This is a genomic window from Streptomyces sp. NPDC037126 (assembly GCF_055605965.1).
Genome location: NZ_JBVJTD010000015.1, coordinates 1 through 228,208, shown reverse-complemented (window position 1 = coordinate 228,208; position 228,208 = coordinate 1). Strand labels below are relative to the sequence as shown.

The 228,208-nt window shown below is 71.9% G+C and carries 188 protein-coding genes, 1 tRNA gene and 19 pseudogenes (1 of these 208 cut by a window edge); 90 read left to right on the top strand and 118 right to left on the bottom strand.

From position 1 onward, the window contains the following. Window positions 1-704, top strand: partial view of a response regulator transcription factor gene (locus ACZ7FF_RS29675; protein WP_470815832.1) — the 3' portion only. The gene continues 25 nt to the left of window position 1, outside the view; 704 of the gene's 729 nt are visible here — the last part of the coding sequence; its start codon lies off the left edge, out of view; it ends in the stop codon at window positions 702-704. Continuing rightward, complete coding sequence (locus tag ACZ7FF_RS29670; RefSeq protein ID WP_470815831.1) at window positions 694-1,806, top strand: sensor histidine kinase; 1,113 nt, start codon at window positions 694-696, stop codon at window positions 1,804-1,806. The genes ACZ7FF_RS29675 and ACZ7FF_RS29670 overlap by 11 nt, the downstream gene beginning before the upstream one ends. 78 nt (window positions 1,807-1,884) lie before the next feature. Here the strand turns inward: ACZ7FF_RS29670 and ACZ7FF_RS29665 are convergent, their stop codons facing one another. The 6 genes and pseudogenes from ACZ7FF_RS29665 to ACZ7FF_RS29640 form a co-directional block, all read right to left on the bottom strand. Continuing rightward, window positions 1,885-2,937 (bottom strand): NAD-dependent epimerase/dehydratase family protein, encoded by a 1,053-nt coding sequence (locus ACZ7FF_RS29665; RefSeq protein ID WP_470815830.1) that lies wholly within the window; start codon window positions 2,935-2,937, stop codon window positions 1,885-1,887. A 52-nt stretch (window positions 2,938-2,989) separates the two neighbouring features. After that, entirely contained in the window at window positions 2,990-3,583 is a 594-nt protein-coding gene (locus tag ACZ7FF_RS29660; RefSeq protein WP_470815829.1) for a hypothetical protein, read from the bottom strand. Window positions 3,584-3,659: 76 nt separating this feature from the next. Then, on the bottom strand, window positions 3,660-4,073 hold the full coding sequence (locus ACZ7FF_RS29655; RefSeq protein ID WP_470815828.1) for a hypothetical protein: 414 nt from the start codon (window positions 4,071-4,073) through the stop codon (window positions 3,660-3,662). After that, complete coding sequence (locus ACZ7FF_RS29650) at window positions 4,070-5,206, bottom strand: molybdopterin-dependent oxidoreductase (RefSeq protein WP_470815826.1); 1,137 nt, start codon at window positions 5,204-5,206, stop codon at window positions 4,070-4,072. Before ACZ7FF_RS29650 ends, ACZ7FF_RS29655 begins: the two co-directional genes overlap by 4 nt. 756 nt (window positions 5,207-5,962) lie before the next feature. Continuing rightward, window positions 5,963-7,063, bottom strand: coding sequence for a PP2C family protein-serine/threonine phosphatase (locus ACZ7FF_RS29645; RefSeq protein WP_470815825.1), 1,101 nt, complete (start codon window positions 7,061-7,063; stop codon window positions 5,963-5,965). A 2-nt stretch (window positions 7,064-7,065) separates the two neighbouring features. Beyond that, window positions 7,066-7,389, bottom strand: a pseudogene (locus tag ACZ7FF_RS29640) (DUF5994 family protein); the annotation flags it as partial. Window positions 7,390-7,884: 495 nt separating this feature from the next. On the opposite strand from ACZ7FF_RS29640, the gene ACZ7FF_RS29635 reads away from it, so the two are divergent. Beyond that, a complete protein-coding gene (locus ACZ7FF_RS29635) occupies window positions 7,885-8,172 on the top strand; it encodes a hypothetical protein (RefSeq protein ID WP_404179819.1) in 288 nt (95 codons plus the stop codon). Window positions 8,173-8,392: 220 nt separating this feature from the next. Here the strand turns inward: ACZ7FF_RS29635 and ACZ7FF_RS29630 are convergent, their stop codons facing one another. Then, a complete protein-coding gene (locus ACZ7FF_RS29630) occupies window positions 8,393-9,031 on the bottom strand; it encodes a hypothetical protein (protein ID WP_470815823.1) in 639 nt (212 codons plus the stop codon). A 625-nt stretch (window positions 9,032-9,656) separates the two neighbouring features. After that, window positions 9,657-10,229, bottom strand: a complete 573-nt coding sequence (locus ACZ7FF_RS29625) for a hypothetical protein (protein ID WP_470815821.1) — start codon at window positions 10,227-10,229, stop codon at window positions 9,657-9,659. A 272-nt stretch (window positions 10,230-10,501) separates the two neighbouring features. Here ACZ7FF_RS29625 and ACZ7FF_RS29620 point away from each other — a divergent pair. After that, window positions 10,502-10,736: pseudogene (locus ACZ7FF_RS29620) on the top strand (ATPase, T2SS/T4P/T4SS family); the annotation flags it as partial. Window positions 10,737-11,116: 380 nt separating this feature from the next. On the opposite strand, the pseudogene ACZ7FF_RS29615 reads toward ACZ7FF_RS29620, so the two are convergent. The 4 genes and pseudogenes from ACZ7FF_RS29615 to ACZ7FF_RS29600 form a co-directional block, all read right to left on the bottom strand. Further along, window positions 11,117-11,484: pseudogene (locus ACZ7FF_RS29615) on the bottom strand (YnfA family protein). A gap of 11 nt (window positions 11,485-11,495) precedes the next feature. Beyond that, complete coding sequence (locus ACZ7FF_RS29610) at window positions 11,496-11,735, bottom strand: hypothetical protein (protein WP_470815819.1); 240 nt, start codon at window positions 11,733-11,735, stop codon at window positions 11,496-11,498. Window positions 11,736-11,790: 55 nt separating this feature from the next. Continuing rightward, window positions 11,791-12,240 (bottom strand): MerR family transcriptional regulator, encoded by a 450-nt coding sequence (locus ACZ7FF_RS29605; RefSeq protein ID WP_470815818.1) that lies wholly within the window; start codon window positions 12,238-12,240, stop codon window positions 11,791-11,793. Continuing rightward, window positions 12,237-12,383, bottom strand: coding sequence for a hypothetical protein (locus ACZ7FF_RS29600; protein ID WP_470815816.1), 147 nt, complete (start codon window positions 12,381-12,383; stop codon window positions 12,237-12,239). The genes ACZ7FF_RS29605 and ACZ7FF_RS29600 overlap by 4 nt, the downstream gene beginning before the upstream one ends. Here ACZ7FF_RS29600 and ACZ7FF_RS29595 point away from each other — a divergent pair. Next, window positions 12,349-13,062 carry a hypothetical protein gene (locus ACZ7FF_RS29595; RefSeq protein WP_470815815.1) on the top strand — a complete coding sequence of 238 codons (714 nt, stop codon included), beginning with the start codon at window positions 12,349-12,351 and terminating at the stop codon, window positions 13,060-13,062. The genes ACZ7FF_RS29600 and ACZ7FF_RS29595 overlap by 35 nt on opposite strands. A gap of 887 nt (window positions 13,063-13,949) precedes the next feature. Here ACZ7FF_RS29595 and ACZ7FF_RS29590 read toward each other — a convergent pair. Further along, on the bottom strand, window positions 13,950-15,029 hold the full coding sequence (locus ACZ7FF_RS29590) for an IS110 family RNA-guided transposase (RefSeq protein WP_470815813.1): 1,080 nt from the start codon (window positions 15,027-15,029) through the stop codon (window positions 13,950-13,952). 416 nt (window positions 15,030-15,445) lie between these two features. Beyond that, window positions 15,446-15,823: a hypothetical protein gene (locus ACZ7FF_RS29585; protein ID WP_360531557.1), complete on the bottom strand. Its 378-nt coding sequence runs from the start codon at window positions 15,821-15,823 to the stop codon at window positions 15,446-15,448. A 1,562-nt stretch (window positions 15,824-17,385) separates the two neighbouring features. Between ACZ7FF_RS29585 and ACZ7FF_RS29580 the strand changes: the two genes are divergently transcribed. From ACZ7FF_RS29580 to mgtA, 4 genes are read left to right on the top strand one after another with little or no spacing between them, the layout of a single operon-like run. Then, window positions 17,386-18,234 carry a GAF and ANTAR domain-containing protein gene (locus tag ACZ7FF_RS29580; protein WP_366892790.1) on the top strand — a complete coding sequence of 283 codons (849 nt, stop codon included), beginning with the start codon at window positions 17,386-17,388 and terminating at the stop codon, window positions 18,232-18,234. 31 nt (window positions 18,235-18,265) lie between these two features. Continuing rightward, complete coding sequence (locus ACZ7FF_RS29575) at window positions 18,266-18,991, top strand: GAF and ANTAR domain-containing protein (protein WP_360532967.1); 726 nt, start codon at window positions 18,266-18,268, stop codon at window positions 18,989-18,991. Between the two features lie 26 nt (window positions 18,992-19,017). Further along, a complete protein-coding gene (locus ACZ7FF_RS29570; RefSeq protein ID WP_470815810.1) occupies window positions 19,018-21,429 on the top strand; it encodes a phosphoketolase family protein in 2,412 nt (803 codons plus the stop codon). Further along, window positions 21,426-24,044, top strand: a complete 2,619-nt coding sequence (gene mgtA / locus ACZ7FF_RS29565) for a magnesium-translocating P-type ATPase (RefSeq protein WP_470815809.1) — start codon at window positions 21,426-21,428, stop codon at window positions 24,042-24,044. Before ACZ7FF_RS29570 ends, mgtA begins: the two co-directional genes overlap by 4 nt. Window positions 24,045-24,119: 75 nt before the next feature. Here the strand turns inward: mgtA and ACZ7FF_RS29560 are convergent, their stop codons facing one another. The 5 genes from ACZ7FF_RS29560 to ACZ7FF_RS29540 all read right to left on the bottom strand — a co-directional run bounded on the left by ACZ7FF_RS29560 (window position 24,120) and on the right by ACZ7FF_RS29540 (window position 30,171). Beyond that, entirely contained in the window at window positions 24,120-25,100 is a 981-nt protein-coding gene (locus ACZ7FF_RS29560) for a slipin family protein (RefSeq protein ID WP_470815807.1), read from the bottom strand. A gap of 221 nt (window positions 25,101-25,321) precedes the next feature. Further along, window positions 25,322-25,642, bottom strand: coding sequence for a hypothetical protein (locus tag ACZ7FF_RS29555; protein WP_470815806.1), 321 nt, complete (start codon window positions 25,640-25,642; stop codon window positions 25,322-25,324). A gap of 354 nt (window positions 25,643-25,996) precedes the next feature. Next, a complete protein-coding gene (locus ACZ7FF_RS29550) occupies window positions 25,997-26,437 on the bottom strand; it encodes a DUF5994 family protein (protein ID WP_470815805.1) in 441 nt (146 codons plus the stop codon). 33 nt (window positions 26,438-26,470) lie between these two features. Further along, window positions 26,471-27,472, bottom strand: a complete 1,002-nt coding sequence (locus ACZ7FF_RS29545) for an acyl-CoA desaturase (RefSeq protein WP_470815803.1) — start codon at window positions 27,470-27,472, stop codon at window positions 26,471-26,473. A gap of 1,238 nt (window positions 27,473-28,710) precedes the next feature. After that, complete coding sequence (locus ACZ7FF_RS29540) at window positions 28,711-30,171, bottom strand: phytoene desaturase family protein (RefSeq protein WP_470815800.1); 1,461 nt, start codon at window positions 30,169-30,171, stop codon at window positions 28,711-28,713. A 908-nt stretch (window positions 30,172-31,079) separates the two neighbouring features. Between ACZ7FF_RS29540 and ACZ7FF_RS29535 the strand changes: the two genes are divergently transcribed. From ACZ7FF_RS29535 to ACZ7FF_RS29520, 4 genes are all read left to right on the top strand, one after another. After that, window positions 31,080-32,216, top strand: coding sequence for an ice-binding family protein (locus tag ACZ7FF_RS29535; RefSeq protein ID WP_470815904.1), 1,137 nt, complete (start codon window positions 31,080-31,082; stop codon window positions 32,214-32,216). 303 nt (window positions 32,217-32,519) lie between these two features. Then, the gene (locus ACZ7FF_RS29530; protein WP_360514094.1) at window positions 32,520-33,116 is read left to right on the top strand and encodes a DUF5819 family protein; all 597 of its coding nucleotides are present in this window, start codon (window positions 32,520-32,522) and stop codon (window positions 33,114-33,116) included. Window positions 33,117-33,195: 79 nt separating this feature from the next. After that, on the top strand, window positions 33,196-34,251 hold the full coding sequence (locus ACZ7FF_RS29525; RefSeq protein ID WP_470815798.1) for an HTTM domain-containing protein: 1,056 nt from the start codon (window positions 33,196-33,198) through the stop codon (window positions 34,249-34,251). Window positions 34,252-34,547: 296 nt separating this feature from the next. Beyond that, a complete protein-coding gene (locus ACZ7FF_RS29520; RefSeq protein ID WP_470815796.1) occupies window positions 34,548-34,793 on the top strand; it encodes a hypothetical protein in 246 nt (81 codons plus the stop codon). Between the two features lie 125 nt (window positions 34,794-34,918). On the opposite strand, the pseudogene ACZ7FF_RS29515 reads toward ACZ7FF_RS29520, so the two are convergent. The 3 genes and pseudogenes from ACZ7FF_RS29515 to ACZ7FF_RS29505 all read right to left on the bottom strand — a co-directional run bounded on the left by ACZ7FF_RS29515 (window position 34,919) and on the right by ACZ7FF_RS29505 (window position 39,428). Then, a pseudogene (locus ACZ7FF_RS29515) lies at window positions 34,919-36,558 on the bottom strand (carboxylesterase/lipase family protein). 1,162 nt (window positions 36,559-37,720) lie between these two features. Then, window positions 37,721-38,593 (bottom strand): helix-turn-helix domain-containing protein, encoded by an 873-nt coding sequence (locus tag ACZ7FF_RS29510; RefSeq protein ID WP_358980145.1) that lies wholly within the window; start codon window positions 38,591-38,593, stop codon window positions 37,721-37,723. A 347-nt stretch (window positions 38,594-38,940) separates the two neighbouring features. After that, window positions 38,941-39,428, bottom strand: a pseudogene (locus ACZ7FF_RS29505) (GNAT family N-acetyltransferase). A 1,204-nt stretch (window positions 39,429-40,632) separates the two neighbouring features. Here ACZ7FF_RS29505 and ACZ7FF_RS29500 point away from each other — a divergent pair. Continuing rightward, complete coding sequence (locus ACZ7FF_RS29500; protein ID WP_470815794.1) at window positions 40,633-42,696, top strand: SpoIIE family protein phosphatase; 2,064 nt, start codon at window positions 40,633-40,635, stop codon at window positions 42,694-42,696. Window positions 42,697-42,922: 226 nt separating this feature from the next. Continuing rightward, complete coding sequence (locus ACZ7FF_RS29495) at window positions 42,923-43,267, top strand: YsnF/AvaK domain-containing protein (protein ID WP_470815793.1); 345 nt, start codon at window positions 42,923-42,925, stop codon at window positions 43,265-43,267. A gap of 434 nt (window positions 43,268-43,701) precedes the next feature. On the opposite strand, the pseudogene ACZ7FF_RS29490 reads toward ACZ7FF_RS29495, so the two are convergent. Then, window positions 43,702-44,690, bottom strand: a pseudogene (locus tag ACZ7FF_RS29490) (fatty acid desaturase family protein). Window positions 44,691-44,848: 158 nt separating this feature from the next. On the opposite strand from ACZ7FF_RS29490, the pseudogene ACZ7FF_RS29485 reads away from it, so the two are divergent. Beyond that, window positions 44,849-44,950, top strand: a pseudogene (locus ACZ7FF_RS29485) (ribonuclease BN); the annotation flags it as partial. A 301-nt stretch (window positions 44,951-45,251) separates the two neighbouring features. After that, window positions 45,252-45,422 (top strand): annotated as a pseudogene (locus tag ACZ7FF_RS29480) (cold shock domain-containing protein); the annotation flags it as partial. Here ACZ7FF_RS29480 and ACZ7FF_RS29475 read toward each other — a convergent pair. The 4 genes from ACZ7FF_RS29475 to ACZ7FF_RS29460 all read right to left on the bottom strand — a co-directional run bounded on the left by ACZ7FF_RS29475 (window position 45,364) and on the right by ACZ7FF_RS29460 (window position 47,743). Further along, window positions 45,364-45,921 carry a DUF5994 family protein gene (locus ACZ7FF_RS29475; protein WP_470815792.1) on the bottom strand — a complete coding sequence of 186 codons (558 nt, stop codon included), beginning with the start codon at window positions 45,919-45,921 and terminating at the stop codon, window positions 45,364-45,366. The pseudogene ACZ7FF_RS29480 and the gene ACZ7FF_RS29475 sit on opposite strands and share 59 nt — an antisense overlap. A 204-nt stretch (window positions 45,922-46,125) precedes the next feature. Beyond that, window positions 46,126-46,491, bottom strand: a complete 366-nt coding sequence (locus ACZ7FF_RS29470; protein ID WP_358980154.1) for a hypothetical protein — start codon at window positions 46,489-46,491, stop codon at window positions 46,126-46,128. Continuing rightward, window positions 46,491-47,162: an Asp23/Gls24 family envelope stress response protein gene (locus ACZ7FF_RS29465; protein ID WP_358980155.1), complete on the bottom strand. Its 672-nt coding sequence runs from the start codon at window positions 47,160-47,162 to the stop codon at window positions 46,491-46,493. Before ACZ7FF_RS29465 ends, ACZ7FF_RS29470 begins: the two co-directional genes overlap by 1 nt. Continuing rightward, a complete protein-coding gene (locus ACZ7FF_RS29460) occupies window positions 47,153-47,743 on the bottom strand; it encodes an RNA polymerase sigma factor (RefSeq protein WP_470815789.1) in 591 nt (196 codons plus the stop codon). The genes ACZ7FF_RS29465 and ACZ7FF_RS29460 overlap by 10 nt, the downstream gene beginning before the upstream one ends. Before the next feature lie 157 nt (window positions 47,744-47,900). On the opposite strand from ACZ7FF_RS29460, the gene ACZ7FF_RS29455 reads away from it, so the two are divergent. The 7 genes and pseudogenes from ACZ7FF_RS29455 to ACZ7FF_RS29425 all read left to right on the top strand — a co-directional run bounded on the left by ACZ7FF_RS29455 (window position 47,901) and on the right by ACZ7FF_RS29425 (window position 52,162). Continuing rightward, window positions 47,901-48,389 carry an Asp23/Gls24 family envelope stress response protein gene (locus ACZ7FF_RS29455; protein ID WP_358980230.1) on the top strand — a complete coding sequence of 163 codons (489 nt, stop codon included), beginning with the start codon at window positions 47,901-47,903 and terminating at the stop codon, window positions 48,387-48,389. A gap of 84 nt (window positions 48,390-48,473) precedes the next feature. Beyond that, complete coding sequence (locus tag ACZ7FF_RS29450) at window positions 48,474-48,641, top strand: hypothetical protein (RefSeq protein ID WP_358980159.1); 168 nt, start codon at window positions 48,474-48,476, stop codon at window positions 48,639-48,641. Next, window positions 48,641-49,045, top strand: coding sequence for an Asp23/Gls24 family envelope stress response protein (locus ACZ7FF_RS29445; RefSeq protein WP_358980160.1), 405 nt, complete (start codon window positions 48,641-48,643; stop codon window positions 49,043-49,045). Before ACZ7FF_RS29450 ends, ACZ7FF_RS29445 begins: the two co-directional genes overlap by 1 nt. A 112-nt stretch (window positions 49,046-49,157) precedes the next feature. Further along, window positions 49,158-49,784 (top strand): DUF6286 domain-containing protein, encoded by a 627-nt coding sequence (locus tag ACZ7FF_RS29440; RefSeq protein WP_470815787.1) that lies wholly within the window; start codon window positions 49,158-49,160, stop codon window positions 49,782-49,784. 28 nt (window positions 49,785-49,812) lie between these two features. Continuing rightward, window positions 49,813-50,418 (top strand): alkaline shock response membrane anchor protein AmaP, encoded by a 606-nt coding sequence (locus ACZ7FF_RS29435; RefSeq protein WP_470815785.1) that lies wholly within the window; start codon window positions 49,813-49,815, stop codon window positions 50,416-50,418. Window positions 50,419-50,504: 86 nt separating this feature from the next. Then, window positions 50,505-50,660 carry a DUF6131 family protein gene (locus ACZ7FF_RS29430; protein WP_351495678.1) on the top strand — a complete coding sequence of 52 codons (156 nt, stop codon included), beginning with the start codon at window positions 50,505-50,507 and terminating at the stop codon, window positions 50,658-50,660. Window positions 50,661-50,960: 300 nt separating this feature from the next. Beyond that, window positions 50,961-52,162, top strand: a pseudogene (locus ACZ7FF_RS29425) (PP2C family protein-serine/threonine phosphatase). Between the two features lie 155 nt (window positions 52,163-52,317). Here the strand turns inward: ACZ7FF_RS29425 and ACZ7FF_RS29420 are convergent. After that, window positions 52,318-52,479 (bottom strand): hypothetical protein, encoded by a 162-nt coding sequence (locus ACZ7FF_RS29420; RefSeq protein WP_366892773.1) that lies wholly within the window; start codon window positions 52,477-52,479, stop codon window positions 52,318-52,320. 13 nt (window positions 52,480-52,492) lie between these two features. Then, on the bottom strand, window positions 52,493-53,101 hold the full coding sequence (locus ACZ7FF_RS29415; RefSeq protein ID WP_360514117.1) for a DUF5994 family protein: 609 nt from the start codon (window positions 53,099-53,101) through the stop codon (window positions 52,493-52,495). Between the two features lie 289 nt (window positions 53,102-53,390). On the opposite strand from ACZ7FF_RS29415, the gene ACZ7FF_RS29410 reads away from it, so the two are divergent. Further along, the gene (locus ACZ7FF_RS29410) at window positions 53,391-54,659 is read left to right on the top strand and encodes an ATP-binding protein (RefSeq protein WP_470815783.1); all 1,269 of its coding nucleotides are present in this window, start codon (window positions 53,391-53,393) and stop codon (window positions 54,657-54,659) included. A 38-nt stretch (window positions 54,660-54,697) separates the two neighbouring features. Here the strand turns inward: ACZ7FF_RS29410 and ACZ7FF_RS29405 are convergent. The 6 genes and pseudogenes from ACZ7FF_RS29405 to ACZ7FF_RS29380 all read right to left on the bottom strand — a co-directional run bounded on the left by ACZ7FF_RS29405 (window position 54,698) and on the right by ACZ7FF_RS29380 (window position 58,389). Further along, window positions 54,698-55,187 (bottom strand): annotated as a pseudogene (locus ACZ7FF_RS29405) (DUF5994 family protein). Window positions 55,188-55,391: 204 nt separating this feature from the next. Further along, window positions 55,392-55,916: a hypothetical protein gene (locus ACZ7FF_RS29400; RefSeq protein WP_470815781.1), complete on the bottom strand. Its 525-nt coding sequence runs from the start codon at window positions 55,914-55,916 to the stop codon at window positions 55,392-55,394. Window positions 55,917-55,922: 6 nt separating this feature from the next. Then, window positions 55,923-56,459, bottom strand: a complete 537-nt coding sequence (locus ACZ7FF_RS29395) for a DUF5994 family protein (protein ID WP_470815779.1) — start codon at window positions 56,457-56,459, stop codon at window positions 55,923-55,925. 189 nt (window positions 56,460-56,648) lie between these two features. Further along, window positions 56,649-57,626, bottom strand: coding sequence for a magnesium transporter CorA family protein (locus ACZ7FF_RS29390; protein WP_358980173.1), 978 nt, complete (start codon window positions 57,624-57,626; stop codon window positions 56,649-56,651). Window positions 57,627-57,721: 95 nt separating this feature from the next. Further along, a complete protein-coding gene (locus ACZ7FF_RS29385) occupies window positions 57,722-58,033 on the bottom strand; it encodes a transposase (RefSeq protein WP_470815777.1) in 312 nt (103 codons plus the stop codon). 5 nt (window positions 58,034-58,038) lie between these two features. After that, entirely contained in the window at window positions 58,039-58,389 is a 351-nt protein-coding gene (locus tag ACZ7FF_RS29380; protein ID WP_470815775.1) for a hypothetical protein, read from the bottom strand. A 439-nt stretch (window positions 58,390-58,828) separates the two neighbouring features. Here ACZ7FF_RS29380 and ACZ7FF_RS29375 point away from each other — a divergent pair, with 439 nt between their 5' ends. Continuing rightward, window positions 58,829-60,514: a ribonuclease J gene (locus ACZ7FF_RS29375; protein ID WP_470815773.1), complete on the top strand. Its 1,686-nt coding sequence runs from the start codon at window positions 58,829-58,831 to the stop codon at window positions 60,512-60,514. 184 nt (window positions 60,515-60,698) lie between these two features. Here the strand turns inward: ACZ7FF_RS29375 and ACZ7FF_RS29370 are convergent. From ACZ7FF_RS29370 to ACZ7FF_RS29355, 4 genes and pseudogenes are all read right to left on the bottom strand, one after another. Continuing rightward, a pseudogene (locus ACZ7FF_RS29370) lies at window positions 60,699-60,965 on the bottom strand (ATP-binding protein); the annotation flags it as partial. After that, window positions 60,959-61,435 carry an ATP-binding protein gene (locus tag ACZ7FF_RS29365; RefSeq protein WP_470815771.1) on the bottom strand — a complete coding sequence of 159 codons (477 nt, stop codon included), beginning with the start codon at window positions 61,433-61,435 and terminating at the stop codon, window positions 60,959-60,961. The pseudogene ACZ7FF_RS29370 and the gene ACZ7FF_RS29365, both read right to left, overlap by 7 nt. A gap of 687 nt (window positions 61,436-62,122) precedes the next feature. Further along, window positions 62,123-62,196, bottom strand: a tRNA-Met gene (locus ACZ7FF_RS29360). A gap of 162 nt (window positions 62,197-62,358) precedes the next feature. Continuing rightward, window positions 62,359-62,978 (bottom strand): annotated as a pseudogene (locus ACZ7FF_RS29355) (transposase); the annotation flags it as partial. Window positions 62,979-63,260: 282 nt separating this feature from the next. Between ACZ7FF_RS29355 and ACZ7FF_RS29350 the strand changes: the two are divergent. Beyond that, a complete protein-coding gene (locus ACZ7FF_RS29350; protein WP_470815770.1) occupies window positions 63,261-63,821 on the top strand; it encodes a hypothetical protein in 561 nt (186 codons plus the stop codon). A 214-nt stretch (window positions 63,822-64,035) separates the two neighbouring features. Here the strand turns inward: ACZ7FF_RS29350 and ACZ7FF_RS29345 are convergent, their stop codons facing one another. After that, window positions 64,036-64,239: a cold-shock protein gene (locus tag ACZ7FF_RS29345; RefSeq protein WP_470815768.1), complete on the bottom strand. Its 204-nt coding sequence runs from the start codon at window positions 64,237-64,239 to the stop codon at window positions 64,036-64,038. Window positions 64,240-64,477: 238 nt separating this feature from the next. Continuing rightward, the gene (locus tag ACZ7FF_RS29340; protein ID WP_470815766.1) at window positions 64,478-64,816 is read right to left on the bottom strand and encodes a MerR family transcriptional regulator; all 339 of its coding nucleotides are present in this window, start codon (window positions 64,814-64,816) and stop codon (window positions 64,478-64,480) included. Between the two features lie 1,527 nt (window positions 64,817-66,343). Between ACZ7FF_RS29340 and ACZ7FF_RS29335 the strand changes: the two genes are divergently transcribed. Next, the gene (locus ACZ7FF_RS29335) at window positions 66,344-66,703 is read left to right on the top strand and encodes a hypothetical protein (RefSeq protein ID WP_470815764.1); all 360 of its coding nucleotides are present in this window, start codon (window positions 66,344-66,346) and stop codon (window positions 66,701-66,703) included. A gap of 74 nt (window positions 66,704-66,777) precedes the next feature. Further along, window positions 66,778-67,501: pseudogene (locus ACZ7FF_RS29330) on the top strand (transposase); the annotation flags it as partial. A gap of 126 nt (window positions 67,502-67,627) precedes the next feature. On the opposite strand, the gene ACZ7FF_RS29325 reads toward ACZ7FF_RS29330, so the two are convergent. The 9 genes and pseudogenes from ACZ7FF_RS29325 to ACZ7FF_RS29285 form a co-directional block, all read right to left on the bottom strand. Then, the gene (locus ACZ7FF_RS29325; RefSeq protein ID WP_470815763.1) at window positions 67,628-67,954 is read right to left on the bottom strand and encodes an SCO5918 family protein; all 327 of its coding nucleotides are present in this window, start codon (window positions 67,952-67,954) and stop codon (window positions 67,628-67,630) included. A gap of 49 nt (window positions 67,955-68,003) precedes the next feature. After that, window positions 68,004-68,405 (bottom strand): CBS domain-containing protein, encoded by a 402-nt coding sequence (locus ACZ7FF_RS29320; protein ID WP_470815761.1) that lies wholly within the window; start codon window positions 68,403-68,405, stop codon window positions 68,004-68,006. Window positions 68,406-68,450: 45 nt separating this feature from the next. Further along, entirely contained in the window at window positions 68,451-69,947 is a 1,497-nt protein-coding gene (locus ACZ7FF_RS29315; RefSeq protein ID WP_470815759.1) for a DEAD/DEAH box helicase, read from the bottom strand. Window positions 69,948-70,295: 348 nt separating this feature from the next. Then, window positions 70,296-70,499, bottom strand: coding sequence for a cold-shock protein (locus ACZ7FF_RS29310; protein ID WP_014145516.1), 204 nt, complete (start codon window positions 70,497-70,499; stop codon window positions 70,296-70,298). A gap of 395 nt (window positions 70,500-70,894) precedes the next feature. Beyond that, window positions 70,895-71,107, bottom strand: a complete 213-nt coding sequence (locus ACZ7FF_RS29305) for a hypothetical protein (protein WP_470815757.1) — start codon at window positions 71,105-71,107, stop codon at window positions 70,895-70,897. 348 nt (window positions 71,108-71,455) lie between these two features. Then, window positions 71,456-71,698: a DUF5302 domain-containing protein gene (locus ACZ7FF_RS29300; protein ID WP_363000282.1), complete on the bottom strand. Its 243-nt coding sequence runs from the start codon at window positions 71,696-71,698 to the stop codon at window positions 71,456-71,458. Window positions 71,699-71,905: 207 nt separating this feature from the next. Further along, window positions 71,906-72,270: pseudogene (locus ACZ7FF_RS29295) on the bottom strand (DEAD/DEAH box helicase); the annotation flags it as partial. 579 nt (window positions 72,271-72,849) lie between these two features. Next, on the bottom strand, window positions 72,850-73,587 hold the full coding sequence (locus ACZ7FF_RS29290; RefSeq protein ID WP_470815756.1) for an FAD binding domain-containing protein: 738 nt from the start codon (window positions 73,585-73,587) through the stop codon (window positions 72,850-72,852). A gap of 503 nt (window positions 73,588-74,090) precedes the next feature. Next, window positions 74,091-76,739, bottom strand: coding sequence for an MFS transporter (locus ACZ7FF_RS29285; RefSeq protein ID WP_470815754.1), 2,649 nt, complete (start codon window positions 76,737-76,739; stop codon window positions 74,091-74,093). 513 nt (window positions 76,740-77,252) lie between these two features. On the opposite strand from ACZ7FF_RS29285, the gene ACZ7FF_RS29280 reads away from it, so the two are divergent. Next, window positions 77,253-77,762 carry a transglycosylase SLT domain-containing protein gene (locus ACZ7FF_RS29280; RefSeq protein ID WP_470815753.1) on the top strand — a complete coding sequence of 170 codons (510 nt, stop codon included), beginning with the start codon at window positions 77,253-77,255 and terminating at the stop codon, window positions 77,760-77,762. Window positions 77,763-77,970: 208 nt separating this feature from the next. Here ACZ7FF_RS29280 and ACZ7FF_RS29275 read toward each other — a convergent pair whose 3' ends face one another. The 8 genes from ACZ7FF_RS29275 to ACZ7FF_RS29240 form a co-directional block, all read right to left on the bottom strand. Continuing rightward, complete coding sequence (locus ACZ7FF_RS29275) at window positions 77,971-79,686, bottom strand: SWIM zinc finger family protein (protein ID WP_470815902.1); 1,716 nt, start codon at window positions 79,684-79,686, stop codon at window positions 77,971-77,973. Window positions 79,687-80,561: 875 nt separating this feature from the next. Continuing rightward, window positions 80,562-83,408, bottom strand: a complete 2,847-nt coding sequence (locus ACZ7FF_RS29270) for a DEAD/DEAH box helicase (protein ID WP_470815751.1) — start codon at window positions 83,406-83,408, stop codon at window positions 80,562-80,564. A gap of 132 nt (window positions 83,409-83,540) precedes the next feature. Continuing rightward, a complete protein-coding gene (locus ACZ7FF_RS29265) occupies window positions 83,541-84,122 on the bottom strand; it encodes a sugar kinase (RefSeq protein ID WP_470815749.1) in 582 nt (193 codons plus the stop codon). Then, entirely contained in the window at window positions 84,119-85,264 is a 1,146-nt protein-coding gene (locus ACZ7FF_RS29260; RefSeq protein WP_470815748.1) for an ROK family glucokinase, read from the bottom strand. The genes ACZ7FF_RS29265 and ACZ7FF_RS29260 overlap by 4 nt, the downstream gene beginning before the upstream one ends. Window positions 85,265-85,381: 117 nt before the next feature. Further along, a complete protein-coding gene (locus ACZ7FF_RS29255; protein ID WP_470815746.1) occupies window positions 85,382-86,173 on the bottom strand; it encodes an ATP-binding cassette domain-containing protein in 792 nt (263 codons plus the stop codon). Continuing rightward, a complete protein-coding gene (locus tag ACZ7FF_RS29250; protein ID WP_470815744.1) occupies window positions 86,170-87,315 on the bottom strand; it encodes an ABC transporter permease in 1,146 nt (381 codons plus the stop codon). Before ACZ7FF_RS29250 ends, ACZ7FF_RS29255 begins: the two co-directional genes overlap by 4 nt. Beyond that, on the bottom strand, window positions 87,312-88,316 hold the full coding sequence (locus ACZ7FF_RS29245; RefSeq protein ID WP_470815742.1) for a sugar ABC transporter substrate-binding protein: 1,005 nt from the start codon (window positions 88,314-88,316) through the stop codon (window positions 87,312-87,314). The genes ACZ7FF_RS29250 and ACZ7FF_RS29245 overlap by 4 nt, the downstream gene beginning before the upstream one ends. Before the next feature lie 159 nt (window positions 88,317-88,475). Continuing rightward, the gene (locus ACZ7FF_RS29240; RefSeq protein ID WP_470815901.1) at window positions 88,476-89,225 is read right to left on the bottom strand and encodes a GntR family transcriptional regulator; all 750 of its coding nucleotides are present in this window, start codon (window positions 89,223-89,225) and stop codon (window positions 88,476-88,478) included. Between the two features lie 118 nt (window positions 89,226-89,343). Here ACZ7FF_RS29240 and ACZ7FF_RS29235 point away from each other — a divergent pair, with 118 nt between their 5' ends. Beyond that, window positions 89,344-90,366 carry a Gfo/Idh/MocA family protein gene (locus ACZ7FF_RS29235; RefSeq protein ID WP_470815740.1) on the top strand — a complete coding sequence of 341 codons (1,023 nt, stop codon included), beginning with the start codon at window positions 89,344-89,346 and terminating at the stop codon, window positions 90,364-90,366. Between the two features lie 10 nt (window positions 90,367-90,376). Here ACZ7FF_RS29235 and ACZ7FF_RS29230 read toward each other — a convergent pair whose 3' ends face one another. The 3 genes from ACZ7FF_RS29230 to ACZ7FF_RS29220 all read right to left on the bottom strand — a co-directional run bounded on the left by ACZ7FF_RS29230 (window position 90,377) and on the right by ACZ7FF_RS29220 (window position 93,363). Then, window positions 90,377-91,570 (bottom strand): cytochrome P450 family protein, encoded by a 1,194-nt coding sequence (locus ACZ7FF_RS29230; protein WP_470815738.1) that lies wholly within the window; start codon window positions 91,568-91,570, stop codon window positions 90,377-90,379. 72 nt (window positions 91,571-91,642) lie between these two features. Further along, complete coding sequence (locus tag ACZ7FF_RS29225) at window positions 91,643-92,317, bottom strand: response regulator (RefSeq protein ID WP_470815736.1); 675 nt, start codon at window positions 92,315-92,317, stop codon at window positions 91,643-91,645. Between the two features lie 143 nt (window positions 92,318-92,460). After that, complete coding sequence (locus tag ACZ7FF_RS29220; protein ID WP_470815734.1) at window positions 92,461-93,363, bottom strand: LysR family transcriptional regulator; 903 nt, start codon at window positions 93,361-93,363, stop codon at window positions 92,461-92,463. A 70-nt stretch (window positions 93,364-93,433) separates the two neighbouring features. Between ACZ7FF_RS29220 and ACZ7FF_RS29215 the strand changes: the two genes are divergently transcribed. After that, entirely contained in the window at window positions 93,434-94,186 is a 753-nt protein-coding gene (locus ACZ7FF_RS29215; protein WP_470815732.1) for an SDR family oxidoreductase, read from the top strand. A 300-nt stretch (window positions 94,187-94,486) separates the two neighbouring features. On the opposite strand, the gene ACZ7FF_RS29210 is transcribed toward ACZ7FF_RS29215, so the two are convergent. The 3 genes from ACZ7FF_RS29210 to ACZ7FF_RS29200 all read right to left on the bottom strand — a co-directional run bounded on the left by ACZ7FF_RS29210 (window position 94,487) and on the right by ACZ7FF_RS29200 (window position 97,391). After that, complete coding sequence (locus tag ACZ7FF_RS29210) at window positions 94,487-95,746, bottom strand: sensor histidine kinase (protein ID WP_470815730.1); 1,260 nt, start codon at window positions 95,744-95,746, stop codon at window positions 94,487-94,489. A gap of 299 nt (window positions 95,747-96,045) precedes the next feature. Beyond that, entirely contained in the window at window positions 96,046-96,444 is a 399-nt protein-coding gene (locus tag ACZ7FF_RS29205; protein WP_470815729.1) for a guanyl-specific ribonuclease, read from the bottom strand. A 137-nt stretch (window positions 96,445-96,581) separates the two neighbouring features. Next, the gene (locus ACZ7FF_RS29200; protein ID WP_470815727.1) at window positions 96,582-97,391 is read right to left on the bottom strand and encodes an AIM24 family protein; all 810 of its coding nucleotides are present in this window, start codon (window positions 97,389-97,391) and stop codon (window positions 96,582-96,584) included. A 103-nt stretch (window positions 97,392-97,494) separates the two neighbouring features. Between ACZ7FF_RS29200 and ACZ7FF_RS29195 the strand changes: the two genes are divergently transcribed. Further along, window positions 97,495-98,244, top strand: coding sequence for a 3-oxoacyl-ACP reductase family protein (locus ACZ7FF_RS29195; protein ID WP_470815726.1), 750 nt, complete (start codon window positions 97,495-97,497; stop codon window positions 98,242-98,244). Window positions 98,245-98,310: 66 nt separating this feature from the next. Here the strand turns inward: ACZ7FF_RS29195 and alc are convergent, their stop codons facing one another. Both alc and allB read right to left on the bottom strand, forming a co-directional pair. Further along, window positions 98,311-99,426 (bottom strand): allantoicase, encoded by a 1,116-nt coding sequence (gene alc, locus ACZ7FF_RS29190; protein ID WP_470815724.1) that lies wholly within the window; start codon window positions 99,424-99,426, stop codon window positions 98,311-98,313. Window positions 99,427-99,473: 47 nt separating this feature from the next. Continuing rightward, entirely contained in the window at window positions 99,474-100,814 is a 1,341-nt protein-coding gene (gene allB / locus ACZ7FF_RS29185; protein WP_470815722.1) for an allantoinase AllB, read from the bottom strand. A 273-nt stretch (window positions 100,815-101,087) separates the two neighbouring features. Between allB and ACZ7FF_RS29180 the strand changes: the two genes are divergently transcribed. Further along, complete coding sequence (locus tag ACZ7FF_RS29180) at window positions 101,088-101,882, top strand: IclR family transcriptional regulator (protein ID WP_470815721.1); 795 nt, start codon at window positions 101,088-101,090, stop codon at window positions 101,880-101,882. Between the two features lie 468 nt (window positions 101,883-102,350). On the opposite strand, the gene ACZ7FF_RS29175 is transcribed toward ACZ7FF_RS29180, so the two are convergent. Continuing rightward, window positions 102,351-102,662 (bottom strand): DUF5955 family protein, encoded by a 312-nt coding sequence (locus ACZ7FF_RS29175; RefSeq protein ID WP_470815719.1) that lies wholly within the window; start codon window positions 102,660-102,662, stop codon window positions 102,351-102,353. Window positions 102,663-102,791: 129 nt separating this feature from the next. Here ACZ7FF_RS29175 and ACZ7FF_RS29170 point away from each other — a divergent pair, with 129 nt between their 5' ends. Continuing rightward, window positions 102,792-103,400, top strand: coding sequence for a nucleotidyltransferase family protein (locus tag ACZ7FF_RS29170; protein WP_470815718.1), 609 nt, complete (start codon window positions 102,792-102,794; stop codon window positions 103,398-103,400). A gap of 184 nt (window positions 103,401-103,584) precedes the next feature. Beyond that, window positions 103,585-105,210 (top strand): malate synthase A, encoded by a 1,626-nt coding sequence (aceB, locus tag ACZ7FF_RS29165; RefSeq protein ID WP_470815716.1) that lies wholly within the window; start codon window positions 103,585-103,587, stop codon window positions 105,208-105,210. Between the two features lie 139 nt (window positions 105,211-105,349). Here the strand turns inward: aceB and ACZ7FF_RS29160 are convergent, their stop codons facing one another. Further along, window positions 105,350-106,264: a HipA family kinase gene (locus ACZ7FF_RS29160; protein ID WP_470815715.1), complete on the bottom strand. Its 915-nt coding sequence runs from the start codon at window positions 106,262-106,264 to the stop codon at window positions 105,350-105,352. Window positions 106,265-106,628: 364 nt separating this feature from the next. Here ACZ7FF_RS29160 and ACZ7FF_RS29155 point away from each other — a divergent pair, with 364 nt between their 5' ends. After that, complete coding sequence (locus tag ACZ7FF_RS29155; protein ID WP_470815713.1) at window positions 106,629-107,435, top strand: CAP domain-containing protein; 807 nt, start codon at window positions 106,629-106,631, stop codon at window positions 107,433-107,435. A gap of 12 nt (window positions 107,436-107,447) precedes the next feature. Here ACZ7FF_RS29155 and ACZ7FF_RS29150 read toward each other — a convergent pair whose 3' ends face one another. Continuing rightward, window positions 107,448-108,950, bottom strand: a complete 1,503-nt coding sequence (locus tag ACZ7FF_RS29150) for an IucA/IucC family protein (protein WP_470815711.1) — start codon at window positions 108,948-108,950, stop codon at window positions 107,448-107,450. Between the two features lie 140 nt (window positions 108,951-109,090). On the opposite strand from ACZ7FF_RS29150, the gene ACZ7FF_RS29145 reads away from it, so the two are divergent. From ACZ7FF_RS29145 to ACZ7FF_RS29135, 3 genes are read left to right on the top strand one after another with little or no spacing between them, the layout of a single operon-like run. After that, the gene (locus tag ACZ7FF_RS29145; RefSeq protein WP_470815709.1) at window positions 109,091-110,617 is read left to right on the top strand and encodes an IucA/IucC family protein; all 1,527 of its coding nucleotides are present in this window, start codon (window positions 109,091-109,093) and stop codon (window positions 110,615-110,617) included. Window positions 110,618-110,626: 9 nt separating this feature from the next. Further along, window positions 110,627-111,889, top strand: coding sequence for a VWA domain-containing protein (locus ACZ7FF_RS29140; RefSeq protein WP_470815707.1), 1,263 nt, complete (start codon window positions 110,627-110,629; stop codon window positions 111,887-111,889). Then, window positions 111,889-112,698 (top strand): hypothetical protein, encoded by an 810-nt coding sequence (locus ACZ7FF_RS29135; RefSeq protein ID WP_470815705.1) that lies wholly within the window; start codon window positions 111,889-111,891, stop codon window positions 112,696-112,698. The genes ACZ7FF_RS29140 and ACZ7FF_RS29135 overlap by 1 nt, the downstream gene beginning before the upstream one ends. Before the next feature lie 89 nt (window positions 112,699-112,787). Here the strand turns inward: ACZ7FF_RS29135 and ACZ7FF_RS29130 are convergent, their stop codons facing one another. Beyond that, window positions 112,788-113,414 carry a winged helix-turn-helix transcriptional regulator gene (locus ACZ7FF_RS29130; protein ID WP_470815704.1) on the bottom strand — a complete coding sequence of 209 codons (627 nt, stop codon included), beginning with the start codon at window positions 113,412-113,414 and terminating at the stop codon, window positions 112,788-112,790. Window positions 113,415-113,495: 81 nt separating this feature from the next. Between ACZ7FF_RS29130 and ACZ7FF_RS29125 the strand changes: the two genes are divergently transcribed. From ACZ7FF_RS29125 to ACZ7FF_RS29090, 8 genes are all read left to right on the top strand, one after another. Next, a complete protein-coding gene (locus tag ACZ7FF_RS29125) occupies window positions 113,496-114,707 on the top strand; it encodes a pyridoxal phosphate-dependent aminotransferase (protein ID WP_470815702.1) in 1,212 nt (403 codons plus the stop codon). 152 nt (window positions 114,708-114,859) lie between these two features. After that, the gene (locus ACZ7FF_RS29120) at window positions 114,860-116,689 is read left to right on the top strand and encodes an FG-GAP-like repeat-containing protein (protein ID WP_470815700.1); all 1,830 of its coding nucleotides are present in this window, start codon (window positions 114,860-114,862) and stop codon (window positions 116,687-116,689) included. A gap of 19 nt (window positions 116,690-116,708) precedes the next feature. Beyond that, window positions 116,709-117,257: a DUF4232 domain-containing protein gene (locus tag ACZ7FF_RS29115; protein WP_470815698.1), complete on the top strand. Its 549-nt coding sequence runs from the start codon at window positions 116,709-116,711 to the stop codon at window positions 117,255-117,257. Between the two features lie 110 nt (window positions 117,258-117,367). Then, window positions 117,368-117,964, top strand: coding sequence for a histidine phosphatase family protein (locus tag ACZ7FF_RS29110; protein ID WP_470815697.1), 597 nt, complete (start codon window positions 117,368-117,370; stop codon window positions 117,962-117,964). A gap of 103 nt (window positions 117,965-118,067) precedes the next feature. Further along, window positions 118,068-118,691 carry a hypothetical protein gene (locus ACZ7FF_RS29105; RefSeq protein WP_470815695.1) on the top strand — a complete coding sequence of 208 codons (624 nt, stop codon included), beginning with the start codon at window positions 118,068-118,070 and terminating at the stop codon, window positions 118,689-118,691. Window positions 118,692-118,758: 67 nt separating this feature from the next. Continuing rightward, window positions 118,759-119,181: an acyl-CoA thioesterase gene (locus ACZ7FF_RS29100; protein WP_470815694.1), complete on the top strand. Its 423-nt coding sequence runs from the start codon at window positions 118,759-118,761 to the stop codon at window positions 119,179-119,181. A gap of 487 nt (window positions 119,182-119,668) precedes the next feature. Next, window positions 119,669-120,145 (top strand): helix-turn-helix domain-containing protein, encoded by a 477-nt coding sequence (locus ACZ7FF_RS29095; RefSeq protein WP_470815899.1) that lies wholly within the window; start codon window positions 119,669-119,671, stop codon window positions 120,143-120,145. A gap of 44 nt (window positions 120,146-120,189) precedes the next feature. Continuing rightward, window positions 120,190-120,801 carry an exonuclease gene (locus ACZ7FF_RS29090; RefSeq protein ID WP_470815692.1) on the top strand — a complete coding sequence of 204 codons (612 nt, stop codon included), beginning with the start codon at window positions 120,190-120,192 and terminating at the stop codon, window positions 120,799-120,801. On the opposite strand, the gene ACZ7FF_RS29085 is transcribed toward ACZ7FF_RS29090, so the two are convergent. From ACZ7FF_RS29085 to ACZ7FF_RS29050, 8 genes are all read right to left on the bottom strand, one after another. Continuing rightward, the gene (locus tag ACZ7FF_RS29085) at window positions 120,755-121,378 is read right to left on the bottom strand and encodes a TMEM175 family protein (RefSeq protein WP_470815691.1); all 624 of its coding nucleotides are present in this window, start codon (window positions 121,376-121,378) and stop codon (window positions 120,755-120,757) included. The genes ACZ7FF_RS29090 and ACZ7FF_RS29085 overlap by 47 nt on opposite strands. 67 nt (window positions 121,379-121,445) lie before the next feature. Next, window positions 121,446-122,837: a nucleobase:cation symporter-2 family protein gene (locus ACZ7FF_RS29080; protein WP_470815689.1), complete on the bottom strand. Its 1,392-nt coding sequence runs from the start codon at window positions 122,835-122,837 to the stop codon at window positions 121,446-121,448. 221 nt (window positions 122,838-123,058) lie between these two features. Continuing rightward, window positions 123,059-124,438 carry an 8-oxoguanine deaminase gene (locus tag ACZ7FF_RS29075; RefSeq protein WP_470815687.1) on the bottom strand — a complete coding sequence of 460 codons (1,380 nt, stop codon included), beginning with the start codon at window positions 124,436-124,438 and terminating at the stop codon, window positions 123,059-123,061. Window positions 124,439-124,570: 132 nt separating this feature from the next. Continuing rightward, on the bottom strand, window positions 124,571-125,494 hold the full coding sequence (gene pucL, locus ACZ7FF_RS29070; protein ID WP_470815686.1) for a factor-independent urate hydroxylase: 924 nt from the start codon (window positions 125,492-125,494) through the stop codon (window positions 124,571-124,573). Between the two features lie 3 nt (window positions 125,495-125,497). Further along, window positions 125,498-125,893, bottom strand: a complete 396-nt coding sequence (gene uraH / locus ACZ7FF_RS29065) for a hydroxyisourate hydrolase (protein WP_470815684.1) — start codon at window positions 125,891-125,893, stop codon at window positions 125,498-125,500. Between the two features lie 4 nt (window positions 125,894-125,897). Further along, a complete protein-coding gene (gene uraD / locus ACZ7FF_RS29060) occupies window positions 125,898-126,410 on the bottom strand; it encodes a 2-oxo-4-hydroxy-4-carboxy-5-ureidoimidazoline decarboxylase (protein WP_470815683.1) in 513 nt (170 codons plus the stop codon). 207 nt (window positions 126,411-126,617) lie between these two features. Next, window positions 126,618-126,929: a helix-turn-helix domain-containing protein gene (locus tag ACZ7FF_RS29055; protein WP_470815897.1), complete on the bottom strand. Its 312-nt coding sequence runs from the start codon at window positions 126,927-126,929 to the stop codon at window positions 126,618-126,620. Between the two features lie 47 nt (window positions 126,930-126,976). Beyond that, window positions 126,977-127,240 (bottom strand): YkoF family thiamine-binding protein, encoded by a 264-nt coding sequence (locus tag ACZ7FF_RS29050; RefSeq protein WP_470815681.1) that lies wholly within the window; start codon window positions 127,238-127,240, stop codon window positions 126,977-126,979. A gap of 162 nt (window positions 127,241-127,402) precedes the next feature. Between ACZ7FF_RS29050 and ACZ7FF_RS29045 the strand changes: the two genes are divergently transcribed. The 4 genes from ACZ7FF_RS29045 (at window position 127,403) to ACZ7FF_RS29030 (ending at window position 131,472) form a co-directional block, all read left to right on the top strand. Further along, complete coding sequence (locus ACZ7FF_RS29045) at window positions 127,403-128,260, top strand: TIM barrel protein (protein WP_470815680.1); 858 nt, start codon at window positions 127,403-127,405, stop codon at window positions 128,258-128,260. A gap of 39 nt (window positions 128,261-128,299) precedes the next feature. Continuing rightward, entirely contained in the window at window positions 128,300-129,193 is an 894-nt protein-coding gene (locus ACZ7FF_RS29040; protein WP_470815678.1) for a 2-hydroxy-3-oxopropionate reductase, read from the top strand. A 170-nt stretch (window positions 129,194-129,363) separates the two neighbouring features. Next, on the top strand, window positions 129,364-130,827 hold the full coding sequence (locus tag ACZ7FF_RS29035) for a catalase (protein WP_470815676.1): 1,464 nt from the start codon (window positions 129,364-129,366) through the stop codon (window positions 130,825-130,827). A 411-nt stretch (window positions 130,828-131,238) separates the two neighbouring features. Then, window positions 131,239-131,472, top strand: a complete 234-nt coding sequence (locus ACZ7FF_RS29030) for a hypothetical protein (RefSeq protein ID WP_470815674.1) — start codon at window positions 131,239-131,241, stop codon at window positions 131,470-131,472. Between the two features lie 237 nt (window positions 131,473-131,709). Here ACZ7FF_RS29030 and gcl read toward each other — a convergent pair whose 3' ends face one another. Then, window positions 131,710-133,497 carry a glyoxylate carboligase gene (gcl, locus tag ACZ7FF_RS29025; RefSeq protein WP_470815672.1) on the bottom strand — a complete coding sequence of 596 codons (1,788 nt, stop codon included), beginning with the start codon at window positions 133,495-133,497 and terminating at the stop codon, window positions 131,710-131,712. Between the two features lie 248 nt (window positions 133,498-133,745). Here gcl and ACZ7FF_RS29020 point away from each other — a divergent pair, with 248 nt between their 5' ends. Further along, window positions 133,746-134,477: a hypothetical protein gene (locus ACZ7FF_RS29020; RefSeq protein WP_470815670.1), complete on the top strand. Its 732-nt coding sequence runs from the start codon at window positions 133,746-133,748 to the stop codon at window positions 134,475-134,477. Window positions 134,478-134,603: 126 nt separating this feature from the next. Here the strand turns inward: ACZ7FF_RS29020 and ACZ7FF_RS29015 are convergent, their stop codons facing one another. Together ACZ7FF_RS29015 and ACZ7FF_RS29010 are read right to left on the bottom strand one after the other, a co-directional pair. After that, on the bottom strand, window positions 134,604-136,214 hold the full coding sequence (locus ACZ7FF_RS29015) for an AMP-binding protein (protein ID WP_470815668.1): 1,611 nt from the start codon (window positions 136,212-136,214) through the stop codon (window positions 134,604-134,606). Then, on the bottom strand, window positions 136,211-137,884 hold the full coding sequence (locus ACZ7FF_RS29010; protein WP_470815666.1) for an AMP-binding protein: 1,674 nt from the start codon (window positions 137,882-137,884) through the stop codon (window positions 136,211-136,213). Before ACZ7FF_RS29010 ends, ACZ7FF_RS29015 begins: the two co-directional genes overlap by 4 nt. Window positions 137,885-138,033: 149 nt before the next feature. Between ACZ7FF_RS29010 and ACZ7FF_RS29005 the strand changes: the two genes are divergently transcribed. From ACZ7FF_RS29005 to ACZ7FF_RS28995, 3 genes are all read left to right on the top strand, one after another. Next, window positions 138,034-138,864, top strand: coding sequence for a helix-turn-helix transcriptional regulator (locus tag ACZ7FF_RS29005; protein ID WP_470815664.1), 831 nt, complete (start codon window positions 138,034-138,036; stop codon window positions 138,862-138,864). 153 nt (window positions 138,865-139,017) lie between these two features. Continuing rightward, window positions 139,018-141,837 (top strand): ATP-binding protein, encoded by a 2,820-nt coding sequence (locus tag ACZ7FF_RS29000; protein WP_470815662.1) that lies wholly within the window; start codon window positions 139,018-139,020, stop codon window positions 141,835-141,837. 204 nt (window positions 141,838-142,041) lie between these two features. Beyond that, the gene (locus tag ACZ7FF_RS28995; protein ID WP_470815661.1) at window positions 142,042-142,833 is read left to right on the top strand and encodes a S1 family peptidase; all 792 of its coding nucleotides are present in this window, start codon (window positions 142,042-142,044) and stop codon (window positions 142,831-142,833) included. A 130-nt stretch (window positions 142,834-142,963) separates the two neighbouring features. Here the strand turns inward: ACZ7FF_RS28995 and ACZ7FF_RS28990 are convergent, their stop codons facing one another. Continuing rightward, window positions 142,964-143,314: a DNA glycosylase AlkZ-like family protein gene (locus tag ACZ7FF_RS28990; RefSeq protein WP_470815659.1), complete on the bottom strand. Its 351-nt coding sequence runs from the start codon at window positions 143,312-143,314 to the stop codon at window positions 142,964-142,966. 177 nt (window positions 143,315-143,491) lie between these two features. Between ACZ7FF_RS28990 and ACZ7FF_RS28985 the strand changes: the two genes are divergently transcribed. Next, a complete protein-coding gene (locus tag ACZ7FF_RS28985; RefSeq protein ID WP_470815658.1) occupies window positions 143,492-144,640 on the top strand; it encodes a magnesium and cobalt transport protein CorA in 1,149 nt (382 codons plus the stop codon). A gap of 73 nt (window positions 144,641-144,713) precedes the next feature. After that, window positions 144,714-145,556 carry a patatin-like phospholipase family protein gene (locus ACZ7FF_RS28980; protein WP_470815656.1) on the top strand — a complete coding sequence of 281 codons (843 nt, stop codon included), beginning with the start codon at window positions 144,714-144,716 and terminating at the stop codon, window positions 145,554-145,556. A gap of 13 nt (window positions 145,557-145,569) precedes the next feature. Here the strand turns inward: ACZ7FF_RS28980 and ACZ7FF_RS28975 are convergent, their stop codons facing one another. The 6 genes from ACZ7FF_RS28975 to ACZ7FF_RS28950 all read right to left on the bottom strand — a co-directional run bounded on the left by ACZ7FF_RS28975 (window position 145,570) and on the right by ACZ7FF_RS28950 (window position 154,191). Next, on the bottom strand, window positions 145,570-146,877 hold the full coding sequence (locus ACZ7FF_RS28975; protein WP_470815654.1) for an extracellular solute-binding protein: 1,308 nt from the start codon (window positions 146,875-146,877) through the stop codon (window positions 145,570-145,572). After that, the gene (locus tag ACZ7FF_RS28970; RefSeq protein WP_470815652.1) at window positions 146,874-147,950 is read right to left on the bottom strand and encodes a hypothetical protein; all 1,077 of its coding nucleotides are present in this window, start codon (window positions 147,948-147,950) and stop codon (window positions 146,874-146,876) included. Before ACZ7FF_RS28970 ends, ACZ7FF_RS28975 begins: the two co-directional genes overlap by 4 nt. After that, window positions 147,947-149,464 carry a vWA domain-containing protein gene (locus tag ACZ7FF_RS28965; RefSeq protein ID WP_470815650.1) on the bottom strand — a complete coding sequence of 506 codons (1,518 nt, stop codon included), beginning with the start codon at window positions 149,462-149,464 and terminating at the stop codon, window positions 147,947-147,949. The genes ACZ7FF_RS28970 and ACZ7FF_RS28965 overlap by 4 nt, the downstream gene beginning before the upstream one ends. Window positions 149,465-149,493: 29 nt before the next feature. Next, the gene (locus tag ACZ7FF_RS28960) at window positions 149,494-151,749 is read right to left on the bottom strand and encodes a serine/threonine-protein kinase (RefSeq protein WP_470815648.1); all 2,256 of its coding nucleotides are present in this window, start codon (window positions 151,747-151,749) and stop codon (window positions 149,494-149,496) included. After that, window positions 151,746-153,470: a trypsin-like serine peptidase gene (locus ACZ7FF_RS28955; RefSeq protein WP_470815646.1), complete on the bottom strand. Its 1,725-nt coding sequence runs from the start codon at window positions 153,468-153,470 to the stop codon at window positions 151,746-151,748. Before ACZ7FF_RS28955 ends, ACZ7FF_RS28960 begins: the two co-directional genes overlap by 4 nt. A gap of 79 nt (window positions 153,471-153,549) precedes the next feature. After that, window positions 153,550-154,191 (bottom strand): phosphoribosyltransferase, encoded by a 642-nt coding sequence (locus ACZ7FF_RS28950; RefSeq protein WP_470815644.1) that lies wholly within the window; start codon window positions 154,189-154,191, stop codon window positions 153,550-153,552. Between the two features lie 176 nt (window positions 154,192-154,367). On the opposite strand from ACZ7FF_RS28950, the gene ACZ7FF_RS28945 reads away from it, so the two are divergent. Then, window positions 154,368-155,135, top strand: a complete 768-nt coding sequence (locus ACZ7FF_RS28945; RefSeq protein ID WP_470815895.1) for a polysaccharide deacetylase family protein — start codon at window positions 154,368-154,370, stop codon at window positions 155,133-155,135. A gap of 93 nt (window positions 155,136-155,228) precedes the next feature. Further along, window positions 155,229-155,669, top strand: coding sequence for an SRPBCC family protein (locus tag ACZ7FF_RS28940; RefSeq protein WP_470815642.1), 441 nt, complete (start codon window positions 155,229-155,231; stop codon window positions 155,667-155,669). Window positions 155,670-155,785: 116 nt separating this feature from the next. Here ACZ7FF_RS28940 and ACZ7FF_RS28935 read toward each other — a convergent pair whose 3' ends face one another. The 6 genes from ACZ7FF_RS28935 to ACZ7FF_RS28910 all read right to left on the bottom strand — a co-directional run bounded on the left by ACZ7FF_RS28935 (window position 155,786) and on the right by ACZ7FF_RS28910 (window position 163,205). Beyond that, window positions 155,786-156,427, bottom strand: a complete 642-nt coding sequence (locus ACZ7FF_RS28935; protein WP_470815640.1) for a LysE family translocator — start codon at window positions 156,425-156,427, stop codon at window positions 155,786-155,788. A gap of 49 nt (window positions 156,428-156,476) precedes the next feature. Next, window positions 156,477-157,628, bottom strand: a complete 1,152-nt coding sequence (locus tag ACZ7FF_RS28930; RefSeq protein ID WP_470815638.1) for an XdhC family protein — start codon at window positions 157,626-157,628, stop codon at window positions 156,477-156,479. 48 nt (window positions 157,629-157,676) lie between these two features. Further along, window positions 157,677-159,134: an NCS2 family permease gene (locus ACZ7FF_RS28925; protein WP_470815636.1), complete on the bottom strand. Its 1,458-nt coding sequence runs from the start codon at window positions 159,132-159,134 to the stop codon at window positions 157,677-157,679. Between the two features lie 209 nt (window positions 159,135-159,343). After that, entirely contained in the window at window positions 159,344-161,728 is a 2,385-nt protein-coding gene (locus tag ACZ7FF_RS28920) for a xanthine dehydrogenase family protein molybdopterin-binding subunit (protein ID WP_470815634.1), read from the bottom strand. Between the two features lie 2 nt (window positions 161,729-161,730). Beyond that, a complete protein-coding gene (locus ACZ7FF_RS28915; protein WP_470815633.1) occupies window positions 161,731-162,312 on the bottom strand; it encodes a (2Fe-2S)-binding protein in 582 nt (193 codons plus the stop codon). Beyond that, on the bottom strand, window positions 162,312-163,205 hold the full coding sequence (locus ACZ7FF_RS28910; protein ID WP_470815631.1) for an FAD binding domain-containing protein: 894 nt from the start codon (window positions 163,203-163,205) through the stop codon (window positions 162,312-162,314). Before ACZ7FF_RS28910 ends, ACZ7FF_RS28915 begins: the two co-directional genes overlap by 1 nt. Before the next feature lie 343 nt (window positions 163,206-163,548). Between ACZ7FF_RS28910 and ACZ7FF_RS28905 the strand changes: the two genes are divergently transcribed. From ACZ7FF_RS28905 to ACZ7FF_RS28895, 3 genes are all read left to right on the top strand, one after another. Then, window positions 163,549-165,222, top strand: coding sequence for a PucR family transcriptional regulator (locus tag ACZ7FF_RS28905; protein ID WP_470815629.1), 1,674 nt, complete (start codon window positions 163,549-163,551; stop codon window positions 165,220-165,222). Window positions 165,223-165,385: 163 nt separating this feature from the next. Continuing rightward, window positions 165,386-166,153, top strand: a complete 768-nt coding sequence (locus ACZ7FF_RS28900) for a hypothetical protein (protein WP_470815627.1) — start codon at window positions 165,386-165,388, stop codon at window positions 166,151-166,153. 88 nt (window positions 166,154-166,241) lie between these two features. After that, on the top strand, window positions 166,242-166,760 hold the full coding sequence (locus ACZ7FF_RS28895) for a DUF2231 domain-containing protein (RefSeq protein ID WP_470815625.1): 519 nt from the start codon (window positions 166,242-166,244) through the stop codon (window positions 166,758-166,760). 37 nt (window positions 166,761-166,797) lie between these two features. Here ACZ7FF_RS28895 and ACZ7FF_RS28890 read toward each other — a convergent pair whose 3' ends face one another. Next, a complete protein-coding gene (locus tag ACZ7FF_RS28890) occupies window positions 166,798-167,592 on the bottom strand; it encodes a GntR family transcriptional regulator (RefSeq protein ID WP_470815623.1) in 795 nt (264 codons plus the stop codon). 165 nt (window positions 167,593-167,757) lie between these two features. On the opposite strand from ACZ7FF_RS28890, the pseudogene ACZ7FF_RS28885 reads away from it, so the two are divergent. Together ACZ7FF_RS28885 and ACZ7FF_RS28880 are read left to right on the top strand one after the other, a co-directional pair. Next, window positions 167,758-168,575: pseudogene (locus ACZ7FF_RS28885) on the top strand (iron-sulfur protein). A 303-nt stretch (window positions 168,576-168,878) separates the two neighbouring features. Then, complete coding sequence (locus tag ACZ7FF_RS28880; RefSeq protein ID WP_470815622.1) at window positions 168,879-169,922, top strand: DUF2637 domain-containing protein; 1,044 nt, start codon at window positions 168,879-168,881, stop codon at window positions 169,920-169,922. A 69-nt stretch (window positions 169,923-169,991) separates the two neighbouring features. On the opposite strand, the gene ACZ7FF_RS28875 is transcribed toward ACZ7FF_RS28880, so the two are convergent. From ACZ7FF_RS28875 to ACZ7FF_RS28865, 3 genes are all read right to left on the bottom strand, one after another. After that, entirely contained in the window at window positions 169,992-170,489 is a 498-nt protein-coding gene (locus ACZ7FF_RS28875) for an ATP-binding protein (protein WP_470815894.1), read from the bottom strand. A gap of 301 nt (window positions 170,490-170,790) precedes the next feature. Next, window positions 170,791-172,533 (bottom strand): pyruvate dehydrogenase, encoded by a 1,743-nt coding sequence (locus ACZ7FF_RS28870; RefSeq protein ID WP_470815621.1) that lies wholly within the window; start codon window positions 172,531-172,533, stop codon window positions 170,791-170,793. Between the two features lie 75 nt (window positions 172,534-172,608). Next, window positions 172,609-173,775, bottom strand: coding sequence for a protein phosphatase 2C domain-containing protein (locus tag ACZ7FF_RS28865; protein WP_470815619.1), 1,167 nt, complete (start codon window positions 173,773-173,775; stop codon window positions 172,609-172,611). Between the two features lie 1,305 nt (window positions 173,776-175,080). Between ACZ7FF_RS28865 and ACZ7FF_RS28860 the strand changes: the two genes are divergently transcribed. Then, window positions 175,081-176,070: a helix-turn-helix domain-containing protein gene (locus ACZ7FF_RS28860; protein WP_470815617.1), complete on the top strand. Its 990-nt coding sequence runs from the start codon at window positions 175,081-175,083 to the stop codon at window positions 176,068-176,070. 34 nt (window positions 176,071-176,104) lie between these two features. Here the strand turns inward: ACZ7FF_RS28860 and ACZ7FF_RS28855 are convergent, their stop codons facing one another. From ACZ7FF_RS28855 to ACZ7FF_RS28825, 7 genes are all read right to left on the bottom strand, one after another. Beyond that, window positions 176,105-177,415 carry a GDSL-type esterase/lipase family protein gene (locus ACZ7FF_RS28855; RefSeq protein WP_470815615.1) on the bottom strand — a complete coding sequence of 437 codons (1,311 nt, stop codon included), beginning with the start codon at window positions 177,413-177,415 and terminating at the stop codon, window positions 176,105-176,107. Window positions 177,416-177,675: 260 nt separating this feature from the next. Further along, window positions 177,676-178,167 carry a methylated-DNA--[protein]-cysteine S-methyltransferase gene (locus ACZ7FF_RS28850; RefSeq protein WP_470815613.1) on the bottom strand — a complete coding sequence of 164 codons (492 nt, stop codon included), beginning with the start codon at window positions 178,165-178,167 and terminating at the stop codon, window positions 177,676-177,678. Further along, complete coding sequence (locus tag ACZ7FF_RS28845; protein ID WP_470815893.1) at window positions 178,164-179,558, bottom strand: DNA-3-methyladenine glycosylase 2 family protein; 1,395 nt, start codon at window positions 179,556-179,558, stop codon at window positions 178,164-178,166. The genes ACZ7FF_RS28850 and ACZ7FF_RS28845 overlap by 4 nt, the downstream gene beginning before the upstream one ends. A 409-nt stretch (window positions 179,559-179,967) precedes the next feature. Beyond that, window positions 179,968-181,077 (bottom strand): ribosome small subunit-dependent GTPase A, encoded by a 1,110-nt coding sequence (rsgA, locus tag ACZ7FF_RS28840; protein ID WP_470815611.1) that lies wholly within the window; start codon window positions 181,075-181,077, stop codon window positions 179,968-179,970. A 687-nt stretch (window positions 181,078-181,764) separates the two neighbouring features. Further along, window positions 181,765-182,223 carry a hypothetical protein gene (locus ACZ7FF_RS28835; protein WP_470815609.1) on the bottom strand — a complete coding sequence of 153 codons (459 nt, stop codon included), beginning with the start codon at window positions 182,221-182,223 and terminating at the stop codon, window positions 181,765-181,767. 9 nt (window positions 182,224-182,232) lie between these two features. Beyond that, a complete protein-coding gene (locus tag ACZ7FF_RS28830) occupies window positions 182,233-186,537 on the bottom strand; it encodes a DUF6531 domain-containing protein (RefSeq protein ID WP_470815608.1) in 4,305 nt (1,434 codons plus the stop codon). Next, the gene (locus tag ACZ7FF_RS28825) at window positions 186,527-186,892 is read right to left on the bottom strand and encodes a hypothetical protein (protein WP_470815606.1); all 366 of its coding nucleotides are present in this window, start codon (window positions 186,890-186,892) and stop codon (window positions 186,527-186,529) included. The genes ACZ7FF_RS28830 and ACZ7FF_RS28825 overlap by 11 nt, the downstream gene beginning before the upstream one ends. A 636-nt stretch (window positions 186,893-187,528) precedes the next feature. On the opposite strand from ACZ7FF_RS28825, the gene ACZ7FF_RS28820 reads away from it, so the two are divergent. From ACZ7FF_RS28820 to ACZ7FF_RS28805, 4 genes are all read left to right on the top strand, one after another. Beyond that, window positions 187,529-188,116, top strand: a complete 588-nt coding sequence (locus ACZ7FF_RS28820; protein WP_470815605.1) for an ImmA/IrrE family metallo-endopeptidase — start codon at window positions 187,529-187,531, stop codon at window positions 188,114-188,116. Further along, window positions 188,109-189,461: a DUF6545 domain-containing protein gene (locus tag ACZ7FF_RS28815; RefSeq protein ID WP_470815603.1), complete on the top strand. Its 1,353-nt coding sequence runs from the start codon at window positions 188,109-188,111 to the stop codon at window positions 189,459-189,461. The genes ACZ7FF_RS28820 and ACZ7FF_RS28815 overlap by 8 nt, the downstream gene beginning before the upstream one ends. A gap of 72 nt (window positions 189,462-189,533) precedes the next feature. Next, window positions 189,534-190,847 (top strand): FAD-dependent oxidoreductase, encoded by a 1,314-nt coding sequence (locus ACZ7FF_RS28810; protein WP_470815602.1) that lies wholly within the window; start codon window positions 189,534-189,536, stop codon window positions 190,845-190,847. A gap of 41 nt (window positions 190,848-190,888) precedes the next feature. Next, on the top strand, window positions 190,889-191,836 hold the full coding sequence (locus tag ACZ7FF_RS28805) for a phytoene/squalene synthase family protein (RefSeq protein WP_470815600.1): 948 nt from the start codon (window positions 190,889-190,891) through the stop codon (window positions 191,834-191,836). A gap of 63 nt (window positions 191,837-191,899) precedes the next feature. Here the strand turns inward: ACZ7FF_RS28805 and ACZ7FF_RS28800 are convergent, their stop codons facing one another. From ACZ7FF_RS28800 to ACZ7FF_RS28780, 5 genes are all read right to left on the bottom strand, one after another. Further along, window positions 191,900-192,625, bottom strand: coding sequence for a helix-turn-helix domain-containing protein (locus ACZ7FF_RS28800; protein ID WP_470815599.1), 726 nt, complete (start codon window positions 192,623-192,625; stop codon window positions 191,900-191,902). A gap of 409 nt (window positions 192,626-193,034) precedes the next feature. Further along, a complete protein-coding gene (locus ACZ7FF_RS28795) occupies window positions 193,035-194,543 on the bottom strand; it encodes a cellulose binding domain-containing protein (protein WP_470815597.1) in 1,509 nt (502 codons plus the stop codon). Window positions 194,544-194,781: 238 nt separating this feature from the next. Continuing rightward, the gene (locus tag ACZ7FF_RS28790; protein WP_470815595.1) at window positions 194,782-196,101 is read right to left on the bottom strand and encodes a radical SAM protein; all 1,320 of its coding nucleotides are present in this window, start codon (window positions 196,099-196,101) and stop codon (window positions 194,782-194,784) included. Between the two features lie 58 nt (window positions 196,102-196,159). Continuing rightward, a complete protein-coding gene (locus tag ACZ7FF_RS28785) occupies window positions 196,160-196,834 on the bottom strand; it encodes a pyridoxamine 5'-phosphate oxidase family protein (RefSeq protein WP_470815593.1) in 675 nt (224 codons plus the stop codon). Between the two features lie 100 nt (window positions 196,835-196,934). Then, on the bottom strand, window positions 196,935-197,942 hold the full coding sequence (locus tag ACZ7FF_RS28780; RefSeq protein WP_470815591.1) for a hydroxyacid dehydrogenase: 1,008 nt from the start codon (window positions 197,940-197,942) through the stop codon (window positions 196,935-196,937). 108 nt (window positions 197,943-198,050) lie between these two features. On the opposite strand from ACZ7FF_RS28780, the pseudogene ACZ7FF_RS28775 reads away from it, so the two are divergent. The 6 genes and pseudogenes from ACZ7FF_RS28775 (at window position 198,051) to ACZ7FF_RS28750 (ending at window position 206,909) form a co-directional block, all read left to right on the top strand. Continuing rightward, a pseudogene (locus ACZ7FF_RS28775) lies at window positions 198,051-199,312 on the top strand (FAD-binding protein). Window positions 199,313-199,442: 130 nt separating this feature from the next. Next, entirely contained in the window at window positions 199,443-200,687 is a 1,245-nt protein-coding gene (locus tag ACZ7FF_RS28770; protein ID WP_470815589.1) for an ROK family transcriptional regulator, read from the top strand. 110 nt (window positions 200,688-200,797) lie between these two features. Next, window positions 200,798-203,665 carry a glycoside hydrolase family 2 TIM barrel-domain containing protein gene (locus ACZ7FF_RS28765; protein ID WP_470815587.1) on the top strand — a complete coding sequence of 956 codons (2,868 nt, stop codon included), beginning with the start codon at window positions 200,798-200,800 and terminating at the stop codon, window positions 203,663-203,665. A gap of 171 nt (window positions 203,666-203,836) precedes the next feature. Continuing rightward, window positions 203,837-205,486 carry an APC family permease gene (locus ACZ7FF_RS28760; protein WP_470815586.1) on the top strand — a complete coding sequence of 550 codons (1,650 nt, stop codon included), beginning with the start codon at window positions 203,837-203,839 and terminating at the stop codon, window positions 205,484-205,486. A 111-nt stretch (window positions 205,487-205,597) separates the two neighbouring features. Then, window positions 205,598-206,182, top strand: coding sequence for a TetR/AcrR family transcriptional regulator (locus ACZ7FF_RS28755; protein WP_470815584.1), 585 nt, complete (start codon window positions 205,598-205,600; stop codon window positions 206,180-206,182). After that, entirely contained in the window at window positions 206,175-206,909 is a 735-nt protein-coding gene (locus tag ACZ7FF_RS28750) for an alpha/beta fold hydrolase (protein WP_470815583.1), read from the top strand. The genes ACZ7FF_RS28755 and ACZ7FF_RS28750 overlap by 8 nt, the downstream gene beginning before the upstream one ends. On the opposite strand, the gene ACZ7FF_RS28745 is transcribed toward ACZ7FF_RS28750, so the two are convergent. Then, on the bottom strand, window positions 206,843-207,652 hold the full coding sequence (locus ACZ7FF_RS28745) for an isocitrate lyase/PEP mutase family protein (RefSeq protein ID WP_470815581.1): 810 nt from the start codon (window positions 207,650-207,652) through the stop codon (window positions 206,843-206,845). The two genes, ACZ7FF_RS28750 and ACZ7FF_RS28745, sit on opposite strands and share 67 nt — an antisense overlap. 96 nt (window positions 207,653-207,748) lie before the next feature. After that, window positions 207,749-209,455 carry a DUF2264 domain-containing protein gene (locus ACZ7FF_RS28740; RefSeq protein WP_470815892.1) on the bottom strand — a complete coding sequence of 569 codons (1,707 nt, stop codon included), beginning with the start codon at window positions 209,453-209,455 and terminating at the stop codon, window positions 207,749-207,751. Between the two features lie 239 nt (window positions 209,456-209,694). Between ACZ7FF_RS28740 and mmuM the strand changes: the two genes are divergently transcribed. Then, entirely contained in the window at window positions 209,695-210,624 is a 930-nt protein-coding gene (gene mmuM / locus ACZ7FF_RS28735; RefSeq protein ID WP_470815579.1) for a homocysteine S-methyltransferase, read from the top strand. 229 nt (window positions 210,625-210,853) lie between these two features. Here mmuM and ACZ7FF_RS28730 read toward each other — a convergent pair whose 3' ends face one another. Further along, window positions 210,854-212,422 (bottom strand): carboxylesterase/lipase family protein, encoded by a 1,569-nt coding sequence (locus ACZ7FF_RS28730; RefSeq protein ID WP_470815577.1) that lies wholly within the window; start codon window positions 212,420-212,422, stop codon window positions 210,854-210,856. A gap of 198 nt (window positions 212,423-212,620) precedes the next feature. Here ACZ7FF_RS28730 and ACZ7FF_RS28725 point away from each other — a divergent pair, with 198 nt between their 5' ends. After that, window positions 212,621-212,824 carry a hypothetical protein gene (locus ACZ7FF_RS28725; RefSeq protein ID WP_470815575.1) on the top strand — a complete coding sequence of 68 codons (204 nt, stop codon included), beginning with the start codon at window positions 212,621-212,623 and terminating at the stop codon, window positions 212,822-212,824. Between the two features lie 92 nt (window positions 212,825-212,916). Here ACZ7FF_RS28725 and ACZ7FF_RS28720 read toward each other — a convergent pair whose 3' ends face one another. Together ACZ7FF_RS28720 and ACZ7FF_RS28715 are read right to left on the bottom strand one after the other, a co-directional pair. Further along, window positions 212,917-213,183 (bottom strand): hypothetical protein, encoded by a 267-nt coding sequence (locus tag ACZ7FF_RS28720; RefSeq protein ID WP_470815573.1) that lies wholly within the window; start codon window positions 213,181-213,183, stop codon window positions 212,917-212,919. Next, on the bottom strand, window positions 213,180-214,043 hold the full coding sequence (locus tag ACZ7FF_RS28715; protein WP_470815571.1) for an isocitrate lyase/PEP mutase family protein: 864 nt from the start codon (window positions 214,041-214,043) through the stop codon (window positions 213,180-213,182). Before ACZ7FF_RS28715 ends, ACZ7FF_RS28720 begins: the two co-directional genes overlap by 4 nt. A 297-nt stretch (window positions 214,044-214,340) precedes the next feature. Between ACZ7FF_RS28715 and ACZ7FF_RS28710 the strand changes: the two are divergent. Both ACZ7FF_RS28710 and ACZ7FF_RS28705 read left to right on the top strand, forming a co-directional pair. Continuing rightward, window positions 214,341-214,970: pseudogene (locus tag ACZ7FF_RS28710) on the top strand (VOC family protein); the annotation flags it as partial. Window positions 214,971-215,064: 94 nt separating this feature from the next. Beyond that, complete coding sequence (locus ACZ7FF_RS28705; protein ID WP_470815569.1) at window positions 215,065-215,466, top strand: VOC family protein; 402 nt, start codon at window positions 215,065-215,067, stop codon at window positions 215,464-215,466. Here the strand turns inward: ACZ7FF_RS28705 and ACZ7FF_RS28700 are convergent. The 3 genes and pseudogenes from ACZ7FF_RS28700 to ACZ7FF_RS28690 all read right to left on the bottom strand — a co-directional run. Then, window positions 215,449-216,135 carry a helix-turn-helix domain-containing protein gene (locus tag ACZ7FF_RS28700; RefSeq protein ID WP_470815567.1) on the bottom strand — a complete coding sequence of 229 codons (687 nt, stop codon included), beginning with the start codon at window positions 216,133-216,135 and terminating at the stop codon, window positions 215,449-215,451. The two genes, ACZ7FF_RS28705 and ACZ7FF_RS28700, sit on opposite strands and share 18 nt — an antisense overlap. Before the next feature lie 80 nt (window positions 216,136-216,215). Then, window positions 216,216-217,166: an AraC family transcriptional regulator gene (locus ACZ7FF_RS28695; protein WP_470815566.1), complete on the bottom strand. Its 951-nt coding sequence runs from the start codon at window positions 217,164-217,166 to the stop codon at window positions 216,216-216,218. A gap of 638 nt (window positions 217,167-217,804) precedes the next feature. Then, window positions 217,805-218,929: pseudogene (locus ACZ7FF_RS28690) on the bottom strand (YihY/virulence factor BrkB family protein); the annotation flags it as partial. Window positions 218,930-219,071: 142 nt separating this feature from the next. On the opposite strand from ACZ7FF_RS28690, the gene ACZ7FF_RS28685 reads away from it, so the two are divergent. From ACZ7FF_RS28685 to ACZ7FF_RS28640, 10 genes and pseudogenes are all read left to right on the top strand, one after another. Next, entirely contained in the window at window positions 219,072-220,709 is a 1,638-nt protein-coding gene (locus tag ACZ7FF_RS28685) for an acyl-CoA dehydrogenase family protein (protein ID WP_470815564.1), read from the top strand. Between the two features lie 331 nt (window positions 220,710-221,040). Beyond that, the gene (locus ACZ7FF_RS28680) at window positions 221,041-222,330 is read left to right on the top strand and encodes a helix-turn-helix domain-containing protein (protein WP_470815891.1); all 1,290 of its coding nucleotides are present in this window, start codon (window positions 221,041-221,043) and stop codon (window positions 222,328-222,330) included. A 161-nt stretch (window positions 222,331-222,491) separates the two neighbouring features. Further along, complete coding sequence (locus ACZ7FF_RS28675) at window positions 222,492-223,826, top strand: hypothetical protein (RefSeq protein WP_470815562.1); 1,335 nt, start codon at window positions 222,492-222,494, stop codon at window positions 223,824-223,826. A 122-nt stretch (window positions 223,827-223,948) separates the two neighbouring features. After that, window positions 223,949-224,521 carry a GNAT family N-acetyltransferase gene (locus ACZ7FF_RS28670; RefSeq protein WP_470815561.1) on the top strand — a complete coding sequence of 191 codons (573 nt, stop codon included), beginning with the start codon at window positions 223,949-223,951 and terminating at the stop codon, window positions 224,519-224,521. A 127-nt stretch (window positions 224,522-224,648) separates the two neighbouring features. Then, entirely contained in the window at window positions 224,649-224,732 is an 84-nt protein-coding gene (locus tag ACZ7FF_RS28665; protein ID WP_309486338.1) for a putative leader peptide, read from the top strand. Window positions 224,733-224,856: 124 nt separating this feature from the next. Further along, window positions 224,857-226,557, top strand: coding sequence for a nitrite/sulfite reductase (locus tag ACZ7FF_RS28660; protein WP_470815560.1), 1,701 nt, complete (start codon window positions 224,857-224,859; stop codon window positions 226,555-226,557). After that, window positions 226,554-226,736, top strand: a complete 183-nt coding sequence (locus tag ACZ7FF_RS28655; protein WP_470815558.1) for a hypothetical protein — start codon at window positions 226,554-226,556, stop codon at window positions 226,734-226,736. Before ACZ7FF_RS28660 ends, ACZ7FF_RS28655 begins: the two co-directional genes overlap by 4 nt. After that, window positions 226,733-227,443, top strand: a complete 711-nt coding sequence (locus ACZ7FF_RS28650) for a phosphoadenylyl-sulfate reductase (protein WP_470815557.1) — start codon at window positions 226,733-226,735, stop codon at window positions 227,441-227,443. Before ACZ7FF_RS28655 ends, ACZ7FF_RS28650 begins: the two co-directional genes overlap by 4 nt. An 83-nt stretch (window positions 227,444-227,526) precedes the next feature. Further along, on the top strand, window positions 227,527-228,063 hold the full coding sequence (gene cysC / locus ACZ7FF_RS28645) for an adenylyl-sulfate kinase (protein ID WP_470815889.1): 537 nt from the start codon (window positions 227,527-227,529) through the stop codon (window positions 228,061-228,063). Then, window positions 228,060-228,208 (top strand): annotated as a pseudogene (locus tag ACZ7FF_RS28640) (sulfate adenylyltransferase subunit CysD); the annotation flags it as partial. The gene cysC and the pseudogene ACZ7FF_RS28640, both read left to right, overlap by 4 nt.

Below are 228,208 nucleotides of genomic sequence, written 5' to 3'. Positions count from 1 at the left end.
ACGACCCGACCGTCTCCGAGGTCGTCGCCGGATACCTGACCCGGGCGGGCTTCGACGTCGATGTGGCCGCCGACGGTCCCTCCGCCGTGGCCAGAGCCACCGCACAGCCGCCGGAACTGGTGGTGCTGGACCTGATGCTGCCCGGCATGGACGGGCTGGAGGTCTGCCGCCGTATCCGCGAGACCGGCCCGCTGCCCGTGATCATGCTGACGGCGCGGGGTGACGAGGAGGACCGCATCCTCGGCCTGGAAGTCGGGGCCGACGACTATGTCACCAAACCTTTCAGCCCGAGGGAGCTGGTCCTGCGGGTGGAGTCCGTGCTGCGCCGTGCGGGAGCGCTGGAGGCGGTGCGGAGCGCACCGCCCGCACCGCGCCTGACCGGACTACGGGCCGGACCGCTCGCTGTGGACCCCACAGCTCGCCGGGCCACCCGCGATGGTCAGGAACTTGGCCTGACCATCAGGGAGTTCGATCTGCTGGAGTTCTTCCTGCGCAATCCCGGGCGGGCCACCAGCCGGGAGGAACTGATGCGTCGCGTGTGGGGCTGGGAGTTCGGCGACCTGTCCACCGTCACCGTCCACGTACGGCGGCTGCGCGAGAAGATCGAGGACGACCCGGCCCGCCCCCGGCTGATCAACACCGTGTGGGGCGTCGGCTACCGCTTCGACGTACCTGAGGCGAACGGAGCGGACGATGCTGCGTGACACCTTCCTGATCGCCCTGTACGCGGCGATCGGCGCGGGCGCCGCCGGACTGCTCGGTGTGGCAGCGCTGAGGCTGCTGCGCAACCGCTCGGTCGCGCTGTCGCTGACCGTGGTCGCCGCCGTCGCCGTGGCGGCGATGCTCGCCGGGACGATGCTCGTGTCGTGGGCGATGCTGCTGTCGGATCACGACCTGTGGGTCGTCACCATGGTGTGCTCCATAGCGGCGATCGTCTCCCTCGCGGTGGCGCTCGTCCTGGGCCGCAGCGTCGTCAAGGGCAGCCAGGCGCTCGCCGAGGCCACCCGCGCCCTCGGTGACGAGGGCCGCTTCACCCCGCCCAGCACCGCTCCCACGGCTGAACTGGCCCAACTTGTCCGGGAGTTGGACGCTACCAGTGCGAAGCTGGCCGCCTCCAGGGAGCGAGAGCGGGCCTTGGAGGAGTCCCGACGGGAGCTTGTCGCCTGGATCTCCCACGACCTGCGCACCCCGCTCGCCGGGCTGCAGGCCATGACCGAGGCGCTGGAGGACGGCGTGGTCGACGATCCGAGCGTCTACCACGCCCGGATCCGCACGGAGGTCGAGCGACTCAGCGAAATGGTCAGCGACCTGTTCGAACTCTCCCGCATCCAGGCCGGCGTACTCGCCCTGAACACGGCCCGCATGTCGGTCTACGACCTCGTCGGCGACGCGATCGCGGGCGCAGACGCCCTCGCCAAGGAACACGGCGTACGGCTCGTCGGCGACGGAGTCGAGCCGATGCCGATCGAGGTCGACGGCCGCGAGATGTCCCGCGTCCTGGCCAACCTCCTCGTCAACGCCATCCACCGCACTCCCACCGACGGAACGGTCGCCGTCTCCGCCCGGCAGGAGGACGGCAGCGTCGTCGTCTCGGTGACCGACGGCTGCGGCGGCATCCCGTCCGAGGACCTGCCCCGCGTCTTCGACACCGGCTGGCGCGGCACCGACGCCCGCACCCCGCCCGCCGGCGCGGGCCTGGGACTGGCCATCGTGCGGGGCATCGTCGAGGCCCACAGCGGCCGGGCCGCCGTCCACAACGTGCCCGGCGGCTGCCGCTTCGAGGTCCGCCTGCCGACAGCCGCCTGAGTGCATTTCCCGGTCCGGAGAAGGGCCGTCCCTGTGGAGTACAGGGACGGCCCCCCCCGGGTTGTCACCGGGGAAGGCTCAGCCGGCCCGCAGCGCAGCCTTCGCGAACTCCGCCATTCCCTCTGCGAAGTCCACCACCGGTTTCCAGCCCAGCTCGTCGCAGAGCCTGCGCGAGGAGGCGGTGATGTGGCGGACGTCGCCGAGCCTGTACTCCCGGGTGACGACGGGTGCGTCGCCGCCGTGTGCCGCGGCCAGCGCGGCGGCCATCTCCCCCACCGTGTGCGGCTCGCCGCTGCCGACGTTGTACGCCCGCAAGCCACCCTCTGACAAAGCGGGCAGCCCGTCCATGGCCGTGAGGTTGGCCCCCGCGACGTCCCGCACGTGCACGAAGTCCCGGCGCTGACCGCCGTCCTCGAACACACGCGGTGCCTCACCGCGCGCGAGCGCGGACCGGAACAAAGAGGCGACTCCCGCGTACGGGGTGTCCCGCGGCATACCCGGCCCGTACACGTTGTGGTACCGGAGCGCCGCCACTCGTCCACCGGTGGCCCGCGCCCACGCCGCGGCCAGGTGCTCCTGCGCGAGCTTGGTGGCCGCGTAGACGTTGCGCGGATCGGTCGGCGCCTCCTCCCCCACCAGCCCGGCGGACAGCGGCTCGCCACAGTGTGGGCACGGTGGTTCGAAACGGCCCGCGTCCAGATCGGCGATCCGTCGCGGCCCCGGCCGAACTATGCCGTGCTGGGCACACTCGTAGCGGCCCTCGCCGTACACCACCATGGAACTCGCCAGCACGAGCCGGCGCACCCCGGCCGCAACCATGCCTGCCAGCAGCACGGCCGTGCCGAGGTCGTTGCAGCCGACGTAGTCGGGCGCGTCCGCGAAGTCCTTGCCGAGCCCGACCATCGCCGCCTGATGGCAGACGGCGTCAACGCCCCGCAGAGCGTCCACCACCGCTCCCTTGTCGCGAACATCCGCGTGCCGCCAGTCGACACCATCGGGGACGGGCGGCGGCGTGCGGTGGGCGGCGGGCAGGAGCGCGTCGAGCACGCGTACCTCGTGCCCGGCACTGGTGAAAGCGCTGACGATGTGCGAGCCGATGAAGCCCGCGCCTCCGGTGACCAGGATCAACATGCTCCGACGCTATGCCTGGCTGCGCGTCTGCGGATGCCGGGACGGGGATCCGTCAGGGGTTCGTAAGCCTTGCGGGCCGGCGGGACGCCGCCACGCTCAGCAGACCGAAGCCCACGGCGAAAGCGAGCATGGTGAACACGCCGCGGGGCCAGAAGATGTGACTGTCGAGGAACGACCAGCATGCCCCCAGCACCACCACGGCCCCGGGCAGCACCCGGACGCCGTGGCGCCGCAGCAGTACCGAGCCGGCGGCGATCGCGGCGACCGTCAGCGCGTACACCCCTGCCCGTCCCAACTCGTCACCGGTCGAGAACAGCCACCCCACCGCCCCATGCACCCCATGTACCGCCACCGTCCCGGCAGAGATACCGGCCACCGCGTCCAGCCCCGAGTAGTAGGCCGCGTAACCGAGACACCCGGCCCAGGCCACCACGGTGAGTGCGCCGTCGACGTCACGCCCCGGTCTGCCCCACAGCGGCACCAGCAGGCCGAGCGCCAGCAGCGGAAAGGCGGGCAGCAGGGCGACGTGCAGCCCCGCCCAGTGAGCGGCCGTCGACGCGGTGAGATGCCGCGGGTGGACCAGGCCCGCCACAGCCAGGAACAGGGGCGGAGCCGTTACGAGGGCCACCGTACGAAGAGTGCGCATGGCGCCACCGTAGGAATGCCCTACGCCAGGCGGGGCCCGTGCCGGCCGTGCGTAAGACACTCGTAAGACGCCGTCGTCACGAAGGTGGACGCCGTCGGCTGCGTCGGACCTCCTTCGCCACCACCAGCAGAGCCGTGAACGTGGCCACGGCCACCAGGGTCAGCAGCCAGTTGCGCGGGTAGTCGAGCGGCAGCACCGTCGAGTTGGCCCGCGGCCCCGGTCGCAGCAGCACCGGCAGCGCCACCGCGGTAAGGGCACCCCCTACGAGCAGCGCCCCGCGGATCGGCCCCCGTACCCCGCCACGGACCAGCACCAGCCCGACGAGCAGCACCAGCGGCGCGACCAGCGCGTCGTGCAACACCACCGCCCCGCCGAGCCACTCCAGCACACCCATCAGGTCCTGCTGCCTGTCCAACAGCAAGGACGCGCCGACACCCATCAGCGCCAGCCCGGCTGCCCCGGCCAGCAGTCGCAGCACCTTGACTCTCATGACAACACCTCCAGTCGGCCGACCCACTTGGTCTGCAGGACGCCCGGACGGTTCGGAGCGATCAGGCGCACCGGGTATCCGTGGTCGGGCGACAGCTCCTCACCGTTCAGCCGCAGTGCGAGCAGGGTCAGCGGGTCCCGGGCGTGCTCGTGACCCATCTCGGAGACCCGGTAACCGCCCCGGGTCTGCAACGACACCACCTGTACCCGCGCATGAACCGGGGCTCCCACCCGCTCCAGCAGGTCCACGACGCGCACGCCTGTCCAGTGCGCCGACTTGCTCCAGCCCTCCACGCAGGCGATCGGCAGCTCGACCTCGTGCTGGGGCAGTGCGCGCAGCTCGTCCAACGTCAGCACGTAGGGCCGCGGTCCGGCGACGGTCAGGCGGTAGCGCTCGGCGTGGATCAGGCCGACCCCGGCCGCGGCGGCAGTCCGGTTGACCGGCAGGCCCTCGGGACCATGGTCAGGGTGGCGGGGTGCGAGCAGGGTCAGGTCCTTCAGCGGGGTGAAGGACTGCCCCACCGTGGTCACGGTGACGGCGCCGACCGCCGCTGCAACCGCGGCGAGCAGGGAGCGCCGATCCGGGGCGTCCTCGGCGGGCAGGGACAGCGTGCCCGCCGAGCGACGGCTCCAGTGTGCCGCGATCTCAGGTGCCTTGACCGCGATGTGCAGCACCAGCGCTCCTGTCAGCAGCCAGGCCACGGCGTAGTGCACCTCCACGAAGGAGAAGGGCCACGGGTACCACTGGGCGGTGTTCAGCAGGCCGGTCGCCAGCTCGAAGAGGGCGGCCGCGACCAAGACGGCCACCGACACCCGTTCCAAGGCATGCCGCACCGAGCGAACCGGAGGCCACTCGAACAGACGGGGATACACCGTCCACAACTTGGCGAGCAGCAACGGGATCGCCGCGATACCGGACGCGACGTGGAGCCCCTGCGTGAACCGGTAGCCCCACACCGGACGGCTGGGCAGCTCGCCCGCGAGCCATCCCGGCGGGTGCTGCATGAAGTGACTGATCAAACCGGTGCAGAAGCACACCGCGAACGCCAGGCCGAGCCACCGCCCGATCGAGGTCGCCGTGCGGGCATCGTGCAGTCGGCCCTTGAACACGGGCGGAAAGAAGCGCGATCTCATGCCTTCCATCCCACCCGGAGGAAGGCCGCCATGGAACGTCCGGCCGCCTTACGGAACAGGGACGTCTCCCGGCCACAGGGCACGCCCAACATCCGCGGCACTCCACGCGTCGCCGTCCTGACCACACGTGTGACAGGCACTTGGCGGAAGCTGGGAACCTGTCCGGCGTCCGCGCTTCGCAATACAGCCGTCACGCCGTCCAGCACCTCGAAGCCTCCACATGGGCCTTCCAGGAACACCTCCTGCGAGGCGGTCGGGCCGGTGCACAGCCTTGCCTGCGCAGGACAGCCACAGCGTGGGGACGCACACGCGTCGCTGCCCGGCCAGCGCCGGCCACGTGGCCGCGAAGTCGACCTCCGACTCCTCACCCGCAGCTTTCGACCGAGGGAGCGTGCCCTCCGGGAACCGCCGGGCCGCCGTGGCCTCCGCCCCGACGTCCGTCGTCGTGCCACAGCACTGCTCTCCTCGCCTGCCCCGGGCGCCGGACTGCAGGGAGTGCAGTCCAGGTGATCGCGCCCACAGACGCGAGGTGCGTGGAGGGCGGCCACGTCTTACGTCGCGCCCTGTGCTCGCGCCATCCTGCGGCGGTGCACGCCGGGCACGGCCGCTGCAGGTGATCGGTCATCTTCTGGTGCCAGCGACGGCCCTCCCAGCGCAGTTCGACGAGAAAGCTGAGCCACAGCGAGCACGATCCCCGCCGGGGACGGGGCAACCGACGAAATGCGCTCGCGGAGTGACGGTATGCGCGGAGCGTGTTCAGCGGGCCAGACCGTGACGGTCGGCCGGGTTGGACGGTGGTGATCCGTCGGCACGGGATACGAGGTGTGGCCGGTGCGGATGGCGTGAGGGGGTGCGTTCGATGATCAGGAAGGCGACGTCGTCAGTGAGCTGCTCGCTGGTGTGCGCGAGCAGGTCGCGGTGGATCTCGTGCAGCAGGGCATCCGGGCTTGATGCGCGAAAGGAAGCGACCCGTTCGGCGAGCGGATAGAAGGTTCCGGTCGGTGAGCGGGCTTCGACTGCCCCATCGGTGTAGAGCAGCAGCATGTCACCTGGATCCAGGGTGAAACGGTCGGCGCGGTCGCTCCCTACGCAGAGGGCACGCAGGCCCAGCGGGGGCGCGGGACGGCGGGAGTTCAGGACCTTGATCTGGTCACCACGGATCAGCAGGGGCGGCGGGTGACCGCAGTTGAGCATCTCAGCCTGTGGGCCCTGATCGGGGATGTCGATCATGACAGCGGTGATGAAGTGCTCGCCGGCGTCGTGCGCGGTGTCGGCGACCTCCTCCTGGTTCCGGCAGGCGCTCTCTTCGACGGCGGTGACGAGCTCGGGCAGAGAGCCGTACCGGTGAGCGCACTCACGGAACGCGCTCATCGCTGCCGACGCCTCGTCGACGGAGGCCAGCCCATGGCCTCGGACGTCGCCGATGAGTACCCGGGTGCAGGAGTGATCGGCGCGGGCGACCGCCAACAGGTCGCCCCCGATCTGGGCCTCGTCCTCGGCAGCCAGATACAGCCAGGCCACCCGCAACGGCCCGATCCGTCGGGGTGGCGGCCGCAGCAGAACCCTCTGCGCCGTCTCGGCCACCGACCGCAACCGGCTCAGCTCTCGGGCATGCCGCTCTCGTACATAACAGATGAAGACCACCAGAGCCGACAGCACGGCCAGGGCGATCAGCTGCGCCACATGGTTGGTAGTGGTCAGCCCACCGTGGAAAATCGCGATGATCAACAGGGCGGCCTCTGCCAGAGCCCCGACCAGAGCGGTCAGCCGCGGACCGGCGAAGGAGGCGGTCAACGTCGGCGCGATGACCAGCAACGGGCCCAGATGAACACTGGTACCGATACCGATGTCCGCCACAGCGATAGCAGGACCGTGTCGTCACCCACGGGGAAGGAGTCGATGTGCACCACCCGGTCGTCGACGACGATCCGCGTCGGGAGCCCTGCCCAGGCCGCGGTGTCCAGCCCGACGCGGGTGACGGGGCCGAGGTGCCTGGTGAGGGCGCTCAGCAGCTCGGGCAGCTCGGCACCGATGTCGCGCGACCGCGGCCACCACGCACCATCCAGGACACCTTCCCGCGACTCCGTAGTCTCCAGCCGCAGGAGCGCGCACCCAGGCCGTACAGCCTCGTGAACACCGCTCGGCAGATGCCGGGAATCAGAGGGTGAATCGGAGCCGGTCATGAGGACCACCCGTCTTCGGGAGCCGGTGCGAACACGCGACTCGCCTCGCCCTCCCACGCTACTCCCCGGGCCCCCGGGATCTCCTGGGAACTCGACCCCGGTGCCTGCTTCGACGGCAGGCGGCACAGTCGCGGCATACGCTTCAGAAAAGGGCGCAGGCGGAAGGGCGGCGGGCAGCCGGATGCCGAATGTTCCGAGCGGTGGCCGCATATGTCCTCAGAGCCATCGCCCGCAGGAGGTACGCATGGATGACGAACGTTGCCCTCCGCGGGCAACGCCTGGGTCCGCCTCGTCGCGGCGACTCCGGAGGCCGCTCGTGGCGACGTCGAGGTGGGCGTCGCGCCTCACAGCCCGCATAGTCCTGGCCGGCATCCAGCGAATCAGCCAGGCCGCAAAACGCAGACGAGGTGTGAGTGACAGGACTTCGGCGGCTTACGAAGCCTCCGCCCACCATCAGCGCCTGCACCATCGGCCACGAGCCCGAGAGCGACAGCCATGACGACACTCCGTGAACGCAAGACCTACCGCAAAGCGATTCTCCGATCCCTGTATGGGGCCGTCGAACGCAATCGTCCTGATGTCAGCGGAGAGACACTCCGTGACGAGGTCCGTCTTCCCGACGCGGACCTCTCCGCAGCCTGCGCCTACCTGGCCGACGCGGGCCTGATCACCGTCGAGTGGACATCGCACAAGACGCCCGCCACCGCGTCGCTGACCCATGAGGGCATCCGCTTGATGGAGGAGGAAGAAGACGAGTCGGCTCCACCCGCTCAGGGTGACTGACCCCTCCAACACCGCCGCCGACCACATCGAAGCCACCAAGCTGCTGACCCTGGCCCAGCTGCCGAAACAGCTCCGGCAGCGGACACGGGGAGACGTCCTTGCTGCGGGTACGCGCGGTGGCGCAGCGCCGAGGTCAGGCCATAGAGAGAAACAAACCGAGGTGGATACCGCCTGTTTACCGGCTGGGCGGCCAGTCCGAGGCTTTGTCGGCCGGGACGGGTCAAGGCAGTGGCGATTCGGCAGGCACTGATCGGTCGGGCCGGTCACCCGTGACCGCGGATTCGTCCGCGTACAGATGCAACTGATCGCTCTCCAGCCGCACGAACGGATTGGTCCATGTCTCCGAGGCATCCGGGACCAATACGCGTGTCGTCCCCCGCCAGGCGTCGTGGATCACGAGCGAGAGAATTCTGTAGCCGAGCAGGCCGAGGGCGATCTGCTGATCGGGATGGTCTTCCGGGCCCGCTGCCTGCAGCACGTAAAACCGATCGCCCACCCAGTACCCGGACTGATCCAGCCAGGCGTCCACCATCAGCCGAACGCCGTCCACCCACACGCCGACCTCGCCCGAGCGGTTCCGGTCGCTCATGTGCACGGCCCGGTGGCGGTCGTCGGCGGAGAATTCCACATGCAGTTCCAAATCGCTCCAGCAGTCCACGAAGGAACCGCAGGCACCTGGCACCGGACCCACACGATACGGAGCGACACTGGCGGCGGAGAGACCGATGGGATCCTGGCCGCAGGTCTCCGGCTCCCGGCACGACCGGTCGATACGGCGACTGCAGCCCAGGCCCATCGCGGCGCAGTCCCGAGGCGAGGCCCGGGACAGCAGGTCGACAAGGCGCTCCCGGTACGGCATGTCGCCGATACGACTGCGTATGTCGCCGCCATCCCACCACGCGACCAGGTCGGCCCCGACCCGCGAACACCGCAACCACTCGCGCCAGCGCTCATCCCGGACATCCCGCGGATGTGAGACAGCTTGCGAAGAGAACACATCCTCATGCGGTCCATCCCCGTCCCGTCGACGGCCTGCCTTCCTGCCAGGTCTCCAACGCACACTCGGCCTCCTTACGTCTTCCGGCACCATCCGACAACGGCAGGCCCAAGGGCTGGGGTGTGGGGTAGAGCCCCACGGGCCTTGACTCCGAATACTGGACACGGGTTATGCGGCTGGTGTCAGCGTAGTTGATGTTGTTTCGGACGCTGTCTCGTAAGTGATGGGGCTGCGTTGTCCGAGGCGGGAGTGACGGCGTCGGGTGTTGTAACGGTTAACAGGCCATTTCATTTGGGGAGTCTGCGGTAACAGATGAGGGCAGCTGCCAGCGCGGTGAAAGCCAGAAAGTGGTCGAACTTGCGGTGCGACTCCCAAGGGCGGCGCAGTTCCAATCGCGTCGAGGCGGCGCTGCGCGACGACCCGCCGCCCTGCGCCGCGCGGGCTCGCACCGGTTTCCCCGGCCTGGAGGCCGACTCCGCACAAGCCGTTACGTCGGTCGCCTCTCGAGCAGCTCGTTGAGGACCGACATCTTGTCGGGCCGTGCCTCCAGCAGGATGAGGCCGAGCACGGCAACCGGGTCGAGCGCGGGATCGCTGCGGGTGACGTATGTATGGACAGTGCGGTCGGGCCGGGACGTCTCCCTGACATCAAGGATGGTTCGTTCTTCGGATGTTACGGAGAAGTGCAGCTTTCTGCGGAATCGAGCACGGCGGATGCGGTACTCCGCTTCCCACAGCAGCACGGTGTTCCCATTACGCTCTCCCACCGGCTGTCCATGTGCCGACAGCAGGGGCTGCCCCTCATTGAAGTCGACGAGCAGACGCGGGTCGTCGCCGACGCGGTCCGTGCTGCCCAGCACATGCTGACGACCAGGGCCGGCCTGCGCCGCGAACGCTCCGACGGGTTCGCCGTCCAGTTGGAAGAACGAACTGCACGTCCACATCATCGACTGGCCCGGTTGAAGCCCACCGCTCGTCGTCACCGGCGCCTCACCCAGTTCCTGAAAAGCACATCGTCGTTTCGCACATGGTCGCTGAGCCCCCATCGGCTGCTGGGACATGACATTCACCAACGGAGACGTGAACATTCCCGACGCGGTTCTTGATGTTGCTGCTGTGCCTCCCGCCGTGGCTGACGCGTGCGCGCACGGCGTCGCGCGTCACGCCGTGGAAGGTGCGGGTGGAGGTTAAGTGAGGAGCATCCGCAGGACACTGAATGAACGGGGAGGACCGCTCTTCGGGCGGGTGTTTTTCGGGCGCCTTCCCTGGCCGCCGCGTCGGCCCTGTGGGCGGCTACTGGGTAGTGGGGTCGCTGGTATGAACGTCCTGGTAGAGGCTCTCTGAGCGTGTTACTGGGGAGGCGGGCGTCACGTTCCCCGACGGCACCCGGCTGCACGCGTGCTGCCCCGGTCGCGGTCGGCTGCACCTGTCTGTCGCTGCGGGTCGTACGGCCGCGCGCGTTCACGCTGGAGGAACTGATCGCGGCGGGCACGGTGCCCCCGATCGGGGACCGCGTGCTCCGGGCGCTGATGGAGGCGCGGCTGTCCTTCCTCGTCAGCGGTGGAACCGTCAACCTCCGGATCATCGACGCCGAGATCACGATGACCTGCAGCGACGGCACCGTCTTCACTGGCTCCTACCGGCCGGTCACCACCTTGACCGACGCCCGCCGACACTCAGCCAGGGCGCTGATCAACCTCTACCACGAGCGCTGGGAACACGAGAGCACATACTTCGCGCTCCGCCACACGATCCTGGCAGGCCCGATTCTTGAAAACGGGCAGGGCTGCTCGTCGCCCCACTCGGTCCGGAGTTCAACGGAGTGGGGAGGTGTAACGAGGTCTAGAAGGCCGCTGAAGATCTTGCTCTGGGCGCCTGGCTCGCCCTGGATTGCCGTTAAATGTCAATCGGCATGAACCAGTGCAAGCCGGGCGCTATTTCAAGATCTTCAGGACGCTCCTAGGGCGAGGTGCGGATCAGTGGCTGCGGGGGGGGCATACATGATCACGGCCATGCCGACGAGGCAGACCAGGGCGCCGATGACGTCCCACCGGTCGGGGCGGTAACGGTCGGCGACCATGCCCAGGCGATCGACCCGGCCACGAAGATCCCGCCGTAGGCGGCGAGGATGCGGCCGAAGTTGTCGTCGGACTGGAGGGTGGCCACCACCCCGTACAGGCCCAGCGCGATGACGCCGGTGCCGATCCAGATCCAGCCCTTGTGCTCGTCGCGGATGCCCTGCCAGACCAGCCAGGCGCCGCCGATCTCGAAGAGAGCGGCCACGACGAACAGGGCAACGGAACGAGCGACAGTCATAGCGTCGGACCCTAGCGGCGGCCCGCGCCCGTGATCTTCAGCGGGTCCCCGGACCCTTGGCAGCCGCACTCGTCTTCGCCAGGGGCCTTCGGCGCGCAGGAGCAGGCGCGGCGGGGCTGGCCGAGCCACCAGGTTCCGGCGGCGAGCACCGCCAGGATGACGGCGATGGCAGGCAGCCAGCTCACCACTACTCCGGCACCGGTGCCGACGACGGCCGCCGTGATGAGGACGGGCAGGGCGCAGCACGCCACACACGCCAGGTCAGCCAGGCCCCCGAGGGCCTTCGGGGTGCGGTGAGGGCGGGGGTCAACAGCAGGGGCCGGCATGGCGTTTCTCCTCGGCGAGGTCGGTGAAGGGGATGGGGCAGCACGCACTTCCGGCGCAGACGGTCAGGTCGTCGCACCCGGCTTCGACGGCCGCGGCCAGTGCGGTGCGGATGGTGGTCAGGTCGGTGATCTTCGCGTCGACCTCGGCGAGCTTGGCCGCGGCCCGCTCCTGGAGCCCTGCAAGGGGACGGCCGTGCCGGTGGCGGCCGGCCTCAAGCAGCTCGGCAACCTCCTCCAGCGTGAACCCGAGCCGCTGGGCGGCCTTGATCACCCTCAGCGCGGTCACCGCGTCCTCGCCGTACAGGCGGTGGCCGCCGTTGCTGCGTTCCGGCTCGGCCAGCAGGCGGCCGCGCCGCTCGTAGTAGCGCAACGTCTGGACATTCACCCCGGCCGCCTCGGCGACCTGCCCGCTGCGCAGGCCCGCGCTCACCCCTGCACCCTGACGGTGCGTGCGGCGATGGCGTCCAGGACCGTCTCGTGCGCCGCCTCCACCGCGATGTCCAGGCCGATCAGGTCCTCGCCGGGGGTGGTGGTGAAGGTGAAGAACGAGCAGCAGCCGCTCTCCCGCGCCACCAGGTCCCGCACCCGCTCCTCGACGCCAGGCCCGCCGGCCAGGTCGAGGCGTAGCCGGAGCGGTTCGGGCCTCGACGACGAGGTCAGGCGTTCGGAGAACAGCGTCTACTACGAAGACGCACGCGCCCACTGGCCCGCCAAGCCCACTGTCACTCTGCAGTACTCGAAGGACGGCAAGAGCGGCTGGAAGAACGCCACCACCATCCCCATCAAGATCCGCTACAACAAGCCCCTGTTCGAGGAGACGTTCGCCCACACCTTCACCGCACCGGACACCGACGCCTACTGGCGGGCCCGCTTCGACGGCAACCCCGACCTGGGCACCAGCACCACCAAGCCCGCCCACCTCTACCGCTACGCCACCCGCATCACCGGCTTCCATGCCTCTTCCGACCCGGTCCGCAAGGGACAGGCGTTCAGCTTCGGCGGCACCCTCCAGTACAAGAAGGGCAACACCTGGAAACCGCTCACCGACGACGCCTGGCCCACCCTCTACTTCAAACCCCGCGGCTCCAGCACCTACCACTATGTCTGCGAGCTGGACACCGACAAGAAGGGCCACCTCATCGGCATGGTGGCCGCCAAGCAGGACGGCACCTGGGCTCTCGCGGTCAACCGCCAGACCGGAGACCACTACCTCAGAAGCACCCGGGTCACCGACTACGTCGACGTCCGCTAGCCGTCGCCCGTGGCGACGACACCTGGACCCACCTCGTCGCCATCTTCCGGGCACCCGCCCCGGGAGGCTCCACCACCGGCAACAAGGCCCCTAGCAGAACGGCACCCTCATTCGGACCGCCACCAACCTCAGCCCCCAGTACGACTCCTCCATGCCCCTGACCATCGGCGGCTGCATCAACAGCGCCTCCGCCACCACCCCCTACCTGACCTCCCCGGCTCCGTCGCCGACGTCCACGTCTACCCCCGCACACTTCGGCGACCGAAGTCAGCGCACTGCACTGACCCACCGCCGAAACAGGGCCCGCGCCGACTCCGACACGAGCGGCGCGGGCCCGCCCACGTCCGCGGCGGCGGCCAGCCACACCCAGCCGGCGAACGGACCGACACCGGCGAACGCTCCCCCAAGACCAGCCTGCGGAGACCGCCCAGGAGATCACACCCGCCAGCGCAACCTCCGAGCAAAGGCGCATTGCCGAAATCGAAGCGGCACACTACAGGCGCGTCCACCGGAAAGCCGCCGCAGAAGAGGCCCGCATCCAGTACGTCGGCTCAGCGCACGCCATATCCACCATCGCGCCGGCCGCGCCGCCGAGCCAGACCAAAACACAACCAGCCGACGGGGGCCTCGTCGCACTGCCAGCTGTCACCGGCGAGTCACAAACCCCGTGGACACCCTCTCAGCACAGGATCCCGAAACTGGAGATACATGTCCGCACGGGACTGGATGGACGCCCCTGGACGGCTTCTACGACATGTGCCATGTGGTACCCAGTGAGGGACCCAGGATCAGGACCGGAGCGTCTTCTGGCCCGTCAAAGCGGTATTGCAGGGTGTTCGGTGGTGTCTCACTCACGCCCCAGACCCTCTCACGTCTCACGGACGCCCCTATAACGCGGGGGCGAGGGAAACCGCTCTGACCAGGTGGAAGACCTCTCGGGCGGCATATCGCTTGAGGCATCGAATGATTTCACGTCGGGTCTTGCCTTCCTGGGTGCGGCGTTCGTAGTACGCCTGGGTGCGCGGGTCGTAGCGCAGGCGGGTGAAGACGATGCGGTGCAGGGCGGCGTTGGCCTGGCGGTCGCCGCCGTAGTTGAGTCGGCGCGTGCTCCGCCGGCCCGACGAATACTCGACTGGGCTGACTCCGCAAAGGGCAGCAAAGGATGCCTCGGTGTTCAGCCGCTCGGGGTTGTCTCCCATGGTGATCAGCAAGGTGACTGCGCTGTCCGGACCGATGCCCACCGGTACGAGCAGCTGTGGGGCGTGGTGTTCGACGAGCTGGGTCAGGCGTTGGTTCAGCTCATCGATCTGCCCGGTGAGCTGTTCGATACGCTCCGCGAGCATTCTCAGAGTCATATGGGTGGCCTGGGCCACCGCGTTCTCGCCCTCCTCGCCGTCGCCTGGCCCGAGGCGTGCGCAGGTGCGGAACAGCTCGCGGTTGCCCAGGCTGGACAGTCGTTCCCGCAGTGCGGGATCGGCGATGACCATGACGGCTTTGAGCTGGTTGATCGCCTGGGTACGGGCCTTGACCGCAGAGTCCTTGGCGAGCTTGTACATCCGGGCGCTGTGCACCGGACCGTCGCCGGACTTGGCCCGGGCCCGGGCACGACCGCTGAGCACGGCTCGCGCGGCGGCCTGTGCATCGAGCGGGTCCGACTTCCCCAGCAGCCGGCGGGCCGAGCGGTCGGGCCGGTTCACCTCAGACACCTCGATCTGCTGAGCCAGCAGGTAGCGGGACAGGCCCACGCCGAAGGTGCCGGTGCCCTCCACACCGGCCCGGCGCACCGTCCCCCGCTTGCGGGCCCACACGAGTAGCCGACGGTAGCCAACGGCCGTCGCCGGAAAGGACTCGGTGCCAAGGACCTTCCCCAGCGGGGAGACCACGGCGGCGACGTGAACCTCGCCGTGCGTGTCCACGCCCAGGACGACCTCACTCCGATTGGGCGGATCCGTGCTGGAGGTCGTCATGGTGGTTCGCCTCCCGCGTGGTGACATGCTGAGTGGATGGCACCGGCCCGCTCGGGCGGTCTGAACCGTGATGGCGCCTGAAACTCGGCAAGGCCCCTATAGGGACACGCCCCGTGGCTCGGTGACAGCAGAAACCATCCCGCAACGACAGTCGACAAGTCCGTGACTGGACAGTTCGGTCAAAGATCTCAAGAGTCAGACCCCCGTTCGGGACGGCACTGCACAACCGTCCCATCGATCTCAGCGCAATGGCATGACCCGACCGCAGCCGGATGGTTTCGTCCGAACCTGCGCCCAACCTGGCCGGAGCAGGCTGACGCCGAGATGCGTCTCCGCCCACTCGTGACCGGCAATGAGGACAGCCTGTGACCCGTCTTACCGGCACTAGAAGTCGGCCCCTGGCCGCCTACGACCCCTTAATTCTCGGTACTGCACTGAACTGCCGTGAGTATCCGAATATGACGCCACACGTTCGCGTGGCTGCGCTGCGCCGCGCGTACCCATGAAGGAGGAGAATGCCAGTCGACGGCCACCTCGCGCTCGCCCCAGGCCACCTGCATGATGCGGCGATCACCGGCGAAACGCTCAACGAGATCGCGGCGCATGTAGAGCAGGTGGCCGCGCCAGGGCTTGTCTGCGCGGAAAACTGCGGAGGCGCGTCGGCCGTCCAAGCACACGAGATCCACGGTGCCGGGTAGTTGGCGCAGGCCGAACCGGGCGGCGAACTCGAACGACGGTACGTCGTAGCCCCCGCCGAGTCCGGTCTCCGATGTGCTGTCGGGGGCGAACTCCACGGCGACCTGATCGAGCCTGATGCCATCGTCCTGCCAATCGTGGCGCAGTGCACGGTGTGGGAAGGCGCCTGGGGCCCAGGCACCGGGCCTTTCCGACCTGCTGAACGTGAATGGCCTCGTCGCGCATGCCGGACGCGTCGGACTCATCGCGGGCGCGCTGCTGCTCGTGATCGGCAGGTCGGCGCACTGCGCGGGTGTCTGCGCGCGGTGTGGCAGAAGGAGGAGGACCGGGAAACCCGACCCAGCTCAAGCTCAAGGATGCCGGTGTGCTGGTCGGTCTCGGCGTGGTCGGGCTGGTCGCGATGGGCAGATCCGTGTTCGCGATCAGTGCGGTCTGCTGGACCGCCGACAAGGTCAGGATCGCGGGTGGGGCGGGACGGGGCACTGCTGTTCTTCGCGGGCCTGGCCATCGCCCTGCTCGTCGACTTCCCGCTGCTGGTCTACCTGCTCCCTCACATTCGGCTCGCCCCGGATTTCTCCGATGCCTTTCCGCAGCCGCCCGGTTGCCAGATTCCGGCCTGTTCGGACCCACCGCGGCGAAGGGCCGGGGACTATGCTGGTGAGCGGATGCCCAGGCCCCCGGTGGACGCACGGCCTGCTGACCGCGATGCCACGGGAGCGGATTCTCGTCCGGACCCGTCGCATCTTCGAGGAGATCCCTGTCGGGCACCGAGCCTCGGAGCGCGGAACTCCGACCTGGTGACCCACTCATGTGTTCGTATGCCCCGACCTCGGTCGCACCTCGCCAGGTACGAAGCCCGGCGCCTCGCGTCCGTTGCCCGGTAGCGGTCCCGAGAACACTTGAACGGCTGGAACAGAGGTGTCATGCCTTATTCCGCGGCTGTCCATCCGCCGGAGGGCTCGCGACCGCTCGCGCCGCTCTCGTCCCCTCCAGCGGGCGGGGGCGCCATGATCACCTCTTCAGCCCGCGGTCAGCCGTGGAGCGGAGGCGGTTGCGAGCAGCCCGCCGTAGAAGCGATGTGCCCGAGCCGGTCCAGCCCGCTGGCAGGCCGTCTGTTCCCGCGGGGATCTCGCGGGTCCGTCGCGGGGTCCCGCGCAGCGGCGTTCGACAAAGATGCTCTCGAGCCGAGCCCGGAAGTCCGTCCAGGACGTCTCGCCGTCGCCGTACAGCAGCCCGGATTCGCCGTGGTGATCGCGGAGACCGCGGCCCTGGAGGGCTGCGGGTTCGGATCTTCCCCAGGGCGGCGGCACCGGCGGCTCCCCCACGCGGTCCCAGCCCCCCGTGTCGTAGGCGATGACGGCTTCGGGTGGCCGGGATTCGACGGAGTGCGCCCGCCCGCCGTCGGCCGGATCACCGGCGCCGGCTTCGCCGGGCTCCTGGTTCACCGGCACGAGCGGCACCGGGATGTGGCCCGACGGTTGCAGGACCCGCTCCTCTCCGAGCGCCAGGCATCACTCGGTGTCGCCTTGGCGGACCGGGCCGACGAGCCGAGCGTGGCCTCTCTCCGCTCCTGGCGCAGGAAGGACGTCGGAAACGTCCGCGGGCCGGCCGACGGTGCCGTGTTCTTGGCGCCAGTTCCCCCTTTGATCCGGTGGTCACCGTGATCCCCGGCAGCCGGTCGGCGCGGATCCGGGTTCTCGTGGCCGAGCAGGCGGCCCTGCGCGGCGCCCGGGTCGGCCTCCTCGACGTGTGTACGGCGGCGGTGGCGGCGCTGCCGGTCGGCGGGGCCGGGGTGTCCGCGATGTCCCGCGGGCGGGCGAGTCATCCGCTGTACAGCACCGACTCCGTCAGTCAGCAGCTGGAAGAACTCCAGCTCACACTGGGCGAGGGGCCGTGCGTGGATGCCTTTGTCCTCGGCTCCTCGGTCCTGTGCACCGACTTGTTGGCCGGTGAACTGCAACGGCATTGGACGGTGTTCGCCGACGCGGCCCTGGAAGCCGGAGCCAGGGCGGTCTTCGCCTTCCCCCTGCAGATCGGTGCCATCAGCCCCGGCGTACTCGACCTGTACTCCAGCAGCTCGGTCGAGCTGGACGCGGACGAGGTGGCCGACGCGATGGCCTTCGCCGACACTGCCACGTTGCTTCTGCTCGACGCCGGGATCGGTGAGGCGGGTGTCCCGTCCGAAACCGGCGCGTCCGGCACCGACGTGGCCGGCACGGACCGGCCGGACCCCGCGCCCTTCGATGACCTGGGCGGTTACCGGGCCGAGATCGACCAGGCCACCGGCGTCCTCATGGTCCAGCTCGGCGTCGGCGTCGAGGAAGCGTTCATCCGGCTGCGCGCCCACGCGTACGCCCGGGGGATACGGATCTCGGTGGTCGCCGCCGACGTGGTCGCCCACCGGCTCCGCTTCCCCCTGGAGACCACACCGTCCGACGTGAGACCGCCGGATGCGCGTCCCTCCGATACGCAACCGCCGGATGCGCGACCGCCCGACGAGGAGCACTGATGCTCACGCCCCGCAAACAGAGGTGTGCACGATGAAGGAACAGCTGATGGCCCGGACGTTCGTGGAGCTGGCGGACAGTCTCGTCGCCGACTTCGACCTCATGGACTTCCTGCGCCTGCTCACCGACCGCTGCGTCGATCTGCTCGACGCGGGTGCGGCGGGCGTCCTGCTCGCCGACCGTGACGGCGTGCTGCGTGTCATGGCCGCCTCCGACGAACGCGTGCGCCTCCTCGAACTCTTCCAGCTCCAGAACCACGAAGGCCCCTGCCTGGACTGCTTCCACACCGGGATCACCGTCTCCGTTCCCGACCTGCGCGACGAAGCCGCGCGCTGGCCCCTGTTCACCGCCCAGGCCCAGCGCATCGGCTTCACCGCCGTCCAGGCGCTGCCCATGCGCCTGCGCGACGAGGTCGTCGGCGCCCTCAACCTCTTCCACACCACCCCGGCGCCCATCAGCCCCGCCGCCACCCCCTTCGCACAGGCCCTCGCCGACGTCGCCACCATCAGCCTGCTGCAACAACGCACCACCGAGCGCAGCACCCTCCTCAACGAACAGCTGCAGACCGCTCTCAACAGCCGCGTCCTGATCGAACAGGCCAAGGGAAAGCTCGCCGAACGCCGCCACACGGACATGGAGCGGGCCTTCACGACGCTGCGCGCCTACGCCCGCGCCCACAACCGCCGCCTGGCGGACGTCGCCCGCGCCTTCATCGACGAAACCGAGCACCTCCCCGGTCTCAGTCCCGGAAGTTCCTGATCAGCCTCCTGCGAGAAGGGTTCGTCATGCCGCTCGGCCCCACTACCGAGACCTCTCTCGACACTCCGGACACCCCCGACCCCCTCGACGAGGAGGAGCTGAGCGCTCTGGATGCCCATTGGCGGGCGGCGAACTATCTGGCCGTCGGGCAGATCTACCTCATGGCCAACCCTCTGCTGACCGAGCCGTTGGCGCCTGAGCACGTCAAGCCGCGACTGCTGGGGCACTGGGGCACCTCACCGGGCCTGAACCTGGTCCACACCCACCTCAACAGGGTCGTGAAAGCCAGGCGCTTGGACGCGATCTGTGTCTGGGGGCCCGGTCACGGCGGGCCGGCCGTGGTGGCGAACTCCTGGCTGGAGGGCAGCTACACCGAGACGTACCCGGACATCACGCGGGACGCGGCCGGCATGACGCGCCTCTTCCGGCAGTTCTCCTTCCCGGGCGGCATCCCCAGTCATGTCGCACCCGAGACCCCCGGATCGATCCACGAGGGCGGCGAGCTGGGCTACTCCCTCTCGCACGCCTACGGGGCCGCGTTCGACAACCCGGGGCTCCTGGTGGCCTGCGTGATCGGCGACGGTGAGGCCGAGACGGGCCCGCTGGCCGCCTCCTGGCACTCGAACAAGTTCCTCGACCCGGTACGGGACGGTGCCGTCCTGCCGATCCTGCACCTCAACGGCTACAAGATCGCCAACCCGACGGTCCTGGCCCGGATACCGGAGCCCGAACTCGACTCCCTGCTCAGGGGATACGGCCACGAGCCCCTCCACGTGACCGGGGACGATCCCCGCGCCGTCCACCAGACGATGGCTCGTGCCATGGACGAGGCCCTGGACCGTGTCGCCGCCTTCCAGCACGCCGCCCGCACCGGTTCCGTCATCACCGAACGCCCACGCTGGCCGGTGATCGTGCTGCGCACGCCCAAGGGCTGGACCGGGCCGGCCGAGGTCGACGGCCTCCCGGTGGAGGGCACCTGGCGAGCGCACCAGGTGCCGCTGCCGGCCGTACGCGAGAACCCGGACCATCTGCGGCAGTTGGAGCGATGGCTCCGCTCGTACCGGCCCGATGAACTCTTCGACGAGCACGGACGCCCCCGGGAACAGGTCCTCGCCTGTGTCCCCGACGGTGCGCACCGCCTGGGCGCCAGCCCGCACACCAACGGCGGCCTGCTTCTGCACGACCTGCCCGTGCCGCCCCTGGAGCGGTTCGCCGTCCCGGTCGACAAGCCCGGCACGACAGCGCATGAGCCGACCCGCGTCCTCGGCGACCTGCTGGCGCAGGTGATGGCCGACACGGGCGAGCGGCGCGACTTCCGGCTGGTCGGGCCGGACGAGACGGCCTCCAACCGCCTGCAGGCCGTCTACGAGGCGAGCGGCAAGGCGTGGGAGGCCCAGGTACTGCCGACGGACGAGCACCTGGAGCGCGGCGGCCGGGTGGTGGAGATCCTCTCCGAACACACCTGTCAGGGCTGGCTGGAGGGCTATCTCCTCACCGGCCGGCATGGCCTGTTCTCCTGTTACGAGGCTTTCGTCCACATCGTCGACTCCATGGCGAACCAGCACATCAAGTGGCTGCGCGTCGCCCGCCGACTCCCCTGGCGCCGCCCGATCGCCTCCCTCAACTACCTGCTGACCTCGCACGTGTGGCGCCAGGACAACAACGGCTTCTCGCATCAGGACCCCGGTTTCGTCGACCACGTACTGAACAAGTCGCCGGAGGTCGTGCGGGTCTACTATCCGCCGGACGCCAACACCCTGCTGTGCGTGGCGGATCACGTGCTGCGCAGCCGCGACTACGTCAACGTCGTCGTCGCGGGCAAGCAGCCCTGCTTCGACTGGCTCGACCTCGACGCCGCCCGCGCGCACTGCGCCCGCGGCGCCGGCATCTGGGCCTGGGCCGGCACCGAGTCCGAGCCCGGCGAGCCCGACGTGGTGCTCGCCTGCGCGGGCGACGTACCCACCCTCGAAGTACTCGCCGCGGCCTCGCTGCTCCGTCACCACCTGCCCGAGCTCGCGGTACGGGTGGTCAACGTCGTCGACATCGCCCGGCTGCTGCCCGCGGAGGAACACCCGCACGGCATGCCCGACAGCGAGTACGACGCGCTGTTCACCCCCGACAAACCCGTCCTCTTCGCCTACCACGGCTATCCGTGGCTCATCCACCGGCTCGCCTATCGCCGCGCCAACCACCCGCACCTGCACGTACGCGGCTACAAGGAGGAGGGCACCACCACGACCCCGTTCGACATGGTCGTACGCAACGACCTCGACCTGTACCGGCTGGTCATGGACGTCATCGACCGGGTGCCCGGTCTCGCGGTCCGCGCGGCGGCGCTGCGGCAGCGGATGGCCGACGTCCGCTACCGCCATCACGACTGGATCCGCGCCCATGGGGCGGACCTGCCCGAGGTCGCCGAATGGACCTGGAGTCAGTGACCACGGAGTCAGTGACCACCCGTACGGCAGAGCTGCGGGTGGGGGACGCCGCCGCCCAGGACGCGAAGGCCGTGCTGGCCGCGCTCGCGAGCAGCCCCGACGGCCTGTCGGGGGGCGAGGCGGCCGAGCGGCTGGCGGCCTTCGGGCCGAACGCCGTACGCACGCACCACGTCCGCGTCCTGGCGGTCCTCGGGCGGCAGCTGCGCAGCGCCCTGCTGATCCTGCTGGCGGTGACAGCCGGGGTCTCGTACTTCTTCGGCGAGCGGACCGGCGCGATCATCATCGGGGGGATTCTGGTGCTGAGCGTGACACTGGGATTCCTCAACGAGTACCGGGCGGAGAAGGCGGCACAGGCCCTGCACTCGCGGGTGCGGCACACGGCCGTCGTGGTCCGGGACGGCGCGGCCGGCGAGGTCGACGTGACCGAGCTGGTGCCGGGCGATGTCGTACGTCTGACCCTGGGGCAGGTGGTGCCCGCGGACCTGCGCCTGCTGGAATGCACCGCGTTCGCCTGCGACGAGAGCGTCCTCACCGGGGAGTCCGCCCCCGCCGACAAGGACCCGGAGCCGGTCGCCGCGGGGGCGGCACTGGCCGAGCTGACCTCCTGCGCGCTGATGGGGACCGTGGTGCACGGGGGCAGCGCCACCGCAGTGGTCGGAGCCACCGGGGGCCGTGCCGAGTTCGGGCGGATCGCGCTGGGGCTGGGAGAACGGCAGCCGGAGACCGACTTCCAGGCGGGGCTGCGCCGCTTCTCCATGCTGCTCCTCAAAGTCGCCGCCGCCCTCACCACCGGGATCTTCGTCATCAACCTCCTGCTCCACCGCCCGCTGCTCGACGCTCTGCTCTTCTCGCTGGCCATCGCGGTGGGCATCACCCCGCAGCTGCTGCCCGCCGTGGTGAGCACGAGCCTGGCCACCGGCTCACGACAGCTGGCGCGGCGCAAGGTCCTCGTCAAACGGCTGGTGTGCATCGAGGACCTGGGCGACATGGACGTCCTGGTCACCGACAAGACCGGCACGCTCACCGAGGGCCGCATCCGTTTCGAGGCGGCCCTCGACCCGGCCGGCACACCCTCCGACACGGTGCTGAAGCTGGGCCTGCTGGCCACCGAGGGCGACCTCGACCAGGTGGGCGGGAACGCGCTGGACGTCGCGCTGTGGCAGGCCACGGACACACCCCCGGCCGGACACCACCGGCTCGCGCTGCTACCCTTCGACCACGATCGGCAGCTGGGCTCCGCCCTCGTCGAGCGTCCGGACGGCAGCCGCCTGCTCGTCGCCAAGGGCGCGCCCGAGGCGGTCCTGGCCCGCTGCGGTGACGTACCGGAGGCGGCCGCGGCAGTGCTCCAAGAGCACTTCGCGGCGGGCAGCCGGGTGGTCGCCGTGGCCACCCGGGACACGGACGGGCAGACGTCCCTCACCGCCGCCGACGAGTACCGGCTGCGTCTGGCCGGCTTCCTGGTCTTCCTCGATCCGCCCAAGACCGGCGCCGCCGCCTCACTGCGCCGCCTCGCCGACCTCGGCATCACCGTCAAGATCTGTACCGGCGACAACGCGCTCGTCGCCCAGAAGGTCTGCGCCGACCTCGGCCTGCCGCCCGGCCGCGCCCTCACCGGCCAGGACATCGGTCAGCTGGACGACGAGGAGCTGACCCGTGCGGCCGAGACCACCACCGTCTTCGCCCGCGTCTCGCCCCAGGACAAGGCCCGAGTCGTACGGGCGCTGCGGCGCCGAGGCCGGGACATCGGGTTCCTGGGCGACGGCGTGAACGACGCGCTGGCCCTGCACGCCGCCGACGTGGGACTGTCCGTGGACACCGCGACCGACGTGGCCAAGGACGCGGCCGACGTCCTCCTCCTGGAGAAGGACCTCGGCGTCCTCGCCGACGGCGTCACCGAGGGCCGCCGGATCTTCGCCAACACCATCAAGTACGTCCTGATGGGCACCTCCAGCAACTTCGGCAACATGTTCAGCGCGGCCGGAGCCTCTCTGGTGCTGCCGTTCCTGCCGATGCTGCCCTCGCAGATCCTGCTCAACAACCTCCTTTACGACGCAGGGCAGTTGACCATCCCCACCGACCACGTCGACCCGGAGCAGCTGCGGGCGCCCTCGCACTGGGACATCGCCTTCATCCGTCGCTTCATGCTCTTCTTCGGGCCCGTCAGCTCCCTCTTCGACTTCCTCACCTTCGCGGTCATGATCGAAGTCTTTCACGCCGGCGCCGACCTGTTCCGCTCCGGTTGGTTCGTGGAATCCCTCGCCACGCAGGCACTGGTCGTCTTCGCCATCCGCACGCGCCGGGTGCCGTTCTACCGCAGCCGGCCCAGCCGCCCCCTGCTGGTCAGCGCCCTGGGTGTCGTCGCCGTCGGTGTCGCGCTGCCGATGTCCCCGCTCGCGGGACCACTCGGCTTCCGGTCCCTGCCGCTCGGACTCGTCCTCGCTCTGGCCCTGATGGTCGTGGTCTACCTGGTACTGATCGAGGGCGCCAAGCATGTCTTCTACACCCGGGCCGACGCGCGGGCCGCGCTTCCACCGGTCCGCCACCGCACCCTCCGGCATCGCATCCAACGGCGGGCCGGCCGCTTCAGCCACCCCGGACCGCTGCGACCCCGGTGACACGCTGTCACCGGGGCCAGCAGCTACACCACCTTGCACCGAGACGATCACGTCACCCCGGGCGGCCGGGAACGGTCAACCGCTCAGGGATTCCTCGGCGTCCCGGCACGTCGGCCAGTTGTCCCGCCGCTCCCGAGCCACCTCCGCGCGGCTGCCGGCCCGCTCTCCGGGCAGGGAGACCGACGGTGTGAGGGCCGGTGTGGCGGTGGCGGGCTCGGGGATCACGGCACTGGTGGACAGCGCGGGGCGCCTGGCGGTCCGGTGCACGAGCCGTCCGGCGGACTCGCCGTCGGTTTCCCTGCTCTGGTGGTCGAAGAAGCGGAGCATCTCCACGGGGAACGGCATCACGAGGGTGCTGTTCTTCTCGGCAGAGACGTCCACCACGGTCTGCAGCAGCCGCAGTTGGAGTGCTCCGGGGGTGTCGGCCATCGTCGCGGCGGCGTCGGTCAGCCGCTGGGACGCCTGGAACTCTCCGTCGGCCGCGATGACCCGCGCGCGGCGTTCCCGCTCGGCCTCGGCCTGCTTCGACATCGAGCGCATCATCGACTCCGGAAGGGCTATGTCCTTGATCTCGACGCGTTCGATGCGCAGTCCCCAGGGCTCCTCGGTGGGGGCGTCCATCACCTTCTTGAGTTCCGCGTTGATGTGGTCGCGGTCGGAGAGCAGCGTGTCCAGGTCGGCCCTTCCGATGACCGAGCGGAGCGACGTCTGCGCGATCTGGGAGACGGCGGCAGGATAGTTGCGCACGTTCACCAGGGCCTTGACGGGGTCGATGACCTTGAAGTAGACGACCGCGTCGACGGTGAGCGTCACGTTGTCGGCGGTGATGGATCCTTGCGGCGGGATGCCGAGGACCTCGGTCTGGACGGACACCTTCCGCATCCGGTCCCCGATCGGCCGGATGACCCGCAGGCCCGGCCCTCGGATGGCCGGCAGCAGCCGCCCGAAACGGAACACCACGCCCTTCTCGTACTGCTGGACGTTGCGCACGCTCAGGGCGAGCAGGACCAGCCCCGCCACGGCGCACACCGCCAGCACGGTGATCAGAACACCCATGGTTCTCACTTTCCTTACGTCGATGACGGTCCCGGACCCGAGCGGTCCGGGGAGCACACGGCGCGGGAGGACCCCGGCCTGTCGTCTGCGGTGCGGCCGGGGTCTCGGGCTGCTTTTGAGGCTCTGGCGTGTCGGCCCGGCTCAGCCGGGAGCACTCTGCGGTACGCCGGTCCGGGCTCCGCCGACTGTGGCCCCGGTGGCCGCTGGAGTGCGCACGGCCCTCACCTCGCCGTCGGCGGAGCGGAAACGGCCGGGATCTGCGGGCGTGCAGCCGGATAGCGGACTTCGTGGTCTTCTTCGGAGTCCCAGGCCGCCTGAACGGCCGAGTCGGTCTCCGACATCGTGCGCAGGCGCGCCGCGTCCACCATCAGCCGGTGCACGTGCGAGGTGCGCAGACAGCCTCGGCCGGCGGCCATCAGCCAGAGGGCCGAGACGGGCGTCGGCTGCACCTGCCCACCGAAGGGCCCCGCACCCGGCGCGGCCGACCAGTTCGCGCGGTTCGTCAGGCCCCCGGTGAACAGCCCCGACAGCGGATCGAGCACGGCCGTCGGCGAGGAACCGGTAGGAGCGCAAGAGATCCGGAGTGACGTAGAGCAGGGCGTACTTCCGGGGATCGGCGTGGGGGAAACGGTCGCAGTCATGACGCGAACCCTGCCCCGGGCCGACCGGAACCGGCCCGGCGTGATCAAATCGCCGAAAGTGACAACGACATGGAAGCCGGTGCACGAAATACCCTCGGTAACACCAGCGTACTCCGTCGACGGTCCGAGCGGACTCCCCGTCGGACAGCGCGGCCGGTCCAGGACCGGGCACGTGGAGCCTCCCAGCCGGGTCCGGTGACAACATCCCCAGGCCCGCACCCGGAGTGCCGACCCGGGGTGGTCCGACGGCCACCGTCAACGGACTGCGACTCCCAAGCCCACGCTGTCCTTCACAACGGTGGCCACACTCTCCATGAGCCGCCCGGCCTCCGCGTCCGTGGCGGCGGGCGGCACCACCATCAGGTCCCACCGGCCGCGGCCGGGCGCCAGCAGGCAGACGGTGGACGGGGAGTGCTGGGTGGTCGTCCGGCGCAGGCGTACGACCTGGTTGGCGACGAGCAGCCGGTTCGGGAACGGGGACCATACGGCCTCGTCCACGAGGACGCTGGTGACCTGTCCCCAGGCGTGCGGCAGTCCGGCCAGCAGCCTGGGCAGTTCGGTCGCCAGATCGGGCGAGCGGGGCCACCAGGCGCCGTCGATGCGCTGGGCCACGTGGCCCTGTGCCGGCTGGGACACCAGGCGCAGGCGGACGGCGGCGGACGGCGATGAGAGTCGGGGCGGTGGGGCATGTGTCATGGGAACTCCTGAAGGGGATGCGGTCGCTCGGGTTCATGCGCGGCGGGCGGCGATACGGTCCGGGGTGGGCCAGCGCACGTCCCTGGCCCAGCCGAGGCGTTCGAAGAGGCGGATCACGGCGGCGGACGGGTCGAGCTGGCCGCGGTCGACGCCGTGCCGGGCGCAGGTGGGGTCGGCGTGGTGCAGGTTGTGCCAGCTCTCGCCGAACGAGAGCAGGGCCAGGGGCCACAGGTTGGTGGCGCGGTCGTGGCGACGGGTATGGAACGGGCGCTGACCGATCACATGGCAGAGGGAGTTCACGCTCCACGTGACGTGGTGGAGCAGGGCGATGCGGACAAGTCCCGCCCACAGAAGGGCGGTCAGGGCGGACACCCAACTGCCGCCGATCAGCCACCCCACGGCGAAGGGCAGGGCGAGGGTGAGCACACACAGGGCCGGGAAGGCCCTGGACACGGCCCGGATGTCACGGTCGGCCAGCAGATCGGGAGCATAACGCGTCGCGGACGTGGGGTCGTTGCGGAACAACCAGCCGACGTGGGCATCCACCAGTCCCCGCAACTGGCCGCAGACAGACGTGCCGTAGCGATACGGAGAGTGAGGATCGCCTGGCCGGTCGGTGAAGGCGTGATGGCGGCGATGGATGGCGACCCAGCCGATCACGTCCCCCTGGAAGCTCATGGACCCGGCCACCGCGAGCGCGGTGCGCAGCGGCCGTACGGCCCGGTAGCTGCCGTGGGTCAGACCACGGTGGAAGCCGACCGTGACGCCGAGGCCCGTGACGGTGTAGAGCACCGCCGCGAGCAGGACATCGACGGGATGGATCAGGCGCCCCCACAGCAGCCAGACGGCCAGACCGAGTGCCAGGAACGGGAGGAAGACGATCAACGCCGTGATCGCCAGGTACAGCCGCTCGCTGCCCGTGCGCTCGGCAGCCGTTCGCTCGCGCGGGAAGGGTGCCCTTCCGTCGTACTCCGGGGACGGCGGGACGCCTTCCGGCGGGACGCCGGACGGGGAGCGGAGGATAGGGAGAGACATGCGCGGTCCTTGACCTCAGTGACGACGGTGCGGCCGGGGTCTTGGGCTGCGCCTCTTGGACGGTGGGTGCGTAACGGCATCGCAGAGAGCGGATGCGAGTCGCGCGGACGGTGGATACAGGAGCTACGTGGGCTTGGACTGACTAGGACGTGGAGAGTGGGCGGCGGGCCGTCAGGCGGTCTCGCCCTGGTGGGTGCCATCGGCGGGCGCCCGGTGGAGTCGAGCCAAAGGCCGGGCGGACCGACGGCGCGCGAGTCATCCATGGTGAGGTGCAGTCGCGCGCCCGCTCCTGGGGCCGCGACGAGGACGAGACCGGTCCGGACACCGGCGTACGACGTGCCCTCGACGTTGTCAGCGTACTCCTGCCGCTCGGGACAGCAGCTCCGGCGCATCTTCGTGGTGTGGCGGCCGCCGAAACCACCGGCCGATGCCCGATGACGGGATGACAACAGGTCGCCCTGGTCGGTGAGATCGGCGGGCGCGGGTATCTGCACCACCTGCCAACAGCCCCTGCCCAGCTGGACATATACGGCACCAGGGCCGAGACAGACCTGACGGAGTCCTACTCGGCGTCTTGTGCGAAAGCGGCTGCCCAGAACGCACTCTGGCCTGTGGCTGTGGTGGAACCCGTCTTTGGGGAGGGGCCGGACACTTTCGCGCGAAATCCCAGGACACCTTCGCGGAGGTCACAAACGGTCCCCCCGCCGGCGATCCGACCGTGAACCCAACTCCGCAGGTACAAGCGGCTGCAAGAGGCTCCCGAACCTCGGCGCCTGCCGGTCACGTTGCGAGGGCTCTCGGAGGTGGCGGGTTGCAGGGCGGTCCGGCCGAGATCTGTCCGTGGCGTCCTGACAGGTCTGCGGTGAGAGCCCGACGGAGCCTGCGGCGGCCCCGAGGTATCACTGGGAGTGCTCCTGACGAATACGCGCGGTGTGGGAGGGTCACGGTGGACATGCTCGGGTAACTGGCCGGCCTCGGGCTGGAGTGGACCGGGTCGGCCACGGGCTATCCGGGTGGGCCGGCATCAGATGACGGCTCACCTTGTGAGGTCGAGCGGCAGATGTTCAGTTCGTTGGGAGGGCGGGGGCATAGCTCGTCGCGGGCCGGGTCACCTACCGCACGTGGACGGAGAGCAACCGTCTGATCGAGCTCGTCCGCAAGGTCAACGGCGCCGTGGGCTGGAACCTGGGGTCCGAGCAGGGCTCCAATGGCCTGGGCTGCACGAGCGAGGAGCGCCTCTACGTGCGCGAGTCCTGGGAGCGCTCCTGAGCCTGCCAGGTCGGGCGGCCCCCCAGGTGGCGCAGTGCTGATGCCGCCGCCCCGGCGCCGCACATGCCGTGCACCCCAGGGCCGGGTGGGGTGGCCGCTGAGCACAGGAACACTCCGGGCAGGCCAGTGGCGTAGGGGTCCAGCGCCGGGCGGGCGCCCAGGAGGAGCTGGGAGACTGTCTTCGCTCCGGTGAGGATGTCGCCGCCGGTGAAGTTGGGGTTGGCCGCGGCGAAGTCGGCGGGGCGGGTGACGTGTCGGCCCACGATTCGTTCGCGTGCGCCGGGGGCGAAGCGTTCGAGCTGCCGGAGGATCGCCTCCGTGGCGTCCCCGTCGTAACCGTGCGGGACGTGGGCGTACGTCCAGACGGGGTGGACGTCGCCCACCGACCGGGAGGGGTCGGCAAGGTACTGCTGGCCGACCAGGACGAAGGGCCGCTCGGGCATCCGGCCCTGCGTCACGTCCCGTTCCGTCAGGGCCACTTCGGCGAGCTGACCGCCGAGGTGCACGGTCCCGGCCCGTCGTGCCCGCTCGTCCCTCCAAGGCACGCCGCCCTCGACGGCCAGGTCCACCTTGAAGGCGCCAGGGCCGCGGCGGAAGCGCCGGTACGCGCCCGTCACGCGGGCGGGCAGCCTGTCGCCGTAGAGGGCGGCGACCTGGCCGGGGTCGAGGTCGAGCAGAGTCACGTCAGCGGGCGGGATCTGCCGCCGGGCGGTGATCCGCACGCCGGTCTCGATCGTGCCGCCGGCCGCGAGGAGAGCCGCGGCCATGCTGCGGGCGATGGACTGCGAGCCGCCCTCGGCGACGGCCCACCCGGCGGCGTGGCCGGAGGTGAGGATGCCGAGCCCGATCGCCGAGACGAGCGGGTCCCAGAACGGCCGGAACGCGTGCGCCGCCACCCCGGCCCACAGTGCCTGGGCCTGCGGGGTCCGGAAGAGGCGCGCGAGGACCGCGGGAGGCAGCACGGCCGGGAGGCCGAACCGGGCGAGCAGCAGCGGGTGCACCGGGATCCGCAGCAGCGGACCCATCACGTCGTGCGCGAGGGCGTCCCAGCGCCGCACCAAGGGCTCCACCAGGGCCCGGTAGCGGCGGCTGTCCTGGCCGAGCCCAGCGGCGGTCTCCGTGACGGAGCGCAGCAGGACCCCGGCAGTCCCGTCGTCCAGCGGGTGCACACAGTCGATCTCCGGCAGCCGCCACCGCAGCCCGTGGCGTTCGAGGCCGAGGGCCCGGAGCGCGGGCGAAGTGACGGCCATGGGGTGGATGGCCGAACAGTGGTCGTGCAGCAGGCCGGGCAGGATCGCCTCGTGGCTGCGCGTGCCGCCGCCGACCTCGTCGGCGGCCTCCAGCAGCGTGACGTCCAGGCCATCCCGCGCGAGGAGGGCCGCAGCGGCGAGCCCGTTGGGCCCGCCACCGACGACGACCGCGGTCGTCATGACGCCGACGCCGTGGGCGGAACGCCGGGCGCCGAGCACAGCGCATGACGAGACACGGCGCCGCACACGGGACAGTCCGGGCCATCGGTGGGCCCGGGCTGACGGGTCACCATGTCGCGCACCGTGACGTGGCCTTGTTCGAGCACGCAGGGCGGCGTCGTGGATCTCATACGCCACAGTCTGGCGGTGGATGGGCTGCCCTTCCAAATGATCACTGATGTCTGCCGTGCTCTTATTCCTCGGTGCTTCCGTGCGCCGAGGGCCTTGGTGCGTCAGGGCGATCCTTGCCGGTGGCCTAGTCAACGGATCAGGTCGTCACCGAAAGACGGGTGCGGCTGTGGTGAAGTCCCCTTCGCGGTACCTGGATTGCGGGGAAGTACCGCTCCGGTGACGCGCAGAGGCCGGTTCCCTTCCCTGGTCTCATGCAAAGCCTTCCTGGTCTTCTCGCGGCGTTCCTTCCGCTCCGCCAGTTACGACTCTCCTCCGGAGAGAATCGCGGAGCTGCTCATTTGCTCAACACGCCGGTGAGGTGTCGGGGGTCGGATGAGGGCGGTATCGGCCGAGGGGCTGCGGATGCATGAATTTCTTTGCTGCCTGGGCTGACCTGGGAAGTGGCGCCACCATGTCGGCCGTCTCGGCTAAGCAGGCACGACCATTCGGCCTATTAAAAATTCTCTGAGCATTTGTGATCGGCTCGCCAGGTTGGGCGAAACCACGCGCATGAGTTGCAAGTTGAGGCATGCGTCTGCGTAATATTCCAGCGGCAGAGACAGGCGATTCCGTGTGACCGAGAACCGCCAAATACGCCTCCATCCACCCTCACAGGAGCTGGCCCTTCGATGACGCTCAATATCCCCGTCGCGCCTCTGCGGCGCACTTTGTCGGTATGGATCGCGGCGGTACTTGCCGTGGTGATCTCCGCTGTCGTAGTCGCTGTGTCGCCGACCCAGGCAAGTGCTCTCGCCACGTTTGTAGATCTGGGCCGGGCGGACAGCTTCGCGGTACTGGCCGGTTCGGCAACCACCAACACCGGCCCCTCGGTGATCACCGGGGATGTCGGAGTGTCTCCGGGAACGTCCATCAGCGGATACGGGCCGCCCGCCGTGGTGAACGGGACCCTGCACTCTGCGGACACTGTGGCTCAGGACGCCCAGACCGACCTGATCACGGCGTACAACGACGCTGCCGGGCAGCCCTCCGACGGGGCACTTCCCCCGGACGCCGGTGGCCTGACGCTGGTTCCAGGCGTCTACACAGCCTCCTCCACTCTCGGGCTCACCGGCACCCTCACTCTGGATGCCCAGGGGGACCCCAACGCGGTCTGGGTCTTCCAGATCGGTTCGGGTCTGACGACGGCGTCCAGCAGTCGCGTGTCCCTCATCAACGGTGCCTCGCCGTGCAATGTGTTCTGGAAGGTCGGCAGTTCGGCCACTCTTGGCACCAGCACCGCCTTCGTGGGCAACATCCTGGCCATGACCTCGATCACTGTCACCACGAGCGCGACCATCGAGGGACGGGCGCTGGCCCGTAACGGTGCCGTGACGCTGGACACCAACACGATCACCCGGCCGCAGTGCGCGACCGGCACCACGGGTGGCACCACGACCGCTGGCACCACCGGCACCACCGGTACGACGACCGCCGGCACCACCGGCACCACGACCGCCGGCACCACCGGCACCACCGGTACGACGACCGCCGGCACCACCGGCACCACGACCGCCGGCACCACCGGCACCACCGGTACGACGACTGCCGGCACCACCGGCACCACGACCGCCGGCACCACCGGCACCACCGGTACGACGACCGCCGGCACCACGGGCGGCACCACAGGCGGCACCACGACCGCCGGCACCACGGGCGGCACCACGACCGCCGGCACCACGGGCGGCACCACGACCGCCGGCACCACGGGCGGCACCACGACCGCCGGCACCACGGGCGGCACCACAGGCGGGAACGGCCACGGCTGCAAACCCGCACACAACGAATACGGCGACAAGCCTGGCCAGGACGACAGCTACGGCTGTGACCCTGCCTAGCATGCGCGACCCACTCCAACGGGGTGACTGCTCGCAGGCAGCCACCCACGTGCGCGGGTAGGACGGGTGGCGTGCGGCGCGGATCGTCATCGATTCCGCCGCACGCCGCAGACGGAAGCTCAGGAGAACCAGGTGAGAGAAGTCGGGACGGAAGGACCGGATAGGGCCGTGCGGGGTGGCATTGCGTCAGCAGATGCTGACGAATTGAACCGGGCGGGCGTCAGGCCGACCGTACAGAGAGAGAGCGGGAGACCGACTGCGTTCCCAGCGTCTTCAGAGCCGCCCGTCGTCCTGAAGGCCGGAGTGCAAGTCGCCGTGGTCCTGTGCCTGGCGGCGGCCCTGGTCCACGTGCTCCTGGTCTTCCTGCAGGTGGCACCGCCGAATCCCATCTCCCGGCAGTACAGCCGACAGATCAACGCCTGGGTCTTCCCGTTGTTCGAGCAGAACTGGCGGCTCTTCGCCCCGGACCCGGAGTCGGCCAACCGGCAGATCTCGGCAAGGACCATGCACACCGCCCCGGACGGCACCGCCGTAGTCAGCGGCTGGTTCGACCTGACCGCCGTCGACACAGCCGCGGTGAAACACGACCCCTTCCCGAGCCACACAGCACAGAACATGCTGCGCCGGGCCTGGACTTCCTACCTCGAAACACACGGTGGCGACGACCATCCGCACTCACAACGCGCTCTGATGATCCAGCAATACCTGCGCAACATCGCAGCGGATCGCGTCGCCGCACATCGCCACGGCGCATTCGAGTCCATCCAACTGCGGGTGATCACCCTGCCCATCGCCGCGCCGCCCGCAGCGGGCGGCCCCGGTTCCGGCACGGCCGCACCACGGCCCACCGACACCCGTTACCTGCCCTGGTGGAAGGCGGCCCGCCATGCAACAGGCTGAGCAGACATCGGCCCCGGCAACCACGTCGTCGGAGTCCGGACACGGCCCGGAGCGGGCGGGCGCACAGGCGCCTCAGCATATGCCGGTCCGTGTCGCTGCGCTCCTCACGCTCCTGCTGGAGCAGCCGATCTCCCTGTACGCTGCGGCGGTTCTGCGCATCGGGTACGGGTTCCTCTACTTCGCCTTCCTGCTGCGCGAGTTTCCCCACCGCGACGAGATCTGGGGTCCCGGCTCACCGTGGACGCCGGCACTGGCCAAGCAGCTCTTCAACCAGACCGGCTGGGCCAGCATCCTCACCCTGTCCGACAGCCGGGCCTACTTCGAGGTCTGCTACGGGGCAGCCATCGTCATCTCCGCACTGTTCATGCTGGGCTGGCGGACCAGGGCGGTGTCCGTGCTCTTCGCGGTCGTAGTGACGTCGTTCCACGCCAGGGCGATCTTCATGACGGACGGAGGGGACAACCTCATCCTCCTCATGGCCCTCTACCTCGTTGTCACCGCAAGCGGGCGACGCTGGTCTCTCGACGCGCGCAGGGTCCGGCTCCGGGCATCCGCCGGCAAGGCAGTCCGGCTTCCGCTGGACCAGGCATCCGGCGAGCTGCGACGCCACCTCCGCGAGGCGCGCCTGACAGTGATCACTGTGCTGCACAACTGCGGCATGCTCGTCATCGCCGCCCAAGTCTGCTTCCTCTACGGATCCGCGGGCCTGTACAAGGTGCAGGGTGCCTCCTGGGGCAACGGCACCGCCCTCCATTACGCCCTGAATCTCGACCTGTTCCAGCCCTGGCCCGCGCTCTCCGCCATGGCGGACGAACACGACGTACTGATCGCCATCGCCTGCTACCTGACGGTGCTGTTGCAGGTGGCCTTCCCGTTCGTCCTGTTCGGCAGGCTCAAGTACCCCGTCCTGGGGGTGCTGTTGGGCATGCACGTGGGTATCGCGGTGTTCCTGGGCCTGCCGCTCTTCTCCGGCGCGATGATCGTCGCGGACGCCGTGTTCCTTCCGGACCGCTTCTACCGGTCCTTGGGGCAGCTGTCGCGGCGAGTTGTCCCGTGGGCCGACGTCAGGAAGGCACAGACTCCGACTCCCGCAGAGGCTGCACTGGTACCTCCGCAGTCAGGACATACCGGCTGAGGCCGACACTTGGTGCCGCTGCACGACCGGAAATCCAACTCGCCGGCCGCTCGGTGCATCACGGCTTTCAGCCCCCGCAAGGTCAGCAGATGCCTTAGTCAGGTTCCCCCGTTGTGTGGGAGGTGTTGACCGGCCTCGCAGCTTCGCTCGGGTTTGGCGGCTGTCGAGGTGGAAACGCGAAAGTGCCTTCCTGACCTGGGACGGTGAACCTTGCTGAGGGGTTCTGTCGGTCCAGGCGGAGGGCACTTTCCACGTGCAGGGTATCGGGGTGCGTCCCAAGATCCATGTCAGTTCCGATGGCTCGGGGGTGGTCGGTCGGCGCGGTGAGGTACTACTCCACCGAGCGACGCGACGGCGGCATCGGCCACGCCCTTCACGACCTGCTGCGCTGGCAGGTGTGGGAGAAGGCGAGGCGGAAGGCGGACCCGAGCCTGGTGGTGCTCGACACCCGGAGCGTGCACGCGGCGACCGGGGCCCCGGCCGAGTCGACGGGGCGTGACGCGGCAAGAAATACCGGGCTGCACGCGCGGCCTGGCCGTTGACGTGTTGGGCCTGGTGATCGCGGTGGTGGTGCTCGAAGCTCGCTGCGGCATGGAGAAGTGGCCCCCGCTGTCGGCGGGGGCCACGATGAGATGGGTGAGGCGAACGGCGGCTGGGCCGCCTGGGGTCAGCTGGTGGCGGGGTGGCCGTCCCACCATTCGCGTTCGCTCTCGCGTGGGTCCTCAACGACCTGGTTGGTGGTGGCGTTGTTGTTGCGGGCGTAGGTCATGACAGGGCGTTTGGTGGTGTCGTAGGCGTCCCAGGAGACCTGTCCTGTCTTGGCGAAGTCGGCCCAGGCTTGGTGGAGGGCTGTGGCCAGGGCCTGGGGCGGGTTCGGGCCGGTGAGCTTCTGGCTGTCGGGCAGGGCGAGGGTGTCCCAGGCGAAGGGCAGGTCGACGCTGTGGCAGGCGCCGATCTTGACCTGCAGGTTGTTGGGGGTGACCGGGGAGCGCCAGCCGAATTCGTACAGGTGGGTGGGGGCGGCGGCGTCGGTGGCGCGGGCTTCGGCGATGCGGTAGGTGGGGATGCGGAACATGCGGTCGCTCAGCAGCGCGCATGCCACTCCGGAGGCGGCGTCGCGGGGGTAGGCGTTGGTGCCACCCTTCTTGTATTCGTCCCAGGAGCCGGCGGGGACGCTGCATGCCTTCAGGTGCTTGTCGTACAGGACGGGAAGGTTCCAGCCCACCAGGACGGTGGTGACGATGAAGAGGCGGAACTCCTCGGTGGTGGTGCCCATCAGCAGCGGGACGTTGCTGCCCGCGCCGTCGGCGATGGCGTCGATGGGACGCCGGGGCAGCACGTCGCCGTCGACGACGGGCATGAAGGCCAGGCCGCAGGAGGCCATGGTGCTCGGGCCGTACTTGCCGTGGTCCGGGCTTTGGCTGACGTCGGCGCTGATGATGTTCTGTGCTTTGAGCAGTTCTTCGGGGTCGACGCCGGCCAGGGCCTGGGCGGTGGGCTCGACCCCGAGCTCGTCGGCGACGGTCTTGAGGACCTTGCCTGCGTCGGCGGGGGTCTGACCGAGGTGGGCGGTGCCGCTCTGCACGATCGCCTTGTGGAACAGGCCGTCGTCGCGGGAGAGGAGGGCGAGGATGCTCATCGCGCCCGCGGACTCTCCGGCCACGGTGACGTTGTCCGGGTCACCGCCGAACTTGGCGATGTTCTCGCGCACCCAGGTCAGGGCGGCGATCTGGTCGAGCAGGCCACGGTTGGCCGGTGCGGGCGCGTCGGGCAGATAGCCGAAGCCGTACACGCCGAGCCGGTAGTTGAAGCTGACGCACACCAGGCCGTCGCGGGCGAAGGTGGCACCGTCGTAGCTGGGCACGGCCGAGGAGCCTGTGGTGAACCCGCCGCCGTGGATCCACACCAGGACCGGCAGGCCGGAAGCGGCCGGATCGGGCGTCCAGACATTCAGGTTCAGCCACTCCTCACCTGCCACGTCCGGTCGGAGGTGATCTCTCCCAACCGGCCGCCCAACGGTGGCTTGGGTGCGGTGGCGCCGAGGGTGTGCGCGGCGCGTACACCCAGCCATCGCTTCGGTGCCACGGGAGCTGCGAAGAGCAGGTCGCCGGCAGGGGCGGCAGCGTAGGGGATACCCAGGAAACGGGTGCTGCCCTCCCCCACCAGCCCGGAAACCCTTCCGTGGGCGGTCTCGACTTCGACTGTGTTCTGCTCGGACACTCGACTCCTCCAGCCGGCCTGCGGCACGCCGACGGGCGCCGGCCACACCCTCTGCAGCGACCCCGGGCCGGTAGTCGGCCGAGGCATGGCAGATCTACCCGATCTCCATACAAAGTCACGCAAATCTATATAAAGTAGCCGCTGGTGTGGCGCCTTGACGGCTTCCGTGTGCCGTCACGCCGACACGATTGGAACTGGCCCTGTGCGGGCCCGTGTGCCGTCAGAGCGAGGGCCGTGCAGCCGGAGTACCAGGACCGTCCTTGACGCACCACCTCACCCGAGCAGGCGCCTCAGGGGCTTCGCGCCCACGGGTACAAGACAGCCGCCTGGGGGTCACTCCGATGAGGGGTACTGGGGATGACCGCGGTGATACTGCGCCGACCGACCAGGGCCACCACTACGGCCTGGCACAGCGCTTGACCGGCGGGGAGCTGCCCCTCGCGGCGGCACCGGCACGACCGGAGATGCGGGAACGGGAGACGGCCGCGCCGGCCGGGACGACGAGGGAGGGGATCACGCGGCTGACCGCACGGCTTGACGAACTCGGCCGACCCGCCGAGGAGGTCCGGATCACCCGCAAGACGCTGCTGGAGCTGCCCGATCCGCAGCCGCCCGCGACGCCGGCCCCGAAACCGCCGGCCATCCGGCCTACCCGCAGATCATGGCGGTGTGCGCCGCTGCGGGCGTGGCAGGTGTGCGGGGCGATGGACATGGAGATCGCGCCCAACAACATCAACAACACCCGCGTGAAGCTCAAGCGGCTTACCGAGCGCGGTATCCTGGTCGAGACCGAGCAGGGCTTGTCACCCGCGACTCCGAACTGCGCGGCAGGTGCTCGTAGTCCCGCACCAGCCGGCAGTGCAGCATCAAGATCCCGTAGGCGCGCTCCACAATCCCTTGTTCGGGGGTCGGCACGAACCCGCTCTGGGCCGGGTTGCGCTCGGCGATCTCCACGTCGATGCCCACCTTCTCCCCATGTGCAACGACGGCGCTTTCGAAGCCTTGGTCGACCAGGGCAGCCTTCGCGCCCGGCCGCACCGCCCGCCCCCACCCGCTGGCACCGATGGCAACGCCCCGCTTCCCCCCGAGGCCGGCACGCGTCGGAGCGCGCCCCTGTCCGACGCCGTTCAAAAGTGCCGGTACCCGTCGCTCCGCCGCAGGTCAGAACATCCCCGTCCCCCACCGAACCCCGGACGAAGACCTGGAGAGCGTGTTGGGTGCAACTCCCTCGATGAGGCCGTCAGAGTACTCACGGGCGGCTTGCCGCGTCGATGTGTGACTTGGTGGCCTCGGTGATGAAGTCGTGCGTGCTGTCCGGGCTGAGGGCTCGGGCCTGGAGGTGGTCGTACATCATGGCGTACTGCTGTACGGCAGACTGCCTTTCCAGGTAAAAGTCGCTGGTGAAGCGTTCCAGGTACACCACCCCTGTCTGCGGGTCGTCGGCGAACCGCAGGATGGAGAACTGTCCTGAGAGGCCCGGGTGGGCGCCCACCGTGTAGGGGAGGACTCGCACGGTGATGTGCGGCTCGGCACCGAGTGCGTTCAGATGCTCCAGCTGTTCACGCATGACGTCGGGACCGCCGACGACACGGCGCAGTGCCGATTCCTCCAGGACGACCCACAGACGCAGCGGGCAGGTGGGGTCGTAGATCCGGTGCTGACGGCGCAGCAGCAGCTTGAGACGCCGGGCGGCCTGTTCCGCAGTGACCGGGGGAATCGTTTCCTCGATGACGGCACTGGCGTAGGCAGGGGTTTGCAGCAGGCTGGGGATCACCATGGGCTCGTAGGCATGGATCGAGGCGGCGTCCGTCTCGAGGCCGATATGGACGCTCTGGGGGTGCTCGCCGTAGGCGCTCCACCATCCCTGCTTTCCCGACTCCTGGGCCATGTGCATCAGGGAGTCGACGACCTGCTGGTCCGTCACCCCGTAGATGGCGCAAAGGTCGCGTACATCGCGGGGACTGATGGCGCGCCGGCCGTTCTCCATGTGGCTGATCTTGGGCTGGGAGACCATGAGCCGCTCGGCCACTTCCGTGCTCTTCAGCCCGCTGTCCTGGCGGAGTCGGCGCAGTTCGGCCCCCAGACGGCGCCTCCTCACTGTGGGATTGATGATCACCACCATGGGCGGGTTACCTCCGGATCCACGTCGTTGTCAGATCCGAAGGCTGCCATGGGACACGACTTGTCGATCATGTGCCATGCCGTCGTGCGTACGGACCGGTGAAACGGACTGTGACGTTGTCATTTTCCTTTCCTGTACCGACATGCCGACTATTCGTGCCGCTGCGCCCCGGGGGCGTGCTCCGGGGGGTGCCGGAGGTGAGGAATTCGCCGGGGAGGCCGCTGGCGCAGGCGATCACCACGCCAGGGCAGAGGCGACGGCACACACGGAGCGCGGGGCGTTCAGCGGCTGATGCAAGCCGGCCACCATGCAGGCGAAGCCGGTGCCCCACCCACCGGCACACGGCGTTACCCCGAAGGAATGCGAAACTCGAATGCGGGACGGTCCCACGGCACGACGGGCGGGTTCGCAAACACGGTCCCGGTCCGCACCGCACCAACGCGGTGGTAGAAGCCCTCGGCAGGAGGATGCGACACGACCTTGACACGGTCGAGCCCTGCGGCACGCGCCTCGGACTGCAGGTGCGCCACGAGCAGCTGTCCAATACCCCGTCCTTGCGCTTCGTCGGCGACGAACAGCAGGTCGATCTCCGGTGAGCGAGGACGAGCGAGTAGAACCCGAGGACCCGGCCTCCATGCTCGTCGGCGCCGACGGCCACAAAGGCGCGGTGGGTCTCGATGTAATCAGGACCGACCCGGTAGCCCGCGACTGCGGCTGCGTACTTCCCCTCGTAGGCGCCTGAGCCACGCACGAGCCGCGTGAGCCGTTTGGCATCCCGCGCGACGGCCCTCCGTATCGTGATCGGCCGGCTGATCGGGGAAGTGCGTGAACTCATCCGGAGAGTATTTCGCACCGGGGAGTACATTCGGACGACGGGTCGGCTGCTCGGGCAGGCCTTCCTATACCGCTCCAGGGACCGCTCGCCAAGGCCCCGATCGGCCGCGTCACTGCCGCCGAATCGCCGACCGCCAGCAGCACGGGACCCGAACCGCTGCGGAGAAGCCGGAGGAACGGCTGCTGCTCGCCACCGGCTGCCACGCCCGACCGACGTCGAGTAGATGCGCTTCCGGCCGCGGAGGCCGGGTGACCGGCGTCCGCGTAGGCCGACAGGTCACCGGCGGCCGCAACAAACTCCCCAAAAGTCCCGCCGGGATGGTTCCCGACGAGGCTCCGCCGTATCACCCGCTATCACGCAGCTGTCACCAACTGGGCGGGCTCTCCCGGATCTGAAGACCTTGACCTGCGGTTTCGTGCCCGAGAGGAAAGGACTGGACGCCGATGGTGTTCATCGGTGTCTCACTCACCCGCCTGACCCTCTCATCTGTCACGAGATGCCACATCGCCGGGGTGGACCTGGCGGGCCTTACTCCGCTCCGGCACTGCCGGACCCTGCCGACGAGAGCCCAGGTATACGTTGTCCGGCATGTACTCGTGGCCGTGTCGGCAGGGGGCCCTCCGGGCGCGTGCCCTCCCTCAGTCGCTACGGGCAACGCCTTCCTCTTCGTCAGATTCGACCGCGGCTCCAGCGGCACCCGCTCGCCATGTCCGGCGGTGCCTGGACGTCACCGTGGCCGAGGTCGCGCTTTTCGGCGAAGGCACGGTGCCCGCTGCCAGGTGAGGCCGTCGTGCTCGGTGCCTGGGGGATGGGCCTGCGCTGGTGGCGTTCGGGGAACGCCGGTGGTGCGGTGGCGGCGTTTGGCCGACTGGGGGTTGGGGTGTTGCGCTGCTGCAGCCGCCGCCCCGCCGGATCGTTCCGTTGCGTGTGGCCTGGTGGTACCTGACCGCTGAGAACGAGATCCCGATCGGGGGCAGCCGGTTCGCCGTCGCCCGTGCCGCCCACGCCTGTTTCCGGGAGGTCGGAGCTTTTTCGGCGCTGCCCAGCTGCTGGGGCCTGGGGCGCGACGAACGGTATCGGGCGACCGTGCGGCCGCCCGGATCCGGGGGACCATGGAAGCACTGCGAGGTGCGGGGGACACTGGCCACGGCCTGAAGCCGGCGCAGGGCGGCGTGTCGGGCTGGCAGGCGGAGGGAGTGCTTGGATGAGGAAAGCCGATCCCTTCGGTGCCGAGGGTGACCAGCCGGATTCCGGGCCGGGACAGCCGCGTGAGTTGCTGGATCTGCTCAGTGTCGCGGCTGTGCTGCTGGATGCCGAGGGTCGGATCGTGCTGTGGAGCCCGCAGGCCGAGGAGCTGTTCGGCTACACCGCGGCGGAGGCGCTGAGCCAGTACGCGGCGCGGCTGCTGGTCCACGAGCAGAACCTGGACGTGATGATCAGGCTGTTCAGCGAGGTCATGAGGACGGGACAGGGATGGGCCGGCGCCTTCCCCGTCCGGCACAAGGACGGCAGTAGCCGGCTGGTGGAGTTCCGCAACATGCGACTCCTGGACGCCGGGGGTGACTACTACGCCCTGGGCATCGCCACCGACGAGGCAATCCTGCGTCAGGTGGAACGGGACGTGGCCCTGTCCACGCGGCTGGTCTCGCAGTCCCCGATCGGGCTGGCCGTCTTGGACACCGACCTGCGGTACGTGGCCGTCAACCCGGCGCTGGCGCAGATCAACGGCGTCCCTGCCGAAGACCACCTCGGGCGACGAGTCCGCGAGGCCCTGCCGTTCCTGGAGGTCGACGCGGTCGAGGCCGCGCTGCGGCGAGTCCTCACGTCCGGAAAGCCCATCATCGACCAGCACAGCGTGGGACGCACTCCCGCCGACCCCGACAACGATCATGCCTGGTCCGTCTCCTACTACCGGCTCGACGGTCCCGGCGGCCGGGTACTCGGGGTAGCCATCATGTTGGTGGATGTCACCGATCGGCACCGCGCCCGGCAGCGTCTCGCCCTGATCGCCAACGGCTCCGCCCGTATCGGCACCACCTTGGACGTGGAACAGACCGCCCGCGAGCTGGCCGACGTCGCCGTCCCCGAGCTCGCCGACGTGGCGGCGGTGGACATCCTGGATTCCATCCTGAACGACCGCCACCCGACGGCACCCGCGACAGGCAGAGCACTCTTCCGGGCCCTTGCTGTGAAAGCCGCGTACCCCACCGAGGCCGTACGCGCCGCCGACCCTCCCGGCCAGCTCGCCAGCTACGGCGCGGAGCGCCTGGCCACTCAGTGCGTGCGGACCGGCCGCCCCATTCTGATACCCCACGTCGGCGAGCGGGACCTGGCACGTATCGCCCGGGACGCCGAGGCCGCAGCCATCCTGGCCCGCGCCGGCATCCACAGCTATCTCTTGACGCCCCTGATCGCCCGTGGCGAGGTGCTCGGCACCCTGGGCCTCACCCGCGCCCGCAGCCCGCTACCCTTCGACAACGACGACCTCCTCCTGGTCTGTGAATTGGCAGAGCGAGCCGCGGTCTGCATCGACAATGCCCGTCTGTACCAAGGCGCACGCAACACCGCGGTCACTCTCCAGCGCAGCCTGCTGCCCGACCTTCCACCGCAGCAGGCGGGCCTGGAGGTCGCCTCCCGATATCGGCCCGCCGGGACGACCATCGAAGTCGGTGGCGACTGGTTCGATGTCATCCCTCTCGTGGAGGACAAGGTCGCGCTGGTCGTGGGCGATGTGATGGGCAGCGGCATAAGCGCCGCCACCACCATGGGACGCCTGCGCACCGCTACCTCCACCCTGGCCGACGTCGACCTCGCACCGACCGAGGTGCTCCACCACCTCGACAAGATCACCGCTGACCTGGAGCAGTACGCCACCTGCGCCTACGCCATCTACGACCCGCACCGCGCCCTGTGCCACCTCGCTGTCGCCGGGCACCTGCCCCCGGTGCTGATACGCGCGGGCGAGCCCCCCGAACTGCTCGATCTGCCCACCGGCGCACCCCTCGGGGTCGGCGGGGTCGCCTTCGAAGTCACCACCTTCGGCCTGGCCCCCGGCGACCGACTGGTCCTCTACACCGACGGCTTGGTCGAGACCCGCCACCACGCCATCGACGAGCGCCTGGACCTCCTCCTCCAGCTGCTGCACATCCCCGACCGAACCTCGGAAGAGACCTGCGACCGGCTCCTGGACGCACTGCGCGATCCGGACGACCACGACGACGTCGCCATACTCATCGCCCGAGCCCGAGCCCGGCCCCGGCCGCCTTAGAGGTCGCCCGCTACGCCAAGGACAAGGTCAAGGACGCCCCCACCGTTGACGCAGGGGCCGGGGGCCACCTGTCCGAGGACGAAGAACATCGCCTGTACGAGCACTACGGCATCGGCTGGGACGCCGCCTGGCAACAGGCCAAACAGCCCGGCACCGCCCGGCTGGGCCCGCACCGACGCCGAAACCGGAACCGCCGGCACCAGCACCGGCACGGAAGCCACCGGTGATGCACATCGGCACTGAACGCCAGGAGTTCGGCCGGGCCCGGCTGCGCATGTACGTCGTCACCGAAGAGGTGCAGCAGACCGTCTCCGTCCGCCACGAAGAGGTACGCGTCGAACGCGAAACGGTCACCGAATCCAGCTGTGAGGCCACGGCAGGCCCGGACATCACCGAAGCCGGGCCCGAGGTGACGCTGCACGCCGAGCGGCCCGGGGTGGAGACCGAGGCCGGGCCGGTCGAGCGGGTCCGCCTCACCACCGACGAGCGCACCGACGAGGAAACCGTCACCGGCGAGGTCCGCAAGGAGAAGATCGAGACCGACGTACCCGAAGACAAGTGCCGGCGGTGACGACCGTTCCACATGGGCGCAGGGCCTGGCCCCGCCGGCCGACGGTCTTCCCACCCTGCGCCTCCCGCCCAGCCAGACGCTGTCTTCAAGAGGGGCAGCCATGGTGTCGCCTGCTGACAGTGGGCCGCGACAGCGGCATCGAGAGCCTCGCGGATGTCGTCGGGCAGTGTTCCCTCAGCGGGCCAGCCGACGAGTGACCCACTGGAAGGGACCCGCTCGGGGGGTGCCGGTCAGTGGAAGACCTGCCCTCACGCCTGCCCGGGCGACAGCGCGCTACCCAGCGCCGCCGGTGAACGGCCGGTAAAACGCGACGGCGCCACCGCTCATAGCGGCGGCGGTGCCTGTTCTCGCCCGCCCGCTGACGGGTCGGCTGCGGGTTCGGCCCCGCGGATCGGGCAGAGCAGGGTGACACGGCCCCCTGGGGCAGATGGGCGTCATACGTGGGCGGTGCTGGCACGGGCGCGCCGCAGTGGCGCTCCTGCTCGGTGGAGACTGGCGAGTGCTTGCCGGTAGGAGGCGATCAGTCCGGTTTCCAGGTAGTCGACTCCCAGGTCCTGGCAGTAGTGGCGGACGAGGGGCCGGGCCCTGCGCAGGTGGGGGCTGGGCATGCTGGGGAACAGGTGGTGTTCGATCTGGTGGTTCAGGCCGCCCAGGGCGAGGTCGGTGAACCAGCTGCCGCGTACGTTGCGTGCGGTGAGGACCTGGCGGCGCAGGAAGTCGGGGTGGTCGTTGCCGGTCAGGATCGGCATGCCTTTGTGGTTGGGGGCGAAGAGGCAGCCGAGGTACAGGCCGAACAGGCACTGGTGGACGGCGAGGAACGCGATCGCCATGCCTGGCGGGAGGACCAGGAACACTGCGGTCAGGTAGGCGGCGGTGTGCCCGTAGAGCAGCGTGCCGTCCAGGGCGCGGTTCTTCAGGGCGCGGTTGCCCAGTGCTCGCGCGCTGGAGACATGCAGGTTGACCCCTTCGAGCAGGAGCAGGGAAAGAAGAGGAACGCCTGCCGGCGGCCGAGGAGCCTCGGCAGTCCGGTCGCGGCGCGGGCCTGGTCCTGGGACCACACGAGCAGGTCGGGGGCGATGTCGGGGTCGAGGTCCTCGTGGTTGGGGTTGGTGTGGTGGCGGGTGTGTTTGTCCTGCCACCATCCGTAGCCCATGCCGATCGCGGCCCCGGCGATGCGGCCGGACGTCTCGCTGGGCCGGCGCCGGCGGAAGACCTGGCGATGGCCGACGTCGTGGGCGAGCAGAGCGACCTGCCCGAACATCATGGCGAGGTACGCGGCGATCGCCAGGGTCCACCAGCCTGAGCCGATGAGGACGAACGCGCACCAGCCCCCGGCGTAGGCGACGGCCACGGCGATGGAGCGGACCATGTAGGAGCCGGGCCGCCGATTCATCAGGCCGGCCTCGGCGATCTTCTTCGACAGGCGGGCGAAATCACTGCCGCCTGCGGGGGGGCGGCGGACGGGGCGGGGTGTGCGCGGTCATGCTGTCGGCGTGTCCTTCCCGGCCGATGGGCCGCGTCCGTGGGTGTGCCGGATGCGAGGCGGCAGCCGGATACCCACATCCCTGCGGCCGGCACACGCGCGCCTTGTTGCCCGGTGCGGTGGCTACCACGGTCGGGCTGGTCGGTCTCAGGCTCTTCTCCCTGCTCGTCTCGCCGCTGATCGTGTCTGAAGGTCTATCTCCCCGGTCACGGTGATCACGGTGCGGTCGGGGTGCCGCTGTGTCGCCACGGTGAAGTCGTTCATGGTTCGCCCCTCGATCTTCGGGGTCGAGCCCATCACGCCCTCCGGTGAGGAAGGCATCAAGCACGCGGCATGGGCCGCGTAAAGCCGAGCGGGACAACCCGCACCACCTCCCGGACCGAGAGGAATGACCTTCAAGGGCGGCGCGGGGCCTCTCACCAGACCAGGCTGGTGTCCTTGCAACGTTGCACAGGCGGGTCAGGATGCACCAGCCCGCCTCCCGAGGCCGAGCGGTTCCGGGTGTGCGTCGGACACGGGTTCATCGCCCAGGACAACAAAGGCCCGGACGTCTTCGCCCGTTACTCCGAGATCAACGGCAACGGCTACCGGGAACTCGCGGGCGGCGAGCGCGTCAGCTTCGACATCGGGCAGGGACAGAAGGGACCGCAGGCGCAGAACATCGTCCGCGGCCCGCGAGCGAGGGCGAACCACCGGCCGCTGCCACTGCCGCGACGAAGGCTTCGGCCTCATGGATCAGGCCGGTCGCCGTGAGGCTCCGCGACGGGTCGATGGCCGCGGCCATCAGCCGGGCGGCGATGGCAGGCTCTGTCTCCGGTGGGATCACCAGCAGGTCCCAGCGGCCGACGGTATAGGAGAGCAGCAGCAATTTGTGCGGGTCCTGCTCGGCCTCGAACCAGCCGACGTGCACCACGTGCCCTTGGACGGGCACCTTTCGTGGGATGACGGGCCAGAACGTGGGGTTCACCGTTACTCGGGTGATCCGCCCCCACAGCGGATCGAGGACCTCGATGAGCGCCGGAAGCTCCGCCGTCAGGGAGCGGGAGCGGGGCCACCAGGCACCGTCGATCAGGGCCGGAGCGGTTCCGAGAGGTGCCAGGACGAGCCGGAGGGGCGACGAAGAAGGAGTCCGGTCTTCGATCGCGGGCGTCAACAGAATGGTCGCGGTCATGACGCGGACCCAACCCCGGGCCGGTCGTGGCGACCCGGTTGTCGTGAATCGCCGAGAACGACCCGACGTGGAAGCCGGTGTACGGAAAGCTCTCGGTAATCACCAGGGTACTCCTTGTCGGGGCCCGGCGGACCGATGCGGAGCGATGGGTTGAACGAGAGCACGAAGGAGCGACGGTTCGCGGGGCTTGGCCCGCGCCGCCGCTCATGCCGCGTCGTGCCAGGCGGCAATACCGGTCACCGTGACCGCGACGGTGACCGGCTCCGCGACACCGTGGGTGGCGAGGTGGGTGATGAGGGCTGCGGTCACCCGGTCATGGACGTCTCGGGCGATGTCCAGCGCCCGTCGGCCCTCGACAAGGACGCAGCGCACCTCGATGTGCCATCCCGAACCGTCCGGCGCCCGGTCGGCGCGAATGCCGGCCTCGGGCGGCGTGCTGTCCGCCCGGGTGGGCGCGGCGGCTGCCGCGAGGCGCAGGGCAAGGCGGGGTTGCAGGCCTGCCACGCCAGGGACCGCGAGGGCCGCCTCGGCCGCGACGCCGAGGAGCGCGGTGGTGCCGCTGACGGTCATCACGTGCCACCGCCCGTCGGGAGGCGGGGGCCGAGGGTCGGCCCCGGCTCCAGTACGTCGACCACGGCGATGTCGACGGCTGTCACCGTGAGCCCCAGGTCCTGTCCGGCAGCGTGGAGGACCGATCGGCGTACCTGGTGGACCCGGTCGGGCAGCGGGCGGTCGAGGGAGGCGGCCAGGGTCATGGTCACCCGTACGTCGGTGCCGTTGCCCCGGGGTACGAGTCGGCAGGTCGCGGCCCTGGCACCGGGGACCGTGTCCGCGGCCCGCCTCAGCACCTTCGCCGCGGCGCTCTCGGCGATCCGTAGGTCCAGGTGCGGGTCGGCCAGGGGCAGTATCCGCCCGAACCGGACCTCTGCCCTGACGACGTCCATGACCCGGTGGGCGAGTGCGTGCAGGCCCGGAGGGTCCTCGTCGCGCAGCGCCCGGGCGGCCGCGTTCACCGTGGCCAGTCCCTCGGCTGCCTCCCGGCAGTGCGGACAGGCCACCGGGTGCGGGCCCGCGGCCGGCGGTGCGTCCCGCCCCTGTTCCCAGACCTGGCTGAGCAGGCGGCCGCAGGGCAGTACCTCATCGCCTGCGAACGGGGGCACGTCGGCGGCGGCTGAGCCGTTGCGTGGCCCGCCGGCTCCGGGCGGTTCGGGAGGCCGCAGGTGCGGGTCATCTAGCGCCATGGGCCCATCGCCTCCTGCAGGGATCGGCGCGCCCTGAACAGTCTGCCGCGTACCGTCTGCTCGCCGGTACGCGTCACGTGCGCTATCTCCTTGTAGGGCAGGCCCTGCACCTCCCTCAGGATCCAGCAGACCCGCTGTCCGGCGTCCAGTTCGGCGAGTGCTCGGCGCAGGGCGGCCGTGGCCGCATCCTGCTCGGCGGTCCGGGCGGGCTGGCTCCACGCTTCGCCCGCCGCGGGTTCGGCGACGGTTTCCAGAGGGACGGGCGGCGGTCGGCGGTGTCGCATGGTCTGGCATCGGTTGACGGTGATCCGGTACATCCAGGTGTGGAACTCCGCGCCGTGCCGGTATTCCGGCAGGTGGCGCCAGGCGCTGATGAAGGCGTCCTGGACGGCCTCTTCAGCGTCCTGGGGGTTGCCCAGCATGCAGCGGGCCAGGGTCAGCAGGGACCGGCTGTGCCGCTGGACGAGAACGGCGAAGGAGTCCTCGTCCCCCTCGGCCGCCCGCACGGCCAGCAGTCGGTCCGGCAGGTCTCGTACCGACAGGTCGCGCTCCGGCGTTGGGGGAACATCGCTTTCGATCATGGCGCCCCCGTACAAGGTACCGGACCACCCGTGTACCCGACGGGGTGGCATGTGATGCACGCCACATTCTTTGGATGTGAGGAATGTGGCGTCCGTAATGTCCAACGCTTCGAAGGGCGCCGCACCGGTGTCCGAGCGACCGATCGAGGCGACCGCCATGACGGACAACATCACCAGCGTCGGCGGGGGCCGGTCCGAAACGGGCGTGAGCCCGCTCACGGGCCGCACCGGGTCGGGGGCCCCGGCCGAGACACGGGGCAGGACCACCATCGCGGACGGGGTGGTGGCCAAGATCGCGGGCATGGCCGCCCGCGAGGTACCGGGCATCCACAGCCTGGGCGCGGGGATGGCCCGCGCGTTCGGCGCCATGCGGGAACGCGTCCCCGGCACAGGCAGCGGCGGAGTGGTCACCCGCGGCGTCAAGGTCGAGGTCGGGGAACGGCAGGCTGCGGTCGACCTGGACGTCGTCGTCGAGTACGGCGTCTCCATCGTCGACGTCGCGGGCGGCGTACGCATCAATGTCATCAGCGCCGTGGAGCGGATGACGGGCCTGGAGGTCGTGGAGGTGAACATCGCCGTCGACGACGTTCACCTGCCCGACGACGAACGGGAGCAGACCGAACCGGACGAGGGCCGCGTGAGGTGACCGCTGCCGGGACCACCGCCGTGTCCTCGGGCATGAGCGGAGGATCACGGTGAGAGGGACGCTCGTGAGACGGGTGAGTGCACGATGAACACAGCAACGACCGGACTCGCGGCCGGCATGGCCCTCGGCTTCGCCGGCTACTTCGGCGGCTTCTGGGCCTTTCTGCTGGTGCTGGTCCTGGGTACGGCGGGGCTGGTAGTAGGCCTCGTCGTGCAGGGCGACCTCGACGTCCGGTCAGGGAGGCGGCGGTGATGACCCGGCCCGGTGCCCCCGGTGGGTCGTCGGGCCCACCGGCGCCGGCCGCCGGCCTGCCGCCCCCGGCCGAGCGGGGTGCCACAGTCATCCCGGACAGGGTGGTCGCCCGTATCGCCGTCCAGGCCGCACGCGCGGCCCAGTCCCGGCGCGCCGCCGTACCGCCCGATCGGGGCGGACCCGCGGCGCCCCACGCCTCCGCCGCCGTCCGTACCGGATCGGTGCGTCTGCATCTGACCATGGACCTGCCCTACCCCACCGACATCCCCCGTGTCTGCGAGCGGATCCAGCAGGACGTCGCCGAGCGGGTCGCCCAGCTGACCGGGCTGCGGGTGGGAGAGGTACTCCTCACCGTCCGGCGGCTGGTGACCGCCGCCGACCCGAGCCGGGGGCGGGTCCGGTGAGCGGCCACGCGGCCCGGGTCACCGGGCACGCCGTGGAGGAAAGGCGATCGCGATGACGTCCGAGCCACATCCTCCGGGCAGCGGCTCCACGTCGTCCACGCACCGTGCCGCGGTGCCGCTCACGAAAGAGCCCGACCCTCCCGAACGCGACGTGTCCACCTCGGACCTCACGGCCGGTGAGCGCGACGGCGGCCACCGGACCCGTCGCAAGTGGTCCGGGCGCCGCATCACCGCGGCGTCGGTCGCCGCGGTGATTCTCGTGGCCGCGGTCGTGACGCTCGTCGACGTCATAGCCGTACGGGCGGGACGCCCGGCGGCGGCCTGGCGACGGCACCTGGCCGACGAACTGGCCACCCGCCCGGAGGACGACGTGTGGATGTTGACGGGAGCCGCCGTGGCCGCCGCCGTCGGCGTCTGGCTGATCGTCCTGGCCCTCACCCCCGGGGAGCACCGCTGGCTGCCCCTGCGCTCACCCGCCGGCTGCCCGCGCATACGGGCTTTTCTGGACCGCGACGGCGCCGCCGTCCTGCTGCGCGACGCCGCCATGCGGGTCCCCGGCGTCGGCGCGGCGCACGTCCTGGTGCGCCGCCACCGCATCAAAGCCCGCGCGGACGTCCGCTTCCGCGACCCCCGGCGGGTGAAGGACGACCTCACCGCCGTCCTCGGCGAGGAACGCGACCGGCTGGCCCTCGCCCGTCCTCCCCGCATCGCCGTACGGGTGCGGCGACGCACCCGCTGACGCAAGACCCGCCGCACCGGAGCCCGCCATGACGCCGCGATCCGCACTCAACCGCACTCTGCTGGCCCTCGTCGGACTGGTCCTCCTCGGCGGCGGACTGCTCATCCTCTTCGCCGGACTCGACCTCTACCGGCGGCACGATCTGGCCCCGCCCGCCGGCTGGCCCCTGACCCGCCCGGCAGACGTCCTGCTCGGCTCCGCCGACCGGGTCCGCTGGAGCAGCCAGGGCTGGTGGTGGCCCGCGGTCATCGCCGCCCTCGTCGTCGCGGCTCTGCTCGCCCTGTGCTGGCTGCTCGCCCAGCTGAGCCGACGTCGCCCCGGCTCCCTGCCCGTCGGCGGCACACCCCCGCAGGAGGGCGTCGAACTGCGCGACCGCGCACTCGGTGACGCGATCGCGACCGAGGCCGGTGCCCTGCCGGGGGTCGGCCATGCGGTCGTACACATCACCGGCCGACCGGCCCGCCACCGCACCCTCGTCAAGCTCACCCTCACCCCCGAGGGCACCCCCGGCGCCACTCTCGGTGCCCTGTGTGAAGGCCCGCTCCGCACCGCCCGGCGGTCCACCGGCGTTGCTGACATGCCCACCGAGGTCCGCCTGCAGGTCGCCCGCCACAAGCCACACCGGGTGGAGTAGGGAAGGGATCGACCGTTCCCACCTCAACGCGCTTTCAGTCCCTCGTAGTTCGCAGGGACTCAGCACTGTTTCCCGAAGGAGAGATCATGATCATCCTGGGCATCATTCTGCTCGTCGTCGGCTTCCTCACCGGGATATCCATCCTGTGGACCATCGGGATCATCCTGCTGGTCGTCGGAGCCATCCTGTGGATCCTCGGCGCGATGGGACACGCCGTCGCCGGTCGACGCCACTACTGGTAGTCGGGATCCTGCCCCACAGGCAGTGAGCCGAGCCGGCAGGGCGGCCGACGGCGCGGACCCCTCGAAACGTTCGTGGCGCCGGAGAGGTCGATCCGGCAGAGGTCGCCGCCGGCGCCGACCGGCCGCCGCGGCTCGGACACGGAGCGCACGAGCACACGGCCGACTCGATGGGAGTCGGTGGGTCGGCCCCCGCGATCCGGGCGGAAGTCCCACGCCGCCTCGGCCGGTGAGTCTCTGTCGGGAGTCGTATGCACAGCGCCTTCGTGAAGATCCGCCGGAACGTCCCCCGGGGCCACGGCGATGACGGACCGTGAGCGACAGGAACCCGGGGAAGGCTCCGCCCGGTCGGAGCACTTCGGGGAGGAGTTTCCGGGAGTCCTGCTCGACCAGGGACACGAGTTGCCACCGCACCGGCTCGGTCCGCTCGTCGCACGGCAGTCGGCAGGCTCGACGGCCGCGAGACCTCGCTCTTCTTGCAGGACTACGGCCAGGTGTGGCTGGTTCCCCTGCCGGGTGACGGGCTGGCGTCTGGGGAACCCCGGCCGATCGACGGCTCCGACGTCGGCCGTGCCTTCCGGGAAGCGCGTCCCGTGGAGGTGCCGCAGGCCGACGGTGTGCGGATCTACCTGCCTCTGCTGGACGGTGGCGACCAGGTGGGCGTCATGGCCGTCACCCTGGACCGAATTCACGACGACGAGCGGCGGCTGCTGCGCCGACTCGCCTCGCTCGTGGCCGACATGCTGGTGACCAAGCACGGTTACACCGATCTGTTCTTCCGGCTGCGCCGCAGAGAACCGATGAGTGTGGCGGCGGAGATCCAGTGGTCGCTGCTGCCACCGCTGGCGATGTTCACGCCCCGGGTCGAGCCGGCCGGAAGGCTGGAACCCGCCTACGACGTGGCCGGCGACAGCTTCGACTACGCCCTCAACGGCGATGTCCTGCATGTGGCCATGGTCGACGCGATGGGCCACGGGCTGGATGCCGCCACGATGGCCACGGTGGTCATCGGAGCCTACCGGCATGCCCGGCGCATCAGCGTCGGCCTGTCGGAGATCTATGCGTTCATGGATCGGGCCGTCGCCGTGCAGTTCGGCCCCGACCACTTCGTGACCGCACAGATGATGCGGCTCGACACGGTCACGGGCAGGCTTCAGTGGGTCAACGCCGGACATCCCGCTCCTCTGCTGATCCGTGGACACCGTGTCGTACGACGGCTGCAGGGCCCGACGACGCTGCCCGTCGGCTTCGGCGGTCACGAGCCCCGGATCAGTGAAGTGACCCTTGAGCCCGGCGAGCGGATCATGTGCTTCACCGACGGACTGATCGAGGAGCGCGATGTCGGCGGTGAGGAATTCGGTGAGGAACAGCTCATCGACTGGGTGAACCGCCTTGGACCCCCGGCGCGGCAGATCCGGACGGTGGCGCGCAGCCTCTCCCACACGCTCCAACGGGCGCGGGGCGGGATCACGCCGGACGACGCGACGCTCCTGCTGATCGAATGACGCGGGGGCGCCACCGACTATCTCGCCCTCCTGGAGTGAGCCGGCAGCCGCACCACCAGGGACATGGCCGACGACACGCTGACCGTTACGCTCCCGCCGATGTCTACGAACGTCCTACCGGCGGAGCCGGCTCCGCGATCCTCCTTGGAGCGGGTTCACTTCTCCGTGCGGTGCCATGGCGAGAACCGCCACCGCCGGGTACGGCCGGAGGCAAGGGTCTCCATGCGGTCATCGTGACTCGCGGTGAACAGCTGAATCACGATCACACCAAAGACGATCATCGCGAGGAGCACACTCACCGTCACCAGGGTGCCCATGTATCTCACACTCCTACTGCCGGGCTGGCATGTGGCCGGTGACCGGTCCGTCAGGAGTACGCGACGCGGGGCGCCGCGCGTCGTGTCCGCCTTCGGCGTCCCAGACCGCCTCCCGGAGAGAGTCCGAGTCGGCCACTGCCGCTGCCTCTGCCTCCGCCGCTGCCCGCAAACGTTCGGCCTCACGCATCAGGCCGGTCGCCGTGAGGCTCCGCGACGGGTCGGTGGCCGTGGCCATGAGCCGGGCCGCGGTGGCCGGCGCTGTCTCCGGTGGGATCACCAGCAGGTTCCAACAGCCGAACGTGTAGGACAGCAGCAACAGCTTGTGCGGGTCTTGCCCGGCGGGCGACCAGCCGACGCGCACCATGTGGCCGTGCGCGGGCACTTCTCCCGGAATCACCGGCCAGAACGTGCGGCTCACCGCTATCCGGGTGATCCGCCCCCACAGCGGGTCGAGACGTTCGACGAGCGCCGGGAGCTGCTCCGTCAGGCTGCGCGAACGGGGCCACCAGGCACCGTCGATCAGGGCCGGAGGGGCGCCGACCGGCGCCAGCGTGAGTCGGAGCGGTGACGAAGAAGGGGCCTGGCCTCCGACTGCGGGTGTGAACGGAATGGTCGCGGTCATGGCGCGGACCCAACCCCGGACCGGTCACGGCCGGCCCGGTTGTCATCACTCGCCGAGAACGACCCGGCGTGGAAGCCGGTGTACGAGATGCTCTCGGTAATCACAAGGATACTCCTCGCCGAGGCCCGGCGGACTGATGGGGAGCGACGGGCCGAACGGAACACGAGACGTGACCCGACTGCGGCCCGAGCGATCCGTGCCACCAGGGAGGACTCGTGACCGTCGCCTGTCGCGCGTCCTGCGGGCATCGGCTGATGATGGGAGTACGGCCGAACACGCGGAGCTGGTCATGACGGGTTGGCGCGTCAGGGACTACACACAGGACGATCTCGAAGCGCTGATCCGTGTCGACATGGAGAGCGGCACCACCGAGGAGCCGCCGCTCTTCCCTCTCTCGGACGCCGTGACGGCCCTCCAGACCCGTCACCCGGCTGTGGTGGCCACGGCCGACGACGTGCTGATCGGCGCCGCGGTGAGCAGGGTGGAGGGCGAACGGGCATGGATCCTGCGCATCTGCCTGGCGCCCACCTGGCGGCAGCGCGGGCTAGGCAGTGCCCTGATCACCGCCCTTGAGCAACGGCTCTTCGCCGCCGGCGTCCGCGCGGTGCACGCCGCCCTGCCCGAGGGCGAGACCGGTGCCACCGCCCTGCGCAACTGCGACTTCGGCGCCCGCCCCGGGCTGGTCTTCTTCGAAAAGCGCGGGCCGGTGACCCCGCAGTCGGCCGGCACGCTGTCCTCGCTCGGAGCGGAGCTGCCACCGGGGGGACTGTGGCAGAAGGTCGCGGGCATGCAACGGGAGAAGCGGCTCATCGAGCGGCGCCTGGTCCTGCCGCTGGCCCATCCCGAACTGGCCGCCCAGCACGGAGTGGAACTGCCACGGGCGGTGATGCTGTTCGGCCCGCCCGGGACCGGCAAGAGCACGTTCACGCACGCGATCGCCAGCCGCCTGGGATGGCCCTTCCTCGAACTGTTCCCCGCCCGTCTGGCCGCCGAGTACGGCCTGGCGACCGGGCTCAACCGGCGCTTCGACGAGATCGCCCGGCTCGACCGCGTCCTCGTCTTCATCGACGAGGTCGAGGAGATCGCCGGCGAACGCGGCGGCGCGGACGCGACCGCTGTCGGCGTCGTCAACGAACTGCTCAAAGCGATCGTCCGGTTCCGTAGCCAGGACGGGCGGCTGCTCGTCTGCGCCACGAACAACGTCACCACGCTCGACTCCGCGTTCCTGCGCCACGGCCGCTTCGACTACGTCCTCCCGATCGGCCCTCCCGACCACACCGCCAGGACCGCACTGTGGGCGAGCTACCTGGCCCGTGCGGGGGCGCAGGCCGACAGCGCGGTACTCGCGTCCGCCAGCGAGGGGTTCACCCCCGCTGACATCGCCCATGCGGCGCGAACCGTCTCCCAGGCCCAGTTCGAGCTCACCTTCGACACCGGAACCCGGACCACCCCCACCACCGACGACTACCTGGACACGATCCGCGACACCAGGCCCACGGTCAGCGCCGCCATGGCTCAGGAATTCGCCCAGCAGACCGAGAAGTTCGCCCGCATCTAGGGTCCAGGCCGACGGGGAGTCGATCCGCGACGGACGTGTCAGGCCGGCGTAGACGGCGTGTCACCGCCCGTATCGATGAGGATCTGATGGGCCTCGGTGACGTTGTCGGCCCGTACGGCCCTGGTCATCGCGGCGCGTGCCGCGTCGGGCGACGTGCCCGGAGGGACCAGCATCAGGGAGAAATGGTCCCGGTCGCCCCGGGTGACGAGGACGGTGTCGTCACCGACCGGGAAGGAGTCGATGTGGACGACTCGGCCGTCGACCATCACCCGGGGCGGCAGTCCGTCCCAGGCGCTCCCGTCCAGACCGACCCGGGTGATGGGCCCGAGATGCTCGGTCAACGCGGAGATCAGCGAGGGGAGCTCGGCACCTATGTCCCGGGACCGCGGCCACCATGCGCCGTCCAGGATTCCCTACGCGCGCGTGCGTCGTCTCCAGCCTCAGCAGGGCCGTCCCCGGTCTCACGGGCCGGTGAACGGCGTCCGGCAGGAGCCGGGGGAGATGATCGGAGGTGTCCGAGTCGGCCATGATGTCCGCCCGTCGTAAAGGTCAGTGCCACCGCGGAGCATGCGACCGCGTACGACCCTGCTCCCTCACCGTACTCCGCACGACGCTCGCGCGAGCACCTCACCGCACGGCGCGGTCACGGAAACGGGCAACGCCAAAGGGACTGATCCGACAGGAAGAATCCTTGCGAAGTTTCGCTTCGGTCCGAGAAAGCGACGCGGCGGCTCAGCCACGTCCTTCCTCTTCCGTCTCCATCTGCCGGATCCCCTGGTGCGTCAGCGTGATCATCGCGGGTGTGTTGCCCCTCCCCCAGTCCACGACGACCCAGCCTTCGCCCGCCAGGTACATGCAGGCAGCGGCCATGTCCTGCTCAGGGATGCCGAGGTCGGTGCGGAGCTTCGCCCCGTCGACGCCCAGGAGGCGATCGCCCTCGGCGGCTTGGTACAGAGCCTGCATGATCCTCTCGCGGTACGTCTTCCGGTCTCGCAAAATCGCCATGACGCGCCTTCCTCTGCCGTCCGTCGGGCCGAAGTCGATGTCATTTGCGGCAGCCGTCGCGGTGGGGCGCATCGGAAGGCTCGCGTCCACCGTCGACCGACGGCGCCTCCGGGGCCGACGCCCGACCCCCGGCAGAACATCGCTGTAGTGGAAGGCAGCGATCCGTTCGTCGTGCTGACCGTTGAGCTGGTGGATCAGAACGACTCCGACGGCGATCAGGACGACCAGCACGGCCACGGCGACGACGAGCACGGGATCTCACCTCCGCCGACCGGCGGGCGAGGGCCCCGCCGAGCCGGTGGGCCGGGGCAGGGACGACGGTCGACCTGCTCCGCCTTCGGCCTCCCAGGCTTCCTCCCTGTTTCGTGCATCGATCCTGTCTGCCGCTTGCTCCCGGGCCGGGACATCGATGCCGTCGCCTGCCATCAGCTGCGCGGCGGCGTCAGCACCGGTTTCCGGCGGAATCACCAGCACGTCCCGGTGGCCGTCAGCGGAGAGGAGAGTGAGTCTGTGCGGATCCTGCTCCTCGGTGGACCAGTCCACCTGCACGGTGCGCCCGGCGTCGGACACCCAGTGCGGCAGGACGGGCCAGTAGGCCGGGTGCACGGTGACACCCGTGATACGACCCCAGAGATCGCCCAGCGCGGCCGTCAGGGTGGGCAGCTCACGGGTGAGGGCACGGGAGCGAGGCCACCACATTCCGTCCAGCCCGCCCGGCGCTGGGCTCAGGGACAGCCGGGCCGCCGGCGGCGGCGTGCGCCTGCTCGATGTCGTACGGTCAATGGTCACGGCCATGGCGCGGACCTGTCCCCGGGCTCGTGGGTGCGGCCCGGCGCCGTCGATCACCGGAAACGGCACCCGCAGCGGAGCCGGTGCGCGAAAAACTCCCGGTGCCTTCACACTACTCCGCTCACCGGCCCAAAAAGCCCGGGATGACCAGGCAGTTTCCCGCCTTCGGGACCTGGTCGCCGGTGCCGGTGCAGGTCAGAGCCAGTCCTTGCGCTTGAACGTCAGATACAGCAATGCGGACAGGAGCACGATGACGGCGGCGGAGGTGATGAATCCCGACTCGCGGCCGAAACCGGGATAGGGGAGGTTCTGGCCGTAGTAGCCGGTGATCGCGGTGGGAACGGCGATGATCGCGGCCCAGCTCGTCACCTTCTTCATGATCAGATTCATGCTGTTGGCCTGGACCGAGAGGTTCGTCTCCATGACCGAGGCCACCAGGTCCCGCAGTGATTCCGTCCACTCGGTCGCACGCAGCACGTGGTCGTAGACGTCCTGGTAGTACGGGACGAGAGGGTCGGTGATCAGGTGCAGGCCGGGGCGCATGAGCCCGTTGACCACCTCGCGCATCGGAAGCACGACGCGGCGCAGCCGGACGAGTGATTTGCGCAGTGCGAAGACCCGGCGCTGCACGGCTTCGATCTCACGGCGCCCGGCCGCGAAGAGCAGGCCCTCCAGCTCCTCGATGCTGTCGTCCAGTTGCTGGACGGCGGCGAAGTGTCCGTCCACGAGATGGTCGAGCAGACCGTGCAGCAGGAATCCGACGCCGTGGCCGGCCAGGTCCGGGCTCTCGTCCCAGCGGGCGACGACGTCCTCGATGTCGAGACCGTCGTCCTTGCGGACGGTGATCATGGCCTGGCCGGTGAGGAACACGGCGATCTCGCTGTACGTCAGCTGCGCACCGTCCGGGCTGACGGTCACGGCATAGGCGCTGAGGAACTCGTGGGTGCGATAGCGGTCGAGTTTCGGCCGCTGTCCACGCTGGGCGGCATCTTCCAGAGCCAGTTCGTGGATGCCGAACTCCTGACCGAGCATGGTGAGTTCAGCGGCTCCGGGCCGGTGCAGGTCCAGCCACAGGACCGACGCCGGATCAGCGAGATGCGCAGGGACGTCACCGACGGGAAAGTCCTCCAGGACCAGAGTGCCGTCGTGATACAGCCGGGTACGCGTCACCATGACCCGAGGCTAGTGTCTTATATCCCTTCCATGCCGTTTCGCCCCGATTGCCAGCGCGGAGGTTCATCGACAGCGGCCACCCTCCGGGGACGCCCCTATAACGCGGGTGTGCGGGCAACCGGTCTGACCAGGTTGAATACCTCGCGGGCTGCGTATCGCTTGAGACATCGGATGATCTCGCGTCGGGTCTTGCCTTCCTGGGTGCGGCGTTCGTAGTACGCCTGGGTGCGCGGGTCATGGCGCAGGCGGGTGAAGACGATGCGGTGCAGGGCCGCGTTCGCCTGGCGGTCGCCGCCGTAATTGAGCCGACGTGTGCTCCGCCGGCCGGAGGAGTACTCGATGGGGCTGACTCCGCAAAGGGCAGCAAAGGACGCCTCAGTCTTCAGTCGCTCGGGGTTGTCCCCCATGGTGATCAGGAGAGTGACGGCACTGTCCGGGCCGATGCCACCGGTACAAGTAGCTGTGGGGCGTGGGCTTCGACGAGCCGGGTCAGGCACTGGTTCAGCTCATCGATCTGCCCGGTGAACTGTTCGATGCGCTCGGCGAGCATGCACAACGTCAGGTGGGTGGCATGGGTCACCGCGTCCTCGTCTCCCCCACCGCCGGATAGGCCGAGGCGTGCGAACGTGCGGAACAGCTCGCGGTTGCCCAGGCTGGACAGCCGTTCCCGCAGGGCGGGATCGGCGATGACCAGGACGGCTTTGAGCTGGTTGATCGCCTGGGTGCGGGCCTTGACCGCACAACCCTTGGCGAGCTTGTACATGCGGGCGAACTGCAACGGCGCATCGCACGGACTTGGCCCGGGCACGCGCCCGCCCTCTCAGCACCGCCCGGGCCGTGTTCTGGGCATCGCGCGGATCCGACTTGCCGCGCCGACGACGGTTCGGTTCGGTCGGGCAGAGCCGGTTCACGTCGTTCCACATCCTGGGCCAGCATGCAGCGGGCCAGGGCCGCCCCGATGGAGCTGGCTTCCGACCCGATGGCTCATCGCGTAGTTGGCACCAACCGCACGGATGGTCAGAACAGTGACGGCGCCTGGTCGGGCACGCCCCTGTCGAGACAGACCCTTCGGCATCAGCAGCGGACCATCACCGGCCAGCGGTCGGCGAGCGGCAGTACGTCGTCGGCGGCGGTTCGTATCGAGCGCTCAGGTCCCGCAGGCAGTGGATCATCCTGTCCCGCTCTCCGGGTACCGTCAGGGTATGAGTCATCCGCACCCCGACCTGAAAGCCGCCCCGCCTCTTCCCGAAGGGGGGCTGCGGGTCATCGCCCTGGGCGGCCTCGGTGAGATCGGCCGCAACATGACCGTCTTCGAGCACGCCGGCAAGCTGCTCATCGTCGACTGCGGCGTACTGTTCCCCGAGGAGACCCAGCCCGGCGTGGACGTGATCCTGCCGGACTTCACCTCGATCCGGGACCGGCTGGACGACGTCGTGGGCATTGTCCTCACCCACGGCCACGAGGACCACATCGGCGGCGTACCGTACCTGCTGCGCGAACGGCGCGACATCCCCGTCATCGGGTCCAAGCTGACGCTGGCGTTCTTGGAGGCCAAGCTCAAGGAACACGGCATCCGGCCCCGCACGGTACGGGTGCGGGAGGGCGACCGGCGTGGCCTGGGACCCTTCGACTGCGAGTTCGTGGCGGTCAACCACTCCATCCCCGACAGTCTCGCCGTCGCGATCCGCACCCGGGCCGGGATGGTGCTGCACACCGGCGACTTCAAGATGGACCAGTTCCCTCTCGACGACCGCATCACCGATCTGCGTGCCTTCGCCCGCCTCGGTGAGGAGGGCGTGGACCTGTTCCTCACCGACTCCACCAACGCCGAAGTACCCGGCTTCACCACCTCCGAGCGGGAGCTGAACCCGGCGATCGAGCAGGTGATGCGCACCGCGCCGCGCCGGGTCATCGTCTCCAGCTTCGCCAGCCACGTGCACCGCATCCAGCAGGTCCTGGACGCCGCCCACCAGCACGGCCGCAAGGTCGCCTTCGTCGGCCGGTCGATGGTCCGTAACATGGGCATCGCCCGTGACCTGGGCTATCTGAAGGTCCCCTCCGGTCTGGTCGTGAGCACGAAGGAGCTGGAGAAGCTCCCGGACCACAAGATCACTCTGGTGTGCACCGGCTCCCAGGGCGAGCCGATGGCCGCGCTGTCACGGATGGCCAACCGCGACCACATGATCCGCATCGGCAAGGGCGACACCGTCCTGCTCGCCAGCTCCCTCATCCCCGGCAACGAGAACGCCATCTACCGGGTCATCAACGGACTCACCCGGTGGGGCGCCCACGTCGTCCACAAGGGCAACGCCAAGGTGCACGTCTCCGGGCACGCCAGCGCGGGCGAACTCGTCTACTGCTACAACATCGTCAAGCCCCGCAACGTCATGCCCGTGCACGGCGAATGGCGCCACCTGCGGGCCAACGGCGACCTCGCCATCCGTACCGGTGTCGACCCCGAGCGGGTCGTCATCGCCGAGGACGGCGTCGTCGTCGACCTGGTCGACGGGCGCGCGTCCATCACCGGCAAGGTCCCCGCCGGCAACGTCTACGTGGATGGCATGGAAGTCGGCGGCGCCACCGAGGCGTCCCTCAAGGACCGCCTCACCCTCGCCGCCGAAGGCGTGGTCACGGTGGTGGCGATCGTCGACGCGGACACCGGCGCCCTCGCCGAGGCGCCCGACTTCCTGGCCCGGGGTTTCGTCCACGACGACACCACCTTCGAGCCGGTCATCCCCGTCATCGAGAAGACCCTGGCCACCGCGGCCGAGGAAGGCGTCGGGGACGCCCGCCAACTCGAACAGCTCGTCGCCCGCGCCGTGGCGAACTGGGCGTTCCGCACCCACCGCCGCAAGCCCCTCATCATCCCCGTCATCATCGACGCCTGAGCCTCAGCCCGGCAGCACGGTCCCGTTCCGGCCGCGGCGCCGCTGGCATCGAGGTCGGGCACAGGGTCGGCAGCCACCCCCAGCAGGTCGGGGTGGCACCGCACTCCACATGAGGAGTCATCGAAAACACCTCGCCGGAGGCGGAACGCATGAGTGAGTGGGCGGGCCCGCAGCGTTGTCGTGGTCATCCGGGGAGGTAGGGGCGAATGGTAGTGCCGTCGGGGCCGGTGTGGACACGGACGAGGTCCGCAAGTGGGTGGACGAGTAGGAGCCCCCGGCCGCCGGGCTGCGTGGGATGGGACGGGCGGCGACCGGCCAGGGGATCGTTCAGTTGTCCGCTGTCGTGGACCTCGCAGACGATCCGGTCGCTCTCGGCCCCGATCCGCAGCGTGTCCGAGCCGACGCCGTGGACGACGCTGTTGGTGGTCAGCTCCGCCACCGCGCTCAGGAGTCGAGGCCGAGTTCGGCCCAGACCGTTTTGCCGGGGTGACCCGGGGTGACGCCCCAGCGTCGGGCGAGTCGGTCGAGGAGTTGGATGCCAAAGCCGCCGGGCTCGGTGTTCCCGGTGGCGCGTTTGCGGGGCCAGCGGTCGCTGGAATCGCTGACGGCTATGCGCAGCCACCGCCCGTTCCAGATGAGCTGGATCAGGGGCGGGCCGGAGCCGTGGCGGATGGCATTGGTGATCAGTTCCGAGACGAGCAGTTCGGCGGTCTCGATCATCCGGTGCCGGCACAGCGGCGGGCCGCCGAAACCTTCCACGCAATCGCGGACCCAGTGCCGGGCGGCCGTGATGCTCGCCGTGACTGCGGGGAAGCGCGTCTCGCAGGATGGGATGGTCGATTCGCCGTTCACGAGGTTCCTCCAGCGCGGGTGGCTCTGGGCCGCCGCCAACCGGTGCTCTGCGCAGCCGGTGGGAGCCATCTGCCGGGTTACCCATGCCTGCCCGGTGAACCATCTGTGTCTGCCGGGTGACCGGCAGATCCCGCGAAAGTCATCCGCCGACAATTCGACGGTGCCGGCGCATGCTGGGCGAGTGCGCTGAAGCCGCCTCGACGCCTTCGGTACCGGGATGGACGACGACACCAGGCGCACTCCCTCTGGGCATCACCGTGCTCGTGACCGTCTGGCACCGCATCAAGGCCGTCGGCTGTTCCTTCCGCCTCACCAACTATTGACGGCACCCCTGTCGTCCTCCGCTGTCGGGGACGCTTGAAATGTTTCAGCCGTCGCCGACACCTCCGCTACTGAGCGCGGGCACCGCATCGGCGCGAGGCGGCCAGCTACTGGGATCGCACCACTGATCGGGACGACCGAAAACCAGCCAGGAAACCAGCGATGCCCATGTCCCTCCTGTCTGGCCATGGTCGGCGGGGACTGATCCATCGGCGCATCCTGCCGGCAGGACGGCAGGATGCGCCGTGTAAACGGATTGCCGCCTTGTGTCAGAGCCACGATTCCGGGAGCACGGTGGCTGAGGCGGCGTACGGCCTCGGTGCAGCCCAGTGCGTTGACGCCTTCTGCGACCGCGGGGCCCTGTTCGCCGAGAGCCAGGTCCGAACCGGCACACACGCAGTGAAGGCCCGGTGGATGCCGGGCCTTCACGTTGAGTAGCGGGGACAGGATTTGAACCTGCGACCTCTGGGTTATGAGCCCAGCGAGCTACCGAGCTGCTCCACCCCGCGTCGGTACGGTGAACTGTACGGCACCGATCGGAATCGACCCAATCGACTTTCGCATGCGGTCGTCGCGCTGGCCGTCATCCGCCTGTGAACAAACAAGCAGACTCGTCGGACGAGCGAGCACCCCCGGAAGCTCGGTCGTGTCCCTTGACGTGGTGTAGGCGATCAATCGTCGGTCGTGTTGGTGGTGTTGGGGAGTGCGGGGGCTCTTTCGCCGGGCTCGGTGGGGTAGATCTGGTCCATGCTGCCTTCATGTAGGTAGCGGCGGGGGGAAGGCGATCCACTCGTCGTGCATCTCGAAGAGCACGGCGGTGACCAGCCACAGGACGGCGTCGTCGTTGGGGAAGACCTGGACGACGTCGACGCGGCGTTTGATCTCGCGGTTGATCCGCTCCAGCGGGTTCGTGGACTGAATCTTCTTCCAGTGCCGTTCCGGCGGCGACCGTGTCGAGCTGGTTGCGGACGGCGTCCTGGTCGGGCTGGGCGAAGATGGTGCGGATGGTCGCGGCGACCATTTCCGCGGCGTCCTTGGGGATCACGCCGAAGACATTGCGCAGGAAATGAACCCGGCAGCGCTGGCAGGCCGCGCCGATCATGACCTTGCGGATCGCCTTGACCAGGCCCGAGTGGTGATCGCCGAGTACGAGCCGGACACCGCCCAGGCCGCGTTCGCGCAAGTGACGCAGGAACTGGGTCCAGAACACCTCGGTCTCGCTGTCGCCGACCATCACTCCCGGTACCTCGCGGCCGCCGTCCTCGGTGATGCCGGTGGCGATCACCACGGCCCAGCGGCGTCGCGGGACACAGCTTCTCGGCCTCCCCCGGGCTCCTGGGCGTCACTGGCAACCATGCGGTCATGCTAGGAAACCTCACCCGGACACATGGCGGGAGGTCGGTCCAGAACAGAGCCACGTCGCCGGGCCTGAGCCGGTTCTCCACCGTGGGAACTCCTGCCCCGTTGACCTACCGCCAATTGGGCCTGCCGAAGCCGAGTAGAACGGCTGGTCCTGGGCACGATCAGGGCTTACGAACGGGCATCTCCGCTCGCCTACGCGCAAGGATCGCCGATGCTTCCTGAGGTCCGCCCCTACGTATCCACCGCGCTCGCAGACCAGTTGGAACACCAACTGGACCTGGCTCCGCATCTCGAGGCGGGCCAGCTCGATGTGGAGGGCGTCGCCGGCGTCGCAGTGGTCGCAGCCGCCCACTCCGATGGCTATGCGGCCACCGGCCATCTCCTCGGGCTGCTGGCCGCGCTGCCTGCCCCCACCGCGGCAGGAGAGCACTTCTGGTCGGACCTGTGGAGGTCTTCGGGCACCGCGTACCTGCTGCCCGTCAACATCAAGGATCCGGTGCTGCGTTCGCTGGCAGGAGAGGGAGCTGCCCTGGCCCGGCAGATCCTCTCGGCCGTCGATGAGATGACCCCGCCCCAGCGTTCCGCGGCCGGGGAGGTGATCGGTCAGGCCCTCGTCGAGTCCGACCATCTGCCCGACCTCAAGACACAGGTCATCGGAGAACTGTGGCTCCGAGATCTCGAGCTCACCGCCTGGCGCGTCCTGCACGCAGACCGCAGGTCGGACGATCCGGCTGGACGGAAAGCCTTCCTCGACGCCTGGACGAGCGTCTGAACGTCGGCTCCTCCGAGCGGCACGGTAGCCGCGCCAGACACGCGGCTCCCGTGCCCGACGACGCTTGCCGACTGAGGTCAGGAAGGTTCAAGCCGAAGTGGCAGCGGCCCCGGGCCCCCTGATCCTGCACCGGCCCGGCGCGACAGCAGGCAGGCCTGCACGGGCGGCGGCCACCTGACGCGGCGTGCGCGATCCCTCGAGCAGGTCTGCGAGGTCAGACCAGGTTGATGTTCTCGGCCTGCGGACCCTTCTGGCCCTGGGTGACGTCGAACGTCACGGCCTGGCCCTCCCGGAGCTCACGAAAGCCGGTGGAGTTGATCGCGGAGTAGTGCGCGAAGACATCCGGGCCGCCGCCGTCCTGGGCGATGAAGCCGAAGCCCTTCTCCGCGTTGAACCACTTCACAGTTCCCGTTGCCATGTCTCATGCCTTCCAGTCGATGAACGCCTCCCACTCCATGTGGCAGACGGAGGTGATCGTCCTGGTCCCTGCGGCACAGCACAGCAAAACGCCCACACCAAAGGCGCGGGCAGGGAATTCCGAACCACGACAGCTGACGCAGACGCTACACGCCCACACACCGGGTCACCACAGGAAATGATCACGCCACACGAGACCGTGCGTGCGGTGCCCGCCGACGCTGACGGGCACGCTCATCTCATGCTGCTGCCGTCGGGTTCGCTGATTCGGCGGCGCGGCGGTATTCGGCGTTGAGGCGCTGGGCTTCCTCGAGCTGGTCTTCAAGGATGACGATCCGGCAGGCGGCCTCGATAGGGGTCCCGTGGTCGACGAGTTCCCGGGCGCGGGCGGCAACGCGCAACTGGTAGCGGGAGTAGCGGCGATGTCCGCCTGCGGAGCGCAGCGGGGTGATAAGGCGGGCTTCGCCGATGGCCCGGAGGAAGCCCTGTGTGGTGCCGAGCAGTTCGGCGGCCCGGCCCATGGTGTAGGCGGGGTAGTCGTCGTCATCGAGACGGCCGAACGTGTCGTCTGCTGTCATTGCACCTCTCTGTGGAACGCGTGGAGGGGCCCTGGCGCCGTACTGGCACCAGGGCCCCGAAGGAACTAATACACCATCTGCCGGCCCTGATACTGCACCGGCCTTCTGTTTCCGCAAACCCGACCGAGACGCTGTCGGGGGCGCGGGGATCGCGGTTGCTTGACCGGAGACCACCTCACTATCGATGTCCTGCGGTACCCGGGGCCAAGAATTCCGCCCGGGCGATCCTGATGGCGCTCGGCTCCTCCGTTCTTCCCTCTTGATCAACTACTCACTGACGGAAACTGCGAATCGCTGGTACTGCAAACTGCTGGTGACCTCGAACAGCGCCACTCTTCGGCAGCCAGCCCCGTCGCCCGTCCTGCGTCTGCTCTGGCTTAGAACCCACTGCCGAATCACCCGGTGCGCGCGCCCGCAGCCGACGCCTTCACCGAGGTACTGCTCAATGACCTCACTGCTGGGTATTGCGAACTTGCACTTACCCGTACTGCCACTGCGGTACTGCTCGTGGCGGCCCCTGATCACTGCGGGCCACCCGGTCCGGTCGTCAGTCCCGTCGCCGTCCTACAACCGCTCTGGCTTCGGAACTCCACCACCGCACCGTCATGCGAACTGCAACTGCTGCACTACCGACCGGCAGTTCATGTCTGCCGGTCCTCGCTCGATCTCGGCTACGAGAGAAACCTTAACCACACCGCAGCCCAATGTCTACTCTGGCCGACATAGATTTTCGCGCACTCGAAGACGAGGCAATCCGCCTCGACCGGTCCATGGCTGGTCCAAGCAGCTCCGAGGCTCAGTCCGGCGCTCACAGTGACCCACCGCCGCGCAGCACGTCGGGCTGAGCGTGACGTCGCCGACTGCGCCGCGGCCATCGTCGGCGGGCACCGGTCGGCACTGCGTCTGCGAAGAACACCGCCGATCGCGACGGACGCTTCCAGCCGTGGCGCCCCGCACATCGGCCGTTGACGGGCGCGGCACGAGGTCTGCGCCGCCCTCGACGATCCCGGGATGATCGAGCAGCTCGTGGAAGTGTCCATTCGGATGCCGCGATCCGCGGGTCGACGCTCCTACTGCCGCCTCAGCGCCGTGACCACACCCGACCCGGCGCTCCGGGCGCCGACCGGCGCGGCGCGTCGACCGCGATTCTCAGCCCCCTCCGGCGAGCACGGTGGCTCGGGTGGGTTGGCGGGCGGGGCGCAGGGTCGGGTAGGCAAGGGCCGGGCATGAACGATCCGGAGACGAGGGTGACCCTGATGACACAATGTCCGTCAACGCCACAGCTGCCCCGTTCCACGCGGCCGTTGCCGACACACGCGATACCGCACAAGCGATCATCGAAGACCTGCGGCAGCCGAACGACAAGCAGACCAATGCCGCCTCGAAGCACGCCCCTGGCTCGCAGCCGCCGCACATGCGCACCCCCGGCCTGTCGTGCGGCACCAGGGGAGCCGCATGCACCCATCTCGCCCGGTTGCGCCCTCGTCCAAGCCGCCCGGGCGGGCCGGTTGCATAGAATCCGATCCCATGCCGAAGCCTGACGAGCTGCTCGTTGCGATAGCCGCCCTCGTGGAGTCCGGGGAGAGCAATCAGATGTCCCTGACCGTGGTCACCAGTGGTGCTGTCATCACCGGTCGGCTGGCTCCGGAAGCCATGTGGAGGCAGAGGGTGTCTGAGGTGCTGACGGACTCCGCCGACCTGGGCGAGTTCGCCGCCGTCTTCGACACCCCCGCGAGGAAGGACGGACCGTCCACGCATCTGCATTTCCACGTCGCCCGGATCCTGCAGGGGGCGGTGGGGATCCCGGAGACAGGCGGGATGTACCGCGTCGCGATCGAGGACGTCAGTGCCTGGACCGTGGGCGACTTCAGCTACTCCGACCACTGACTCACCGGCCCACAGTGAGGCCCCACCGGCACGCTTCCGTTCCAGTGGTACGTCGCAACACCGCAATTCAAGGGATGGACTTCGAGATCCGGAAGGATCGGCGTCCTCAGGGGCCCAGGAGGTCGGACCCTGAGCGGGAAGAATACCTTCGGCTCGTGGATCTTGGAGGAGCGAACACGGAAGCCTGCCGGATCATCTGCATCAACCGCCGCACCGGCAAGCGTCGGCTCTACGGCCGGCAGGCATCCGCGAGGTACAGGGCAGCCTCGCCCACCGTGGTCACGGGGCTGCCCGGGCAAGCGCCCGAACCCCCGGCTCGCCCTGAGGAACCCGTCGGCCCGTCGCGCTGCCGCACCGAGGCGACCGCATCCACATCGCCGACCGGCTCCGGGAGAAGGCGTCAGTCCGGGCCATCGCAGCCGAGCTTGGCCGCAGTCCCTCCACCGTAAGCCGGGAGATTGCCGCAACCGTACGCTCATGCCCCACGGCGGACGGTCCTACCGTCCGAACGCCGCCCAGCGCCGCGCGGACGCCCGCGAACCGCGCCCCAGGCCCGGCAAGATCGCCCAGAACCCCAGGCTGCGGGACTTCCTCCGGGACCACGTGACCCGGCGGTGGAGCCCGGAGCAGATCTGCCACGCTCTACGGGCACGCCTCCCCGACCAGCCGGAGATGCACGTGGTCCACGAGACGATCTACCAGGCGCTTTACGACCAAGGCCGCGGGGAACTGAGGTGCGAGCTGACCCGGGCCCTGCGGACCGGACGCGCCACCGAACTCAACAGCCGCCCACGCAGAACACTCGACTGGGAGACCCCAGCCGAGCGTCTGTCTGAACTGCTCGCGGCTTGATCAACTCACCGCGGTGTTGCTACGCCCCCTGGAATTCGCCCACGCCGGTGGGGCCTCACTGCTCTGTTCGGCTCACACCTGTCCGTACGTCAGGCGGACAGGCAGAGTGCCGAGCGTTGCGGAAGCCGGCTCGTACCGGTCGGCCCGGGGCGCAGATGCGGCGGTAGGGCGGGGGCGGCAGGTGAAACCGAGTTGGGTCATGGCCCTGAGGACCTCGCCGGTGCTGAAATCACGGCGGTCCTGGCGGGTGATGACCTGGCCGACCTGCTTGGCGGGGTAGTGGCGTCGTCCGATGATGACGAACTCTCCGGTGACCAGCTCGGGTGTGACGCCCTTCATCGATTCCACCACGCCGCTCTTGGTCAGGTCGAACGGGAAGCGGGCGATGACACAGCGCATGATGCCTCCAGGGGGAAGAGAAGACGGGGCGGGTAGGGGTGAGGGCGGTTCAGCGGGAGAGGGCGAGGACGCCCAGAGCGTTGCCGTGTTCGTCGGCCACGGGCGGGGCCCCGAGCCGGCGGCAGCGCGTCGCACGCTCGGCTTCGGCCCTCGTGGCCAGCGGCGACGCGAAGGGCCCGATGACGTCGGCGATGTCACGCAGGCGGATCCGGTCCGTGTATCCGGAGCCGTCACGAACGGCCGTGAGCCGGTCCCGGGTGACCAGGCCGGTGCCCATACCGTCCTCGTCGCAGACGACCAGATGACCTGTACGGGCGGCGGCCATCACGGACAGTGCCACCTCCACGGTCATGTCCTCCCAGACCTGCGGTCCGGCCGCGTCCGCGGGATCGGCTGCCGTCTGCACGGCGTTGGTACGTGTTGAGCGGAGCTGCGTCTGGTCCAGCGTCAAAGGGTGCCTCCTGCGAAGTTGGGCGGGCTTCCTGACACGAAGGTTCTATGCCGCTGCACCGGCGGTGGACTGCCGTACGGGCGCACGGCGGGCCGCCGAGACGGGACGGCGCCGACCGCGTGAGGTGGCGCCGCGCTTCTTGGGGCGTTCGCCCACCGGTGCGGTGATGACGACCGGGATGCCGGAGGGGGCCTGGGCGCCGGTGATGCGGTGCAGGGCCTCTTCGCCGACGCGGACCTGGGTGGTCTGCGGGACGATGCCGGCCGCTGCCATGAGGCGGGTCATACTACGGCGCTGGTTGGGGGTGACCAGGGTGACGACGCTGCCGGACTCTCCTGCGCGGGCGGTACGGCCGCCGCGGTGGAGGTAGTCCTTGTGGTCGGTCGGCGGGTCGACATTGACGACGAGGTCGAGATTGTCGACGTGGATGCCGCGCGCCGCGACGTTGGTCGCCACCAGCACGTTGACGTGTCCGGTCTTGAACTGTGCCAGCGTGCGGGTGCGCTGTGGCTGTGACTTCCCGCCGTGCAGGGCGGCGGCCCGTACCCCGCTGTTCAGGAGGTGCTCGGTGAGGCCGTCGACGGCGTGCTTGGTGTCGAGGAACATGATCACGCGGCCGTCGCGTGCGGCGATCTGGGTGGTTGCCGCGTGCTTGTCGGCGCCGTGAACGTGGAGCACGTGGTGCTCCATCGTCGTGACCGCGCCGGCCGAGGGGTCGACGGAGTGCACGACGGGGTCGCTGAGGTAGCGGCGCACGAGCAGGTCGACGTTGCGGTCGAGAGTGGCGGAGAACAGCATGCGCTGGCCTTCGGGGCGGACCTGGTCGAGAAGGGCGGTGACCTGCGGCATGAAGCCCATGTCGGCCATCTGGTCGGCCTCGTCGAGGACGGTGATGGAAACCTGGTTCAGCCGGCAGTCGCCGCGGTCGATGACGTCTTTGAGGCGTCCCGGTGTGGCGACGACGACCTCGGCGCCACCGCGCAGCGCGCTCACCTGCCGGCCGATCGGCATTCCGCCCACCACCGTGGCCAGCCGCAGCCTCACGGAGCGGGCGTACGGGGCGAGCGCGTCGGTGACCTGCTGCGCCAGCTCACGCGTGGGTACGAGGATCAGCCCCAGCGGCTGCCCGGCCTCGGCGCGCTGCCCGGCCGTACGGGCCAGCAACGCCAGCCCGAAAGCGAGGGTCTTGCCGGAGCCGGTGCGGCCACGGCCCAGTACGTCGCGGCCGGCGAGGGAATTCGGCAGGGTCGCGGCCTGGATCGGGAAGGGTACGGTGACGCCTTGCGAGCTGAGCGCGCCCAGCAGCGCCCCGGGCATGTCGAGATCGGCGAAGCCCTCCACGGCGGGGAGCGCGGGAGTGATCGTCCTGGGCAGCGCGAACTCCCCCTGGACCGCGGCGGGCCGGCGGCCGTAACCACCGGAACGGCTCGACCCGGCGGAAAGGCTCCTGGCCGACGAACCGAATCGGCTGCCACCCCTTCCGGATTCGGCACTGCCCTTACGGGTGCGGGTGAAGCGGTCGTTCGTGCGTGTGCGGTTCATGCGGAACCTTCCTCGATGCGGCACATATCAAGGAATTCCCGCAGCGATCAGCAGCACAGAGAATTGCAAGAATGGACCGATGGAATACGAAAGCAAATCTGGCCGACGAAAAATCCGTACGGGCACAGGGAGCTGGAATGAGTGGCTCGAAGCGGAGGCAATGTTCGGGAGTCCACCGCGACGAAGCCACGAAGGGATGGTGCGCCCCTGAGGGCTGCACCGTATGCGGTGCACCTTCGGGTTTCCCAGTTGTCGTCCGCTGGCGAAACCACTGCGGGAAAATGCGAGCAGCTGGGGCCCGCACCCCGAAGGATGCGGGCCCCAGCTACAAGTACGCGACAGTCAGCGTCAGGCGAGAACGATGTTCTCGGCCGTCGGGCCCTTCTGGCCCTGCGCGATGTCGAAGGTCACCTTCTGGCCCTCCAGCAGCTCGCGGAAGCCCTGGGCGGCGATGTTCGAGTAGTGGGCGAAGACATCAGCGCCGCCACCGTCCTGCTCGATGAAGCCGAAACCCTTTTCCGCATTGAACCACTTCACGGTACCAGCAGCCATGTCATTTCTCCTTTGGGGGGTGCATCGGGATCCGCACTGCGCGGACCCCGTGTCGCCGCGATGATCACCCCGCCCGGAAAAAGACCGGATAACAAAAGTGCCTCCAGCGGCACAGGCGCCGCCCAGAGGGCACTTGAAGTCTTGGGAACCACAACTGCAACTGAGATCGACAGTAGCACGCCGCAGCGGCCTGTGTACGGTGAAGAATCCCACCCAACTTAATGCGATAGAGAATCTGTCTGCCCGTCCAGTTGAAACCTCAGCTCGCGGGCACAGATTTTGACCCAGCCGGAGCGCAACGTTTCGGGAAGTTTTGGGGGCGCGCCCCACATAGGGGCTGCTCCCCCAAAAGATGGCGCGGGCGGGCGTGGAGATCAGGGTGGTTCCGGCAAGCGTCACGGCCCGTCTCGGGCACACGCACGCGAGCGGCCATATCGAAGACCATCAAGGACCAGACCGTCGATCAGCTCGGTGGAAACAGCAGCATCCCGGTGCGGCAACGCCGTGACACGAGGAAACGGCGGCTGACGGGTCAGTACCTGACCCTCGACGTCCTTCACCAGCGGGAACGCGGTCTGAAGCAGGCGGTGCAGCTGGTCTTCAGCCATGCCTTCGTGGAAGAGACGGTGCTGCGGCCCCGCCGTACGAGCCTCAGGCCCGGACGGCGAGGACTGACGACAGCCGCAGTCGTTTTGACAGCGGTACAGGGGCACGCAAGGTGCGCGACAGCGGCCGCGTACCCTCGGACAAGGCAGTGCCCTCATCGCGGAATTCCAGTTCGGCGGCGCCACCGACCCGAGCCAACCGCATCTGGGCCATTCCCCCAGACAAGTCCCCCGGCTATGCCCCGCCCGCGACGCGCGCACGGGCATGCGCACGTCGCGGGCCACTGCACGGTACGCGCGACTGGATAGCGCGAGTGCCGGTGAAGCGGTTAGATCGCGGAACTCATCGACTCAGCCGCCGCTCTTGCGCCTGAACGACCGCTGGCTCGCAGCCGGGCCGTGCGCCGAACGCACCTTTGATGCATCGGACTTGGCGGCCACATCAGCGGCATCCGCCTGCACACCGCGCTTGCGCGCCAGGGCTTCGCGGAACTTGCGCTTGAGGTCGTAGTTGCCGTCGCTGTCCGGCTCCAGAGGGGACGTCTCGGGGGCAGCCGGCTCCGAACCTTCCGTAGATACGGGCTCTGCGGTCATGGTGACCTCCTGGGTTCGGGGGGGGTGGGCAAGCACAGCTTGTCATGCCGGGCGCAGTGCGAGCGTCGGCAACATCATCCTGCTCCGTTTCGGCGGGCATCCCTCTCGCGGCCAAAGGCGTTGACTTCGTAGGTGATGCACACAGGACGGCTTCGGGTCGGGCCGAGGGTTGTCGATCCCGTGGCCAGGCTGCCAGGGCAACGGCTCTCAGCCGTTGCGATGCACGAGGGCGGTCCTGCGGGCCTCGGCGAGCTTGCGGGCCTCGCCCGCCTCTCGGGACCTGCCGCAGGCGCCTCGGGAGGGCCCTTGCTGGTGCCGAGGCTGCGGAAGGGAGCATTGCTGTTCTTGGGCCGGGGGACGGCGGGCCCGCCGTCGAGCGGGATCCCGGAGGGAGCCTTGGCGCCGGTGATCCGGCTCAGCTCCGCCTCGCCCGACCGCACCTTGGTGACGGTCGGCTCGATGCCGGCCCCGCCCATCATGCGGCTCGTCTCGCGGCGCTGGCCCGCCAGCACGAACGTGACCACGCTGCCGGACTCACCGGCGCGGGCGGTGCGGCCCGCCCGGTGCACATAGCCCTGTCGCAGCTTCCGCGACCATGAACAGCCTGCGGACGCGAAGCCCGTGCGCCCCTCGGCGGGGGCAGGCATCGCCTCAGACGCCTCCCGGAGCGTTCGGCTTTGCAGGGGCGAAGGTTATGACTGTTGGTCGCCAAGGGCCAGGGCCGGATTTGCCGAGCACTCGACGCGGAGGGCGCAGGGAGGAGAACCCAGGGGCAGCGGTGCCAACGCCGGAGCTGCAGCACACCCGCCCGGAAGCCCCCGCCGACGGCGCCTGTAGGAGCTTGCCGTCGAACGCAGCTCTCACCGGCGCTCTCACACGTCTGTCACCAACTACGTCGACTCCCCTGGACCGCAGTGCCTGACCTGCTGTTACGCACCCGCCCTGGACTGACGTGGACGCCCGAAGACGGTCTCTACAACCTGTGCCAGGTCGTGCCCAGTGAGGGAGCCAGGATCAGGACGGGGGCCTCTTCCGGCCCGTCGAAGCGGTATTGCAGGGTGTTCGGTGGTGTCTCGCTCACTCGTCCGACCCTCTCATGTCCCGCGGGCCCTCGCGTGGCCGGGGGGAAATCGGCGGCTTCCGTACGGGTCTCAGCTCCCCAACGCGCGCCGGTCCGCGCGGGGACCCGCCAGGAGCGCGGCGACCTGGGTGCGGACGACGTCCCGCGCGGCGTCGGGCAGGTCACCGACGGCCGTGGCGCGCAGGGCGTGCAGGGTCTCGTCGGCGCCCGCGCCGCACGGCACCTCGGCGCCGGTCACTTCGCAGCCGTCGCGTACCGCGATCCGCAGACGGCCGCCGCCCTCACCGGCGTGCACCGCCGAGGCGACGACGAGGGGCGGCGGTCCGCCCGCCTCGGCGGGCAGTTTGCGGTACGCGCAGGCGACGGGCTCGCGCCAGCGCAGCCGGGGCAGGACGGGACGCTTGGCCACCAGCTCGGCCAGGTCGGTCTCGTGGACGCCGTCGGGTCCCAGCACCGTCGCCCGGGCGTCCAGGGCGAGGGCCGCGGGCAGCAGACAGCGCAGCGTGCTGCCGACGAGGTTGCCGCCGACGGTCGCCGTGCGCCGTACCGCGCCGGTGCCCACCGAGGCGGCGGCCAGGCGCAGCACCTCCGGGACCCGCCCGTCGATCCGGTGCAGGACGACCGCACCGCCGACGGTCTCCCGCCCCAGCACGTTGGCCTCGGGCAGGTTCCGCAGCGACATGGCGAGTTCGGGAAAGCCGTCCCGCTGCCAGGCGGCCCACACGAGGGTCGCCCCGCCGACGGGCACCGCCCCCTCCGCCAGGCATTCCCGCGCATCGGACACCGACGTCGGCAGACGCAGCAGCACGGCGGCCTTCCTTCCTCGGGCGGCGGCGAAGGCGGTGGGCGACGCTCCGGCCGTCCCACCGCCTGACGGAGTTTTCTCGCCGGTGCGGGGGCGCGTACAGGGCTCACACGAGCACACGGCCGGTTCTCCTCCCGGTGGGGCGCACGACCGGCGGCAGGGCACCCGGGCCGACGTCCGCCACTGCGCCCGGATTCAGCAAGTGCCTTGCGTGGAAGGCCCGTTCACCAACCGGACCCGCGCCGGTCGGCGTCGTCGGTCCCCGGAATCCAGGGCGGCCCGAAGTCCGGGCTCACGGGTGCGCCCCGGCCGGTGCCGCGCCGGACTCCAGCGCGCGGGGCGGTTCCTGAGATCACCGTGCCGCCCCCCGGCGACGGGGCGTGAGGGACGGGGGCGTGCCGGTGCCGGGACGCGAGGGGCCGCGGCCGGACATGCGAAGTGCGGACGGCGTCGGCCGTCCGCACTGCGCATGTGGTCCCCGGGCTCGGGGCCCGCGGTGGTGCCCGCTAGCGGGTCTCGTCCTGGTGGGACAGGTCGAGGTCGAAGCCGGCGACGCCGCTGCCGTCGAGGCGGACGGACGAGGCGACCGGCGCGTAGCCGCTGGCGATGACGGTGTACTCGCCGCCGTCGAGGTCGGTGAACCCGTAGGCGCCGTCGGAACCGGTGACCGCCGTGCCGACGACGTTCCCGGCCGAGTTCAGCAGCGTCACCTTGGCCTCGTCGAGCGGCGCGCCGGTGGCGGAGCGGACCACACCGTTCAGCCGGGCACCCGGTTCGAGGCGGATCGCGAGGGGCTCCACCGCTCCCGGGGCGACCTCGACCGGAAGGGCGGTCGGGCGGTAGCCGGACGCGTTCACCGCGACCGTGTAGCTGCCGGGCACCAGCTCGGCGAGCACGAAAGCGCCGTCGGCGGCCGAGGTGCCGGTGGAGACGACCTCGCCGCGCACGTCGGTGGCGACCAGCAGGGCCCCGGTCAGCGGCTGCCCGCCGACGGCGTCCAGGACGGACCCGGTCAGGGCGGCCGTGCCGCTGAGCGCGAGGTCGCAGTCGACCGGCTCCTCGCCGACGACCACTGTGACGGCCTGCGGCTGCCGCGCACCGGCGGCGCCGATCAGCACGTAGGTGCCGGGGGCGGCGACGGACATCGCGTAGGTGCCGTCCACGCCGCTGACGGCGCGGCCGAGCTGGCGTCCGTTGACGTCGATCAGGGTGATCACGGCCTGCGGTACGGGCGCGCCCGTACCGTCCAGCACCCGGCCGCGTACGCCGTGCCGCAGGGCGGAGGCGTGCACGGGCTCGAACCTGTCGGTGCCCGGCTCGGTCACGAGCTGGACCCCGGCGGCGGCCATTTCGGCGGCGGGCTGGAGTCCGGCGGCGGCCAGTTCGGCGGTGGGCTCGGGTCCGGCGACGGCCTGCTCGGTGGCGGCGTCCGCGGCGGCCTCGGGCGCCGAAGCGCCGTTCTCCTCGGCGGCCCGCGCCTCCAGTCCGGAGACCTTGCGCAGCGGCACCTCCTTGGTCCACACCGCGACGAGGAAGCCGAGGACCATCACGGCCGCGGCGATGATGAACACCAGGTGCATCGAGTCGGTGAAGCCGACCTTGAAGGGCTCCGCCAGACGCGGGTCGAGCTGCTGGATGAACGAGGAGTCGTCGAGCACGCCCGAGCCGCTTCCGCCGCCCGCGTGGGGGTGCTTGAACATCTCCAGCACGGGCCGGTTCACGGGGTTGGCGCGCACGGCCGGGTCATGGAGCGCGGCCCGGAACGCGGGCGTCTCGTACGCCGACCGGAAGGCCGAGCTGATCTTGTCACCGACGGTGCTGAACAGCACGGAGAGGAAGATCGCGGTACCGGCGGTGCCGCCCATCTGACGGAAGAAGGTGGCCGACGCGGTCGCCACACCCATGTCCTTGGGCTCCACCGCGTTCTGCACGGCCAGGGTCAGGATCTGCATGCACCCGCTCAGGCCGATGCCGAACAGCGCCATGTAGGCCATGGTCTCCGGCAGCCTGGTGTCCCACTCGACCCGGTAGTGGAACAGCAGCATCGCCGCGATGATCAGCGCGGAGCCGATGATCGGGAAGACCTTGTACTTGCCGGTCTTCTGGATGATGCGGCCGACCACGATGGTACCGGCGATCATGCCGACCATCAGCGGCAGCATCAGCAGGCCGGACCTGGTGGGGCTGACGCCCTTCACGATCTGCAGGTACAGCGGAACCATCATCATTCCGCCGAACATGCCCATGCCGATGAGGACGGAGAGCAGGCTCATCTTGCTGAACACCGAGCTGCGGAACAGCCGCATCGGGATCAGGGCCTCCTCGCCCATGGCCCGCTCGACGAAGACCCAGGCCACCAGGCCGACCGCACCGACCGCGTAGCAGACGTAGGCCCTGGTGGAGGTCCAGCCCCACTGCTGGCCCTGCTCGGCCACCAGCAGCAGCGGCACCACGCCGACGGCGATCGTGACCGCGCCCCACCAGTCGATGCGGTGCTCGCGCCGGATGTGCGGGATGTTGAGCACCTTGGCGACGACGAAGAGCGCGATGATGCCGACCGGCACGTTGACCAGGAACACCCAGCGCCAGCCGGCGATGGCCAGGATGCTGCTGCGGCCCGCCAGGAAGCCGCCGATCAGCGGGCCGAGCACGCTCGACGAACCGAACATCGCGAGCATGTAGCCCTGGTAACGGGCCCGCTCGCGCGGCGGCACGATGTCACCGATGATCGCCAGCGCCAGCGACATCAGGCCGCCCGCGCCGATGCCCTGGAACGCCCGGAAAGCGGCCAGCTCGGTCATCGACGTGGAGAACGAACAGGCCGCCGAGCCGACGATGAAGATCGTGATGGCCGCCAGGAAGAAGGGCTTGCGGCCGTAGAGGTCGGACAGCTTTCCGTACAGCGGCGTGCTGATGGTGGAGGTGATCAGGTACGCGGTGGTGACCCACGCCTGCGCGCTCAGTCCGTGCAGATCGTCGGCGATCGTACGGATCGAGGTGCTGACGATGGTCTGGTCGAGGGCCGCAAGGAACATCCCCAGCATCAGGCCACTCAGGATCGTCATGATCTGCCGATGCGTCAGCCTGCCGGCCGGTGGTGCCGACGCCGGTATCGCTGCGGGTCCCCCGCGGGCCGGGGACGCGGACGTGGTCATGCGTGCAAATCTCCTTGCCTCGCCTCGCCCCCCGGGCACTGCCCGGCTCCGAGGCTCCTGTACGGGTGTCCACCACGTGGTCTTCGAGGAGCTTCAGCCCCGTTCCGATCATGACGCACGTTCTGTTGCTTGCGGCTACCAACTGAGTGTAGGTCCTGAGCGGAGGGACCGTGTCGCCGAGAGCCCCGGAACGGCCCTCAGGGGCCTGCCCGTGTGACGCCACCCATAGGAGGCGGATCACGTCCTAAAGAGGGCCGTAGTCCAGGAATGCCCTGAACTGCGAATGAACAGCACTATTGGCGCCATTCCGGACATTGCTCCGTAGTCGGGTAGTACGTCACATCGTTGCGGCCCGGTCCGCCGGCCGCTAATCATGGCTGTCGTCGCCGCGGGCCGGTCATCGGGTCGCGGCGGATCCCTGGAGGGTCTGCCCGTGGATTGCGGGTGCCCCACGCCGCCGTGATGGTTCGCGGCCGGCACTGACGTGTGTCCCCTACGGAAGGTTGTTCTCGCATGGCCATGACCACCCGCACCCGCATCGCCCGTATCGCCCTGACCGGTCTCGCCACCACGGGCGCGGCAGCCGCCGCGATCACGATGATGCCGGCGAGCGCGCAGGCGGCCGAAGCGACGCAGGTGCACGCCTCCTCCGTGGTCAGGGCCTCGAACGACACCCACGCCTCCGCCGCCAAGGGCGCCTACGCCAACAACCTGGACGGCTGGATCAAGCAGTCGCTGAGCATCATGAAGGCCAAGGGCATCCCGGGCAGCTACGCGGGCCTCAAGCGCAACATCATGCGCGAGTCCGGCGGCAACCCCGACGCGCAGAACAACTGGGACGTCAACGCCAAGAAGGGCATCCCCTCCAAGGGCCTGCTCCAGGTGATCGACCCCACCTTCAACGCCTTCCACGTGGCCGGCACCGCCCACAGCATCAAGGACCCGGTCGCCAACATCACCGCGGCCGCCAACTACGCCGCCCACCGCTACGGCTCCATCGACAACGTCAACTCCGCCTACTGATCGGTGGGTGAGGACAGGGCGACCCCCGCCTCCTGAGGCGGCGCACTCCCCCGCACCACGCCGGTGCCCGCAGCGACGACCGCTGCGGGCACCGGCGTTCCGCCTTCGCGCGCAGGGCTGGTCCGTCCACGACGGGGACCCCGGGGTGTCCCTCCACGACGGGCGCCCCAGGGCGTGACGGATCCCACGTCCGTCCGCCGGGCGTCGATCAGGCGTCGTCCAGGGTGCCGAGGCCCGTGAGCGCGCCCACCGGGTCCAGGTCCGGGGTGCCCCGGGGCCACCAGTCGTCATGTCCGGGCTCCGACTCGTAGGCGTACCACAGACCGTCGTGGCCCAGACGGAGCTGGACGTGACCGCGAGGGTGGGTGAGCCGGTTGCGCCAGGGGCGGAACGCGGGAAGGTCCGCGGCGAGCAGCAGCGGCCGGGCCCGGTCGAAGCGGCCCGCCGGCGGGTCCCACGGCTCCTCCAGTACGGCCAGGCCCTCGACACCGCCCTGCCGCCAGGCGGCGACGGCCCGCGCGAGGTCGGAGGGGGTGCGGCCGACGGCCGTGGCGAGCGTGGAGTGCAGCGCCCGGGTCGCGGCGGTCAGGCCGGAGCCGGGGCGGGCCGCGGCGAGGCGCACCGCGTCCTGCCACAGGCTCAGTGCACCGACCGGGTCGCGCCCGGTGCCGAGCAGCGCGTGCGCACGGGCGGCGGCGTCGGTCGCCAGCTGGTCCAGCGCGAACGGGTCCGGGCCGCCGGGCGCCGCCGGATACGCCGGGGGCTGCTCGGGGTGCGCCGGCACCGGCAGCGGCGCGGGCAGCGGCGGGAGCGCACGAGGGGCGAGGGCTTCGGTGGCCCGCACGCCGGGCAGGGCCTCCGGCTGCCGCTCCTGGGCGGCGCGGGCCGCGCGGGCGGCGCTGCGCCGGGAGAGCGCGTCGAGCAGCTCCCGCTCGCCGCGGCCGCGCAGCAGGAGCAGTACGAAGGGGTCGGCGTCGAGCAGGCGCGCGGTCTGGTAGCACAGGGCGGCCGCGTGCTTGCAGGGGTGGCCGGAGTCGGGGCAGCTGCAGCGCGGGACGAGATCGCCGGGGCCGGGGAGCAGCGGCACCCCGCAGTCGGCCAGGGACTGGGGCAGCTCCTTGTCGAGCAGCGCCGCGATGTGGCCCGGCCGGTCGGCGGCCGCGTCCAGGAACCGCGCCCAGTCCTCGTCCGGGAGCGTGCGGACCCGCACTTGTACGCGGTAGGGGCGGGGGCGGCTGCCGCGGACGTACGCGAGCACCAGTCCGGGGGTCACCGTGATCGCGTCTACATGGCCCTGGTCGGCATACCCTCGCCCCCGCACCAGCCGCTTGGCGTCCAGCGCGCCCCGCTCCAGTGCCTCCACCCACGCATTGCCCCACCAGCTCGCCGCGCCCCCCGCCTTCGGAGCGAACGCCGGGAACGTACGCCGGAGTTCGCCGTCCCGATGGGGCGTACCCATCGTGACCGGCACATGCGGAGCCACGGGCACGCGGTCGGCCTCGGGCGTCCGGACGGGGGTGTCGCCGGGGGTGGCGGACGGCTCGGTGGGGATGGTGCGGTTGCCCCGGGCGGCAGTTGATTCGGCAGGGCTGGCGGGGTGGCGGCCGGGGGCGGCGGTTGATTCGGCAGAGGTGACCGGGTCGCCAGGGGTGGCGGTTGATTCGACAGAGGTGACGGGGTGACGGCCAGGGATGGCGGTTGATTCGGCAGAGGTGACCGGGTCGCCAGGGGTGGCGGTTGATTCGACAGGCGTGACCGGGTCGCCAGGGGTGGCGGTTGGCCTGGCCGGGGTGACGGGGTGGCCAGGGGTGGCAGACCGCTCGTCGCCGGTGGCACGGGCGCCCGAAGCGGGAACCGGCTCGGCACGGGTGGCACGGTCGCCAGGGATGGCAGGCCGCTCGGCAGGCGTGGCGTGACCGTCCATGGCTGCGGCCCGCTCGGCATGAGGGGCGGGGGCGCCGGCCGGGGCGGCGCTTTCAGCGGCATCCCCAGGAACGGCTGCGGATCCGGCGGCTGCAGCGTGCCCGCCAGGAGGATCGGCCGACTCGGCACGGGAGGCACGGTCGTCCGGGGCGACAGCCGACCCGGCACGGGAAGTACGACCGTCCGAGGAGGCGGCCGACCCGGCACGGGAGGGACGGTCGTCCGGGGCGACCACCGACTTGGCACAAGGAGCACAGCCGTCCGAGGCGACCACCGACCCGGCACAAGAAGCACCGTCATCCGAGGAGGCAGCGGGCTCGTCCGTGGCCCGGGGTGGCTCCTGCTCCTGCTCCGAGGCGTCCTGCCAGGACGGCATGCGGAAGGCGGTCGCCAGGTAGTGCCGCATCTCCTGGGCCGCCTTGGCGCGAACGGGGCTCGGGGGCTGTCCGGTCGGGAGGGAGGGGCGGGGGCGCTCCGGTGCGCGGGCGGGGTCCCGGGACTCGGTCGGCTCGGTGCGCAGCGCTTCCCGGCGGGCCGCGCGCAGCGCCTCGCGGGCGACGTCGCCGGGGCGCCTGCCTGCCCCGCCGGGCCGACCGGCCGGTGTGACGGAGCGCGCGGGGTCGTCGGGTTCCTCGTCCCCGATCGGGCCGGCGGACTCGGCCGGCACAGGCTCACCTTCGGCCCGGCGCGCGGCGACGGCCGCCCGCAGCGCCGCCCGCGCGGCGTCACCGGACCTCCCCCCGTCCTCCGCCCCCGACTCGGCCCCGGACAGCTGGTCCGGGTCGGCGGGGGCAGCAGCCGCCTGGGGGCGCCGGCGTTCCTGGGCTGCTCGAAGGGCCTCTCGGGCCGCGTCGGCGGGGCGGGGTTCGCCGGTGGTCATGGCGTTCTCCGCAGTGAGACGAGGTCGGACAGCTCGCGGTCGGTCAGTTCGGTGAGGGCGGCCTCGCCGGAGCCGAGGATGGCGTCGGCCAGGGCGCGCTTGGCGGCGAGCATCTCGGCGATGCGGTCCTCGACCGTGCCCTCGGTGACCAGGCGATGGACCTGGACGGGCTGGGTCTGGCCGATGCGGTAGGCGCGGTCGGTGGCCTGCTCCTCGACGGCCGGGTTCCACCAGCGGTCGAAGTGGACGACATGGCCCGCGCGGGTGAGGTTCAGGCCGGTGCCCGCGGCCTTCAGGGACAGGACGAGGACCGGGGTCTCACCGCCCTGGAACCGGTCGACCATGCGCTCGCGCTCCGGCACGGGTGTGCCGCCGTGCAGCATCTCCACCGGAACCGCGCGGGCGGACAGGTGGGCGGTGATGAGGCGGGCCATGCCGACGTACTGGGTGAAGACGAGCGCCGAGCCGTCCTCGGCGAGCACGGTGTCCAACAGCTCGTCCAGGAGCGCGAGTTTGCCGGAACGGTGGGCCGCGGGCGCGTCCTCCTTCAGATACAGCGCGGGGTGGTCGCAGATCTGCTTCAGGGCGCCTAGGAGCTTGAGGACCAGGCCCCGGCGGGCGATTCCCTCGGCGGTCTCGATGGCCAGCATGGACTCGCGCACCACCGCCTCGTACAGCGCGGCCTGTTCGCGGGTGAGCGGCACCGGGTGGTCGGTCTCGGTCTTGGGCGGCAGCTCGGGGACGATACCGGGATCGGACTTCCTCCGGCGCAGCAGGAAGGGGCGGACCAGTCGGGCCAGGCGCTCGACCGCCTCCTCGTCCTCGCCGTTCTCGACCGCCCGCGCATGACGGGCGCGGAAGGACTTCAGCGGGCCGAGGAGTCCCGGGGTGGTCCAGTCGAGCAGGGCCCACAGTTCGGAGAGGTTGTTCTCCACCGGGGTGCCGGTGAGCGCCACGCGCGCCGGGGCCGGGACGGTGCGGAGCGCCTTGGCGGTGGCCGAGTAGGGGTTCTTCACGTGCTGGGCCTCGTCGGCCACGACCATGCCCCAGGGCTGTTCGGCCAGGCGGGCCGCGGTGGAGCGCATCGTGCCGTACGTGGTGAGGACGAAGCCGCCGTCGAGCCCGTCCAGGGTGCGGTCGGGGCCGTGGAAGCGGCGGACGGGGACGCCGGGCGCGAACCGGGTGATCTCGCGCTGCCAGTTGCCCAGCAGCGAGGCGGGGCAGACCACGAGGGTGGGTTCGGTGCGGGCCCGCTCCAGGTGCAGGGCGATGAGGGTGACGGTCTTGCCGAGGCCCATGTCGTCGGCGAGGCAGCCGCCGAGGCCGAGGGAGGTCATGAGGTCGAGCCAGGCGAGGCCGCGCAGTTGGTAGTCGCGCAGGGTGGCGTGCAGCCCCGCGGGCGGGTCCGCGGGGCGCAGGCCGGCGGTGAGCCGGTCGCGGAGGGTGGCGAGCGCGCCGACGGGGACGGCGTCCACGCTCTCGCCGTCGACGTCGGCGGTGCCGGTGAGCGCGACGGACAACGCGTCGACGGGGTCCAGTAGGCCCAGTTCGCGCTTGCGGGCCTTGCGGACCAGGGCCGGGTCGACGAGCACCCAGCGGTCCCGCAGCCGGACGACGGGCCGGTGGGCCTCGGCGAGCGCGTCCATCTCGGCCTCGCTGAGCGGGTCCCCGCCGAGCGCGAGCTGCCAGCGGAACTGCAGCAGTTCCTCGCTCTCGAAGAAGCCGGTGCCGTCGGTGGCGGAGCCCGGGGCGGGCCGCACCACGGCGGCGGCCGTGAGGTCGCGGGCGAGGTCCCGGGGCCAGTGCACGGCGACCCCGGAGGCGACCAGCCGGGTGGCCGCGACGCCGAGCAGCTCGCCCAGCTCCTCCTCGGACAGGGCGAGGACGTCGGGCACGTCCTGCTCGGCGAGCCGGTCCAGGGGCGCCCACACCCGGGCCGCGCGCCGCACGGCGAGGGCGGCGTCCACGCGTGCGCGTGGCCCGAGGGCCGCGTCGGCCTCGCCCGCCCACAGGGCCGCCGCGTCGGCCACCAGGGTGGGGTCGGCGAGGCTGTGCACCTGGACGATCGCTGCTCCGGCGGCGCGGGTGCCGGGGCTCGCTCCGGCGTCGAAGACGTCGTACGCGGCGAGGTCCAGGCGGAGCGAGATCCGTACGCCCGCGTCCATCCCCGCGGCGACCTCGGCCGCCCACTCGTGCGCCCGCGGCAGGGCCTGGGGCTCGCGGGCGGCGTACGGGCGGCCGGAGGTGTACGGGGCCGCGGGGGTGCGCGGCAGGGTGTCGGCGACCGCGTCCAGGAAGGAGCGGACCAGTGCCTCCGGCTCGGGCAGCCGGAGCGGGCCGGGGTCCGGGAGGGGCACGGCGTGGCCCTCCGGGGGCAGGGCGGCGGCCACCGCGCGCAGGTGGGCGATGTCGTCGGGTTCGAGCGGTCCGGCGCGCCAGGCGTCGTGGCCGGCCGGGGTCAGGCCGGGCAGCAGGCGGCCGCGGGCGACGAGGCGCAGGGCGTGCAGGGCGGCGGCGCCCCAGCAGGCCGTGGCCGGGTGGGCGGCCGGGTCGCGCCGGGCGCCGGCCAGCAGCGGAAGGGCGTCGGCGAGCGGCAGGGTCAGCGCGGGCACCGTACGGCGGCGCACGGTTGCTCCCTGGCGTCGTACGACCGTCAGTTCGTGGGTGTCGGCCCCGGTGGTGGTGGGCAGGGCGCCGCCGTCGGGGTCCCAGAAGGCGATGCGGCCCTCGCGCGGGAGGGGCGCGGGCAGGTAGACGGAGGCGAGGCGCACCGGGACCGGGTGCGCGGCACCGGTGTCCCGGGAACCTCCGGTGTGCTCGGCCACCGCAGCCGTGCCGCTCATACGTCCTGTCACCTCCCGCCCGTGTCCTCGATCAGACGTCTTCGACTGTACGGGCGGGGTCTGACAATCGGCTCCGGGGACCGGCCGGGGCCCGCGCGCCCGGCGGCGTGCACGGGAGGCCGGGGCTCGCCGTCACGGCACGGTGCGCGAGACGACGTACACCATCGGGTAGTTCGGGTCGGACATGTTCACGACCACGTCCTGGGTGGGTGCCGGGTTCTTCTGCGCGTGGGTGAGGCCCCACCAGGGCCCGGTGCCGGTGAAGTTCCAGCCGCTGACCTTGCGGTCGCGGGCGCCGATGGTGACGTCGCCCTGCTTCAGCCGGTCCCGGCGGGTGCCCATGGTCTGCAGGAAGCTGTCCAGGCCGGCCGCGTTGGTGCGGAACTGCACGTAGAGGCGGCTGGTCTTCCAGTTGTTCGTCTCGTAGCACGCGATGTAGTCGGCGGGGTGCGGGACGGTCACCTGGTAGAGGCGGCGCTGGACCTTGGACGGCCAGCCCGGGGTGAGGCCGGTCGCGGTGTACTTCGCCTCCTTGTCCTTGCCGCTGTTGCGGCTCTGGTTCGCGGAGATCACCAGGTAGCCGGCGGGTACGCCGATGAGCAGCACGATGATCAGCAGGGTGAGGGCCCGGCGCCTCGCCTTGTGGCGCGGGTCCTCGGGGGGCCGCTGCGGCGCGTGGGGCGGGGTGGCCTGGCGGGGCAGTGATGCGGTCATGCGGTGTCCCGGTCTCGGCGGGCCTGGGCGTACCGCTCGTAACGCTCGTAGCGCTCCACCCGGCGGCGCTTGGCGCGGCGGAACCGGCGGGCGACCAGCCGGGCCAGGTCGGCGGCGCCCACCATGCCGGCCTCGGGGCCGAGCTGGGCGCGGGTGATACGGGCCTCGGGGCGGTAGCCGCGGCCGGTGAGATGGCGCTTGAAGGCGTCCCGGGCGGGGCCGATGAGCAGGTCGTCGGCGGCGCTGACGCCGCCGCCGATCACGAAGCAGGAGGGGTCGAGGGCCGCCGCGAGGTTGGCGATGCCGACGCCCAGCCACTGGCCGATGTCCTGGAGCAGCTCCACGCACATGGCGTCGCCCTCGCGGGCCAGCTCCGTGATCATCGGGCCGCTGATCTCGTCGATGTTGCCCTTGACGTGCTCGATGATCCCGTAGGCGACCGGGGAGTCGGCCACGGCCAGCTCCTTGGCCTCGCGGACGAGCGCGTTGCCGGAGCTGTACTGCTCCCAGCAGCCGCGGTTGCCGCACGGGCAGCGGTGACCGCCGGGCACGACCTGCATGTGGCCGAACTCGCCCGCGACACCGAACTTGCCGCGCTTGACCTGCCCGTCCTCCAGGATCGCGCCGCCGATGCCGGTGCCGAGCGTGATCATGACGAGGTGGTCCTCGCCGCGGCCGGCGCCGAAGCGCCACTCCGCCCAGGCCGCGGTGTTGGCGTCGTTGTCCACGAGGACCGGCACGGAGAGCCGTCCGCTCAGGCGGTCGCGCAGGGGCTCGTTGCGCCAGGACAGGTGCGGGGCGAACAGGACGCGGTTGCGGTCGGCGTCGACCCAGCCGGCCGCGCCGATGCCGACCGCGTGCACGTCGTGCCGGTCGGACAGGTCGAGCACCAGCTCGACGATGGTGTCCTCGACGACCTTCGGGCTCTTGGACTTGTCCGGGGTCTCCGTGCGGAGCTTCTCCAGGATGTTGCCGTCGGCGTCCACGACGCCCGCCATGACCTTGGTGCCGCCGATGTCGATGCCCACCGTCGGCACCCGGGGTGCGGTCAGGTGGGACCGGCGCTCGCGCGTGCCGACGGTGCGCAGGACCGGGGCACGGCGGGAGCCGATGGGGGCGGTGAGGTCGCGGTGGGTGCTCATCGGGCTCGATTGTGCCTCACCGAGGGTATGGGTGCTGTACGTGTCAGCGGGCCGGGGGCGCGCGACCGGTGGCGTGTGCGGGTGTCCCGCGGCCGGTCGCGCGGTTCCCCGCGTCCCTCAACCGCGCCGCAGTTCGTGGCGCAGGGCCTCCAGGTCGGAACCGCCGGCCATCTGCCGGGTCAGTTCGTCCAGAGTGATCTCGTTCCGTGTGTGATTGCCCACCATCGTGCCCCTGCGCAGGAGGACGAACCTGTCGCCGACCAGGTACGCGTGGTGCGGGTTGTGGGTGATCAGTACGACGCCCAGGCCCTCGTCGCGCGCGGCCGCCACGTACTTGAGGACCACACCGGACTGCTTCACGCCCAGGGCCGCCGTCGGTTCGTCCAGGACCAGCACCTTGGCGCCGAAGTGGACGGCCCGGGCGATGGCGACGCACTGGCGTTCGCCGCCGGAGAGGGTGCCGATGGGCTGGTCGACGTCCCTGAGGTCGATGCCCATGCGCAGCAGCGCCTCGCGGGTGGTGCGGCGCATCAGGCCGATGTCGAGGCGCTTGAAGGGGCCGGCGCCCCTGCGGGGCTCGGAGCCGAGGAAGAAGTTGCGCCAGACCGGCATCAGGGGAACGACGGCCAGGTCCTGGTAGACCGTGGCGATGCCCCGGTCCAGGGCCGCGCGCGGGGAGACGAGCCGGGTCTCCTCGCCCTCGACGCGCAGGGTGCCGCCGTCGTGCTGGTGCAGGCCCGCGATCACCTTGATCAGGGTGGACTTGCCCGCGCCGTTGTCGCCGAGGACGCAGGTGATCTCGCCCGCGTGGACCTCCAGCGAGACGCCCTCCAGGGCGCGGACGTTGCCGTAGCGCTTGCTGACGCCGGTCAGTTCGACCAGCGGGGTGCGCTCGGTGGTCACGGTCATGTCGTCGCCTCCGCGCGCTTGCGGACCCAGTGGTTGAGCAGGGTCGCGAGGAGCAGCATCGCTCCGAGGAAGAACTTGAACCAGTCGGGGTTCCACTCGGCGAAGACGATGCCCTTGCTGGTCATGCCGAACAGGAGGGCGCCGACCGCCGAGCCGACGGCGCTGCCGTAGCCGCCGGTGATGAGGCAGCCGCCGATGACGGCCGCGATGATGTAGATCAGCTCGTTGCCGACGCCCTCGCCGGACTGGACGGCGTCGAAGGAGAACAGCAGGTGCTGGCCGGAGATCCAGGCGCCGAACGCGACGCCCATGTACAGCCCGATCTTCGTCTTCGTCACGGGCACGCCGACCGCGCGGGCCGCGTCCGCGTTGCCGCCGACCGCGAAGATCCAGTTGCCGGCGCGGGTGCGCAGCAGGATCCAGGAGGCGAGGGCGACGAGGCCGAGCCACCACAGGATGGTGACCTTGAAGTCGACGCCGCCGACGGTGATGGTCGAGGCGAAGACGGCGCGGGCGCTCGGGAAGCCCTCCATGTCGGCGACGGTCTTGGTGGAGACCGTGCCGTCGATCAGCTTGGTGAAGCCGAGGTTCATGCCGGTCAGCATCAGGAAGGTGCCCAGCGTGATGATGAAGCTGGGCAGCCTGGTGCGGGTGAGCATGAAGCCGTTGAAGGCGCCCACGGCGAGGGTGACGAGGAGGGAGACGCCCACGCCGACCCAGGTGTTCGCCGTCATCTGGTAGCTGAACATCGAGGAGATCAGCGCCGAGGACGTCACGAGGACGCCCGCCGACAGGTCGAACTCGCCGCCGATCATCAGCAGGGCCACGGGTACGGCCATGATGCCGATGGTCGAGGAGGCGTACAGCACCGTGCTGAGGCTGGCGGCGCGCAGGAAGCCGTCGGCGGTGAGGGCGAAGAAGAGGAGGACGGCGAGTGCGCCGACGACCGACCCCAGTTCCGGGCGGGAGAGCAGGCGCTTCAGCGGAGAGGCCTGCAGAATCCTTTCGTCGGCACTCTGCCCGGCGGCCGGCCGCTCACCGGCGCTCTGCTCACCGGCGTCCTGCTCACCGGCGCTCTGCACTCCGGCCTCCTGCTCGCCGGCCTTCCGTTCGTCGGCCGTTCCTTCGGCGGTGGCGCTCATCGGGTGCCCCGCTCGGTGTACTCAGCCAGCGCGGCCGCCTGGTCCTTGGTGATGATCTGCGGGCCGGTCAGCACCGGCTTGCCGCCGCCGAGGACGTCGCCGTTGTACTTGTAGGCCCACAGCAGGTCGACGGCCTCGTAGCCCTGGAGGTACGGCTGCTGGTCCACGGCGAAGCCGAGGGTGCCGTTCTTCAGCTCGGCGGCGACCTGGGCGTTGAGGTCGAAGGTGTCGATCTCGGCCTTGCTGCCCGCGTCCCCCTTGGCCTTCACGGCGGTGTCGGCGTAGGGCGCGCCCAGGGTGACGACGGCGTCGACGGACCTGTCCGCCTGGAGCTTGGCCTCGATGGCGGCCTGTACGTCGGGCATGTTCGTGCCGTTGACGTAGAGCTTCTGCAGCGTGCCGTGGAAGGACCGGGCGACGCCGTCGCAGCGCTGCTCGTGGCCGACGTTGCCCTGCTCGTGCAGCACGCACAGGGCCTTCTTCTTCCCGCGCCTGTTCAGCTCGTCGCCGACGGCCTCGCCGGCGATGGTCTCGTCCTGGCCGATGTGGGTGAGGGCGCCAAAGGCCTTGGACACCTCCGAGCCGGAGTTGACCGTGATCACGGGGATGCCGGCCTTCTCGGCCCGGGCCACGGAGGCCTTCATCGCGTCCGGCTTGGCGAGGGTGACGATGATGCCGTCAACCTTCTTGTCGACCGCCGCGTCCACGAGCTGCGCCTGCTGCTGGGCGTCGTCGTCGTGCGAGTACAGGAAGTTGATGTTGTCCTTGACGGCGGCCTGCTTGGCGCCGCTCTGCACGATGTCCCAGAAGGTGTCGCCGTCTCCCGAGTGCGTGATCATCGCGAAGGTCCAGCGGGGGGTGTTCACCGCCGCCCTGCCCTGGGCCGCGGCGGCCCTGCGGGCGTCCTCGGCCCGCTTGCCGCCGGTGCTGCTGCAGCCCGCGAGGGACACCGAGAGTGTCCCTGCGAGTGCGAAGACTGCCCAGGTCCGAAACCGTGCCACGAGGCCGTGCCCTTCTTGCCGTGTTCGTACGTACGCAAGGGGCCGGTGATCTCCTCAGCGGCCCCAAACGCTCCAGTATCGAACATGGGCGACGCTCCTGACACGGCCGGGGAGCACCCCGGGGTCGCATTGTCCGGACATTGCGACCAACCGGACGGGTCAGGAGCGTACGAGCAGCTGGAACTCGAAGGAGTAGCGGCTCGGGCGGTAGGTGTGGTCGCCGAACTCGACCGCCCGGCCAGTGTCGTCGAACGTGGTGCGCTGCATGGTCAGCAGCGGGGCACCCTCGGCCTCGGCGAGCCGCTCGGCCTCCGCGGCCGTGGCGCCACGCGCACCGATGGACTGGCGGGCGCTGTGCAGGGTGATCCCGGCCGAACGCATCAGCCGGTACAGGCCCGTCGCCTCCAGCTGGCCGGTGTCCAGGTCGAGCAGGCCGGGCGGCAGGTGGTTGATCAGGTACGCCATCGGTTCGCCGTGCGCGAGCCGGAGCCGCTCGACCCGGTGGACGTCACTGCCCTCGCCGACACCGAGCGCGGCGGCGACCGTGGCCGGGGCCGGGACGACCGCGTTGACCAGCACCTTGGTCGCGGGCCGCTGACCGGCCGCCTCCAGGTCGTCGTAAAGGCTGCTCAGCTCCAGCGGGCGCTTGACCTGGCTGTGCACGACCTGGGTGCCGACGCCCCGGCGGCGCACGAGGAGCCCCTTGTCCACGAGGGACTGGATGGCCTGGCGGACGGTCGGCCGGGACAGTCCGAGGCGTCCGGCCAGCTCGATCTCGTTGCCCAGCAGGCTGCCGGGGGTGAGGCTGCCGTGCTCGATGGCGGCCTCCAGCTGCTGCGAGAGCTGGAAGTACAACGGCACCGGCGAGCTGCGGTCCACTCGGAGATCGAGCGAGACGGTCGGGTCCACTTCTGGTTTCGGCACGGGGCCGAGCGTAGTCGCGTGAGTGGTTGACGGGAAGTTGTGTAGTCCGATTGTCCGGACATTTGCATTGACAGGACGCGGGCTCCGCCCTCACTTTGTTTCCATGCGCATCGGGGTCATCGGTACGGGCCGCATCGGCACCGTCCATGCGAACACGCTCAGCCGGCATCGCGAGGTCGGGTCGCTGATCCTGACGGACGTGGATCCGTCGCGGGCACAGGGGCTGGCGCACCGGCTGGGCGAGACGGCGGCGCCGGGGGTGGACGAGATCTTCAAGTGGGGCGTGGACGCGGTGGTGATCACCACGGCGACGGCGGCCCACGCCGAACTGATCGGTCGGGCAGCCCGCTCCGGACTGCCCGTCTTCTGCGAGAAACCGATCGCCCTGGACCTCGCGGGCACCCTGCAGGCGCTCGCCGAGGTGGAGGCGGCCGGGACCGTGCTGCAGATGGGCTTCCAGCGCCGGTTCGACGCGGGGTACGCCGGCGCCCGGGCGGCCGTGGGCGCGGGACGGCTCGGACGGCTGCACACCGTACGGGCCATGACGTGCGACCAGTCCCCTCCCCCGCGCGAGTGGCTGCCGCTGTCCGGCGGGCTGTTCCGCGACACGCTGATCCACGACTTCGACGTCCTGCGCTGGGTGACCGGCCGTGAGGTGACCGACGTCTACGCCACCGGGTCGGACACCGGACCCGCGATGTTCCGCGAGGCCGGTGACGTCGACACGGGGGCGGCGCTGCTCACGCTGGACGACGGCACCCTGGCGGCGGCGACCGCGACCCGGATGAACGGCGCCGGCTACGACGTGCGCATGGAGCTCGCCGGGGAGCGCGACACGATCGTCGTCGGCCTGGACGACCGTACGCCGGTCGCGTCCACCGAACCCACCGGGCCGCCGCCCGCCGACAAGCCGTGGACCGGGTTCCTGGAGCGGTTCGGGCCCGCGTACGAGGCCGAGCTGAACGCCTTCGTGGACGTGGTGCGCGGCCAGCGGCCCAACCCGTGCGACGGCCGCGAGGCCCTGCAGGCGCTGCGGATCGCCGAGGCCTGCGAGGTCTCCCGCCGGGAGCGGCGCCCGGTGGTGCTCGCGGAGATCCCCGACCGGGTCCAGCCGTCCTACGGCTGAGCGGTCGCCACTACCAGCGCACCGGCAGGCTTCTCACGCCCCGCATCAGCATGCCCGGCAGCCACTCGCCCGGATCGCCGTCCAGGGCGAGGCCGGGTGCGCGCTCCAGGAGGGAGCCGATGGCGATACGGCCCTCCAGCCGCGCCAGGGGCGCGCCGAGGCAGTAGTGGATGCCGTGGCCGAAGGCGAGATGGCCGCGCGTGTCACGGCGGATGTCGAAGCGGTCCGGGTCGGCGAAGCGGGCGCCGTCGCGCTGGGCGGCGGTCAGCCCGACCATCACGTGGTCGCCCCGCGCGATCGCGGTGCCGCCGATCTCCAGGGGCCCGGCGGCGAAACGGAACGTGGCGTTCTCCACCGGGCCCTCGTGGCGCAGCATCTCCTCGACCGCGCCGTCCAGGAGGTCAGGGTCGGCGCGCAGCGCGGCGAGCTGATCGGGGTGGGTGAGCAGGGCGAGCACGCCGTTGCCGATCAGGTTGACCGTGGTCTCGTGGCCGGCGATCAGCAGCAGGAAGGCCATGCCGCGCAGCTCCTTCGGGGAGAGGCGGTCGCCGTCCTCGGCGGTGGTGCGGATGAGGTCCCCGAGCAGGTCGCCGGACGGTCCGGCGCACCGCTTGTCCTCGATCAGGTCGGTGAGATAGGCGGCGAGCCGCACGATGGCGTCGTACCCGGTGTCCGCGCTGGTCGGGGCGACCACCTCCGTGGACATCTTCCGGAACTCGGCGCGGTCCATCTCGGGTACGCCGAGCAGCTCGCAGATGACGGTGATGGGCAGGGGGTAGGCGAGTGAGGCGATGAGGTCGGCGCGGCCGTGCGGCAGCATCTCGTCGAGCAGCCGGTCGGTGATCCGCTGGATCCGGGGGCGCAGTTCCTCCACCCGGCGCATGGTGAACGCACGCGTGACGAGACCGCGCAGCCGGGTGTGCTGCGGCGGATCGCTGAGCAGCATGTGCTTGCCGATCAGCTCCTCGTCGAAGAAGGAGGCGTCGTCGCTCTTGGCGGTGTCCTTGACCAGCCGGGGGTCGGCGAGGGCGGCGCGCGCCTCCTCGTACCCCACGACGAGCCAGGTCTCGTAGCCCTCGTCGGCTCCCTGCAGGCGGACCCGGTGCACGGGGCCCCGCTCGCGCAGCAGGGCGTACACCGGGTGGGGGTCCCGGCGGAACGCGTCCCCGAACTCCCCCAGGTCGACCACCTGTTGCCTGTCCATGGCTCCCCTTCCGGACTCCCCCGAGGCCCACCGGGCGCATCCCGATGCCTGGACAACGTCCGCCGTGCCCGCTTAGTGCCCGTCCTGGAGAAGTCCCGCGTCGTAGGCGAGCAGGGCGACCTGGACGCGGTTGTTCAGGCCCAGTTTGGCGAGGATGCGGGAGACGTGCGTCTTGACGGTGGCCACGCTCATGAAGAGTTCGGCGGCGATCTGGGCGTTGGCGAGGCCGCGCCCGACGGCGACGGCGACCTCGCGCTCGCGGTCGTTGAGCACGGCGAGCCGTTCGCGCGCGCGTGTCTGCCGGGCGTCGGCGGCGGTGCCGGCCGCGTGCCGCATCAACTGCCGGGTGACGGCGGGCGACAGGACCGGGTCGCCGGCCGCGACCCGGCGCACGGCGTCGACGATCTCGGCGGGCGGGGTGTCCTTGAGGACGAAACCGGCGGCGCCCGCGCGCAGGGCGTGCAGCACCTGCTCGTCGGCGTGGAAGGTGGTCAGCACCACGACCTGCGGGGCGTCCGTCCGCGCGCGCAGCCGCCGGGTCGCGGTGATCCCGTCCACCGCGGGCATCCGCAGGTCCATCAGCACGACGTCCGGACGGGTCCGCTCCACCAGCCCCTCGGCCTCACCCCCGTCGGCCGCCTCCCCCACGATCTCGATGTCCTCCGCCCCGCCCACCATCAGCGCGAGCCCGGCCCGCACGAGGGGATCGTCGTCCACGAGAAGCAGTCTGATCGGCGTCGCAGTCATGGGGTTCACGAAATCATGCACACGGGGCTCGCGGCCTTGGCATCGCGGAGGCGGGGGCACGGCGACAGGGACCGGCGACGGAGGACACGTCACGGGGCGCTCCGCGCACTGTCGCTCCCCGACTCGTGAGCAGCGTGCCCAGTTCACGTCGGCGTGTCCTGATGCCTGATCTCCCCTCGACGCAGCATGCCCGCTCCTGCCGTCTCCGCCGCCTCCGCACTGGCGCGGATCAGCGCGGCCACCGCCCGTGATGTCGTCCGCTCCGGCCAGGCGACGACGACCGTGGTGGGCGGGGCGTCGAGCAGCGGCACGCACACCACGTCGGGCCAGGCGTGCTGGCGCACCGACTCGGGCAGGATCGCGACCAGCCGGCCCAGAGCGACCAACTGCATCACCTGCGAGATGTCACGCACCTCGTGCAGACGGCCATCGGTGGCGTCCACATCGTCACCAGGCCATCGGGGCAGCTGTTCGCCGGTCAGGTCGGCGAGCGTCAAGGCGGCGCGGCCGGCGAGACGGTGGGCCCGGGGGAGCACGGCCATCTGGTCCTGGGTCAGCAGCGGTTCGGTGTCGAAGCCCGCGAGGTCGTCGTAGGGCGCGGTCAGGAACGCGACGTCGGCCCTGCCGTCGCGCAGCATCGGAGCCTGCTCCCCGATGCCGCAGACGATCACCTCGATGTCGACGGCGTCCGGATCGCGGCGGTAGTGCCGCAGGATCGACTCCAGCAGTCCCGCGTCCCCGTTGGGCTTCATCGCCAGCGTGAGCTTCGGATCGGTCCGTGCCGCCCGTTGCGCGCGCCGGACCGACGCCGTGACCGCGTCCAGCGCCTTGCGGCTTTCGGTCAGGAAGACCCGGCCGGCGTCGGTGAGGTTCACCGATCGGCTGGTGCGTTCCAGCAGCTGCACGCCCATGCGTCGCTCCAGCCGGGCGATGGCGCGGGACAGCGGCGGCTGTGCCATGCCCAGGCGCTGTGCGGCGCGGCCGAAGTGCAGTTCCTCGGCGACGGCGACGAAGTAGGAGAGCTCACGCGTCTCCGGCACATCCATACCCGCAGGGTATCGTTCGAGACGCTACGAGTGTTGGCCCGCGCGCTCGGTGCGGTGGTGTGCTGGCCCCATGAACGAAACCATGATCACCCTGGTGACCGGCGCGAACAAGGGCATCGGCCGCCAGATCGCCGCCCAGCTCGGAGCCCTGGGCCACAGCGTCGTCGTCGGCGCCCGCACTACCGAACTCGGCCAGCAGGCCGCCGGGAAGCTGCGGGAAAGCGGTGCTGATGCGACGTCGGTCGTGCTCGACGTGACCGACCCGGACTCGGCCGCCGCAGCCGCCGCCGAGATCGAAGCCCGCTACGGCAGGCTCGACGCCCTGGTCAACAACGCAGGTATCAGCGTCCCTCCGGGCAGCGACCTGGGCGACCAGCGCCCGAGCATGGCGGACATGGACGTCCTGCGCGCCGTCTTCGAGACCAACTACTTCGGGGTGATCGCCGTCACCAACGCGATGCTGCCGCTGCTGCGCCGATCAGCCTCGCCTCGGATCGTCAACGTGTCCAGTTCGGTGGGCTCGCTCACCATCAACGCAGACCTGAAGGGCACCGACGGACCGCCGCTGATGCCGGTCTCCGCCGGGTACGTCACGTCGAAGACGGCGCTGACGGCGCTCACCCTGCAATACGCTTGGGACCTGCTGGCCGAGGACATCAAGGTCAACGCCGTCTGCCCCGGCTACGTCGCCACCGACCTGAACGGCCACCGCGGCGACCGCACGCCGGCCGAAGGCGCGGTGGCCGCCGTCCGGATGGCCACCATCGGCGCCGACGGACCGACCGGCACCTTCACCGACGACGAGGGCCCGGCGCCCTGGTGAGCTGACCAGAGATTCCCCATCCAACGCGTTCCCCGGCCAGGTCATCGCCCCGCCGCGCAAACCGAGGGACAACGCCCCGCTCGGCGACCACCACACCTGGCGCGACGAACGCCGCCCACAGTCCTCCGACCGGCTCTGCGTGGAGCACGCCAACGTCGAGTACAAGCAGTGGGCACCGCTGCGCCGCTGCACCGGGGACCACGGAAACCGGTGCGCCAGCCCCAACGTCCTCCCCCTGCCCGCGCCGGTGCACGCACTGGCGTCGTGGCCATACCCCCCTGCGGGCCTCGGAGTTCACCGCTACGGCCATGGCAGGTGGGCGGAGACTTCGAAGCCGCCGTCGGGGGTGGGGCCGTGGGCGAAGTGGCCTCCGGTGAGGGTGGTGCGTTCGGTGAGGCCGATCAGGCCCTGGCCGGAGCCGGGGACGGGCGGGACCTCGGCGGGCGGGGCCGGATTGGAGACCGTGAGGGTGAGGCCGTCGCCGGGGGTGCCGGTGAGGCGGAGGGTGACCTCGGTGCCGGGAGCGTGCTTGCGGGCGTTGGTGAGGGCCTCCTGGGCGATGCGGTAGGCGGTGCGGCCCACGGAGGCGGGGACGGCGGCCGGGTCGGCGACGCGGTGGTCGAGGGTGAGCTTCATGCCGGCCTCACGGCACTCGGCGACCAGGGCGTCCAGCGCGACCAGCGTCGGCTGGGGCCGCCCGCCCGCCGCGTCGTCGGACTCGCCCGCGCGCAGCACGCCGATGATCTCCCGCAGGTCCTGCAGCGCCTCGTGGGCGCTCTCCCGGATGACCCCGGCGGCCCGCGCGATCTCCTCGCGGGGCGCGTCGGGCCGGAACTCCAGCGCGCCGGCGTGCACGCTGAGCAGGGTGAGCCGGTGGGCGAGCACGTCGTGCATCTCGCGGGCGATGGCCTCGCGGGCGAGCCGCTGCGCCTGCTCGGCGCGCAGCCGCGCCTCCGTCTCCGCCCGGTGTGCCCGGTCCCTGAGGCTCAGCATCAGCATCCGCTTGGAGCGGACGAACATGCCCCAGCCGATCACGGAGACGGTGAGCAGCATGGCGATCAGGACGGCGACCGCGTAGGGCAGGTCGGATCCCGGGCGCAGCCAGTAGTAGACGGGGATGAGGGCGAGGTCGGCGGCGCCGAGCCAGGCCACGTAACGGAAGGGCCGGTGCACGGCGACGGTGAACAGGGTGACCATCGCGGCCCAGCCGGAGGTGTCGGACACCAGGCCGACCGCCACCATCGCGGCGGCCAGGCCCACCGGCCAGCGGCGGCGCATCCAGACGGCGCCGCAGGACAGTGCGCCGAGCAGTACGTCGGCGACCAGGAGCGGCCGGGGCACGTCGGGGTGCCGCACCAGGTTCACGGCGGTCGCCAGGTACCCGAGGACGACCACCAGGAAGCAGCACACGTCGACGGCCCAGTCCCGTGCCGTGCGCGGGGTGCGCCGGCCGGCGGGGCCCGCGTCCGGGTCGAGTTCCCGCAGCACGGCCGACGGCAGCATCCAGCGGCGCAGCCCGTACCCGGGTACCGCGGCCGCCGGCGGTCTGTCTTCTGTCACGATCGACAAATCTATGCGCAGGGCCGGCCCCGCGACCTGCCCTCGGACGTGACCGGCTACCAAAGTCGCAACAGCGCCGACTTTCGACCGCCGGGACCCCGGCGGACCACCGACGCCTCCGGTCCCCGGCCGGCCACGGACGCGACCCGACCGACCGCACAGACCTCCGCTCCCCCGCCGACCGCGAACGCCCCGCACGGGAAACGGCTCGCCCCGCGGTCCCTGGGTGGGGAGAAGGCCGCGGGGCGAGGGTCGGTGTCACATGGGTCGCGCTGTTCGCAGGGGTCCTGCCGAACGACTCAGCAGCCGAAGTCGACCAGGTCGAACGTGGCGTAGTGGTCCGAGGTGTAGTAGTCCTCCTGGGACTCCTCGCCGGTGACGATGCGGCGGGCGCCGCGCGTCGGGGCGCCCGGGGTGACCACCGTGTACTCGTGGTAGTAGCCGGACGACTGGCTGGGCAGGACACCCTCGCGGTTGGTGAAGACGATGCCGTCCTGCGAGTACGGGAAGGGGCCGCCCTGGTCGATGAGGTTCAGGGTGTCGTGGGCCTGCGAGGGCAGGTCGCCGTAGCAGATGCTGCCGACGGACGCGGGGGAGGCGGCGTCCGCGGTGCTGGCGGAGACGGTGCCGCCCACCAGGAGGGCGGACAGGATCGCGGCTGCGGCGCCGATGCGTGTTGCGCGTGGGGGGAATCTCATGACGTCATGATGACGCGCGTAGACAATGGCATGTCAATGACAAAGTTGAAGTCTTTCCCTTCAAGTCACCCCGTTTTCAAGGCAGTTAACTTTTCCCCTCGAGACCTCCGCAGGACCTGCACCTGGGATTCGCCGATTCAGCCGACGTCCGTGGAGAACAGCCCGCCGGTCGGGCCCTGCTTGTCGCCGCCCTGGGCCTTCTTCAGGGCGTTGGCGAGGCTCTCGATGGTCATGGACTGGAGGATCACCCGGCCGTTGCCCTCCAGGGTGGCCAGGGACAGGCCCTCGCCGCCGAAGACGGCGTTCATGATCCCCTGACGGTTCAGGCCGCCGACGCGCTGGACGCCGTACTGGATGCCCTCCTCGAAGGCGACCACACAGCCGGTGTCGACCTCGATGCGGCCGCCGAAGTCCGCCGGGTTCAGGTCGATGAAGTTGCCCGCGCCGGCGATGATCACCGTGCCGTACCCGGTGAACTTCTCCAGGATGAACCCCTCGCCGCCGCTCATGCCGGTGCGGCCGCCCGCGAAGGCGATGCCGAACTCCACGCTGGACTCGGCGGCCACGAAGGCGTCCTTCTCGGCGAACCAGGCGCGCGAGCCGTCGAGTTCCAGGGCGCGCATCTCACCGGGCAGCACGCCCGCGAAGCCGACCGTGCCCTGACCGCCCTGGGCGGTGAAGTACTGGAAGGCCATGGACTCGCCCGCCAGCATGCGCTGGCCCACCTGCATGGCGGTGCCCATGGCCTGGCGCAGCAGGCCGCCCATGCCGCTGCCACCGCCCTGCTGCCGGCCGTTGCCGGACGGTCCGGACAGCCGGGTCTCCATGGTCACGTTCGTGGTCTTGAACAGGAACTTCCCCGCCTCGCAGTACACGGTCTGGCCGGGGTGCAGGTTGACGACCGCCATCTGCATGGCGGTGCCGACGATCTCTTGCTGAAGGGTCACGAGTCGAAGAACGCGTCAGGGGCGCCGGAGAGTTCCGGGGGCGGCCGAGAACGCCGTCCGTTCGCCGCCATCGGACGGGGGCCGCGGCGGCTGGGATGGAGGCATGACAGCTCATGGAACTCTTCACGGCAAGGCGGCCCTGGTGACGGGCGGCAGCCGGGGCATCGGCGCGGCGATCGCGCTGCGCCTCGCGCGCGAGGGCGCGGACGTGGCGGTGACGTACGTGAACGGCAAGGAGGGCGCACAGGAGGTGGTGCGGGCCGTACGGGCGCTGGGCCGCGGGGCGCTGGCGCTGCGCGCGGACTCGGCAGATCCGGCCGGGGCGGCGGGCGCGGTGGAGCGTACGGCGGAGGCGTACGGCGGTCTCGACGTGCTGGTCAACAACGCCGGCGTGGGGGTGCTGGGTCCGCTGGAGACGCTCACCGCGAAGGACGTCGACGAGGTCCTGGCGGTGAACGTCCGCGCGGTGTTCCTGGCCTCGCAGGCGGCGGCCGCGCTCATGCCGTCCGGCGGCCGGATCGTCACGGTCGGCAGCTGCATGGCGCGGCGCGTGCCGGGGCCCGGCGGGACGCTGTACGCGACGAGCAAGGCGGCGCTGACGGGCCTGACGAAGGCGCTGGCGCGGGAGCTGGGCGGGCGCGGCATCACGGCGAACCTCGTCCATCCGGGGCCGATCGACACCGACATGAACCCCGCGGACGGACCGCACGCCCCCGGCCAGGCGGCGATGACGGCGCTGGGCCGCTACGGCACGGCCGACGAGGTGGCCGCCGCGGTGACGTACCTCGCCGGTCCGGACGCGGCGTACGTCACGGGGGCCGAGTTCGACGTGGACGGGGGGTTCGCGGCCTGAGGCGGCGCGTGGGGCGCCCGGTGCTGTCCAGGCCGGGGCGCCCCACGCGGGCGAGGGGCCGGCCGGTCAGCCGCCCAGTTCCTGGTGGCGGGCGGCCAGCCGGGCCGCGCCGTCCTCGGTCGGGGAGCCGAACAGACGCAGCCGGGAGATGCCGCCGTCGGGGAAGATGTCGATGCGCGCGTGCGTGCCGACGGCCGGGGCGGCCAGGACGAATCGGTGGTTGGTGTCGGGCTGGAGCCGGGTGCGCGGCAGGATCTCGGTCCACTCGCCGGACTCGCCGTCCCGCACCGAGACGGACGCCCAGCCGGCGCTGTTGCCCTTCAGATAGGCGGTGTCGATCTCGACGGCGCGGATGTGGGACTGGGTGGCGAGCCGGTAGCCGATCCAGTCGTTGCCCTGGTCGCGGCGGCGCCGGGTCTCCCAGCCGTCGTCCATCTTGCGGGAGCGCCCCGGCTGGATGGTGTGGGTGGCCGGGGAGTAGAAGCGGTCGGAGGCGTCCTCGACCCGGCCGCCGTTCTCCAGGGCGACCACGTCGAAGGTGCCGAGCGTCGCCAGCCACTCGGGGTCGGGGACGACCTCGCCGTACACGCGCAGCCGGGCGATGCCGCCGTCGGGGTGCTGGTTGACGCGCAGATGCGTGAAGCGCTGCTCGACGGTGACCTCGAAGCCGTTCGCGGCGTGGCCGCCCACGGGGGTGCGCGGGACGAGGGTCGTCCACTTCACGTCGCCGTCGAGCAGTTCCCCGGGGGACGGCGAGCCCGGTACGGACGCGCCCTCGATCGAGACCGCCTGGGGGTAGTTGCCGCGGAAGTGGGCGGTGTCGACGACGATGCCGCGGATCACTCCGGGCGCGCCGAGGCGCACCAGCGCCCAGTCGTGGTCCTCGGCCGTCGGCCACGGGTGGCCGGCGGAGGCGCCGCGCCGGCGGCGGGTCTCCCAGCCGTCCATGATCTTGCCCTTGTGCCCGAAGTGCTCGGGGTCGAACTCGGCGCGCTCGGGGACCAGCAGGTTCTCGCGCTGGGCGAAGAACTCGTCGTTGGCGGCGATGACACCGGCGCCGAGCTGACGGTCGGCGAGGTTGGCGTACTGGGTGAAGGGGAAGTCGGCGGTGCGGTAGTCCGCGTACGGGTCACCGCCTCCGTAGGGGTTCGCGTCGCCGGTAAAACCTGGTGTCGCCGTCACGGTGATCAGGGGTTCCTTTCGGGAGTCGGCCGGGCGGTTGCGGGGGGTCACTGGGGGCGGCCGAGCAGCGTGCCCTTCGGCTCGGCGAACTCGCCGTCGGCGACGATGCGTTCGCCGCGCAGCCAGGTGGACCTGACGACGCCGTACAGGGTCTTGCCGGCGTACGCGGTGACCCGGTTGCGGTGCTGGAGGCCGGCCGGGTCGACGGTGAAGGTCTCGTCGGGCGCGAGGACGGCGAAGTCGGCGTCGCGGCCGGGGGCGATGGCGCCCTTGCGCGCGTCCAGACCGACCAGGGCGGCGGTCCGCGTGGACATCCAGCGGACGACGTCCTCCAGGCCGTGGCCGCGCGTGCGGGCCTCCGTCCACATGGCGGAGAGGCTGAGCTGGAGTCCGGAGATGCCGCCCCAGGCGGTGGCGAAGTCGTCGGTCTTGAGGTCGGCGGTGGAGGGCGAGTGGTCGGTGACGACGCAGTCGATGGTGCCGTCGGCCAGCGCCTCCCAGAGCAGGTCCTGGTTGGCGGCCTCGCGGATGGGCGGGCAGCACTTGAACTCGCTGGCACCGTCGGGGACTTCCTCGGCCGTGAGGGTGAGGTAGTGCGGGCAGGTCTCCACGGTGACGTGAACGCCCTCGGCGCGGGCGGCACGGATCAGGGGCAGCGCGTCGCTGGACGACAGGTGCAGGACGTGCACGCGGGCGTTCAGGCGGCGGGCCTGCGCGATCAGGCCGGCGATGGCCGTGTCCTCGGCGTCCCGGGGGCGGGAGGCGAGGAAGTCGGCGTACCTGGGGCCGCCGTGCTGCGGGGCCGCGGCCAGGTGGTGCGGGTCCTCGGCGTGCACGATCAGCAGGCCGTCGAAGCCGGCGATCTCCGCCAGTGACCGGGCGAGCTGCTCCTGGTCGAGGTGCGGGAACTCGTCCACGCCGGACGGGGACAGGAAGGCCTTGAAGCCGAAGACGCCGGCGTCGTGCAGCGGACGCAGGTCCTTGACGTTGCCGGGCAGGGCGCCGCCCCAGAAACCGACGTCGATGTGCGCCTTGTCGCGGGCGACCTCCTGCTTGACCCGCAGGTGGTCGACGGTGGTGGTGGGCGGGAGGGAGTTGAGCGGCATGTCGATCAGGGTGGTGATGCCGCCGGCCGCCGCCGCGCGGGTGGCGGTCCAGAAGCCCTCCCACTCGGTGCGCCCCGGGTCGTTCACATGGACATGGGTGTCGACCAGGCCGGGCAGCAGCACGTGGTCGCCGAGGTCCTCCAGGCGTGCCGTGGCCGGGACCTCGGCGTCGTACGGCAGTACGGCCGTGATCGTCCCGCCGGACACGGTGACCGCGGCGGCCCGCGTCCCCTCCGGAGTGATGACGCGCGTCGAGCGCAGCACCAGTTCAGCGTCGGACACCCGAACCCCTCTCTGTACCGCCGTTTTACGCCCAGGAAACGGGATTTACACCCACGTAACGGATTTCAACGTTCTGTTGAAGGAGTCTTCACTCCCGCTCTCCCGCCGTCAAGGGGCACACTTCCGAACAGGGGGTAGCGCGCGTCCACTCTGGACGTTTCCACAAAGTGGAATTAGAATTCCAGCAGGCAGAACGTAGCTACGTACAAGCGGGGAGTCAACCGGGCGCCGGGTAGGCTTCTGCCCTCCCGTCAGCCCCGAAAGGAACGCGCCGTGCCGACGTCCAGCGCCAGCACCACCGACTCCGCCAAATCCGCGGGCGGAGGTGGGGTCCAGTCCCTCGAGCGTGCCTTCGACCTGCTCGAGCGGATGGCCGACGCGGGCGGCGAGGTCGGCCTGAGCGAGCTGTCCGCGACCAGCGGGCTGCCGCTGCCGACCATCCACCGGCTGATGCGCACCCTGGTCGCCTGCGGCTACGTGCGCCAGCAGCCGAACCGGCGGTACGCGCTCGGTCCCCGGCTCATCCGGCTCGGCGAGTCGGCTTCCCGGCTGCTCGGGACCTGGGCCCGGCCGTACCTGGCCCGGCTGGTGGAGGAGACGGGCGAGACGGCGAACATGGCGCTGCTGGACGGCGACGAGATCGTGTACGTGGCGCAGGTGCCGTCGAAGCACTCGATGCGGATGTTCACCGAGGTCGGCCGGCGGGTGCTGCCGCACTCGACCGGCGTGGGCAAGGCGCTGCTGGCGGGCGTGCCGGACGACGAGGTGCGGGCGCTGCTGTCGCGCACGGGGATGCCGGCCGCGACCGAGAAGACCATCACCACGGCCGACGGATTCCTCGCGGCGCTGGAGGACGTGCGCCGGGCGGGGTACGCGGTCGACGACAACGAGCAGGAGATAGGGGTCCGGTGCCTCGCGGTGTCCGTGCCGGAGTCCCCGACGGCCGCGGCGATCTCCATCTCCGGACCGGCCGGGCGGGTCACGGAGGCGGCCACCGAGAAGATCGTGCCGGTGCTGCAGCAGGTCGCCCTGGAGCTCTCCCAGGCGCTCGCGAGCTCGGGCGCGTAACGGCCCCCCACACCGGGGCGGTGCCCTGACAGGTCTACCGTCTCCCCGCTGGGGCGGCTCCCCGATCAGGTCCGCCCTCTCCCCACCGGGGCAGATCCCCGACCGGTCCACCGACCCCCCACCGGGGCGGTGCCTCGACAGGCCAACCGTCCGCCTGCCGGGGCGGCTCCCCACACGTCCGCCGACCCTTCACCGGGCGGTTCGCCGCAGGCCCACCGCCCCTCCACCGGGGCAGATCCCCGACCGGTCCACCGACCCCCCACCGGGGCGGTGCCTCGACAGGCCAACCGTCCGCCTGCCGGGGCGGCTCCCCACACGTCCGCCGACCCTTCACCGGGCGGTTCGCCGCAGGCCCACCGCCCCTCCACCGGGGCGGCCCCCCTGCCACACCCACCGCCTCCCCGCCGGGGGCCCCTGACGCGTCCGCCGCCCCCTCGTGGGGCGGGTCCCCGGCAGATCGGCCGCCCTTCACCGGGGCGGTTCGCCGAACAGGTCCACCGCCTCGCGCACCACGCTCAGGCTTCGCGCCAGCGCGCTCACCGAGCCGATCGCGCCCGCGATCAGTAACAGGGACCTGCGAAGGCGCGGGATCTCCGGTGCGCCGCCGGTGGCCATCGCGGCCAGGGCGGCCAGTTCGTCCTCGGCTATGACGCGGTCGGGGAAGTCCGCCGGGAGCACCGCGAGTTCACGGCGGAGCCGGGACACCGCGGTCCGCAGTTCCGTCACCCTCGGGTCCTCGTCGCTGCCGGTCACTGGCCTCTGCCCCAAGCTCCGCAACACAGCCCTCCCCAGGCGCGGCGTCGTGCGCGGGCCAGTAAACGCCACCCCGTCCGGGAGCGCCACAGCGCAGACCGAAATTCAGCCCCGGGGGAACCGGCCGCCCGGGCCGCCGTCAGGTATGCAGGACTCATGACGGAGAACCAGGACCACACCGAGGACGTCGCCGGGCTGCTGCTCGCCGCCGGGGGTGGCAGACGCCTCGGCGGGCGGCCCAAGGCACTGCTGCCCCACCGGGGGCGGCCCCTGGTGGAGCACGCGGCACAGGTGCTGCGCGCGGCCGGGTGCGAGCGGATCCATGTCGTGCTGGGCGCACGGGCCGACGAGGTCCGCGAGCGCGCCCGGCTGGCCGGCTGCGTGCTCGTGGACAACCCCGACTGGGCCGAGGGCATGGGGTCGTCCCTGCGAGCAGGACTCGCCTCGCTGGCCGGCACGGGGGCGCGCGCGGCGCTGGTCTCGCTCGTGGACCAGCCGGGCATCGGGCCGAAGGCGGTGGCCCGGGTACTCGCCGCGTACGAGGACGAGCACTCCCTGGTCTCGGCCGCGTACGACGGTGTGCGCGGGCACCCCGTGCTCTTCGGTGCGTCCCACTGGCGGGGCATCGCGGCGGCCGCTACCGGCGACCGTGGGGCCCGGGCCTACCTGAAGGCGCACGAGGCCGGGATCCGGCTCGTGGAGTGCGCGGATGTGGCCGAGGCGTACGACATCGACACCGAGGCCGATCTGAGCCACCTTGAGTGAACGGGGTGGCACCGAGCGCCACCTTCCCTCGACCCAGAGAATCTCGACATCAACAAACCATTGAAGTTCCACGATGAGGAAACTACTATCCACTGCTCAGAAGCGCCTGACCGCACAGCCGGCGCTGTCTGTCCTATTCGTGCCACTAGGCACTAGGTGCCACCGCTGAAGGAAGTGACAGCTCATGTCCGCACCAGCGCCGTCCCCGCTGGCCATCGTCGACGCCGAGCCCCTGCCCCGGCAGGAGGAGGTACTCACGGACGCGGCGCTCGCCTTCGTGGCGGAGCTGCACCGGCGGTTCACCCCGCGCCGTGACGAACTCCTGGCCCGCCGGGCCGAGCGCCGCGCCGAGATCGCCCGCACCTCCACGCTCGACTTCCTGCCCGAGACGGCCGCGATTCGCGCGGACGACTCCTGGAAGGTCGCCCCGGCCCCGGCCGCGCTGAACGACCGGCGCGTCGAGATCACCGGCCCCACCGACCGCAAGATGACCATCAACGCGCTCAACTCCGGCGCGCGGGTCTGGCTCGCCGACTTCGAGGACGCCTCCGCGCCCACCTGGGAGAACGTCGTCCTCGGCCAGGCCAACCTGATCGACGCCTACACCCGGAACATCGACTTCACCGACGCGGCGTCGGGCAAGTCGTACGCCCTGCGCCCGAACGAGGAGCTGGCGACGGTCGTCATGCGCCCGCGCGGCTGGCACCTGAACGAGCGCCACCTGGCCGACTCCGACGGAACCGCGGTCCCCGGCGCCCTCGTCGACTTCGGCCTGTACTTCTTCCACAACGCCCAGCGGCTGCTGGACCTCGGCAAGGGCCCGTACTTCTACCTGCCGAAGACAGAGTCGCACCTCGAGGCGCGCCTGTGGAACGACGTGTTCGTGTTCGCGCAGGACTACGTCGGCATCCCGCAGGGCACCGTCCGCGCCACCGTCCTGATCGAGACCATCACGGCCGCGTACGAGATGGAGGAGATCCTCTACGAACTGCGCGACCACGCCGCCGGGTTGAACGCGGGCCGCTGGGACTACCTGTTCTCCATCGTCAAGAACTTCCGTGACGGCGGTGCCAGGTTCGTGCTGCCGGACCGCAACGCGGTGACGATGACCGCCCCGTTCATGCGGGCGTACACCGAACTCCTCGTCCGCACCTGCCACAAGCGGGGCGCGCACGCGATCGGCGGCATGGCGGCCTTCATCCCCTCGCGCAGGGACGCGGAGGTCAACAAGGTCGCCTTCGAGAAGGTCCGCGCCGACAAGGACCGCGAGGCGAACGACGGTTTCGACGGCTCCTGGGTCGCCCACCCCGACCTCGTGCCGATCGCCATGGAGTCCTTCGACCGGGTCCTCGGCGACAGGCCGAACCAGAAGGACCGGCTGCGCGAGGACGTCCACGTGGCGGCCGCCGACCTCATCGCGATCGACTCGCTCGACGCCAGGCCGACCTACGCGGGGCTGGTCAACGCCGTGCAGGTGGGCACCCGTTACATCGAGGCCTGGCTGCGCGGACTCGGCGCGGTCGCCATCTTCAACCTGATGGAGGACGCGGCCACCGCCGAGATCTCCCGCTCCCAGATCTGGCAGTGGATCAACGCGGGCGTCGAGTTCGAGAACGGCGACAAGGCCACGCCCGAGCTGGCCCGCAAGGTCGCCGCCGAGGAACTGGACGCCATCCGCAAGGAGATCGGCGAGCAGGCCTTCGCGGCCGGGCACTGGCAGGAGGCGCACGACCTGCTGCTGCGGGTCTCCCTCGACGAGGACTACGCCGACTTCCTCACCCTCCCGGCGTACGAGCAGCTCAGGGGCTGAGCCGCACGAGCCCCCTTCAGCCGGGCCTGTCCGAGTGGCCCCGGGACCTTCCCGGGGCCACTCGGCCGCGTACGGCCCGCTCCGGGGCGGGACGGCCGACGGTGCCGGGTGCGGTGCCCGGACCCGGCGCGGACGGCACTCAGCCCAGGTGCGCCGACCAGTCCCGCTCCGCCGCCGGCTTGCCGTGCAGGTCGGGGACCCGCTTCAGCCAGTCCGGACGGCCCGCCTGGTTCCTGCGCTCGCGTGCGGCCTCCTCGTCGGCGAGCTCCTCGCGGCTCGGGAAGTCGGTGGGCAGCCACCCGTCGGAGAGCCGCAGGCGCGCGAGGAGATAGCCGACGTACGCGTCCCGGACGTCGTCGGGCGTCGCGAACCCGGCGTCCTCGGCCAGCCAGGCGTCGGGCACCTCGGCGACGATCCCGCGCAGCAGCTCCTCCGTGACGCGGGGGGCGAGTTCGGCGTCGGCGGCCCGGACGTCGGGCCCGTAGTGGCCGAGGGCGTGGTGCCGGAAGTCGTACCGCCTGCCGGGGTCCGTGGTGTCCCAGCGGTGGTGGAAGACGAGGGCGGCGCCGTGGTCGATGAGCCACAGGCGCGGCGGCACGGTGCCGAGCGTGGGCCACACCATGAGGTTGGAGCTGTGGACCGTACGGTCGACGTTGGCCGTCAGCGCGTCCAGCCAGACGATGCGGCCCGCCTCCAGCGGGTCCACCGGGAAGGCCCCGGCGATCTCCGGGGTGAGGTCGCGGGCGCCCGGCAGGTAGTCCATGCCGAGGTTCACCCCGGCGCTCGCGCCGTGCAGGTCGCGCACCTCCTGGTGCGGCTCGGCGGCGGCGATCGCGGGGTCGAAGTGGACCAGGACCAGCTCCGGGAAGCGCAGCCCGAGCGCGCGGGCGAGTTCGCCGACGATCACCTCGGCGACCAGCGCCTTGTGCCCCTGCGCGGAACCGGTGAACTTCACGACGTACGTCCCGAGGTCGTCGGCCTCGACGACCCCGGGCACGGAGCCGCCGGAGCGCAGCGGGGTCACGTATCGAACAGCAGTCACGTCGCGCAGCACACCGGCCAGCCTAGAACAGGAGGGCGGGTGACAACCCTCACAGCGAAGTCGGCCACTACGCAGGCCGGGTAGTAGACGGGGCTCCGGCGACATAGGGGATTTGTCCGTCTTGCCACGGGTGTGGGTCCCGTTCGGGCGAGGGGACGGCGCCCGAACGGGACCCGCCCGCATTCGTTCGCCATGCCGCGTTTCTGACGGCGCGCCAGCAGAGAGCAAAGATCACATATGCGAAGTCGGCAGTTCTCGGCCCGCCTGACAAGAGTCGGCCCCGCCTACGAAGCGGCATCGTAGGAAGCCACCTTTGCGTTCCGTGTGAAGCCGTCCCGAGAATGAGCGCCCGGCGATCACCGAGTGAGGTTGGCGAATGGGCAAGCACCGCAAAACGCAGTTCTACCGGCGAATAGTCATCGCCACCGTCGCGACCGGCGCCGTGGGCGTGCCCTCCGTCGCGCTGGCCTGTACCGACTGGCCGGCCGGCACCGCGGACCCCGCCGACGTCGCCGCCACGGCCACCACGAGCACCCCCACACCGCAGTGGCCCTTGATCCACAGGCATCACCACCGCAACGTTCATCATCACTGGGCCGCCGCGCCGCAGACCGCCGCGACAGCCACGCCCCCGGCTCCCGCTCAGCCGGGCACCCCGCAGCAGACCGCGGCGCCCGCGACGGCCGCCCCCGAGGCCCCCGCCGCCCCCGAGGCCACCGCCTCGGCCCCCGCGGCCCCCGAGGCGACCTCCGCCGCGCCCGCCGCTCCCGCCGCGCCGAGCACCCCGAAGGCCACGGCCACGGCGTCCGGCGTCACCGCGCAGATCCTGCAGCTCGTCAACACCGAGCGCGAGAAGGCGGGTTGCCAGGACCTGACCCTGAACGCCACGCTGACCAAGGTCGCGCAGGCCCACAGCGACGACATGGCGGCCCACCAGAACATGACGCACACCGGTTCCGACGGGTCGTCCCCGGGCGACCGCATCACGGCCGCCGGCTACGACTGGAGCAGCTACGGGGAGAACGTCGCCTACGGCTACGCCACCGCCGGAGACGTGATGACCGGCTGGATGAACAGCCCCGAGCACCGGGCCAACATCCTCAACTGCTCGTTCAAGGAGATCGGCGTCGGTCTCGCGCAGCCGGGCAGCTACTGGACCCAGGACTTCGGCACGGCTCGCTGACCCCGCCGCGGGTCAGCGGCCCGCCAGCGGGTTCGGCAGGGGCAGGTAGCGGGCGGCGGCGCCGTCCGCGCCGGTCCAGCGCAGCAGCAGGTTGGTCTTGCCGGGCAGCGTGGGCGAGGCCAGCAGGGCCGGGATCTCCGGCAGGTCGTGCCGGGCGAGTTCGCGGCGGGCGGCGGGCCACGGGTCGAGACCGCGATGGTGTTCGGCGAGGGCGCCGGCGATCTCGGTGAGGTGGTTGACGACCAGGCAGTACACCAGCCGCTCCCAGCCGGCCGCCCGCGTCACGTCCGGCAGCAGCTTGGCGCCCTCGGCGTCCCGGAACAGCGCCTGCACGGGCGTGCCGGCCGCGTCGACCGCGACGAGCGTGTTCTGCAGGTGCGCCTCCAGGACGACCCCGTGGTCCTGGAACGCGGCGAGGGCGGGCGGGACGACCTGCCGCAGATAGGCCTCCCACCAGGCTTCCGGGGCGTCGGCGGCGGCCAGCGGGGTGCCCTCGTAGCCCTCCGCGAGGCCCGCGGCGAGCAGCGGGGTGGCGCCCGGCAGGAGATGGCCGCGCAGACCGTCCCGGACCAGGACCGCCAGCTCCTCGAAGGCGAAGGAGGCCGTGCGGTAGCCGCGGTCGCTCAGCCAGCCCGCCGACGGGCCGAGCGCCGCGAAGGCCTGCTCGGCAGCGGCGTCGGTGCGGCGCAGCCGCAGCAGGTCGTGGCGCCACAGCCGGCGGATGTCGTTGGTGATGCGGACGTCGAGGCTGAACTTCAGGAACAGGTCGCGCCGGGGCTCGTACACCGTCCGGATCGCGGCCGTCGGCCAGGTGTCGAAGGCGGTCGTGCCGAGCCGGATCAGTCGGCCGTCCTCGAAGGCGGGGGCGAGGTCGCCGCCGACCAGGTCGAGCTGCCAGGGGTGGGCGGGCAGCAGCCGGTAGCCGGGGGGCGCGGCGCCGAGGGCGTCCAGGGCGCGGGTGTCCCCTTCCTCGGTCACCTGGTCCTCGCGGACGCCGAGCAGCACCAGCGGGAAACGGGCGTGGGCCTCCGGGGCGTAGGGCAGCCAGGAGGCGACCGGGCCGCCGCCGCGCGCCTTGGGGGCGGGGTGGTAGGGGTGGCCGGTGAGCAGGGACTGCTCGGAGCGCAGATACGGGTCCTCGGGCGCCGTCGCCCGGGCGCGGGCGGTGAGCAGGGCGGCGACCGCGTCCCGGCTGTCGATCATCTCGGCGGGCAGGTCCCCGCCCGCCAGCCCGGTGTTCCGGCGCAGTTCCTCGGCGACCAGTTTGACCAGCTCGGGGTGGCCGATCCGGTGCCAGACCCCGGCCACGCACACCTCCGGGTCGGCCGGGCGCCGCCCGGGGCGCACGCGCAGCAGCCGCCCGGTGCCGGGCAGCCGGTGGACCGGCCGGTCCCCGGTGCCGGGGACGGGCTCGGCCACCTCCCGGAGCAGGCAGTTGAGCAGGGGGGCGGCCGCAAAGGCGTCGGCGCGCCGGCCGACGTCGTCTGCGGGAGGCTTGAGGTCCACGCGATCCATTCGTTCTTCGTCGGGGGCCCGGATCGTTCCGCGTCCCGGGGCCCGAATCGTTCTTCGCCAGGGGGCCCGGACAGACTCAGTATGTCTTCTGTCGTACCTGACCATCGTGCCGCGTGCCGCGCGCAACCGAGGAGCCGTCCGTGTCCCAGTCCCCCACCGCCGAGGCCGAGGTCGCCGAGGAGCTGGCCGCCGTCCGGCCCGGTCTGCTGCCCCGGTACGCGGCGGAGCTGCCGGGCGCCCGGGCGGCCGTGCTGACCCGGCTGTGGCGGGCGCTCGCGCACGAGCCGCTGCCGTGGCTGGCCGGCCGGGAGCGCGGGGCCCACGGTCTGGTCCTGCGGCTGGCGGACGGGCGGACGCTGCACGGCCCGCACGCGGATCCGTACGCCACGAGCGCCTACGTCACCGGCGTCCGCCTCGACCGCGAACACCACGACGATCCGGCCCGGCTGATGGAGGCCCTCGCGGTGCCGCACGCGTCCGCCTTCGCGGTGGAGCTGGCGCACAGCGTGGCCTCGTCGGCGCTGTCGCGGGCCGATGCGGATCATCCGAAGGAGTGGCCGCCGGGGGGCTCGGCGAGGGACTGGGAGTGGGAGCAGCGGGTGGTGGACGGGCACCCGTTCCACCCGGGCTGCCGGTCCCGCCCCGGGTTCTCGGTGGCGGACCAGCTGGCGTACGGCCCGGAGCACCGTCCGGTGGTACGGCTCGGCACGGTGCCGGTGCCGGCCGGCGAGTGCCTGGTGACCGGGGAGTGGCCGGAGGAACTGCGGGACGGGGAGCGGCTGTTGCTGCCGGTGCATCCCTGGCAGGCGGACCATGTGCTCAAGCGGCCGTACGACGACTGGCGCCCGGCGCACCCGCTGATGTCGCTGCGCACGCTGGCCCTCCCCGGCGGCCCGCATGTGAAGACCGCGCTGAGCGCCCGGCTGACGTCCTCGGTGCGGGGCATCTCCGCGTACTCGGTCGGGGCCGCGGCGACGCTGTCCTCCTTCGCGACGGAACTGGCGGGCCGCACCGACGGCCTGCTGCACATCACCCGCACCCTCGGCGCGGTCACCGCCCACTCGCCCGATCTGGCCGCGCTGCTGCGGGAGTCGCCCGAGGTGTACGCGCGCCCGGGCGAACAGGTCCTGCCGGTGGCCGCGCTGGCCACCACCACGCTGCCGGACTCCCCCGGCTGGCTGGCCGAGTTCGCCCGTCTGGCGCTGACGGTGGGCCTGCGCCTGCTCGACCTCGGCGTGGCCCTGGAGGCGCACGGGCAGAACCTGCTGGTGGTGGTGTCGGCCGACGGCACCCCCCGGCGCCTGGTGTACCGCGATCTCGCCGACATCCGGATCAGCCCGGCCCGGCTGACCCGGCACGGCATCACGCCGCCCGCCCTGACCGGCCGTCTGATCACCGACGACGAAACCGCCCTGCGCCGCAAGCTGTTCGGCTCGCTGCTGGCGGGCGCGCTGGCCGGCACGGCCGGGTCGGGACCGGCCCTCGGGCCGGCCCTGGCGGCCGCCCTGCCGGATCTGCCGGACACGTCCGACCTGGCGGCGCTGCGCGAAGGGCCGGTTCCCGCGAAGGCGTTGACGCTGATGCGGCTGTCCCCGGGGACCCCGGGCGACCAGTGGGCCGCCCTGCCCAACCCGCTCGTTTTGGAGCACGACGCGGTTGATCAATAGGATCCGGCGATGATCAGAAGACAACGGCTGGCGGCAGGAGTGTGCGCGCTGCTCGCCGCCCTGACGGCCGGGCTCGCGTTCCCATCCTCGGCGGTCGCCGACGAGACGGAGCAGGCCGCTCCGAAGGTCGAACTGGTGCTGGACGTCAGCGGTTCCATGCGGACCCAGGACATCGACGGCGGCACCCGGATGGCCGCGGCGAAGCAGGCGTTCAACGAGGTGCTCGACGCGACCCCGCAGGAGGTACGGCTCGGCATCCGCACGCTCGGTGCCAACTACCGTGGCAACGACCGCAAGGAGGGCTGCAAGGACACCGCGCAGCTCTACCCGGTCGGCCCGCTCGACCGGACCGACGCCAAGACGGCGGTGGCCACGCTGCAGCCGACCGGCTGGACACCGATCGGGCCCGCGCTGCTGAAGGCGGCGGACGACCTCAGCGGCGGCGAAGGCACCCGCCGTATCGTCCTGATCAGCGACGGCGAGGACACCTGCCAGCCGCTCGACCCCTGCGAGGTGGCACGGGAGATAGCCGCCAAGGGCATCGGCCTGACCATCGACACCCTCGGCCTGGTGCCGGACGCCAAGACCCGTGCCCAGCTCAGCTGCATCGCGGACGCGACCGGGGGCACCTACACCGACGTACGGCACAAGCAGGAACTGTCCGACCGGGTCGGCCAGTTGGTCGACCGCGCGGCCGATCCGGTGGTGGCGCCGGTGGCCACCGAGGGCGCGGCGCAGTGCGAGCAGGCGCCGACGCTCAAGTCCGGTCTGTACACGGACCGCGAGGAGTTCGGGCAGCAGCGCTGGTACAAGGTCGACGTCGCCCCCGGCAAGGAGCTGCGGACGTCGGTGAGCGTGGCGGACGACCGGGCGGTGAACCCCGACTACGGCGTGCTGCTGCGGGCGGTGACCCTGCACGGCCGGGAGATCGTGCGCGGTGAGGCCGCCGGAACCGGCCGTACGGATGTCATCTCCACCGGTCTGCGCTACCCGAAGCCGGAGAGCGACGACGACAACGCGCCCGCGGAGACCGTGTGTCTCCAGGTCACCAACTCCTTCTCGGCGGCCGCGGGCGTGAAGACCACGCCGGGTCTGCCGCTGGAGCTGACCGTCGACGTGGTGGACGGTCCGGACCAGGCGCACGACGTGGCCGCCTTCGGTCTCGGGCGCGGCTGGTGGCTGCTGGGCGCGCTGGTACTGGCCGGCTTCCTGGCGGGCCTGCTGTGGGGCTGGCTGTCGCGCTGGCGGGTCGCGGTCTGGAGGACGAACTGATGCGGATCACACGTGTGCTGGGCGCCGCGCTGCTGGCGCTCGGGCTGGCCGCGGGGCCTGCGGTCGCCGACTCCTCGCCGTCGCCGAGCGCCTCGGGCGACGGCTCCCAGGAGGGCGGCGCGCCCACCCGGGCGGGCACCTCCTTCCGTACGGCGACCGAGCTGGAGCAGGGGCAGCAGGGGACCGCCTCCGGCTCCACCGGTGACTACATGTACTGGTCGTTCCCGGCGGACACGGGGCAGCGGCCGACGGTCCACGCGACCGTCAAGCTCCCCGCGACGCACGGGGCCGAGACCTGGCAGCTCGACGTGTACGACGGGCTGCGGCGCCGGCAGGCCTGCCAGTACGGCGCGTCGACGAACACCGCCGGGCAGGACGCCTCCTCGGTGGAGCTGGCCTGTGTGCTGCGCACCGTGCGCGGCTGGTCGGAGCCGTGGGCCGACGACCCGCTGCCGGGCACGTACTACGTCCGGCTGACGGTCGTGGCCCTCGATGCCTCGAACCTCGGCCAGCCGGTGGGCGCCGAGGTGCGCGCCGACTCCAAGGACATCGGCGGCTCGGCGGCGGTGGACGGCTCCCTGGGCAAGCCGCTCGTCCCCGGGATCGCCGTCAAGTCCGAGGAGAACCAGGACGGTTCGAAGAAGACGGCGGTGCTGTCCAGCTTCGGCTCGCACGACGGGTGGTCGTCCGGCTGGTGGACCGACCGCTGGGTGTGGACGGCGATCGGCGGCATCCTGGCCGCGCTCGCCGGGATCGGCGGATACGCGCTGACCCGGGGGTCGGGGCGCCCCTCCCGCGTCCCGCAGTAGCCGGACAGATTCCGCTCGGCAGACGGACAGAAGGCCCGCTCCGGCGGGCCTTCTTCGTTCGCCCACCGCTCCTGGGCGGCCGGCCGCGGTCAGGCGTCTCGCAGCGCCTTGGCCAGGGGGCCGTCCCCGGTGACCGTGACCCGGCCCGCGCGGACCTCCTCCGGCAGGCTCGACTCGCCCCGGGCGACGGCCTCGCAGACGGGCGCGTCCATCGTCAGCCGTGCGTCGGGCTCGCCGGGGGCGGGGCCGTCGCCGTACGCAGGGGCGCCGTCCGGCCCGAGCCTCAGATGGAAGTCGCCCTCGTCGAGGTGCACTTGGACGACGCCCTCGCCGTCGAGCGCCCGCAGCAGGGGCAGGGCGAACCAGTGGGCCCGGACGGCGTCCGTGGGCCGCCGCTCCCCCAGCTCGGCCTCGCCCCATGACCCCAGCGCCTGCAGGACGGGCAGCAACCCGCGCCCGCGGTCCGTGAGTTCGTACACGAACGCGGCCCCGGGCGGAGGCAGCCGGCGACGCGTGGCCAGCCCGTCGCGTTCCATGTCCTTCAGCCGGGAGGCGAGTACGTCCGTGCTCACGCCGGGCAGGTCCGCGTGCAGGTCCGTGTAGCGGCGGGGACCGCCCAGCAACTCCCGGACGATCAGCAGGGTCCAGCGGTCGCCGACCAGATCGAGGGCGCGGGCCGCGGAACAGTACTGGTCGTAGCTTCGGCGAGGTGGCATGCGACGCAGTCTAGACGCGTTGTTGGACTTTCCAAGCTGTCACTTGGTAAAACCAAGCAACACGAGTTCCCGGAGGGGCGCATGGAGTTCCGGCAGTCGAACAAGCTCAGCGAGGTCTGCTACGAGATCCGCGGCCCGGTGATCGAGCACGCCAACGCGCTGGAGGAGGCGGGGCACAGCGTGCTGCGTCTGAACACCGGCAACCCCGCGGCCTTCGGCTTCGAGGCACCGGAGGAGATCCTCCAGGACATGATCCGGATGCTCCCGCAGGCGCACGGCTACACCGACTCCCGCGGCATCCTGTCCGCCCGCCGCGCCGTCGCCCAGCGCTACCAGACCGCGGGCCTCGAAGTGGGCGTGGACGACGTCTTCCTGGGCAACGGCGTCTCCGAGCTGGTCTCCATGGCCGTGACCGCGCTGGTCGAGGACGGCGACGAAATCCTCATCCCGGCCCCCGACTTCCCCCTCTGGACGGCCGCGACCACCCTGGCCGGCGGCAAGGCGGTCCACTACCTCTGCGACGAACAGGCCGACTGGAACCCGGACCTGGCCGACATGGCGGCGAAGATCAGCGACCGCACCAAGGCCGTGGTCATCATCAACCCGAACAACCCGACGGGCGCGGTCTACCCGAAGGAGGTCGTCGAGGGCATCCTCGACCTGGCCCGCCGGCACGGGCTGATGGTGTTCGCCGACGAGATCTACGACCAGATCCTCTACGACGACGCCGTCCACCACTCGGCCGCGGCCCTCGCCCCCGACCTGGTCGTCCTCACCTTCTGCGGACTGTCCAAGACCTACCGGGTGGCGGGCTTCCGCTCCGGCTGGCTGGTCGTCACCGGCCCCCGGCAGCACGCGAAGGACTACCTGGAGGGCCTGACCATGCTGGCCTCCATGCGCCTGTGCGCCAACGCGCCCGCCCAGTACGCCATCCAGGCCGCGCTCGGCGGCCGCCAGTCCATCCGCGAACTCACCGCGCCCGGCGGCCGGTTGCACGAGCAGCGCGACGTGGCCTGGGAGAAGCTCAACGAGATCCCCGGGGTGTCCTGCGTGAAGCCCAGGGGCGCCCTGTACGCGTTCCCCCGGCTCGACCCCAAGGTGCACGCGATCCACGACGACGAGCGGTTCGTCCTGGACCTCCTGCTGCGCGAGAAGATCCAGGTGGTCCAGGGCACCGGCTTCAACTGGCCCTCCCCCGACCACTTCCGCATCCTCACCCTGCCGCACGCCGACGACCTGGAAGCGGCCATCGGGCGGATCGGGCGGTTCCTCGGCGGGTACCGGCAGCATTAGCCCGTCCGGTGCCGTTCGTGCGAAGATCACACCACATGATCAGGGGGGACCCTCACGAAGGCCGGGCGCACCGGCCGCCGGTGGATGCCTGACCAGCGTCGCGCCGCCGTTCCCCCTGGCTTCTTTCCGTCGGATCAGGGGGAGCAGCACCATTGTCGTACCGAATACGCTGGACGTCCGTCGCCGTCGCCATGACGTGCGGGGCGGCCCTCGGGCTCGCGGCACCGGCCGCGCAGGCGGCGCCGCCCTCGCAGGCGGCGCCGCCCTCGCCGCCGGACCCGTCGGCCGGTCAGGAGGCCCGGCAGGCGGCCCGGTTCTGGACCGCGCAGCGCATGGCGGACGCCCGACCGCTCGACCCGGCGCGCAGGGCGCCGCAGGGGCCGGGCCAGTCGCTCGCGGCAGCCGGCAGGCCACAGGGCACCCTGTTCGGCGGGAGCCCGCTGGTCGGCACGTTCTTCGGCTCGGACGGGCCGGGCGGCACCACCTGGCACTGCACCGGCAGCGTGATCGACACCCCGGCGCGTGACGTCGTCCTCACCGCGGCCCACTGCGCGCTGGGCATGAAGGGCGACTACGTCTTCGTCCCGAAGTTCGTGAAGGGTGCCTCCCCCGACCGGCAGCCGTACGGGATCTTCCACATCCAGCGCCTGTTCACCGACCCCAGGTACGTGCCCGACAAGGGCTCGTCGACCACCAAGAAGCCCTGGTCCGACCTGGACACCGCGTTCGCCCGGGTCTCGCCCAACCAGCAGGGCAGGACGCTGCAGGACGCCGTCGGCGGCGGGCTGACCTTCACCCGGCCGTCCGGCTACACGCAGAAGAACGTCACCGTGGTCGGCTACCCCTCGTACCGGCACAACGGCGCCGGACAGGCCGTCAAGTGCACCGTGCCGACGACACAACTGCCCGGCTACCGGCAGATGTCGATGACCTGCGGCGGCTACTACGGCGGCGTCTCCGGCAGCCCCTGGATCACCGACTACGAGGACGGCGCCCGCACCGGCCACGTCATAGGCAACCTCGGCGGCTACAACGGCGGCGGCAACGACGCGGACGTCGACTACATCAGCTACGCACCGGCGTTCGGCTCCGACGCCCAGAACCTGCTCGCCGACGCGGTGGCCGGCCAGGACCCGCCCAGCGGCCTGCCACCCTACAAGGGCCTCGCGGACGTCCTGCCGGGAGGCGCGGCCCGGTGGCGCACGGCCTCGCTGATGACCGCGGGCGACTACACCGGCGACGGCCTCGACGACCTGCTCGTCGTCTGGTCCGACGGCGGGGTCACCCTGCACCCCGGTGACGGCAAGGGCGGGTTCACGGCCGAGAAGCGGCTGGTGAAGCCCAACTCCACCTGGACCCACGCCCGTTCCGTCACCAGCGGGGACTTCGGCGGCGACGCCCGCCCCGACCTCCTGGTGCGCTGGTCCGACGGCGAGGTCTCCCTGTACCCGGACACCGGCGCCGGCGGCCTCGGCAAGGAGGTCCAGATGGCGAAGCGGGACTCCGTCTGGAAGAACGCCGTCCAGCTCACCGCGGGGCAGTTCCACGGCGCCCAGGGGGCCACCGACCTGCTGGTCCGCTGGAGCGACGGCAGCCTGACCCTGTACACCGGGGTCGGCCCCCGCCCCTTCGGCACCGGCAGGCGGATCCTCGCGGCGAACGGCACCTGGGCCAAGGCGGCGCTGCTGACCGGCGGGGACTTCGGCGGCGCGGACGGCTCGGACCTGCTCGTGCGCTGGGCGGACGGCTCGCTCGACACCTTCACCGGCACCTCGGCCACGGGCCCCGGCACCAGGTCCCATGTGCTCGGCGCCAACGGCACCTGGCCGCACGCCCAGGTGATGACGGCCGGCGACTTCACCGCCGACCACCACGGCAACGACCTGGTCGTCCGCTGGTCCGACGGCGAGACCACGCTGTACGCCGACACCGCGGCCACGGCCCTCGGCACCGAGAACACGCTGGTCAACCCCGGCAAATGACACCCTTGAAGGGGGAACCGTGCGAGCGACGACCCGGCTGACCGGCCCACTCGCCCTGCTCACGGCCGGCCTGGCGCTGACGGCCTGCGGCTCGACCACCCGCGCCACACCCCACGCGTCCGACGCGTCCGCACCGCCCTGCCGTACCGCCTCGCTGAAGTGGTCACTCGTCCTGCCCGGCGGGAGCGACCACGGCGGCGCCCGGCCCGAAGCCCGGCTGACCGCCGTCAACAAGGGCCCGGGGGCCTGTGTGTTCGACGGCTACCCGGGCGTGGAGATCCACAACGGCAAGGCGGACAGCGTCGAGGGCGCCGGTCACGGCCACCCGGCCGCCCTCACCCTGCCGGGGAAGGCCGCGGCGACCGTGGACCTGCGCTACACGCCCGGCGGCGCGAAGGGCGCGGACACCTGGTGCGTGCGGCAGAACGAGGCGGTGGTCTCGGCACCCCACGACTCCGCGCGCACCACCGTCCCCGTGACGGACGCGCACCACAGGCCCACGTCGATCGACGCGTGTGGCGAGACCATGGTCATGCGGCCGCCACGGCGCACGCCCGACCCGTCCTGACCTCCGGGCCGCCGTCCCCACCGGGGCCGGCGGCCGTCCGGCCCAGTCCGGGCTGCGCGGGGCCGGGGCCTGTGGCAGCGTGCTGACAGGCGACTGGGAAGGGCGCTGACGTGGGTGACCTCTTTCTCGTCCGGCACGGTGAGACCGAGTGGTCGCGGTCCGGACGGCACACCGGCTGGACCGACGTACCCCTCACCGAGCAGGGCCGGGAGGAGGCACGCCGGCTGATGCCCCTGATCCGCCCGCACCGGATCGGCGCCGCGTTCGTCAGCCCCCTGGAGCGGGCCCGGGAGACCGCCGAGCTGATCGGGATCCACGACGCCCGGGTGGACGCCGACCTGCACGAGTGGGACTACGGCGGCTACGAGGGCGTGACCACCGTGGAGATCCAGCGGAGCCGGCCGGACTGGTTCCTGTTCACGGACGGGGTCGCGCCCGGTCCGCCGGAGCACCCGGGCGAGACCCCGGAGCAGGTCGGGGAGCGCGCCGACCGGATGCTGGGCAAGGTCGACGCGGCCCTCGCCGACACCGAGGGGGTCGTCGTGCTCGTTGCCCACGGGCACTTCCTGCGCGTCCTGACCGCCCGCCGCCTGGGCCTGCCCCCGCAGCACGGCGCGCTGTTCCAGCTGGCCACCGGGACCCTGTGCCGCCTCGGCACGGAGCACGCGCGGCCCGTGGTGGCGGGGTGGAACATCCGGCCCCGCTGAGCGCCCCGGCGGTCCAGGACCGTTGTCAGAGCCCGGTCGTAGGCTGCACATGAGCCGCCCCCGTGGCGGCCGTGTGGCCGCGGACACCGGGAAGGAGCGCGCCGTGACCCGACCGCCGACCGCCGCCCAGCGGCGGGTGATCGACGCCGCCGACCCGGTCACCGGTCGGCTGCGCGGCACGGACGCCCAGCTCACCGCCCTGGTGAGCCGGGGGCTCGCCTTCCGTCACCCGCGGCCGCCGCACGACCACTTCCTCACGCCTGCCGGGCACCGGATACGCGAGGCGGTGCCCGCGCCGCGGGAGGCGGAGCGGGTTCCGGCCGCGGGGGTGTTCGCGGCGAGCGTCGGCGGTGCGGAGGAGGACGTGCCGTCCGGTCCGGGGCGGCTGCGGGAGGTGCACAGCGCCTGGCAGGGGCTGCTGGAGCTGCGCCGGATGACCAATCCCGACGGCGCGGTGGACCGGCCGTGCGGCTGGGAGCGCGGACATCTGGTGCGGGCCGCGGCCCTAGCCCTGGAGGCAGCCGGGCACCGCCCGGCGGGCGCGGGCACCGACGGCTACCGGGTCCGGGCGACCGCGCAGCCCGAGGCGGTCGCCGTGTACGCGCCGGACGCGGCGGCCCTGGCGGACTGCGCGGCCACGCTGGAGCGTGCCGGGTGGCAGCCGGGCGAGTACACCGAGCCGCGGACCCGGGTGCGCTATCTGCTGGCCTCGCCGCGGCGGGTGTGACGCACATGCAAGGATCGGCGGGTGCGGTGCCCGCGCCGCAGTGCGTCGTACACGAGAAGGGGAAGTCGTGAGCGAACCGTTTTCCGTCCGGGTCACCGTCCGCGGTTACGAGACCGATGTGCAGGGCCACCTCAACCAGGCGGTGTACCTCAACTACGCCGAGCACGCCCGCTGGTCGCTGCTCCAGTCGGCCGGGCTGACCCAGGCCCGGCTGGTCGGGACGGGCGTGGGACCCGTGTCGCTGGAGACGACGATCCGCTATCTGCGTGAGCTGCTCGCCGGTGACGAGGTCGACGTGACCTGCGTGTTCGAGTGGGGCGGCGGCAAGACCTTCCGGATCCGCCAGGAGCTGCGCAAGACGGACGGCACGCTGGCGGCCGAGATCACCGCGGTCGGCGGCCTGCTCGACCTGAAGGAGCGCAGGCTGATCGCCGACCCGGACAAGGTCTTCAAGGACCTGACCACCGACCCGTCCCTGTTCGGCCTGTAGACCGCCCCGGGGCTGGAACGCCCCCGGTGGTCCTCGGCCCACTCCCGGAAGGATCGGGCCGGTCGGTTCAGTGCCTTCGGCACGTCCTCGGTGACCAGGGCGTTGCCGCCGGCGCGGACGTACGCGATGCCGGTCAGGACGCCCTCCGCCCGTGTGTCGTCGAATCCCCAGGCGGTGCGCAGGAAGTCGCGGGCCTCGTCCGGCGACAGGTCCCGGGTGCCGACCGGGCGGCCGAGGACCGAGGCGAGGACGGCGGCCTGGCCCGGGGCGCTGATCGCCTCGGGGCCGGTCAGCGTGTAGGTCCGCCCCGCGTGCCGGGCGTCGAGCAGGGCCCGCACCGCGACCTCGGCGATGTCGCGCGGGTCGATCACGCCCGACGCCCCGTCACCGGTCATGTTGGGCACCGGTTCTCCCCGGCGGACCGCCTCCGCCCAGCTCAGGGTGTGTCCCGGCCGCGGAGCTGGTCGGCCGGGTGGTGCCGTTGCGGATGCTGCCGGGTGAGATCCCCCGCCGGCTCGCGGCCGAACTGCGCCGGCTGGAGGTTCCGGAGGCGGTGCCGCAGCTCGCCGAGTCGCTGTCCGGGCTGCTGACGGACGCCGTGGAGCCGTCCCGAACGGCGCTGCTGCGGGCGGGAGTCGAGGCGCTGTCGGTCCACCCGGACCGCTCTCCCCCACGGGTTGGTGACGTGGCCCGGCAACTGTCCTTCAGCGAAAGGCAGTTGCGCAACCTCTTCACCGACGGCGTGGGTGTCTCCCCCAAGCACTACGCCCGTATCGACCGTGTCCGCACGGTCGTCGCCCAGGCGGAGAGCGCGCCCTGGGCCCGGCTCGCCGCCACCACCGGCTACTACGACCAGTCCCACATGACGACCGACTTCCGCGCCCTGATGGGCGTCCCGCCCCGCTCCTCCTTCACGGGCCGGCTGCCCGCGCTCTCCCCCTGCCGGGCGGCCGCCCGGCGCTGAAACGGGATGCGCGGGACGGCCCCCGCCTGCCATGATCCGGTCCCATGTCCGCACGACGCGTCCGGCCCAGCCTGTACATCTCCGTCGACATCGAGGCCGACGGGCCGATCCCGGGGCCGTACTCGATGCTCAGCCTCGGCGCGTCCGTCGCCGGCACCCAGGACGCCGACGGGTTCACCGCCGCCGACCCCGAACGGCTGACCTTCTACCGCGAACTGCGCCCGATCTCCGAGGACTTCGTGCCCGAGGCCCTGGCGGTCAGCGGCCTGGACCGCGAGCGGCTGCTCCGTGAGGGTGCCGAACCGGCCGCCACCGCGGAGTTCGGCGTCTGGGTGGGTGAGGTGAGCACGGGCGCGCAGCCGGTGATGTGCGGCTACCCGGCGTCGTACGACTGGACGTTCCTGTACTGGTACCTGATCCGCTTCACCGGCACGAGTCCCTTCGGGCACTCCGGCTGCCTGGACATGAAGACCCTGTACGCCACGAAGGCCGGGGTGCCGCTGCGGGCGGTGGCCAAGGGCACGATGCCCCGGCAGCTGCTGCCGGGGCGCCGCCACACCCACCACGCCCTCGACGACGCGGTCGAGCAGGCCGAGCTGTTCGCCAACCTCATGGCGTGGCCGGGTCCTCGCGGGTCGGCACCGGCAGCTGGTTGAAGCCGTAGTACACGGCGAGCAGGCCGTGCGCGGCGAGGGTCAGCGGCGCGGAGACGAAGGCCAGGCCGACGGTCAGCGGATAGCCCAGGGAACCGAGGGCGAACCGGGCGCGGGTCGCCCGGGCGGCCGCCACGTCCACGCGGGCGTCGAAGAGGTGGCCGGTGCGGGTGAGATGCCACCACAGGGCCTGGAAGGCGAGGGCCATCGCCACCATCACCAGGCTGTACACGGCGGCCGCGGTGTGCGAAGCGGGGCCGCCCTCGCGCAGGTACTCGGCGAGCAGCGCCGTCGGCCAGGGCACCACGGCCACCACCATCAGCACCATCAGGTTCAGGAACATCAGCGTCCGGTCGACCCGGGCGACGAAGCTGAACAGCTGGTGGTGGTTGACCCACATGATGCCGACGACCAGGAAGCTCACCACGTACGCGGCGTACGAGGGCCACTGCGCGCCGAGCGCCTGCCACAGCCCGCCGTGCTCGCCGGTTTTGGGCACCTTGATGTCCAGCACGAGCAGGGTGATGGCGATGGCGAACACCCCGTCGCTGAAGGCCTCGACACGGCCGGACTCGTTCATGTGCCAAGACTGCCGTACGGGGCGGCGCGGGGTACGGCGGTCGCCGCACCCCGCGCCGGTCGCCCGGTCAGTGCACCGGTGCCAGCTCCTCCCCCGACTCCATGGGATGGGTGACGTCCTTCGCCTCGCCGCCCCTGCCGAGGTGATTGAAGACCAGGTTGAGCAGGACGGCGGTGACGCAGCCGGTGGAGATGCCCGAGTCCAGGACGATCCTCGCGGTGTCCGGGAAGGCGTGGTAGAAGCCCGGCGCGGTGATCGGGATGATGCCGACCGCCAGGGACACGGCGACGATCAGGACGTTGTTGTCCTTCTCCAGGCCGGCCCGGACCAGGGTCTGGATGCCGCTCGCGGCGACCGAGCCGAACAGGACGACGCCGGCGCCGCCGAGCACGGGCCGCGGCACGACCGCGATGAGCGAGGCGGCCATCGGGCACAGGCCCATCAGGACCAGGAAGCCGCCGCCGACGGCGACGACGAACCGGCTGCGGATCCTCGTCATGGCCACCAGGCCGATGTTCTGCGCGAAGGCGCTGCACATGAACCCGTTGAACAGAGGGCTGAGGGCGGAGCCGAGGGTGTCGGCGCGCAGGCCGGCCGCGATGGTCCGCTCGTCCGAGGGGCGTTCGACGATCTCGCCGAGGGCCAGCATGTCGGCCGTGGACTCGGTCATCGAGACCACCATCACCACGCACATCGACAGGATCGCGGCGATGTGGAACTGCGGGGCGCCGAAGTGGAAGGGGCTGGGGAAGCCCACCACGTCGGCCTTGGCGACCGGGGAGAAGTCGGTGACGCCGAAGGGGATCGCGATCACGGTGCCGGCGATCAGGCCGAGCAGGACCGCGATCTGCTTCACGAAGCCGCGGGTGAAGCGGCGCAGGAAGAGGACGATCAGCAGGGTGAGGGCGGCCAGGGTGAGGTTGGTCGTCGAACCGTAGTCGTGCGCGCTGGGGTCGGGGCCCTGCGCCCACTCGAAGGCGACCGGCAGGAGCGAGACGCCTATCAGGGTGATGACCGAGCCGGTGACGACGGGCGGGAAGAAGCGGATCGCCTTGCAGAAGACCGGTGCGGCGAGGAAGCCGAGGAGGCCGGCGACCATGACCGCGCCGAAGATCACCGGCAGGGCGTCGGACTTGTCCTTGGCGGAGGCGACGATCGCCGTCATGGGGGCGACACCGGCGAAGGTGACGCCGTTGACGAAGGGCAGCCGGGCGCCGATCTTCCAGAAGCCGAGGGTCTGCAGGAAGGTGGCGAGACCGGCCGTGAACAGGCAGGCCCCGGTCAGGAAGGTGAGTTCGGTGCCGGAGAGGCCTACGGCCGCGCCGACGATCAGGGGCGGGGCGACCACTCCCGCGTACATCGCGGCCACGTGCTGCAGGCCGCTGGTCGCCATCTTGAGGGCGGGGAGTTTCTCGTCCACGGGGTGGACGGTCTTCTCGTCGACGGATTGGGCGGACACGGCGGCTCCTCCGGTCGGTTATACGCGTCGGCTCTGACACGGGTTTCAGGGAGGTGGTGCGCGGCGGTCGTGCGGGACCGGGGGGACCTTTTGAGGGGTCGCGGGACGGAGACCGTTCCGGGGCGCGCGTCGACGCGCGCCCCGGAGACGGCCGCCATGGACCCCGCTCGGGTCCACGGCTGCCGGCCGGGAGCCGTCCCTCCCGGCCGGAGTACTGGGGCTCAGGCCCGGGCGGCGATCCGCGCCAGGCGCCGCGCCTCGTCCCGCGTGGAGCGGGCGACGGCGTCCTCGTCGACGGTCAGCAGGCGGCCGTTCTCGACGATCTGACGGCCGTTGACGAAGGAGGCGGTGACCGGGGCCGCCGCACCGAAGACCAGGGCGGTCACCGGGTCGGCGATGGAGGAGTGGGCGACGGTGTCCAGCTTCCACAGCACCAGGTCGGCGAGCTTGCCGGCCTCCAGGGAGCCGGTCTCGGCCGCGCGGCCGAGGACCTGGGCGCCGCCGTGGGTGCCGAGGCGCAGCGCCTGCCGGGCGTTGAGCGCCGCCTCGCGGTGCGCGCCGAGGCGGTTGATCAGCAGGGCGTTGCGCAGCTCGGTGTGGAGTTCACCGGACTCGTTGGAGGCGGTGCCGTCGACGCCGAGGCCGACCGGGACACCCGCCTTCAGCATGTCGGGGACGCGGGCGATGCCGGCCGCGAGGCGCGCGTTGGAGGAGGGGCAGTGGGCGACACCGGTCTTCGTGCGGCCGAAGGCGGCGATGTCGGAGTCGTTCATGTGGACGCAGTGCGCCATCCACACGTCCTCGCCGAGCCAGCCGGTGGACTCGAAGTAGTCGGTCGGGCCCATGCCGAACAGCTCGTGGCAGAACTTCTCCTCCTCCACGGTCTCGGAGCCGTGGGTGTGCAGCCGTACGCCGAGGCGGCGGGCCAGCTCGGCGCCCTGCCTGAGGAGTTCGGTGGAGACGGAGAAGGGGGAGCAGGGGGCGACGGCGACCTGGGTCATCGCGTCGAAGGAGGCGTCGTGGTGCTCCTTGACGGTGGCCTCGGTCGCGGCGAGCGCGCCCTCAAGGGTCTCGACGGCGAAGTCCGGGGGCAGGCCGCCGTCCTTCTCGCTGCGGTCCATGGAGCCGCGGGCGAGGGTGAAGCGGACGCCCATCTCGCGGGCGGCGCGGATGACGGCGGCGGACAGGTCGCCGGAGCCCTGCGGGAAGACGTAGTGGTGGTCCATGGCGGTGGTGACGCCGCCGCGGGCCATCATCGCGAGCGAGCCCTGGGCCGCCGCGTAGACCATCGGCTCGTCGATGCGCGCCCAGACCGGGTAGAGCGCGACCAGCCAGTTGAAGAGGTTGTGGTCCGTGGCCAGGCCCCTGGTGATCCACTGGTAGAAATGGTGGTGGGTGTTGATCAGACCGGGGGTCACGAGGTGGCCGGTGGCGTCGATTCGGCGTACGACGTTCTCCAGGCCCTCGGGGGCCTTGCCCGCGCCGACCGCCTCGATGCGGTTGCCGGCGATGACGACGTACCCGGAGGCGTACTCGGTGTCGTCGGCGTCGACGGTCGCGATCGAACAGTTCTCGATGACGATGCGCTGGGCTGCTGCCATGATTCGTCCTTTTCGCTCAGTGGACTGAAGTGGGAGGGCACGGCAGGACCCTAGGAGTTTTGAGTGCCGCGGCCGGGGAGCCGTGCGGGGGCGCGTCGCCCCGGCCGCGGGTGCCGAGAGAGGGGGGATTGCTCAGAGGTTGGTGAGATCCACCGGGATCCTCGGCTCGCAGCCGTCCCGGAGGATGGTCGCTTCGATCAGGCCGTAGGGCCGGTCGGCGGCGAAGTAGACCTCGTTGTCGTTCTTGAGCCCGAACGGCTCCAGGTCGACCAGGAAGTGGTGCGAGTTCGGCAGCGAGAAGCGGACCTCGTCGATCTCGCTGCGGTTGTTGATGATGCGCGAGCCCATCTGGTAGAGCGTCTGCTGCAGCGAGAGGGAGTACGTCTCGGCGAAGGCCTGGAGCGCGTGCTTCTTGACCTGCTCGTAGGACTTCTCCCAGTTGGGCATCTTCTGCTCGTCGTCGGTCCAGTTGAACCGCCAGCGGCCGGAGACCGAGGTCGCCAGGATGCGGTCGTAGGCCTCCTGGAGGGTCGTGTACTTGTCCTTGACGTAGCCCCAGAACTCGGAGTTGGTCGAGTTCATCACCGTCAGGTCCTTGAGGCCGGAGATGATCTCCCACTTCTCACCGTCGTAGGTGATCTGGGAGACCCGGGTCTCCTGGCCTTTCCTGACGAACGAGTGCTTGACCTCGTCCGCGCCGATGAACCTGGAGTTGGCGTCGGAGGTCTCGATCCGCTCCCAGGCGTACTCCTCGATCCGGATCCGCGCGACCTTGATCGGCTCCTGCGAGGTGACGAAGTGCCGGGCGAGGTGGATGCCGAACTGTTCGGCGGACTCGATGCCGTGCTCCTTGGCGAACGCGAACACCGTGTTCTTGGTGGTGTCGGTCGGCAGGACGTTGGCGTTGGAGCCGGAGTAGTGGACCTCCTCCATGTCGCCGCTCAGGGCCACGGAGACGTTGAGGTCCTTGATGTGGTGGGTGGCGCCGTCCCGCGTGATCTTTACGACTCGGTTCTCGGCCTTGCCGTACTGGTTCTGTCCCAGGATGGTCGGCATGAGCTAGCTCCCTCGGTAAACGGAGTAGCCGAACGGGTTGAGCAGCAGCGGTACGTGGTAGTGCTCGCCCGGCACGACGGCGAACGTGATCGCCACCTCCGGGAAGAACACGCCCGGTCCGCTGTCCCGATTCGCGGGGGCGTCCTGCTGCGCATCGGCTTGCTTCTTCTCGAAGTACGGTTCGACGGCGAAGTCGAGCCGCACGTGGGTCGTCCCCTCCGGCAGTGCCGGCAGGTCCTTGCACCGGCCGTCGGCGTCGGTCGCGGAGCCGCCGAGCGTCCGCCAGTCCGCGTCCCGTCCCGGGCGGGCGGAGAGGTGGACGGCGACGCCCTCGGCGGGGCGGCCGAGCGAGGTGTCCAGGATGTGCGTGGACACGGAGGCGGTGGTGCTGGTGCTCATGGTGTCAGGCGTCCTCTTCGACGAGTCGGGCCAGGCGGATGCGGTTGATCTTCCCCAGCTCGGTGCGGACGGTCTCCCGCTCCTGCTCCGGCGAGTTCCCGATCCGCTCCTTGACGGCGTCGCGCATCTGCTCGCCGGTCCGGCCGGTGGCGCAGATGAGGAAGACGTGGCCGAACTTCTCCTGGTAGGCCAGGTTGAGTTCGAGCATCTCCGTCCTGAGCTCCTCGGAGGCCCCGGCCATGCCGCGCTGTTCCCGGGCGGAGGTCGGGTCGCCGGGCTTGGGCCGCCCGATCGGCGGGTGCCCGGCCATCGCCTCCGCGAGGTCCGCGGCGGTCAGCTCGGCCGTGGCGGCGTCACTGGCGGCGTACAACTCGTCGGCGGTGGCGTAGGGGCGGGCGGCGATCAGCCGCCGGGCCCACTCGGTGGAGGCGCACGCCTCGTGGAGGGCGGCGAGGGCCGCCGGCTCCTCCGAGTCGTTGAACCGGGCCAGGCCCGGGGGCGTGGAAGTCGAGGTCACGGGAGCCTCCGTGGCCGGTATCGGCCTTCGTGCTGAACGGGCTGCCGATAGCTAACGCCCCCGGAAACGCCACGTCAACACTTTGTTGAAAATTCCGCGTAACAAGCACGGACCCCTCGGGCGCGGGCGCGGGGCCCGCCCGAGGGGCACGGAACCGTACGACCGGGCAGGCACCCGGCGGCGCACCGCCTTCGCGGTGGCGGAGCGCTACGCGCCCTTCTCCCGGTTGAGGTAGTTGTAGACCGTGAAGCGGCTGACGCCCAGCGCGCTCGCCACGGTCTCCACGCCGTGCCGCACGGCGAAGGCGCCCCGCGCTTCCAGTATCCGCACGACCTCCTGTTTCGCCCGGCGGTCCAGATCGGCCAGCGGCCGGCCCTCCTTGCGCTCCATGGCGGCGAGGATGTGGTCGAGGGAGTCGGCGAGCTGGGGCAGGCGCACGGCGACGACGTCGACGCCCTCCCAGGCGAGCACGACGTCCTCGGCCCCGGCCTCGTCCGCCGGGATCATGACGCCGCCCATGGCGTCGACCAGCGGCTTCACGGCCGTGATGAAGGGCTCGTCCCCGCTCACCTATCACCCTCCCCGTCCTGGCCCCCGACCACGTTGACCTGGAGCGAGATCCGGGTGGCGCCGGCCTCCAGGCTCCTGCGCAGCAGCGCGTCCACGGCGGTCAGCACGCGGTCGGACACCCCTTCGGCCGTGTTGCCGAACGGGCCGACGTCGACGGTGTCGAGCCCGGCCGTCTCCAGGACCTCCCGTGCCGCCAGGGCGTGCGCGGGCGCCTCGTCCAGGTCGAAGGGCTCGGTCGTGAACTCCACTTTCAATCGCACGCGCACAACCTAACGCGCGCCACCGGCTTCCGGGACGGCCGAGCGGGGACCGGCTGGCGGACCCCCCTTGACAAGCGCCGACACCCGACGGCAATCTTCCATTAAGCAGAAACGAACTTCCGTAATACGGAATATCGACCCACGGAAGGGAGCGCGGCCCGAATGCCAGGTTCTGGATCGAGCACAGCCGCAGACCAGCGCTTCAACGTCAACCTGTCGATCCTCTTCACGGAACTCCCGCTGCTGGAGCGCCCCGCGGCCGCCGCCGCGGCGGGCTTCACGGCGGTCGAGCTGTGGTGGCCCTGGGTCGACTCCCCCACCCCCGAGCAGTCCGAGCTCGACGCCCTGAAGAAGGCGATCGAGGACGCGGGCGTCCAGCTCACGGGGCTGAACTTCTACGCCGGACAGCTGCCGGGCCCGGACCGCGGCGCCCTGTCGATCCCGGGCGAGGAGTCGGAGAGGTTCCGCGCCAACATCGACGTGGCCGCCGACTTCGCCGCCTCTCTCGGCTGCCGGGCGCTCAACGCGCTCTACGGCAACCGGGTCGAGGGGGTGGACCCGGCCGAGCAGGACGCGCTCGCTCTGGAGAACCTGGTCCTCGCGGCCCGCGCCGCCGACCGGATCGGCGCGATCCTCCTGATCGAGGCGCTCAACCGGCCCGAGTCGCCGAAGTGCCCGATCGTGAGCGCCCCCAAGGCGATCGAGATCGTGGACAAGGTCAACGCGGCGACCGGCCTCGGCAATGCGAAGTTCCTGATGGACCTGTACCACCTGTCGATGAACGGCGAGGACCTGCCGTCGGTGATCGAGCGGTACGCGGCCAGGACCGGCCACGTCCAGATCGCCGACAACCCCGGCCGCGGCGCCCCCGGGACGGGTTCGCTCCCGCTCCAGGAGCTGCTCGGCCTGCTGGGGAAGGCCGGTTACGACGGCTGGGTCGGCCTGGAGTACAAGCCCGGCGACCGCCCGAGCGCCGAGTCCTTCGAGTGGCTCCCGCGCGAAGCGCGCGCCGCGCGCTGAACCCCTGACTCCGCAGAGCAGTAGAGAGGCACCCCCATCATGAGCAACACCCTCCCCAAGATCGCCTGGATCGGCCTCGGCATCATGGGCTCCCCCATGTCCGAGAACCTGATCAAGGCGGGTTACCAGGTCACCGGCTTCACGCTGGAGCAGGAGAAGCTGGACCGCCTGGCCGCCGCCGGCGGCACCGTCGCCGCCTCGATCGCCGAGGCCGTGCGCGACGCCGACGTGGTGGTCACGATGGTGCCCGCGTCCCCGCAGGTCGAGGCCATCGCCTACGGCCCGGACGGCATCCTGGAGAACGCCCGCCGGGGCGCCCTGCTGATCGACATGTCCTCGATCACCCCCCAGACCTCCGTGGACCTCGCCAAGGCCGCCGAGGCCAAGGGCGTCCGGGTGCTCGACGCCCCGGTGTCGGGCGGTGAGGCCGGTGCGATCGAGGCCGTGCTGTCGATCATGGTCGGCGGTGCGGGGGCCGACTTCGAGCAGGCCAAGCCGATCTTCGACGCCCTCGGCAGGACCATCGTGCTGTGCGGCCCGCACGGCTCCGGCCAGACCGTGAAGGCGGCCAACCAGCTGATCGTCGCCGTGAACATCCAGGCGTGCGCCGAGGCCGTGGTCTTCCTGGAGAAGTCGGGCGTGGACCTGAAGGCCGCGCTGGACGTCCTCAACGGCGGCCTCGCGGGCTCCACCGTGCTGACGCGCAAGAAGGACAACTTCCTGAACCGCGACTTCAAGCCGGGCTTCCGCATCGACCTGCACCACAAGGACATGGGCATCGTCACCGACGCCGCCCGCAACGTCGGCGCGGCCCTGCCGGTCGGCGCCGTGGTCGCCCAGCTGGTGGCCAGCCTGCGCGCCCAGGGCGACGGCGGCCTGGACCACTCGGCGCTGCTGCGGGCCGTGGAGCGCCTGTCCGGCGCGCAGGTCTGAGCCGACCCCAAGCCTCCGGGCGGCGCCGTCGCCGACACCTGTCCTGTCGCGCCCAGGCGCCGGCGCCGCCCGGATTCGATTTCAACAAACTGTTGACGTTCAGATTACCCCCTCCTAGGCTCCACAAAGCGGAAGAATATTTCCGCTGCCACCCGCACGGAAGGTCCACGATGTCGCAGCGCGTGCTCACGACAGAGTCCGGCGCCCCGGTCGCCGACAACCAGAACTCAGCCTCGGCCGGCGTAGGCGGCCCGCTCCTGATCCAGGACCAGCAGCTCCTGGAGAAGCTCGCGCGCTTCAACCGCGAGCGCATCCCGGAGCGCGTGGTGCACGCCCGTGGCTCCGGCGCGTACGGCCACTTCGAGGTGACGGACGACGTCACCGGCTTCACCCACGCCGACTTCCTGAGCGAGATCGGCAGGCGGACCGAGGTGTTCCTGCGCTTCTCCACGGTCGCCGACTCCCTCGGCGGCGCGGACGCCGTCCGCGACCCGCGCGGCTTCGCGGTGAAGTTCTACGCCGGGGAGGGCAACTACGACCTCGTCGGCAACAACACCCCGGTGTTCTTCATCAAGGACCCGATCAAGTTCCCCGACTTCATCCACTCGCAGAAGCGCGACCCGTTCACGGGCCGTCAGGAAGCGGACAACGTCTGGGACTTCTGGGCGCACGCCCCCGAGGCCACGCACCAGATCACCTGGCTGATGGGCGACCGCGGCATCCCGGCGTCGTACCGGCACATGAACGGCTACGGCTCGCACACCTACCAGTGGACGAACGCCCAGGGCGAGGCCTTCTTCGTCAAGTACCACTTCAAGACGAACCAGGGCATCCGCTCCCTGAGCGCCGAGCAGGCCGCGGAGATCGCGGGCAGCGACCCCAACTCCCACCAGACGGACCTGCTGCAGGCGATCGAGCGGGGCGTGCACCCGTCCTGGACCCTGTACGTCCAGCTGATGCCGGCGGCCGAGGCGGCGGACTACCGCTTCAACCCGTTCGACCTGACCAAGGTCTGGCCGCACAAGGACTACCCGCTGCAGCGCGTGGGCCGCCTGGTCCTGGACCGCAACCCCGACAACGTCTTCGCCGAGGTCGAGCAGGCCGCGTTCTCCCCGAACAACTTCGTTCCGGGCATCGGCCCCTCCCCCGACAAGATGCTCCAGGGCCGCCTCTTCGCCTACGCGGACGCCCACCGCTACCGCCTGGGCGTCAACCACACCCTGCTGCCGGTGAACTCCCCCAAGGCGGTCCCCGGGGGCGCCCGGAACTACGGCCGCGACGGCTACATGGCCTTCAACGCCCAGGGCCGCCAGGCCAAGAACTACGAGCCGAACTCGTACGACGGCCCGGTGGAGACCGGCCGCCCCCTGTCGGCCCCGCTGGCCGTGTCGGGGTACACGGGCGCCCACGAGGCCCCGCTCCACACCAAGGACGACGACTTCTTCCAGGCGGGCGAGCTGTACCGCCTGATGTCGCAGGAGGAGAAGTCCCGTCTCGTCGCGAACATCGCCGGCGGCCTCTCGCAGGTCTCCCGCGACGACGTGATCGAGAAGAACCTGGCCCACTTCCACGCCGCCGACCCCGAGTACGGCAAGCGCGTGGAGGAGGCGGTCCGCGCCCTGCGCGAGGACTGAACTCCAGGAACCCGCAAGCAGCGTACGGAGCCTGACGGGAGGTCATGATCTCCGCACGCGGCCCGCGCGGCACGCCGGACGGCCCGGATGAGGGGTGGCCGGTCGGCGAGCGCGCGGGCAGGGCGAGGACCGCGGCGGCGTGCGAGCCAGTGCGGTGGTGAAGGAACCGAGTGCCCTTCTCGACCAGAGGGAAGCGGCCACCCGGCTCCGTCGCACCCACCGCGGTCCCACCCAGCCCCCTCCCGGGGGCCCACCCGCCCCGTCCGGCGGCGCGAACGACCTGTCGCGCCCAGCCTCGCGCCGTCGGACGGCCATCACCCGGACACGAAGCGCTCCCCCGGCCAGGGGGAGCGCTTCGTGCTGTCCGGGCCCCGGCGTGCGGGGCCGCCGCATCCGCAGGACTCTGAACACATGGGCAATCCGACGCAGTACCCGCACATCGTGGTCCACTCCCCGGCCCTGGACGGCTCCCGCCGGGTCACCGAGGGGGAGGTGACGCTGGGGATCGCATCGCACCTGGACGACGTCGTGGAGATCCTGCGCCTGGCCGACCTGGACCGGATCGAGGTCGAGGAGAGCGATCTCATCGAGTGGCAGGGCGGCGGGCCCGACGACTGGCCCGGACTCTCGGAGCACGAGCTGTAGCGGCCGCGTGCACGGCGGCGGCCGCGGGACCCGCCGCGCCGTGCTCGCAGGACGCTCCGAAAGGCGGAGCGGACGCTTGGGAGCGCCCGGGGACGGGGCAGATCACGTGCACACGGGACCCGCCGGCACGGGGCGGCGGGCCCCGTGGAGGGCACGACGGGGGGCGGGGGACACTGCGGGGGACGCGAAAGGGCGGCCCGTCCGTGGGGACGGGCCGCCCTCGGCGTGCGGGGAGGGTCAGACCTTCAGCGGCTTGAGCGACGTCGGCGCGTGGCCGGGCTCGGTGGCCAGATCCTCGAACTCGGAGATGTCGCTGATGTCCATGGTGCGGCTCATCGAGATGTTGGTGATCCGCTCCAGGATCGCCTCGACGACGACCGGCACCCGGTACTCGGCGGCCAGCTTCTTCGCCTGCTCGAAGGCCGCGCCCAGCTGCCCCGGCTCGGTGACCCGGATGGCCTTGCAGCCCAGGCCCTCGGCGACCTTGACGTGGTCCACGCCGTAGACACCGATCTCCGGCGTGTTGATGTTCTCAAACTCCAGGTTGACCTGGAAGTTGATGTCGAGGCCGATCTGCGCCTGCCGGATCAGGCCCAGGTAGGCGTTGTTCACCAGGACGTGGACGTAAGGGATCCTGTGCTGTGCGGCGACCGCCAGCTCCTCGATCATGAACTGGAAGTCGTAGTCGCCGGAGAGCGCGACGACCGGGGCGTCCGGGTCGGCCTTGGCGACGCCGATCGCGGCCGGGATGGTCCAGCCGAGCGGGCCCGCCTGGCCGCAGTTGATCCAGTGGCGCGGCTTGTAGACGTGCAGCATCTGCGCGCCGGCGATCTGGGAGAGGCCGATGGTGGTGACGTAGCGGGTGTCCGGGCCGAAGGCCTTGTTCATCTCCTCGTACACGCGCTGCGGCTTCATCGGCACGTCGTCGAAGTGCGTACGGCGCAGCAGCGTGGCCCTGCGCTCCTGGGTGGAGGCGACCCAGTCGGCGCGGTCGGGCAGCCTGCCCACCGCCTTCAGCTCCCTCGCGACCTCGACGAACAGCTCCAGGGCGGCCCTGGCGTCGGAGACGACCCCGTAGTCCGGCGGGAAGATCTTGCCGATCTGGGTGGGCTCGATGTCGACGTGGACGAACTTGCGCTCCCCGCGGTACACGTCGAGCTTGTAGCCGGTGTGGCGGTTGGCCCAGCGGTTGCCGATGCCGAGGACGAAGTCCGACTCCAGGAAGTTGGCGTTGCCGTAGCGGTGCGAGGTCTGCACGCCGACCATGCCGGCGTTGAGCTCGTGGTCGTCGGCCAGCGCGCCCCAGCCCATCAGGGTCGGGATCACCGGGGTCTGGGTCAGCTCGGCGAACTCCACCAGCAGGTCGCAGGCGTCGGCGCCGATGACGCCGCCGCCGGCCACGATGACCGGGCGCTCGGAGGCGAGCAGGAAGGAGATCGCCTTCTCGATCTGGGCGCGGGTCGCGGCCGGCCGGTAGACCGGCAGCGGCTCGTACGTCTCCGGGTCGAACTCGATCTCGGTCTGCTGGACGTCGATCGGCAGGTCGATCAGGACCGGGCCGGGCCGGCCGGAGCGCATCAGGTGGAAGGCCTGCTGGAAGACGCCGGGGACCTGCGCGGCCTCCAGGACGGTCACCGCCATCTTCGTCACCGGCTTGGCGATCGAGGCGATGTCGACGGCCTGGAAGTCCTCTTTGTGGATCACGCTGGTGGGCGCCTGGCCGGTGATGCACAGGATCGGCACGGAGTCGCCGATGGCCGAGTACAGGCCGGTGATCATATCGGTGCCGGCCGGGCCGGACGTGCCGATGCAGACGCCGATGTTCCCCGGCTTCGTCCGGGTGTACCCCTCGGCCATGTGCGAGGCACCCTCGACGTGGCGGGCGAGGGTGTGGTGGATGCCGCCGCCCTCCTTGAGGGCCTTGTAGAACGGGTTGATCGCGGCGCCCGGCACACCGAAGGCGTCGGTGACGCCCTCGCGCCTGAGGATCTCAACTGCCGCGCGGGCAGCGGTCATACGGGCCATCGAGTACTCCTGCTTCGGCTGTCGGATGCGTACTCCCGTCGCGCCCCGCGGTGAGCACAGTCTCCAGCTTGTCGATCTTCCACAACTTTCCGCATTGCGGAATCTAACTTCTACTATCTGGAAGCAATGTAGGGGTGAGCGCCGACATCGTCAAGAGAGGCCAAGACACCGGCAAGCGCCGGACAGACGCCGTACGGGTGGAGCACCATGGGCGCTGTCCCGACGCGACGGCTGGGAGTGGGTGGGCCATGCCCGAGAGCGTGCCGGTGCGCTGTCCGGCCTGCCGGCGCGAGCACGTGTACACCGCGCCGGCGTACCCGTGCGTGTGCGGCGCGCCCACCGCGCCCCGGCTGGACCCCGCCGGCACGCCGACCGTGTCCGAGCACCGGTCCTGGGACGACGAGTGGATCGCCGTGCCCTGTGCCGCCTGCGGGCACCTGGGCCACTGGCCGCACCCGGAACTGGGCTGCCCCTGCGGCACGGTCCTGCGGGTCGCGGTGGCGGGCCTGGACGGCCCGGCGGCGCCGCGGACGCGGCCGAGCGGGCCCGGGGCCGCGCGGGGACGTCCCGCCTTCCAGCCGCGCGCCGTCCGCACCGCCCGCGACGCGGTCACCGCGGCGGCGCTGTACCTGCGCTGGCTCGGCTACCAGGACATCCGCCGCGCCGACCAGCGGCCGCCGAGCGGCATCGGGCTGGCCGCCCGCGGGCTGCTGGCCGTGGTGGACCCGACCGTGCGCCCGGCCGCGCCGCGGGACGTGGAGTGTCTGTGGCTGACGGCGATGACGGAGTCCGCGGACTGCGTCCACCTCTGCCTCGCCGGTCACACCGAGGACGCCCGGAGCTGCGCGGACGCGCTGGGCGTCCCGCTGTTCGTGCTCGACCTCGCGGGTGTCCCGCAGCCGGTGAACGACCACGCCGACCGGCTGGACGCCGAGGGCGCACCGGAACCGGGCCCGCGGCCCCGGGACCGGCGGGGCTGACCGCCCCGCGGCGGCCCGCCGGTCACTCCTCCACGTGCAGACGGGCCCCGGGCGGGTGCGCCGCCGACAGCGCGCTCCCCCGGGGCCCGTCCTCGAGCACTTGGCACATGCTCGTTTCTCGCCGTTTCACACCCCGTAGCGCTCCCGCAGCTCGATCTTGCGCACCTTTCCGGACACCGTCATCGGGAAGGAGCCGAGGATGCTCAGCCTGCTCGGGATCTTGTAGTGGGCGAGCCGGCCCTGGCAGAAGGCGCGCAGCTCCTCCAGGGTGAGCGGGTCGGCCTCGTCGCGCGGGATCACGCAGGCGAGGACCTCCTCGCCGTACCTCTCGTCCGGTACGCCGACGACCTGGACGTCCCGGATCTTCGGGTGCGCGTAGAGGAACTCCTCGATCTCGCGCGGGTAGATGTTCTCGCCGCCCCGGATGATCATGTCCTTGATGCGGCCGACGATCTCCACGTAGCCGTCCTCGCGCATCACCGCGAGGTCCCCGGTGTGCATCCAGCGGCCGGCGTCGACGGCCTCCGCGGTCTTCTCCGGCTCGTTCCAGTAGCCGAGCATCACGCTGTACCCGCGGGTGCACAGCTCGCCCGCGCCGCCGCGGGGCCGGGTGACCCCGGTGGCCGGGTCGACGACCTTGACCTCCAGATGGGGCAGGACGCGGCCGACGGTGGCGGTGCGGTGCTCCAGGTCGTCGTCCGTCCGGGTCTGCAGCGACACGGGGGACGTCTCCGTCATGCCGTAGCAGATGGCGACCTCGGCCATGTGCATCTCGGCGACCACCCGCTTCATCACCTCCACCGGGCAGGGGGAGCCCGCCATGATGCCGGTGCGCAGCGACGAGAGGTCGTACGTCGCGAAGCCGGGGAGGTTCAGCTCCGCGATGAACATGGTCGGGACGCCGTACAGGGAGGTGCACCGCTCCCGCTGCACCGCCTCCAGGGTCGCCGTGGGGTCGAACGAGGGGGCCGGGATCACCATGCAGGCGCCGTGCGAGGTGGCCGCGAGGTTGCCCATCACCATGCCGAAGCAGTGGTAGAAGGGCACCGGGATGCAGATCCTGTCCTGCTCGTCGTAGTCGACCAACTCCCCCACGAAGTAACCGTTGTTGAGGATGTTGTGGTGGGAGAGGGTGGCGCCCTTCGGGAAGCCGGTGGTGCCCGAGGTGTACTGGATGTTGATGGGGTCGTCGCAGGACAGCTCGCCCTGGCGGGCCCGCAGTTCGTCCTGGGGTCCGTCCGCGCCGCGGGCGGCGAACGACTCCCAGCCCGCGTCCCCGATGTACACGGTCTCCCGCAGCGCGGGGCACCGGCCCCGCACCTCGTCCACCATCCCGCGGTAGTCGCTGCCCTTGTGGCTGAGCGAGGCGAACAGCAGGGAGATCCCCGCCTGGTTGAGGACGAACTCCACCTCGTGCGTGCGGTAGGCCGGGTTGATGTTCACCATGATCGCGCCGACCCGGGCGGTGGCGTACTGCACGAGCACCCACTCGGCGCAGTTGACCGCCCAGATGCCCACCCGGTCGCCCTTGGCGACCCCGCTCGCGAGCAGCGCGCACGCCAGCCGGTCCACGTCGGCGGCGAACCGGGAGTACGTCCAGCGCCTTCCGGACGGCACGTCCACCAGTGCCTCGCGGTCCGGCCAGGCGGCCACGGCCCGGTCCAGGTTGGCGCCGATGGTGTCGCCGAGCAGGGCGGTGGTGCCCGTCCCGTGGGCGTACGAAAGCCGAGCGCTCACCGGAAGTCCTCCTCGCGGTACTCGTGGTCCGAGCCCTGGGCCGTGGCCTCGCGCAGCTCGATCCGGCGGATCTTGCCCGAGACGGTCTTGGGCAGCGCGCCGAACTCCAGCCGGCGGATGCGCTTGTAGGGGGCGAGCACCTGGCGGGAGTGCTCGAAGAGGACCTTCGCGGTGCCGGGGCCGGGCTCGAAGCCCGTGGCGAGGACGACGTACGCCTTGGGCACGGCGAGCCGCAGCTCGTCCGGGGCGGGCACGACGGCCGCCTCGGCCACCGCCTCGTGCTCCAGCAGCGCGCTCTCCAGCTCGAAGGGGCTGATCTTGTAGTCGGAGGCCTTGAAGACGTCGTCGGCGCGGCCGACGTAGGTCAGGTAGCCGTCCTCGTCGCGGGCGGCGATGTCCCCGGTGCGGTAGTAGCCGCCCGCCATGGCCTCCGCCGTCCGGTCCGGGTCGCCGTGGTAGCCGGTCATCAGGCCGACCGGCCGCTCGGCGAGGTCGAGGGCGATCTCCCCCTCGGCGGCGCCGGGCGCGCCGGACACGGGGTCGAGGAGCTCCACCCGGTAGCCGGGGCTGGGGCGGCCCATGGAGCCGGTCTTCAGCACCTGGCCGGGGCTGTTGGAGACCTGGACGGCGGTCTCGGTCTGCCCGAAGCCGTCCCGGACCGTCAGGTTCCAGGCCCGCCGGACCTGTTCGATGACCTCGGGGTTGAGCGGCTCGCCCGCGGCCACCACCTCGCGGGGCGGGGTGCGCAGCTGGCCGAGATCGGCCTGGATGAGCATGCGCCACACGGTCGGCGGGGCGCAGAAGGTGGTCACACCGGCCCGGTCCATCTCGGCCATCAGCCGGGCCGCGTCGAACCGTGTGTAGTTGAAGATGAAGACGGTCGCCTCGGCGTTCCACGGCGCGAACAGATTGGACCAGGCGTGCTTGGCCCAGCCCGGCGAGGAGATGTTCAGATGCACGTCGCCGGGTTTCAGCCCGATCCAGTACATGGTGGCCAGGTGGCCCACGGGGTACGAGGTGTGGGTGTGCTCGACGAGCTTGGGGCGGGCGGTGGTGCCCGAGGTGAAGTAGAGCATCAGCGGGTCGTCGGCCAGGGTCGGGCCGTCGGGCACGAACTCGGCGGGGGCCGCGTACGCGTCCTCGTACGGCTCCCAGCCCTCCTCGGGCAGGCCGCCGACCGCGAGCCGGGTGTAGGCGCCGGGCACGTCGGCGAACTTGACGGTGTCCTCGGCCCGCACGATCACGTGCTTCACCCGGCCCCGGTCCACGCGGTCGCGCAGGTCGGCCGGGCCGAGCAGCGGGGTGGCCGGGATGACGACCGCGCGCAGCTTCATCGCGGCCAGCGCGGTCTCCCACAGCTCGGCCTGGTTGCCGAGCATGACGAGGATGCGGTCCTCGGCGGCGACGCCCCGGTCGCGCAGCCAGTGGGCGACCCGGTTCGAGCGCTCGGCCAGTTCGGCGAAGGACAGCCTGGTCTCGCTCCCGTCCTCCTCCACGATGTGCAGCGCCGTCCGGTCGTTTCCGGCGGCGATCACGTCGAACCAGTCCAGCGCCCAGTTGAAGTGCTCCGGCCGCGGCCAGGCGAAGCCCTCGTGGGCGGTGGCGTAGTCCTCGCGGTGGGCGAGCAGGAAGTCCCGCGCGTTCCTGAACACGTCGGTCGCCGTCGTCATCTGTGTCCTCCCATGTTCCGGACCATTGCCGGGCGGCTCTCTGGCATCGTCTAATCCGTGATGCAGGTCTCACTACCCCCGTACGGGGGTGTGGTGCGCGCACGAACGGGGGTGTGGTCCGCACATCAGCCGCACGAAGGAGCGATGAGGTGGCAGCAGAGGCCGTGGCGGCGGTGGAGATCCGGGGTGCCCTGGTCCGGCTGAGGCGGGCTACCGGGCTGCCGGTCGCCTTCGGCGGGCTCGTCGAGACCGGTCGGCCGCAGATCCGCATCAGCGAGCTGAGCGGCACCACCACGGCCGCCCTGCGCTCGCTCGCGGTGACCTCGGGCAACGGGCTCGGCGGCAAGGCGGTGGCGCTGGCCCGGCCCTGCGCGGTGACGGACTACTCCAGCTCCCGGCAGATCAGCCACGAGTACGACGTGCCGGTGGCCGTCGAGGGCATCCACTCGGTGCTCGCGGTGCCGGTGGTGGTGCGGCGCCGGGTGCGCGGGGTGCTGTACGGCGCGCTGCGCTCGGCCCAGCCGCTCGGCGACCGGGCGCTGGGCGCGGCGGTCGCGGTGGCGCGGGACGTGGAGCAGGCGCTGGTGGTGCGGGACGAGGTGCGGGGGCTGCTGACGGCGGCCCGGCCGGAGCCCGCCGGCGGCGACCGGGCCGCGGCCTGGGAACAGGTGCGGGAGGCGCACGCGGCGCTCAGGGCGCTCGCGCCCCGGATCGCCGATCCCGGGCTGCGGGCGGACCTGCTCGCCGCCTGCGGGCTGCTGACCGCGGCACGGCCGGCCCGGGGCGCGAGCCTGGCGCCGCGGGAACTGGACGTGCTGTCCTGGGTCGCGGCGGGGGCCACCAACGCGGCGGTGGCCGAGCGGCTGGGGCTGCGCCCGGAGACCGTCAAGGGCTATCTGCGTTCGGCGATGCGGAAGCTGGGCACGCACACACGAGGAGAGGCGGTGACCGCGGCCCGCAGGGCGGGGCTGCTGCCGTAGCGCCGGCCCGGTGAGGAAACCTGCCCATTCAACGGTGGACGCCTTGAATTTCCCTATGCTTGACCGTTTGTTATTTCCCTCACCACGGCTTCCGTCCGAATTTCAAGGATCGTTGCCTAGAATTTGGCCCGGACACGACATACGAGGGGAGCGGTGACCGTGCGACGGGACTTCCAGGAGCCTGCAAGGTGCCGCCCCGACCTGGTCATCGGCCGCGAGGAGTTGCTCGCCGGCGCCCGGGACCAACTCGCCTCCGGGGGCAGCGTGCTGCTCCACGGCCCCGCCGGAATAGGGAAATCCACCGTCCTGCGGGCATTGGCCGAGGAATACGCGGCCACCGCGCACACCGTCCTGCGCTGCTCGGCGACGGAGTCCGAATCCCACCTCCCCTTCCTCGCGCTCGCCGACCTCCTCGGCCTGGTCCTCGACGACGTCTCCCCCCGGCTGCCCGCCGCACAGCGCACCGCCCTGGAGTCCGCGCTCACCGGACGCGGCGAGTCCAGCCTCCAGCGCGACGGCCTCGCCCTGCGCCTCGCGGTGCTCTCCGCGCTGCGCGCGCTCGCCACCCGCGGCCCGGTGCTGGTCGTCGCCGACGACCTGCAGTGGCTGGACCCGGCCAGCGCGGAACTGCTCGGCTTCGCCGCCCGCCGGCTCGGCGGCACCCCGGTGCAACTGCTGTGCGCGGTGCGCACCGAGGGGCAGGAGAGCCAGGAGTACGACCGGCATCTGCGGGCCTGCCCGCCGGACACCCGCTCCGTCCGGCTCGGCGCCCTCTCCCGCACCCAGGTCGCCCAGTTGCTCGGCCACCGCGGCCACGGCGCGCTGCCCCGCTCGACGGTCCGCGAGATTCACCGCACCAGCGCCGGCAACCCGCTGTTCGCGCTGGAACTCGGCCGTGCCCTCGCCGAGAGCCCCACCCCACCCCGGCCGGGCGAGCCGCTGCCGGTGCCCACCTCGCTGCGCGCCCTGGTGCTCAGCCGCCTGGACATGCTGTCCGTGGAGGCCCGCCGCACCCTGCTGGTGGCCAGCGCCGGTGCGCGCCCCACCCCCGCGCTGCTGCACGCCGCCGGCCGGGAGAACGCCGAGGCCGAGTGTGCCCAGGCCGCCGAACTGGGGCTGCTGGCCACCGAACCGGACGCACCCGCCGTACGGTTCGCGCACCCGCTGATCTCCGCCGCGCTGTACGCGGAGGCGCCCGCGCACGAACGGCGGGCGGCGCACGCGGCCCTGTCCACGGCCGCCTCCGACCCGATCGAGCGGGCCCGGCACCTGGCCCTCGCCACCACCGGCGCCGACCCGGAGGTCGCCGCCCGGCTCGGGGAGGCGGCCGCCCTGGCCCGGGACCGCGGGGCGCCCTCGGTCGCCGCCCAGCTGGGGCTGCTGGCCGCCCGGCACACCCCCGCCGACGGCGTGCCCGGCCAGGAGGAGCGGCGGCTGCAGGCCGCCGAGGACGCCATCACCGCCGGCGAGGTGGACCTGGCCCGGGACATAGCCCGGGAGGTGCTCACCCGGACGAGTGTGCCCGCCGACCGGGTGCGGGCCTGGATCATCGTCATCGACACCGCCGGCCACACCATGGCCGAGGTCGACGCCGTCTTCCCGCAGGCCCTCGCCGACGCCGGCGACGACCCCCGGCTGCTGGCCCTGGTGCACTACCAGCTGGCCTGGCGGGCGCTGATCGTGGAGGGCGACTTCACCGAGGCCCGGGAGGCCGCCGCGCACGCCGCCGAGCTGGCCGCGCGCGGCCACGACCGGCGCACCGAGCTGCTCTCCCTCGCCTTCCAGGCGCAGACCGAGACCCTGATGGGCCATCCGGAGGCACCGCGCACCATCAAGCGGGCCCTGAAGGAGCCTCAGGACCCCAAGGTGGCCTGGCACCACAACGGGGCGGGCAGCGCCCGGTTCCGCTGGCTGGTCATGAGCGACCAGCTGGTCGAGGCCCGGGCGACGGTGACGGCGCTGCTGCGCGAGGTGCGCCGGCGCGGCTCGGTGGAGAGCGAGGTGCACTTCCTGCGCGGCCTGGCCGAGACCGAACTGCGCGCCGGGCACTGCGGCCGCGCGCTGGAACTGGCCCGCGAGAGCCTGCGCCTCGCCCGGGACTCCGGGATCGGCGAGACCGCCTCGGCGATGCTGACCTCGCTCGCGGAGGCCTCCGGCGGCGACGTGGACCGGGCGCTCGCCCTCGCCCGGGAGGCCGTGGAGCACGCCGAGGAGGACGGCGACCAGATGTACCTCTCGCGGGCCCTGGGCGCGCTCGGGTACGCCCAGTTGGTGGCCGGGGACCCGGCGGGCACCGTGCGCTCGCTGCGCCGCGTGCGGAGCCTGGAGCTGGGCCTCGGCATCACCGACCCGGCCCGCGGCCGCTGGCAGGGCGATCTCGCCGAGGCACTGGTCCGGATCGGTGAACCGGCCGAGGCGCAGGACGTCATCGACGCCAGCCGGGAGCACGCCCTGCGGCTCGACCGGGCGAGCGTCCTCGCCGTCCTCGACCGTTCCGAGGCCCTGGTGCGCGCCGCCCGGGGCGCGACGGAGGCCGCCGTCCCGCAGCTGACGTCCGCTCAGGACCGGCTCGGCAAGCTCGGATACGGCCTCGAGGAGGCGCGGGCCGCGTTCGCGCTGGCCCGGCTGCACGGCCGGCGCCCCGGGCCCCCGGCCTTCGACGAGGCCACCCGGATGTTCCGCCGCTGCCGGGCGCTGCCGTGGCTGCGCCAGGTGGACGAGGCGCTCACCACCCCCGAACCGGAACCGGCGCTGACCGTGCCGGACACCCTGGACGCGCTGGACAAGCTGGCCGCGATGGAGCGTCAGGTCGCCGCGCTCGTCATGGAGGGCGCCACCAACCGGGAGATCGCCGCCCGGCTGTTCATCAGCGTGAAGACGGTGGAGGCCACGCTGACCCGGGTCTACCGCAAGCTGGGGATCCGGTCGCGCGTCGACATCGTCCGATTGGCGGCAGGTCGCCGCGCGCGCTGAGCACCGCTCTTGTTAACTGAGCCGGACCGAGGGTTTTCCCTCACCAAGCCCCCTAGGGGGTTCCCTCATTGGGAGCCGGGGGTTCCGGTCCTAGCGTAATGGGCGTGCCGCTCGCCCGGGCATACGGGGGTCGGTCCCGCGACCCCCGTGAAGACCCCATGCCCGTGCGATCCCCCACCGGTGCAACCCCCACTGAGGAGACTCATGTTCGGGTCCAGACGTGCCAGACAGACCGCCGCGACCCTGGTGGCCACCGCCGCCGCCGCGGCGACCGCGCTGCTCGCCTCACCCACGGCGAGTGCCGCACCCCAGCCCATCGTCGGCGGTACGACCACCACCACGACCGCGTACCCGTTCGTCATGCAGATCACGGACGCGTCCGGCAACCAGTTCTGCGGCGGCACCCTGGTGGCCGCGCGGAAGGTCGTGACGGCCGCGCACTGCATGGCCGGCGAGACCCCGGACGGCGTCCGGGTGGTCGGCGGCCGCACCAAGCTGAACGGCACCGACGGCACGGTGAGCCGGGTCGGCAAGATCTGGGTCGATCCGGACTACACGGACGCCAGCACGGACAACGACGTGGCCGTGCTGACCCTGTCGACGGCGATGCCGTACAGCCCGGTGCCGTTCGTCTCCTCCTCCCAGACGGGTGTGTACGCGGCCGGCACCACGGCCCGGATCCTCGGCTGGGGCACCACCTCGGAGAACGGCAGCTCCTCCAACCAGCTGCGGACCGCGACCGTCCCGGTCGTGGCCGACTCCAGCTGCCGTTCCTCCTACGGTTCGGACTTCGTCCAGTCCGACATGGTTTGCGCCGGATACACATCCGGCGGCGTAGACACCTGCCAGGGCGACAGCGGCGGTCCCCTGCTCATCGGGGGCGTCCTGGCAGGGATCACTTCCTGGGGCGAGGGGTGCGCGGAGGCGGGCTACCCGGGTGTGTACACCCGGCTGGCCACCTTCTCGGACCTCGTGACCAAGCAGGTCAACTCGTGACCCGGAAGTCTTCCCGAGCACCCCTCGGGTAGCGGCCAGGGGGGCGTTGCGAGCGACCACGAGCGGCCCGCAGCGCCCCCCTATCCAACTGACTGGGCCCGCCCGGGCGCGGACCATCTCCCGGGCGGGCTCAGCGGCGCAGGACCTCCCCGTACCTGATGTCGTACGACCGCCCGGGGTGCAGGACGCCGAGCATCCGCTCCCCCTCCGCGGCGACCTCCTCCCGCTGGGCGGCGGAGAGCTTCTCGAAGGGCTCGACGACCAGCGCGCCGGTGTCCAGCCGCCTCACGCCCGCCAGGAATCCGTCGACCAGCAGGGTCCGGTACGCCTGGTTGCCCTGCCAGCTGCGGCCCCGGTGGGCGGGCGGCACGACGCGGGTGCGGTCCGCGTGGGAGAGCAGGAGGTCGTCGAACTCGGGCAGGAAGCGCGGCGGGGCCGGGGTGTCCAGGACGAGGGCGGGGCTCGCGCTGCGCTTCGTCATGACGGCACGCCAACCGGCCAAGAGGACCGTTCCTGTCCTCTTTCTCGCACTCCTTTCGCTCTCGTTCTCTCACCGAACCCCGCATCGGCGGCGGGCGCGCTGCGCGGGGGCCGTGGATATCCTTCTCGTACCCTCTGAGTGATCACGCCGTACGCCGGCTCGACGGAGAGGCAGCCGATGTCCGAGCGAGAAGGCGGCAGGAACGGCGGCCGCAGGGCCGTCTGGCGCCGCGCTCCCAGTCCGCCCCAGCCCCCCGCCGCCGAGGCGCCCGAGCCCGCCCCCGGCGCCACGGCGGGCGCGGAGCCGCCGAGCATCGTCCAGGCCGCGCTGTACCGCGACGGCGTCCGGGTGTCCTCCCCCGCGACGCTCGCCGAGACCTACCGTGAGCTGCGCGAACAGCCCGCGGGCATGGCATGGATCGGCCTCGCCCGTCCCACCGGGGCCGAACTGCACTCCCTGGCCGCCGAGTTCGACCTGCATCCGCTCGCGGTCGAGGACGCGATGGAGGCGCACCAGCGGCCCAAGCTGGAGCGGTACGGCGACACGCTGTTCGTCGTCCTGCGCGCCGCCCGCTATCTGGACGCACCGGAGGAGGTCGACTTCGGCGAGCTGCACGTGTTCGTCGGCCCGGACTTCGTCATCACGGTCCGGCACGGCGCGGCCCCCGACCTGTCGGCGGTGCGCCGCCGCATGGAGGACTCGCCCGAGCTGCTGAAGCTCGGCCCGGAGGCGGTGCTGTACGCGATCCTCGACGCGGTGGTGGACGGCTACGCGCCCGTCGTGGCCGGCGTCCAGAACGACGTCGACGAGATCGAGACCGAGGTGTTCCGCGGCGACCCCGAGGTCTCCCGACGCATCTACGAACTCTCCCGCGAGATGGTCGAGTTCCAGCGCGCCACCCGCCCGCTCGTCGGCATGCTGCACGGCCTGATGGCGGGCTTCGCCAAGTACGAGACGGACGAGGAGCTGCAGCGCTACCTGCGGGACGTCGCCGACCACGTCACGCACACCAGCGAACGCGTCGACGGCTTCCGCCAGGCCCTCACCGAGATCCTCACCGTCAACGCGACCCTCGTCACCCAGCAGCAGAACGCGGAGATGCGGGCCCTGGCGGAGGCGGGCTTCGAGCAGAACGAGGAGGTCAAGAAGATCTCCTCCTGGGCGGCCATCCTCTTCGCCCCCACGCTGGTCGGCACGATCTACGGCATGAACTTCCGCGAGATGCCCGAACTGCGCTGGGGTTTCGGCTACCCGTTCGCGATCGCCCTGATGGCCGTGGTCTGCACGGCGCTGTACGTGGTGTTCAAGCGACGGGACTGGCTGTAGGGCACCGGGAGGAATGGTCGTGCGCCCCTCGTGCGTTGCCGGTTGGGAAGATCGAGACGTTCAAGGAGCAGACATGACCGAGGCGTTGGTGCTGGGCGGCGGCGGTGTGGGCGGGATCGCGTGGATCACCGGGCTGCTGGCCGGGCTCGCGGATTCCGGGCAGGACGTCAGCGGGGCCGGGCTGCTCGTCGGGACCTCCGCCGGGGCCGCCGTCGCCGCCCAGCTCGGCAGCGGGCTGAGCCTGGAGGAGCTGTACGCCCGCCAGGTGGACCCGGCACTGCAGGCCGCGGAGATCATGGCCGAGATGGATCTGGAGAAGTTCGCCGAGGAGATCGGCGCGGCGACGGGCTCGGCCGCCTCGGTGCCGGAGCTGCGGCGCGCCGTCGGGCAAGTGGCACTCAGGGCACGGACGGTCGCCGAGCCGGACCGGCGCGCGGTGATCGAGTCGCGGCTGCCCTCCCACGGCTGGCCGGAGCGTGCGCTGAAGGTCGTCGCGGTGGACGCGGAGAGCGGTGAGCCGCGCGTCTTCGAGCGGGCCTCGGGCGTGCCCCTGGTCGACGCCGTCGCGGCGAGCTGCGCGGTGCCGGGCGTGTGGCCGCCGGTGACGATCGGCGAGCGCCGCTACGTCGACGGCGGGGTGCACTCCATCGCGAACGCCGACCTCGCGGCCGGCGCGGAGCGGGTGCTGGTGATCGTGCCGCTCGGTCCCGCCGAGCCGTTCCCCAGCGAACAGCCCCTGGAGAGGTCCGTGGAGGAGCTGCGCGCCCGGGGTGCCGAGGTGGCGGTCGCGGCCCCCGACGAGGCGTCGACGGCGGCGATCGGCCCCAACGCCCTGGACCCGGCGACCCGCCGCCCCGCGGCCGAGGCGGGCCGGGCGCAGGGGCGAGCGCTGACCCTGTCGTGGGTCAGCGGCTGAACACGGCTGCTGCTCACGGCAGTTGGTCGCACACCGAGGGCAGCCAGGTCAGGCCCCGGGTCGCGCTGAGGGTGTCCAGTGAGGCCAGGAGCGCGTCCAGGTGGTCCGGGTGGGCCAGGTACTCGATGGTCGCCTCGGCGAACGCGTCGCGCACCGCGGGCGGCATGGCGTCGGACGCGTCGAAGCAGTGCACCGCCCGCTGGTCGAGCAGTGTCGCGGCGAGCGAGCGGTGCCAGGCGGAGCCGGCGTCGCCCGCGGCGGGCTGGGCCCTGGCGTCGACGGAGAAGCCGGACTCCGCGGCGCTCCAGGCGCGTTGGGTGCCGGCGGCGGCGAGATGGCGGATCAGCTGCTTCGCCTGCGGGGTGTCGTGCAGCAGGGCGACCAGGTCGCCGGAGACCTCCCAGGTGTCGGAGGAGGTGGCCCCCGGGATGAGCCGGGCGGAGGGCTCGAAGCGGCCGTCGGCCCGTTTCCACGCGTCCGACTGCGTGCGGATGAACGACGCCTGGTGCTCCAGCGTGCAGCCGCGGGGGTGGTCGGCCACCGGCGCGGACGCGTTCTGGTAGCCGGTCTTCAGGGTCCGGCGCAGCAGTGCCTCGGACTTTCCGGCGCCCATCAGACGGCCCCAGGTCGTCCAGGCCTGCCTGACGTCCGCCGACCGCCAGGACAGCCGCCCGCCCGCCCACCGCTGGTAGGCGGACGGGCCGTGCTGCTGGAGCAGGATGTCCTCGATCCAGTCCGTGCCGGGCCAGCCGCTGGTGGCGCCGGAGCCCATGCCCACGCACCACTGGCCCGGCTGGTCCCTGGCCGCTCCGCGCTGCCGCTCGCTGGTGCCCGCCGGGTACCAGACGATGCTCTTCAGGTCGGCCTTGAGCGGGAACCAGTACACGTGCCCGTCGGCCAGCGGGGTCGCCCAGGACGCGCCGAAGTCGTCCCGGGGGATCAGGTCGTCGAGCGGCCGGAGCTGCTGCTGGTGGGCGTAGTCGGCGAGTTCGCCGGGACCGGTCAGCACCACCACGTCGGGCGGTGTGCCGGCCTCGACGTCGGCGCCGAGCACCTGGCTCTCGGCGGAGCTGCCCTGGTAGTCGACGTGGACGTGGTACTTGCGCTCGAAGGGCTCGATGACCGTGTGCCGCAGGTTCCGTTCGTCGTCGCCGGTCCAGTTGGCCAGCAGGGTGACGGTCGGTTCCTGCCCGAGGGCGCGTGCGCCCAGCACGACGGCCGCCGCCAGCACGGCGAGGCAGGTCGCCACGACCGTCACGGTGCGGGTGAGGCGCCGGCCGCGCGGGGCGGCCGGCGCGGGGCCGCTCGGCTGCGCGCTCACCGCGGCCTGAACCGGTACTCGTCGATGTGCCGCCGCAGTCCCGTCTCGGCCAGTGCCATGAGCAGGACGCCTCCTATCAGGATCCATCCGGCGGCCGCCGCGCGGAAGCCGGTGTGCGCCAGGTACGAGGCGGTGTCCCGCCCCGCGTCGGTGATGGCCCGCCCGGTCAGCGGGCGGTCGAGCAGGTGCCGGGTGTCCGCCATCCCGGTGTGCGTCCACCCCGTGAACAGCAGGGTGACGGCGAGCCCGGCCGCCAGCAGGGCGCCGGCCGCGAGGAGTCCGCGGTTGTAGCGGCGCCGGAGGCGTCGGCGCAGGAACAGCTGGGTCTCCAGCAGGACGGTGCCCAGGGCGAGGGTGAGCAGCAGGGTGGCGCTCCAGCCGAGCCACAGCAGCGGGCCGAAGGAGGTCTGCCGGTGCACGGCGGCACGCTGCTGCCCCTGCAGGATCTTCAGGCGGGCCTGTATCCCGGCGCCCGGGTCCGTCAGGATGCTGGTCGCGTAGCTGAGGTACGCCTCGCGCAGCACGCTGCCGGCGGGCTGGAGCTGGGCCTGCTGGACCTTGACGGCGTAGACGGTGATCAGGCCGGCGACGGTCTGCAGGGCCTGCCTCCCGGCCGGTCCGCCGACGTCGTCCCCGGCGGCGGCCGCGAGGCTCTGCGCGGCGACCGAGATCTGCTTCTGGAAGTCGCTGGTCGGTGTCGGCGCACCGGCGTCCTGCTCCGCCTGGCCGAGCGCGTACAGCGCGGTGTCGATGGAGAGCACCGCGGGGGCGCTCGCGGTGCGCAGCGGGTTGGCGTCGCCGTGCACGCCCTCGTAGGAGAGGAACAGGGACACGGTCAGCAGGGCCGACAGGGCGAGGAGCAGGCGGTGGCGGACGGTCAGGTCGCGGGCGGTGGTGCTGCCCTCGTCCGGCGGGTGCCGCCGCGCGCCGAGCGGGCGCACGAGGGCACCGAGGACCCGGGGCGCGCCCTCGGGTGCCGGCCGGTCGGCCGGGGCCGCCCGGCCGGGGGCGGGGGCGGTGGCGCGCCCGGCCTGGCTCGCGCCGGTCGTCTGGGGCTCTCCGTCGGCGCTCATGCGGACGGCTCCCCCAGCAGCCGTCCGCAGTCGCCGCCGCAGTAGACGGAGCCGGCCGGGCCGAGCCACTTGCAGTCGGGGCACTCGATCAGGTCGTCGGCGCCGGCGGCGGGTTCGGCGGGGCCGGGCGGCGCGGCGGCCGGCGGGGCGGCGGCGGGCGGCTGCGGCGGGGTGGTCATGGCGCTGGAGAGGATCAGGTGCTGCCAGTCGACGTCCTTCAGACCGTCGCGGACCCTGCCGGTGCCCGGCTCCTCCTCGATCCGCCGCAGGGCGTCGAGCAGATGGGGGTCGCCCAGTTCTCCGGCCAGTTGCAGGGCCCGGGCGAGTTCGCGGTCCGCGGCGGTGCGGCCCTCGGCGCCGCGCAGCCAGGCCCGGTAGGCGCGGGCCACGGCGGCGCTCGCCTGCTGGTACAGCTCGCCCCGGCGGACCCCGGGGTGCTGCCGGGAGGCGTCGAGCGGGTTGTCGGTCCAGCGCACCAGGACGGGCTGCGGCGCGGGCAGCCGTACCGCGCGCCCGAAGTCGGGCACGACGACCTCGACGGCGGCGAGCTGGAGGTCCTCGCCCCGCTCGCGGCCTGTCGGGTCGGCCGCGAGGACCACCTGGAAGTGGCGGACCTCGTCGCCCCAGGCGCGGGTGACGTACTCGGTGCCCCGTTCGGCGAACCCGGTGGTGGTGGCGAGGAGTTCCTGTTCGACGGGCACCACCTGCTTGACCTGGCGGATGACCGTGCCGGGGGTGGGGGTGAGCCTGATGCGCAGCTCGGGCACGGCGGTGCCGAGCATGCCCGCGACCAGTTCCTCGTAGGCGGCGGTCAGTTCGGACTCCCGGCGGACGGCTCCGGCCCGGCCGTGCAGCCGCCGGGTGATGCGCAGCAGCAGTTCGGCGTCCCAGTCGTCGCCGATGCCCCAGGCGTCGCAGACGAAGCGGCCCTCGCAGGCGTCGAGGGCGGTGTCCAGGGTCATGGTGGCCCGGTGGTCGTGCTCGTTGCGCCCGTCGGTGAGCAGCAGGACGTGCTTGACGGGCGCGGGCTGCTCCTTCAGCAGCCGCCGGGCGAGGTCGAGCCAGGTGCCGATGGCGGTGCCGCCGTCCGCGTCCAGGATCCGTACGGCCCGCTCGGCCGCCTCGCGTTCGGCGGTTCCGGCGACGGCGAGTGCGGCACGGTCCGGGCCGGGGTGCACGACGGTGGCGTCGAAGCGGCCGGAGAGCACGGCGAAGGCGGTGCCCTCGGGCAGCATCCGGACGGCGGCGACGGTGGCGTCCTTGGCGGCGTGCAGTTTGTCGTCCGGGTGCAGCATCGAGCGGGAGGTGTCGATGATCAGCACCTCGGCGAGCGCGGGGCCGCTGCCGGGGGCGCCCCCGGTGGCGGGGCCCGGGCCGCCGTGGCCGCGGACGCCGATCTCCAGGATGGCGTGCATCTCCCGGTCGGCGGACGGCCCGCCCGCGGCCGGTACGGCGGGCAGGTCCTTCTGCTGGCCGACCGCGAGGGTCACCTCGGTCTCCTCGGCCACGGTCATGCTCGTCTCTCCCAGGGGTCGTGGGTTCCTCAGAAGGTGGTCAGCGGCCGGACCGCGTGGGCCAGGTCGAGCAGCCGGCCGTGTTCCCCGGCGGTGCGGGCCTGGGCGGCCAGCTGCCGGAAGGAGTGCTCCAGCAGGGTGCGCAGGCTGTCCTCGTCGCCCGGGCCGAGCAGGTCCCCGGAGGGGAACTCCGGGCCCCAGCCCCGCCCGGGCCTGCCGTGCAGGGCGTTCTCGCGGACCTCGGCGGCCAGCCGGGCCCGGGACTCGCCGTCGGCGGCGCCGCCGTCCAGGCGCAGCTCGGGCAGCCGCCGGGCCGCGTCCCGGAGGTCGGCCGGCGAGGGCGGGCTGCCGTGCAGGATGCCGGTGCGGACGCGGACGGCGGCGATCCGGGCGGCGTCGTGGTGCCGGGAGGTGGCGGGGACGTCGTCGAGGACGCGTACGGCGGCGTCCCGGTCGCCGCCGGCCAGGTGCCCGCGGGCCAGGCCGAACGCGGCGGCGGTGTGCGCGAAGTCCCGTTTCCAGACGGCCTCGTGGAAGCGCATGGCCCGCCCCGTCCGCCCGTCGCCGTGCTCGGCGCAGTGGCCGAGGGCGAGCTTGGGCACGTACTCGCCGGGCAGCGCCCGGTACACGGCGTCGAAGCGGGCGCCGGCCAGGGCCACCTCGCCCTTGCTGAGGTGGAGGACGCCGTGGTGCCAGGCGATCCGCCAGTCGTGGGCGGCGGCGCGTTCGCCGAGCTGGGTCTCGGCCTCGGTGAGCCAGCTCTCCGCCTCCTGCTGCTCGCCGCGCCTGAGGTAGGCGCGGCACAGCCACAGCGCGGTCTCGGGGGTGCCGAGGCGGGACTCGCGGGGCCACTGCCGGGCGACCCGGTCGGGGGCGTCGGGCGGGAAGGTGTCCAGCAGCAGGGCGGCGCCGTCGTCGGGGTCGGGGACCGGTTCCGGGAGGGCGCCCGCGACCTCGGCGGGCGAGGGCGGGGAGACGTCCAGCTCGGCGGGCCGGCCGCCCGGGCGGCCGGTCCAGTGGTCCAGGGCGGGGATCGCGCCGAGCCCGGCGTCGAGGCTGGCGCCGCCCGCGCGGAACCGGGTGGAGCTCTCCGGCAGCTGCTCGCCGAACTGCAGCGAACGGAACTCGCGCAGGATCTCCCACAGTTGGCGGGACATCTCGGCCGCGGAGCGGAACCGGGCGCGGGGTTCGGCGTGGGTGGCGCGGTCGATGAGGCGGCGGAAGGAGTCGGGCGCGAGACCGCGTGCCGGTTCGGTGCCGCGGGCCAGGGCCTGGAGGGTCATGCCGACGGTGTACAGGTCGCTGTCCACGTGCCAGCCGCGCGCGTCGATCTCCTCCTTGGGCGGGGCGAACGTGGCCGTGTACACGTAGGCGGAGGTGCGGTCGCCGATCGCGCGGACCGCGCCGAGGTCGATGACCTTCACGGCGCGCCCGAAGTGGATGACGTTGGCGGGCTTCATGTCGCAGTAGAGCAGGCCGCGTTCGTGCATGTACTCCAGGGCGCCGAGGATCTTGCAGCCGTAGGTGAGCACGTGGTCGAGGCGGGGGCGCCCGTGGAAGACGCGTTCGGCGTCGTCGGCGTCGAAGAGCTGCTGCAGGGAGCGGCCGCCGATGTAGTCCATGACCAGGTAGCCGGTGGACGAGCCGCCGCCGGCCCGGTGTTCGGCGTAGGTGATGATGCGGACGATGTCCGGGTGGTGCAGGTCGGTGAGGGAGCGGCGTTCCTCGACGGCGGTGCGGCGGGCGAGCGTGTCGTTGGCGTTGATCTGGCCCTTGAGGACGACCCGGTGGCCGTCGGCGCGGGTGTCCTCGGCGAGGTGGACCCAGCCGAGGCCGCCCCGGGCGAGGCAGCCGAGCACCCTGTAGTGGCCGGCCACCACGTCCCCCTGGGCGAGTTGCGGCAGGAAGGAGTAGGGGGTGCCGCAGCGCGGGCAGCGGCCGGTGGCGCGGGCGGGCTGGCCGCCGTAGCCGATGCCGATGGTCATGGTGCAGCCGTCGGCGCCGCAGCGGCGGCCCTCCGTCGGCGGGCGCGGGTCCTCGATCAGCACGTCGTCGGGGACGGGCACCTCGGGCAGGACGACCAGTCCGTGCTGGTCGAGTTCGCCGACGCCGGCGACGGCGTGCACGGTCGGCGGGCCCGGGCTCTCCTCGGCGGCGGGCGGGGGCGGCTTGGCCGGTGCGCCGCGCGCCTCGGTGCGCGGTTCGGTGTGCCGGTGTCCGCAGGTGTCGCAGTAGCCGGTGCCCATGATGTGGCCCGCGCAGCCGGGCCGCACGCACGAGGTCACGAAGCGCCCTCCTCTCCGGGTGCGTCGCCGCCGGGTGGGCGGCCGTCGCCGGACGGCGGGCCGGAGCAGAAGCCGAGGAAGCGTTCGACGGCGGTCTCGGCGCGCTCCACGTCACAGGGGGTCTGCCGCAGCAGGGACAGGGCGTCCTCGTAGAGCCGGTACGCCTCCACCACCCGGTCGCCGTCCGCGGCGGCCCGGCGCCGGCACAGCGGCCACTCGGCGCCGACCCGGCCGCGGAGTTCCTCGCAGCGGCGCAGCCGGGTGTCGAGGACGCCGAGGGCCTGCTCCAGGCGCTGCCGGCGGCGGTCGGCGGCGTCCTCGAACGTGAACAGCAGGTCGGCGCGCCCGGGTTCCCGCTCCTGTGCCGAGCTGTGGGCGACCCATGCGCGCAGCATCCGGGTGCGGCGCACGCCGGCCTCGGCCTGGTCCAGCAGCCGCCCGGTGCCGGGCCCGGCCGACACACGGTCCCGGCCGGTGTCGAGGGCGGGGCCCAACTCGTCGACGATGCGGTCGAGTTCGTAGCCCAGCCGGGACCAGCGGTCGCGCAGCGGGCGGTGCACGAGGGACTCGGCGGCCTGTGCCGCGCGTCCGCCCTGGCGGCGGAAGACCAGCAGCAGCCGGGCGCCGTGCCGGGCGAGCCGGTCCAGCAGGCCGAGCAGGGCGTCGGGTTCGGCGCACTGGTCGACGCCGACCAGGACGGCGGCGAGCGGGACGCGCAGGGCGCCGAGCCGTTCGGGCCGGGGGTCGTCGCGGATGCCGAGGCGCTCGGCGATCCGGTCCATGACCTGGGCGGCCGTCAGCCCCTTGACGTCCAGGGCGAGGTCGTGGGCGCCGGCCGGGGGCACGGTCTCCGGCGGGTCGTGACTGAAGGCGCTGGTGTTGCGGTGGGTGCGCAGCTCCCGGTCGGCGAGGGTGACGGCCCGCTCCAGGGTCCAGGCGCGGTCGCCGCGGGTGGGCACGACGGTGACGAGTACCGGCCAGCCCTCGCCGCGGAACCAGCCGGCGAGTTCGGTGGCGAACGGCACGTCGAGCCGCCCTGCCGTGCGGGGCGCGCCGCTGCGCAGCCTCGGGTCGACGGCCTCGGCGCCGTCGGTCCACGCGGCGACCTGGGAGAGGTGGCTGAGGATGGTCTCGGTGGGGCTCATGTAGCTGAACTCGGACGGGGTTCCGTCGTCCACGCTGAGGACGATGCCGATGACCTGGTCGGTGGCGTGGTCGACGACTCCGCCGCCGCTGAAGCCGGGGGCGGCCAGTTCGCCCGGGGTGAGCGGGCGCAGCTGCACCCGGCTGTCCCGGCCCCGGGCAGCGACGAGCGTGGCGCCGTGCCAGCGGCCGCCCTCGTCGCCGTCCGGGAAGCCGTACATGCTCACGGGCCCGTGCGGCGAGGCGAGCCGGTAGAGCCGGGTGGTGTGCTCGGCGGGCAGCGGCTCGGCCAGGCGCAGCAGGGCGAGGTCGCCGCTGCGGTCGCCGAAGGCGTCCTCGCGCTCGGGCACGTGCTCGTCCGCGCGGACCGTGGCGGTGACGGCGCCCTGTCCGCGGACACCGACGAGCCGGACCGCGTAGCGGTGGCCGGGTACGACGACGTGCCCGGCGGTGAGCACCCGGTCGGGGGCCAGCAGCACCCCCGCGCCGAGCACCTGACCGTCGGGCGCCTCGATGCGCGCGATCCAGGACGGTGTCCGTAACCGCGACTTCACGACTCGCTCCCCCGTGCGCGTCATGCTGCTGAGGTTACTCCCCGTACCCGTCCGGTACTACTGTTGTGCACGGGGGCGTGCCCGCCAGGTGGCTCCCGGCCGCCTAGTGGGCGCGCAGCACGGCGAGCACGTCCCGGTCGGTGAGCTGCCCGAAGTCGTCGTACCACTGGCCGACTGCGGTGAAGCCGGCCGGCCGGTGCGGGCAGAGCACCGTGTCGGCCTCGGCGGCGAGCAGGCCGAGGGAGTCGGGGGCGCCGACGGGCACGGCGAGGACGAGACGCGCGGGGTTCCGGCGCCGTACGTGGCGCAGGGCGGCGCGCGCGGTGGCGCCGGTGGCGAGGCCGTCGTCGACCACGATCACCGTGTGCCCGGCCAGGTCCGGGGGCGGGCGGTCGCCGCGGTAGCGCCGCTCGCGGCGGCGCAGCTCCCGCCGCTCCCGTTCCACCACGGGCGCCATGGCGTCCTCGGTCAGTCCCAGCCGGTCGAGGCTGGGCGTGTCGAACAGGGGCGGGTCGTCGACGGCGAGCGCGCCGACGGCGAACTCCTCGTGGCGCGGGGCGCCGATCTTGCGGACGACGAGCACGTCGAGCGGGGCGCCGAGGGCCCTGGCGACGGGTTCGGCGACGGCGATGCCGCCGCGGGGCAGGGCCAGGACGACGGGGTCGGTGAGGTCGCCCCTCGCGTACAGGTCGCTCAGCAGTCCGGCGAGTTCCCGCCCGGCCTCGGCACGGTCCCGGAAGCGCATGGTCGTCCTCCTCCGCGGAGCCTCTCCCTCCATGGTGCTAGGCTCCGGCGCGACCCGGGGATTCGTATATATGCTCTATACGCTGAGTGTATAGTCCGGACATGCCTCATTCGACCGACAAGATCCCGGCCAGGTTCGGGGCCAGGAGCCCGGCCCCGAAGCACTCGCCCCGGAAGATGCGCGGACCGCGCCCGGGGTTCCGTCCGGCCGCGCTCGTCTCGGCCGCGGCCTGCCTGGCGCTCGCCCTCTCCGGCTGTGCGCGGCTGGACACGACCTCGCCGAGCACCGCCCGCGCGGCGGCCGCGCACGGGGCGCCGGCGAGCTTCGGCACCGTCGACTGCCGGCAGGCCAGGTGCATCGCGCTCACCTTCGACGCGGGGCCCAGCGAGAACTCGGCGCGACTGCTCGACATCCTGAAGGAGAAGAAGGTTCCGGCCACCTTCTTCCTGCTCGGCAAGCGGCACATCGAGAAGTACCCGCAACTGGTGAAGCGGATGGCGGCCGAGGGCCACGAGGTCGCGAGCCACACCTGGGACCACAGGATCCTCACGCGGATACCGGACGCGCAGATACGCGAGGAGCTGACCCGGCCCGACGACGCGATCGAGCGGCTGACCGGGCGCAGGCCCACGCTGATGCGACCGCCGCAGGGCCGCACGGACGCCGACGTGCACCGGATCTGCAAGGAACTGGGGCTCTCCGAGGTGTTGTGGAGCGTGACCGCCAAGGACTACGCGACGAGCGACTCCGCGCTCATCACAAGGCGGGTCCTCGACCAGTCGTCCCGGGACGGGATCATCCTGCTGCACGACCTCTACTCGGGCACCGTGCCGGCCGTGCCCGGCATCATCGACGCCCTGAAGGCCCGCGGCTACGTCTTCGTGACGGTCCCTCAACTGCTCGCCCCCGGCGAGCCCGTACCCGGCGAGGTGTACCGCCCCTGACCCCGGGCCGGCGCGGCCCGCCCGCGCTGCGCCGACCGGGTGAGAGGGGGGCGAACCCGCAGGTGACCGGCGCCCATTGCCTACGATCTTTTCGTGCCCACCTTCTCCATCCAACGCACGGCCCCCCTCGCGCTCGACGAGGCCTGGCGCCGGCTCACGGAGTGGCCCCGCCACGCCGACGCGGTCCCGCTGACCCGGATCCGGGTGCTCACGCCCGCCCCGACCCGGGAGGGCACGCGATTCGTCGCCCGTTCCGGTGTCGGACCGCTGACCGTCGACGACGTCATGGAGGTGACCGTCTGGCGCCCGCCGGCCGACGGCGAGCCGGGGCTGTGCCGCCTGGAGAAACGCGGCCGGGTGATCCTGGGCTGGGCGGAGATCGAGGTCATGCCCGGGCCCGGCGGGCGCAGCAGGGTGGTGTGGCGCGAGGAACTGCGGGTCCGCTTCCTGCCCCGCCTCTTCGACGGGGTGGTCGAGCAGACGGCCCGCGTGATGTTCGGGCGCGCCGCGAACCAGCTCCTCAGACGGCCCTGAGCCGGACGGCCCCGAATCGGACGGACTCGACTCGGACGGCCCCGAATCGGACGGCCTTGAGCCGGACTTCACCGAGTCATACGGCCTCGAGTAAACGGCCTTGAGGGGGCGGCGCCTCAGTCCTTGCGGCCCGTGACGGCGACCGTCACGCCGAGGCCGATCATCGTCAGGCCGCCGACGCCGCCGACCGCGGAGAGCCGCCGGGGCGAGCGCGCGAACCAGTCCCGGGCGGACGAGGCGACCAGGCCCCAGACGCTGTCGGAGGCCAGCGCGATGGCGTTGAAGACCAGGCCGAGCAGCAGCATCTGCACCGGCACGTGCCCCTGTTCGCGGTCCACGAACTGGGGCAGCACGGCGGCGAAGAAGACCATCGTCTTGGGGTTGGCGATCCCGACCGCGAACCCCTCCCAGAAGGTACGCAGACCGCCCCGCTCCGGGGGCCCGGACTCCGCGAAAGCGGCCCGCAGCGAGCCGCGCCGCCGCCATGCCCTGACTCCCAGGTGGACCAGGTAGGCGGCGCCGGCGAGCTTCAGCGCGGTGAAGGCGAGGACGGAGCGCTCCACGACCGGGCCGATGCCGAGCGCCACGGCCGCGACGAGCACGTACGCGCCGAGGGTGTTGCCGGCGACCGTGGTCAGCGCGGCCCGGCGGCCGTGCGCCAGCGCCCGCCCGATCACGAACAGCACGCTCGGACCGGGTACGAGGATCAGCAGGAAGGCGAGGGCCGCGAAGGCCAGCAGCCGGTCGGTGGACACCATCCCCTCATGCAACACAGGGGCCGGCGCACGCGGCAAGCCGTTTTCCCCCTCAGGCCACCGAGCCGATCCGCAGCACCGGCCGCGCCGTGCCGTCGTGGTGGATGGGGGTGTGCGCGCCGGTCAGCGAGACCCCGCTGCCGCCGCGCCGGTTCGCGACGATCTCCGCGCCGATCGACAGGGCCGTCTCCTCCGGCGTCCGGGCGCCGAGGTCGAGGCCGATCGGGGAGCGCAGCCGGGCCAGTTCGAGTTCGGTGACGCCGACCTCGCGCAGGCGCTCGTTGCGGTCGAGGTGGGTGCGGCGGGAGCCCATCGCGCCGACGTAGGCGACCGGCAGCCGCAGCGCCAGCTCCAGCAGGGGCACGTCGAACTTGGCGTCGTGGGTGAGGACGCACAGGACGGTACGGCCGTCGACGCCGGTGCGCTCCAGGTACGTGTGGGGCCACTCGACGACGATCTCGTCGGCCTCGGGGAAGCGGGTGCGCGTGGCGAACACCGGGCGGGCGTCGCACACGGTGACGTGGTAGCCGAGGAGTTTGCCGACGCGGACCAGTGCCGACGCGAAGTCGATGGCCCCGAAGACGATCATCCGGGGCGCGGGTACGGAGGACTCGACCAGGACGGTGAGCGGGGCGCCGCAGCGCGAGCCCTGTTCGCCGATCTCCAGGGTGCCGGTGCGGCCCGCGTCCAGGAAGGCGCCGGCCTCGGCGGCGACCGTGCGGTCCAGCTCGGGGTGGGCGCCGAAGCCGCCGTCCCAGGAGCCGTCCGGGCGGACGAGGAGGGCCCGGCCCCGCAGCCGCGCCGGTCCCTCCACGATCCGCGCGACCGCCGCCGCCTCCCCACTCGCGGCGGCGGCCAGCGCGGCCGCGACCACCGGCCGGGCGGGACCGTCCGCCCGGACCGGCGTGACGAGGATGTCGATGACGCCGCCGCAGGTCAGGCCGACGGCGAAGGCGTCCTCGTCGCTGTACCCGAAGCGCTCCAGCACGGTCTCCCCGTCCTGGAGCGCCTGCCGGCACAGCTCGTACACGGCGCCCTCCACGCACCCGCCGGAGACCGAGCCGATGGCCGTGCCGTCGGCGTCCACCGCGAGGGCGGCACCGGGCTGGCGTGGGGCGCTGCCGCCGACGGCCACCACGGTGGCGACGGCGAAGTCACGGCCCTGCTCGACCCACCGGTTGAGCTCCTCGGCGATGTCCAGCATCTCTCGGTCTCCTAACGGGGTTGCGTGGTGGGGGCGTTCGGCGGGGCGCTAGTGCACGCCCAGCCAGCCCTCGATGGGATGAAGGGCGAAGTAGACCAGGAAGATCACGGCCAGGCCCCACATGAAGGCGCCGATCTCACGGGCCTTGCCCTGCGCGGCCTTGATGGCCACGTAGGAGATGACACCCGCGGCGACACCGCTGGTGATGGTGTACGTGAACGGCATCAGGACGACGGTCAGGAACACCGGGATGGCGGTGGCGCGGTCGGCCCAGTCCACGTGCCGGGCGTTCATCAGCATCAGGGCGCCGATGACCACCAGGGCGGCGGAGGCGACCTCCTGCGGGACGATCGCGGTGACCGGGGTGAAGAACAGGCAGGCCGCGAAGAACAGGCCGGTGACGACGGAGGCGAGACCCGTACGGGCGCCCTCGCCGACGCCGGTGGCGGACTCGATGAACACCGTCTGCCCGGAACCGCCCGCCACGCCGCCGATGGCGCCGCCGGCGCCGTCGATGAACAGCGCCTTCGACAGGCCGGGCATACGCCCCTTGTCGTCGGCCAGGTTGGCCTCGGTGCCGACGCCGATGATGGTGGCCATCGCGTCGAAGAAGCCGGCGAGGACCAGCGTGAAGACGATCATCGCGACCGTCATCGCGCCGACCTTGCCCCAGCCGCCGAACTCCACGTGCCCGAAGAGCGAGAAGTCGGGCATCGAGACCGCGCCGCCGTGCAGTTCGGGGGCGCCGTTGGCCCACTGCTTGGGGTCGATGACGCCGAGACCGTTCAGGACGGCGGCGACGACCGTGCCGGAGACGATGCCGATCAGGATCGCGCCGGGGACGTTCCGGGCCTGGAGCATGAAGATCAGCAGCAGGGTGCCGGCGAAGAGCAGTACCGGCCAGCCGGTGAGCTGGCCCGCGGGACCGAGCGTGACGGGGGTGGCCACGCCCTTGTGCACGAAGCCGGACTTGTAGAAGCCGATGAGGGCGATGAACAGGCCGATGCCCATGGTGATGCCGTGCTTGAGCGCGAGCGGGATCGCGTTCATGATCATCTCGCGCAGGCCGGTGACGACCAGCAGCATGATGACCACGCCGTACATCACGCACATGCCCATGGCCTGCGGCCAGGTCATGTTGGGTGCGACCTGCGAGGACAGGACGCCGGAGACGGAGAGTCCGGCGGCCAGGGCGAGCGGCACCTTGCCGACGAAGCCCATCAGGAGCGTGGTGAAGGCCGCGGCGAACGCGGTCGCGGTGATCAGGGCCTTCTGGCCGAGCGTGTCCCCCGCCACGTCCTTGCCGGACAGGATGAGGGGGTTGAGCAGGAGGATGTACGCCATCGCCATGAAGGTGGTGATGCCGCCGCGGACCTCACGCGCGACCGTGGATCCTCTCCGGGATATGTGGAAGTACCGATCGAGCCAGGACCGTCCGGCCGGGACGCGACTGCCGTCGCCCGCGTCTTCGGCCGCGGTCCTGGGCTCCACTGACTGCTGGGTCATGGTGCCATCTCCCAAGGTTCAAAGGGGCACCCGCGCAACCGCACTGTGGGGCACGGGATTTGGGGAATGGACGACCCGGGGGACGGCCCGAGACGAACGATTTTCCTGGTACTTCAAGGACCGCGAGCGGAGCGGAACTCAAAGAGGTTCCCCCGGGCGGCGCGGCGGAGTGTGTGACGTTCCCTGCGCCGCCCGGAGAGCTTTCGGTGTTACGCGGTCCCCGTGAGGTGCTCGGGCCGTACCGGAGTGCGGTTGAGCTCCAGCCCCGTCGCGTTCCGGATCGCCGCGAGGACGGCCGGGGTGGACGACAGGGTCGGGGCCTCGCCGATGCCGCGCAGCCCGTACGGGGCGTGGTCGTCGGCGAGTTCGAGCACGTCGACCGGGATGGTCGGCGTGTCGAGAATCGTGGGGATCAGGTAGTCCGTGAAGGACGGGTTCCTGACCTTCGCGGTCTTCGGGTCGACGATGATCTCCTCCATCACCGCCACGCCCAGGCCCTGGGTCGTACCGCCCTGGATCTGGCCGACGACGGAGAGCGGGTTGAGCGCCTTGCCGACGTCCTGGGCGCAGGCCAGTTCGATCACCTTGACCAGGCCGAGTTCGGTGTCGACCTCGACGACCGCGCGGTGCGCGGCGAAGGAGTACTGGACGTGTCCGTTGCCCTGGCCGGTGCGCAGGTCGAAGGCCTCGGTCGGCCGGTGCCGCCACTCAGCCTCGATCTCCACGGCCTCGTCCTCCAGGACGTCGACCAGGTCGCCGAGGACCTCGCCGCCGTCGGTGACGACCTTGCCGCCCTCCAGCAGGAGTTCGGCCGTGGCCCAGGCCGGGTGGTAGGAGCCGAACCTGCGGCGCCCGATCTCCAGGACCTTCTCGCGGACCAGCTCACAGGCGTTCTTCACGGCGCCGCCGGTGACGTACGTCTGCCGGGAGGCCGAGGTGGAACCCGCCGAGCCCACCTGGGTGTCGGCCGGGTGGATGGTCACCTGGGCGACGCCCAGCTCGGTGCGGGCGATCTGCGCGTGGACGGTGACACCGCCCTGGCCGACCTCCGCCATCGCGGTGTGCACGGTGGCGACGGGCTCGCCGGCGATGACCTCCATGCGCACCTTGGCGGTGGAGTAGTCGTCGAAGCCCTCGGAGAAGCCGACGTTCTTGATGCCGACGGCGTAGCCCACACCGCGTACGACGCCCTCGCCGTGCGTGGTGTTGGACAGGCCGCCGGGCAGCTGCCGTACGTCGGAGCCCTCGCTGGACTCCCACTGGCGCTCGGGCGGCAGGGGCATCGCCTTGACGCGGCGCAGGAGTTCGGCGACCGGGGCCGGGGAGTCGACCGGCTGCCCGGTCGGCATGATCGTGCCCTGCTCCATCGCGTTCAGCTGCCGGAATCCGACCGGGTCCATGCCCAGCTTCTTCGCCAGCTTGTCCATCTGCGCCTCGTAGGCGAAGCACGCCTGGACCGCGCCGAAGCCGCGCATGGCGCCGCAGGGCGGGTTGTTGGTGTAGAGGGCGATGGCCTCGATGTCGACGTCGTCGATCACGTACGGGCCGACGGAGAGGGAGGAGGCGTTGCCGACGACCGCCGGGGAGGCGGAGGCGTAGGCGCCGCCGTCCAGGACGATCCGGCACTTCATGTGGGTCAGCTTGCCGTCGCGCGTGGCCCCGTGCTCGTAGTAGAGCTTGGCCGGGTGGCGGTGGACGTGCCCGAAGAAGGACTCGAACCGGTTGTAGACGATCTTCACCGGCTTGCCGGTGCGCAGGGCCAGCAGGCAGGCGTGGATCTGCATCGACAGGTCCTCGCGGCCGCCGAACGCGCCGCCGACGCCGGCCAGCGTCATCCGCACCTTGTCCTCGGGCAGGCCGAGGACGGGCGCGATCTGGCGCAGGTCGGAGTGGAGCCACTGGGTGGCGATGTAGAGGTGGACGCCGCCGTCCTCCTCCGGCACGGCGAGACCGGACTCGGGGCCGAGGAAGGCCTGGTCCTGCATGCCGAAGGTGTACTCGCCGCTGACGATGACGTCCGCGCGCTTCGCGGCCTCGTCGGCGTCGCCGCGGACGATCGGCTGGCGGTGCACGATGTTGGGGTGCGGGACGTGGCCCGAGTGGTGGTCGTCGCGGCCCTCGTGGACGAGGACCGCGTCCGGCGCGGTGGCCGACTTCTCGTCGGTGATCACCGGGAGTTCGCGGTAGTCGACCTTGATCTTGGCGGCGGCGCGGCGGGCCGTCTCCGGGTGGTCGGCGGCGACGATCGCGACCGGCTCACCGTGGTGGCGGACCTTGCCGTGGGCGAGGACCGGGGTGTCCTGGATCTCCAGGCCGTAGTTCTTCACCTCGGTGGGCAGGTCGTCGTACGTCATGACCGCGTAGACGCCCGCCATGGCGAGGGCCTCGGAGGTGTCGATCGACACGATCTCGGCGTGCGCGACGGTGGAGCGCAGGATCTGGCCCCACAGCATGTCCTCGTGCCACATGTCGGACGAGTACGCGAACTCGCCGGTGACTTTGAGGGTGCCGTCCGGGCGGAGCGTGGACTCGCCGATCCCGCCCTTGGTCTGCGAGCCCTGCGTGATCTTCGTAGGAGCGCCGTTGGCCGGCATGGTCAGACCCCCTCGGACTGGCGGGCGGCCGCCAGGCGGACCGCGTCCATGATCTTCTCGTAGCCCGTGCAGCGGCACAGGTTGCCCGACAGCGCCTCGCGGATGTCGGCGTCGGACGGGTTCGGGTTGCGCTCCAGGAGCTCGTCGGAGGCGACGAGCAGGCCCGGGGTGCAGAAGCCGCACTGGACGGCACCGGCGTCGATGAACGCCTGCTGGATCGGGGAGAGTTCGGTTCCCTCGCCGGTCTGCGAGTCGGTACCCTTGGCCTGCCAGCCCTTGGCCTCGTCCAGCGAGGTGCCGCAGGCGCCGCTCGCGCAGCCGCCCTCGGCGCGCTGCCGGGCGAAGTCGGCCAGGCCCTCCACGGTCACGATCTCGCGGCCCTCGGCCTGGCCGGCCGCGACCAGGCAGGAGCAGACCGGCACGCCGTCGAGCCGCACGGTGCAGGAGCCGCACTCGCCCTGCTCGCAGGCGTTCTTGGAACCGGGCAGGCCGAGGCGCTCGCGCAGGACGTACAGCAGGGACTCGCCCTCCCAGACGTCGTCGGCCTCCTGCGGGCGTCCGTTGACGGTGAAGTTGACGCGCATTACGCAGCTCCCTCAGATGCGCGGCGGGCGCCGCGGTACGACTCCCAGGTCCAGGTGAGCGTCCGGCGGGCCATCACACCGACCGCGTGGCGGCGGTAGCTCGCGGTGCCCCGGACGTCGTCGATCGGGTTGCAGGAACCGGAGCACAGCTCCGCGAACTGCTTGGCGACCGACGGGGTGATGATCTTGCCGTTGTCCCAGAAGCCGCCCTCTTCGAGCGCCGCGTTCAGGAACTCCTCGGCGGCCTTGGCCCGCACCGGCGTCGGTGCGGCGGAGCCGATGCCGGTGCGCACGGTGCGGGTCTCGGGGTGCAGCGCGATACCGAAGGCGCACACGGCGATGACCATGGCGTTGCGGGTGCCGACCTTCGAGTACTGCTGCGGCCCGTCGGCCTTCTTCACGTGCACGGCTCGGATCAGCTCGTCGGGCTGGAGCGCGTTGCGCTTGACGCCCGTGTAGAACTCGTCGATCGGGATGAGCCGGGTGCCGCGGGCGGCGGAGGCCACCTCGACCTCGGCGCCGGCCGCGAGGAGGGCGGGGTGGGCGTCGCCGGCGGGCGAGGCCGTGCCGAGGTTGCCGCCGACGCCGCCGCGGTTGCGGATCTGCGGGGAGGCGACCGTGTGCGAGGCGAGCGCGAGGCCCGGCAGCTCGGCGCGGAGCTGCTCCATGATGCTGGTGTACGGGACGGAGGCACCCAGCCGCACGGAGTCCTCGCCGACCTCCCACTCGTAGAGGTCGCCGATGCGGTTGAGGTCGAGCAGGTACTCGGGCCGCCGGTGGTCGAAGTTGATCTCGACCATCACGTCGGTGCCACCCGCAATCGGCACAGCGGTGGGGTGCTCGGCCTTCGCGGCGAGCGCCTCCTCCCAGCTGGCGGGGCGAAGGAAGTCCATGACCGGCTCTCTTCTTCGTCTCGTGGGTCGTACAGATTGAGCCAATCCGTGTGCGGCGGGCCCGGCTCGTTCATGTGCTGTTAACGCGGAGTGGACTCAGTACACCGCTCCGTACTCCGGCGGGGTCAGTCACCGAAACCATGAAGGAGTTGGCTGGCCACGGCGGGCATCTTGTAGATTCGTATGAACGGAGGTCATCGGTAACCTCTTCGTTTTCCTGAGGACACGCAGGTAACGGCCCGGCGGCCCCGGAAAGCGGGCCGCGGTGCCCGCACCGGGACACTCCCCAGTCCCCCCTCAAAGATCCATCGTAGGTTTCGAGACAAAGAACGGCGGCGACGAGATGCGGCTGCGCGCACTGCTGGACACCGACGCGCTGGGCCTGCGGCTGCTCGGCGGCGAGGACGAGCTGGACCGCTCGGTACGCGGTGTGATGACCACCGACCTGCGGGACCCCAGCCGCTACCTCTCCGGCGGTGAGCTGGTACTGACGGGCCTGGCCTGGCGGCGGGACGCGGACGACTCCGAGCCGTTCGTGCGGCTCCTGGTGCAGGCCGGGGTGGCCGCCCTGGCGGCGGGCGAGGCCGAGCTGGGCGATGTCCCGGAGGACCTGGTGCTGGCCTGCGCCCGGCACCGGCTGCCGCTGTTCGCGGTGCACGAGTCGGTGGCGTTCGCGTCGATCACCGAGCACGTCGTGCGCCAGGTCTCCAGCGAGCGGGCCGGGGATCTGGCAGCCGTGGTGGACCGGCACCGCCGGATGATGACCTCGGGCCCGGCGGGCGGCGGCCCGGACGTGGTCCTCGACCTGCTCGGCTCCGACCTGGACCTGCGCGCCTGGGTGCTCTCCCCCACGGGCCGGCTGATCGCCGGCTCCAAGGTGGCGGGCCCGGACCTGCCGGCGGAGACCTGCGCCAGGCTGGCCGCCGAGCACCTGACCGCCAGCCGCTCGGGCCGGCGCGGCCCGCACCGTGTCCTGGTTGGCGGTTCGACGTACTCCCTCTTCCCGATCCGCTCCTCGGGCCGCTCCCCGCAGGGCGGCCGCGACGTGCGCGAGACGGTCCTCTCGGAGTGGCTGCTGGCCGTCGAGTCGGACGCGGGCGACTGGCCCGACGAGCGCATGGACCTGCTCCAGGGCGTGACCCAGCTGATCGCCGTCGAGCGGGACCGCCGGGACGCGGCCCGCACCGTGCGGCGCAGGCTCGCCCAGGAGGTCCTGGAGCTGGTGCAGACGGGCGCCGCGCCCGCCGAGATCGCGGCCCGGCTGCGGGTCGCCGCGCCGGTGCTGCTGCCCGGGCTCGGGGCGGCCCCGCACTGGCAGGTCGTGGTCGCCCGCGTCGAGTGGGACGGCGACGCGGTCGAGGGCGGCCCGGTTGCCCAGTCGCTGCTGGAGGAGGTGCTGGTCGACCCGCTGGCGACCGGCCCGGAACCGTCCGACCGCATCGCCGTGGCCCACACCGGCGACGAGGCGATCGCCCTGGTGCCGCTTCCCGCGGTCTCCGCCGAGCACGACGGCTCCGAGACCGGCCTGCTCGCCGACGCCCTGCTGCAGGCGGTGCGCGCGCCGCTGTCGGCGGGCCTGAGCGACGACGGACGGCTCACCCTCGGCGTGAGCGCGGCCGTGCACTCCGCGGAGGGCCTGCGCGGCGCCCTGGAGGAGGCCCGGCACGCCCGCCGGGTGGCGGCGGCCCGCCCCGGGCGGGTCTGCGCGGCCGGCCACCAGGAGCTCGCCTCGCACGTCCTGCTGCTGCCCTTCGTGCCCGACGACGTCCGCCGCGCTTTCACCGCGCGCCTGCTGGACCCGCTGAAGGACTACGACCGCCGCCACCGGGCCGAGCTGATCCCGACCCTGGAGGCGTTCCTCGACAGCGACGGCTCCTGGACCCGCTGCGCGACCCGTCTCCACCTGCACGTCAACACGCTGCGCTACCGGGTTGGCCGCATCGAGCAGTTGACGGGACGGGACCTGTCCCGGCTGGAGGACAAGCTCGACTTCTTCCTGGCACTGCGCATGAGCTGAGCCGAGGGGGCGCGAGGCGGACAAACCAAGTCACGCCAACTGCCCACGACTTTGTGAAATCCTTCACCCACCCCCTTGGCCCGGCCCGGCTGTTGGTGCTGGAATGCCGCCACCACTCAAAGCTCGATGGCGTGCTCGGGGAGGGCAAGTGGCGCATCCCGCCATGTCTGGTAACGGAACGACCGCAGGTGACGATCCTCTCCAGACCGCGGTATGGCGGCTGCGCTCGCGGGCCTGCTGGGCCGACGCGGCGGCCCTGCTGCCACCCGACGCCCCGACACCGGCGCTGCAGCGCGCCTCGCTGCTCGTCGAGCGGTGCCTGTACACCGAGCGGGGCTGGGCGGACGCGGAGGACGCCCTGCGCACGGCCGAGGCGCTCGCGCACACCGACGAGGAGCGGGGCGCTGCCGCCTGCGAGCGCGGGCAGCTCGCCTACACGGCCACGCTGCACGGGGTCCGGGACCGCGCGGACGAGGCGCGGGCCGCGCTCGGCCGGGCGGCCGCGCTCATCCGGCCGGGGACGGCGGGCAGGGCCCTGCTGGACTTCCGCCGGGGGCTGATCGCCGAGAACCTGACCCGTTCCCCGCAGGCGGCGCGCGCGGCGTACCGCAGGGCGCACGCGACCGCCGCCGCACACGCCGACACGCTGCTGCTGTCCTTCACCTGGCGCCATCTGGCCGGACTCGCGCTGCGCGACGGCGAGCTGGCCGAGGCCCGGCACGGTTTCGCCGAGTCCCTGCGGATCCGCGAGGAGCTGGGCTACCTGGTGGGCACGGCGCCCGCCCTCGCCTCGCTGGCGGACACCGAGGACGAGCCGGAGGCGTCCCGGCTGCGGGAGGAGGCCCGACGGCTGTTCCGGCTGCTCGGAGGCGTGCCGACGTGGCTGGCCGCGCAGCTCGCGCCGCCCGCGCCGGGTGCGGCGACGGCCTGAGATCGCGCTCGGGTCGTGCTCAGAGGGAACTGAGAGTTTCCTGTGCCAGTGTGGCGCGCCCCGAGACCCCCCTCAGGAGAGCGTCGCGATGACACTCGTCAACGGCCTTCCGGCCCATGTCCTGCTCGTCCACGTCGTGGTGGTGCTGGTCCCGCTGACCGCCCTCGCCCTGGTGGCCGGCGCCCTGTGGCCGGCCGCCGCCCGGCGCCTGGGCGTGCTGCTGCCCGCGCTGGCCTTCGTCGCCCTGGTCAGCGTGCCGCTGACCACGAACGCGGGCGAGTGGCTGGAACGCCACGTCGGCGACGACGCCCTCGTCCGCCGGCACACCGAACTCGGCGACGGGCTGCTGCCGTGGGCGCTGGGCCTGTTCGTACTGGCGGCCGTGGTCTGGTGGGCCGCCCGCCGGGGTTCCGCGCAGGCCGCCGGTGACGCGGAGGCCGGCCGCGGCGGCCGCTCGCGCTGGGCCGCGCTGCCGGTGCGGATCGTCGTGGGGCTGCTGTCGGTGGCCGTCGCGGTGGGCGCGGTCGTGGACGTCTACCGCATCGGCGACTCGGGCGCGAAGGCCGCGTGGCACGACGCCTACTCGAAGTCGGCGAACGGCTCCTGAGCATGCCCTGAGGGGGGCACGGGTACGGGGCGGGCCGTCAGTCCGCGCCCGCGAAGTGCTCCCCCACCAGGCCCCGGACCACGTCGAAGTCGTGCGCGACCAGGGCTTCCAGCAGGGCCATGTGCTCGGCCGCGTCCGCGACGAGGTCGGCCCGCCCGTGCCGGACCGGGCCGCCGACCAGCGGCCACTGCGAGCGGCGGTGCAGGTCCTCGGCTATCCGGACCAGCTCCTGGTTGCCGGACAGCGACAGCATGGCCCGGTGGAAGGCCCGGTCGGACTCCGCGTAGGTGGCCGCACAGCCCGAGGCGGCCGCGCGCACGGTGTCCTCGGCGAGCGGACGCAGCTCGGCCCACCGCTCGGCCGGCACCGTCCGGGCGAGCCGCAGCATCACGGGCACCTCGATGAGCCCGCGCACCTCCGCCAGCTCGGCCAGTTCCCGCGCCCCCCGCTCGACCACTCGGAAGCCCCGGTTGGGCACGACCTCGACGGCGCCCTCCAGCGCGAGCTGCTGCATGGCCTCCCGCACCGGCGTGGCCGAGACCCCGAAGCGTTCGCCGAGGACCGGCGCCGAGTACACCTCGCCCGGCTTCAGCTCGCCGGCCACCAGCGCCGTGCGCAGCGCGTCCAGGATCTGCCCGCGCACCGACGACCGCTGCACGACCGGCCGCGGTCCCGGGATCGGCCGCTCGCTGTGGGTGTGCTCGCCCCGCGCCTCCCCCGGCACGGCGACGCCCCGCTCCCGTGCCGGGAAGCCGGGGTCCACCGGGCGCTGCTGCGCCGGTACCCGGGCCACGCCCTGTGCCGCGGCGGAACCCTGCACGCCCTGCTTCACGGGGTCCTCCTGGCGGCTTGTCGGTACTTGGGTCATTAACGGTGGCTTGTCGCTTGTCCGTCAAGCACCTTAGGCGCACGGGGCCACAGTTCAAATTCCGCCCAGGCCAGTAAGGTTAGCCTTACCTGCATCGCCGGTCCGCGACCCACGCCGGGTGGTTCCGCCATGCCTGCTGCGACCTCGCCGCTCACCGCCACCTACGACCGTCTCGGCGCGGCCTGCCCCGGCCTCACCGTGACCGAACCGGGCCCGGACGCCCAGGCGCCCCGGGGCGGCGCCTGGGTGAGCGCCGCGGGGCTCGCCGCGGGCGGTCCCGAGCTGGACGCCTTCCTCGCCCGGGACGACGCCCAGGTGCTGCGGGACCACGGCCGCCGGGCCCGCCCGGACGTCGTGGCGAGCTTCGGCCTGCACCGCTACGCCTGGGCCGCCTGCCTGCTGATCACCGTCCCCTGGTTCCTGCACCGCCGGGTGCCCCGGCTGCCGGTGCGGCGGGTCTCGTACGACCGCACCGCCGGCCGCATGGCTTCGCCTGCCTGTCCGGCGACCCCGCCGCCACGCCGCCCGGCGCCGTCGCCGTACCGGACGAGGGGGCACTGCGGGCCGAGGTGCGGGCGGCCGTCGCCGAGCACCTGGAGCCGGTGCTCGGGGCCTTCGGGCCCCGGATGCGGCGCCGCGGGCGTGCCCTGTGGGGCATGGCGACCGACGAGGTGGTGGAGGGGCTGTGGTACGTCGCCCGGCTGCTGGGCGAGGAGGTCCGGGCCGCGCGGGAGCTGGAGCTGCTGCCGTCCGGCACGACCCTGCCGTACGTCGGCTCGGCCGCGTTCCGGACCCTGACGGGCCCGGACGGCGAGCCGCTTCCCACCCGGGACCGGGCGAGCTGCCGCATGTTCTACCCGGTGCACCCCGAGAACACCTGCGCCACCTGCCCGCGCACCCGCGACGGCGACCGGATCGCCGAACTCACGTCCACAGCAGCCGCCTGAGGGTCCCTCAGCACCGGGAGGGGACCCGGATCCCCTAGGATCAACGCGGACCGGACCGCCCGTGCACGGACAGTCAATTCACAACTTCCTCACCTGCCGCAGGAACTTTCCGAGGAACCATCCGTACGGGTAGTCTTATTCGAACTCAACTCCCGCCCCTCAAGAGGCAGTTCGAGCAGAACGCCGCCCTGGGCATCCCCTTGCACCTTCTTGGCGGTCTCTTGCCCCGAAATCCCCTGAGGGCCGACGGGAGTGGGCCACTATGGCGGGCGTTACGCCCTATCCCAATGCAAGGGACCCCTGATGAGACTGACCGACATATCGCTGAACTGGCTGCTTCCGGGCGCCGTGCTGCTCCTGGGCATGCTGGCGGCGGTGGCGGTGCTCGCGCGCGGAAAGCGCTCCTCCAGGGAGAACGCGAGCGCGGACGACTCGTGGGAGCGCAGCGAGGAGCGCCGGCGGCGCAAGGAGGCCGTCTACGGCACGGCGTCCTACGTGCTGCTGTTCTGCTGCGCGGCGGTCGCGGCCGCCCTGTCCTTCCACGGCCTGGTCGGCTTCGGTGAGCAGAACCTCGGGCTGACCGACGGCTGGCAGTACCTGGTGCCCTTCGGTCTGGACGGCGCGGCGATGTTCTGTTCCGTCCTCGCGGTGCGCGAGGCCAGCCACGGCGACGCGGCCCTCGGCTCGCGGATACTCGTGTGGATGTTCGCCGCGGCGGCGGCCTGGTTCAACTGGGTGCACGCGCCCCGGGGCGTGGGCCACGCGGGCGCCCCGCAGTTCTTCTCCGGGATGTCCCTGTCGGCGGCCGTCCTGTTCGACCGGGCGCTGAAGCAGACCCGCCGGGCCGCGCTGCGCGAGCAGGGCCTGGTGCCGCGTCCGCTGCCGCAGATCCGCATCGTGCGCTGGCTGCGGGCGCCCCGCGAGACCTACCGCGCCTGGTCGCTGATGCTGCTGGAGGGTGTGCGCAGCCTCGACGAGGCGGTCGAGGAGGTCCGCGACGACAAGCGGCAGAAGGACGAGACGCGGCAGCGCCGGCGCGAGCAGCACCGGATGGAGCGCGCCCAGCTGAAGGCCATCAGCCGGGGCCACCGCGGCATCGTCGGCCGTACGGGCGGCCGCCAGGTCGAGGTGCAGGCGGTGGAGCGCGGCCCCGCGCCGGCGACCGCGGAGCCTGCCATATCGACCGCGGAGCAGCTGCCGGTACGCTCTCGGCCCTCCCTTCAGCCGGTCCGCACCGGTTCTGAGCCGGTGACCGTCGACCTCACCGCGGAGGACGACACCATGGCCCTGCCGCGCCTGGACTCCCTGGAGCGCAAGCTGAAGGACCTCGAGCAGCAGTTCGGCTAGAACCGCGGCTCCGCACGGGACGGGGGCGTGACCGCCTGGGTCACGCCCCCGTCCCGTGTCCGTGGGCGCTCACGCGGCCTCGGCACCCAGTTCGAACCACACCGACTTGCCCACCCCGTGCGGCCGTACGCCCCAGGCGTCCGCGAGGGACTCCACCAGGACCAGGCCCCGGCCGTGGGTGTCGTCGTCCGTGTCCGGGGCGTGCAGCTCGGGCCTGCGGGCCACGAAGTCCCGTACCTCCACGTGCAGTCCGGCGGGATCCACGACCGCCGTGAGGACGGCGTCGTCGTCGGTGTGCACGAGCGCGTTGGTGACCAGTTCGCTGGTGAGCAGTTCGGCTATCTCGGAGCGGCCCGGCTTGCCCCAGTGCCGCAGCAGCGCGCGCAGCTCCCGGCGGGCCTCCGGCACCGCCCGCAGATCCGCGCGCCCCAGTCTGCGCCGGAGCCGGTGCGCGTGTTCGGTGATGGTGCCGGACACTTCCCCCACGCTGTCCCCCGCTTCGTCCCCCGCCTCCGCCGAGGAGGCCCCTACGGCCACGGGACCGCCCCCTCGCGCCTGCCTCTTCATGACCCCCGCCCGCACGCCGCTCGGACCCTGCCCTTTCTGGTCGAACACGTTCACGGGGGGATGCTTGCCCAACGGGCTCACGGACAGTCCTGGCCCCCGCCCGATGACCGGCGGTTCGGCCATGTCCGGGGGCCGCCGTGCACACCCGCGGCGGCCCGTGCCACCCGCGCGGCGGGCTCCCCGGAGGCCACCTGGCGCCACTGACGCCCCGTGACGGCCGGACAGCGGCACCCGGCACGGCCGGTCGGCATGTCGTCACGGGTCGTGAAACTGGCCGAAATCCGCTCCTTGTCCACGGGGTTCAGGGGCGGGGCACGTTCCTCAGGTTGGAGCGGGCCAGCTGGACCATGCGGCCGACCCCGCCGTCGAGCACGATCTTCGAGGCGGACAGCGCGAACCCGGTGACCATCTCGGCACTGATCCTCGGTGGGATGGACAGCGCGTTGGGGTCGGTGACGATGTCCACCAGCGCCGGTCCCTTGTGCCGGAACGCGTCCTTGAGCGCCCCGGCGAGCTGCTTGGGCTTCTCCACCCGGATCCCGTGGGCGCCGCAGGCGCGGGCGACGGCGGCGAAGTCCGGATTGGTGTTGGCGGTGCCGTACGAGGGCAGTCCGGAGACCATCATCTCCAACTCGACCATGCCGAGGGAGGAGTTGTTGAACAGTACGACCTTGACCGGCAGGTCGTGCTGGACGAGGGTCAGGAAGTCGCCCATGAGCATGGAGAAGCCGCCGTCGCCGGACATCGACACCACCTGGCGGCGCCGGTCGGTGAACTGCGCGCCGATCGCCATGGGCAGGGCGTTGGCCATCGAGCCGTGCGAGAACGAACCGATGATCCGGCGGCGGCCGTTGGGCGAGACGTAGCGGGCCGCCCAGACGTTGCACATCCCGGTGTCCACGGTGAACACGGCATCGTCGTCGGCCACTTCGTCGAGGACCGCGGCCACGTACTCGGGGTGGATCGGGATGTGCCTGTCGACCTTCCTGGTGTACGCCTTGACCACCCCCTCCAGCGCGTCCGCGTGCTTCTTCAGCATCCGGTCGAGGAAGCGGCGGTTGGTCTTCTCCTTCACCCGCGGGATCAGACAGCGCAGCGTCTCGCGCACGTCGCCCCACACGGCGAGGTCCAGCCGGGAGCGCCGGCCGAGGACTTCGGGCCGTACGTCGACCTGGGCGATCGCCACGTCGTCGGGCAGGAAGGCGTTGTACGGGAAGTCGGTGCCGAGCAGGATCAGCAGGTCGCACTCGTGGGTGGCCTCGTAGGCGGCGCCGTAGCCGAGCAGCCCGCTCATGCCGACGTCGAACTTGTTGTCGTACTGGATGAACTCCTTGCCGCGCAGGGCGTGTCCCACCGGGGACTTGATCCGCTCCGCGAACTCCATGACCTCGGCGTGCGCGCCGGCCGTGCCGCTGCCGCAGAACAGGGTGACCTTGCCGGCCCGGTCGATCATCTCCACGAGCGCGTCGATCTCGGCGTCGCCGGGCCGGACGGTGGGCCGGGAGGTGACGAGGGCGCTCTGCGCGGCCTTCTCCGGGGCGGGTTCGGCCGCGATGTCGCCCGGCAGGGACACCACGCTCACGCCGCTCTGGCCGACCGCGTGCTGGATGGCGGTCTGCAGCAGCCGGGGCATCTGCTTCGGGCTGGAGATCAGCTCGCTGTAGTGGCTGCACTCCTGGAAGAGCCGGTCGGGGTGGGTCTCCTGGAAGTAGCCGAGGCCGATCTCGCTGGAGGGGATGTGCGAGGCGAGGGCGAGCACCGGGGCCATGGAGCGGTGGGCGTCGTACAGGCCGTTGACGAGGTGCAGGTTGCCGGGGCCGCAGGAGCCGGCGCAGGCGGCGAGCTTCCCGGTGATCTGGGCCTCGGCGCCGGCCGCGAAGGCGGCCGTCTCCTCGTGGCGCACGTGGATCCAGTCGATGGCCGCGTTGCGGCGGACGGCGTCCACGATCGGGTTGAGGCTGTCGCCGACGACGCCGTACATGCGGCGCACCCCGGCACGGACGAGGATGTCGACGAACTGCTCGGCTACGTTCTGTCTGGCCATGTTCTCTCGTCCGCCCCTTCGCTGGTCCCGCATCCGTGCGTGGTCCTCGGTTCCATGGAGGCACAGGGGCGGCCGTTACGCCTCCCACACGGCGGCCGCCGTACGGTCGTCGGCGTAGCCCTTCACCCGCACCTGGGCGTCGGCGAGGAACGCGGCGAGGCCGGGCGCCGCGCGGCCGGACCAGCGTCGGGCCAGGTAGGCGCAGAGGGCCGCCTCGCCGCGCAGCGGTTCGGCCAGGCCGGCCGTGCACATCACCAGGGCGTCACCCGGGCGGGCTACCGAGGCGCGGAAGCGGAACGGCTCGCGGGGCGGCCCCGGGGCGGGCTCGAAGGGGCTCGGCGGGGTCGGGATGCCGAGGTCCATGGTGAGCCGGTCGCCCTCGGGGGTCTCCGCCGGCGGCGAGCCGTAGCCGACGACGGGTGCGCCCGCGCTCTCCCCGGGCGCGACCCGGGGCTCGATGTCCTGCCACTCGCCGTCCCGCAGCCGGAACAGGCCGCCGCCGCCCACGCCGAAGAACACGCGGGTACGGCAGTCCGGGTCGGCGGGCAGCAGCAGGCAGCGCAGGGTGGCCGTGTACTCCTCCGGGTCCATGTCCTGTTCGGCGGCGCTCGCGCGGAGCCGGCCGAGGCTGCGGTCGGTCAGCCGGTGCAGCCCCGACTTCAGGTCGCCGCGCCGGGCCGCGCGGATGTCCTCGGCCAGCCGCTGGTGACTGCGGCCCACCGCCCGGCCGATCAACCGGCACGCCTCGGCCGCCGCCAGGTGCGCGGCCGGGGTGGCACGCGCGCCGGTCGCCATCGCGACGAGCACCAGCGCGTGCTCGCCGGTGCCGAACCGCGCGGTCAGCAGCGAGTCGCGGCGCGGCTCACCCCGGTACCGCGCCGAGTCCCCGCGCAACGACACGGCCCGCAACGTGCACGCCCCGTACCGCGCACCGTCCAGCACGGTGTCCGCGACCAACTCCCCCAGCCCGTCGGGATCGGCCCCCGGAAGCGCGGTCGGCTCCGGATCATAGGTCGGCGGCCCGGAACCGACGTAGTCGACGGCGACGGGGTCCGGGGAGGCCCCGGGGGCCGGGGAGGCGCTGGAGGCCGGAGAGGCGCCGGAGGCCGGGGAGCGTGACAACGGGGCGGCACCGGCGGGGGTTTCGGGGCCGATGCGGTCTGCGGCGGTGGGCAGCGGGGGCGGCGGCGATGGAACGTCGGGCGCGGGGGCGTCGGACGCTCCGGCGCCGATGCGGTTCACGGCGATGGGTGACGCACCGGCGTCCGCGGAGGCGTCCGCGGAGGCGTCCGCGGATGCTCCGGCGCCAATCCGGTCTGCGGCGGTTGGCGGGGGCGGCGGCGATGGGACGGCGGCCGTTGGGGATTGGGCCGGCGCTCCGGAGCCGGCTTGGTCTGCGACGGTGGAGGGCGGGGGCGGCGGCAACGGGGCGACGGCCGCGGGCGACGTGCTGAGCTCGGCGGGCGCCGGGGGCGTTGGAGGCTTGGCGGGCAGCGGGGGCTCGGTGGGTGCCAGGGGTGCTTCCCGGGCGGCTTCGGGAGGGAGCGGCGCGGGGGTTTCCCAGGGGGCTCCAGTCGCGGGCGACGCGGGAGCGTGCCAGGAGGCTCTGGGGGCAGACGGCACGGAGGTTTCCCGATCGGCTCCGGGTGTCCGCTCCGACTCGGGTGACGTGCCCGCTTCCGCGACGGCTTCTGATGCGGAATCCCGCTCAGGCGAGGCCGACGGTCCCGGCACGGCTTCCAGCCCCGATCCCCACTCACGCGACACCGACGGCCGCCGGGAGGGCTCCGCAGCAGACCCCCGCTCGGCCTGCGCCGACGACTCGCGGGCCGGCTCCGGGCCGGGTGCGGGCTCCGGTGGTGGGGCCTGCACGGAGCGCTGCGCGGGGACCGATGGTTCGCGGGGTGGCGGTCCTTCCACCACCGTCCTCTTCGCCGAGGCGAAACGGTCGTCCAGGGAATCGGGCGCGGGCGCGGGACCCGTGTCCTCGATGGAGTCGTCGTACAGCTGCCCCCACCAGTCGTCCTCGGGACGGGCGGGCCTACCCCCCTGCTGGCTCATGCCCCTAATTGTCACCGCGCGGGCGGTATGAAAACGGGGCATCGGGAAAATCCGCTGCCCTTGCCCGCCTCGAACGCCGTGTCGAGTGACGGAGCGAACAGTCGTACGGGAGAAGGTTGTTGGCCGCCGGGCGGCCCCACCCCCCACGGGAGGACCGCCCGGCGACGTTCGAAGTGACCCGGCCCCGGATCCCCTACGTGCGCTCGGACACGCCCGGGCCCGGGCCACGGTCCGGGCGATCGCGCCTCGGCGGGCGCCGGTCGGATGGCCGGATCATGACGTGGTTTCCTGGGTCTCAGCTGTGCGTCGTACGCCTGGTTCCAAATGCCCGCGGGCGTCCGACCACGTGTGCTGCGGTGAAGCACACCTTGGCAGAGTGACCGCCGGTACGGCGATGATGTGCGACGGCGGGTTTGCGCCGTGGCCGGTTTCCGCCAGGCCGCCGCCCGCCGTGACGGTTTGTTCTCAGGGGAGGGACGCGGGGCGATGCTGGCAGCGATAGGGCTGGACGACACGCACGAGGCGGCCTACCGGGCACTGGTGTCCGTGGGCGCGGCCGACGTGGCCGATCTGGCGCGGCGCCTGACGCTGGCGGAGCAGGACACCGAGCACGCGCTGCGCGTCCTGGAGCGGCAGGGCCTCGCGGCCCGGTCGTCCGCGCGGCCGGGCCGCTGGGTGGCGGCCCCGCCCGCCGTGGCGCTCGGCGCGCTGCTCACCCAGCAACGGCACGAGCTGGAGCAGGCCGAACTGGCGGCGGCGCTCCTCGCGCAGGAGTACCGCGCGGCGGCGGCCGAGCCGGCGGTGCACGACCTGGTGGAGGTGGTGACCGGCGCGTCGGCGGTCGCGCAGCGCTTCCTGCAGCTGCAACTGGGCGCCGCCGAGGAGGTGTGCGCACTGGTGACCGGCAATCCGGTGGTCGTCTCCGGCCTGGAGAACGACGCGGAGCCCCAGGCGGCCGGGCGCGGGGTGCGCTACCGGGTGGTGGTGGAGCGGGCGGTGCTGGACCTGCCGCACGGGCTGACCGAGCTGACCGCCGCGCTCGGCCGGGACGAGCAGGTGCGGGTGGTGGACCGGGTGCCGACGAAGCTGGTGGTCGCGGACCGCGCGCTCGCGATGGTGCCGCTGACCTCGCGCACCGCGGAACCGGCCGCGCTGGTGGTGCACGCCAGCGGACTGCTGGAGCTGCTGGCCGGGCTGTTCGAGTCGGTGTGGCGCGAGGCGCTGCCGTTGCGCCTGAACCCCTCGGGTGCGGCCGAGGAGGTCCCGGACGGGCCGGACGCCACCGATCTGGAGGTGCTGTCGCTGCTGCTGGCCGGGCTGACCGACGCGAGCGTGGCCAAGCAGCTCGACCTGGGCCTGAGGACCGTGCAGCGCCGGGTGAAGCGGCTGATGGAGCTGGCCGGTGTGACGACCCGGCTCCAGCTGGGCTGGCACGCCTACGAGCGCGGCTGGGTGGCCCGCGAGCACCCGGCATGACCCGCAGCTGACCGGCGTGCGGGGGGCCGGGCGGTCAGTGGACGAGGGCGCTCCGGACGACGTCGGCGACGGCACGCATGCCCGCGTCGTCGAAGTGCAGATGGTCGCCGGGGTCGTAGTCCGGCAGGATGCGCGACGGGTCGGCCGGGTCGCGTACGGCGGCGTCGGCGTCGGCGATCGCGTCGAAGGCGCCGCCGGTGCGGATGAAGGAGTTGACCCGCTGCCGTACCGACTCGCGGGCGCCGGTGTAGGCGCTGTAGCCGCGGAACGGGGTGAGCGTGACGCCGACGACCCTGATGCCGCGGGCGTGGGCGCGGGTGACGACGGTGCGGTACGCGGCCGCGTAGGCGGCGGGATCGTTCGCCCGCGGGGTGCCCTTGATGTCGTTGATGCCCTCGAAGACGACCAGGGTGCGCACTCCGGCCCGGTCCAGCGCGTCGGCGTCGAGGCGGGAGAGGGCGCTCGGGCCGACGCCGTCACGCAGCAGGCGGTTGCCGCCGATGCCGGCGTTGAGGACGCCGAGCCGGTCGCCGAGCAGGTTCTGGGCGAGCCGGTCGGGCCAGCGGCGGTTGGCGTCGGGGGTCGACCCGGTGCCGTCGGTGAGGGAGTCGCCGAACGCGACGACGCTGCCGCCGGCGAAGCCGCTGACGTCCACGCCGGTGACGTAGTACCACCAGCCGGTGGGCGCCGAGTAGGCGGAGCCGCCCTCGTCCGCGGCCCGGCCGGCGCCCGCGCGGGCCACGTAGCTGGTCTGCAGGGCGCTGCGGTGGAAGGTGGCGGGTCCACTGTCGGCCGGGGTGTACACGGTGACGAGCAGGTCGGCGGCCGACGGCACGGCCAGCGGCACCGGGTCGGTGACGATGTCCCGGCCCGGCGGCACGGTCACGGTGCGGGCGCCGTGGAAGGTGGCGGTGCGCATGGTGCCCGGCAGGGCGTCCGGGCCGGCCGCGCCACGCAGCGCGACGGTGACCGCGCCGAGCGACAGCGGCGCGCTGCCGAGCCGGTTGCTGAGCCGGATGCGCACGGCTGTGCCGCCCACACTCAGGTGGACGACATTGCGGACCGCCGCTCCGGGCAGGGCGTCAACGGTCCCGGACGGCGCGGCCTCCCAACTCCCGACCCAGACGGACCGAACACCGGGCGGCGCGGATCTCCCCGCGGACCGGTCGGGCGCGGAAGGCCGCACGACGGTCCGTGCGGGGGCGTTCCCGGACGGCACGCTCACGGCGGCCCGAACACCGGGCGGCGCGGCGGCGGCCCCGGCGGGTTCCGCCCCGGCTGCCGCCGTCGTGCCCGGCAGCAGTGTCAGCAGCAGGGCTGTGAGAACCCGTCCGAACCTGCCCATGTGTGTGCCCGCCCTTCCCCGTGATCCACCCGAGGCGACCGTGCCACAGCGGCGGGCCGCGTCGGCGGAACACCGGCGGCGGTCCACCCGTGCGGCGCAACGCCACGCCGATCACCAGGGGCGGGGCGAATCCTGAGTCCCGCTCCCCCGGCCGCCGTCGCTCCTCGACTCCGGTGGGGTCTCACGTTCCCATGGCCCGCCCCGCGACGGCGAGTTCCGCCGGGCAGCGCCGACGGGCCGCCGCCCCACCGGTACCGGGGCTACGCGGTCAGCGCGCCCTCCAGCGTGAGCAGCCACACCTTGCGTTCCAGGCCCCCCGCGTAGCCGGTCATCGAGCCGTCGGCGCCGATCACCCGGTGGCAGGGCCGCACGATCAGCAGCGGGTTGGCACCGATCGCCCCGCCGACGGCGCGAACGGCCGCGCGCGGCGCGCCGATCCGGGCGGCGATCGCGCCGTACGTGACCGTGGCGCCGTACGGCACCTCGTCCAGCGCGTCCCACACCCGCCGCCGGAACCCGGTGCCCTCCGCCCGCAACGGCATCCGGAACTCCTTCAGTTCACCGGCGAAGTAGGCGTCGAGCTGCTCCCGCGCCTCGCGGAACGGCCCGGGGTCGCACCGCCAGCCCTCCAGTACGGCGCGCCCGCCCTTCTGCCCGGGCACGGACAGCGAGGTGAGCGAGCCGTCCGGGCCGGCGGTGAGCAGCAGCCGCCCGACGGGGGCGTCCAGGTGGGTGAAGTACACGGCGGTCACCGGCCCAGCTCCCCCGCCACGCACAGGTGCCGGACGGCGTACGACCGCCACGGCCGCCACGCGTCGGGCGCCTCCGTACCCGGCGGGGCCACGTCCGGGTCGCCGAGGGCGCGGACGCGGACGGCGGCGACCGTGGCCGGGTCCATGCCGGGCAGGGCGCGCAGGGCCGCCTCGGCCTCGTCCCGGTCGGCGCCCGGGTCCAGCCGGAGATCGCCGTCGGCGAGGGCGGCCGCGAGCGCGCCCAGCGGGCCGCCGGGCTCGGACCCGGCGAGGGCGGCGGGCTCCGGGAAGAGGTGGGTGAGGGTGCCGCAGGGGGCGTCGAGCGCCTTGCCGTACCGCTGCACGAGCCGCCCGGCCGCCTCGGTCCCCACCAGGGCCCGTACGGCGGGCTCCAGCGGGTCCACGGCGCCGGGCGAACGCAGTCCGGGCCGGGCGGCGACCAGCGGGGCGAGGCGTGGATCGGCGCCGAGGCGTTCGTCGACGGCGTACGGGTCGGCGTCGAGGTCGAACAGCCGCCGCAGCCGCTGCACGGCGGTCGTGAGGTCCCGGGGGTCGGTGAGGTGCAGCCGGGCGTCGAGCCAGCCGCCCGGATGCGTGCCGCCGCCCGCCCGCGGCTCCCGGGTGCGCTCGGCGACGGCGACGATCCCGGTGCCGTACGGCAGCCGCAGGGTGCGCCGGTAGGTACGGCCGCCCGTGCCGCCGGTCACCTCCTCGACCCCCGGCACGGCCTCGCGCGCGAGCTGGTCGAACACGGCGGCGGCCTGGTACGGGCCCCGGTAGGCGAGCCGCAGCGGGATGCCCGCCTGCGGGGCGGACCGGCGGGTGCCGCGCTCGCGCGGGGCGGCGGCCCGCACCTCGGTCGGTGTGGTGGCGTACACCTCCCGGACGGTGTCGTTGAACTGCCGGACGCTGGCGAAGCCGGACGCGAACGCGATCTCGGTGACCGGCAGGTCGGTGGTCTGCAGCAGCACGCGCGCGGTGTGCGCCCGCTGGGCGCGGGCCAGCGCCACGGGGCCGGCGCCCAGCTCGGCGGTGAGCTGCCGCTGCACCTGCCGGGCGCTGTAGCCGAGCCGCGCGGCGAGACCGGCGACGCCCTCCCGGTCCACTACGCCGTCGGCGATCAGCCGCATGGCCCGCCCGACGACGTCCGCGCGCACGTTCCACTCCGCGGATCCGGGCACGGCGTCCGGCCGGCACCGCCGGCAGGCCCGGAACCCGGAGCGCTGCGCGGCGGCGGCCGTCGGGTAGAACCGCACGTTGTGCCGCTTCGGCGTCACCGCCGGACAGCTCGGCCGGCAGTAGATGCCGGTCGTCTCGACGGCGAAGAAGAACGCCCCGTCGAACCGCCCGTCCCGGCTGCGCACCGCTTCGTACCTGGTGTCCTCGTCCATCACAGGTTCCAGTGTGACCCGCGCCCGACCGCCCGGCTGGCGGAAATCGGACGTACACCTGCCGCACCCCGCACCAGGCGGCCGACACGGCAGCCCCCACAGCCCGGCAAACCGACACGGCCCCCGACCGCCACGAGACAAGGCACCCTGGCCCGCAGGACGACCGCCCCGGCCCCGCAGGACGGAGCGGACCAGCCCCACAGGACAAGGCACCCCGGCCCCACAGGACAAGGCACCCCGGGCGCAGGACGAGGCACCCCGCTCCGTAGAACGTGGCGCCCCGACTCCGTTCGACTTGGCGCCCCGCCCCAACAGCACAAGGCAGACCGGCCGCGCAGCGCAGGGCACCCCGGCCCCGCAGGACGTGCCGCCCCGGCCCCGCAGGGCGGGGCGGGCCGGCCCTGTCGCTCTAGCCCCAGCGGCCCCGCTTCGCCTCCATCGCCGCCTTTCCCTGGGCCCCCCTCCTCTTCCAGTCCTTCTTCATCTCGGCCCGCAGGCGCGCGTCGGTCTTGGCCACGATCCACTGGTTCTCGCGCACCAGCTTCCGGTAGCTCTCCAGCCGCCGGGCGGACAGCTCCCCGTCCTCCAGGGCGGAGCGCACCGCGCAGCCCGGCTCGGACTCGTGGGCGCAGTCGTGGAAGCGGCAGCGCTCGGCGAACTCCTGGATCTCGGCGAACACCTGCCCGACCCCGCTCTCGGCGTCGTACAGGCCAACCCCTCGAAGCCCGGGGGTGTCGATGAGGACGCCCCCTGAGGGCAACGCGAGGAGGTTGCGGGTGGTCGTGGTGTGCCGTCCCTTGCCGTCGACGTCACGGGCGGCCCGTACGTCCATGACGTCCGCGCCGACGAGGGCGTTGGCCAGGGTGGACTTGCCCGCGCCGGACTGGCCGAGCAGCACGGACGTGCCGGAGCCGACGAGCGCGACGAGCGTGTCCAGCCCGTCGCCGTGCAGGGCACTGACGCCGAGCACGGGCACTCCGGGCGCGCTCGTCTCGACGTCCTGCACGAGGTGGGCCAGCGTGACCGGGTCCGGCACCAGGTCGGCCTTGGTGAGGACGACGACCGGCTGGGCCCCGGACTCCCAGGCGAGGGCGAGGAAGCGCTCGACCCGGCCGAGGTCGAGGTCGACCGCGAGGGACACGGCGACGACGGCGTGGTCGACGTTGGCGGCGAGGATCTGCCCCTCGGACCGCTTGGAGGAGGTCGAACGGACGAAGGAGGTACGGCGCGGCAGATACGTCCGTACGTAGCGTGGGTTGCCGCCGGGTTCGACGGCGACCCAGTCGCCGGTGCACACGACCCGCAGCGGGTCGTGCGGGGTGACGAAGGCGGTGTCGGCCCGTACGACGCCGTCGGCGGTGACGACGTCGCACTGACCACGGTCGACCCGCACGACCCGGCCGGGCAGGAGCCCCTGCCCGGCGTGGGGAGCGAACTCCGCTTCCCAGCCCTCGTCCCAGCCGTAGGGGGCCAGGGGGTGCGACGGAGCGGAAGAAGCCGAAAGAGAGGAGAGATTCAAGGGGAACCCTTCACAGGGCGGCCCCGGCCGCGCGCACTCACAGGCGCGAAGAAGAAGGAAGGGTCAGCCGGAGACCACGGAGGTGGAGTGGACGAACTTCTGGTTGCGGGCAGCGCCCATCACAGAGACAGCCATCGGTCACACCTCCCGTTTCTCACTCGGCAGACTGCAGCGGCTGACAGCCACTGCGTGAAGCGGCTCTCACCTTAGAGGCGTGCACACTCGGGCGCCACCGATTTCCTGGCAGAGTCACAGGCGGTGCTGGCCGAGGATCCGCATCAGGTTCCGCATGTCTTTCCGGCTCGCGCACGGGGCGGCGAGCGACACAATGAACTCGCCTTGTCTCCCCGGGCAGTGGTGGCAGTCGGGCATGCCTGGTCAGTCCCCCGCAGAGGGTCGCCCGTCTGTGTCATGATCGGCTCGACCAGCCGCAGGTAAGATCTCGAGCGCGTTGGCAGGCGGACGCACCAGGACCGCGGTCACTGCCTCGCGTCGGCGTGCGGCGGCACGAGCGCCAGCTCCCGCTCAGCCTCCCATCAGCCGGCTGCCCAGTGGTTGCGACAGCCGCGGGGCGCCTTTCTCGGTCATCACGCGGACAGCCCATTGCTCGTGCCGTCGAGGATGCCACCGACTACGCCGACCAGCCCCACCATCCATGAGGGACTGATGCTCCGTCTGCCGCCGCGGTCATCTGCTTCGGCGTGTGAGTCGTGTCAAAGCGTCGTCATACCCCAGGGCGTTCCCTGGCAGCAGCTCTTTCATCCTGGTGAAGAATTCCGTGCCGGACCGCTGGAGGGCGTCCACCAGTTCCCGTTCCTCGACGGAGACTGTTCGCTTGACGTCGTCGTATGTGAGTGACACGAGGACGATTCCGCCACCCAGGCGTTTGAACAACAAGCGGATCGGCTGATCCGGGAAGTATGTCGACGCCTCGTCCTCGTTCGCGATTTTCAGGACCATGTCGCCGATATAGGACCAGAGTTCATCCACATAATCCCAGAGCTCCTGATCGAGGATCCGAACGCCATTGATGGTCATATCGATAGCCCCCTCGACATACGACGGATCCGCAGGAGGGAGGCCGGCCACCGCCACGTCGATGAAAGATCCCGACTTGGTGCGCAGGTACGACGCAATCTCGATCATACAGCCAGCCTACTTCTCTAGCGTTCCGGGATAAAATTGACCGACGCGGCCGTTCTTGATGCCGAGGACATAGTCCACTCCGTTTACTCGCCCCTCGATCTGATACATGCCCATCGGGCCGCGCGAGACGAGCTTGTCCCGGTTCTGTTTCAGCGTCTCCGTGATGGCATCTTGCACATCCTGGACAGACATCTTTCCGTCGAGGAACGACTGCTTCGCCTTGACAGACCCATCCCAGTATTCAGGGTGATGTCTCTCAAGGACATGCGCCAATCCCTTCTTGTCAAGCACGAACTCGTTGTCACCGAACTGATACTTCCGGCTCTGCCAGCTCTTGAGCGCGTTCTCGACCTTGCATGTGAACAGACCCAGCGGATCCGACTCGCTCCCCGGGTTCCTGACATAGGCATGCGGGTTGGGACCAGGTAGAAGGCCCATTGGGTCCGACGTAAGATATCCGCCCGTACCGGGATCGTAGTAACGCAGTAGGTTGTAGTTGAGGCCTGTCTCCTCATCGGCGTACTGCCCAGGGAACCGCAGGCGACAATCTGCAGCCGCGTCAGAACCCAGGGCGGAGGAGAACTTGATGCCCCAGAGTGTGGTGCGGGACTGCCACGCAAGTTCAGCGGAGGGAGAGACCAGTTCCATGGGCGTACCGACGGCGTCCGTGATCACAGCATAGAAGCGTGGCCTCATGTCGAGGCCGGTCTCCTCGGCCAGTCGTGCGAGGAACGAAGTTTCCACCGACGACGCCCGCCGGTCAGTCTGCGCAACCGGGCGATGGGTACCTGGCTCATAGTCCCAGGTGGTAATGCAGCCGTCCGGACCGATCTGTTCCGCAAGGCGAGTGTCGTCCCACGAGAAGTCGATGCGATCCGCTGCTGAACCGTCCTGACCGACACAATGTTTGGAGATGCGCCGACCCATCGGGTCATAGTGGTAGAGCCAGCGGTCGCCGTCAGGTGTGACTACCTCTTTTAGCCGGTCCTCGCCATCCCATGCGTACGTCCAGGAGCGCTTCTGCCCGTTGAGGAGCCTGCACATCCGGCGGACGAGGCGACCCTGTGCGTCGTGCTCGAACGTCGTACGTCCCACCCGACGGACGAGTGTGCCCTCGAACTTGCGCCCGCCTTCTGAGTCGTGGCCGGGGACCGATGCTCGGAGCAGGTTGCCGGTCGCATCGTAAGCATAGGTTTCGGTCCATCCGTGTGCCCGCACGCCCGTGACCCGGCCCACGGCGTCCAGATCGTACCGACGCATGCCGGAGGTCAGGTCGCGGATCTCCGTGAGGTGCCCGTCGGCCCGGTAGGCGTACGTGCGGTGCTGGAGGAGGCGGTCCGGCCCCGCACCTGGCAGAGCCGACACCAATGATTGCTCACCTAGCCGCCCGGTCGCGCTCCAACTCTGGGTCAGCCTCACCGCCTCACCCAACCGTCGCTCGGTTTCGCGGCCTGCCTCGTCGTAGGTGAAGGTAATCGAGCCTGTTGCGGAGCGCAGCAGGACCGGGTGTCCGGCCGCGTTGTACGTCCATTCCGACACCAGGCCGGAAGGTGTCACGCGGCGGGTACGGCGGCCGATGGCGTCGTACTCGAAAATCGATCGTCGGCTGTTGACTGTCTCCGACAGGATTCGCCCCAGCGCGTCCCGCACGAACTCCACTTCGGCATCCGTGTTGGCCGCACGTCGGAGCCCGCCGTCCAGCCCGTATTCGTACGTCGTGATGTCACCGGAGTCGTCTTGCCGAGTCGTGACCCGACCACAAGAGTCCAGCGTGAAGCGCATGACCTCACCGGTGCCGTTGGTCCGGGCGATCAGTTCTCCCGCAGCATTGTGTGCGTACGTCAACGTGCGCCCGTTGAAGTCCGTCTCCGCGATCAGCCGGCCGGCCTCGTCGTAGATGTATGACCAGGTCTGCCCGTCGGGCTTGGCAACCCCGGTCAGGCGCAGTTCGGTGTCGTACGTGAATGCATACCGGGTGCCGTCCGGGTCAGTGCGGGTAGCCGGGAGGTCGAAGGGCGCCACTGTCTGACAGGTGGTGTTACCTGCTGGATCGGTATGGGCGACGAGGTTGCCCTCGGCGTCCCACGTCCACGACTCTTGGGTGCCGTCAGACTGTTTCCGCCAGGACGGCTTGCCCTCCGTTGTCCAGTCCAGACGGATGACGTGGCCGAGTGGGTCGGTCACCTCGACGACCCGTCCGAAGGGATCGCGGCGGATTGTCGTGGTGTGGCCGAGTTCGTCCGTCAGGGCGAGGGGTAGGCCCGCAGTGTCATAGCCTACGATGCGGGTGTGACCTAGGGAGTTGGTGATCGCCGTCGTACGACCCTTGTCATCAACGTCGTAGCGGGTCTCGGCGCCAAGCGGGTCAACGGTCTTCAGCAGGTTTCCCCGCTCGTCATAGGTGTGCTGCCAGACAGCGCCCCCTGGCTCGACCACCTCAGTTGGCAGTCCGAGGGTGTTGTAGGCGGCCCGGGCCACCGTGCCATCAGGCTGGGCGAGTTCGACCAGGTTCCCGGCGTGGTCGTAGGCGTAGCCGGTGGTGTGGCCGCGGGGATCGGTGACCGTCAGCGGCTTGTCGCCGTACGCGTCCCACTCCGTACGGGTCACATACCCGAGCGGATCCGTCTCCTCCACCACCAGCCCCTCGGCGTTGTACCGGTGGACCGAGACGTGCCCCTGCGAGTCCGTGTAGGTCGTCGTGCGGGCGGTGTCGTCGTAGGTCAGGGTGCCGGAGAGGATGCCGTCGATGCCCTCGGTGCGGACAACGCGGCCGCGTTCGTCGTAGACATAGGAGAACCAGGTGCCGTTGCGGTCGGTCCAGCGGGTGACTCGGCCTTCGGAGTCGTAGGTGAAGCGCAGGGGTTTGCCGCTGGAGTTGGTGATCTCGGTGAGGTTGCCGGACGGGTCGTAGCCGTAGCGCATGACGACCGTGCCCTCGTCGGGCGTGGTGCCGGGGTGGTAGCGGGACGGCGGCTCGTCCAGGAGGCGCAGGGCCGTGATGCGTGGACCCTGGGTGTCGACGGCTACGTAGTATCCGCCGGAGTGGCGGATGCCGAACGGGACGCCGTTTTCGTCGCGTTCGACGTCGATGCGGTTCCCGTTGCGGTCTGACCAGGAATCAAGGGCCAAGTGGAACACGCCGAAGGATGGTGACGGAACCGGGGCGGCGAAGGTGCGGACAACACCCGTCGACGGGTCGGTGACCGTCATGGCGCCGTCCGGCTTCCCGTCCCATTCCAGCGGCCAGCGAGCGCCCTTGGCCGGCATCGTCGGCACGCCCGGCTCCGGCACCGGGTACACCAGGCGCATGCCGTCAGACGCGGCGAAGACGACGCCTTCGCCGTCGATCTGGAGGCACTCGTCCAGGGTGGAGATCCAGGTCGTACCGAAGCAGACACCACCCCGGTACGAGGACAGGTGAGTGCGCGTGAACTCGAAGGGGAGCGCAGCCGGCAGGGTCAGGTCTGTCTGCGTCATCAGCATGGCGCCGGTCGCCACGTCGATGGGCTCGCCCACGCACGGGGTGCTGTCGGCGTTGCGGGCCGCCGGGCCCAGATCAACGAGGTCCGGGCGGAGGGAGGGCGTGCGTAGCAGCGTCGGGGTGGTGTCGGCGAGGCCGCCTTCCATGCTCGCCTTCAGCAGGCCACCGCCCGCTCCCAGGGCTCCGCCGAAGATCATGCCGTCCCTGGCGGCCTGGTTGACCTCGTCCAGGCTGAAGCCGTGCTGCAGGCCGGTCACCATCTGCAGGGGCTGGGCCACGGCGAGGTCGACGGTGACCGACTCGACGCCACCGAACGCTGCGGCGACGAAGGCGCCTCCGATGATGTCGGCCACGACGGCGGTGACCCCGACGCCGATCGTGGCGCCGAACTCGATGACCGCGTCGGCCGCCGCTGCCGCCGCACCCGAGGCGATGCCCGCGGTCATGATGGCCAGCGCCACACCACCCGCGATCACGGCCGCGTCGATGGCGATCCGCGTCCACAGTTTGTTGATCGCGTCGTCGATGGCGTCGGCGAACTTGTCCAGCGCGCTCGCCATCTCCCGCGACGACTTCGCGAGGTCGCTCAGCCAGCCGCCGTCCTGGTCCTTGGCATAGCGTCCCCAGAACTTGCGGAACGCCTCGATCGACTCACCCGTGTTGTTGTGGATGATGCCGGACGCGCTGCGGTGCACAGGGGACCGGACATCATCCACGGAGTCGGCGAACGCACTCCACGCTTTCGTTGCGGCGCGCAACTTGCCGGAGTCGGCCTCGGGCCACCACAGACCCATGTCCAGAAGGATGTGGCGAGCCTTGCTCTCAATGCTCACCGGTACCGTCGCTCTGCTGGTCGGTCTGCACTTCCGTGAACATGCCGGCGACGAGCTTGTCGTTGTCCACGTGCCCGTCGGACATGTCCACCATCGCCTCGTGAATGCTCGTCAGCCCGAGCACCAGGATGCCCGCCGCGCTCTCGATCGACTTCTGGTGCGGCTTGTAGACTCCGCCGAACTGGTTACCCTGATCGTCATGGCCCCAAGGCTCGCCGAGGCCGTCCAGGGTCTTGATGAGAGTGGTCAGGGCCTTGCTCAGATCGATGGCGCCCTGCTGGAAGGCCGGTGCCGCCGCCTTGATGTCAGCGGTCTTGATGTCCAGCACCTTGCCCGGAACGTTGCCGTCACCCATTGCTGTCGTCTCCCCCGGTCCGCAAGCGCGGATTCCGACCCTAGAGGAGACACGTCAAGGAAACACCATGCCAACGTCACGCACTGGCAGTGCGATGATGGCGAGAACGCTATCGACCAGGTCGAGTTCGCCCCCTTCAGAAGGCCTCGTCGAGCAGCGTCTCGTGCGCGCCGGGCGTCGAATCGTCCGGCAGTGCTGCCATCAACACGACGCGACAGGGATTGCGTTGCGGAGGCGTCTGGACCAAGACGTCTTCAGCGAGCCGCAGCTCGTCCCCGCGCCGGTCTCGCCCGCCGCGACGCTCAGCCCGCCGGGCGCCGTTCCCAACCTATAGTTGACGACGCATTGGTCGGCACGCGTCGAACCACCGGGCGGGCCGGGTGACTTGAGCGCGGGTTTCCGGGGTGTGGTCGGGGCAGGGTGAGGAGAACGGATGACGGGGTGGGTCGCGCGATCCGCCACAGGAGCGGACACCAGGGCCTCACAGGCAGGCCCCCGGGTCACGCACCGGGCATGGCTTCCGCAACCGGGCGCCGCGCATCGACCGGCTCGCCGGGAGTCACGTCGCTCCTGCGCTACCGCGCCACGCGGACCTGCGGCGGTCCCGGGCGGAGGGGAACGAGGATGCAGCCGATCGTGAGGAAGGGCCGTCGGCGACCGCAGTGGCCGCCACGCTGGATCGGCACGGTCAGGGAAGAGCTCGCCATACGCCGCGAAACCCATGCGGCCGCGCGGCAGATCCGCAAGGACCTGGGTCTTTCGAGCGTCCAAAGCATCGACGGCCTGGTGGAGTTGGTCGCCGAACGGCGCGGCAACCCCATCTCTGTACTGTACATCGACATGCCGCCCACGGTGAGCGCGTTCTCTCTGGCCACGCCGGACCGGGACTACATCGCGGTGGACGAGTTCGCCAGTGAGCTCACCCAGGTGAACTCCATCGCCCACGAACTGGGTCACTTCCTCTTCGACAGGGCGGAGGACGTCAGGGTGCCCGTCGGAGCCGACGGCGGCAGCCCGCTGTCGAGGGAACTGGCCGTTCAGCTCACCCCGGCGCTGAACCCCGACACGGTCACCGCCTTCTTCCAGCGCTCCCACTACGACTCACCGGTCGAGCGGAAGGTCGAGGCCTTCGCCACAGTGGCGCTGGACCGCAAGATCGCGCTCCTGGAGTCCGACGCCCAGGGCTTCGCCTTCAGCTTCACCCACCGGAGGACCGGTGTCTGAGAGCAGCGCGACCACGGTCTACCTGGTCATCGCCTCCCTCCACCTGACCATCGCCGCCTGGAAGGCCTCGGCGTTCGTACGCTCCCCCTCCTTCGGGCTGGGGCTGCAGGTCGCCACCCACGGACTGGGCGGCATCGTCTACGTGGTCGCCTCTCCCTTCGGGTACCGGAGCCTCGGTTCGGCGTCCGGTCAACCGTGGCTCCCCACGCTGCCCATCTACCTGGGCATCCTGCTGTGTTTCGGGACGCAGCACCTGCTGACGATCGTGTGGACCCCGTCCCGGTCGGACCGGCCCCGGCGGGTGCGGCGGCGGATCGCGGCCTGGGCGGTCGCCTACGCCGTCGCCTTCGCGGTCATGGTCGTCGCGTTCCTGACCACGGATCTCGGCGGAGCGGCCGATCCGCTCAAGTTCAACACCGCGGAGGTGAGCCATCCGCAGGTGCAGGTCTTCCTCGCGGTGTTCCTGACCATGCTCACCTGCGGAACCGTGCACACCTGGCGTCGCACGCGACGTGCGCGCGCCGACGACAAGGCGATCATGCACTCCGTCCGCTGGTACGGGCGCAGCATGCTCGTGACGTCCGGGTACGTGCTGTGTTCGGCGCCGGCCGCGGCGGCCGCCGCGCTCGGTCACCACCAACTCGACGACGTGGGGGTGCTGGGCTCCGCCTTCGGAGTCGTGGGATCCATCATGACGTGCTACGGGGTCTCCGGAGCGGCGTTGAGCAAGTGGCTCGGCGAACGCCGGGACATCGCGGTGCTGCAACCGCTGTGGGACCTCGTCGTCGCGGGGGTCGACCAGGAGCTGTCCCTGGGCTCGGGGCAGCGCCGGCCGGAGCGCTGCGACCCCCAGGCATCGGCCGGTCCCGAGCAGTCCAAGCCGAATCGCGTGTTCAACGTCCGGTGGACTCTTCACCGGCGGGTGATCGAGATCCTCGACGGCATCCGGCAGCTGGAACGGCGCGCCTGGATCAGCGACTTGCCGGCCCGGGCGGTCGCGGACCTGCACGGCGAGGCCATGCGGACCGACGCCCTGCGAAGCCGTCTGGGCCTGGGCAGGAAGGGACTTGCTCCCCACGAGCTCGAAGCCGCCACCACGGCCGCGGTCCTGCGTGACGCGGTCGAGCGCCTCCAGGCGGCGGGCGCCGGCGACGCGGCACCGGCCGCTTCCGCCGGGCCGGTGCTGTTCGCCCCGGGCAAGAACACACCCGCCGCCCAGGAGAGGATCCGCCTGGTGCGCGTGGCGCGGGCGCTCCGCTCCACCCTGGTGGACTCGTCGCTGCAGGTGGTGCGCACGGCCCGGGAGGGCGAAGGGACGCCCCGGACCCGCGCGGCGGCAGGATAGTGTCCCGAGCGGTCGCTCGTCCCAGCGGCATTCGAACGGAGCTGAGCCGTCCCGGGCTCGGAGGGGAGCCCCGTGCAGCGGGCAGTCGTGCTTGGTGGGAGCTACGCGGGCCTGTTGGCGGCCCGTGTGCTGAGCGACTTCGCCGAGGAGGTCGTCGTCGTGGAACCCGACCTCCTCGACGGTGAGGGAACCGGCTCGGGCGCACCGCACCGGCACCAGTTGCACGCCCTGCTCGCGATGGGGCACTCGCAGCTGGAGCGCTGGTTCCCCGGCATCACCGGGGAGATGACCGCGGGGGGTGCCCTGGTCGGCAGCGGCCGAGCCGTACGGTTCTACGTCGACGGCAGGCCGCGTCCGCCCCTGGACGACGTCGAAATGCTCGGCGCCACCCGCCCGTTCATCGAGCGCGCCGTACGACGGCGCACCCGGGACCTGGCCGACGTGCGTTTCCTCGCCGGGCGCGGGCGAGGGCTCCTGGTGCGGGGCGGCCGCGTGTGCGGCGTCCGCTTCGCCCCGGCCGGACACGAGCAGGAGGAGACGCTCGCCGCCGACCTCGTCGTCGACGCCATGGGCAGGTCGAGCCGCCTGGGCGCGTGGCTCGGCCAGGAGGGGTGGCCCGTGCCGCCCGTGGAGCGGATGCGGATCGACCTCGGCTACGCCACGGCCTCGTTCGGCCGGGGCGGCGAACTGCCGGGGACGGTGATCGCGCACTCCTCCCCGGGACCCGACAGCGGCTACCGGCCCGAGCGCTGCGAACCCGGGGCTCTGGCGGCGGTCGAGGACGACCGGTGGACGGTCGTCCTCGCCGGTTACGCCGGTCACCGGCCCACCAGCGACCCGGGGGAGTTCGTCGCCAGGATGCGACGGTGCGTCGCCCCGCTGCGGGAGGTCGCCGAGCACTGCGCGCTCCAGGGCGAGGTCGGCACGTTCCATTTCGGTGAGAGCCGGCGACGCCTGTTCCGCGCGGCGGGTCGCTTCCCGGGCGGACTGGTCGCGGCGGGCGATTCCATCGCCTCCGTCAACCCGGTCTACGGGCAGGGGCTCACCCTCGCGGCCCTGCAGGCCGGCGCGCTCGCCTCGTACCTGCGTTCCGGCGCCTCCCCGCACGCTCCGGCCTGGGACTACTTCCGTCGCGCTGACGTCTTCACCGACGCGGGGTGGAAGCTGTCGACGACCGCCGACCTGGCCCAGCCCCATGTCACCGGCCCCTACCCGCGCGGCTATCCCCTGATCCGCTGGGTGGGCGACAAGATCACACAGGCATCGGTGCGGGATCCCGAGATCAACCGCGCCTACATGGACGTCGTCCACATGCGGCGGCATCCGCGGTCCCTCACCCGCGCCCGTGTCCTGCTGCGCACGGCCCGCGTCCTCCTGGACGGCTGACCGTCCGTGCCCGTACCGGAACCACCAACCGAAGGAGAGCAGTGCCCCGATGGTCCGCCGCCCTGACCGAGGCCGGCATCACTGACCCGACACTGCGGCGAGCCTACGACGCCCAGCGCGACCTGGTACGGAAGTTCGCCCTCCACCAGTACCTCGCCACCAGGCTGCTGCTCCCCGCGGAGCTCCACGCGCCCGTCGTCGCCATGGTCGCCTTCATGCACGAGACCGACGAGCGGATCGACGCCGGAGAGGTCGACACCCGCAAGGAGGCGCTGAGTTCATGGACGAGTGAGGTCGGGGCGGCGCTGGACGCCGTCCACGGCCCCGGGGCCTCCGCGTCCACGCTGCTGCGGGCGCTCGCCGACACCGCGCGCCGGTACCCGCACACGGCCGCGCGCGTGCAGGACTTCCTGGACGGGGCGCCCGTCGAGGCCGAATGGACCGGCTTCGACGGCGAGGCCGACTACCAGGCCTACATCGACGCATACTCGCTGCCCGCCCTGATGCTCACCGCGTCGCTGCTCGCCCCGGCGCCGAAGGCGGGTGTGGACGCGGCGTTCCACCAGGGGTGCCGGGCGCTGATCGAGGGGTGGCAGCGCGTCGACTTCCTGGCCGATCTCGCCGAGGACGCCGAGCAGGGCCGCATCGGCATCCCACGCGAGGAACTGGACCGGTACGGACTGACCGTCGAGGACCTGCGCGGCAAGTCGCAGGCGTGCGTTCCCGCGCTGGGGCGGCTGGTCGGCGCGCAGGCCGGTCTCGCCGAGACCTCGCTCGCCGCCTGCCGGGGGCTGCCCGACCTGGTCGACCCGCCCTACCGGCCGTTCCTGCGCGCCCTGATCTCCCTTCAGGTCCTCCAACTCCAGGCCGTGCGACGCAAGGGAGGCGCCCTCCTGCACGGCGGGGCGCGCCCGTCGATCCCGGCCGCCCTCCGCGTGCTGGCGCGGGAGTACCGCGCCGCGCGAGGCGTGCGGCGCGCGTCGAGGTGACGGACGGTCTCCCCCCGGCCGGCCGGGCGAGGCGAGGCCGCGGACCGCGTGGGGAGGCCGCCGTCAGTCGTCGTGCTTGGCCAGGCCCACCGCGCTCCTGAGGATGCCCATCACGCTCCTGCGGTGTCTGGGCGGCAACAGGCGCATCGTGGCGGCGAGTTCGCTGAGTTCGGGGTCCTCGTCGCCACCGGCCGCGGCCGCCGGCTCCTGGGAGGCGCGCTGGGCCGTTTCGACGACCTGGTGGATCGCGGCCTGCAACTGCCGTGACAGCTGGTCGCTGCCGGCCGACACGCTTCCCCGCAGAGCCACGCGCTCCACCCGCCGGCCCTTGAGTTCGGCGATCAGCCGCGCCTGCTCCAGGACGGGCTCAAGAGCCGTCAGGAGTGCGGTCCTCGGGCCCAGCGTGAAGAAGCCCGGGGCGCCGAAGAACTCCGCCAGGTCCTTGCTGACGTCGAATCCCGGGTTGCGCGAGCCGTTCAAAAGGTTGGTGATCGTCGACTTGGCGACACCGACGGCGTCGGCGACCTCCTGGAACGTGTGCTTGCGCCCGTTCTCCTTGAGCCTGGTGTCCAGGAGGAACCGCAGGCGGTCCTTGAAGGGCGGGTCGACCTCGTCGGGGGTGACGGGGTCCCCTGCGAAGAGTTTGCGGACCGTCGTCTCGGCGATGCCCGTTTCGTGGGTGAGCCGTTCGAAGTTGATCACCTCGACGGTGTGGCCCAGTTCCTCGAGCTCCGCCTTGATCGATGCCAGGGCCGCCGCGACCTCCTCCACCCCGGTGGTGTTCTCCATAAACAGGCGGTCTCCTGCTTCGTCGTCGGTAAACCCGCGCGGGCGGCGCACTGAAGGTTAGCGCTCGAAGGACGCACCCCGCACCAGTGGGGCTACATTTGTAGCCCATCCAGGGATCACGATAGATGCCCCAGGCGCCAATTGACATCCGCGAGTGGGTGCAGCATGATCCCTGTTCGTGATGGAGCGCCGACCGGCGGAGAGGTACGGCCCCCCAACACGCCGGCCACAGCCGTTCCATGTCACAGACCCGTAAGGCGCCGCGCAGACCCGGTCACCCACGGCCCGGACGGCCGAGTCCCGGGCGCCGGCCCCTGAAGCTCCGACGGTCACACCGCCACAGGGGAGCGGTGTGGCCGTCGGATCGGCCCGCTGCACGACCCGTCCGTCCGTGGCGGCTGCCGTCCCGTCAGCCCCTGGCGCAGGGCGCCCCGTTGAGCGTGAAGGCGTACGGCGCGCGGTTGCCGCCCTGCCAGGTGCCGACGAAGCCGAAGGAGAGGCTGCCGTGCGCGGGGACGGCGCGGTTGTAGTCGGCCGCGTCGGCGGTGACGCGGGAGCCGTTCTGGTGGACGGTGGCGTCCCACATCTGGCCGACCCGCTGCCCGTCGGGGAAGGACCAGGCGATCTGCCAGTCGGCGAGGGGCCGTTCGGTGGTGACGGTGACGGTGGCCTGGAAGCCGTCGTCCCACTCGTCGGTCCGCTCGTAGTCGACCCGGCAGGAGGCCGCCCCGGTGGTGGCGGGGGCGCTGGTGCGGGTGGTCCCGTGCGAGCCGGAGGGCGTGGCCGAGGGCGTGGCGGAGGGCTCGGCGGAGGAGGCGCCCTGGGGTTCGGGATCGGGCTCCTTGCCGCCGGGGTCCCGGGGCGCGGTCGCGGAGGGCGAGGGGACGGGCGAGGTCGCCGGTGAGCGGCCGGCCGTGGTGCGGGAGGCGGTGGGGTCGGCCACGGGCCGGCGGTCGTCGCGGATGGCGGCGGTGTCGTCGCCCGAACCGCCGAACGGCATCATCGACACGCCGAGCGCGAGCGCCGACAGCAGCACGGCGGTGGCCAGCAGCCCTCCACGCAGGACACGGCTGCGGCCCGCGTCCTCCTCGGGGCCCGCGGTGTCGGCGGCGCCGGGGCGGCCCCCGCCGAGCCGGACCTCGGTGGCGCGGCGGCGGCGCTCCAGATAGGCCAGGCCGCCCCAGCCGATCACCCCGCCGGCCACGGCGGCGGGCAGTCCGCCGCCGTGCGGCCGCAGACAGGCGGCGGCCTCGGCGCAGCGCACGCAGGTGGCGAGGTGACGGGAGAGGTCGTCGGGGGTGCCGGCGGTGGGCGAGCGGGTGACGGCGTCCAGCAGCCGGGCGTAGGAGCGGCACTGCGCGTCCATCGGGGTGTCGAGATGGGCGCGGTGGCAGCGGTCCCGGAACAGGGTGCGGACCTGGTCGAGTTCGTCGGCGACGGTGGCCGGGTCGAGGCCGAGCCGGCGGGCGACCGTGGGCAGGGGCAGCGCCTCCACCTCGGCGAGCCACAGCAGCGAGGCGTCCGGCTCCTGCATGTCCCTGAGGCCGCGCAGTGCGATCGGGCGCCGCAGCGGCGGGCCGGAGAAGCGCGCCGCGCTGCCGGAGTTGAGCCACAGCCTGAGGTCGGGGTCGAGCTTGTGCCCCTGCCCGTCGGCCTCCCAGGCGGCGGCGGTGGCGCGGACGGCGGTGAGCAGGGCGGGGATCGCCGGCAGCCGGGCGGTGCGGCGGCCCGCGCCGCGCACATGGGTACGCGCGGCGGCGCGGATCTCACGCATGCCGAGCGTGAACGCCTCCGTGGCCAGCTGATGGGCCGTCAGGGACCCGGAGGTGCACAGGTCCGCGTACGAGAGCACCGCGTCCCAGGCCTCCGAGAACAGCGCGGCCTCGGTGTCGTCCTGAGGAATCGGCAGGTCGGGCATGGGACTCCTGCATCACGCGCGAGGGCAACTCACCATAGGGAAAACAGAGTTGAAGGGAACCTCGCGGCAGAGCACAGAGCTTTTCACGCCCTCGCCACAACTGACAAGCGCCCTGTTCACATCCGGTTACGCATCGTGGCGGAGCGGATGCGCGCGGCACCGGGGTCCACAACTCCGTCTTCTGTTACGGATACCGGAGCCGTTCGACTCACCCACCCCGCCGGCCGCCCGCGCGGGATCACACCTCGGCCGGCTCCTCCTCGGGCAGGCTGTCCATGAAGGAGCTGACGGAGAAGACCGCGCGGCCGGGTCCGGGCGGCCCGTATCCGGGCGGGGAGGAGAGTCCGAAGTCCTCCATCGTCTGCCGGTAGGCCTGGAGCAGCCGGATGTGGTACTCCAGCGGCGCGCCCTGCGGGTTGGCCTTGCCGAGCGGGGTCGTGGGCTCCGGGCACCAGGTGGTGAAGCGGGGCGTGATGCCGTGCGACATGAAGAAGCGCAGGCCCTCGGTGGTGGAGGCGATCGCCTCGTCGACGGTGGTGAAGCCGAACGGCTCGGCCATCTCCACGCCCGCGACGAAGTTGGGGATCACGTTGCGGGCGCCGAAGATCTCCGCGGAGTCGAGGATCCGCCGGTGCCACTCGTCGCGGCCGACGTAGCGCTCCTTGCCGGGGCAGTACAGCTCGAACAGGCGGCGGTCCCACACCTCGAAGTTGGGGTGGTAGATCTGCACGCCGTAGTCCTTGAACCGCTGCACGTCGTCCTTGGGCAGCGCCTGGGCGACGACCTTGCCGATCCAGCGGCCCGGGAAGCGCTCCTCGATGGCCTTGGCGTAGTGGCCGTAGAAGTCGGCCTCGTCCCGGCCGGCGACGGTCTTGGTGATGGCGCCGCCGGTGAGGGTGTAGGCGGTGGACGCCTTCTGGGTGTCGTACCGGTCGATGATCTCCAGGGCCTCCAGCACCTCCTCGACGTCCTTCACACCGGTGTACGGCCGGCCCGCCGCCTTGTGCTGGCGCCAGTTGTGGTTGATGTCGCAGTACTGGCACTCCTCCTTGGCGCCGAAGTACTGGCAGACCCGGAAGACGGTCAGGTAGATGAGGTAGCCCCACTGGATGGTCGGGGCGACCTCCATCACGGACTTCCCGTTGGACAGGGTGTGCCGGTAGTACTCGGGCATCGGCGGCACACCGACGTCCGCGATCCGCTTGCCGTCGAGGTAGAGGCCGAGCAGCCCCTCGCCGTCGGCGGCGACCCGGTACGGCGAGGTGGGGTTCACCCGTACGGAGACGACCGTGCGGCGCAGGTCGTACGGGCCGCCCGTGAGGATGATCTCCTCCGGTGGCCGGCGCAGCGCGGCCTCGCCCAGTTCGGGCAGGGTGCCGTGGTCGAAGGAGAAGATGAAGTAGGACTTCGGCTTGACCTCGCCGCCCTCGTTGTCACTGAGGGCGGAGGGGTCGAAGGCCACCCCGCCCCGGAGCAGGTCCTCCTTGAAGACCGCCTCCCGCGGCACATGCGGGAACCGCTCCATCAGATCCTCGACCAGCGCGGTGCGACTGCCCATCCGTATGTCTCCTCCCGGCTCAGGCGTTCGCCTCTCACCGTATGCCCCCACCACGGGCTCAGCCGTGCCGGGTCCCCGCACGGCGCCCGATGTGTTCCGGTACGGCGGTGCCGGGGCCCAGCGCCGGGTCCGGCTCGGGCTCGCCCCAGGCGGAGACGAGCGGCAGCACCCCGGCCCACAGGCCGAGGGCGGCGTCGGGGCCGTCGCCGTCGTCCGGGGCGCCGGTGCGGATCTTGACGGAGGCCTCCTCCAGGGACAGCGCGAGGAGGGTGGTGGCGGCCAGTTCCCTGCGGTCGGGGCGGCGGGCGTACGACCACTGCCCCGGCGCGGAGTGCTCGGTGAGCAGGCGCAGGCCCGTCAGCTTCTCCTCCGGGTCGGTGACCCTGCGGGGCGTGCCGTGGATCATCGCGCTGCGGTAGTTCACGCCGTGCTCGAACACGGACCGGGCGAGCACGAGACCGTCGACGTGCGTGACCGTCACGCACACGGGCGCGTCCCCGGCGAGGCTGCGGCTGGCCACGGAACCGTGCAGGTACAGCCACTGCTCGTCGCGCCCGTACACCGTGGGCACGACCACCGGCCGCCCCTCGGCCACGACACCGAGATGGCAGACGAACCCGGCGTCGAGAATCGCCTCCAGCTCCGCACGCTCCACGCTCCCCTGCTCGCGCAGGCGGCGGTGACGGGTGCGGTCGGTGACCGGGAGCCGGGCGGGGAGCGGATGCGAGGTCATGACCGGAACGGTATCGATATCGCGAAGAAACAGCCATCGCATAAGCGGATATCATTGCGAAACGTCGATCGAACGACGAAATCCGCAGTCGACGGCGTTCTCAGGCCACTCGCTCCAGCTCCGCGGGGTCCACGGCGTGCAGGAGACCGGCGCCGGAGGCGAGGCGTTCGGCCTCCTCGACGACCGTGCGGCCGAGGCGGGCCAGTTCGTTGCCCTGGGAGCCGGCGAGGTGCGGGGTGACGAAGGCGCCCGGCAGGTCGAGGAGGGGGGAGCCGGCGGGCAGCGGCTCGGGGTCGGTGACGTCCAGGACGGCCTTCAGGCGCCCGGCGCGCAGTTGTCGGATCAGCGCCTCGTGGTCGACCAGGGCGCCGCGCGCGGTGTTGACGAGCACGGAACCGTCGGGCATCAGGGCGAGTTCGCGCGCCCCGATCAGATGCCGGGTCTCGGCGGTGTGCGGGGCGTGCAGGGTGACGATGTCGCTGGTGCCGAGCAGCTCGTCCAGCGGCAGCAGGGGCACGCCGAGCCGGGCCGCCCCCGCCGCGTCGACGTAGGGGTCGGCGAGCGTGACCGCGAGGTCGAAGGGCCGCAGGAGTTCGATCAGCCGGCGGCCGACGCGGGAGGCGCCGACGACACCCACCCGGCGGCCGTGGTTGCCGACGCCGGGGACGAGGTCGCCGTAGGGGTGGACGCGGCGGGCGCGCAGCAGGTCGCGGGAGGCGAGGGCGTCCTTGCCGGCGAGCAGGATCATGGCCAGCGTGTACTCGGCGACGGGCAGCGCGTTGGCGGCGGCCGCCGAGGAGACGGCGATGCCGCGCCGCCAGACCTCGGGGGTGGCGAAGCCCTTGACCGAGCCGGCCGCGTGCAGCACGGCGCGCAGGCGCGGCGCGGCGTCCAGGGCGGCGGCGTCCAGGCGGGGGCAGCCCCAGCCGGTGATCAGGACCTCGGTGCGGGCCAGGGCCTCGCGCGCCCGGGGTCCGGTGAGGTCGTGCGCCACCAGGGTGGGATCGATTTCCACGCACGCGCGCAGCCGGGCGAGCAGTTCCGGCGGGAAAAGGTGCGGGACATTCCGGGCAGTCATGGCGAAAAGCGCCTGGGGACGCTCGGGCAAGGAGGTGGCCTTCCGGCTCGGTGACGCGACGGCAGCAACCGCTCTCCACGGTAGGCCGCGCCGAATGAGAGGGTCAACGGACACGCACTCTCCCGGAGGGACGCACGGATGACAGGGACGGCCGACACCGCTGGGGCGCTCACCAACTGGGCGCGGACCGTCGCCTACGCGGCGAAGGAGTACCACCGCCCGGGCACGCTCGACGCGCTCAGGGCCCTGGTGGCGGGCGCCCCGCGGGTGCGGGTGCTGGGCAGCGGCCACTCCTTCAACCGGATCGCGGATCCGGGCGCGGACGGCGTGCTGCTGTCCACGGCGGGCCTGCCGCCGGTGATCGAGGTCGACACGGCGGCCCGTGCGGTACGGGTGTCGGGCGGGGTCCGGTACGCCGAGCTCGCGCGGGCGGTCCACGGGCACGGGCTCGCGCTGGCCAACATGGCCTCGCTGCCGCACATCTCGGTGGCCGGCTCGGTGGCGACCGGCACCCACGGTTCGGGGTCGGCAACGGCCCGCTGGCCGCCGCCGTGCGGGAGGTGGAGCTGGTCGTCGCGGACGGTTCGACGGAGACGATCGCCCGGGGCGACGCGCGCTTCGACGGCGCGGTGACCTCGCTCGGCGCGCTCGGTGTCGTCACCGCGCTCACCCTCGACCTGGAGCCGGCGTTCGGGGTGGCGCAGCACGTGTTCACCGAACTCCCGCTCGAAGGACTGGACTTCGCCGCCGTGGCGGCCGCCGGGTACAGCGTGAGCCTGTTCACCGACTGGCGGCGGCCGGGCTTTCGCCAGGTGTGGGTCAAACGGCGCACCGACCGGCCCGCGGTGGACTTCCCGTGGGCCGAGCCCGCCGCCGGCCCGCTGCACCCGGTGCCGGGCATGCCCGCGGCCAACTGCACCGAGCAGTTGGGCGTCCCGGGCCCGTGGCACGAGCGGCTGCCGCACTTCCGGGCGGAGTTCACACCGAGCAGCGGGGAGGAGATCCAGTCGGAGTACCTGCTGCCCCGCCCGGCGGCCGTTGAGGCGCTGCACGCGGTCGACGCCGTGCGGGAGACGGTCGCCGGGGTGCTGCAGACCTGCGAGGTGCGCACGGTCGCGGCGGACGCGCAGTGGCTCAGCCCGGCCCACGCGCGGGACTCGGTCGCGCTGCACTTCACCTGGGTACGGGACGAGGCGGCCGTGCTGCCGGTGCTGCGCCGGCTGGAGGAGGCGCTGGAACCTTTCGCGCCGCGCCCGCACTGGGGGAAGGTGTACGGCGTCCCGTCGGCGGTCCTGCGCGAGCGCTACGACCGCCTCGCCGACTTCCGTGCCCTGGCCCGTTCCCTCGACCCCGCGGGCAAGTTCACCAACGCCTTCGTCCGCGACCTCCTCGGCGGCTGACGGGCGGGACAGGACGCCGGACTTCCTCCAGCCCCTTTCCTAAGCCCTTGTCGAAAGCCGCTCCCAGCCCATAGCCTGACGCCCGCGCCGGTGCCCATGCCGCCCCGGCCGGGACGGGAGGGGCAGCCGGGTGAAGCGCACGTCACGTGACATCCGCACCGCGAACCGCTACGAGGTGCTGCGTCAGATCATCGCCGAGTCCCCGACCTCCCGTCAGGAGCTGGCGGCCGCCACCGGACTGAGCCTCGCCACGGTCGCCACCCTCGTCGGCGAACTCCTCGACCTGAGGATGATCACCGAGGTCGGCTTCGAGGACTCGGCCGGGGGCCGCCCCCGGGGCCTGGTAGCCGTCAACGCGTCCGGGGGCGCGCTGGTCGGCGTGGACATCGCGGAGACCTACGTCCATGTCGAGCTGTTCGACCTGGCGCTGAACGTGCTGGCCCGCGCCGAGGAGGAGATGCGTCCCGGCGAGAGCCGGCCCGGGCAGGTGGTCGGGCACGTGGCCGCCGCCGTCGGCTCGGTGGTCGCGCGGGCCGGGGCCGGGGCGGACCGGGTTCTCGGCGTCGGGGTGAGCGTGCCGGGCCAGGTGGACCGGGACACCGGCGTCGCCGCGTACGCGCCCAACCTCAACTGGCACCACGTCCCGCTGCTCGACCTGCTCGCCGAGCACATCGCCCACCCGCTGTACCTGGACAACCCGCTGCGCGCGTGCACGGTCGCCGAGCTGTGGTTCGGGGCCGCGCGGGGCCGCGGGGACGCCGTGGTGGTCAACCTCGGCACCGGGGTGGGCGCCGGGCTGGCGCTCGGCGGCGGGCTGCACCGGGGCGTGAGCAACAGCGCCGGCGAGTGGGGGCACACCACGCTGGTCCTGGACGGCAGGCTCTGCCACTGCGGCAACCACGGCTGCGTGGAGACGTACGTCGGCGCGCCCGGCATCATGCAGAACCTGCGCGAACTCAGCCCGGATTCCGCGCTGTTGCACCCCGGGGACCAGACGGCGACCGTCGACGCGCTGGCCCGGGCGGCCGCCGACGACGACCCGGTCGCCCTCAAGGTCGTCCGGGAGACGGCCCGTTACCTCGGCGCGGGCATCTCCGACCTGATCAACCTGCTCAACCCCGAAGTGGTCGTCCTCAGCAGCTGGGTCGCCTCCCGCCTGGGCGAACCGCTGCTCGACGAGGTGCGCCGCGCCGTCGCCCGGCACGCCCTGGGCCGGCCGCTGGCCGCGACCGAGATCGTCCTCTCCCCGATCCCCACCGACCCGGTGTCCCTCGGAGCGGCCACGTTCGCGCTGGAGGGCGCGCTGCGGTCCGCCGGCCAGCGGACCGGCACCGGACGCGTCATCGCGGCGAGGAGCCGTACCGCACCGCCTTGACGGCTACGGAAGGGACGCACGTGCCTCACCCCCGCAGCAGATCCCTGTTCGTGACCGCGGCGGCCCGACTCGGCGGTGACCGCGTCCTGAACGACCGCGCAAGGAGACCGATGTCCGTGCACTCCCGTACCGTCGTCGACTACGTCGAGGACGTCTCGCCGGGCTCCGGGGCACTGCCGCCCCGTGCCTGGTACACCTCGTCGGACGCCAAGTCGCTCTCCCTGAACGGAAGCTGGCGGTTCCGGCTGTCGCGTACGGCCGACGCCGAGGACGACTCCTTCGCCGAGGAGGGGTACGACGCCGGCGACTGGGCGAGGATCACGGTCCCCGGCCACTGGGTCCTCCAGGGGCACGGCTCCCCCGTCTACACCAACCATCTCTACCCGTTCCCGGTCGACCCGCCGCGGGTGCCGACCGAGAACCCGACCGGCGACCACCTGCACACCTTCGACCTGCCCGGGGACTGGCCCGCCGGCGGCGACGCCGTGCTCCGCTTCGACGGCGTGGAGTCCTGCGCCCGGGTATGGCTGAACGGCACGGAGCTCGGCGAGTTCAAGGGCTCACGGCTGGCGCACGAGTTCGCGGTCGGCCGGCTGCTGAGGAGGGCGGGCAACGTGCTGGCGGTCCGGGTCCACCAGTGGTCCGCGGGCTCCTACCTGGAGGACCAGGACCAGTGGTGGCTGCCCGGCATCTTCCGGGACGTCACCCTGCTGCACCGCCCGGCCGGCTGCGTCCGGGACTTCTTCGTGCACGCCTCCTACGACCACCGGACCGGCTCCGGCACCCTGCGCGTGGACTCCGACGTGGCCGGCCGGGTCACCGTGCCGGAGCTCGGCGTCGACACCGCGACCGGCGAGCCGGTGACGGTGCCGGTCGAGCCCTGGTCGGCCGAGGTGCCGCGGCTGTACGACGGGGTGCTCGCCACCGGGGGCGAGCGGGTGCCGCTGCGCATCGGCTTCCGCACGGTGGAGCTCGCGGACGGCCTGGTCAAGGTCAACGGCAGGGCCGTCCTCCTCAAGGGCGTCAACCGGCACGAGTGGCACCCGGAGCGGGGCCGCGCCCTGGACCCGGCGACCATGCGCGAGGACGTGCTGCTGATGAAGCGGCACAACGTCAACGCCGTCCGCACCTCCCACTACCCGCCGCACCCGGCCTTCCTCGACCTGTGCGACGAGCTGGGCCTGTGGGTCGTGGACGAGTGCGACCTGGAGACCCACGGCTTCACCGAGCAGGGCTGGCGGGACAACCCGGTCGACGACGACCGCTGGACCCCGGCCCTGCTGGACCGCGCGGCCCGCATGGTCGAGCGGGACAAGAACCACCCGTCGGTCGTGTTCTGGTCCCTCGGCAACGAGGCCGGCACCGGCCGGGGGCTGACCGCCATGGCGCAGTGGATCCGCGGCCGCGACTCCTCGCGCCTCCTGCACTACGAGGGCGACCCCAACTGCCGTGACACCGACGTCTACTCCCGGATGTACGCGGACCACGCCGAGGTCGAGCGGATCGGCCGCGGCCTGGACGGCGGCCCCGGCAGGCGGCGCCGGCTCTCCTTCCTCCTGTGCGAGTACGCCCACGCCATGGGCAACGGCCCCGGCGGACTCGCCGACTACCAGCGGCTGTTCGAGTCGTACGACCGGCTGCAGGGCGGCTTCGTCTGGGAGTGGATCGACCACGGCATCGCGCATCCGGAGCTGGGCTTCGCCTACGGCGGCGACTTCGGCGAGGAGCTGCACGACGGCAACTTCGTCTGCGACGGCCTGCTCTTCCCGGACCGCCGGCCCTCCCCCGGTCTTGCCGAGTACAAGAAGGTGATCGAACCGGTCGGCGTCACCGGCGACGGCACGGACGGCACGGTCCGGGTGACCAACAAGTACGACGTCACCGACCTGTCGGCCCTCGCCTTCTCCTGGTCGTACCGGGTCGACGGCGAGACGGTGGGGTCCGGCCCGCTGGCGGTGCCCGCGCTGGCGCCCGGCGAGTCGGCCGACGTCAAGCTGCCCGCGCCGCCGCCGGGGGCGCCGGCCGGCGAGGCCCACTGGACGGTCCGGGCGGCGCTCGCCGCGGACACCCCCTGGGCGTCCGCGGGCCATGTCGTCGCCTGGGGTCAGCTCCCGGCGTCGGAGCGCCGCGTCCCGCGCGTCCCGGCGACCGCCCGGCCGCTGTCCGGGGACGGCGCGATCACGCTCGGGCCCGGCACCTTCGACGCGCGCACCGGTGCCCTGACGGCGGTCGGCGCGGTCCCCGTCACCGGTCCCCGGCTGGACGTGTGGCGGGCCACCACCGACAACGACGACGGCGCCGCCTGGCAGAGCGACCTGCGCCACGGCCCGTTGTGGCGCCGGCTGGGCCTGCACCGGATGCGGCACCGCCTGGACGCGGTGGAGTCCGGCGGGGACGCCCTGACCGTCCGCACCCGGGTGGCACCGGCCGCGCGGGACACGGGTCTGTCGACGGTGTACCGCTGGACGTCCGACGGAGAGCGGCTGCGGCTGACCGTGTCCGTGACGCCGGAGGGCGACTGGACGGTGCCGCTGCCCCGGCTCGGCATCCGCTTCGGGCTGTCCTCGGCCGACCGTGTGCGCTGGTTCGGCGGCGGTCCCGGTGAGGCGTACCCGGACACCAGGGCGGCGGCCGAGACCGGCCGCTGGCAGTCGACCGTGGACGAGCTGCAGACGCCGTACGTGCGTCCGCAGGAGAACGGCGCCCGTATCGACGTCCGCTGGGCGGAGCTGGGCGGCCTGCGCGTCGAGGGCGATCCGGAGTTCTTCCTGACCGCCCGCCGCTGGACCACCGAACAGCTGGACGCCGCCAGGCACCTCGGCGACCTGGTACCTGGCGGGACGGTCTGGGTCAACCTCGACCACGGCCAGCACGGCATCGGCTCCCAGTCCTGCGGACCGGGCCCGCTGCCCCGGTACCGGCTGCGGGCCGAGCCGGCCCAGTTCTCGTTCGTCTTCTCCGAGTCCGAGGGCGCCTAGGCCGGTCGCCGGGCACGGACCTGACGACCGCACGGCCGGCCGGCGGCCCCTCCCCCGACCGGCCGTCAGGTGCCACGCCCCCCATCAGTCGTATGCGCCCATGGACTGGCGGGTCTGCACCGACATGGGAAGATGTGAACAAACATCACCCGACCTGTGGGGGTGTGGGTCATGGCCCTTTCGGAAGAGAAGATCCCCGCGCAGCAGAACCGCCGGCCGGGGCTGAGGCGCGAGATCGGCTTCGTCGGGCTCATCTGGGCCTCGGAGGGGTCGATCATCGGATCGGGGTGGCTGTTCGGCGCGCAGGGCGCCCTGGCCGCGGCCGGCCCGGCGGCCGTCATCTCGTGGGTCATCGGCGGGGTCGCGATCCTCATCCTGGCGCTGGTCCACGCCGAACTCGGCGGCATGTACCCGGTCTCGGGCGGCACCGCCCGCTTCCCGCACTACGCGTTCGGCGGCGCCGCGGGCGCCTCGTTCGGCTGGTTCTCCTGGCTGCAGGCCGCGACGGTGGCACCCATCGAGGTGCTGGCGATGATCACGTACGCCCAGCACTACTCCTGGGCGGGCGGCTGGGAGAAGGTCGAGCGCGGCGAGCACGTCCTGACCCCGCCCGGCATCGCCGTCGCGGTCGGCCTGATGGCGGTCATCACCGCGATCAACTTCCTGAGCATCCGGCTGCTGGCCCGCACCAACAGCGCGGCGACCTGGTGGAAGGTCGGCATCCCGCTGCTGACGATCTTCGTGTTCGCCATCGCCCAGTTCCACACGGCCAACTTCACCGCGGCCGACGGCTTCAACCCGTACGGCGCCAAGGGCATCCTGTCCGCGGTCTCCACCAGCGGCATCATCTTCGCGCTGCTGGGCTTCGAGCAGGCCGACCAGCTCGCCGGCGAGAGCGCCAACCCCAAGCGGGACATCCCGCGGGCGGTGATCGGGTCGATCGTGCTCGGCATCGTCATCTACATCCTGCTCCAGGTCGTCTTCCTGGCCGCACTGCCCGCCTCGCAGATCGGCAGCCACTGGGCGAGCTCCGCCTTCACCACGCTGAGCGGGCCGTTCGCACAGGTCGCCACGCTGATCAGCCTGGGCTGGCTGGCCACGGTCCTCTATCTCGACGCGGTGGTCTCGCCCGCGGGCACGGGCCTGATCTACATCACGGGGTCGTCGCGGGTGTCGTACGGGCTCAGCCGGAACGGCTACGTGCCCTCGGCGTTCGAGTCCACCAACCGGCGCGGGGTCCCCTGGGTCGGGCTGATCGCGGCCTTCGTGGTCGGCTGTGTCTGCTTCCTGCCGTTCCCGAGCTGGCGCTCCCTCGTGGGGCTGATCACCAGCGCGAGCGTGCTGATGTACGCCGGGGCCCCGCTGTCCTTCGGCGTGTTCCGCAACCGGCTGCCGCAGGCGCACCGGCCCTATCGGCTGCCGGGCGGCGGCTGGATGTCGCCGCTGGCGTTCATCGTCGCCAACCTGCTGATCCTGTGGTCCGGGTGGACCACCGACTGGAAGCTCGGCGTCGCGATCCTCATCGGCTACGTCATCCTGGTGGCCAACCGGGTGTTCAAGATGAACCCCATCACCCCGCAACTGGACCTGCGGGCCGCCCAGTGGCTGCCCGTCTACCTCGTCGGCATGGGCCTGATCGTCTACCTGAGCGACTTCGGCCCGCTGAAGGACCCGTGGTTCCCGCTGTGGTGGGACATGGGCGTCACCGCGGCCTTCAGCCTCGTCGTCTACTACTGGGCCATGGCGGTGGCGCTGCCGTCCGACCAGATCCAGCAGATGATCGACAAGGTCGTCGTCCCGGAGGAGGAAGCGGCCCTCTGACCTCGCGCCGCGACGACGGGCGCCTGCCCCAACCGCCCCCACGGAAAAGGCGCGTGCCACGTTTGCCTAGAAGCCCTAGGATTCCTCCTGGATACCCAAGGAGGTGGGCGCGTGGCACGTGCGGGACTCACGCCCGAGCGGCTGGTGGCGGCAGCCGCCGAACTCGCCGACGAGGCGGGCTTCGAGCAGGTCACGCTGTCCGCGCTGGCCCGCCGCTTCGGCGTGAAGGACGCGAGCCTGTACTCGCACGTCCGGGGCCTGGAGGACCTGCGCACCCGGCTCGCGCTGCACGCGGGCGGCGAGCTGGTCGACCGGATCGCGGTGGCCGTGGCCGGCCGTGCGGGCAAGGACGCGCTGGCCGCCTTCGCCGGCGCCTACCGCGCTTACGCGCTGGAGCACCCGGGCCGGTACGCGGCCACCCAGATCCGCATCGACCAGGCACTGATCGCCGGCTCCCCCGCCCTGCGCCGCACCGCCGAGATCACCTACGGCATGCTGCGTGGCTACGGCCTGGACGAGCCCGATCTGACGGACGCCGTACGCCTGCTGCGCAGCACCTTCCACGGCTACTGCGCCCTGGAGGCCGCGGGCGGTTTCGGTGCGGACCGGGACGTACGGGCGTCCTGGGACAAGGCGATCGACGCCCTGCACCTGGCCCTTCGGCACTGGCCCCGGGAGAGGAAGAGCGATGACTGAGCCACGGCACGGCGACGACCAGGACCACTACGACGTCACGGGCAGCGGGCCCGTGCTGCTGCTCGTACCGGGCGGGGCCGGGCACCCGATGGGGCTCGGACCGCTGACCGAGCGGCTGGCCGCGCGGTTCACCGTCGTGACGTACGACCCGCTCGGGCTCGCCCACGGCCGGCTCGGCCGGCCGGTGGCCGAGCAGCGGGTGGCGGACTGGAGCGAGGGGGCCCACCGGGTGCTCCGGGCGGTGCTGCCCCCGGGCGAGTCCGCCTACGTGTTCGGCACCAGTTCCGGCGGCATCGCGGTCCTCGATCTGCTCGCCCGGCACCCGCGGCGGCTGGCGCACGTGGTCGCGCACGAACCGCCGTGCGTCACCGTGCTGCCGGACGGGGCTGAGCGGCGGGCGGAGCTGATCGCCCAGCTCGACGGAGCCGGACGGCCGCCCGCCGAGGGCCAGTCGGCGACCCCGATGGGCGTCTTCCTCGCTCGGGTGCTGCATCCGTTCACCCGGTACACGCCCGGCCCCACCGCGCCCCCGGGGCGGCTCACGCTCGCCGCCGGCTCGGGCTCGCGCGGCCAACTGCTCCACCGGACCACCGAGTTCCTCGCCGGGCGGCTCGGCGGGGAGTTCATGGAGTTCCCCGGCGGGCACCTCGGCACGCTGGATCACCCGGCGGAGTTCGCCGACCTGCTCACCGAGGCGTTGCTCCGCAGTGCGCACACCTCGTCGTAGGAGGGTGTCGTACCTCCGGGGGTGCGGCCGGCGGCGATGTCCGCCACCGCGTCCAGCGCCGCGCCGAGCGCCCGCCGGTACGGCAGCGAGCCGAGGCTGATCCTGGCGACGCCGAGGCCGGCCAGCTCGGGGACGGTGGATCCGGCGGGCGAGTACAGGATGTTGAGGGGGACGCCGAGCCGGCGGACGAGGGCCGCGATCCGCGCCGGGTCGGTCAGCCCCGGCACGAACACGCCGTCGGCGCCCGCCTGCTGGTAGGCGTCGAGCCGCCGGAGGGTGTCCGTCTCGTCCCCGTCGCCCGACCAGTGGGTGTCGGTGCGCGCGTTCACGAACATCCCGGGTACGGCGGCCTTGACGGCGGCGATCTTCGCCGCGTGTCGCGCGCTCGGTCCGAGGGCGTCCTCCAGATTGACGCCGACCGCCCCCGCGAGCCACAACTCCGCTGCCAGTTCAGCCACTTCGCCGGGATCGTCGCCGAAGCCGGCCTCGGCGTCGACCGAGAGGAGCCAGGGCCCCCGGCCGAGGGTCCCGGCGAGCCGCACGGTGTCCCCGCGGGTCGCCGCCGCCCCGTCGGGCAGGCCGGCGGCCGCCGCCACCGCGAGGCTCGACGTGGCGATCGCGGGGAACCCCCGGGCGGCCAGGGCGGCGGCCGAGGCGTGGTCCCAGGCGTTGGGCAGCAGCAGCGGCTCCCCCGGACGGCGGTGGAGTGCGGCGAAGGACGCCGCACGGTGCTCTGCGGTCATGCAGCCATGCTGCACCCGGATCGGTTCGGCGCCCGCCGAACCGTGCCGACCCGCCGGTGGAGCCGGCCGGACGACCGCGGCGGAAGAGCGGGCCCCTCACTCCCGCACGGTGACGTCGGCGCCCCGCTCCGTCAGCCGGACCCGTGCCGTGCCCGCCCCGCTCCAGCGGACCTCAAGCCCGCCGGGCCCGTCCGCCCGCACGGACACCAGGTCCGCGAGCGGCGCCGGGTCGGGTTCGCCGGTCAGCCGGGCCAGCGCGGCGAACAGCGTGGGGCCCGGCCCGGTGGTGCCGGTGAGGGAACCCCCGGCCGGATCGGCCAGACCGACGGCGGGCAGCAGTTCGGCCCGCGGGCCGCCTTGCCCCACGGCCCAGCCGGTGACCCTGACCGGGGTACCGGGAGCCGCGCCGGCCACCAGGTGCGCCCGTACCTCGGCCGCGCCCCGGGCCAGCACCGCGGTGGTCACGGTGATCCCGTCGCGCACGGTGTGCCGGGAGGCGATCCAGCCCTCGCCGGTGCCGAGCGGTTCGATCCGGGTACGGCTCGCGTCGCCGCCGACGAGCACGCTGTTGTCGTACGAGGGCGTGGGCACGGTGGCGGTGGAGTAGCCGAGCCGGGTGTAGTACGGGTCGTAGCGGACGTCCTCGCTGCCGTGGTTGTGCAGCCGGACCAGGCCGTCCGAACGGGTCGACTGCAGCAGCCAGTTGGGGGCGGGCAGGGACCGCACCTCGTCGGCGCGCTCGACCGGGGCCGGTTCCTCGGTCGCGGTCCACACCTCGTGGCCGGGCGGCAGCAGCAGGCCGAGGAAGCCCTTGCTCGCCCAGTACGGGGAGGCCGGGCCCGAGTAGTCCTGCAGGACCGCCTCGTCGGGGCCGAGCCAGCCGAGGGAGAGCAGGCCCCGTTCGTCCACCGCGCCGCCGTCGAGGAAGTACCGGAGGGCGCCGGAGGCCAGCCGGCGGGTCTCCCCCGGGGACAGGGGGGTGTGCCCGGTCAGCGCGCCGAGCCAGAGCGGGGCCGTCGCCGCGAACCGGTAGGTCAGGGAGCGGCCCTGGTGCATGGGGGCGCCGTCGCCGCCGAACAGGCGGGCGTGGTCGGCGAGATGACGGGAGAGCCGCTCCCCGTAGCGGGAGAGCAGTTCGCCGTCGTCCGCGAGCCAGGCGTGGAGCACCGGGTACAGGTGCATGGCCCAGCCGTTGTAGTGGTCGAACTTGCGCCCGTCGCCGTCGGTGTACCAGCCGCCGCCGACGTACCAGCCCTCGATCCGCTCCAGTCCTCGGTCGATCACCTCGCGGGCCGCCTCCTCCCGGTGTCCGATCCCGGCGAGGAACCCGCCCACGGTGACCGGGAACAACTCCCAGTTGCACGGCCAGGGTTCGGCGGTGAGCGCGTCCGCCAGCCATGCGGCCGCGCGCTCCCGCACACGGTCGTCCAAGCGGTCCCACAGCAGCGGCCGGGTCAGCCGCAGGGCGAGGGCGACGGAGGCGGCCTCGACGAGGGGCTGGCTGCGGTCCGCGACCCGCGGCCAGACACCGCCGGGACCGGCCGCGAGGCCCTCGGCGTACCGGCCGAGCGTGTTCTCGTCCCGGCGGAAGGCGGCCAGCAGCAGCGTGCGCGCGTAGCCCTCCAGCCCGTCCGACAGGCGTCCGGACCGGCTCTCGCGGCCGCCGGGCAGGTGGTAGAGGGCGCGGTCGGGGGTGGCGTACGGCTCGACGGCGGCGAGCAGGGCGTCGGCGGCGGCCTCCCAGTGGGCGCGGGTGTAGCCGGTGTACGGGCTCGGGGCGCGGTCGTCGGCGGGCAGTCGGATCACGGCAGTTCCTTCCCGGCGTGGCCCGGGACGCCCCGGTTCCGGTCGGGGCGCCCCGGGGGCTCGTCCCACCGCGCCCGGCCCTCGGGCACCGGCTGCCCGGGACCGTACCGCACGGGGGCAAGCGCTCTCTAGATCTTCGGCGCGATTGTTTCCGCAGGTCATGCGGAACGCCGCGGGGATGCCCGCCTGCTGGACCGCGGGGTCCTCCGGCGGCCCGGTGGGACTAGCGTCGTGGCATGAGCAGCAGCGCCCCCTCCCCCGACCTCGCCGGCGCCCTCGCGGCCGGGACCGTCGTGCTCGACGGCGGCATGTCCAACCAGCTGGCGGCGGCCGGGCACGACCTGAGCGACGAACTGTGGTCCGCGCGGCTGCTCGCCGAGCGGCCGGACGCGATCACCGAGGCCCATCTCGCCTACTTCCTGGCGGGCGCGAGCGTGGCGATCACCGCCAGCTACCAGGCCACCTTCGAGGGCTTCGGGAAGCGTGGCATCGGCCGTGCGGAGGCGGCGCGGCTGCTCGCGCTGAGCGTGGAACTGGCCCGTACGGCGGCCCGGCGGGCCCGGGACGCGGGCGCCCGCCGGCCCCTGTGGGTGGCGGCGTCGGTCGGACCGTACGGGGCGATGCTCGCGGACGGCTCCGAGTACCGCGGCCGGTACGGGCTGAGCGTGGCGGAGCTGGAGCGCTTCCACCGGCCCCGGCTGGAGGTGCTGGCCGCCGCCGCGCCGGACGTCCTGGCGCTGGAGACCGTCCCGGACGCCGACGAGGCCGCCGCGCTGCTCGGGGCGGTGCGGGGACTCGGGGTGCCGGCCTGGCTGTCGTACACCGTCGACGGCCTGCGCACCCGGGCCGGGCAGCCCCTGGAGGAGGCCTTCGCACCGGCCGCCGACGCGGACGAGGTGATCGCGGTGGGCGTCAACTGCTGTGCGCCCGAGGACGTGGCGCCCGCCGTGGAGATCGCCGCGCGGGTCACCGGGAAGCCGGTCGTGGCCTACCCCAACAGCGGCGAGGTCTGGGACGCCGCGGCCCGTTCCTGGAAGGGCCGCACGACGCTCGACGCCGAGCGCGTCAGGGCCTGGCGGGACCGCGGCGCCCGGCTGATCGGCGGCTGCTGCCGCGTCGGCCCGGAGACGATCACCTCCATCGCGGCGGCGCTGGACACGCTCTGAACCGGGGAAGACGGGGCGCCGGGCGGGGCAGGCCGGGGCGCGGGATGACTGAGCCACCCGCGGTTCCCGGGCGGTGAAGGTCGGCGCCGGGCGGACGGCGGAATGGCGGCTGGTGCGTCTGTGGCCACCGGCGCCCCGATGCACCGTCCCGCGGGCGCCGGACTCCTGCTGCCGCCGGTGCTGTGCAACCACCGCCGAACGACGGTCAGTTCGACCTGTGGGTGGCGTGTCAGCGGCGCAGGGTGCCGACCGAGCGGCGCAATCGGCGTACCGCGGTGGCCAGTTCGACTCCGGGGGCGCGGGGGACGGAGGCCGGCGCCGGCTCCGCCGGGGCCGCCGACCAGAGGGCGTTCTCCGCGTCCCGCGGGCCGTGGACGGTGTGCGGGGCGCCGTCGCCGAAGACCCGCACGGGATGTGAGGCGTCCCAGCCCTGCCAGCCCGGTTCCCCGGTCGTGGCGAACCGGACCCAGGCACCGTGCATCGCGTCGCACAGCTCCTGCGGGGCGCCCTCTCCGGCCAGCTTCTGCGACTCGGGCGTGTCACCGCTGTCGAACACGAAGCCGAGTTCCAGGGCGTGGCAGGCGCCGAGCCCGGGGCGGCGGGAGGGCCATGCGAACTCGTAGAGGTAGGAGGTGCCGGGGCGGGCGTCGGCGAGGCGGTGCAGCGGCATGCGCAGGAGGTGGTCGGTGACCATCTGGCCGACGACCTCGGCGGCCCCGGCGTCGGGGTGCAGGGCGCGGTAGCCGCGTGGCACCTCGTGGCCCGCGTGGCAGCGGGCCATGGCCCCGGCGACGGCGACGGCGCCGAGCCGGTCGACGCGCTCCAGCAGCCCGCCGGGCACCAGCCACAGCCGGTACTCGTCGCGGGTCCAGCCCATGAGCAGCTCCACGCCCTGCGCCGCCTCCCCGTCGATCAGGGCCCTGAGCGGGTCGCCGGGCACGAGGTCGCCGTCGGCGACGACGCCGAACGCCGGCCCGCCCAGCACCGGGCTGCTCAGCCTGCCGACCTCGCCCTGGGTGTGCAGCAGCAGGTCGCGGTCGACGGCGGCGAAGGCCTCGGCGGTGGCCGGGATCTTCAGCCGGGTGGCCATCCGGCGTACCATCCGCCGCACCTTGTCCCGGTCCGACAGCTCCGGCGCGCCGCTCTGCAGCACCGCCCGCCGGACCAGGCCCCGGGAGTGCGGGGAGGCGAGCAGCACACCGGCGCTGATCGCGCCCGCCGACTGGCCGCAGAGGGTGATGCGGTCCGGGTCGCCGCCGAAGGTCGCGATCGTCTCGTGGACCCAGCGCAGCGCGGCGAGCTGGTCGTGCAGGCCGGCGTTGGCCGGCGCGTCCGGGAACAGCCCGTAGCCCTCGACGCCGAGCCGGTAGTTGACCGACACGCAGACGACCCCGTCCCGGGCGAAGGAACCGCCGTCGTACACGGGGACCGCCGAGGAGCCCCTGGTCAGCGCGCCGCCGTGCAGCCACACCAGGACCGGCAGCCGGGCCCCCGGAGCCGGCTCGGGGGTCCAGACGTTGAGGTTGAGACAGTCGTCGCCGGGGATCTCCGGGTCGGACAGGTACTGGGCGAACGCCTCGGAGTACGGCGGTTTGGGGGCTGTCGGCCCGAAGGCGGCCGTGTCGCGCACCCCGTCCCAGGGCTCGGCGGGCCGGGGCGGCCGGAACCGCCGGGGGCCGAAGGGCGGGGCGGCGTACGGGATGCCCCGGAACACCGCGATGCCGCGCTCGTACCGGCCGCGTACGGCCCCGTGGGGCGTTCTGACCACGGGGCCCGCCTGGTCTGCGTCTGCCGTCATCGCCCACCGGCCCTTCGCGTGCTCATGCACCGTTCACATCAGAGCACCACACCGCCCGGATGTATTCCGGTGCACAGACCCCGGACTGGGCCGTTCGACGTACCCGGGGCACCGACGGGCCCGGTGACCGGCCCCGGCCGCCTGGAGGGCGCGGCCGCGCGGCGGTGACCGGGCGGTGGAGCGGATCGTTGGGCGGGTATGGACCTCACCCCGCGCACCGCAGCGGCCGTCGCCGTCGCCGCAGTCGGCCTGGTCACCGCGTACGGCACGGCACACGCCGGCTCCCACACCCTGGCCCCCGGGCCGCACCGCGCCACGGTGTCCGTGCCCGTGGGCGGGCACGCCCCGGAGGCGAACGCCGGGGCGGCCGGGAAGGACCGCGACGGCCTCGCCGGGGACTGAAGATGCGGATGGTCGGGTGCCTCCCCCGGGAAGGCACCCGGCCGTCGCCGGCCGTCACCGCAGGGAGTCGGCGCCCCCGGTCGCCCCTCTCCTCAGTCCTCCCCGTGCCGGGCGGCCCCGACGATCGCCTCGACCACGTCGACGGCACTGCCGTCGTGGTCGCTGCCGGCCGTGCCGCTTCCGGTCTGCAGGTTGGCGGCCCGGTCCACCTCGAGCCAGGAGTCGGCGTGCGAGTTGTCGATCACCGTGACCAGGCTTCCGGACGCGGCCGCCGGGAGGGCGCCCGCGCCGAGGAGCGCCGCGGCGGCGGCCGCCGCCATCCCGATCCGGGGCCCGAGCGCCCGTCGGCCGCCGGTCACACCCCCACCCCCTCGGGCGCCCGACGCTCGGGGGCGATGTTGCGCTCCAGCAGGCTGGTCGACGCCCGTACGCCGACCCCGCTCGACGGGTCGACCTCCGGCAGCCGCCCGTCGGCCGCCTTCAGCCCGCAGAGCGCGCTGTCCATCGCCTCGTGCGCGGCGAACAGGCAGGGGGTGCTGTAGATCGCCACGTCGACGCCGAGGTCGGACAGCTCGCCGAGGGAGAGGCGGGGCGACTTGCCGCCCGCGATCTGGTTGAACAGCAGCGGCTTGTCTCCGACGACCTCGCGGATCCGCTCGATCCACTCGACGCTGCGCACCCCGTCCACCAGGACCACGTCGGCGTCGGTCGCGGCCAGCCGTTCGGCGCGGTGCAGGATGTCGTGCTCGTCGGTGGCGTCCGTGCGGGCCACCACGACCAGGTCGCGGCGGGTCCGGAGCACCTTGTCCAGCTTCTCCAGGTACTCGTCGAGCGGCAGCACCTGCTTGCCGTCGGCGTGCCCGCAGCGGCGGGGCCGCTTCTGGTCCTCCAGGATCACGCCGGAGGCGCCGATGCGCTCCAGCCCCTCGACGACGTGACAGGCGACCTCGGGGTCGACGTACCCGTCGTCGATGTCGACCAGCAGATGGTGGTGCGGGAACGCGCCCCGCAGCCGCTGGACGAAGGCCACCATGTCGGGCCAGGCGATGAATCCGATGTCCGGCAGGCCGTAGTACGAGGCCGCGAAGCCGAAGCCGGAGACGAACATCCCGTCGTAGTGCTTGGCCGCGATCGACGCCGAGTACATGTCGTACACGCCGATCAGCGGTGTGGTCCCGGGCCCGGCGATGCGATCGCGCAGCTGCTTTCCGTAAGTCAAGGTCCGGCTCCTCCGGTGTGGGTGACACGGGGGCGTGGGCCGCCGCGTCTCGACGACCTTTGCCAAGACAAGAGCATCTCTAGGTACGCACATGACCATGCGTATACGCGAGCTTTACTCACTCCGACGGCGTAACCCGTTCACCGCAGAAACGTCACTTGGTGAGCCGTCCCGCCCAGCACGGCCCGCCGTCCAGGTGAGCCGGGGGCCGCGCGAGGGCTGCTCCGCACCCGCCCCACCGGCTACGGCCGGTGGCGGCCTTGAACCGCACGGGCGATGACCGTAGCCTCCCGCGGAATGACAGCCGTTCCCCCGCACCTGGACCACCTCGTCCTCGCCACGCCGGACCTGGCCGCGACCGTCGCCGAGTTCGCGCGCCGGACCGGGGTGACCCCCGCGCCGGGTGGTGTGCACCCGGGCCGGGGCACCCGGAACCACCTGGTGGGACTGGGCGGCCGCAGCTATCTGGAGATCATCGGCCCGGACCCGGAGCAGTCCGGGCCCGCCGGGCCCCGGCCGTTCGGCGTCGACCGGCTGACCGGGCCGCGGGTGCTGACCTGGGCGATCAGCCCGCCCGACCTGGACGCGGCGATCGCGGCGGCCCGCGCGCGGGGCTACGACCCGGGGCCCGTGCACCCGATGAGCCGCCGCACCCCGGACGGCACCGAGCTGCGCTGGCGGCTGACCGACAGCGACCGCGCGCACCCCTCCGGTCTGGTGCCGTTCCTCATCGACTGGGGCGACTCCCGCCATCCGACCGCCTCAGGACTGCCGGTCACCCCGCTGCTGGAGGTGACCGCCGCCCTGCCCGAACCGGAGGAGGTGCGCGGCCCCCTGACGGCCCTCGGCACCGGCCTGTCCCTCACCGCGGGCCCGGCCGCACTCACGTTCACCGTGGACACCCCCAACGGGCCGGTCACCTTCGGCTGGGCCCCCGGCGGCACGAGCCGCGGAACCTCGTTCCCCGCGGGTGTCCGTTTTCTTCAAGACCGGCCGTGCGGCGGCTGCCTACGGTGGGCGCATGACCGCACGATTCGCCGTGATCGGCGCGGTGGCCTCCGACATGGCCGCCTCGCTCACCTTCTACCGCCGCCTCGGCCTCGACTTTCCCGAGGGTGCCGAGACCCAGCCGCACGTCGAGGCCGAGCTGCCCGGCGGGCTGACCTTCGCCCTCGACACCGAGGACACCGTCCGCTCCTTCCACCCGGCGTGGCGGCCGCCGGCCGGGGGCGGCCGGCTCGGGCTCGCCTTCCGGTGCGGCTCGCCGGCCGAGGTCGACGCGCTGTACGAGGATCTGGTGGGTGCCGGGTACCACGGGGAGCTGAAGCCGTGGGACGCCTTCTGGGGGCAGCGGTACGCCACCGTGCACGACCCGGACGGCAACGGCGTCGACCTGTTCGCCCCGCTACCCGGCGCCGAGTAGCTCACCGAGCGGCATCCCCGCGAACTCCCTTACCTCACGGGCGAGATGGGGCTGGTCCGCGTACCCCGCGCGGACCGCCGTCTCGGCGTACGGGACACCCGCGCGGGCCAGCGCCAGGGCCCGTTGCAGGCGCAGGACCCGGGCCAGGGTCTTCGGGCCGTAGCCGAACGCGTCCAGGCACCGGCGGTGCAACGTGCGGGCACCGACGCCGAGTTCACCGGCCGCGGCGGACACCGCGCGGCCTTCGGCCAGACACCCGACCAGCCGGTGCAGCAGCGGATCGGGGGCCTCCGCCGCCGCGGCACACTCCAGGGCGACGCCCTCCAGCGCCGTCGCCGGATCGGGCGCCGCCTCGATCCTGCCGGACAGTCGCCGGACCCGGGAGGCCGGCCACAGGTCGGCCAACTCCACACGCCTGTTCCGCAGTTCGTGCGCCGGCACGCCGAGCAGGGCGGGTGCGGTGCCCGGGAAGAAGCGGACGCCCGCCCAGGTACGGGCCGGGCCCTCGGGGACGTACGGACGGGTGTCGGGGCCGGCGACCAGCAGCCGTCCCTCGCTCCACAGCAGGTCCATGCAGCCGTCGGGCAGCACCGGCCGGACAGTGCTCCCGTCCGGGCTGTTCGTCCACACGACCCCGCCGGTCAGCACCGACGCCCGCTCCGCGTACACGCGTGCCAGGGTACGTCGGCGCCGGGGGGCGTGCGCTCGGCTCGGACAGCCGGTCCGGACATCCCGCCCGGGGCGCACCCTCACCGCCGGACCAGGCCGTTCCCGGTCCGGTGTTCCTGGGGGCTGATGCCGTGGAGGCGTTTGAAGGCGGTGGAGAGGGCGAAGGCACTGCCGTAGCCGACCTGGCGGGCGATGGCCTCCAGGGTGAGGTCGGTGTCGCGCAGGCGGTCCGCGGCGAGGGCGAGCCGCCAGCCGGTCAGGTAGGTCATCGGGGGCTCGCCCACCAGGTCGGTGAAGCGGCGGGCCAGGGCCGCACGGGACACCCCGGCCTCGGCGGCGAGCACGGCCACCGTCCACGGACGCGCCGGGTCGCCCTGCAGCAGGCGCAGCGCCCGGCCGACGACCGGGTCGGCCAGGGCCCGGTACCAGGCGGGTGCCGCCGCCTCCGGGCGGGAGAACCAGCCTCGCAGCGCGCTGATCAGCAGCAGGTCGAGCAGGCGGTTCAGGACCACCTCCTGGCCGGGCTCGTCGCGGACGATCTCCTCCGTGAGCAGCGGGATCAGCGGGCTGGGCGACACCTCGGCGGGCAGCGTCAGCAGGGGTGGCAGGGCGTCGAGCAGCCGGCCGCTGATCTCGCCGCGCATCAGGTACGTGCCGATGAGCATCATCGTGCCGGCGTCGGGGCGGTCGCCCCAGGTACGCACCCCGAGGTCCATGGAGCCGTTCAGGGAGCCGCCGTCGGGGTAGCCGCACTCGCCGCCGGGCAGGATCAGCGCCTGCGGAGCGGTGCCGGGGGCGTCGGCGCAGGTGTACGGCTCCGGGCCGCGCGCGACGGCCAGGTCGCCGGGGCCGAGCCGGGCCTCGGTGCCGTCGGCGTCCGCGGTGATCCAGCAGCTGCCGCGGGCCATGATCATCAACGTCAGCGGTGCCCGGTCCGCCACCCGCACCGCCCACGGCGGATCGAAGCACGCCCGGATCATGAAGGCGCCGCGCGCCCGTGGACCGTCCAGCAGGCCGACGAGTGCGTCCATGGGGGCAGCGTAGACGCAGGTACGAGGTGACGAGCGGGCGTCCTGCGCGCACCCACCGCGGCGGCCCGGGGGCCGGCCGGACGGCTGCGGGAGAGGAGATCACCGGGCACCGGGGCCTCGCGGCGCTCCCAAAGGTGAGGGTGGCCGGGTCCCGCTGGGCCGCTGCTCGTGTCGTGCGTCGCGAACCGTTTCGCCGGTCACCTCCGGGGGTGAGCCGCGCCCCCGTTGCCGTCGCCACCCCGCCGGTGCCGGCCGCCCCCGTCATCGGGCAGGCGCGGCCCGCCCGCGGCGTCCGGCAGGTCCGGCCCGCTCCCGTTGTCCGGCAGCCACCGGCCGTCACCCCGGCCGTCCGCGTGCGGCCCGGTCCCCCCGCGCTGCGGGTACCGCGTGCTCCCGGTGTCCGACGGACGCCGGTCACCGGCCCCGCCGTCCGGCCCCGGCCCACTCGCCCCGTCCCACCGGCCCGGCCCGCGCTCCCGGTCCTGCGGGCCGTACCCGCTCCCGCTGCCCCCGCCCTGCGCGGCCGGACCGCTCCCACCGCCCCGCGCGTACGGCCCGGTCCCCGGGTTCTGCGGGCGGTGTTCCCCGGCGGGCTTCTCCCGCGGACGCTCGTCGGCGGCCTTCGCGCCGGCCTTCTGCGGGTGCGGGGAGTGCTTCACGTGGGTGCGGAGGCGGGACGTGACGTCCTCCGGGGGGAGGAAACGGGACCAGCGCTCGGGGAACTCCGAGGGCATGTCGGGGTCGTCCGGGTCGTCCGGGTCGGTGTCGCGGCCCGCCGCGGCGCGGGCGACGTAGTCGGCGACCTGCGCCTCGCGCATCCGTTCGTTGGCCTCGCGGGCGGCCGCCGTGGCGGCGGCCGGCCAGACGCGGTCGATCGCGGCGTTGACCGCGGCCCCGACCAGCACGGCGAAGGCCGACACACCGATCCACAGCAGGACGGCGACGGACGCGGCGAGGGAGCCGTAGATCGTGGCGCCCTCGATGCTGTGCACGAGGTAGATGCGGAGCAGGAAGCTGCCGAGGACCCACATGGCCAGGGCGACGAGGGCGCCGGGGACGTCCTCGATCCACGGCGAGCGCACCGGCACGGAGACGTGGTACAGCGTGGTGAGGAAGGCGATGGACAGGACGATCACGACCGGCCAGTACAGGACCTGGACGACCGTCGCGGACCAGGGCACGAACCGCACCACCGCGTCCGGCCCGGCCACCATCAGCGGCAGCGCCACCGAGCCGATCAGCAGCGCCACGATGAACAGCAGGAAGGCCATGATCCGGGTCTTCACGATGCCCCGGACGCCGTCGAGGCCGTACATGACGGTGATGGTGTCGATGAAGACGTTCACCGCGCGCGAGCCCGACCAGAGGGCGAAGACGAAGCCGATGGAGATGATGTCGGGCCGGCCGCCCTTCATCACGTCGTGCAGGATCGGCTGGGTGATCTCCCTGACGCCCTTGTCGGACAGCACGGTCCGGGAGGCGTCGAGGATGTTGGTCTCCAGGCTGGCGATGGTGTGGGTGCCGGTCCAGGTGTCGACGTAGGCGAGCAGCCCGATGAGGCAGAGCAGCAGCGGCGGCACGGACAGCAGGGTGAAGAACGCCGCCTCGGCCGCAAGGCCCAGGATGCGGTACTCCATGCAGGAGTTGACGGTGTCCTTGAGCAGCAGCCAGGCGGTCCTCCGCTTGGAGACGTTCCGGTAGAGGGCTCGGGCCCGGTGGAGGCGGCCGGCCGGCCGCTCGGGGGGTTCACTTGCTGGCTGCACGACCCAAAGGTATCCGCAGGACCCCGCCGCACTCACCTCGCGGGGCGAGGCCGGCCCCGCCGACCGGAACCGGCGCCCCGACCGGCGGCGCTGTGCCACTCTGGAGGTCATCACCGCCGCCGTCCCGGGTAGGTTCGCAATCATGGCAGGCACCCCCACCCACACCGTGACGAACCAGCCGCCGCCACTGGTCGGCTACGACCTCTACACCGCCGACCGGGCCCTCGTGGACGCCGTCGAGCGGCACACCCCGGACGACGTCATGGACGAGGTGCGCGCCGAGCTGTCCGCGCTCGGCCGGGCCTCGGGCTCGGCCCAGGTGCAGGAGTGGGGGGTGCAGGCCGAGACGAATCCGCCCCGGCTGCGCACCCACGACCGGTACGGCCACCGGATCGACGAGGTGGAGTTCCACCCCGCCTGGCACCGGCTGCTCGGCAAGGGCGTCTCGGCGGGACTGACCGGCGCGTGGACGCGGCCGGCCGGGCATGTGCGCCGGGCGGCCGGGTTCCTCGTCTGGACGCAGGTCGAGGCGGGCAACTGCTGCCCGCTGTCCATGACCCACGCGGCCGTGCCCGCGCTGCGCACCGACCCCGGGCTGGCCGCCGTGTGGGAGCCCCGGCTGACCTCCACGATCTACGACCGGGAGCTGCGGCCCGCCGCGACGAAGCCCGGGGCGATCTTCGGTATGGGCATGACCGAGAAGCAGGGCGGCAGCGACGTACGGGCGAACGCCACCGCGGCCCGCCCGCTCGCGGAGGACGGCACCTACGCGCTCACCGGGCACAAGTGGTTCTGTTCGGCTCCGATGTCGGACGCGTTCCTGGTGCTGGCCCAGGCCCCCGAGGGCCTGACCTGCTTCCTGGTGCCGCGCGTGCTGGCGGACGGCAGCCGCAACGTCTTCCTGATCCAGCGGCTCAAGGACAAGCTGGGCAACCGGTCCAACGCCTCCGCCGAGGTCGAGTTCGACGGCACCTGGGCGCGCCGGGTCGGCGAGGAGGGGCGCGGGGTGCGCACCATCATCGAGATGGTCGCCGCGACCCGGCTGGACTGCGCACTGGGCTCGGCGGGCCTGATGCGGCAGGCGGTGGCGCAAGCGATCCACCACTGCGACCACCGTGAGGCGTTCGGCGGCCGGCTGGCCGACAAGCCGCTGATGCGCAACGTCCTCGCCGACCTCGCGCTGGAGTCCGAGGCGGCGACCGCGCTCACGCTGCGGCTGGCGGCGGCCTACGACGACGGGGGCGAGGAGGAACGCGCCTTCTTGCGGCTGGCCGTGCCGGCCGCCAAGTACTGGGTGACCAAGCGGTGCGCGCCGGTGGCGGTCGAGGCCGCCGAGTGCCTCGGCGGCAACGGGTACGTGGAGGAGTCCGGCCTGCCCAGACTGGTGCGCGAGTCGCCGCTGAACTCCGTCTGGGAGGGCGCCGGGAACATCCAGGCGCTGGACGTGCTGCGGGCGCTGCAGCGGGAGCCGGGCGCGCTCGACGCCTGCCTCGCCGAGATCGGCCGGGCCCATGGCGCCGACCACCGCCTCGACCGGGCGGTGAAGGACTTCTTCACCGAACTCGCCGATCTGGAGGGCGCCGAGGGCCGGGCCCGGCGTCTGGTGGAGCGCCTCGCGCTCGTCCTCCAGGGCTCTTTGCTGGTCCGCCACGCGCCCCCGGAGGTCGCGGACGCCTTCTGCGCCTCCCGCCTGGGCGGCGACCACGGCTCGGCGTTCGGCACCCTGCCGACGAGCCTGGACCTGGAATCGGTGGTGGAACGGGCGCGCCCGGTCTCCTGAACCGCGGGGCCGGGGCGAGGTGTTCGGAGCGCCTGTGAAAGCCCCGGAGGGGGTGGTGCTGCGCCGACACGGCACCACCCCCTCCACCTGGGCCCGTTGCAGCCCGCGGACGCCGCGCACGGCGCCCTGGTCAAGTCTCAGCCACCTACCGACGGTTCACCAGGGTTGCAGGGGGTTGCAACTTGTTGGTGCACATGCGCGGAGTGTGTGCCTCCGGCCTGCCCGGACCGGCAGTATGAGAGGTGGAGTCGGCCCGGAAACCGCCGCCCGGACCGCTTGACAAGTATGTTCGATGCCCTTCTCCGGGAGGAGCCAAGTGGTGAACCCGCCGATGAACGTGGCGCGCCTGGCCGCCGTGGACGCGGCGCAGGCGGCGCGGGTGCTGAGCGAGGTGCGTGAGGCCACACTCGCCGGTCGACGTGCGCGGATCGCGCCCCGGCCGGTGATCGAGCAGTCGTGGGGCCGGATGCTGCGCAGCGGAGTCGACCCCGACCGGGACTTCAGGTCCGGGCTGCTGCCCTCCGACGAGGTGCGGCGCAGACGCGAGGAGTCACCGCTGCGCCACGTCATGCCGGTGCTGCGCGAGGGTCTGCTTTCGGTCGCGGACGTCGCCCAGCACATCATGGTCGTCGCGGACGCCGACGGGCGCGTGCTGTGGCGCGAGGGGTCCGGTGCCGTGCTGCGCAAGGCGGACGGCCTCGGCTTCGAACTGGGCGCGGACTGGCGGGAAGACGTCGTCGGCACCAACGGGGTCGGCACCCCCGCGGTCGTACGGCGGCCCGTTCAGGTCTTCGGCGGGGAGCACTTCGTCCGCTCGCACACCTCCTGGACCTGTACGGGCGCCCCGATCACCGACCCGAGGGACGGCCGGATGCTCGGTGTCGTGGACGTCAGCGGCCCGCTGGAGACGATGCATCCGGCGACCCTCGCCTGGGTGGACGCGGTGGCCAAGCTGGCCGAGGCGCGGCTGCGCGAGCTGCATCTGGGCTCGCTGGAGCGGCTGCGGGCGGTGGCGGCGCCGGTGCTGGCGCGGCTGGACGGGCGGGCGCTGGTGGTGGACCGGGACGGCTGGACGGCGGCCGTGACGGGGATGCCGTATCCGCGCCGGGTCGCGCTGCCCAAGTCGCTGGCGCCGGGGCGCCGGTGGCTGCCCTCGCTCGGCTCGTGCACGGTGGAGCCGCTGGCCGGGGGCTGGTTGCTGCGGGCGGACGACGAACCGCGGGCCACCGCGACCACCCGGCTCGTGCTGGACCTCTCCAGGCCCGGCCGCCGGGCGCTCACGGTGTCGGCCTCGGCGGGCTCCTGGTCGCGGGAACTGAGTCCCCGGCACGCCGAGTTGCTGTACCTGCTGGCCGAACAGCCCCGGGGGTGCGGGGCGGCCGACCTGGCCGAGCGCCTGTTCGGGGATCCTTCACGTACGGTGACGGTGCGTGCCGAGATGTCGCGGATCCGGCGGTACCTCGGGGAGCTTCTGCAGCACCGGCCCTACCGTTTCGCCGAGGCCGTGGAGGTCGAGGTGCTGCTCCCCGACGACCCCCGTGACCTGCCGCCCCGGTCGACTGCGGCGGCGCCGGCACGGCGGCGGACGGCCGTCGGGGGCGATCGCCCGGCGCCGCCGTGAGGGCCCGTGCACGGTTCCTCCGGCGTGTCTTCCACGTATTTGCGGGGTCTTCGCCCTACGCGGACCGTTACTGCCGTAGCATCCCGTACGGGCCTCACCACCTGTTCCTTGCGTCAACGTACTGATCTTCAGGCGCAGTTGGACGGCCCTCGGGAGGAGAGATGAAGCATCGCGGCAGACACCGCCGGCGCAGGCGGGGTGCTGCTCTGCGCGCGGTCCTGACCGGGACCGCGCTGGCGCTCACCGCTACCGCCACGCTGATCAGCGCGTCCCAGGCCCAGGTCACCGAGAGCCCCGGTGCGCTCAAGCCGCTCTCCTCCCCGGCGGACACCGGCCGGTTCCGGCTCCAGGAGCGACTGGTCCCGGCCCGCACCCTGAACCGGCTTGCCGCCGCGATGGGCCGTCCGGTCGGTGTGGACGCCGTGCTGAACAGCGCCGACCACGGCATGCGCGAGTCCGCCGACTGCTCCTCCGCCGACCGGGCGTCCCTGCCCGTCGCGCCGGAGGCCTCCCGCGCCTACTGCTGGGACCGGGCCGACACCGCGGGCACCGACTGGCGCCCGGCCTCGGTGACGACCTCCGGGGCCGCCGACGACGACGGCGTCTGGGGCACCCACCGGGTGGTGCTCACGGGCTGGACCCACAGCACCACCGCCGGGCGGTCCGCCGAGCGGGGCCTCGCCCGGGTCGCCTTCGTGAACGCCGACGACCCCGCCCGACTCTCCTACCGCTGGGTGCTGCTGGTGGTGCCGGTGAGCGGCGGCCGTGACTACCGGGGCCTCGCCTCCGGGATCTCCGGCATGGTCTGGTACCAGGACAAGCTGCTGGTGACCACCAGGACCGGCAGCGCCGACGCGCTCTACGTCTACGACCTCGACCGCATCCAGCGCACCACGGTCGACGGACCCGCGATCGGCCGGGTGCGCGGCGGCTGGTCCGCCGACGGCTACCGGTACGTGATGCCCGCGATCGGCTCCTACCGCTTCGCCTCCGGCCGCTGCGCCCCCGCCGGGCCGCCCTGTCCCGGCGCGCTCGCCGTCGACCGCGGCACCGTGCCGGACAGCCTGGTCGCGGCCGAGTGGACCGAGCCCGGCGCCGGCCGGCGCGCCCGGCTGTGGCGGTACCCGCTGAGCACGGCCCCCGCGCGCGGCGGGTTGCTGGCCGCGGACGCGCGGGGCCGCGTGGACGCGGACGAGGCCTATACGACCCGGGCGTCGGGGATCCGGGGTGTGCTGTCGTACCGGCAGCCGGGGGCGGACGGTGCGTCCTGGTATGTGGGACGCCTGCCCGATTCCCGGGACGGACACGGCGGACTGTGGCGCCAGGACACCGGCGGCGCGAAGGCGGCACGTTGCGGCTCGGACGCCTCCCATCGCTGCTGGGCCGCCGACGCCGGCTCCCTGTCGTACTGGCAGGCGACCGGCGAGGTCTGGTCGCTGTCGGACCGCATGCTGTTCGCCCTCCCCCTGGCCGAACTCGACCGCTCACTGGACTGACCTGCCACGACGTTCGCCGGTGTGGGCGACGGGCCGCCCGTCGCGCCCCGCCCCGGCCGACCGGTGACCGGGGTGACCGGGTCGATCGACAGACTCGGGGGCGGGATGATTCCCTGGCCCGCATGAGCAGCGTCCCTGTCACCACCTGGTCCCTGGAGCAGACGTCCCCGGCCGACCTCCTGCCCGCCGCCGCGCCCGAGGGCGATGTGCGGATCGTGCGCGCCGAGGCCCCCTCCCCCGAGTTCAGCCGATACCTCTACACCGCGGTCGGCGGGGACATCCGCTGGACGGACCGGCTCGGCTGGACGTACGCGCGGTGGCAGGAGCACCTGGAGCAGCCCGGCGTGGAGACCTGGGTGGCGTACGACCGGGGCACCCCGGCCGGCTACGCGGAGTTGGAGCCGCAGGACGAGGGCGTGGTCGAGATGGTCTACTTCGGTCTCGTCCCCTCCTTCCGCGGCCGGCGCATCGGCGGGCACCTGCTGGCGTACGGCGCGGCCCGCGCCTGGGACCTGGCCGAGCGGTGGCCCGGGCGGACGCCGACCAAGCGGGTGTGGCTGCACACCTGCAGCAAGGACGGCGAGTTCGCCATGGACAACTACCAGCGGCGCGGCTTCAAACTGTTCGACACCAAGGTGGAGCTGGAGCCGGAGGCGGCGACGCCGGGTCCGTGGCCCGGCGCATACCCTGCCTGACCTGCCGGGACAAGCCTCCCGGAAGCGCATGTGAGCGACGACACCCTTGTTCCGCATGGTGGGACAAGGGTGTCCGCATGATGGATAAAGCTGGACTGTGTCCAGATCGCCGTGACACGCTTCCGTCATGTCTGGAACTGGAATTGCCTTGGTGAGTCGGCGGCACGTCGACCTCGGCCGCATGTCCAGCGCCATCTGTCCGGCGAGCTGAGTCCACAGCACCGCCGTTCTCCCCGTAACTGATCCCTGCCCGCGCAAGGACGCGCACCCATGCCCGCGTGCGCCCGCATGCGCAGGTCAGTGCCGCTTTCCGCCTTTCCGAAGGACGTACAACCATGGCCGCCACCCCGCAGGATCCTGCCGCCTCCGCGCCCCGCCGCAAGGTGAGCCGTCACCGCGGTGAGGGTCAGTGGGCCGCAGGCCACTTCACCCCGCTGAACGGCAACGAGCAGGTCAAGAAGGACGACGACGGTCTCAATGTGCGGACACGCATTGAGACGATCTACTCCAAGCGGGGCTTCGACTCGATCGACCCCAGCGACCTGCGCGGCCGGATGCGCTGGTGGGGGCTGTACACCCAGCGCAAGCCCGGGATCGACGGCGGCAAGACGGCGATCCTGGAGCCGGAGGAGCTGGACGACCGCTACTTCATGCTGCGGGTGCGCATCGACGGCGGCGCCCTGACCACCCGGCAACTGCGCGTCATCGGTGAGATCTCGCAGGAGTTCGCGCGGGGCACCGCCGACATCACCGACCGTCAGAACGTCCAGTACCACTGGATCCGGATCGAGGACGTGCCGCAGATCTGGGAGCGGCTGGAGGCCGTGGGCCTGTCCACCGTCACCGCCTGCGGCGACACCCCGCGCGTGATGATCGCCTCCCCGGTCGCGGGCATCGCCGAGGACGAGATCATCGACGCCACCCCGGCACTGGAGGAGATGAAGCGCCGCGTCCTGAACAACAAGGCGTACTCGAACCTGCCGCGGAAGTTCAAGACGGCCATCTCGGGTTCGCCGCTGCTGGACGTGGTGCACGAGATCAACGACGTCGCCTTCGTCGGCGTCCGGCACCCCGAGCACGGACCGGGCTTCGACCTGTGGGTCGGCGGCGGTCTGTCCACCAACCCCAAGCTGGGCGTGCGGCTCGGCGCCTGGGTGCCGATCGACGAGGTCCCGGACGTCTACGAGGGCGTCGTCTCGATCTTCCGTGACTACGGCTACCGCCGGCTGCGCAACCGCGCCCGGCTGAAGTTCCTGGTCGCCGACTGGGGCCCGGAGAAGTTCCGCCAGGTGCTGGAGGACGAGTACCTGGGCGGACGCAGGCTGGTCGACGGCCCCGCCCCCGAGCAGCCGGTGCAGCGGTGGCGCGACCACATCGGCGTGCACCGGCAGCGCGACGGCCGGTTCTACGTCGGCTTCGCCCCGCGCGTCGGCCGGGTCGACGGCGCGACGCTGACGAAGATCGCCGACCTCGCGGAGGCGCACGGCTCGGGCCGGGTCCGTACCACCGTCGAGCAGAAGATGATCGTCCTCGACGTCGCGGAGGACAAGGTCGACTCGCTGGTCGACGGCCTGGAGGCGCTGGACCTCTCCGCCCGGCCGTCCACCTTCCGGCGCGGCACCATGGCCTGCACCGGCATCGAGTTCTGCAAGCTCGCCATCGTCGAGACCAAGCAGCGCGGCTCGCAGCTGATCGACGAACTCGAGCGCCGGCTCCCGGACTTCGACGAGCCGATCACCATCAACCTCAACGGCTGCCCGAACGCCTGCGCCCGCATCCAGGTCGCGGACATCGGTCTCAAGGGCCAGCTGGTCCTGGACGACCAGGGCCGGCAGGTCGAGGGCTACCAGGTGCACCTCGGCGGCGCGCTCGGCCTGGAGCCGGGCTTCGGCCGCAAGGTCCGCGGTCTGAAGGTCACCTCGCAGGAACTGCCGGACTACATCGAGCGGGTCCTCACCCGCTTCCAGGACGAGCGCGAAGACGGCGAGCGGTTCGCCGCCTGGGCCGCCCGCGCCTCCGAGGAGGCCCTGTCGTGAGCGAGCGGGCCGCCCCCTTCCACTGCCCCTACTGCGGCGACGAGGACCTGCGTCCGAACGAGCAGGGACACGGCGCCTGGGAATGCGGCGCGTGCAACCGCGCATTCCAGCTGAAGTTCCTCGGGCTGCTCGCCCGGGGCCTGCGGCGAGCCGACGACGGAGGGGACGAGCAGACATGACGACCGCTCAGCAAGACCGTACGGCAGCGGAGTTGAAGGTACTCGCCGAGCAGGCGGGCCGCGACCTGGAGGACGCCTCCGCCCTGGAGATCCTGCGGTGGGCGGTGGACACCTTCGGCAGGCAGTTCTGCGTGACCTCCTCCATGGAGGACGCCGTGGTCGCCCATCTCGCCTCGCGCGTACTCAAGGGCGTCGACGTCGTCTTCCTCGACACCGGCTACCACTTCCCGGAGACCATCGGCACCCGGGACGCCGTCGAGGCCGTGATGGACGTCAACGTCATCACCCTCACGCCCCGGCGGACGGTCGCCGAGCAGGACGCCGAGTACGGCCCGAAGCTGCACGACCGGGACCCCGACCTGTGCTGCAGGCTGCGCAAGGTGCAGCCGCTGGAGGAGGGACTCGAGGGCTACCAGGCGTGGGCGACCGGCCTGCGCCGCGACGAGTCCCCGACCCGGGCGAACACCCCGGTCGTCGGCTGGGACGAGAAGCGGCAGAAGGTCAAGGTCTCCCCGATCGCCCGCTGGACCCAGGAGGACGTGGACGCGTACGTCGCCGAACACGGTGTGCTCACCAACCCGTTGCTGATGGACGGCTACACCTCCGTCGGCTGCGCCCCGTGCACCCGCCGGGTCCTGGAGGGCGAGGACGCCCGGGCCGGCCGCTGGGCGGGCCGCGCCAAGACCGAGTGCGGGCTGCACGGATGACCGCGCCCACAGCGACTCCCACGCCGTCCGCGGCCGCCGTCGCCGCCGCACCGGACGAGACCACTGCGACCCAGGAGAACCACGTGACCACCGGAGCCACCGTCTGGCTCACCGGTCTGCCGAGCGCCGGCAAGACCACCATCGCGTACGAGCTGGCCGGCCGGCTGCGCGCCGAGGGCCACCGCGTCGAGGTCCTCGACGGCGACGAGATCCGCGAGTTCATCTCCGCGGGCCTCGGCTTCTCCCGCGAGGACCGGCACACCAACGTGCAGCGCATCGGATTCGTCGCCGAACTGCTCGCGCGCAACGGCGTCAAGGCGCTGGTCCCGGTGATCGCGCCGTACACGGACAGCCGCGACGCCGTGCGCAAGCGGCACGAGGAGAACGGCACCCCGTACCTGGAGATCCATGTGGCGACCCCGGTCGAGGTGTGCAGCGTGCGCGATGTGAAGGGGCTGTACGCCAAGCAGGCCGCGGGCGAGCTGACCGGGCTCACCGGGGTCGACGACCCGTACGAGGAGCCGGAGGGGCCCGACCTGCGGATCGAGTCGCAGGACCAGACCGTGCAGGAGTCCGCGGCCTCCGTGTTCGCCCTGCTGAGCGAGAGGGGACTGGCATGACGACCGTGGCGAAGGTCGAGGAGGGCACGGACAGCCCGTACGCGCTCTCCCACCTGGACGCGCTGGAGTCCGAGGCGGTGCACATCTTCCGCGAGGTGGCGGGCGAGTTCGAGAACCCGGTGATCCTGTTCTCCGGTGGCAAGGA

Bases quoted from the DNA above. Each gene is read 5' to 3' on its own strand.
- ACZ7FF_RS29670 (WP_470815831.1), top strand. From the start codon at position 694: ATGCTGCGTGACACCTTCCTGATCGCCCTGTACGCGGCGATCGGCGCG.
- ACZ7FF_RS29665 (WP_470815830.1), bottom strand. From the start codon at position 2,937: ATGTTGATCCTGGTCACCGGAGGCGCGGGCTTCATCGGCTCGCACATC.
- ACZ7FF_RS29660 (WP_470815829.1), bottom strand. From the start codon at position 3,583: ATGCGCACTCTTCGTACGGTGGCCCTCGTAACGGCTCCGCCCCTGTTC.
- ACZ7FF_RS29655 (WP_470815828.1), bottom strand. From the start codon at position 4,073: ATGAGAGTCAAGGTGCTGCGACTGCTGGCCGGGGCAGCCGGGCTGGCG.
- ACZ7FF_RS29650 (WP_470815826.1), bottom strand. From the start codon at position 5,206: ATGAGATCGCGCTTCTTTCCGCCCGTGTTCAAGGGCCGACTGCACGAT.
- ACZ7FF_RS29635 (WP_404179819.1), top strand. From the start codon at position 7,885: ATGACGACACTCCGTGAACGCAAGACCTACCGCAAAGCGATTCTCCGA.
- ACZ7FF_RS29630 (WP_470815823.1), bottom strand. From the start codon at position 9,031: ATGCCGTACCGGGAGCGCCTTGTCGACCTGCTGTCCCGGGCCTCGCCT.
- ACZ7FF_RS29625 (WP_470815821.1), bottom strand. From the start codon at position 10,229: ATGTCCCAGCAGCCGATGGGGGCTCAGCGACCATGTGCGAAACGACGA.
- ACZ7FF_RS29590 (WP_470815813.1), bottom strand. From the start codon at position 15,029: ATGACGACCTCCAGCACGGATCCGCCCAATCGGAGTGAGGTCGTCCTG.
- ACZ7FF_RS29575 (WP_360532967.1), top strand. From the start codon at position 18,266: ATGAAGGAACAGCTGATGGCCCGGACGTTCGTGGAGCTGGCGGACAGT.
- ACZ7FF_RS29570 (WP_470815810.1), top strand. From the start codon at position 19,018: ATGCCGCTCGGCCCCACTACCGAGACCTCTCTCGACACTCCGGACACC.
- ACZ7FF_RS29560 (WP_470815807.1), bottom strand. From the start codon at position 25,100: ATGGGTGTTCTGATCACCGTGCTGGCGGTGTGCGCCGTGGCGGGGCTG.
- ACZ7FF_RS29550 (WP_470815805.1), bottom strand. From the start codon at position 26,437: ATGACACATGCCCCACCGCCCCGACTCTCATCGCCGTCCGCCGCCGTC.
- ACZ7FF_RS29545 (WP_470815803.1), bottom strand. From the start codon at position 27,472: ATGTCTCTCCCTATCCTCCGCTCCCCGTCCGGCGTCCCGCCGGAAGGC.
- ACZ7FF_RS29540 (WP_470815800.1), bottom strand. From the start codon at position 30,171: ATGACGACCGCGGTCGTCGTCGGTGGCGGGCCCAACGGGCTCGCCGCT.
- ACZ7FF_RS29525 (WP_470815798.1), top strand. From the start codon at position 33,196: ATGCCGGTCCGTGTCGCTGCGCTCCTCACGCTCCTGCTGGAGCAGCCG.
- ACZ7FF_RS29520 (WP_470815796.1), top strand. From the start codon at position 34,548: ATGGCTCGGGGGTGGTCGGTCGGCGCGGTGAGGTACTACTCCACCGAG.
- ACZ7FF_RS29510 (WP_358980145.1), bottom strand. From the start codon at position 38,593: ATGGTGGTGATCATCAATCCCACAGTGAGGAGGCGCCGTCTGGGGGCC.
- ACZ7FF_RS29500 (WP_470815794.1), top strand. From the start codon at position 40,633: ATGAGGAAAGCCGATCCCTTCGGTGCCGAGGGTGACCAGCCGGATTCC.
- ACZ7FF_RS29495 (WP_470815793.1), top strand. From the start codon at position 42,923: ATGCACATCGGCACTGAACGCCAGGAGTTCGGCCGGGCCCGGCTGCGC.
- ACZ7FF_RS29475 (WP_470815792.1), bottom strand. From the start codon at position 45,921: ATGACCGCGACCATTCTGTTGACGCCCGCGATCGAAGACCGGACTCCT.
- ACZ7FF_RS29470 (WP_358980154.1), bottom strand. From the start codon at position 46,491: ATGACCGTCAGCGGCACCACCGCGCTCCTCGGCGTCGCGGCCGAGGCG.
- ACZ7FF_RS29465 (WP_358980155.1), bottom strand. From the start codon at position 47,162: ATGGCGCTAGATGACCCGCACCTGCGGCCTCCCGAACCGCCCGGAGCC.
- ACZ7FF_RS29460 (WP_470815789.1), bottom strand. From the start codon at position 47,743: ATGATCGAAAGCGATGTTCCCCCAACGCCGGAGCGCGACCTGTCGGTA.
- ACZ7FF_RS29455 (WP_358980230.1), top strand. From the start codon at position 47,901: ATGACGGACAACATCACCAGCGTCGGCGGGGGCCGGTCCGAAACGGGC.
- ACZ7FF_RS29450 (WP_358980159.1), top strand. From the start codon at position 48,474: ATGAACACAGCAACGACCGGACTCGCGGCCGGCATGGCCCTCGGCTTC.
- ACZ7FF_RS29445 (WP_358980160.1), top strand. From the start codon at position 48,641: ATGACCCGGCCCGGTGCCCCCGGTGGGTCGTCGGGCCCACCGGCGCCG.
- ACZ7FF_RS29435 (WP_470815785.1), top strand. From the start codon at position 49,813: ATGACGCCGCGATCCGCACTCAACCGCACTCTGCTGGCCCTCGTCGGA.
- ACZ7FF_RS29430 (WP_351495678.1), top strand. From the start codon at position 50,505: ATGATCATCCTGGGCATCATTCTGCTCGTCGTCGGCTTCCTCACCGGG.
- ACZ7FF_RS29420 (WP_366892773.1), bottom strand. From the start codon at position 52,479: ATGGGCACCCTGGTGACGGTGAGTGTGCTCCTCGCGATGATCGTCTTT.
- ACZ7FF_RS29415 (WP_360514117.1), bottom strand. From the start codon at position 53,101: ATGACCGCGACCATTCCGTTCACACCCGCAGTCGGAGGCCAGGCCCCT.
- ACZ7FF_RS29410 (WP_470815783.1), top strand. From the start codon at position 53,391: ATGACGGGTTGGCGCGTCAGGGACTACACACAGGACGATCTCGAAGCG.
- ACZ7FF_RS29395 (WP_470815779.1), bottom strand. From the start codon at position 56,459: ATGGCCGTGACCATTGACCGTACGACATCGAGCAGGCGCACGCCGCCG.
- ACZ7FF_RS29390 (WP_358980173.1), bottom strand. From the start codon at position 57,626: ATGGTGACGCGTACCCGGCTGTATCACGACGGCACTCTGGTCCTGGAG.
- ACZ7FF_RS29385 (WP_470815777.1), bottom strand. From the start codon at position 58,033: ATGGGGGACAACCCCGAGCGACTGAAGACTGAGGCGTCCTTTGCTGCC.
- ACZ7FF_RS29380 (WP_470815775.1), bottom strand. From the start codon at position 58,389: ATGTACAAGCTCGCCAAGGGTTGTGCGGTCAAGGCCCGCACCCAGGCG.
- ACZ7FF_RS29375 (WP_470815773.1), top strand. From the start codon at position 58,829: ATGAGTCATCCGCACCCCGACCTGAAAGCCGCCCCGCCTCTTCCCGAA.
- ACZ7FF_RS29365 (WP_470815771.1), bottom strand. From the start codon at position 61,435: ATGGCTCCCACCGGCTGCGCAGAGCACCGGTTGGCGGCGGCCCAGAGC.
- ACZ7FF_RS29350 (WP_470815770.1), top strand. From the start codon at position 63,261: ATGCTTCCTGAGGTCCGCCCCTACGTATCCACCGCGCTCGCAGACCAG.
- ACZ7FF_RS29345 (WP_470815768.1), bottom strand. From the start codon at position 64,239: ATGGCAACGGGAACTGTGAAGTGGTTCAACGCGGAGAAGGGCTTCGGC.
- ACZ7FF_RS29340 (WP_470815766.1), bottom strand. From the start codon at position 64,816: ATGACAGCAGACGACACGTTCGGCCGTCTCGATGACGACGACTACCCC.
- ACZ7FF_RS29335 (WP_470815764.1), top strand. From the start codon at position 66,344: ATGCCGAAGCCTGACGAGCTGCTCGTTGCGATAGCCGCCCTCGTGGAG.
- ACZ7FF_RS29325 (WP_470815763.1), bottom strand. From the start codon at position 67,954: ATGCGCTGTGTCATCGCCCGCTTCCCGTTCGACCTGACCAAGAGCGGC.
- ACZ7FF_RS29315 (WP_470815759.1), bottom strand. From the start codon at position 69,947: ATGAACCGCACACGCACGAACGACCGCTTCACCCGCACCCGTAAGGGC.
- ACZ7FF_RS29310 (WP_014145516.1), bottom strand. From the start codon at position 70,499: ATGGCTGCTGGTACCGTGAAGTGGTTCAATGCGGAAAAGGGTTTCGGC.
- ACZ7FF_RS29305 (WP_470815757.1), bottom strand. From the start codon at position 71,107: ATGGCTGAAGACCAGCTGCACCGCCTGCTTCAGACCGCGTTCCCGCTG.
- ACZ7FF_RS29300 (WP_363000282.1), bottom strand. From the start codon at position 71,698: ATGACCGCAGAGCCCGTATCTACGGAAGGTTCGGAGCCGGCTGCCCCC.
- ACZ7FF_RS29285 (WP_470815754.1), bottom strand. From the start codon at position 76,739: ATGACCACGTCCGCGTCCCCGGCCCGCGGGGGACCCGCAGCGATACCG.
- ACZ7FF_RS29280 (WP_470815753.1), top strand. From the start codon at position 77,253: ATGGCCATGACCACCCGCACCCGCATCGCCCGTATCGCCCTGACCGGT.
- ACZ7FF_RS29275 (WP_470815902.1), bottom strand. From the start codon at position 79,686: ATGGACGGTCACGCCACGCCTGCCGAGCGGCCTGCCATCCCTGGCGAC.
- ACZ7FF_RS29270 (WP_470815751.1), bottom strand. From the start codon at position 83,408: ATGAGCGGCACGGCTGCGGTGGCCGAGCACACCGGAGGTTCCCGGGAC.
- ACZ7FF_RS29265 (WP_470815749.1), bottom strand. From the start codon at position 84,122: ATGACCGCATCACTGCCCCGCCAGGCCACCCCGCCCCACGCGCCGCAG.
- ACZ7FF_RS29260 (WP_470815748.1), bottom strand. From the start codon at position 85,264: ATGAGCACCCACCGCGACCTCACCGCCCCCATCGGCTCCCGCCGTGCC.
- ACZ7FF_RS29255 (WP_470815746.1), bottom strand. From the start codon at position 86,173: ATGACCGTGACCACCGAGCGCACCCCGCTGGTCGAACTGACCGGCGTC.
- ACZ7FF_RS29250 (WP_470815744.1), bottom strand. From the start codon at position 87,315: ATGAGCGCCACCGCCGAAGGAACGGCCGACGAACGGAAGGCCGGCGAG.
- ACZ7FF_RS29235 (WP_470815740.1), top strand. From the start codon at position 89,344: ATGCGCATCGGGGTCATCGGTACGGGCCGCATCGGCACCGTCCATGCG.
- ACZ7FF_RS29230 (WP_470815738.1), bottom strand. From the start codon at position 91,570: ATGGACAGGCAACAGGTGGTCGACCTGGGGGAGTTCGGGGACGCGTTC.
- ACZ7FF_RS29225 (WP_470815736.1), bottom strand. From the start codon at position 92,317: ATGACTGCGACGCCGATCAGACTGCTTCTCGTGGACGACGATCCCCTC.
- ACZ7FF_RS29220 (WP_470815734.1), bottom strand. From the start codon at position 93,363: ATGGATGTGCCGGAGACGCGTGAGCTCTCCTACTTCGTCGCCGTCGCC.
- ACZ7FF_RS29215 (WP_470815732.1), top strand. From the start codon at position 93,434: ATGAACGAAACCATGATCACCCTGGTGACCGGCGCGAACAAGGGCATC.
- ACZ7FF_RS29205 (WP_470815729.1), bottom strand. From the start codon at position 96,444: ATGAGATTCCCCCCACGCGCAACACGCATCGGCGCCGCAGCCGCGATC.
- ACZ7FF_RS29195 (WP_470815726.1), top strand. From the start codon at position 97,495: ATGACAGCTCATGGAACTCTTCACGGCAAGGCGGCCCTGGTGACGGGC.
- ACZ7FF_RS29170 (WP_470815718.1), top strand. From the start codon at position 102,792: ATGACGGAGAACCAGGACCACACCGAGGACGTCGCCGGGCTGCTGCTC.
- aceB (WP_470815716.1), top strand. From the start codon at position 103,585: ATGTCCGCACCAGCGCCGTCCCCGCTGGCCATCGTCGACGCCGAGCCC.
- ACZ7FF_RS29155 (WP_470815713.1), top strand. From the start codon at position 106,629: ATGGGCAAGCACCGCAAAACGCAGTTCTACCGGCGAATAGTCATCGCC.
- ACZ7FF_RS29150 (WP_470815711.1), bottom strand. From the start codon at position 108,950: ATGGATCGCGTGGACCTCAAGCCTCCCGCAGACGACGTCGGCCGGCGC.
- ACZ7FF_RS29140 (WP_470815707.1), top strand. From the start codon at position 110,627: ATGATCAGAAGACAACGGCTGGCGGCAGGAGTGTGCGCGCTGCTCGCC.
- ACZ7FF_RS29135 (WP_470815705.1), top strand. From the start codon at position 111,889: ATGCGGATCACACGTGTGCTGGGCGCCGCGCTGCTGGCGCTCGGGCTG.
- ACZ7FF_RS29130 (WP_470815704.1), bottom strand. From the start codon at position 113,414: ATGCCACCTCGCCGAAGCTACGACCAGTACTGTTCCGCGGCCCGCGCC.
- ACZ7FF_RS29125 (WP_470815702.1), top strand. From the start codon at position 113,496: ATGGAGTTCCGGCAGTCGAACAAGCTCAGCGAGGTCTGCTACGAGATC.
- ACZ7FF_RS29095 (WP_470815899.1), top strand. From the start codon at position 119,669: ATGCTGCCGGGTGAGATCCCCCGCCGGCTCGCGGCCGAACTGCGCCGG.
- ACZ7FF_RS29090 (WP_470815692.1), top strand. From the start codon at position 120,190: ATGTCCGCACGACGCGTCCGGCCCAGCCTGTACATCTCCGTCGACATC.
- ACZ7FF_RS29085 (WP_470815691.1), bottom strand. From the start codon at position 121,378: ATGAACGAGTCCGGCCGTGTCGAGGCCTTCAGCGACGGGGTGTTCGCC.
- ACZ7FF_RS29075 (WP_470815687.1), bottom strand. From the start codon at position 124,438: ATGGCAGCAGCCCAGCGCATCGTCATCGAGAACTGTTCGATCGCGACC.
- pucL (WP_470815686.1), bottom strand. From the start codon at position 125,494: ATGCCGACCATCCTGGGACAGAACCAGTACGGCAAGGCCGAGAACCGA.
- uraH (WP_470815684.1), bottom strand. From the start codon at position 125,893: ATGAGCACCAGCACCACCGCCTCCGTGTCCACGCACATCCTGGACACC.
- ACZ7FF_RS29055 (WP_470815897.1), bottom strand. From the start codon at position 126,929: ATGGGCGGCGTCATGATCCCGGCGGACGAGGCCGGGGCCGAGGACGTC.
- ACZ7FF_RS29045 (WP_470815680.1), top strand. From the start codon at position 127,403: ATGCCAGGTTCTGGATCGAGCACAGCCGCAGACCAGCGCTTCAACGTC.
- ACZ7FF_RS29040 (WP_470815678.1), top strand. From the start codon at position 128,300: ATGAGCAACACCCTCCCCAAGATCGCCTGGATCGGCCTCGGCATCATG.
- ACZ7FF_RS29035 (WP_470815676.1), top strand. From the start codon at position 129,364: ATGTCGCAGCGCGTGCTCACGACAGAGTCCGGCGCCCCGGTCGCCGAC.
- ACZ7FF_RS29030 (WP_470815674.1), top strand. From the start codon at position 131,239: ATGGGCAATCCGACGCAGTACCCGCACATCGTGGTCCACTCCCCGGCC.
- gcl (WP_470815672.1), bottom strand. From the start codon at position 133,497: ATGGCCCGTATGACCGCTGCCCGCGCGGCAGTTGAGATCCTCAGGCGC.
- ACZ7FF_RS29020 (WP_470815670.1), top strand. From the start codon at position 133,746: ATGCCCGAGAGCGTGCCGGTGCGCTGTCCGGCCTGCCGGCGCGAGCAC.
- ACZ7FF_RS29010 (WP_470815666.1), bottom strand. From the start codon at position 137,884: ATGACGACGGCGACCGACGTGTTCAGGAACGCGCGGGACTTCCTGCTC.
- ACZ7FF_RS28995 (WP_470815661.1), top strand. From the start codon at position 142,042: ATGTTCGGGTCCAGACGTGCCAGACAGACCGCCGCGACCCTGGTGGCC.
- ACZ7FF_RS28990 (WP_470815659.1), bottom strand. From the start codon at position 143,314: ATGACGAAGCGCAGCGCGAGCCCCGCCCTCGTCCTGGACACCCCGGCC.
- ACZ7FF_RS28985 (WP_470815658.1), top strand. From the start codon at position 143,492: ATGTCCGAGCGAGAAGGCGGCAGGAACGGCGGCCGCAGGGCCGTCTGG.
- ACZ7FF_RS28980 (WP_470815656.1), top strand. From the start codon at position 144,714: ATGACCGAGGCGTTGGTGCTGGGCGGCGGCGGTGTGGGCGGGATCGCG.
- ACZ7FF_RS28970 (WP_470815652.1), bottom strand. From the start codon at position 147,950: ATGAGCGCCGACGGAGAGCCCCAGACGACCGGCGCGAGCCAGGCCGGG.
- ACZ7FF_RS28965 (WP_470815650.1), bottom strand. From the start codon at position 149,464: ATGACCGTGGCCGAGGAGACCGAGGTGACCCTCGCGGTCGGCCAGCAG.
- ACZ7FF_RS28955 (WP_470815646.1), bottom strand. From the start codon at position 153,470: ATGACGCGCACGGGGGAGCGAGTCGTGAAGTCGCGGTTACGGACACCG.
- ACZ7FF_RS28950 (WP_470815644.1), bottom strand. From the start codon at position 154,191: ATGCGCTTCCGGGACCGTGCCGAGGCCGGGCGGGAACTCGCCGGACTG.
- ACZ7FF_RS28945 (WP_470815895.1), top strand. From the start codon at position 154,368: ATGCGCGGACCGCGCCCGGGGTTCCGTCCGGCCGCGCTCGTCTCGGCC.
- ACZ7FF_RS28935 (WP_470815640.1), bottom strand. From the start codon at position 156,427: ATGGTGTCCACCGACCGGCTGCTGGCCTTCGCGGCCCTCGCCTTCCTG.
- ACZ7FF_RS28930 (WP_470815638.1), bottom strand. From the start codon at position 157,628: ATGCTGGACATCGCCGAGGAGCTCAACCGGTGGGTCGAGCAGGGCCGT.
- ACZ7FF_RS28925 (WP_470815636.1), bottom strand. From the start codon at position 159,134: ATGACCCAGCAGTCAGTGGAGCCCAGGACCGCGGCCGAAGACGCGGGC.
- ACZ7FF_RS28920 (WP_470815634.1), bottom strand. From the start codon at position 161,728: ATGCCGGCCAACGGCGCTCCTACGAAGATCACGCAGGGCTCGCAGACC.
- ACZ7FF_RS28915 (WP_470815633.1), bottom strand. From the start codon at position 162,312: ATGCGCGTCAACTTCACCGTCAACGGACGCCCGCAGGAGGCCGACGAC.
- ACZ7FF_RS28910 (WP_470815631.1), bottom strand. From the start codon at position 163,205: ATGGACTTCCTTCGCCCCGCCAGCTGGGAGGAGGCGCTCGCCGCGAAG.
- ACZ7FF_RS28905 (WP_470815629.1), top strand. From the start codon at position 163,549: ATGCGGCTGCGCGCACTGCTGGACACCGACGCGCTGGGCCTGCGGCTG.
- ACZ7FF_RS28900 (WP_470815627.1), top strand. From the start codon at position 165,386: ATGTCTGGTAACGGAACGACCGCAGGTGACGATCCTCTCCAGACCGCG.
- ACZ7FF_RS28895 (WP_470815625.1), top strand. From the start codon at position 166,242: ATGACACTCGTCAACGGCCTTCCGGCCCATGTCCTGCTCGTCCACGTC.
- ACZ7FF_RS28880 (WP_470815622.1), top strand. From the start codon at position 168,879: ATGAGACTGACCGACATATCGCTGAACTGGCTGCTTCCGGGCGCCGTG.
- ACZ7FF_RS28875 (WP_470815894.1), bottom strand. From the start codon at position 170,489: ATGAAGAGGCAGGCGCGAGGGGGCGGTCCCGTGGCCGTAGGGGCCTCC.
- ACZ7FF_RS28870 (WP_470815621.1), bottom strand. From the start codon at position 172,533: ATGGCCAGACAGAACGTAGCCGAGCAGTTCGTCGACATCCTCGTCCGT.
- ACZ7FF_RS28860 (WP_470815617.1), top strand. From the start codon at position 175,081: ATGCTGGCAGCGATAGGGCTGGACGACACGCACGAGGCGGCCTACCGG.
- ACZ7FF_RS28855 (WP_470815615.1), bottom strand. From the start codon at position 177,415: ATGGGCAGGTTCGGACGGGTTCTCACAGCCCTGCTGCTGACACTGCTG.
- ACZ7FF_RS28845 (WP_470815893.1), bottom strand. From the start codon at position 179,558: ATGGACGAGGACACCAGGTACGAAGCGGTGCGCAGCCGGGACGGGCGG.
- ACZ7FF_RS28835 (WP_470815609.1), bottom strand. From the start codon at position 182,223: ATGATCGAGATTGCGTCGTACCTGCGCACCAAGTCGGGATCTTTCATC.
- ACZ7FF_RS28825 (WP_470815606.1), bottom strand. From the start codon at position 186,892: ATGGGTGACGGCAACGTTCCGGGCAAGGTGCTGGACATCAAGACCGCT.
- ACZ7FF_RS28800 (WP_470815599.1), bottom strand. From the start codon at position 192,625: ATGGAGAACACCACCGGGGTGGAGGAGGTCGCGGCGGCCCTGGCATCG.
- ACZ7FF_RS28795 (WP_470815597.1), bottom strand. From the start codon at position 194,543: ATGCCCGACCTGCCGATTCCTCAGGACGACACCGAGGCCGCGCTGTTC.
- ACZ7FF_RS28790 (WP_470815595.1), bottom strand. From the start codon at position 196,101: ATGGGCAGTCGCACCGCGCTGGTCGAGGATCTGATGGAGCGGTTCCCG.
- ACZ7FF_RS28785 (WP_470815593.1), bottom strand. From the start codon at position 196,834: ATGACCTCGCATCCGCTCCCCGCCCGGCTCCCGGTCACCGACCGCACC.
- ACZ7FF_RS28765 (WP_470815587.1), top strand. From the start codon at position 200,798: ATGTCCGTGCACTCCCGTACCGTCGTCGACTACGTCGAGGACGTCTCG.
- ACZ7FF_RS28760 (WP_470815586.1), top strand. From the start codon at position 203,837: ATGGCCCTTTCGGAAGAGAAGATCCCCGCGCAGCAGAACCGCCGGCCG.
- ACZ7FF_RS28750 (WP_470815583.1), top strand. From the start codon at position 206,175: ATGACTGAGCCACGGCACGGCGACGACCAGGACCACTACGACGTCACG.
- ACZ7FF_RS28745 (WP_470815581.1), bottom strand. From the start codon at position 207,652: ATGACCGCAGAGCACCGTGCGGCGTCCTTCGCCGCACTCCACCGCCGT.
- mmuM (WP_470815579.1), top strand. From the start codon at position 209,695: ATGAGCAGCAGCGCCCCCTCCCCCGACCTCGCCGGCGCCCTCGCGGCC.
- ACZ7FF_RS28730 (WP_470815577.1), bottom strand. From the start codon at position 212,422: ATGACGGCAGACGCAGACCAGGCGGGCCCCGTGGTCAGAACGCCCCAC.
- ACZ7FF_RS28725 (WP_470815575.1), top strand. From the start codon at position 212,621: ATGGACCTCACCCCGCGCACCGCAGCGGCCGTCGCCGTCGCCGCAGTC.
- ACZ7FF_RS28705 (WP_470815569.1), top strand. From the start codon at position 215,065: ATGACCGCACGATTCGCCGTGATCGGCGCGGTGGCCTCCGACATGGCC.
- ACZ7FF_RS28695 (WP_470815566.1), bottom strand. From the start codon at position 217,166: ATGGACGCACTCGTCGGCCTGCTGGACGGTCCACGGGCGCGCGGCGCC.
- ACZ7FF_RS28685 (WP_470815564.1), top strand. From the start codon at position 219,072: ATGGCAGGCACCCCCACCCACACCGTGACGAACCAGCCGCCGCCACTG.
- ACZ7FF_RS28680 (WP_470815891.1), top strand. From the start codon at position 221,041: ATGAACGTGGCGCGCCTGGCCGCCGTGGACGCGGCGCAGGCGGCGCGG.
- ACZ7FF_RS28675 (WP_470815562.1), top strand. From the start codon at position 222,492: ATGAAGCATCGCGGCAGACACCGCCGGCGCAGGCGGGGTGCTGCTCTG.
- ACZ7FF_RS28670 (WP_470815561.1), top strand. From the start codon at position 223,949: ATGAGCAGCGTCCCTGTCACCACCTGGTCCCTGGAGCAGACGTCCCCG.
- ACZ7FF_RS28665 (WP_309486338.1), top strand. From the start codon at position 224,649: ATGTCTGGAACTGGAATTGCCTTGGTGAGTCGGCGGCACGTCGACCTC.
- ACZ7FF_RS28660 (WP_470815560.1), top strand. From the start codon at position 224,857: ATGGCCGCCACCCCGCAGGATCCTGCCGCCTCCGCGCCCCGCCGCAAG.
- ACZ7FF_RS28650 (WP_470815557.1), top strand. From the start codon at position 226,733: ATGACGACCGCTCAGCAAGACCGTACGGCAGCGGAGTTGAAGGTACTC.